Source organism: Pseudonocardia nantongensis (assembly GCF_046546495.1).
GTDB lineage: Bacteria > Actinomycetota > Actinomycetes > Mycobacteriales > Pseudonocardiaceae > Pseudonocardia > Pseudonocardia nantongensis.
In genome coordinates this window covers 1-174,615 of sequence record NZ_JBKGXT010000013.1, presented here as the reverse complement: position 1 = coordinate 174,615, position 174,615 = coordinate 1, and the positions used below count along the sequence as shown (strand labels likewise).

General features: G+C 73.4%; 168 protein-coding genes, 1 tRNA gene and 2 pseudogenes. 68 read left to right on the top strand and 103 right to left on the bottom strand.

Annotated elements, in window-relative coordinates; translation table 11 throughout:
- Window positions 1-146: 146 nt before the first annotated feature.
- Window positions 147-542, bottom strand: coding sequence for a DUF5313 family protein (locus tag ACLFMI_RS16070; protein ID WP_410948666.1), 396 nt, complete (start codon window positions 540-542; stop codon window positions 147-149).
- 47 nt (window positions 543-589) lie between these two features.
- Between ACLFMI_RS16070 and ACLFMI_RS16065 the strand changes: the two genes are divergently transcribed.
- A complete protein-coding gene (locus tag ACLFMI_RS16065; RefSeq protein ID WP_410948665.1) occupies window positions 590-1,042 on the top strand; it encodes a MarR family winged helix-turn-helix transcriptional regulator in 453 nt (150 codons plus the stop codon).
- Window positions 1,043-1,058: 16 nt separating this feature from the next.
- On the opposite strand, the gene ygiD is transcribed toward ACLFMI_RS16065, so the two are convergent.
- On the bottom strand, window positions 1,059-1,925 hold the full coding sequence (ygiD, locus tag ACLFMI_RS16060) for a 4,5-DOPA-extradiol-dioxygenase (protein WP_410948664.1): 867 nt from the start codon (window positions 1,923-1,925) through the stop codon (window positions 1,059-1,061).
- A gap of 145 nt (window positions 1,926-2,070) precedes the next feature.
- Here ygiD and ACLFMI_RS16055 point away from each other — a divergent pair, with 145 nt between their 5' ends.
- Together ACLFMI_RS16055 and ACLFMI_RS16050 are read left to right on the top strand one after the other, a co-directional pair.
- Complete coding sequence (locus ACLFMI_RS16055) at window positions 2,071-2,904, top strand: excalibur calcium-binding domain-containing protein (protein WP_410948663.1); 834 nt, start codon at window positions 2,071-2,073, stop codon at window positions 2,902-2,904.
- A 48-nt stretch (window positions 2,905-2,952) separates the two neighbouring features.
- Window positions 2,953-3,468 (top strand): isochorismatase family protein, encoded by a 516-nt coding sequence (locus tag ACLFMI_RS16050; protein ID WP_410948673.1) that lies wholly within the window; start codon window positions 2,953-2,955, stop codon window positions 3,466-3,468.
- A gap of 10 nt (window positions 3,469-3,478) precedes the next feature.
- Here ACLFMI_RS16050 and ACLFMI_RS16045 read toward each other — a convergent pair whose 3' ends face one another.
- Complete coding sequence (locus ACLFMI_RS16045) at window positions 3,479-6,973, bottom strand: indolepyruvate ferredoxin oxidoreductase family protein (protein WP_410948662.1); 3,495 nt, start codon at window positions 6,971-6,973, stop codon at window positions 3,479-3,481.
- Window positions 6,974-7,132: 159 nt separating this feature from the next.
- On the opposite strand from ACLFMI_RS16045, the gene ACLFMI_RS16040 reads away from it, so the two are divergent.
- Window positions 7,133-7,579, top strand: a complete 447-nt coding sequence (locus ACLFMI_RS16040) for an Lrp/AsnC family transcriptional regulator (RefSeq protein WP_410948661.1) — start codon at window positions 7,133-7,135, stop codon at window positions 7,577-7,579.
- An 8-nt stretch (window positions 7,580-7,587) separates the two neighbouring features.
- Here the strand turns inward: ACLFMI_RS16040 and ACLFMI_RS16035 are convergent, their stop codons facing one another.
- The 7 genes from ACLFMI_RS16035 to ACLFMI_RS16005 form a co-directional block, all read right to left on the bottom strand.
- The gene (locus ACLFMI_RS16035; protein WP_410948660.1) at window positions 7,588-8,055 is read right to left on the bottom strand and encodes an Rv2732c family membrane protein; all 468 of its coding nucleotides are present in this window, start codon (window positions 8,053-8,055) and stop codon (window positions 7,588-7,590) included.
- 58 nt (window positions 8,056-8,113) lie between these two features.
- Complete coding sequence (locus tag ACLFMI_RS16030; protein WP_410948659.1) at window positions 8,114-8,821, bottom strand: M24 family metallopeptidase; 708 nt, start codon at window positions 8,819-8,821, stop codon at window positions 8,114-8,116.
- A 19-nt stretch (window positions 8,822-8,840) separates the two neighbouring features.
- Complete coding sequence (locus ACLFMI_RS16025; protein ID WP_410948658.1) at window positions 8,841-9,290, bottom strand: zf-HC2 domain-containing protein; 450 nt, start codon at window positions 9,288-9,290, stop codon at window positions 8,841-8,843.
- Between the two features lie 69 nt (window positions 9,291-9,359).
- Window positions 9,360-10,508 carry a fatty acid desaturase family protein gene (locus tag ACLFMI_RS16020; protein WP_410948657.1) on the bottom strand — a complete coding sequence of 383 codons (1,149 nt, stop codon included), beginning with the start codon at window positions 10,506-10,508 and terminating at the stop codon, window positions 9,360-9,362.
- A 26-nt stretch (window positions 10,509-10,534) separates the two neighbouring features.
- On the bottom strand, window positions 10,535-11,659 hold the full coding sequence (locus ACLFMI_RS16015; protein ID WP_410948656.1) for a ferredoxin reductase: 1,125 nt from the start codon (window positions 11,657-11,659) through the stop codon (window positions 10,535-10,537).
- A gap of 175 nt (window positions 11,660-11,834) precedes the next feature.
- Window positions 11,835-13,280 carry an MDR family MFS transporter gene (locus tag ACLFMI_RS16010; protein WP_410948655.1) on the bottom strand — a complete coding sequence of 482 codons (1,446 nt, stop codon included), beginning with the start codon at window positions 13,278-13,280 and terminating at the stop codon, window positions 11,835-11,837.
- Entirely contained in the window at window positions 13,277-13,915 is a 639-nt protein-coding gene (locus tag ACLFMI_RS16005; protein ID WP_410948654.1) for a TetR/AcrR family transcriptional regulator, read from the bottom strand. The genes ACLFMI_RS16010 and ACLFMI_RS16005 overlap by 4 nt, the downstream gene beginning before the upstream one ends.
- Before the next feature lie 191 nt (window positions 13,916-14,106).
- Here ACLFMI_RS16005 and ACLFMI_RS16000 point away from each other — a divergent pair, with 191 nt between their 5' ends.
- The 3 genes from ACLFMI_RS16000 to ACLFMI_RS15990 are packed head-to-tail and all read left to right on the top strand — an operon-like array spanning window position 14,107 to window position 18,759.
- Window positions 14,107-15,327: a cytochrome P450 gene (locus ACLFMI_RS16000; protein WP_410948653.1), complete on the top strand. Its 1,221-nt coding sequence runs from the start codon at window positions 14,107-14,109 to the stop codon at window positions 15,325-15,327.
- Between the two features lie 43 nt (window positions 15,328-15,370).
- Complete coding sequence (locus tag ACLFMI_RS15995; RefSeq protein WP_410948652.1) at window positions 15,371-17,191, top strand: flavin-containing monooxygenase; 1,821 nt, start codon at window positions 15,371-15,373, stop codon at window positions 17,189-17,191.
- Window positions 17,188-18,759 (top strand): NHL repeat-containing protein, encoded by a 1,572-nt coding sequence (locus tag ACLFMI_RS15990; RefSeq protein ID WP_410948651.1) that lies wholly within the window; start codon window positions 17,188-17,190, stop codon window positions 18,757-18,759. The genes ACLFMI_RS15995 and ACLFMI_RS15990 overlap by 4 nt, the downstream gene beginning before the upstream one ends.
- 16 nt (window positions 18,760-18,775) lie before the next feature.
- Here the strand turns inward: ACLFMI_RS15990 and ACLFMI_RS15985 are convergent, their stop codons facing one another.
- The 8 genes from ACLFMI_RS15985 to ACLFMI_RS15950 form a co-directional block, all read right to left on the bottom strand.
- Window positions 18,776-19,459, bottom strand: coding sequence for a TetR family transcriptional regulator (locus ACLFMI_RS15985; RefSeq protein ID WP_410948650.1), 684 nt, complete (start codon window positions 19,457-19,459; stop codon window positions 18,776-18,778).
- Between the two features lie 66 nt (window positions 19,460-19,525).
- Complete coding sequence (locus tag ACLFMI_RS15980; RefSeq protein ID WP_410948649.1) at window positions 19,526-20,344, bottom strand: mycofactocin-coupled SDR family oxidoreductase; 819 nt, start codon at window positions 20,342-20,344, stop codon at window positions 19,526-19,528.
- Between the two features lie 51 nt (window positions 20,345-20,395).
- Complete coding sequence (locus tag ACLFMI_RS15975; RefSeq protein WP_410948648.1) at window positions 20,396-21,391, bottom strand: tripartite tricarboxylate transporter substrate binding protein; 996 nt, start codon at window positions 21,389-21,391, stop codon at window positions 20,396-20,398.
- Window positions 21,392-21,394: 3 nt separating this feature from the next.
- Entirely contained in the window at window positions 21,395-22,372 is a 978-nt protein-coding gene (locus ACLFMI_RS15970; protein ID WP_410948647.1) for a tripartite tricarboxylate transporter substrate binding protein, read from the bottom strand.
- 11 nt (window positions 22,373-22,383) lie between these two features.
- Window positions 22,384-22,830 (bottom strand): tripartite tricarboxylate transporter substrate-binding protein, encoded by a 447-nt coding sequence (locus ACLFMI_RS15965; RefSeq protein WP_410948672.1) that lies wholly within the window; start codon window positions 22,828-22,830, stop codon window positions 22,384-22,386.
- A complete protein-coding gene (locus ACLFMI_RS15960; RefSeq protein WP_410948646.1) occupies window positions 22,728-23,357 on the bottom strand; it encodes a tripartite tricarboxylate transporter substrate-binding protein in 630 nt (209 codons plus the stop codon). Before ACLFMI_RS15960 ends, ACLFMI_RS15965 begins: the two co-directional genes overlap by 103 nt.
- Window positions 23,354-24,946 (bottom strand): tripartite tricarboxylate transporter permease, encoded by a 1,593-nt coding sequence (locus ACLFMI_RS15955; RefSeq protein ID WP_410948645.1) that lies wholly within the window; start codon window positions 24,944-24,946, stop codon window positions 23,354-23,356. Before ACLFMI_RS15955 ends, ACLFMI_RS15960 begins: the two co-directional genes overlap by 4 nt.
- A gap of 1 nt (window position 24,947) precedes the next feature.
- Window positions 24,948-25,448 carry a tripartite tricarboxylate transporter TctB family protein gene (locus ACLFMI_RS15950; RefSeq protein ID WP_410948644.1) on the bottom strand — a complete coding sequence of 167 codons (501 nt, stop codon included), beginning with the start codon at window positions 25,446-25,448 and terminating at the stop codon, window positions 24,948-24,950.
- Between the two features lie 153 nt (window positions 25,449-25,601).
- Between ACLFMI_RS15950 and ACLFMI_RS15945 the strand changes: the two genes are divergently transcribed.
- A complete protein-coding gene (locus ACLFMI_RS15945; protein WP_410948643.1) occupies window positions 25,602-26,492 on the top strand; it encodes a LysR family transcriptional regulator in 891 nt (296 codons plus the stop codon).
- A 143-nt stretch (window positions 26,493-26,635) separates the two neighbouring features.
- On the opposite strand, the gene ACLFMI_RS15940 is transcribed toward ACLFMI_RS15945, so the two are convergent.
- The 4 genes from ACLFMI_RS15940 to ACLFMI_RS15925 all read right to left on the bottom strand — a co-directional run bounded on the left by ACLFMI_RS15940 (window position 26,636) and on the right by ACLFMI_RS15925 (window position 30,449).
- Window positions 26,636-26,938 carry a hypothetical protein gene (locus ACLFMI_RS15940; protein ID WP_410948642.1) on the bottom strand — a complete coding sequence of 101 codons (303 nt, stop codon included), beginning with the start codon at window positions 26,936-26,938 and terminating at the stop codon, window positions 26,636-26,638.
- A gap of 161 nt (window positions 26,939-27,099) precedes the next feature.
- Window positions 27,100-27,387 (bottom strand): hypothetical protein, encoded by a 288-nt coding sequence (locus tag ACLFMI_RS15935; RefSeq protein ID WP_410948641.1) that lies wholly within the window; start codon window positions 27,385-27,387, stop codon window positions 27,100-27,102.
- A gap of 423 nt (window positions 27,388-27,810) precedes the next feature.
- The gene (locus tag ACLFMI_RS15930) at window positions 27,811-29,448 is read right to left on the bottom strand and encodes a long-chain fatty acid--CoA ligase (protein WP_410948640.1); all 1,638 of its coding nucleotides are present in this window, start codon (window positions 29,446-29,448) and stop codon (window positions 27,811-27,813) included.
- Window positions 29,449-29,579: 131 nt separating this feature from the next.
- Window positions 29,580-30,449 carry a universal stress protein gene (locus ACLFMI_RS15925; RefSeq protein ID WP_410948639.1) on the bottom strand — a complete coding sequence of 290 codons (870 nt, stop codon included), beginning with the start codon at window positions 30,447-30,449 and terminating at the stop codon, window positions 29,580-29,582.
- Between the two features lie 145 nt (window positions 30,450-30,594).
- Here ACLFMI_RS15925 and ACLFMI_RS15920 point away from each other — a divergent pair, with 145 nt between their 5' ends.
- Both ACLFMI_RS15920 and ACLFMI_RS15915 read left to right on the top strand, forming a co-directional pair.
- A complete protein-coding gene (locus tag ACLFMI_RS15920; RefSeq protein ID WP_410948638.1) occupies window positions 30,595-31,881 on the top strand; it encodes a S8 family serine peptidase in 1,287 nt (428 codons plus the stop codon).
- Between the two features lies 1 nt (window position 31,882).
- The gene (locus ACLFMI_RS15915) at window positions 31,883-32,119 is read left to right on the top strand and encodes a hypothetical protein (RefSeq protein ID WP_410948637.1); all 237 of its coding nucleotides are present in this window, start codon (window positions 31,883-31,885) and stop codon (window positions 32,117-32,119) included.
- Window positions 32,120-32,201: 82 nt separating this feature from the next.
- On the opposite strand, the gene ACLFMI_RS15910 is transcribed toward ACLFMI_RS15915, so the two are convergent.
- On the bottom strand, window positions 32,202-32,399 hold the full coding sequence (locus tag ACLFMI_RS15910) for a ferredoxin (RefSeq protein ID WP_410948636.1): 198 nt from the start codon (window positions 32,397-32,399) through the stop codon (window positions 32,202-32,204).
- A 35-nt stretch (window positions 32,400-32,434) separates the two neighbouring features.
- Window positions 32,435-33,646 carry a cytochrome P450 gene (locus tag ACLFMI_RS15905; RefSeq protein ID WP_410948635.1) on the bottom strand — a complete coding sequence of 404 codons (1,212 nt, stop codon included), beginning with the start codon at window positions 33,644-33,646 and terminating at the stop codon, window positions 32,435-32,437.
- A gap of 305 nt (window positions 33,647-33,951) precedes the next feature.
- Between ACLFMI_RS15905 and ACLFMI_RS15900 the strand changes: the two genes are divergently transcribed.
- The gene (locus ACLFMI_RS15900) at window positions 33,952-34,152 is read left to right on the top strand and encodes a cold-shock protein (protein ID WP_410948634.1); all 201 of its coding nucleotides are present in this window, start codon (window positions 33,952-33,954) and stop codon (window positions 34,150-34,152) included.
- Between the two features lie 41 nt (window positions 34,153-34,193).
- Here ACLFMI_RS15900 and ACLFMI_RS15895 read toward each other — a convergent pair whose 3' ends face one another.
- Complete coding sequence (locus ACLFMI_RS15895; RefSeq protein WP_410948633.1) at window positions 34,194-35,504, bottom strand: MFS transporter; 1,311 nt, start codon at window positions 35,502-35,504, stop codon at window positions 34,194-34,196.
- Window positions 35,505-35,574: 70 nt separating this feature from the next.
- Between ACLFMI_RS15895 and ACLFMI_RS15890 the strand changes: the two genes are divergently transcribed.
- Together ACLFMI_RS15890 and ACLFMI_RS15885 are read left to right on the top strand one after the other, a co-directional pair.
- Window positions 35,575-36,567: a GlxA family transcriptional regulator gene (locus tag ACLFMI_RS15890; RefSeq protein ID WP_410948632.1), complete on the top strand. Its 993-nt coding sequence runs from the start codon at window positions 35,575-35,577 to the stop codon at window positions 36,565-36,567.
- 10 nt (window positions 36,568-36,577) lie between these two features.
- Window positions 36,578-37,477 carry an NADP-dependent oxidoreductase gene (locus ACLFMI_RS15885; protein WP_410948631.1) on the top strand — a complete coding sequence of 300 codons (900 nt, stop codon included), beginning with the start codon at window positions 36,578-36,580 and terminating at the stop codon, window positions 37,475-37,477.
- 27 nt (window positions 37,478-37,504) lie between these two features.
- Here ACLFMI_RS15885 and ACLFMI_RS15880 read toward each other — a convergent pair whose 3' ends face one another.
- From ACLFMI_RS15880 to ACLFMI_RS15860, 5 genes are all read right to left on the bottom strand, one after another.
- Window positions 37,505-39,136: a class I adenylate-forming enzyme family protein gene (locus tag ACLFMI_RS15880; protein WP_410948630.1), complete on the bottom strand. Its 1,632-nt coding sequence runs from the start codon at window positions 39,134-39,136 to the stop codon at window positions 37,505-37,507.
- Entirely contained in the window at window positions 39,133-40,299 is a 1,167-nt protein-coding gene (locus ACLFMI_RS15875; RefSeq protein ID WP_410948629.1) for an acyl-CoA dehydrogenase family protein, read from the bottom strand. The genes ACLFMI_RS15880 and ACLFMI_RS15875 overlap by 4 nt, the downstream gene beginning before the upstream one ends.
- 77 nt (window positions 40,300-40,376) lie before the next feature.
- The gene (locus tag ACLFMI_RS15870) at window positions 40,377-40,673 is read right to left on the bottom strand and encodes a YrhK family protein (protein WP_410948628.1); all 297 of its coding nucleotides are present in this window, start codon (window positions 40,671-40,673) and stop codon (window positions 40,377-40,379) included.
- A 72-nt stretch (window positions 40,674-40,745) separates the two neighbouring features.
- A complete protein-coding gene (locus tag ACLFMI_RS15865) occupies window positions 40,746-41,210 on the bottom strand; it encodes a hypothetical protein (protein ID WP_410948627.1) in 465 nt (154 codons plus the stop codon).
- 170 nt (window positions 41,211-41,380) lie between these two features.
- Window positions 41,381-41,944, bottom strand: coding sequence for an MFS transporter (locus tag ACLFMI_RS15860; protein WP_410948626.1), 564 nt, complete (start codon window positions 41,942-41,944; stop codon window positions 41,381-41,383).
- 110 nt (window positions 41,945-42,054) lie between these two features.
- Between ACLFMI_RS15860 and ACLFMI_RS15855 the strand changes: the two genes are divergently transcribed.
- Both ACLFMI_RS15855 and ACLFMI_RS15850 read left to right on the top strand, forming a co-directional pair.
- Window positions 42,055-42,384 (top strand): ArsR/SmtB family transcription factor, encoded by a 330-nt coding sequence (locus ACLFMI_RS15855; RefSeq protein WP_410948625.1) that lies wholly within the window; start codon window positions 42,055-42,057, stop codon window positions 42,382-42,384.
- Complete coding sequence (locus ACLFMI_RS15850) at window positions 42,385-43,362, top strand: SRPBCC family protein (RefSeq protein ID WP_410948624.1); 978 nt, start codon at window positions 42,385-42,387, stop codon at window positions 43,360-43,362.
- Here ACLFMI_RS15850 and ACLFMI_RS15845 read toward each other — a convergent pair.
- From ACLFMI_RS15845 to ACLFMI_RS15820, 6 genes are read right to left on the bottom strand one after another with little or no spacing between them, the layout of a single operon-like run.
- Complete coding sequence (locus ACLFMI_RS15845; RefSeq protein ID WP_410948623.1) at window positions 43,319-44,491, bottom strand: acyl-CoA dehydrogenase family protein; 1,173 nt, start codon at window positions 44,489-44,491, stop codon at window positions 43,319-43,321. The genes ACLFMI_RS15850 and ACLFMI_RS15845 overlap by 44 nt on opposite strands.
- Window positions 44,492-44,526: 35 nt before the next feature.
- A complete protein-coding gene (locus tag ACLFMI_RS15840) occupies window positions 44,527-45,315 on the bottom strand; it encodes an NAD(P)H-dependent oxidoreductase (protein WP_410948622.1) in 789 nt (262 codons plus the stop codon).
- On the bottom strand, window positions 45,312-46,529 hold the full coding sequence (locus ACLFMI_RS15835; RefSeq protein WP_410948671.1) for an acetyl-CoA C-acetyltransferase: 1,218 nt from the start codon (window positions 46,527-46,529) through the stop codon (window positions 45,312-45,314). Before ACLFMI_RS15835 ends, ACLFMI_RS15840 begins: the two co-directional genes overlap by 4 nt.
- Window positions 46,530-46,534: 5 nt before the next feature.
- Entirely contained in the window at window positions 46,535-48,184 is a 1,650-nt protein-coding gene (locus ACLFMI_RS15830) for an AMP-binding protein (RefSeq protein ID WP_410948621.1), read from the bottom strand.
- Window positions 48,181-49,002: an alpha/beta fold hydrolase gene (locus ACLFMI_RS15825; protein WP_410948620.1), complete on the bottom strand. Its 822-nt coding sequence runs from the start codon at window positions 49,000-49,002 to the stop codon at window positions 48,181-48,183. The genes ACLFMI_RS15830 and ACLFMI_RS15825 overlap by 4 nt, the downstream gene beginning before the upstream one ends.
- Entirely contained in the window at window positions 48,999-49,898 is a 900-nt protein-coding gene (locus tag ACLFMI_RS15820) for a hotdog family protein (protein ID WP_410948619.1), read from the bottom strand. Before ACLFMI_RS15820 ends, ACLFMI_RS15825 begins: the two co-directional genes overlap by 4 nt.
- A 163-nt stretch (window positions 49,899-50,061) precedes the next feature.
- Between ACLFMI_RS15820 and ACLFMI_RS15815 the strand changes: the two genes are divergently transcribed.
- From ACLFMI_RS15815 to ACLFMI_RS15780, 8 genes are all read left to right on the top strand, one after another.
- Window positions 50,062-50,679 carry a TetR family transcriptional regulator gene (locus ACLFMI_RS15815; RefSeq protein WP_410948618.1) on the top strand — a complete coding sequence of 206 codons (618 nt, stop codon included), beginning with the start codon at window positions 50,062-50,064 and terminating at the stop codon, window positions 50,677-50,679.
- Window positions 50,680-50,806: 127 nt separating this feature from the next.
- A complete protein-coding gene (locus ACLFMI_RS15810; protein WP_410948617.1) occupies window positions 50,807-52,156 on the top strand; it encodes an MFS transporter in 1,350 nt (449 codons plus the stop codon).
- A 70-nt stretch (window positions 52,157-52,226) separates the two neighbouring features.
- The gene (locus ACLFMI_RS15805) at window positions 52,227-53,324 is read left to right on the top strand and encodes a tellurite resistance/C4-dicarboxylate transporter family protein (protein ID WP_410948616.1); all 1,098 of its coding nucleotides are present in this window, start codon (window positions 52,227-52,229) and stop codon (window positions 53,322-53,324) included.
- 160 nt (window positions 53,325-53,484) lie between these two features.
- Window positions 53,485-54,213 carry a MerR family transcriptional regulator gene (locus ACLFMI_RS15800; protein ID WP_410948615.1) on the top strand — a complete coding sequence of 243 codons (729 nt, stop codon included), beginning with the start codon at window positions 53,485-53,487 and terminating at the stop codon, window positions 54,211-54,213.
- Window positions 54,214-54,242: 29 nt separating this feature from the next.
- Window positions 54,243-55,001: an FkbM family methyltransferase gene (locus ACLFMI_RS15795; RefSeq protein WP_410948614.1), complete on the top strand. Its 759-nt coding sequence runs from the start codon at window positions 54,243-54,245 to the stop codon at window positions 54,999-55,001.
- Between the two features lie 5 nt (window positions 55,002-55,006).
- On the top strand, window positions 55,007-57,343 hold the full coding sequence (locus tag ACLFMI_RS15790) for a CDP-alcohol phosphatidyltransferase family protein (protein ID WP_410948613.1): 2,337 nt from the start codon (window positions 55,007-55,009) through the stop codon (window positions 57,341-57,343).
- Between the two features lie 206 nt (window positions 57,344-57,549).
- Window positions 57,550-60,633, top strand: coding sequence for a DUF3427 domain-containing protein (locus ACLFMI_RS15785; RefSeq protein ID WP_410948612.1), 3,084 nt, complete (start codon window positions 57,550-57,552; stop codon window positions 60,631-60,633).
- Between the two features lie 104 nt (window positions 60,634-60,737).
- Window positions 60,738-60,947: a hypothetical protein gene (locus ACLFMI_RS15780; RefSeq protein ID WP_410948611.1), complete on the top strand. Its 210-nt coding sequence runs from the start codon at window positions 60,738-60,740 to the stop codon at window positions 60,945-60,947.
- Between the two features lie 60 nt (window positions 60,948-61,007).
- On the opposite strand, the gene ACLFMI_RS15775 is transcribed toward ACLFMI_RS15780, so the two are convergent.
- Entirely contained in the window at window positions 61,008-62,636 is a 1,629-nt protein-coding gene (locus tag ACLFMI_RS15775; protein WP_410948610.1) for an alpha-keto acid decarboxylase family protein, read from the bottom strand.
- Window positions 62,637-62,747: 111 nt separating this feature from the next.
- Between ACLFMI_RS15775 and ACLFMI_RS15770 the strand changes: the two genes are divergently transcribed.
- On the top strand, window positions 62,748-63,239 hold the full coding sequence (locus ACLFMI_RS15770; protein WP_410948609.1) for an Lrp/AsnC family transcriptional regulator: 492 nt from the start codon (window positions 62,748-62,750) through the stop codon (window positions 63,237-63,239).
- Between the two features lie 135 nt (window positions 63,240-63,374).
- Here ACLFMI_RS15770 and ACLFMI_RS15765 read toward each other — a convergent pair whose 3' ends face one another.
- Complete coding sequence (locus ACLFMI_RS15765) at window positions 63,375-64,703, bottom strand: MFS transporter (protein ID WP_410948608.1); 1,329 nt, start codon at window positions 64,701-64,703, stop codon at window positions 63,375-63,377.
- A 189-nt stretch (window positions 64,704-64,892) separates the two neighbouring features.
- Between ACLFMI_RS15765 and ACLFMI_RS15760 the strand changes: the two genes are divergently transcribed.
- Window positions 64,893-65,291, top strand: a complete 399-nt coding sequence (locus tag ACLFMI_RS15760) for a hypothetical protein (protein ID WP_410948607.1) — start codon at window positions 64,893-64,895, stop codon at window positions 65,289-65,291.
- A gap of 433 nt (window positions 65,292-65,724) precedes the next feature.
- A complete protein-coding gene (locus tag ACLFMI_RS15755; RefSeq protein ID WP_410948606.1) occupies window positions 65,725-66,444 on the top strand; it encodes a maleylpyruvate isomerase family mycothiol-dependent enzyme in 720 nt (239 codons plus the stop codon).
- 287 nt (window positions 66,445-66,731) lie between these two features.
- On the opposite strand, the gene ACLFMI_RS15750 is transcribed toward ACLFMI_RS15755, so the two are convergent.
- The gene (locus tag ACLFMI_RS15750) at window positions 66,732-67,442 is read right to left on the bottom strand and encodes a polyamine aminopropyltransferase (protein WP_410948605.1); all 711 of its coding nucleotides are present in this window, start codon (window positions 67,440-67,442) and stop codon (window positions 66,732-66,734) included.
- A 137-nt stretch (window positions 67,443-67,579) separates the two neighbouring features.
- Window positions 67,580-68,236: a hypothetical protein gene (locus ACLFMI_RS15745; RefSeq protein ID WP_410948604.1), complete on the bottom strand. Its 657-nt coding sequence runs from the start codon at window positions 68,234-68,236 to the stop codon at window positions 67,580-67,582.
- Between the two features lie 99 nt (window positions 68,237-68,335).
- On the opposite strand from ACLFMI_RS15745, the gene ACLFMI_RS15740 reads away from it, so the two are divergent.
- The gene (locus tag ACLFMI_RS15740) at window positions 68,336-68,944 is read left to right on the top strand and encodes a TetR/AcrR family transcriptional regulator (RefSeq protein ID WP_410948603.1); all 609 of its coding nucleotides are present in this window, start codon (window positions 68,336-68,338) and stop codon (window positions 68,942-68,944) included.
- Window positions 68,945-69,015: 71 nt separating this feature from the next.
- Here ACLFMI_RS15740 and ACLFMI_RS15735 read toward each other — a convergent pair whose 3' ends face one another.
- From ACLFMI_RS15735 to ACLFMI_RS15685, 11 genes are all read right to left on the bottom strand, one after another.
- Window positions 69,016-70,248: an amidohydrolase gene (locus tag ACLFMI_RS15735; RefSeq protein ID WP_410948602.1), complete on the bottom strand. Its 1,233-nt coding sequence runs from the start codon at window positions 70,246-70,248 to the stop codon at window positions 69,016-69,018.
- An 18-nt stretch (window positions 70,249-70,266) separates the two neighbouring features.
- Window positions 70,267-71,001 carry a hypothetical protein gene (locus ACLFMI_RS15730; RefSeq protein ID WP_410948601.1) on the bottom strand — a complete coding sequence of 245 codons (735 nt, stop codon included), beginning with the start codon at window positions 70,999-71,001 and terminating at the stop codon, window positions 70,267-70,269.
- A gap of 28 nt (window positions 71,002-71,029) precedes the next feature.
- Window positions 71,030-71,755 carry a DUF5058 family protein gene (locus ACLFMI_RS15725; RefSeq protein WP_410948600.1) on the bottom strand — a complete coding sequence of 242 codons (726 nt, stop codon included), beginning with the start codon at window positions 71,753-71,755 and terminating at the stop codon, window positions 71,030-71,032.
- Window positions 71,756-71,895: 140 nt separating this feature from the next.
- Window positions 71,896-72,507, bottom strand: coding sequence for a hypothetical protein (locus ACLFMI_RS15720; protein WP_410948599.1), 612 nt, complete (start codon window positions 72,505-72,507; stop codon window positions 71,896-71,898).
- 338 nt (window positions 72,508-72,845) lie between these two features.
- On the bottom strand, window positions 72,846-73,229 hold the full coding sequence (locus ACLFMI_RS15715; RefSeq protein WP_410948598.1) for an aldo/keto reductase: 384 nt from the start codon (window positions 73,227-73,229) through the stop codon (window positions 72,846-72,848).
- 144 nt (window positions 73,230-73,373) lie between these two features.
- Window positions 73,374-73,790, bottom strand: a complete 417-nt coding sequence (locus tag ACLFMI_RS15710) for an amidohydrolase family protein (protein WP_410948597.1) — start codon at window positions 73,788-73,790, stop codon at window positions 73,374-73,376.
- Window positions 73,759-75,321 carry an FAD-dependent monooxygenase gene (locus ACLFMI_RS15705; RefSeq protein ID WP_410948596.1) on the bottom strand — a complete coding sequence of 521 codons (1,563 nt, stop codon included), beginning with the start codon at window positions 75,319-75,321 and terminating at the stop codon, window positions 73,759-73,761. Before ACLFMI_RS15705 ends, ACLFMI_RS15710 begins: the two co-directional genes overlap by 32 nt.
- A complete protein-coding gene (locus tag ACLFMI_RS15700) occupies window positions 75,322-75,930 on the bottom strand; it encodes a VOC family protein (RefSeq protein WP_410948595.1) in 609 nt (202 codons plus the stop codon).
- Between the two features lie 29 nt (window positions 75,931-75,959).
- On the bottom strand, window positions 75,960-76,925 hold the full coding sequence (locus ACLFMI_RS15695; protein WP_410948594.1) for an alpha/beta fold hydrolase: 966 nt from the start codon (window positions 76,923-76,925) through the stop codon (window positions 75,960-75,962).
- Window positions 76,922-77,806 carry a fumarylacetoacetate hydrolase family protein gene (locus ACLFMI_RS15690; protein ID WP_410948593.1) on the bottom strand — a complete coding sequence of 295 codons (885 nt, stop codon included), beginning with the start codon at window positions 77,804-77,806 and terminating at the stop codon, window positions 76,922-76,924. The genes ACLFMI_RS15695 and ACLFMI_RS15690 overlap by 4 nt, the downstream gene beginning before the upstream one ends.
- 20 nt (window positions 77,807-77,826) lie before the next feature.
- Complete coding sequence (locus ACLFMI_RS15685; RefSeq protein WP_410948592.1) at window positions 77,827-79,044, bottom strand: acyl-CoA dehydrogenase family protein; 1,218 nt, start codon at window positions 79,042-79,044, stop codon at window positions 77,827-77,829.
- A 227-nt stretch (window positions 79,045-79,271) separates the two neighbouring features.
- Here ACLFMI_RS15685 and ACLFMI_RS15680 point away from each other — a divergent pair, with 227 nt between their 5' ends.
- The 3 genes from ACLFMI_RS15680 to ACLFMI_RS15670 all read left to right on the top strand — a co-directional run bounded on the left by ACLFMI_RS15680 (window position 79,272) and on the right by ACLFMI_RS15670 (window position 81,571).
- Window positions 79,272-79,946 (top strand): GntR family transcriptional regulator, encoded by a 675-nt coding sequence (locus tag ACLFMI_RS15680; protein WP_410948591.1) that lies wholly within the window; start codon window positions 79,272-79,274, stop codon window positions 79,944-79,946.
- A gap of 640 nt (window positions 79,947-80,586) precedes the next feature.
- The gene (locus tag ACLFMI_RS15675; RefSeq protein ID WP_410948590.1) at window positions 80,587-80,922 is read left to right on the top strand and encodes a hypothetical protein; all 336 of its coding nucleotides are present in this window, start codon (window positions 80,587-80,589) and stop codon (window positions 80,920-80,922) included.
- A gap of 1 nt (window position 80,923) precedes the next feature.
- Window positions 80,924-81,571: a nucleotidyl transferase AbiEii/AbiGii toxin family protein gene (locus ACLFMI_RS15670; protein ID WP_410948589.1), complete on the top strand. Its 648-nt coding sequence runs from the start codon at window positions 80,924-80,926 to the stop codon at window positions 81,569-81,571.
- Window positions 81,572-81,668: 97 nt separating this feature from the next.
- On the opposite strand, the gene ACLFMI_RS15665 is transcribed toward ACLFMI_RS15670, so the two are convergent.
- From ACLFMI_RS15665 to ACLFMI_RS15655, 3 genes are all read right to left on the bottom strand, one after another.
- Window positions 81,669-81,740 (bottom strand) — tRNA-Val (locus ACLFMI_RS15665).
- A 23-nt stretch (window positions 81,741-81,763) separates the two neighbouring features.
- Window positions 81,764-82,213 carry a peroxiredoxin gene (locus ACLFMI_RS15660; protein WP_410948588.1) on the bottom strand — a complete coding sequence of 150 codons (450 nt, stop codon included), beginning with the start codon at window positions 82,211-82,213 and terminating at the stop codon, window positions 81,764-81,766.
- An 11-nt stretch (window positions 82,214-82,224) separates the two neighbouring features.
- Window positions 82,225-82,656, bottom strand: coding sequence for a DUF3052 domain-containing protein (locus ACLFMI_RS15655; RefSeq protein WP_410948670.1), 432 nt, complete (start codon window positions 82,654-82,656; stop codon window positions 82,225-82,227).
- A 396-nt stretch (window positions 82,657-83,052) separates the two neighbouring features.
- Between ACLFMI_RS15655 and aceE the strand changes: the two genes are divergently transcribed.
- Complete coding sequence (gene aceE, locus ACLFMI_RS15650) at window positions 83,053-85,845, top strand: pyruvate dehydrogenase (acetyl-transferring), homodimeric type (RefSeq protein ID WP_410948587.1); 2,793 nt, start codon at window positions 83,053-83,055, stop codon at window positions 85,843-85,845.
- 252 nt (window positions 85,846-86,097) lie between these two features.
- Entirely contained in the window at window positions 86,098-86,304 is a 207-nt protein-coding gene (locus ACLFMI_RS15645; protein WP_410948586.1) for a cold-shock protein, read from the top strand.
- Window positions 86,305-86,334: 30 nt separating this feature from the next.
- On the opposite strand, the gene ACLFMI_RS15640 is transcribed toward ACLFMI_RS15645, so the two are convergent.
- A complete protein-coding gene (locus ACLFMI_RS15640; protein ID WP_410948585.1) occupies window positions 86,335-87,153 on the bottom strand; it encodes a pirin family protein in 819 nt (272 codons plus the stop codon).
- Between the two features lie 21 nt (window positions 87,154-87,174).
- Here ACLFMI_RS15640 and ACLFMI_RS15635 point away from each other — a divergent pair, with 21 nt between their 5' ends.
- The 5 genes from ACLFMI_RS15635 (at window position 87,175) to ACLFMI_RS15615 (ending at window position 92,200) form a co-directional block, all read left to right on the top strand.
- Window positions 87,175-88,509, top strand: coding sequence for a PucR family transcriptional regulator (locus ACLFMI_RS15635; protein ID WP_410948584.1), 1,335 nt, complete (start codon window positions 87,175-87,177; stop codon window positions 88,507-88,509).
- Between the two features lie 164 nt (window positions 88,510-88,673).
- On the top strand, window positions 88,674-89,609 hold the full coding sequence (locus ACLFMI_RS15630) for an ACP S-malonyltransferase (protein ID WP_410948583.1): 936 nt from the start codon (window positions 88,674-88,676) through the stop codon (window positions 89,607-89,609).
- A gap of 5 nt (window positions 89,610-89,614) precedes the next feature.
- A complete protein-coding gene (locus ACLFMI_RS15625; protein ID WP_410948669.1) occupies window positions 89,615-90,595 on the top strand; it encodes a beta-ketoacyl-ACP synthase III in 981 nt (326 codons plus the stop codon).
- A 53-nt stretch (window positions 90,596-90,648) separates the two neighbouring features.
- Window positions 90,649-90,891: an acyl carrier protein gene (locus tag ACLFMI_RS15620; protein WP_020623056.1), complete on the top strand. Its 243-nt coding sequence runs from the start codon at window positions 90,649-90,651 to the stop codon at window positions 90,889-90,891.
- Window positions 90,892-90,952: 61 nt separating this feature from the next.
- The gene (locus ACLFMI_RS15615) at window positions 90,953-92,200 is read left to right on the top strand and encodes a beta-ketoacyl-[acyl-carrier-protein] synthase family protein (RefSeq protein WP_410948582.1); all 1,248 of its coding nucleotides are present in this window, start codon (window positions 90,953-90,955) and stop codon (window positions 92,198-92,200) included.
- Between the two features lie 77 nt (window positions 92,201-92,277).
- On the opposite strand, the gene ACLFMI_RS15610 is transcribed toward ACLFMI_RS15615, so the two are convergent.
- The 4 genes from ACLFMI_RS15610 to ACLFMI_RS15595 form a co-directional block, all read right to left on the bottom strand.
- Window positions 92,278-92,823, bottom strand: coding sequence for a hypothetical protein (locus ACLFMI_RS15610; RefSeq protein ID WP_410948581.1), 546 nt, complete (start codon window positions 92,821-92,823; stop codon window positions 92,278-92,280).
- A 76-nt stretch (window positions 92,824-92,899) separates the two neighbouring features.
- Complete coding sequence (locus tag ACLFMI_RS15605) at window positions 92,900-93,388, bottom strand: DUF3145 domain-containing protein (RefSeq protein ID WP_410948580.1); 489 nt, start codon at window positions 93,386-93,388, stop codon at window positions 92,900-92,902.
- A gap of 235 nt (window positions 93,389-93,623) precedes the next feature.
- Window positions 93,624-94,697: an MBL fold metallo-hydrolase gene (locus ACLFMI_RS15600; protein ID WP_410948579.1), complete on the bottom strand. Its 1,074-nt coding sequence runs from the start codon at window positions 94,695-94,697 to the stop codon at window positions 93,624-93,626.
- Window positions 94,698-94,749: 52 nt separating this feature from the next.
- Complete coding sequence (locus ACLFMI_RS15595; protein WP_410948578.1) at window positions 94,750-95,412, bottom strand: transglutaminase-like domain-containing protein; 663 nt, start codon at window positions 95,410-95,412, stop codon at window positions 94,750-94,752.
- A 238-nt stretch (window positions 95,413-95,650) separates the two neighbouring features.
- Between ACLFMI_RS15595 and ACLFMI_RS15590 the strand changes: the two genes are divergently transcribed.
- The 3 genes from ACLFMI_RS15590 (at window position 95,651) to ACLFMI_RS15580 (ending at window position 96,970) form a co-directional block, all read left to right on the top strand.
- A complete protein-coding gene (locus tag ACLFMI_RS15590; protein WP_410948577.1) occupies window positions 95,651-95,863 on the top strand; it encodes a helix-turn-helix domain-containing protein in 213 nt (70 codons plus the stop codon).
- Window positions 95,864-95,919: 56 nt separating this feature from the next.
- A complete protein-coding gene (locus ACLFMI_RS15585) occupies window positions 95,920-96,648 on the top strand; it encodes a methyltransferase domain-containing protein (protein ID WP_410948576.1) in 729 nt (242 codons plus the stop codon).
- A 70-nt stretch (window positions 96,649-96,718) separates the two neighbouring features.
- The gene (locus tag ACLFMI_RS15580) at window positions 96,719-96,970 is read left to right on the top strand and encodes a hypothetical protein (RefSeq protein ID WP_410948575.1); all 252 of its coding nucleotides are present in this window, start codon (window positions 96,719-96,721) and stop codon (window positions 96,968-96,970) included.
- A 20-nt stretch (window positions 96,971-96,990) separates the two neighbouring features.
- Here ACLFMI_RS15580 and ACLFMI_RS15575 read toward each other — a convergent pair whose 3' ends face one another.
- The 5 genes from ACLFMI_RS15575 to ACLFMI_RS15555 all read right to left on the bottom strand — a co-directional run bounded on the left by ACLFMI_RS15575 (window position 96,991) and on the right by ACLFMI_RS15555 (window position 102,521).
- Complete coding sequence (locus ACLFMI_RS15575; RefSeq protein WP_410948574.1) at window positions 96,991-97,461, bottom strand: NUDIX domain-containing protein; 471 nt, start codon at window positions 97,459-97,461, stop codon at window positions 96,991-96,993.
- 183 nt (window positions 97,462-97,644) lie between these two features.
- Entirely contained in the window at window positions 97,645-98,316 is a 672-nt protein-coding gene (locus ACLFMI_RS15570; protein WP_410948573.1) for a hypothetical protein, read from the bottom strand.
- Window positions 98,317-98,403: 87 nt separating this feature from the next.
- Entirely contained in the window at window positions 98,404-101,277 is a 2,874-nt protein-coding gene (locus tag ACLFMI_RS15565; RefSeq protein WP_410948572.1) for a vitamin B12-dependent ribonucleotide reductase, read from the bottom strand.
- 144 nt (window positions 101,278-101,421) lie between these two features.
- The gene (gene nrdR, locus ACLFMI_RS15560) at window positions 101,422-101,910 is read right to left on the bottom strand and encodes a transcriptional regulator NrdR (RefSeq protein ID WP_410948571.1); all 489 of its coding nucleotides are present in this window, start codon (window positions 101,908-101,910) and stop codon (window positions 101,422-101,424) included.
- A gap of 209 nt (window positions 101,911-102,119) precedes the next feature.
- Window positions 102,120-102,521 carry a DUF7715 family protein gene (locus ACLFMI_RS15555; protein WP_410948570.1) on the bottom strand — a complete coding sequence of 134 codons (402 nt, stop codon included), beginning with the start codon at window positions 102,519-102,521 and terminating at the stop codon, window positions 102,120-102,122.
- 398 nt (window positions 102,522-102,919) lie between these two features.
- On the opposite strand from ACLFMI_RS15555, the gene ACLFMI_RS15550 reads away from it, so the two are divergent.
- Window positions 102,920-104,944, top strand: a complete 2,025-nt coding sequence (locus ACLFMI_RS15550) for an HNH endonuclease signature motif containing protein (protein WP_410948569.1) — start codon at window positions 102,920-102,922, stop codon at window positions 104,942-104,944.
- 266 nt (window positions 104,945-105,210) lie between these two features.
- Here the strand turns inward: ACLFMI_RS15550 and ACLFMI_RS15545 are convergent, their stop codons facing one another.
- Together ACLFMI_RS15545 and ACLFMI_RS15540 are read right to left on the bottom strand one after the other, a co-directional pair.
- Window positions 105,211-105,567 carry a hypothetical protein gene (locus ACLFMI_RS15545; RefSeq protein WP_410948568.1) on the bottom strand — a complete coding sequence of 119 codons (357 nt, stop codon included), beginning with the start codon at window positions 105,565-105,567 and terminating at the stop codon, window positions 105,211-105,213.
- A gap of 194 nt (window positions 105,568-105,761) precedes the next feature.
- Window positions 105,762-105,911 (bottom strand): hypothetical protein, encoded by a 150-nt coding sequence (locus tag ACLFMI_RS15540; protein WP_410948567.1) that lies wholly within the window; start codon window positions 105,909-105,911, stop codon window positions 105,762-105,764.
- Window positions 105,912-106,472: 561 nt separating this feature from the next.
- Here ACLFMI_RS15540 and lexA point away from each other — a divergent pair.
- Window positions 106,473-107,231, top strand: coding sequence for a transcriptional repressor LexA (gene lexA / locus ACLFMI_RS15535; RefSeq protein WP_410948566.1), 759 nt, complete (start codon window positions 106,473-106,475; stop codon window positions 107,229-107,231).
- A 57-nt stretch (window positions 107,232-107,288) separates the two neighbouring features.
- Here lexA and ACLFMI_RS15530 read toward each other — a convergent pair whose 3' ends face one another.
- The 5 genes from ACLFMI_RS15530 to ACLFMI_RS15510 all read right to left on the bottom strand — a co-directional run bounded on the left by ACLFMI_RS15530 (window position 107,289) and on the right by ACLFMI_RS15510 (window position 112,534).
- Window positions 107,289-108,332 carry a hypothetical protein gene (locus tag ACLFMI_RS15530; RefSeq protein ID WP_410948565.1) on the bottom strand — a complete coding sequence of 348 codons (1,044 nt, stop codon included), beginning with the start codon at window positions 108,330-108,332 and terminating at the stop codon, window positions 107,289-107,291.
- A gap of 89 nt (window positions 108,333-108,421) precedes the next feature.
- A complete protein-coding gene (gene hflX, locus ACLFMI_RS15525; RefSeq protein WP_410948564.1) occupies window positions 108,422-109,906 on the bottom strand; it encodes a GTPase HflX in 1,485 nt (494 codons plus the stop codon).
- A gap of 78 nt (window positions 109,907-109,984) precedes the next feature.
- The gene (gene dapF / locus ACLFMI_RS15520; RefSeq protein ID WP_410948563.1) at window positions 109,985-110,875 is read right to left on the bottom strand and encodes a diaminopimelate epimerase; all 891 of its coding nucleotides are present in this window, start codon (window positions 110,873-110,875) and stop codon (window positions 109,985-109,987) included.
- Window positions 110,872-111,810 (bottom strand): tRNA (adenosine(37)-N6)-dimethylallyltransferase MiaA, encoded by a 939-nt coding sequence (miaA, locus tag ACLFMI_RS15515; protein WP_410948562.1) that lies wholly within the window; start codon window positions 111,808-111,810, stop codon window positions 110,872-110,874. Before miaA ends, dapF begins: the two co-directional genes overlap by 4 nt.
- Before the next feature lie 13 nt (window positions 111,811-111,823).
- The gene (locus ACLFMI_RS15510) at window positions 111,824-112,534 is read right to left on the bottom strand and encodes a class III extradiol ring-cleavage dioxygenase family protein (RefSeq protein ID WP_410948561.1); all 711 of its coding nucleotides are present in this window, start codon (window positions 112,532-112,534) and stop codon (window positions 111,824-111,826) included.
- 272 nt (window positions 112,535-112,806) lie between these two features.
- Between ACLFMI_RS15510 and ACLFMI_RS15505 the strand changes: the two genes are divergently transcribed.
- Window positions 112,807-114,198: a DUF349 domain-containing protein gene (locus tag ACLFMI_RS15505; protein WP_410948560.1), complete on the top strand. Its 1,392-nt coding sequence runs from the start codon at window positions 112,807-112,809 to the stop codon at window positions 114,196-114,198.
- Between the two features lie 68 nt (window positions 114,199-114,266).
- Here ACLFMI_RS15505 and ACLFMI_RS15500 read toward each other — a convergent pair whose 3' ends face one another.
- Together ACLFMI_RS15500 and miaB are read right to left on the bottom strand one after the other, a co-directional pair.
- Complete coding sequence (locus ACLFMI_RS15500; protein ID WP_410948559.1) at window positions 114,267-114,713, bottom strand: Rv2732c family membrane protein; 447 nt, start codon at window positions 114,711-114,713, stop codon at window positions 114,267-114,269.
- A complete protein-coding gene (miaB, locus tag ACLFMI_RS15495; RefSeq protein ID WP_410948558.1) occupies window positions 114,710-116,215 on the bottom strand; it encodes a tRNA (N6-isopentenyl adenosine(37)-C2)-methylthiotransferase MiaB in 1,506 nt (501 codons plus the stop codon). The genes ACLFMI_RS15500 and miaB overlap by 4 nt, the downstream gene beginning before the upstream one ends.
- Window positions 116,216-116,297: 82 nt before the next feature.
- Here miaB and ACLFMI_RS15490 point away from each other — a divergent pair, with 82 nt between their 5' ends.
- Window positions 116,298-117,260 carry a TAXI family TRAP transporter solute-binding subunit gene (locus ACLFMI_RS15490; protein WP_410948557.1) on the top strand — a complete coding sequence of 321 codons (963 nt, stop codon included), beginning with the start codon at window positions 116,298-116,300 and terminating at the stop codon, window positions 117,258-117,260.
- Here the strand turns inward: ACLFMI_RS15490 and ACLFMI_RS15485 are convergent.
- Both ACLFMI_RS15485 and ACLFMI_RS15480 read right to left on the bottom strand, forming a co-directional pair.
- Entirely contained in the window at window positions 117,254-118,693 is a 1,440-nt protein-coding gene (locus ACLFMI_RS15485) for a sensor histidine kinase (RefSeq protein WP_410948556.1), read from the bottom strand. The genes ACLFMI_RS15490 and ACLFMI_RS15485 overlap by 7 nt on opposite strands.
- Window positions 118,694-118,696: 3 nt before the next feature.
- The gene (locus ACLFMI_RS15480; RefSeq protein WP_410948555.1) at window positions 118,697-119,380 is read right to left on the bottom strand and encodes a response regulator transcription factor; all 684 of its coding nucleotides are present in this window, start codon (window positions 119,378-119,380) and stop codon (window positions 118,697-118,699) included.
- 132 nt (window positions 119,381-119,512) lie between these two features.
- Between ACLFMI_RS15480 and gluA the strand changes: the two genes are divergently transcribed.
- From gluA to ACLFMI_RS15460, 4 genes are all read left to right on the top strand, one after another.
- On the top strand, window positions 119,513-120,241 hold the full coding sequence (gene gluA / locus ACLFMI_RS15475; protein WP_410948668.1) for a glutamate ABC transporter ATP-binding protein GluA: 729 nt from the start codon (window positions 119,513-119,515) through the stop codon (window positions 120,239-120,241).
- A 90-nt stretch (window positions 120,242-120,331) separates the two neighbouring features.
- The gene (locus ACLFMI_RS15470) at window positions 120,332-121,216 is read left to right on the top strand and encodes a glutamate ABC transporter substrate-binding protein (RefSeq protein WP_410948554.1); all 885 of its coding nucleotides are present in this window, start codon (window positions 120,332-120,334) and stop codon (window positions 121,214-121,216) included.
- 77 nt (window positions 121,217-121,293) lie between these two features.
- Window positions 121,294-121,941 carry an amino acid ABC transporter permease gene (locus ACLFMI_RS15465; protein WP_410948553.1) on the top strand — a complete coding sequence of 216 codons (648 nt, stop codon included), beginning with the start codon at window positions 121,294-121,296 and terminating at the stop codon, window positions 121,939-121,941.
- Window positions 121,938-122,810 carry an amino acid ABC transporter permease gene (locus tag ACLFMI_RS15460; RefSeq protein ID WP_410948552.1) on the top strand — a complete coding sequence of 291 codons (873 nt, stop codon included), beginning with the start codon at window positions 121,938-121,940 and terminating at the stop codon, window positions 122,808-122,810. Before ACLFMI_RS15465 ends, ACLFMI_RS15460 begins: the two co-directional genes overlap by 4 nt.
- Window positions 122,811-122,833: 23 nt before the next feature.
- On the opposite strand, the gene ACLFMI_RS15455 is transcribed toward ACLFMI_RS15460, so the two are convergent.
- The 4 genes from ACLFMI_RS15455 to ACLFMI_RS15440 are packed head-to-tail and all read right to left on the bottom strand — an operon-like array spanning window position 122,834 to window position 126,482.
- Window positions 122,834-123,298, bottom strand: a complete 465-nt coding sequence (locus tag ACLFMI_RS15455) for a hypothetical protein (protein ID WP_410948551.1) — start codon at window positions 123,296-123,298, stop codon at window positions 122,834-122,836.
- Window positions 123,299-123,316: 18 nt separating this feature from the next.
- A complete protein-coding gene (locus ACLFMI_RS15450) occupies window positions 123,317-125,329 on the bottom strand; it encodes a dipeptidyl-peptidase 5 (protein WP_410948550.1) in 2,013 nt (670 codons plus the stop codon).
- Window positions 125,330-125,343: 14 nt separating this feature from the next.
- Entirely contained in the window at window positions 125,344-125,682 is a 339-nt protein-coding gene (locus ACLFMI_RS15445; protein ID WP_410948549.1) for a hypothetical protein, read from the bottom strand.
- Window positions 125,683-125,705: 23 nt separating this feature from the next.
- Window positions 125,706-126,482, bottom strand: a complete 777-nt coding sequence (locus ACLFMI_RS15440) for an alpha/beta fold hydrolase (protein ID WP_410948548.1) — start codon at window positions 126,480-126,482, stop codon at window positions 125,706-125,708.
- Window positions 126,483-126,551: 69 nt separating this feature from the next.
- Between ACLFMI_RS15440 and ACLFMI_RS15435 the strand changes: the two genes are divergently transcribed.
- Window positions 126,552-126,791 carry a hypothetical protein gene (locus ACLFMI_RS15435; RefSeq protein ID WP_410948547.1) on the top strand — a complete coding sequence of 80 codons (240 nt, stop codon included), beginning with the start codon at window positions 126,552-126,554 and terminating at the stop codon, window positions 126,789-126,791.
- A gap of 7 nt (window positions 126,792-126,798) precedes the next feature.
- On the opposite strand, the gene ACLFMI_RS15430 is transcribed toward ACLFMI_RS15435, so the two are convergent.
- From ACLFMI_RS15430 to ACLFMI_RS15420, 3 genes are read right to left on the bottom strand one after another with little or no spacing between them, the layout of a single operon-like run.
- Entirely contained in the window at window positions 126,799-127,593 is a 795-nt protein-coding gene (locus ACLFMI_RS15430; protein ID WP_410948546.1) for a succinate dehydrogenase/fumarate reductase iron-sulfur subunit, read from the bottom strand.
- A 31-nt stretch (window positions 127,594-127,624) separates the two neighbouring features.
- The gene (locus ACLFMI_RS15425) at window positions 127,625-129,556 is read right to left on the bottom strand and encodes a fumarate reductase/succinate dehydrogenase flavoprotein subunit (RefSeq protein ID WP_410948545.1); all 1,932 of its coding nucleotides are present in this window, start codon (window positions 129,554-129,556) and stop codon (window positions 127,625-127,627) included.
- Between the two features lie 5 nt (window positions 129,557-129,561).
- The gene (locus tag ACLFMI_RS15420; protein ID WP_410948544.1) at window positions 129,562-130,374 is read right to left on the bottom strand and encodes a hypothetical protein; all 813 of its coding nucleotides are present in this window, start codon (window positions 130,372-130,374) and stop codon (window positions 129,562-129,564) included.
- Between the two features lie 333 nt (window positions 130,375-130,707).
- Between ACLFMI_RS15420 and gdhA the strand changes: the two genes are divergently transcribed.
- Window positions 130,708-132,045 (top strand): NADP-specific glutamate dehydrogenase, encoded by a 1,338-nt coding sequence (gdhA, locus tag ACLFMI_RS15415; protein ID WP_410948543.1) that lies wholly within the window; start codon window positions 130,708-130,710, stop codon window positions 132,043-132,045.
- Between the two features lie 105 nt (window positions 132,046-132,150).
- On the opposite strand, the gene ACLFMI_RS15410 is transcribed toward gdhA, so the two are convergent.
- The 3 genes from ACLFMI_RS15410 to ACLFMI_RS15400 are packed head-to-tail and all read right to left on the bottom strand — an operon-like array spanning window position 132,151 to window position 135,629.
- Window positions 132,151-132,903: a succinate dehydrogenase/fumarate reductase iron-sulfur subunit gene (locus tag ACLFMI_RS15410; protein WP_410948542.1), complete on the bottom strand. Its 753-nt coding sequence runs from the start codon at window positions 132,901-132,903 to the stop codon at window positions 132,151-132,153.
- Between the two features lie 11 nt (window positions 132,904-132,914).
- Window positions 132,915-134,915: a fumarate reductase/succinate dehydrogenase flavoprotein subunit gene (locus ACLFMI_RS15405; RefSeq protein WP_410948541.1), complete on the bottom strand. Its 2,001-nt coding sequence runs from the start codon at window positions 134,913-134,915 to the stop codon at window positions 132,915-132,917.
- 3 nt (window positions 134,916-134,918) lie between these two features.
- On the bottom strand, window positions 134,919-135,629 hold the full coding sequence (locus ACLFMI_RS15400; protein WP_410948540.1) for a succinate dehydrogenase cytochrome b subunit: 711 nt from the start codon (window positions 135,627-135,629) through the stop codon (window positions 134,919-134,921).
- Window positions 135,630-135,714: 85 nt separating this feature from the next.
- Here ACLFMI_RS15400 and ACLFMI_RS15395 point away from each other — a divergent pair, with 85 nt between their 5' ends.
- Complete coding sequence (locus tag ACLFMI_RS15395) at window positions 135,715-136,668, top strand: LysR family transcriptional regulator (protein WP_410948539.1); 954 nt, start codon at window positions 135,715-135,717, stop codon at window positions 136,666-136,668.
- A 54-nt stretch (window positions 136,669-136,722) separates the two neighbouring features.
- Here ACLFMI_RS15395 and ACLFMI_RS15390 read toward each other — a convergent pair whose 3' ends face one another.
- The 3 genes from ACLFMI_RS15390 to ACLFMI_RS15380 all read right to left on the bottom strand — a co-directional run bounded on the left by ACLFMI_RS15390 (window position 136,723) and on the right by ACLFMI_RS15380 (window position 139,391).
- A complete protein-coding gene (locus ACLFMI_RS15390; RefSeq protein WP_410948538.1) occupies window positions 136,723-137,850 on the bottom strand; it encodes a regulatory protein RecX in 1,128 nt (375 codons plus the stop codon).
- 2 nt (window positions 137,851-137,852) lie between these two features.
- A complete protein-coding gene (gene recA / locus ACLFMI_RS15385; protein ID WP_410948537.1) occupies window positions 137,853-138,905 on the bottom strand; it encodes a recombinase RecA in 1,053 nt (350 codons plus the stop codon).
- A gap of 291 nt (window positions 138,906-139,196) precedes the next feature.
- Window positions 139,197-139,391 carry a DUF3046 domain-containing protein gene (locus tag ACLFMI_RS15380; protein ID WP_410948536.1) on the bottom strand — a complete coding sequence of 65 codons (195 nt, stop codon included), beginning with the start codon at window positions 139,389-139,391 and terminating at the stop codon, window positions 139,197-139,199.
- Between the two features lie 88 nt (window positions 139,392-139,479).
- On the opposite strand from ACLFMI_RS15380, the gene ACLFMI_RS15375 reads away from it, so the two are divergent.
- The 6 genes and pseudogenes from ACLFMI_RS15375 (at window position 139,480) to ACLFMI_RS15355 (ending at window position 146,868) form a co-directional block, all read left to right on the top strand.
- Complete coding sequence (locus tag ACLFMI_RS15375) at window positions 139,480-139,641, top strand: hypothetical protein (RefSeq protein ID WP_410948535.1); 162 nt, start codon at window positions 139,480-139,482, stop codon at window positions 139,639-139,641.
- 90 nt (window positions 139,642-139,731) lie between these two features.
- Window positions 139,732-140,238: a hypothetical protein gene (locus ACLFMI_RS15370; RefSeq protein ID WP_410948534.1), complete on the top strand. Its 507-nt coding sequence runs from the start codon at window positions 139,732-139,734 to the stop codon at window positions 140,236-140,238.
- A 69-nt stretch (window positions 140,239-140,307) separates the two neighbouring features.
- Window positions 140,308-144,717, top strand: a pseudogene (locus ACLFMI_RS15365) (ATP-dependent helicase); the annotation flags it as partial.
- Between the two features lie 360 nt (window positions 144,718-145,077).
- Window positions 145,078-145,437 (top strand): annotated as a pseudogene (locus tag ACLFMI_RS26775) (hypothetical protein); the annotation flags it as partial.
- A gap of 141 nt (window positions 145,438-145,578) precedes the next feature.
- Complete coding sequence (locus ACLFMI_RS15360) at window positions 145,579-145,983, top strand: DoxX family protein (protein WP_410948532.1); 405 nt, start codon at window positions 145,579-145,581, stop codon at window positions 145,981-145,983.
- A 9-nt stretch (window positions 145,984-145,992) separates the two neighbouring features.
- Window positions 145,993-146,868 carry a DNA-formamidopyrimidine glycosylase family protein gene (locus ACLFMI_RS15355; RefSeq protein ID WP_410948531.1) on the top strand — a complete coding sequence of 292 codons (876 nt, stop codon included), beginning with the start codon at window positions 145,993-145,995 and terminating at the stop codon, window positions 146,866-146,868.
- Window positions 146,869-147,003: 135 nt separating this feature from the next.
- On the opposite strand, the gene ACLFMI_RS15350 is transcribed toward ACLFMI_RS15355, so the two are convergent.
- The 4 genes from ACLFMI_RS15350 to rimO form a co-directional block, all read right to left on the bottom strand.
- Complete coding sequence (locus ACLFMI_RS15350) at window positions 147,004-147,855, bottom strand: PspA/IM30 family protein (protein WP_410948530.1); 852 nt, start codon at window positions 147,853-147,855, stop codon at window positions 147,004-147,006.
- Between the two features lie 213 nt (window positions 147,856-148,068).
- Window positions 148,069-148,431, bottom strand: a complete 363-nt coding sequence (locus tag ACLFMI_RS15345; protein ID WP_410948529.1) for a helix-turn-helix domain-containing protein — start codon at window positions 148,429-148,431, stop codon at window positions 148,069-148,071.
- A gap of 198 nt (window positions 148,432-148,629) precedes the next feature.
- Window positions 148,630-149,238, bottom strand: a complete 609-nt coding sequence (gene pgsA, locus ACLFMI_RS15340; RefSeq protein WP_410948528.1) for a CDP-diacylglycerol--glycerol-3-phosphate 3-phosphatidyltransferase — start codon at window positions 149,236-149,238, stop codon at window positions 148,630-148,632.
- Window positions 149,235-150,776, bottom strand: coding sequence for a 30S ribosomal protein S12 methylthiotransferase RimO (rimO, locus tag ACLFMI_RS15335; protein WP_410948527.1), 1,542 nt, complete (start codon window positions 150,774-150,776; stop codon window positions 149,235-149,237). The genes pgsA and rimO overlap by 4 nt, the downstream gene beginning before the upstream one ends.
- A 60-nt stretch (window positions 150,777-150,836) precedes the next feature.
- On the opposite strand from rimO, the gene ACLFMI_RS15330 reads away from it, so the two are divergent.
- The 4 genes from ACLFMI_RS15330 to ACLFMI_RS15315 all read left to right on the top strand — a co-directional run bounded on the left by ACLFMI_RS15330 (window position 150,837) and on the right by ACLFMI_RS15315 (window position 153,674).
- Window positions 150,837-151,346 (top strand): amino-acid N-acetyltransferase, encoded by a 510-nt coding sequence (locus tag ACLFMI_RS15330; protein ID WP_410948526.1) that lies wholly within the window; start codon window positions 150,837-150,839, stop codon window positions 151,344-151,346.
- Window positions 151,347-151,350: 4 nt separating this feature from the next.
- A complete protein-coding gene (locus ACLFMI_RS15325; protein ID WP_410948525.1) occupies window positions 151,351-152,679 on the top strand; it encodes a helix-turn-helix domain-containing protein in 1,329 nt (442 codons plus the stop codon).
- 124 nt (window positions 152,680-152,803) lie between these two features.
- Window positions 152,804-153,121, top strand: a complete 318-nt coding sequence (locus ACLFMI_RS15320; RefSeq protein ID WP_410948524.1) for a PadR family transcriptional regulator — start codon at window positions 152,804-152,806, stop codon at window positions 153,119-153,121.
- 85 nt (window positions 153,122-153,206) lie between these two features.
- A complete protein-coding gene (locus tag ACLFMI_RS15315; protein ID WP_410948523.1) occupies window positions 153,207-153,674 on the top strand; it encodes a tRNA (cytidine(34)-2'-O)-methyltransferase in 468 nt (155 codons plus the stop codon).
- A gap of 16 nt (window positions 153,675-153,690) precedes the next feature.
- Here ACLFMI_RS15315 and ACLFMI_RS15310 read toward each other — a convergent pair whose 3' ends face one another.
- The 6 genes from ACLFMI_RS15310 to ACLFMI_RS15285 all read right to left on the bottom strand — a co-directional run bounded on the left by ACLFMI_RS15310 (window position 153,691) and on the right by ACLFMI_RS15285 (window position 162,862).
- A complete protein-coding gene (locus ACLFMI_RS15310; RefSeq protein ID WP_410948522.1) occupies window positions 153,691-154,566 on the bottom strand; it encodes a YceI family protein in 876 nt (291 codons plus the stop codon).
- A 201-nt stretch (window positions 154,567-154,767) separates the two neighbouring features.
- Window positions 154,768-157,329 (bottom strand): DNA translocase FtsK, encoded by a 2,562-nt coding sequence (locus ACLFMI_RS15305; RefSeq protein WP_410948521.1) that lies wholly within the window; start codon window positions 157,327-157,329, stop codon window positions 154,768-154,770.
- 98 nt (window positions 157,330-157,427) lie between these two features.
- Window positions 157,428-159,137 (bottom strand): ribonuclease J, encoded by a 1,710-nt coding sequence (locus ACLFMI_RS15300; RefSeq protein ID WP_410948667.1) that lies wholly within the window; start codon window positions 159,135-159,137, stop codon window positions 157,428-157,430.
- 104 nt (window positions 159,138-159,241) lie between these two features.
- Window positions 159,242-160,267, bottom strand: coding sequence for a 4-hydroxy-tetrahydrodipicolinate synthase (gene dapA, locus ACLFMI_RS15295; protein ID WP_410948520.1), 1,026 nt, complete (start codon window positions 160,265-160,267; stop codon window positions 159,242-159,244).
- A gap of 197 nt (window positions 160,268-160,464) precedes the next feature.
- Window positions 160,465-162,129, bottom strand: coding sequence for an acetolactate synthase large subunit (locus tag ACLFMI_RS15290; protein ID WP_410948519.1), 1,665 nt, complete (start codon window positions 162,127-162,129; stop codon window positions 160,465-160,467).
- A gap of 106 nt (window positions 162,130-162,235) precedes the next feature.
- Window positions 162,236-162,862, bottom strand: a complete 627-nt coding sequence (locus ACLFMI_RS15285; RefSeq protein WP_410948518.1) for a TIGR03085 family metal-binding protein — start codon at window positions 162,860-162,862, stop codon at window positions 162,236-162,238.
- A gap of 246 nt (window positions 162,863-163,108) precedes the next feature.
- Between ACLFMI_RS15285 and ACLFMI_RS15280 the strand changes: the two genes are divergently transcribed.
- Window positions 163,109-164,425 carry an MFS transporter gene (locus ACLFMI_RS15280; RefSeq protein ID WP_410948517.1) on the top strand — a complete coding sequence of 439 codons (1,317 nt, stop codon included), beginning with the start codon at window positions 163,109-163,111 and terminating at the stop codon, window positions 164,423-164,425.
- Window positions 164,426-164,590: 165 nt separating this feature from the next.
- Complete coding sequence (locus ACLFMI_RS15275) at window positions 164,591-165,334, top strand: Crp/Fnr family transcriptional regulator (RefSeq protein WP_410948516.1); 744 nt, start codon at window positions 164,591-164,593, stop codon at window positions 165,332-165,334.
- A gap of 25 nt (window positions 165,335-165,359) precedes the next feature.
- Here the strand turns inward: ACLFMI_RS15275 and thyX are convergent, their stop codons facing one another.
- Entirely contained in the window at window positions 165,360-166,139 is a 780-nt protein-coding gene (thyX, locus tag ACLFMI_RS15270) for an FAD-dependent thymidylate synthase (protein ID WP_410948515.1), read from the bottom strand.
- 100 nt (window positions 166,140-166,239) lie between these two features.
- On the opposite strand from thyX, the gene ACLFMI_RS15265 reads away from it, so the two are divergent.
- The 4 genes from ACLFMI_RS15265 (at window position 166,240) to ACLFMI_RS15250 (ending at window position 170,179) form a co-directional block, all read left to right on the top strand.
- Complete coding sequence (locus ACLFMI_RS15265; protein WP_410948514.1) at window positions 166,240-166,842, top strand: toxin-antitoxin system HicB family antitoxin; 603 nt, start codon at window positions 166,240-166,242, stop codon at window positions 166,840-166,842.
- Entirely contained in the window at window positions 166,839-167,993 is a 1,155-nt protein-coding gene (locus ACLFMI_RS15260) for a DUF4097 family beta strand repeat-containing protein (RefSeq protein ID WP_410948513.1), read from the top strand. Before ACLFMI_RS15265 ends, ACLFMI_RS15260 begins: the two co-directional genes overlap by 4 nt.
- Before the next feature lie 48 nt (window positions 167,994-168,041).
- On the top strand, window positions 168,042-168,515 hold the full coding sequence (locus ACLFMI_RS15255) for a nitroreductase/quinone reductase family protein (RefSeq protein WP_410948512.1): 474 nt from the start codon (window positions 168,042-168,044) through the stop codon (window positions 168,513-168,515).
- Between the two features lie 98 nt (window positions 168,516-168,613).
- Window positions 168,614-170,179, top strand: a complete 1,566-nt coding sequence (locus ACLFMI_RS15250) for an AbgT family transporter (RefSeq protein ID WP_410948511.1) — start codon at window positions 168,614-168,616, stop codon at window positions 170,177-170,179.
- Between the two features lie 8 nt (window positions 170,180-170,187).
- On the opposite strand, the gene ACLFMI_RS15245 is transcribed toward ACLFMI_RS15250, so the two are convergent.
- Window positions 170,188-171,429 carry a winged helix-turn-helix domain-containing protein gene (locus tag ACLFMI_RS15245; RefSeq protein ID WP_410948510.1) on the bottom strand — a complete coding sequence of 414 codons (1,242 nt, stop codon included), beginning with the start codon at window positions 171,427-171,429 and terminating at the stop codon, window positions 170,188-170,190.
- 121 nt (window positions 171,430-171,550) lie between these two features.
- The gene (locus ACLFMI_RS15240; protein WP_410948509.1) at window positions 171,551-172,456 is read right to left on the bottom strand and encodes an intradiol ring-cleavage dioxygenase; all 906 of its coding nucleotides are present in this window, start codon (window positions 172,454-172,456) and stop codon (window positions 171,551-171,553) included.
- Between the two features lie 117 nt (window positions 172,457-172,573).
- Between ACLFMI_RS15240 and ACLFMI_RS15235 the strand changes: the two genes are divergently transcribed.
- On the top strand, window positions 172,574-173,104 hold the full coding sequence (locus ACLFMI_RS15235; protein ID WP_410948508.1) for a GNAT family N-acetyltransferase: 531 nt from the start codon (window positions 172,574-172,576) through the stop codon (window positions 173,102-173,104).
- A 1-nt stretch (window position 173,105) separates the two neighbouring features.
- Here ACLFMI_RS15235 and dapB read toward each other — a convergent pair whose 3' ends face one another.
- Window positions 173,106-173,855: a 4-hydroxy-tetrahydrodipicolinate reductase gene (gene dapB, locus ACLFMI_RS15230; protein WP_410948507.1), complete on the bottom strand. Its 750-nt coding sequence runs from the start codon at window positions 173,853-173,855 to the stop codon at window positions 173,106-173,108.
- A gap of 109 nt (window positions 173,856-173,964) precedes the next feature.
- Window positions 173,965-174,444, bottom strand: coding sequence for a DUF456 domain-containing protein (locus ACLFMI_RS15225; RefSeq protein ID WP_410948506.1), 480 nt, complete (start codon window positions 174,442-174,444; stop codon window positions 173,965-173,967).
- Between the last annotated feature and the right edge of the window lie 171 nt (window positions 174,445-174,615).

The following is a 174,615-nucleotide window of genomic DNA, read 5'->3' as shown; positions in this document are numbered from 1 at the left end:
CCCTGTTCTGCCCACACGGGGCAGGCTGACCGGATCCGACCGGCCCGCCCACCCCGCTGGGCTTGATCAGTGTCCGCGATGTGGTGAGACATCAACTGTCTCGGATGTCCTGAGCACAGACACGCGGCTCTGACCGCGATAACCACTCACGGGCCGCGCCAGCGGCGTTCGTAGCGCTCCCTGGCCGCCGCCCGCTCGTCCACGTGTGCCTCGGCGCGAACGGCGGCGGCGTGCCCGACCGGGTACCCCGCCTTGGCGATCCGGTGCTCGGCCGACTCGTACATGTAGGACACCGAGTAGAAGTAGCCGAGGATCGCCCCGGCCAGCACGGACAGCCCGCGGACGTAGACCGGGCCGGGGATGAGCAGGAACAGCGCGACGCCGATCGGCAACAACTGCACCGTCGTCCGGACCAGGTGGCGCAGCTGCCAGGTGGGCGCGGTGACGTCGTGGCGCACCCAGGTCCGGTGCCGGGCCGGGAGCGCGGCGCCGTAGGCATACAGCAGCCAGCGCAGCAGGTTCGGCCGGATCGGCGTCTCCACAGTTGGCTCCCCAAGTGTTGGTGTACCAAGAGTGTACGATCGTGCACGTGGAGGACGCATCCCGGGGTGAGCAGGATCTACTGCGGCTGGACCGTCAGGTGTGCTTCGGGCTCGCCGTCGCGGCCCGGAACGTGATCGCGCTGTACCGGCCGCTGCTGGAACCGATGGGGCTCACCCATCCCCAGTACCTGGTGCTGCTGGCGTTGTGGGAGCGCTCCCCGCGCTCGGTGGGCGAGCTGGCCGAGGCGCTGGCGCTCGACCCGGGGACGCTGTCGCCGCTGCTCAAGCGGCTGGAGTCGGCCGGCCTGGTGGACCGGCGGCGGGTGCCCGGCAACGAGCGCAGCCTCGCGGTCACGCTCACCGCCGAGGGCCGGGCGCTGCGCGCCCGCGCCGAGCAGATCCCGCCGGCGATCGTCGAACGCCTCGGGATGGGGCTGGACGAGTTGGAGGACCTCCGCGCGGTGCTGGACCGGGTGATCGCGGCATCGAAGGGCGGCTGAGGCCGCCCCGGGCCCGTCAGATGCCCGACGACTCGGGCGGCGGTCCCTGCGGCACCGCGGCAGGCGCACCGGCAGCGGCGTCGTGGCCCGGCGGGCACTGCAGTCCCACGGTGTAGGCCGTCATCGACAACGAGCCGTACGCGTACCCGTCGACGAGCACCTCCGGGCGCTCGCCACGATCGGCCGAGGCGAGCCCCGCCAGGTAGAGGGCCGGGATGAAGTGGTCCGCGGTCGGGACGGCGAGCCGGTAGTCCCGGTGCGCGTCGAGCGTCGCGAACTCGGCCGGGCGCTCGAGCATCAGCTCCTTCGCGGACTCGTCGAACCGCTGCGCCCAGTCGAAGCCGAGGTCGGGCTGGGAGAAGTCGACCCCGCGCAGGTTGTGCACGACGTTGCCGCTGGCCACGACCAGCACCCCGGTCTCGCGCAGCCGGGCGAGCCGAGCGCCGAGGTCCAGGTGGTAGTCCAGCGGCTTCTCGGCGTTGATCGAGAGCTGGACGACCGGGATCGAGGCGTCCGGGAACGCGTGCACCAGCACCGACCAGGTGCCGTGGTCGATGCCCCAGCTGTCGGCGTCCGCCCCGATCCAGGTGGGCTTGGCGATCTCGGAGACCTCGTCGTACAGCTCGGGCAGGCCGGGTGCCGGGTACTGGACCTCGAACAGCTCCCGCGGGAACCCGAAGAAGTCGTGGATGGTGCGGGGTCGCGGCATCGCCGTCACCGCGGTCGCGTTGACGTACCAGTGCGCGGAGATCACCAGGATCGCCCGCGGCCGGGGGACCGCCTCGCCGAACGCCTTCCACGCGCTGGTGTACCGGTTGGTCGCGAGCGCGTTCATCGGGTTGCCGTGCCCGAGGAACGCCGCCGGCATCAGCTGCTCCGCCACGCGTCGAGGGTACGGCACCCCGGTGATCATCAGTTCTGGTGATCGCCGTGCCCGCACCGCTAACGGGCCCCTCCCGCCCCCGATGAACTCAGACGAGTCCTGCAACCCGCCGGACGTCGCAATCCAGGCTCCATCGGAGGAACCCGTGTCCAAGGCCGGTCTGTTCGGCACCGCCCTGTTCGCCGCCGCCCTGACCTGTGGCTGCGCCGGCCCCGCGGGGGGCCCGGAGGCGGACGCGGCGGTGAATGCCGCGGCGGTGTCGGCCGCGCCGGCCGTGGTGGCACCCGCCGGGGCGGCGGGGACGTCCGCCGGCAGCACCGGTGCACCGGCGGAGCGGGGGAACGCCCGGTACGGGATCGGTCCGGAGGTCGTCACGGTGACCTCAGTGACCGACGGCGACACCTTCCGGGTCGGCGACCGCCGGATCCGGGTGATCGGCATCGACTCCTGCGAGGCCGCGACGGTGGGTGGACAGCAGGCCACCGCGGCCGCCCGCCGGGTGCTGTCCGGCGCGACCGTCACGCTGACCCGCGAGCCCGGCGTCGACCTCGACCGCTACGGCCGCGAGGTCCGCTACGTCGGGACGTCGGCCGGTGACCTCGGCCGGCTGATGGTCCCGGGCGACCACACCGGCGTCTACCGGGGCGGGAACAACGCCGCGGCGTCCTACCTGGCCGGGCTGACCGCGCTCGACGCCGGCGCCCGCGGCTGCGGCGCCTCCACGACGTCCGAGCCGACCCCGGCGACCCGGCAGAAGGCGCCGCAGGCGGCCCCGCGGACCGAGGAACCCCGGACCACGGCACCCCGGACCACGGCACCGCGCCAGGCCGTGCAGGCGCCGCCGGCGTCGTCGGGTGGGGCGTACTACAAGAACTGCTCCGCGGCCCGCGCCGCCGGCGCGGCTCCGCTGTACCGCGGCCAGCCGGGGTACGCGGCCAAGCTCGACCGCGACGACGACGGCGTCGCCTGCGAGGGCTGATCGCGGCCCCGGGGGCAGGGCGGCGGGGTTACCGTCACCGGCGTGCTGATGACCGCCGCCCACGCCGCCCTGCTCCTGGTCGATCTGCAGCAGCGCCTGATGCCCGCCATCGCCGACGGGGAGAAGGTGATCGCCCGGTCCGTCCGGCTGGCCGAGGCGGCGACCCTGCTCGGGGTGCCGGTGCTGGCCACCGAGCAGGTTCCGGAGAAGCTCGGGCCGACCGTCGAGCGGCTCGCCGGCTACCCGCACCTGGTCTCGCCGAAGAGCCGCTTCGCCGCCGACGGGAGCGGGCTGGTGCCGCCCGGCCGCTCGGAGATCGTGGTGGCCGGGGCGGAGGCGCACGTGTGCGTGCTGCAGACCGTCCTGACCCTCGCCGCCGACGGGCACCGGGTGCTGGTCGTCGCCGACGCCGTCGGTTCCCGTGACCCGCAGGACCGGGCCGCCGCGCTGGAGCGGGCCCGCGCGGCCGGCGCCGCGATCGTGACCTCGGAGATGGTGCTGTTCGAGTGGCTGGGCGACGCCACCCACCCGCGGTTCCGCGAGGTGCAGAAGCTACTGAAGTAGGCCCGGCCGGTCAGCCGCGCAGGGCCTCGAGGCGGGTGGCCGCCTCGTCCCGGAACCGCTCGACGCCGGCGAGCTTCACGTCCTCGTAGCCGGTCACCAGCGCCGCGGTCCCGGCGACCGCGACGACGTCGTCCGCGGTCCCGGCGTCGAGGTGATCCAGCGCGGTCCGCACCAGGGCCTGGTACTCCCCCACCAGGTCCCGCTCCAGCCTGCGCACTCCGGCGTAGCCGAACACGTCCAGCGCCGTGCCGCGCAGCCGCCGCGCGGCCCGCAGCGCGCGGAACGCCGGACCGGCGACCCGGCCGTCGAGCTTGATCTTGCGGTGCATCCCGAGCGCGCGCAGCACGGGCGGGTGCAACAGCACCGACACCCGGGCGTCGGCGCCGTACTCGGCCTCCCGCTTCGCGACCTCGACCGGGTCCAGGTGCAGCCGGGCCACCTCGTACTCGTCCTTGTAGGCCATCAGCGCGTGCAGGCCCCGGGCGTAGGCGGCCCCGATCCGGGCCCCGGCGTCCTGCCCGGCGCGGACGGTGGCGATCGCCGCGACCCGGCGGACCTCCTCGGCGTAGCGCCGCGCGTAGCCCGCGTCCTGGTAGCCGGTGAGATCGGCGATCCGGGTCGCGAGCAGGTCCTCCAGCTCGGTGTCGCCGACGGCGACCGACCGGGCCAGCGACGCCGCCGCAGCGTCCACCGCGACCGGCGCCGGCTCCGGCGCGACGACGGCGCGCAGCACGGCGTCGTGGTCGATCGCCGCGGCGCGCCCCCAGCGGAACGCGGTCAGGGTCCGCTCCACCGCGGCCCCGTTCAGCCGGATCGCCTGCTCGAGCGCCTCGGCCGACACCGGCAGCACCCCGTGCTGGTAGGCGGCGCCGAGCAGCAGCACGTTGGCCGGGAGATGGTCGTCGAACAGCGCCTCGGCGATCCGCTGGGCGTCGACGTGCAGCGGGTCCCGGGTAGCGGCACCGATCCGCACCTGCGCGTCCTCGGTGGAGCCGGGCAGCACGACCCGGCCGGTGACCATCGCCGCGGTCGGGACCAGCGAGGTGTTGAGCACCGCGACGGTGTGCCCGGGGCGGGCCACGGCCAGGTTCGCCGGGCTCGCCGCGCCGACCAGGTCCATCCCGATCAGGACGTCCGCGGTGCCGGTCGAGGCGCGCAGGATGCCCGTGGCCGGCTGCTTGGAGATCCGGACGTCGGAGACGACCGGGCCGCCCTTCTGCGCGAGCCCGACCTGCTCCAGTCCCGCGGCGAACAGGCCGTCGAGGTGCGCGGCCATCTGCAGGATCGCCGACGCGGTGACCACTCCGGTGCCGCCGATGCCGGGCATCCGGATCAGGGTCGTGTCGCCGCCGGTGCGCGGCTCCGGCTCGGTCAGCGACACCGGGAGCGCCGGGATGTCGCGGCGCTCCCGGGTACCGGGCTCGACCATCAGGAACGACGGGCAGTCGCCCTTCAGGCACGAGAGGTCGGAGTTGCAGGACGGCTGGTGGATGGCGGTCTTGCGGCCGAACTCGGTCTCCACCGGCAGCACCGACAGGCAGGTCGACTTGTCGCCGCAGTCGCCGCAGCCCTCGCACACCCGCTCGTTGATCACGACCTTCTCGGCGGGGGTCGGGAGCTTCCCGCGCTTGCGCAGGCGGCGCTCCTCCGCGGCGCACCGGTCGTCGTGGATCAGCACCGTCACGCCGTCCACACCGGACAGCTCGGATTCGACGGCGGGCAGGTCGTCGCGGTGCCGGACGGACGCGATCGGGTCAAGGACGACGCCGCGGTAGTCGCGCACCGAGTCGGTGGTGACCACGATCCGCCGCACGCCCTCCAGCGCCAGCGAGCGGGTGATCTCCGGGACGCCCATCCGGCCCTCGGCGCGCTGCCCGCCGGTCATGGCGACGGCGTCGTTGTAGAGCAGCTTGTAGGTCATCGTGACCCCGGCCGCGACGGCGGCCCGGATCGCCAGCGAGCCGGAGTGGTGGAAGGTGCCGTCACCCAGGTTCTGGACCAGGGTGCGGTCGTCGGTGAAATGGGCGAGGCCGAACCACTGCGCGCCCTCGCCGCCCATCTGGGTCAGGCCGATCTGGCGGCCGCGCCGGTCGCCGTCGAGGGCGATCATCGCGTGGCAGCCGATCCCGACGCCGACCAGCGTGTCGTCGCCGGTCCGGGTGGAGGTGTTGTGCGGGCAGCCGGAGCAGAAGTACGGCGTCCGGCTGCCGAGCTCGTCGGCCTTCGTGATGCCCAGCGGGATCCGGGACGGCCGCGGCGGGGCCAGCACCTCCAGGTGCGCCACCGCGGGCTCGGGCAGCTCCGCGCCGCCGGCGGTGAGCCGGGCGGTGATCGCGCGGGCGACGTCCTCACCGGTCAGCTGGCCGCGGGCGGTGAGCAGGGGGCGGCCCCGGTCGTCGCGCCGGCCGGTGATCAGCGGCTGGTGCGCGCGACCGTAGAGCGCGTCCCGCAGGTGCCCCTCCAGGAACGGCACCTTGTCCTCGACGACGAGCACCTCGGCCAGGCCCTCGGTGAGCCCGGCGAGGGCGTCGCGGTCGATCGGGAACGGCATCGCGAGCCGGATCAGCCGCACGCCGAGGGCGTCCAGCTCGCCCTCACCGAGCCCGAGGTCGTCCAGCGCGCGCAGCACGGTCGCGTAACCGGTGCCGGACGCCAGGATCCCGAGCCGGGGGTGCCGGGAGTCGAAGGTGACCCGGTTGAGCCCGGTCTCGCGCGCGTACTGGCGGGCCAGGTCGAGCCGGCGGGTGAGCTGGTCGTGCTCGGCGTCGACCGCGGCCGGGCCGACCAGGGCGCCCGCCTGCGCACGGTCGGTCGTCGGTGGGTGCGGGATGCCGAGCAGCTCCGGGTCCAGCGCACCGAGGTCCACGGTGGACGACGCGTCGGCGACGTCGGCGATGATCTTCAGGCCGGTCCACAGCCCGGTGGCACGGGACAGCGCGACGGCGTGCAGTCCGAACTCGACGACCTCGGACACCGAGCCGGGTGCGAGCAGCGGCAGGCAGAGACTCTGCGCGATCGGCTCGCACGAGCTGGGCACGGTGGAGGACTTGCAGGACGGGTCGTCGCCGATCACCGCGACCGCGCCGCCGAGCCGCGCGGTGCCGGCCAGGTTGCCGTGCCGGATGGCGTCCGCGGCCCGATCCAGGCCGGGGTTCTTGCCGTACCAGTACCCGACGACGCCGTCGTGCCGGCGCCCGGGAACGGCGTCGAGCAGCTGGGTCCCGGCGACGGCGGTGGCGGCCAGCTCCTCGTTCAGGCCGGGCCGGAACACGACGCGGGCGTCGTCGAGACTGGTCCGTGCCCGGCCGAGCTCGGAGTCGAGACCGCCGAGCGGCGAGCCCTGGTAGCCGGACACGAACGACGCGGTGTCCAGGCCGCGGGCGGCGTCCAGGCGAGCCTGTTGCAGGGTGAGGCGCACCAGTGCCTGGATGCCGGTCATCGGCGCGCGGCCGCGGACGGCGAGGTACTTGTCGTCGAGGGAGACGGCAGTGGTCGAACCGGTCATCGCGGGCTCCTCGCGGGACGACGGCGTCGGGCGGTCGACACCAGGAGACCGTGACCCACCCCACCGACACAACGAACCTCGGACACTTTCCCTCAAAGACGCAACAGATCGTGCTCTAATGACGCTCTGGCATGAGTTCGTTGCGCGAGGAGGCCCTCATTGCCCGCCGCCGTGGACGTCGACGACATCGACCACGCCCTGCTGCGCCTGCTGGGCGTGGACGGTCGGCGGACCTTCGCCGACATGGCCGGAACCGTCGGGCTGTCCACCGCGGCGGTGAAGCGCCGGGTCGACCGGCTGCGCGAGGCCGGCGTGATCACCGGGTTCACCGTGCAGGTGGACCACGCGCGGCTCGGCTGGGGCGTCGAGGCGTTCAGCGAGGTCCGCTACGCGGGCTCGACGAACGTCACCGAGATCGTGGAGACCGCGTCCCGGCAGCCGGAGGTGCAGGCCGTCTACACCGTCGCCGGCGACCTCGACGCCCTGGTGCAGGTGCGGGTCCGCGACCTCGACCACCTGCAGGAGGTGGTCGACCGGCTGCGGCGCACCGGGACCGTGACCGGCACCCGCACGCTCATGGTGCTCGGGCGCTGGACCCGGAGCTGAGGACCCGCTCAGTCCGGTGTGTGCAGGGCGATCCGGCACCAGGTCACGGCGAGCACCAGGACCGCCAGGACGTCGATCACCAGACCGGGACCGACGTCGTCGACGGGCAGACCGGAGCGCCGCGACCAGATCGCCCACAGCCCGGCGATCGTGGCGATGCCGCACAGCGCGCCCGCCGCCCAGGCCAGCGGCCAGAACCGGACCACCAGCGCGAGCCCGGACACGACCACACCGAGGCCGGTGACCAGCGCGAACAACCACGGCAGCGGCCCGGCGACGACGTAGCCGGCCAGCACCCGCCAACCCGCCGCCCCGTCGGTCCAGGGCATCAGCAGGGCCGCGGCGGCGGCGGCCGTCGCACCGCCCGCGACGACCGCGGCCGGGCCCAGGTCGATCCACCGGTCCACCCGCCACGCGATCCGGGACAGCTCGGCACGCAGTTCGGACGAGGCCTCCGGCGTGCGCCGTTCGCTCATCCCCGCCTCCCCGGGCCGGCTGCTCGGTTCCGGACATGGTCGCGCACCCGGCGACCGGTCAGGGGCGCAGGGTCAACAGCTGCTCGAAGAACCCGCCGATCCGCCGCTCCCGGTCGACCAGGTGCACCTCGAGGATCCAATGGCAACGTCGCCCCGACGGGTCCAGCCGGCGCATCGGGTGATCGCTGCCCGGCGCGATGTAGCTCTCGACCCGCTCCCCGTCGACGAACTCGTGCGGGAACTCCCCGACCAGGTGCCCGCTGTGCGGGCCGCCGAGCTCCCAGCCCGCCGCCTCGGCCAGCCCGACGACGTGGGCGTACAGCTCGGCCCCGCTGATCTGCGGGTGCGCCTCGAAGTGCGCGCGACCGGCCTCCCAGATCCGCGGCAGGTCGTCGCACAGCCGCGCCTTGACCGGGTCGTCGCCGAGCACGAACGTCCGGCCGACGTCGGCCTCCCACTCGGCGAAGATCGGCCCCAGGTCGACGAAGACGACGTCGTCGGCACCGATCACCCGGTCCGGCGGGTTCGCGGCGTACGGCGCCAGGGTGTTCTCCCCGGACCGCACGACCCGCTTGTGCCAGTGCCGGTCGGTGCCGAACAGCTCGGCGCCGAGATCACGGATCCGGTCGCTGACCACGCGTTCGGTCTCGCCGGGGACGATCAGGCCGCGCCGGGCGGTCTCGTCGAACAGCGTGACCGCCTTGCGCTCGGCCGCGAGGAGTTCGCGGGCCCGGGAACCCTCGTCGGGCGGGGCGGTACTGGTCACGGACGGCACTCCTCTGCTCTCAGGCAACCTGCTGACCGCACCGGCAGGGCGCGCCCTGCTGGCAGCCACAGCCACACGTGGCCGCGCAGCCACAGCTGCCGGCCCCGGACACGCCGGCGGACGCGGACACGACGACGGGCACGGTCACCGGCGCGCCGTCACCCGGCCCGCAGCAGCCCCCGACGCTGACCAGGCCCGGACGCACCGGGTCCGGACGCACCGGGTCCGGGGGCTCGGCCTCGGCCGCCGGCTCGGCGAGGCCGAGGGTGGCGAGCACGGCACCGGCGAGGTCCGGGACCGGCTCGGCCGCGCGGACCCGGACCAGCCGGCCGATCCGCTCGGCGGACGCGGCGAACGCGTGGCACGGCAGGCACCGGGCGAGGTGGTACTCGACCCCCTCCCGCGGGGCGTCGGCGCGCTCGCCGTCGAGGTGCGCGGACACCGCCTCCCGGCACTGCTGACACTCCATGCCCCCACTGTCGCTCAGGAAGGCCCCGCGGTTCCATCCGGACCGGATCCTCTCCGCGGCGCGGGCATGTCAGGCCGCGGCCGCCCGGCGCCGCCGGCGCAGCAGGCCCCGCCGCTCCCGCTCGTGCTCGCGGGCCCGGATCGACCGGGCCGGCAGCGACAGCCGCCAGATCGAGCGGGTCGCCTGCCAGATCTGCCGCGGGAACGGCCCGGTGGTGTAGGGCAGGTCGTACTTCTCGCACAGCGCCCGCACCTTCACCGCGATCTCCGGGTACCGGTTCGAGGGCAGGTCCGGGAACAGGTGGTGCTCGATCTGGTAGCCGAGGCTGCCGGACATCACGTGCATCAGCCGGTTGCCGCCGAAGTTCGCCGAGCCGAGCAGCTGGCGCAGGTACCACTCCCCGCGGGTCTCGCCGTCGAGCTCGTCCTCGGTGAACACCTCGGCGCCGTCCGGGAAGTGCCCGCAGAAGATGATCGCGTACGACCAGACGTTCCGGATCACGTTGGCCACGGCGTTCGCGGTCAGCGTGGAGACGAACGCCGGGCCGGTCAGCGCCGGGAACAGCAGGTAGTCCTTGCGCATCTGCCTCGCGTGCTTGCGGCCGACCTCGGCGAGCTTGCGCCGGAACTCCGCCGGGTCCTCCACGTGCAGCTTGAGCAGGCCGTCGACGTCCAGGTCGTGCAGCGAGACGCCGTGCTCGAACAGCAGCATCAGCGCCACGTTCCAGACCGGCTGCCCCAGGTAGACCGGATGCCAGGGCTGGTCGGCCCGGACCCGGAGGATCTCGTAGCCGACGTCCTTGTCCCTGCCGATCACGTTCGTGTACGTGTGGTGCAGGTAGTTGTGCGAGTGCTGCCACTGGTCGGCCGGGCACACGTTGTCCCACTCCCACGTCGCCGAGTGGATCTCCGGATCGTTCATCCAGTCCCACTGGCCGTGCATGACGTTGTGCCCGATCTCCATGTTCTCCAGGATCTTGGCGACCGCGAGCATCGCGGTCCCTGCCGCCCAGATCGGCGGGATCCGGCTGCCGAACAGGGTCACCCGGGCGGCCACGTTCAGCCGGCGCTGCCAGGTGATCAGCGAGCGGATGTAGTCGGCGTCGACCTGCCCGCGGCGGTCCTCGACGTCAGCGCGGATCGCGTCCAGCTCGCGTCCGATCGCGTCGACGTCGGCCTCGGTGAGATGGGCGAACTCACGAACGTCGGAAATGGCCATCGGGTGCCTCCAGGGTCGGGTTCGGTTCAGATGTCGAGCTCGCAGTCGCCGGCCGCGGCGGTGATGCAGGTCTGAACCTGCTCGGCGGGGGTGTCCGGGTCGGCGCGGTGCTCGGTGCCGTCACGCAGGTCGCGCACGGCGCCCGAACGCAGGCCGACCATGCAGGTGTGGCAGATGCCCATCCGGCAGCCGTAGGGCAGCGACAGGCCGGCCTCCTCGCCGGCGTCCAGCAGGGTGGTGGCGCCGTCCGCGGCCACTTCGGCCCCGGACCGGGCGAAGGTGACGGTGCCGCCCTCGGCAGCACCGCCCCGCAGCGACGCCGAGAACCGCTCGACGCGCAGCCGGTCGGCGACCCCGGCCCGCTCCCACAGGTCCTCGACCTCGTCGAGCATCGCGGCCGGCCCGCACGCCCAGGTGGTGCGCTCCCGCCAGTCCGGGCAGTACCCGGCGAGGTCGTCCGGGGTCAGCCGCCCGCGCTCGCCGGTGAGGTGGCGGTGCACCGTCAGCGACGGGTGCCGGGCCGCCAACCGGTCCAGCTCGTCGCCGAAGATCACGTCACCGCTGCGCGGGGCGGAGTGCACGACGACGACGTCGGGGACCGTGTCGCGCCGGTCCAGCGTCCGCAGCATCGCCATGATCGGGGTGATCCCGCTGCCCGCGGTCAGGAACAGGACGACCGACGGCGGCGGGTCCGGGAGCACGAACTCGCCGCGCGGCAGGGCCAGCCGGACGAGCGTGCCGGGCTCGACGCCCTCGACCAGGTGCCGGGACAGGAACCCCTCCGGCATCGCCTTGACCGTCACCGAGATGTGCCGGCGGTCCCGCTTCGGCTCCGAGGTCAGCGAGTACGACCGCCAGTGGAACCGGCCGTCGATCTGGACCCCGATCCCGACGTACTGCCCGGGGCTGTACGCGAACGACCAGCCCAGCCCGGGCCGGATCACCAGCGTCACCGCGTCCGCGGTCTCCTGCTGCACCGACACGATCCGGCCGCGGAGCTCACGCGCCGACCACAGCGGGTTGAGCAACAGCAGGTAGTCGTCGGGCAGCAACGGCGTGGTGAACCGGGCAGCCGCCTTCCGCGCGCGGCGGACGGTGCGTGGCAGTGCCTCCGTGGTGTCGGCCTCCGTGGTGTCGCCGGAGTCGCTCATGGGATCGCCTCCCCGTCGTGGCCCCGTCCATCGGACCCGATCCGGGCCGAGCTGGCAACTTGGGGAGGCGATACCATCATGACGTGCGACGATGCCCGGCGCCGGCGTCGATCTCAGATGTAACCGTCACTCGCCCACCGGCGATGTCACGTGCACAGGCGGGGCGCGGCCCGCGCTACTCCGCCTCGGCGGCGGCACCGACCGCCGCCGGCCGTCCGGTCGCGGCCGGACGCCTGCGGACCAGCAACGACACCACCACGGCCAGCACCCCGACGCCGGCGGCGACCAGGAACGCGGCGTGCAGGCCGTCCGCGTCCGGGGCGGCGCCCGCGGAGCCCAGCGCGGCCACGGTGACGAACAGCGCGGTGCCCAGCGCCCCGGCGACCTGCTGCAGGGTGGACAGGATCGCGCTGCCGTGCGGGTACAGCTCATCGGTCAGCGAGCCGAGCGCCTCTGTCATCAGCGGCGTCATCATCAGGGACAGCCCGGCCATCAGCACGAGGTGGATCGCGATCACCGTGACCAGCGACGACGCCGGCCCGAGCGTGGTGAACAGGCCCAGCGCCGCGGCCATCAGCACCGCCCCCGGGATCACCAGCGGCCGGGCGCCGACCCGGTCGAACAGCGCGCCGACCGGGCGGCCGAGCAGGCCCATCATGAGCCCGCCGGGCAGCACCGCGAGCCCGCTGACCAGCGTGCCGGTGTCCAGCACGGTCTGCAGGTAGAGCGGCAGCAGCACGGCGGCGACGCCGATCAGGCACAGCAGCACCAGCGCCGTCAGCACCAGGGCGACGACGAACGTGCGGGACCGGAACGGGCGCAGGTCGAGCAGGGCCCGGTCGTCCCGGGCGAGCCGGAACTGACGGTCGACGAACACCGCGAGCGCGAGCACCCCGACCACGAGCGGCAGCCACGGCGGGACCGGCTGCTCGCCGCCGCCGGACTCGCCGATCGCGGACAGCCCGTAGACCAGGCCGCCGAACCCGACGGCCGACAGCAGCACGGACGGCACGTCCAGCGGGACCACCCGGCCGCCGCCGCCCAGGCGCAGCCACCGGGCACCGACGGCGAGCGCGGCCACGGCCAGCGGCAGCACCAGCCAGAACATCCACCGCCAGCCCAGGCCGGACAGGATCGCGCCGCCGATGGTCGGCCCGACGGCCGGCGCGACGGCGATGACCAGCGTGATCGTGCCCATCGTGCTGCCGCGCCGCTCCTCGGGCACCAGGCGCATGATCGTCGTCATCAGCAGCGGGATCATCATCGCGGTGCCCGCGGCCTGCACGATCCGGCCGGCCAGCAGCACCCCGAACCCGGGGGCGAGCCCGCCGATCAGGGTGCCGGTGGCGAACAGCCCGAGCGAGGTCAGGAACACCTGGCGCGGGGTGAAACGGTCCAGCAGGTAGCCGGTGGTCGGGATGACCACGGCCATGGTGAGCAGGAAGCCGCTGGTCAACCACTGCACGGTGGTCGTCGGGACGCCGAGGTCGACGCTCAGGTCGCGCAGCGCGATGCTCAGGATCGTCTCGTTGAGGATCATGACGAAGGCGGCGCCCACCAGGACCGCGATCAGCGGTCCGGTGCGCGGCGCCGGCACCGGGTCGGTGCGTGGGGAGGTCACTGCGGTTCTCCTGCCGGGGTACGGGCGGTTGCGGGGGTGCGGGCGTCGTCGTCGTCGAGGCCCCGGGTGGCGGTGTGGACGGCCTCGGTCAGCCGGGCCGCCGGGTCGGCCGGGGTACGGCCGTCGAGGAACGCGGCGGCGAGCTCCTCGGAGGTGATGCGGAGCGCGCCGGCCAGCGCCGCGGCCTGGACGTGCACGCGCAGGTCGTTCACGGGCAGGCCGGTGCGCTCGGCGACCAGGTCGGCCAGCGTGGCCTCGGCGCGCTCGTGCAGGACGAGCCAGACCGCGCGCAGCGCCGGCTCGGTCCGGGACAGCCCGATCACCGCGAGGGCGAGCTCACCGTCCGTGTCGGCCTCCGGATCCACCGCCGGCGGCGCGTCGAGCAGGTGCTCGTCGAGCGACCGGTCGGCCGGCCACGCACGGAGGACCTCCACGAAGGAGTCGAGGCTGCGGGCGAGCACCGGCTCGACGCAGCTCTCCTTCGTCCGGAAGTAGCGCCACAGGGTGCGGCCGGACAGCCCGACCGCCTCGGCGATCCGCTCGCCGCTGGTCCCGGCCACCCCGTGTGCGCGGAACAGCCGGACCGCCTCGCGGGACATCTCCAGGCGCAGCCGGGTCCGTCGCAGGTCGGTCATCGGGCGTCGACCACGGGCGGGTGCGACGGCGGTCATGCGCACCCCCTGTCACTCGTTGCTTTTCTGTCAGTCAGCGACACTAGTGATCCGCCGGAGCGGTCGCGACGAGATCCTCGTCTCAGGGTGCCTAATTGGCAGTGTGTGCCACAATTTCTTCGGCACGTGATCATCGATCGTCCCGAGGAGCCACCGTGACCGCCACCGAGACCGGACGTTGCCCCTACGCCCGCAGCTACCCGCTGGGCGAGGCGGCCGAGCTGGACTTCGACCCCGGCTACGCCGAGCTGCGCCGGGACGAGCCGCTCACCCGGGTCCGGATGCCGTACGGGCAGGAGGGCTGGCTGGTCACCCGCTACGACGACGTCCGCACCGTGATGTCGGATCCGCGGTTCAGCCGGGCCGCGGTCGTCGACGCCGACGTGCCCCGGGCACTCCCGGAGCGTCCCGGCCAGCCCGACTCGATCATCAACGTGGACCCGCCCGAGCACGGCCGCCTGCGCCGGCTGGTGATGGCCGCGTTCACCGCCCGGCGGGTGGAGCGGATGCGGCCGCACGTCCAGAAGATCGCCAGCGGGCTGATCGACGAGCTCGTCGCGCAGGTCGGGCCCGCCGACCTGGTGTCGGCGGTGTCGATGCCGTTCCCGGTGATCGTGATCTGCGAGCTGCTCGGGGTGCCCCTGGACGGCCGGGACACCTTCCGGGCCGCCGCCGACGCGGCGCTGTCGACCTCGGCGATCCCGGTCGAGCAGCGCCGGCAGGCCATGCTCGACCTGCACGGCTACATCGCCTCGCTGGTCGCCGAGCGCCGGGAGCGCGCGGACGGCCCGGGCGACGACGTCCTCGGCGGGCTCGTCTCGGCCCGCGACGAGGACGGCGACCGGCTCTCCGAGGGCGAGATGGTCTCGCTCGGGTCGGCGATCCTGCTGGCCGGGCACGAGACGACCATGAACATGACCGGCAACATGGTCTGGACGCTGCTCGCGGACCGGGCGCGGTGGGACGCCCTGGTCGCCGACCCCGCGGGCGTCCCCGCCGCGGTCGAGGAGATGCTGCGCTTCACCCCGCTCGGCCGCCAGGCCGGGCTGCCGCGGATCGCCACCGAGGACGTCGAGATGACCGGTGGCACCGTCCGTGCCGGTGAGGCCGTGCTGGTGTCGACCAACGCCGCGAACCGGGACCCGGAGGTGTTCGACGCCCCGGAGGAGCTCCGGCTCGACCGCACCCCGGGAGCGCACGTCGCGTTCGGCTACGGCCCGCACCACTGCCTCGGCGCCTCGCTGGCCCGGATGGAACTGCAGACGGTGCTGCGGACACTGGTGACCCGGCTGCCGTCGCTGGACCTGGACGGCGACGTCGAGTGGCGCGCGACGTCCGCGGTCCGCGGCCCCGCCCGGCTGCCGGTGACCTGGTGAACCGGCTCCCCCGACCCCGACCACCTATGGAGGACGAGTACCGGTGACGAGCGAGGTCACCACCCGGACCGACACCAGCACCGGCGACCCGACGGCGTCCGACATGGACGGGCTGCGGGAGCGTTACCGCTACGAGCGGGACCGCCGGATCCGTGCCGACGGCACCGCGCAGTACCGGGCCACCACCGGCGAGTTCGGCTACTACGCCGACGACCCCTGGTCGTCCGCGACCGAACGGGCCGCCCGGACCGACCACGTCGACGCACTCGTGGTCGGGGGCGGGTTCGGCGGCCTGACCGCCGCGGCCCGGCTGCGCGACGCCGGCCTGGAGCGGATCCGGATCGTCGACACCGCGGGCGACGTCGGCGGCACCTGGTACTGGAACCGCTACCCGGGCATCGCCTGCGACATCGAGTCGTCGATCTACCTGCCGATGCTCGAGGAGATCGGCACGATGCCCAGCCGCAAGTACCCGCCGGGCGAGGAGATCCGCGGGCACGCCCGCGCGATCGCCGAGCGCTTCGACCTCTACCGCGACGCCCTGTTCGGCACCGGGATCACGTCCCTGGCCTGGGACGACGACGCCGGGCACTGGCGGGTGCGCACGGACCGCGGCGACGACATGTCCGCCCGCTACGTGGTGGTCTCCTCGGGCCCGTTCAACCGTCCCAAGCTGCCCGGCATCCCGGGCATCGAGGACTTCACCGGCCACACGTTCCACACCAGCCGCTGGGACTTCGGCTGGACCGGCGGCGACGCGACCGGCGGGCTGGACCGGATCGGCGGGAAGCGGATCGCGGTGATCGGCACCGGGGCGACCGCGATCCAGTGCGTGCCGCACCTGGCCGAGGGCGCCGAGCACCTCTACGTCGTCCAGCGGACCCCGTCCGCGGTGGACACCCGCGACGACGCGCCCTACGACGAGCGGTGGTGGACCTCGCTGCAGCCGGGCTGGCAGCGGCGCCGCCGCGAGGACTTCCTGCACCGGATGAACATGCATCCCCCGCTGCTCGGCGACGACGACGGTGTCGCCGACAGGTGGACCGACACCGCGCCGATCCGCGGCGTGCGGCGCTACGCCCGGACCCGGGACACCGAGAGCCTGGCCGAGGCCCTGGAGATCGCCGACGCGGAGAAGATGGACGAGCTCCGGGCCCGGGTCGACGCGGTCGTCGAGGACCCGGCGACCGCCGCGGCACTGAAGCCCTGGTACCGGCAGATGTGCAAGCGGCCGACGTTCTCGGACCGCTACCTGCAGGCGTTCAACCGGGAGAACGTGACCCTGCTCGACACCGGAGGGCAGGGCGTCGAGCGGATCACCGCCGACGCCCTGGTGGTCGGCGGGACCGAGTACCCGGTGGACGCGATCGTGTTCGCCACCGGCTTCGAGCTCGGCGCCGACCCGGCCACCCGCGCCGGCGCGGACGTCCGCGGCCGGGACGGGCTGCCGCTGGCGCGGCGGTGGTCCGACGGGCTGCACACCCTGCACGGCTGGGTCAGCCGCGGCTTCCCGAACCTGTTCCACGTCGGCGCGCTGCAGAACTCGGCGTCGGTGAACTTCGCACACGTGCTGGAGGAGCAGGCCTCGCACATCGCCGCGGTCGTCGGCGAGGCCGGCCGGCGCGGGGCGTCGGTCGTCGAGCCGAGCGCGGAGTCCGAGGACGCCTGGGTCGCCACCATCCGCGAGCGCGCCGTCGACCAGCAGGGCTTCCTGGCCGAGTGCACCCCCGGCTACTACAACTTCGAGGGCCGCCCGCGGAAGCGCAACGAGCAGTTCGGCGGCGGGCCGGTCGAGTTCCACGAGGTACTGCGCAGCTGGCGGGACGGCGGCATGTCCGACGTGCTCGGCGAGGGGGCCCGGTGACGGCACGGCCGCTCGCCGGCGGCGCACCCGGTCCGGTGTGGACCGCACCGGGCCTGCAGGTGAAGCGGTGTGCCGGGCCGAACCCACTGTGGGCCTCGAACGGCGTCGCGTTCGGCCCGGACGGCCGGCTCTGGATCGCCCAGTTCCTCGGCGGCACCGTCGGCGCGCTCGACGTGACCACCGGCGGGATCGAGACCGTGCTCGGCCCGGACGGCCCGCTGACCGCTCCGGACGACATCGCCTTCGCCGACGACGGCACGCTGTTCGTGGTGGACCTGCCTGCCGGGCTGGTGTGGCGGCGCACCCCGGACGGCGCGCTGTCGGTCGCCGCGGACGGGATCGTCGCACCGGACGGGATCGCCTGGCACCGGGGCCGGCTGTTCGTCAACGAGCTGGCCCCGGACGGCCGGCTGCTGGAGATCGACCTGGCCGGTGGCCCGCACCGGGTGCTGGCCACCGGCCTGGCCCTGGGCAACGCGATGGAGGTCGGCCCGGACGGCCTGCTGTACTACCCGCACCTGATGGGCGGCGAGGTCTGGCGGGTCGCTCTCGACGGCGGCACCCCGGAACGCCTGCACACCGGGCTGGACCGGCCGGTCGCGGTGCGGTTCGACCCGGCCGGGCGGCTGCGGATCCTGTCCAACGGCGAGCGCGGCACGCTGTGGACCGGCTCCGCCGGCGGCGCGCTCACCGGGTTCGACACCGGGATCGGCGGCGCGGACAACGTCGCGTTCGGCGCCGACGGGACCGCCTGGATCTCCGGGGCGTTCCGCGGCGGGATCCACGCGCTGTCCCCCGGCGGCGCGCTGCGCGAGGTCGTGCCGCCCGGGCTGAACGGGCCGTTCGGCGTCGCGTGCGCGGCGGGCGGGGTGCTGGCGTCCGACTACTTCGGACTGGTCCGGGTCCCGGACGGCGGGGTACCCGAGTACCTGGGCGACGTCGTCGCCCAGGTGCGCGGCGGGGTCCGCGGGGTCGCCGTGCACGCCGGGAACACCGTGCTCGCCACCGACGCGGGCGGTCTGTGGCGCGGCGGGCCGGGCCGCTGGTCGCCGCTGGCCTCCGGGCTCGGCTCCCCCACCGGCGTCGCCGACGGCGGCGACGGCGTCCTGGTCGCCGACACCGCGGCCGGGCAGGTGCTGCACGTCGCCGACGACGGGACCACCACCGTGCGGGCCGATGGGCTGGACCGGCCGGTCGGCGTCGCCTGCGACCCGGACGGCACCGGCTACGCGACGACGACCGGCGGCGGCCGGGTGGTCCGGCTCGCCGACGGTGCGGTGCTCGCCGCCGGCCTGCAGCACCCGGAGGGGCTGGCCGTGCACGGCGGCGCGCTCTGGTGCGCCGAGGCCGGCACCGGCCGGTTGCTGCGGATCGACCCGGTCCGGCGCAGCACGACGGTCGCGGTGTCCGGGCTCGCGTTCGACGTCCGGCCGCCGCACGTCCCGGCGGACTGCCGCAGCGGCCTGGCACGGCGACCGGCCCCGTTCGCCGGGGTCGCCGCGGACGGCGGCGGGGTGGTCGTGGCGCTCAGCGGTGACGGTGGCCTGCTGGGCGTGACCGCGGCCTGACCGGGCGAGCCCCCGGTCAGCCGGGACCCGCCGGGCCCACCGGGTCGCCGGCGACGACGCCGCGGGTCGCTGCCCGCACGGTGGCCGACAGCCGCGCCCGCAGCTCCTCCGAGGGCTGGTCGCCGTCCGCCGTGGCGGCGGCGATGTCCTCGGTGGCGATCCGCAGCGCCGCGTTCAGCGCGGCGGCCTGCACCCGGACCTCGACGTCGTCCGGGTCGCGGCCGAGCCGCTCGGCCACGATCGCGGCGAGCACCGGCTCGGCCCGCTCCTGCACCACCAGCCAGATCGCGCGCAGGGCCGGCTCACCGGCCGACATCCGCACCACGTCGAACACCAGCTCGCCGTCACCGGGCTCGGCGTCGGCGTCGGCGCGGTAGTCGGCGACCAGGTGCTGCTCCAGCGACCGCTCCGCCGGCCAGCGGCGCAGGCAGGCGACGAAGGCGGCGATCGACAGGCTCAGCACCGGCTCGACGCAGCTCTCCTTGGTGCGGAACCAGCGCCAGAACGTCCGCGCGGACAGCCCGACCGCCTCGGCGATCTGGTCGCCGCTGGTCGCGGCGACCCCGTGCTCGCGGAACAACCGGATCCCGGCGCGCGAGATCTCCAACCGCTGCAGGGTCCGCCGCCGCTCGCTCATCGGCCGCCGGCCGCGGCGCGGCGCGGCGCCGGACGCCGCCGACTCGGCTGCTTCCGCCGACACCCGTCCACCTCCCCGCTCCGGCCGGACGGCCAGCGTAGTGCCCGCCGGGAACGCGTCGCGGACCGCTCAGAACTCCGTGACGCCGGCGTCCGGGGCGAGCTCGTGCGCGGTCACGTACCGGGACTCGTCGGAGGCCAGGAACAGCACGGAGTCCGAGACGTCCTCGGGCCGGGTGATCTCGACCGGGATCAGGTTGGTGAACATCGGGGCCAGCCGCTGGTCGCCGGCGATCGCCTTCCCGACCGCGGCCTGCATGTCCCCGGTGCCCATCGGCGTATCGACGCCGGTCGGGTGCAGGCTGTTGACCCGCACGTGGTGGCGCCCGAGCTCGACCGCGAACGCCTTGGCCATCCCGCGGACCGCCCACTTGCTGGTGGTGTAGGGGACCATGAACGGCTGCACCTTCAGCCCGGCGGCCGAGCTGACCAGCACGATCGAGCCGCCGCCCGCCGCGACCAGGTGCGGCGCACCGGCCATCACGGTGTTCCAGACGCCGGTCACGTTCACCGACAGCGTGTCCGCGAAGACCTCCGGGGACACCTCGTCCCAGGGGGCGGGCACGCAGATCCCGGCGTTCGCGACGACCACGTCGAGCCGTCCCAGCTGCTCGACGGCGTCGTCCACCGCGGCACGCAGCGCGTCGAGGTCGCGGACGTCGAGCCGGGCCGACACGATCCGGCGGCCCTCCTTCTCGACCAGCCGGACGGTCTCGGCCAGGTCCTCCGGGGTGGCCGAGTCGTAGCGCACGCTCGGCAGCGGCCCCGCGACGTCGACCGCGATCACGTCGGCGCCCTCGGCGGCCAGCCGGACGCAGTGCGCCCGGCCCATCCCCCGCGCGGCCCCGGTGACCAGGGCGACCTTTCCTGCGACGCGGCCCTGCGACATCCGGTGTCCCTTCCTCGAGGTCAATCGATAGAAGCCTACCGATTGAGCGGGTCAGTCAGCACCCAGCTGCCGGGCCACCGGGCCGTAGACCTCGACGATCCGGTCCAGCCGGGCGCGGAACTCGGCGGCCCCAACGAACTCGTCCGGGACGTAGGCCTCGTCGAGCTGGGCCCGCACCGCGGGGTCGGCCAGCCCGGCCCGCATCGCCTCCTCCAGCCGGCCGATGATCTCCGGCGGTGTCCCGGCCGGCGCGCCGAGCCCGAAGATCGAGGTGCTGTAGGTGAGCTCCGGGAAGCCCAGCTCGGCCAGCGTCGGCGTGTCCGGCAGGTACCGCACGCGCTGTGCCGGGCTGATCGCCAGCGGCCGGAAGTCACCGGCACCGATCTGCTCGCGGATGTCCTGCGAGGCGTTCACGAAGACCGCGTCGACGGTGCCCCCGAGCACCGCCTGGATCAGCTCCGCGTTGCCGTCGAACGGCACCACGGTCACCTCGACCCCGTACTCACCTGCCAGCCTGCGCAGCTCGATCGCCTGCGACGTGGTGGCACCGGGAGTACCGACGGTGAGCTCGCCCGGCCGGGCACGCGCGGCGTCGAGGAACGCACGGGCGTCCGGGAACGGCGAGCCGGCCCCCACGGCGAGCACCGACGGGATCTCGGTGATCACGCCGACCGTGTCGAAGTCGTCCAGGCCGTAGCCGACGTCCTGGATCAACGGAGTGACCACCGTGGATGGTGCCGCGACGAGCGTGAGGGTGTACCCGTCCGGCTCCTCGCCGACGAACTCGGTCATCGCGACAGACCCGGCGGCGCCCGGCTTGTTCTCCACCAGGACCGGTTGGCCGAGCCGCTGCTCGAGGAACCCGCCCATCGCCCGCGCGGCCAGGTCGGTCGGCCCGCCCGCGGTGTAGGGGACGATGATCCTGATCTCCTCCGACGGGTACTCCGCGGCGGTGCCGCCTCCGCCACCGGACGGCGAGGAGCAGGAGACGGCGAGCGTCAGCGCGGCGACGAGGGCCGCCGCCCGCGAGAACCAGCGTATGCCCATCGCTCAGCCCCCCAGGACCGGCTCGTAGACCGAGCGGGTGCGTTCGAACTCCGCGCGCAGCTCGTCGCCGCCGCGGAACTGCGGACCGATGTAGCGGTCCCCGACCTTCCCGACGACGCCCGGGTCGTCGTGCGCCCGGCGCAACGCGTCCTCCAGCCTCGCGCGCACCGGCTCCGCCAGCCCCGCCGGCCCGGCAAGGCCGAACGTCGACCCGGACAGGGTCAGCCCGGCGAACCCGGCCTCCACCAGCGTGGGGGTGTCCGGCAGCCAGTCGAGGCGCTGCGCGGTGGACACCGACAGCGGCCGGAACGCCCCCGACTCCAGGTTCTGCACGACGTCCTGCGAGGCGTTGATCAGGACGGCGTCGACGTTGCCGCCGAGCAGCGCGGTGGTCATCTCCGCGTTGCCGTCGAACGGGACGGCGGTGACCTCGACGCCATGCTCGTCCCGCAGCCGCTGCAGCTCGATGCCCTGCGGGGTGGTCGCCCCCGGCACGGCGACGGTGATCGTGCCGGGCCGGGCGCGGGCGGCGTCCATGAACGCGGTGACGTCCCGATAGGGGGACCCCCTGCCCACCGCGAGCAGCGAGGGCACCTCGGACATCACCCCGACCGGGGTGATGTCCGCAGCGGAGTACCCGACGTCGTTGGCCAGCGGGGTGAGCACCATCGTGCCGGCGGTGACCAGCGAGAGCGTGTACCCGTCCGGCTCGGCGGAGATCAGCTCCTGGCCGGCCTCCGCGCCGGACCCGCCCGGCCGGTTCTCCACCACCACCGGCTGCCCGAGGTCGCGTTCCAGGAACTCGCCGTAGGCGCGGGCCGTGAGGTCGGTGGGGCCGCCCGCGCCGTAGGGCACGAGCAGCCGGATCTCCTCGGTGGGGTAGGCGTCCGGCTCGCCGTCGCCTCCCGCTCCGCCGCCGCATGAGGCGAGCAGCGGCAACGCGGCGAGTGCGGCGACGGCCCGGACGAGGGTGCGACGCATGGTTCCTCCGATCACGGGCCGACGACCCCCCGGAACGTCTCCTCGGTGCGCACGAACAGGTCGGCCAGCGCGTCGCTGCCCAGGAACTGCTCCGGCACGTAGCGCTCGTCGAGGACCTTCACGACCTCCGGGTCGGCCGAGGCCGCGCGCATCGACTGTTCGACGCGGTCCACCACCGGCGGCGGGGTGCCGGCCGGGGCGAGCAGCCCGAACGTCGTCGTGCTCTGGGTGAGCTCGGGGAAGCCGAGCTCGGTGAACGTCGGCCCGTCCAGGTACGGCAGGCGTTGCCCGGTGCCCACCGCGACCACCCGCAGGTCACCGGACTCGATGGCGGGCAACATGTCCTGCGAGACGTTCACGAATCCGGCCACCGTGTTGCCGCCGAGCAGCGCGGTGAGCACCTCCTGGTTGCCGTCGAAGGGCAGCACGGTGAGGGGGACGCCGTAGAGTTCGGTGATCCGGCGGGTCTCCGCGGCGTGCGTGTTCGTCGCGCCGGGGGTGGCACGGTGACCTGCTGCGGGTTGGCCCGGGCGTCGGCGAACAGGGCCCCGAGGTCCCGGTACGGCGACCCGGCCGGGACCACCAGCGCCGAGGGCACCTGGGTGATCACCCCGACCGGAGCGAAGTCCTCGCGGGTGTAGCCGACGTCGTTGACCAGGTAGTTGAGCACCGCGGTGGGCAGCGCGGTCATCGACAGGGTGTGCCCGTCCGGATCGGACGAGATCAGCTCCTGATACGCGGTGGATCCGGAGGCGCCGGGGAGGTTCTCGACGAGCACCGGCCGGCCGAGATCGCTCTCCATGAACCGGCCCAGCGCGCGGGCGGCGATGTCGGTGGGCCCGCCCGCGACGTAGGGCACGATCAGCCGGATCTCCTCGGAGGGGTAGCTCTCGCCGCCCCCGGACTCCCCGGACGGGGCGCCGCAGGCGGCGAGCAGCAGGCACGCCGCGAGCGCGGCGGCGGCGGACAGGCGCAGTCGAGTCATCGTTCCCCCGTGGTCGGGCGGGTGGCCGGGTCGGTGGGCGCCGGTTCGGTGGGTGCGCCGGGGTCATCCGGGCCCTCGCCGGGTTTGTCCGGGTCGTGCCGGTGCAGCACCCGGGCCCGGCGACGGGCGGTGACGACGCTCAGCACCACGAGCAGCAGCATCAGGGCGAGCAGCGACCCGGAGATCGGGCGGGAGACGAAGATCCCCAGGCTGCCTCCGGAGATCAGCATCGACTGCCGGAAGGCCTCCTCCATGATCGGGCCGAGCACGAAGGCCAGCACCAACGGCCCGGGTTCGAAGCCGGTCTTCTTCATCAGCCAGCCGAGTACGCCGAAGGCCAGCACCACCCACATGTCGCTGACGTCGTTGTTGATCGAGAAGACGCCCGCCATCGTGACCAGCAGGGCGAACGCGGCGAGGATCCCGGCGCGCACCCGCAGGATCTGCACGAACACCCCGACCAGCGGGATGTTCAGGATCAGCAGCATCAGGTTGCCGATCGCCATCGAGGCGATCACGCCCCAGAAGATCTCCGGGTTCTGCTCGATCAGCCGCGGACCGGGGGTGACGCCCTGCACCAGCAACGCCCCGAAGATCAAAGCGAGTACCACGTTCGCCGGGATGCCGAGCGTGAGCAGCGGGATGAACGCCGATGGGGAGGAGGCGTTGTTCGCCGTCTCCGGCCCCGCGACACCCTCGATCGCGCCCCGCCCGAACCGGCTCGGGTCCTTGGCCCGGCGCTTCTCCAGCGCGTAGGAGGCCAGCGAGGACACCACTCCGCCGCCGCCGGGCAACACGCCGATCAGGAACCCGAGCACGCTGCCGCGGGCCATCGCGCCCGAGGACGCCCGCAGGTCGGCCCGGGTGGGCCAGATGTGGCGGACCTTCTGCACCGCGGCCTGCGCGGTCGGGGTGCGCTCCAGGTTGTGCAGGATCTCGCCGACACCGAACAGGCCCATCGCGACGGCCACGAAGTCCAGCCCGTCGAACAGCGACACCTCGCCGAACGTGAACCGGGTGGTGCCGGTGATCGGGTCCTGGCCGATCGTGGCGAGCAGCAACCCGAGCGCGGCCATGCTGAAGCTCTTCAGCGCCGAGCCGGTACCCAGGTAGGTGACGAGCAGGATGCCGAGCAGGGTCAGCGCGACGTACTCCGGCGGTCCGAAGGAGACGGCCAGCGCGGCCAGCGGCGGGGCCAGCAGGACGAGCCCGAGCACCGACACCATCCCGCCGCCGAACGAGCCGATCGCGGCGGTGCCGAGCGCCGGGCCGGCCCGCCCCTGACGGGCCATCTGGTAGCCGTCGAAGGTGGTGACGACCGAGGCCGCCTCCCCGGGCAGGCGCAACAGCACCGAGGTGATCGTGCCGCCGTACATCGAGCCGTAGTAGATGCCGGCCAGCAGGATCACCGCGGTCGCAGGCTCGATCCCGTACGTCAGCGGGAGCAGCAGCGCGATGGTGGCGGTCGGGCCGAGCCCCGGCAGCACTCCGATGACCGTGCCGACGAGCACGCCGAGGAAGACGTACAGGATGTTGATCGGATCGAGCGCGACTGCGAAGCCCTGCGCGATCCCGTCGAGGAGGCCCACGTCAGCCCCCGAACAGTTCGACGACGACGTCGTCCGGGAACGGCACGCCCAGGATCAGGTCGAACAGCACGTAGAAGCCGGCCGACCCCGCCAGTGCCAGCCCCAGCGACCACCACCAGGACTCCCGTCCGAAGATCCGCAACCAGAGCAGGAGGAACAGGAATGCGGGGAGCAGGAAGCCGACCGCATCGAACGCGACCACGAACACGCCGAGGCCGGCGACCCCGCCGACGATCCGCGCACTGCCGAGGGTCCAGGTCTCGTAATCGGCCGGGTCGTCGACCGCCACCAGGATCAGCGCCGATCCGGTGAGCAGCAGCGCGACGATGAACGGCCACATCCCCGGCCCGGGCGCGGTGAGCTCCCCGAGCGACAGCCCGACGGCGCCGACCAGCGCGGCCACCCCGACGCCCAGGACCACGAGCGGTCCCAGTCGGTGCAGTTGCGCGCGGACGCGGTGCGTCCCGGCGGCCCGCTTCGACGACATTGTCGAGCGATCCATCGTCACCCTTCCGGAGGCCGGCGAACGTGAGCGGTGACACTAGGTTGACCGACTGACGCCGTCCAATACACGATGACGCCTCGTTTGAGATCCAATATTCATCAATCACCGGTCGTGCAGGGCCGCCGGCGCCGGACCGGGAGGTGAGGAGCGGTGGAGCTGCGTCATCTCGACGCCTTCGTCGCCGTCGCCGAGGAGTTGCACTTCGGCCGGGCCGCGCACCGGCTGCACGTCACGCAGCCGGCACTCAGCCAGCAGGTCAAGCATCTCGAACGTGACCTCGGCGTGCGGCTGCTGGAGCGCACCACGCGGCAGGTGCGGCTCACCAACGCCGGCACCGTGTTCGTCGAGCACGCCCGCCGGGTGCTCGGCGAGGCGGACCGTGCCCGGGAGTCCGTGCTGCTCGCGGACGAGGGCGAGCGCGGCGAGATCCGGGTCGGGCTCACCGGCGTGATGACGTGGCGGCTGCTGCCCCGGATGTCGCGGGCCTACCGCCAGCGGTTCCCGCTGGTCCGGCTGGAGCTGCACCCCGCGGTGTTCAGCGGCGCCCACCTGGACGGGCTGGCCGAGGGGACGATCGACGTCGCGTTCCTCCGCACACCCGTCCCCCCGCCGCTGGCCAGCCGGATCCTGCTGGACGAGAACCTGGCCGCCGTGCTCCCCGAGGAGCACCCGCTGGCCGGCCGCCCGGAGGTGCAGCTGGCCGAGCTGGCCGGCGAACCCTTCGTCAGCTACCCGGCCCGTCAGGGTTCGTCGTTGCGGGACACGGCGATGCGGGCGTGCGCCTCGGTGGGATTCCGGCCGCAGGTGGTCCAGGAGGCACCGGACACGCACACGGTGGTGGCGCTCGTCGGGGCGGGCGTCGGGGTCGCGCTGCTGCCGGCATCGGCGGAGACCCTCCGGCTGGAGGGTGTGGTGTTCCGGCCGGTGGCCGGCGCGGACCTGCGGGTGCCGATCGCACTGGCCTGGCGCCGGGACGACCCCTCCCCCGTGCTCGCCGGTTTCCTCGACGTCGCCGAGGACATCCTGCCCTCGGCGGGGTGAGCCGGGCCCGGCCGCATGGTGGAGTCGACCGGACGCGTCACGGGGAAGGTCGCGCTGGTCACCGGCGCCGCGCGGGGAATGGGCCGGGCGCACTGCGCCCGGCTGGTGGTACCGAGACTATACGTTGCGCCCGGAGGACATGATCAGCCCCGGGACAGCCGGCGGGCGTTGCCCCGCACCCGGGTACGGACCGGCGCCAGCACCCGCGCGGTCGTCGCCGGGCCGGGCACCGACGTGGCGGCGACCACCGCTGCCTCGGTGAACGCCTGCACCTTCTCCTGCCACATGCGGGCGTACTCGCGCCGGTCGCGGGCGCTCGGCGGCCACCCGCCGGTCAGCATCCGGGCCGTCCGCAGGCTGATGACCAGCGGCGCCGTCACCGCGATCTCCACCGGAGCCGACCAGACCCGGACCAGGTCACGGATCGGGAGCGGGGTCGCTGGCATCCCCGCAGCGTAGGCGATCTGGCACCGGCCGGGTCAGGACGGCAGCGCGTACCCGCCGAACTTCTCCCGCAGCATCTTCCTGGAGAACCTGGCCGGACCGGGCGAGCAGATGACTGCCCGGCCGTGCCGGAGCAGGTGGCCCGTACCGAACCGAGTCCGGGTCAGCGCACTCGCCCGAGGATGACGGCGAGCTCGTCAGGAGCTGAGATCGTGGCGGTGTGCGAGGAAGGGATGCGTTCGACGTGGTCCGCCGTAGCGGCCACCTGTTCCTGGGCGGCCGCGGGAAGGGCCTGGTCGTTCTCGGTGACGATGTAGGTGGTCGAGTGTCTCCGATCGGGTGCGGAGCTGGGTGCCGTGGCAGCTGCGATTGACAGCGGCACGAATTGACGCAGATAGGCCTCGGCGGGTTCTTTGTCCACATCGGCACAGAGGACCTGCCGGAGCAGCACCGGCGCTCTCGACGTGCTCCTTGACGGCAGCCGCGTCGGCCGCCACGTCTCCGAGTGCAGTCGGATCGGGACCGCAGCTCGGTAGTTGCTCGACCACGGCGACGTTGTGGCCGGCCTTCTCCAGCCGCGTAGTGACTTCGCTCCAGTACCAGCCACCGACGAAAGCGCCATGCACGAGGACGAAGGTGGACATGTCGGAGACCTCCTGGTCCTGGGCGTCGAACGAGGACCGTCCTGGTTTCGGTCCCTCGGTCGCATCGGCTCTCTTGGGGAACTGCCCAGCGCTGGCCGTGGACGGACGCTCGATGACCCAGCGCCGAGAGAGGAAGTGCGCACGAAACCCGCTCCGGCGAACCCGACGACGACCCGACGGGTCGACAGCGGCCCCTCAGTCCGCAGCTACACGGCTGGTCGGAGCCGGTATCAGACGTCGGGCGTGGCGACCTGGTAGCCGCCGAACTTCTCCCGCAGCGTCTTCTTGGAGAACTTGCCGACGCTGGTCTTGGGCACCTCGTCGATGAACTCGACGGCCTCGGGCAGCCACCACTTCGCCACCCGGTCGGCCAGGAACCCGATCAGCTCGTCCGCGGTGAGCTGCTCGCCCGGCTCGACGACGACGCAGGCCAGCGGCCGCTCCACCCACTTCTCGTGCGCGATCGCGATCACCGCGGCCTCGGCGACCTTCGGGTGGGCCATGATCTCGTTCTCCAGGTCCACCGAGCTGATCCACTCGCCGCCGGACTTGATCAGATCCTTGGTGCGGTCGACGAGCTTGACGTAGCCGTGCCGGTCGACGACGGCGACGTCGCCGGTACGCAGCCAGCCGTCGTCGGTGAACTGCACGCCACCGCCCTCGCCGCGGTGGTACTCCGCGGCGATCCACGGCCCGGCGGCCTGCACCTCACCGGTGCTGACGCCGTCCCAGGGCTGCTCCTCGCCGGACTCCGGGTCGGCGATCCGCAGGTCGACCAGCGGAACGGCCGGGCCCTGCATCGCGCGGACGTCCGCCTGCTCGTCGGTGGAGAGGTCGTCGTGCACGGTGCGGAGCAGGCCGAGGCTGGCCACCGGCGAGGTCTCGGTCATCCCCCAGCCCTGCAGCAGCGGCAGGCCGATCGCGGACCGGAAGCCCTCGGACAGCACCTTCGGCACCGCCGAGCCGCCGCACAGCACGGTGCGCAGCGCGGAGAGGTCGTAGTCGGCGAGCCTGGGCAGCAGGCCCATCCAGATCGTCGGGACCCCCGCGGCGACGGTGACCCGGTGCTCGGCCATCAGGGACAGGATCGCGTCCGGACTCATCCCCGGGCCGGGCAGCACCATCGACGAGCCGGCCAGCAGGCGGCCGTAGGGCAGGCCCCAGGCGTTCGCGTGGAACATCGGCACGACCGGCAGCACGACGTCGCGCTCACCGAGGCCGACGCCGTCGGCGAACAGCGTGGCCAGCGAGTGCAGCAGCGTCGAGCGGTGCGAGTAGACGACGCCCTTCGGGTTGCCGGTGGTGCCCGAGGTGTAGCACATCGCCGCGGCGGCGTTCTCGTCGTCGACGACGAACCGGCCGGCGTGCGGGTCGGCCGCGGCGAGCAGCTCCTCGTAGTGCCGGATCCGCGGGTCGTCGGGGATCTCGGTCGGCGCCCCGTCGTCGATCACGACCACGTGCCGGACCGTCTCCAGGCGGTCCACGTGCGGCCAGAACAACCCGAGCAGCGACCGCTCGACGACCACCACCTCGTCCTCGGCGTGGTTGGCGACGTAGACCAGCTGGTCGGGGAACAGGCGCAGGTTCAGCGTGTGCAGCACCCGGCCGGTGCACGGCACCGCCAGGTAGAGCTCGAGGTGCCGGGCCGTGTTCCAGCAGAACGTGCCGACCCGACCGTCCGCGGAGACGCCGAGCTCGTCCAGAACGGTGGCCAGCCGCCGGACCCGCACCGCCCAGTCGGCGACCGTCGTCGTCTCGACGGTGCCGGCCGGCGTGGCCGTGATCAGCTGCTTGTGCCCGAAGAACTGCTCCGCGCGGTGGAACACGTGCGGCAGCGTGAGCGGGCGGTCCTGCATGAGTCCGAGCATCGTTGCTCCAGGGGCTCCAGGGGCTGGGACGGTCGGGGCGGACGGCGCGGCGCCGTGCCCAGTATGGGCGGATCCTAACCGCGCGGAGCCCGTCCCGGGAAAGCCCGCGACCGGCGACCGGGACCCTCGGGTCAGGACCGCACGACGAGTACCGGGCAGTGCGCGTGGTGCAGCACGGCCTGCCCGACCGAGCCGAGCAGCAGCCCGGCCACCCCGCCGCGCCCGCGCGAGCCGACGACGACCAGGCCGGCGTCCGCGGACCCGTCGATCAGCGCCCGGGCCGGGCGGTCCCGCACCACGACCCGCTGCACCTCGACCTCGGGGTACTCGCCCGGGTGGCCGGCCAGCCGCTCGGCGAGCAGGGCCCGCTCCTCGGTCTCCCACGCCTCCTGGTCGACGAGCGACGCGGCCGCCGGGGCCACGGTGACGTCGAGCCAGGCGTGCACCGCGCGCAGCGGCACCGCACGGCGTGCCGCCCACTCGAACGCCGGCCCGATCGCGGCCTCCCCCGCCGGGGAGCCGTCCACGCCGAGCAGCACGGGCAGGCCGGAGTCGGGCCGCCGGTCACCCCGTACCACCAGCACCGGAGATCCGCCCCGCGCGGCCAGCGTGACCGCGACCGAGCCGACGAGCATGCCGCTGAAGCCACCGAGACCGCGGCTGCCGACGACGGTCAGCGTGGCCGCGTCCGACTCGGCGACCAGGACCGGGGCCGGGTAGCCGGTGCGCAGCTCCCGGTCGACCGCGATCCCGGGGGCGGCCTCGGTCGCGACCCGGACGGCGTCGTCGAGGGCGGTCTGCAGGGCCGCGGTCACCTGCTCCCGGTACGCACTCTCCAGGCCCAGGGTGTGCCGCGTCCGGGGCAGCGGCGTGTACACCGCCACGACCCGCAACCCGACGCCCCGGCCGAGCGCCTCCGATGCGGCCCACCGGACGGCGTCAGATCCGGACTCCGATCCGTCCACTCCGACCACGACCGGTCCCCCGTGCCGCTCGGCCATCACCCACGCACCTCCCGCTGCCGGTCCACCGGCACGGACCCAGCCTGCCGCAGCGGTTCCCGGGCCGCCACGTTCCCGGGCTGCCGAACCCCCCTCGGCTGGGGCACCATCGCCCTCGACCGATCTCGACCATCGGAGGCGACACATGGCGGACATGCGCACAGGCGGGGGTGGACGGGTCGCGGGCACGCCGACCGGCCGTCACCTGCTGGTACTGGGCGAGGACCTGATGGGGGACGACGACACCGCGGCCCGCACCGCGGTGCAGGAGCTCACCGGGCTGTCCTCAGTGACCAGCACCCGCGACCCGGGCGCGAGCGCCGGGGTGCGCCCGACGCTGTTCTCCCGGCTCGGGGTGGCCGTCGCCGAGCTGAGCGCCGACCAGGTGCAGGCCGCCCGCGCGGACCGGCGGCTGATCTCGGTGGAGCCGGAGCGGGTGCAGCGCGCGCTGGGCACGCCGGGGCCGGGCGGCGCGCTGTCCGCGGACTACCTGCGCGGGTTCGCCGACGCCGCGACGTTCCTGCGCGACCGGGCGGCCGCGGCGGCGCCGGACACCGCCCCGGGCACGGCGCAGTTCGGTGACACCGACCAGCTCACCTGGGGCCTGCAGGCCACCGGCGTCGCCGACTCCCCCGAGACCGGCGCCGGGATCGCCGTCGCCGTCCTCGACACCGGCCTGGACCTGGGGCACCCGGACGTCGCGGGCCGGCAGATCGAGTCCCGCTCGTTCGTCGACGGCCAGGAGGTCCAGGACGTCGCGGGGCACGGCACGCACTGCATCGGCACCTCCTGCGGGCCGCTGGCGCCGGGCTCGGGGCGCCGCTACGGCATCGCGCACGAGGCCCGGATCCTGGTCGGCAAGGTGCTCGGCGACGACGGCTCGGGCACCGACGCCGGGATCCTGGAGGGGATCGAGTGGGCGATCACCTCCGGCGCCCAGGTGATCTCGATGTCGCTGGGCGCGGACCTGAACGAGGTCTCGGCGGCCTACGAGAACGCCGGGCGCCGGGCCCTGGACGCCGGTGCGCTGATCGTCGCCGCGGCCGGCAACAACGCCGAGCGCTCCACCGGGAACGTCGGGTTCGTCGGCGTCCCGGCGAACAGCCCGTCGATCATGGCGGTGGCCGCGGTGGATTCGGCGCTGGCGATCGCCGACTTCTCCGCGGCCAGCTCCGCGGTCGAGGGCGGCCAGGTGGACATCGCCGGGCCTGGAGTGGACGTCTACTCGGCCTGGCCGATGCCCCAGCGCACCAACACGATCTCCGGCACGTCGATGGCGACCCCGCACGTCTCCGGGATCGCCGCGCTCTGGGCGCAGCGGACCGGGGCGAAGGGCCGCGAGCTGTGGACGCAGCTGACCCAGGCCGCGCAGCGCCTCCCGCTGCCCTCCGGCGACGTCGGCGCCGGGCTGGTCAGGGCTCCCGGGGCCTGAGATGACCGGCGAACGGCTCCTGGTCACCGTGGCCGACGGGCACGGCGACCGGATCGACGACCTCGTCGCCTCGCTCGAGTCCGCCGGGCTGTCGGTGGAGAGGGTGCTGCGGGCGGTCGGGGTGATCGTCGGGACCTGCGAACCCGACCGGCGCAGCACCCTGGCCGGTCTCGACGGCGTCGGTGCGGTGGAGCCGGACCGCGAGCTCCGGCTGGGCCCGCCGGACGGTCCCCAGTAGGGCCATGCAGTAGGGCCATGCAGTAGGGCCACGCAGCAGGGCCGGTGCCCGGCCCGGCGACTCGGCCGGGCCGGGCACCGGGTCACTCCTCGTGGACGGTGATGGCGGCCGCCGGGCAGCCGGCGGCGGCGTTGCGCACGGCCGGCGCCTGCTCCGCCGGCGGCGTCGGGTCCAGCAGCTCGACGATCGCGTCCTCGTCGCGCTGGTCGAACACGTCCGGCGCGGTGAGCAGGCACTGCCCGGATCCGACGCAGGCGTCCTGGTCGACCTCGACCTTCATGGCTTCTCCTTCGCGTGGTGGGAGTGGCGGGGAGCTCACCAGCGGACGGGCAGGCTGCGCACGCCGCCGGTGATGTGGTCGGTGCGGATGTCGAGATCGTCCAACCCGACCGCGAGCTTCAGCTCGGGCAGCCGCCGGGCCATGGTGGCGAACACCGAACGCAGCTCGGTGCGGGCCAGGCTGGCGCCGATGCAGAAGTGCGGGCCGTGCCCGAACCCGACGTGCCCGCGCTCGCTGCGATCCGGGTCGAAGGTCTCGGAGTCGCTGTACACCTCGGCGTCCCGGTTCGCCGCGTTGATCGACAGGATCACCGCGTCGCCGCGGGCGATCGTCACGCCGCCCATCTCGACGTCGGTGTGCGCGTACCGCAGCAGGCCGAGGTCACCCGGCGCACCGAGCCGCATGACCTCCTCGATCACCGCGTCGATCCGGCCGTCCGGGTCGGCCGCCAGCGCCGCCCACTGCTCGGGGTGGGTCAGCAGGAACAGCGTGCCCAGCCCGATCCGGTTCACCGTCGTCTCGTGGCCCGCGAACAGCAGCCCCACGCAGAGCCGGATCATCTCCGGGTAGCCGAAGTCCTCGTCCTCGGCCTGGGCGCGGACCAGGTCGGTGATCACGTCCTCGCCCGGCTCGGCCCGCTTGGCCTCGGCGAGACCGGCCATGTAGCGGCCGAACTCCTCCCGGGCCTCGGCCGCGTCCTGCCCGGAGAAGGTGGCCATCCGGTCGGAGAGCGACCGGAAGTACTCGCCGTCGGCCTCAGGGACGCCGAGCAGCTTGCAGATCACCGCGACCGGCAGCGGGAAGGCCAGGTGCGCGTGCAGGTCGACGACGCCGTCGGTGGACGCGGCGTGCGCGGCGACCATGTCGTCGATGTAGCCGTCGACGAGCTCCTGGACGTGCCCGGAGAGCAGCCGCATCCGCTTGGCCGAGAAGGCCGGGGTCAGCAGCCGGCGCATCCGGCCGTGCTCGGCCGCCTCGGAGTCGTAGTCGCCGCTCGGACCGTCCTGGACGGCGGCCGTGCTGATCCGCGACGCCTGCTCGGGCTCCGGGTGGGAGCGACCGAACCGCTTGTCCCCCAGCAGATCGCGCACCTCGGTAAACCGGGTCGCCAACCAGGCGGGGTCGCCGGCCGGGGTGGTGACCGGGGCGATCGGCGCCTCCCGGCGCAGCACCTCGTAGAACGGCGCCAGTTCGAGCAGATTGGGCCGGGTGAACGGCAGCCGCGGGCGTTCGGCGGCGAGGGTCATCGGTCGTCCTCCTGTCGTGGTGGTGACCCCACCGTAAAACTTAATGGCAGATGCTGCCACGAATGCTGACCGATCCGGTGACCCCCGTCCCGAACGCGTCGAATGTCGGCTCCGACGGCGGACGGCGTTTGTCACACCACCGATCGCCGGGTACCGTCGAGAACTGGTCACCGTAGTTCTGACTTTCGTGCGTGACACACGCTCGCAGGATGATGATGCGGGCGGATTCGTTTCCTCAGGTTCACCTGGAGTCGGCTGCCGTCTGCGTACGGCCCGTCCATCGCTCTACCAGAGGAGACATTCCCATGACCCGTGGCACCGTGAAGTGGTTCAACGCCGAGAAGGGCTTCGGATTCATCGCGCCCGACGAGGGCGGCCCCGACGTGTTCGTCCACTACTCGGCGATCGAGGCCAGCGGCTTCCGCGAGCTGACCGAGAACCAGTCGGTCAGCTACGAGGTCACGCAGGGCCCCAAGGGCCTGCAGGCCTCGTCCGTGCAGGTCTGACCTCGCACGGCAGTACCTGAACTCCACGACGGCTCCCCTGCTCAGCGCAGGGGGGCCGTCGTGCTCTCCGGACGCGGGCGCGGTTCCCGGAGCCGGACGGCCAGGACGGCGGCCACGAGGCACAGCACCCCGGAGGCGTACCAGACGAGGTCGTAACCGCCGGACAGCTCGCGCCCGAGGCTGCCGAGGTAGGCGGCCATGGCCGCCCCGACGGCGTGCACGGCACTGAGCCAGCCGAACACGATCGGCCCGTTCGCGTGTCCGAAGTGGGCACGGCACAGGGCGATGGTCGGCGGGACGGTGGCCAGGTCGAGCAACCCGTACACCACGGCGAACGCCATGATCAGCGGTCCGATGTCCGGACCCAGCAGCGGCGGGAGCACCAGCAGGGTGCCGGCCCGCGCGCCGTAGTAGCCGACGAGCAGCACGGCCGGGTCGACCCGGTCGGTGAGCCACCCGGACCCGGCGGCACCGACGACGTTGAACACGCCCATCGCCGCCAGCAGCGACGCGGCGGCGACGGCAGGCATCCCGACCTCGCCGGCGGCCGGTACGAAGTGCGTCATCATGATGCCGTTGGTCGAGGCGCCGCAGACCCCGAAGGTGAGCGCGAGCAGCCAGAACCGCCGGTGACCCACGGCATCGCGCAGGACGCCGAGCGCGCGGCGCAGGCTGCCCCGCTCCCGCGGCGGCGCCGGCACGAACGCGGTCGCGCCGTACGGGCGGGCGCCGACCGTCGCGGGATGGTCGCGCAGGACCAGCCGGACCAGCGGCGCCAGCACGAGTGCGCCCGCGCCGATCGCGAGGACCCCTGCCCGCCAGCCGTGCTGATGCATGATCCACGCCAGCAGCGGCATGAGGACCATGCCGCCGAACATGCTCGAGGACGTCAGCACCCCGCTGACCAGGCCCCGGCGGGTGTGGAACCAGCGCTCGGCGACCACGGCGCCGAAGGTCAGCGCCAGCGACCCGCTGCCCAGCCCCACCAGCAGCCCCCAGCCCAGGATCAGCTGCCACGGGGCGGACATCAGCGCGGTCACCCCCGACCCGACGGCCATCAGCGTCAACGCGGACAGCACGACCCGTCGGATACCGAAGCGGTCCATCGCGGCGGCGGCGAAGGGCGCCGTCACCCCGTACAGCGCGATGTTGAGGGCAAAGGCCGTCCCGACGAGGCCGCGCGACCAGCCGAACTCGTCCAGGAGCGGCTCGGTGAGCGTGTTCGGCACGCCGGTGGACCATCCGGTCATCACGATGACGACCGCGGCGACGGCGGCGATCCACCACGCGCGATGGATCGGCGCGCGCCGGTCGTCGGCCCGGTGCTCCGGTGCAGCGATGTCGTTCGGCATGGCTCGATCGTCGGCCGGGAGGGCCCCGACGACGAGTGGCCCGATGGCCATCATGTGTCAGGATCGGGCCATGCCTCGCGCCCCTCGCCGTCACCGGGTCGTGGTCCTGGCCCGGGACGGGGTGCTGCCGATGGAGCTCGGCCTCGTGCACCAGCTGTTCCCACTCGCCCTGGACCCGGACGGGGACCCGCTCTACGACGTCGTGACCTGCGCGCTCCGGGCGGGCACGGTCCGCACCACGGGTGACTTCGCGGTCGTCGTGCCGCACGGCCCGGACGCCCTCGGGGCCGCCGACACGATCATCGTCCCGGCCTCCGACCAGGACTACGACCCGCCCGACGACGGCTCGCTGCCGGACGCCCTGCACGACGCGTTCGCGCAGGTCGCTGCGACGACCCGGATCGCCTCGATCTGCACCGGCGAGTTCGTGCTGGCCGGCCTGGACCTGCTGGCGGGCCGGCGGGCGACCACGCACTGGAACGCCGCGGCCCGCTTCCGCAGGCTCTTCCCGGCGGTGGAGCTCGACCCGAACGTCCTGTTCGTCGACGAGGGCCGTGTCCTCACCTCGGCCGGGGAAGCGGCCGGGATCGACCTGTGCCTGCACCTGATCCGCGCCGATCACGGTGCCGGGGTGGCCAACGAGGTCGCCGCCCGGGCGGTGGTCCCCGCCTACCGCGAAGGCGGCCAGGCCCAGTTCGTCCGGCGGCCGATCCCCGAGCCCACCGGATCGTCCACGGCTCGCGCGCGGTCCTGGGCCCTCGCGCAGCTGCACCGGCCGGTGAGCCTGGCCGCGATGGCCGCGCAGGAGTCGATGAGCGTGCGGACCTTCACCCGCCGGTTCCGCGACGAGGTCGGGCTCTCCCCCGGTCAGTGGATCACGTTGCAGCGTGTCGAGCGCGCCCGGCACCTGCTCGAACGGACCGAGCTCACCGTCGACCGGGTCGCCGACGAGTCGGGCTTCGGCTCGGCCGCCGCCCTGCGCCAGCACCTCCGCACCCGGCTCGCCACCTCACCCACCCGCTACCGCTCGACATTCCAGGACGAGTCACAGCTGCCCGCGTAGCGTCGTCCGCATGCGCGGCTACGGTTTCCTGCGGGTGGGCGGCCCGGAACAGCAGGCCTTCATCGAGGTCCCGGAGCCGGTGCCCGGGCCGGACGAGCTCCTGGTGCGGGTGCGCGCGGCGGGGGTGAACCCGGGCGACTGGCGGGTGCGCGCGGGCACCTACGGGACCGAGGGCCCCGCCGTGCTCGGACGCGAGGTGGCCGGCACCGTGCTGGCGCTCGGCGACGGGGTCACCGGATTCGCCCCGGGCGACGAGGTGTTCGGCGGCTGCCCCGGCATGCTCGGCGGCTGGGCACCGACGGCGCTGGTCACCGCCTCGTTCGCGGCGCACCGCCCGGACCGGGTGACCCCGGAACAGGCCGCGGTGCTGCCGGTCGCCGCAGGCACGGCGCACGACACCCTGACGAACCTGAACCTGGAGTCCGGCCGCACGCTGCTGGTGAACGGTGCCGGCGGCGGGGTCGGCCTGCCACTGGTACAGCTCGCCCGGCGGGGCGGGCTCGCCGTCGTCGGCACCGCGAGCCCCGCCAAGCACGACCTGCTCGCCCGGCTCGGCGCGACCCCGGTGGCCTACGGCGAGGGCGTCGCCGACCGGATCCGGGCGGCCGCGCCGGACGGCGTCGACGGCGCGCTCGACCTCGTCGGCGGGGACGCGCTGCGCGCCGTCGCCGGGCTGGTGCAGGCCGGGCGGCTGTACTCGGTGGCCGACAAGGCCCTGGTCAAGGAGCTCGGCGGGGACGAGGTGGCACGGGACCGGAGCACGGCGGTGCTGACCGAGCTCGCCCGCCTGGTCGCCACGGGCGACCTCGACCCACTGGTGCGTGCGGTCCACCCGCTCGACGAGGCGGGCGACGCGCTCGAGCTGGTCGAGGGCGGGCACATCACCGGGAAGATCGTGCTGGTCCCGTAGCCCGGGCGAGCGGGCGCCTGACCGGCCTCAGGTCCTGAGCGCGAGCTCGTCGAGCAGCTGGTCCCGGAGCCGGAACTTCTGGATCTTGGTCGCGGACATCGGCCAGTCCGTGGTGAACCGGACGTGGCGCGGCACCTTGTACCGCGCCAGCCCTGCCCGGCAGTGCGCCAGCACGGCCTCCTCGGTCAACTCCGCGCCGGAGCGGGCTTCCACGAACGCCGCGGGTACCTCGCCGTACTTCGGGTCCGGCACGCCGACCACCACGGCCAGCTGCACGTCCGGATGGGTACCCAGGTGCGCCTCGACCTCCAGGCAGCCGACGGTCTCGCCGCCGACCTTGAGCATCTCCTTGGTGCGGCCACGGAAGGTCAGGTTGCCCTCGGTGTCGAGCGAGGCCAGGTCCCCGGTGTGGAACCACCCGTCGTCGTCGAAGCTCGCGGCGGTCCGGTCCGGGGCGTTGCGGTAGCCCTGGAACAGGTTGAACCCGCGGATCCACAGCGGACCCGCCTCGCCCGCCGGCAGCACGTCGCCGGTCACCGGGTCCCGCACCTGCGCCTCGACGCCGGTGAAGGGCTTGCCGGAGGTCACCCGCGCCTCGAGCGGATCGTCCAGCCTGCCCATGATCGCGACGCCGCCGGTCTCGGTGGAGCCGTAGCAGCTGACGTGTGCGGTGTGCGGCAGCCGGTCCTGGAACGAGCGCAGCAGGTCCGGCGGGCCGACGGTGAGCATCGCGCGCACCCGGCGGAAGGTGTCCGGGCCGTAGTCGGGGTGATACAGCAGCGGCCCGGTCAGCGTGGGGTAGGCGGGGTAGAGCAGCGTGGCGCGCTCGCGCTCGATCTGCTCCAGCGCCGCGTCGACCTCGAAGTGGGTCATCGACAGCCAGGCCGCGCCCGCGTTGAGCACGCCGACCATCGGCGCCTGCGCGCTCACGTGGAACATCGGCAGCGGATTCCACATCCGGTCGGCCGCGGTGAGGGCGAAGGCCTCCTCCCCCACCGCCCGGCCCAGCCCGACGACCGAGCGGTGGGCCAGCGGGCAGCCCTTCGGCTCCGCGGTGGTCCCCGAGGTGTACATCATGATGTAGGGCATGTCCGGCGTGACGGCCTCGGCCGCGGCCAGTGCGGTGGACTCCGGGATGTCCGCGCCACCGGCCAGGAACCGGTCACCGGCACCGAACCCCGGCGCGGACCGGGCGCCCAGCACCACCGCCGCCCGCAGCTCCGGTGCCTCGGCGACGGGCGGGGTCACCCCCGGCGCCGCCGCGGCGAGCTCGGGGAAGGCGCGGTGCAACCGGGCCACGTAGTCCACGTGCTCGTCGACGGCGTCGGTGGTGAGCAGCACCTTCATCGCGGAGTCCGGGACCACGTGGGCGATCTCGCGGGGCGCCAGCCGGGCGTTGATCGGCACGAAGAGCGCGCCGGTCATCGACGTCCCGATCATCGCGTGCACGAAGGCGAGCCCGTTCGGCATCAGCGTGCCGACGGCGTCCCCGGGCCGCACGCCGAGCGCGATCAGGGCGCGGGCCACCGCCGTGGCCGAGTCGAGCAGCTCGCGGTAGGTCTGGCGGACCTCCGGGAACACGACCGCGTCGGAGTCCGGGTGCCCGCGGGCCGCGCGCAGCGCGAGGCCCGGGACCGTCAGGACACCGTCCGGCGTCACGCGAACGACCGCGGCAGGCCGAGCCCCTCGGCGATGCCGTTGCGCGCCATCTCGTTCGTGACCGGGCCGATCCGGAAGAGCCGGACGTCGCGCCAGTAGCGCTGCATGTCGGTCTCGGCCGAGTAGCCCATGCCGCCGAGGATCTGCAGCCCGAGGTCGGCAGCCTGACCGGCGAGCTCGGAGGCCACGACCTTGGCCATGTTCGCCTCCTGCCCGCACGAGCGGCCCAGCGACTGCATCCACGCCGCGCGGTGGACCATCAGCTCGGCCTGGTCCCGCCACATCGCGATGTTCGCGACGTGGTGTTGCAGGGCCTGGAACCGGCCGATCGGCCCGCCGAACGCCTCCCGCTCGGTCAGGTAGCGCAGCGCGTCCTCCAGGACGCCGTCCATGATCCCCACGCAGAACGACGAGAGCATGATCCGCTCGTTGTTCAGGGTGGGCAGCAGCATGTACCAGGCCCGGTCCTGATCACCGAGCAGGTTCTCGTCGGGCACGAAGACGTCGTCGAGGAAGACGTCGCACGAGCCGAGGGAGCGCATGCCGAGCTTGGGGATCTCGCGGATCGTCACGCCCTCGCTCGCGGTGGGCAGGATCAGCAGCGAGACGCCCTGGTGCCGCTTCTCGCCCGCATCGGCGGTGCGCACGAGCAGCAGGATGTAGTCCGCGACGTGCGAGGCCGAGCTCCAGGTCTTCTGCCCGTTCACCACCCAGCCGCCGTCGACCTTGCGGGCCCGGGTGCGCATGGCGCCGAGCAGGTCCGTGCCGCCGCCCGGCTCGGTGAACCCGATCGCCCACTTCTCCCGGCCGGCGGCGATCGCGGGCAGGTGCCGCGCCTTCTGCTCCTCGGTGCCGTAGAAGCCGACGGACTTGCCGCCCGCGAAGGACGTGATCCCCCAGACCCAGGTCAGCCCGGCCAGCGACCGGGAGAGCTCGCGGGCCAGGATCATCTGGGTCAGCACGTCGCCACCCTGACCGCCGTACTCCTCGGGGATCCCGATGCCGTGGAAGCCGGCGCTCGCGAACTTGTCGAACAGCGCGTGCGGGAAGTGGCGCTCGTCCTTCTCCAGCTCGTTCGCCCAGGACTTGGGCGCCTCGCGGTCCACCCAGTCCCGCACGGTCTTGCGGAAGAGCTCCTGCTGCTCGGTGAGTTCGAAGTCCACTGTCGTCGCCTCCGCCGGTCGCCGCGCCCCAGATTACGGGGCCGGACAACCGTTTGGTAGGAGTCCGGCGCCGCCGGTCAGAAGTCGTAGGCGCCGTCTCCGGCCCCGTGATCCGGGTGGATCCGCCGCAGGTGCACCCGCCGGGAGAACCGGATCGCCGGCCGGATCACCATCTGCACGCTGCCGGCCAGGAACAGGCAGGTTCCCCAGAACACCGTCGAGTCGGAGAAGAACAGGATGCTGCCGACGACGAACCACAACCCGATCAACAGGTCGTTGACGATGCTGACGACCTCGTAGCGCTGCCGGACGACCAGCTCGTCGTGTCCGATGTGGAAGACGACCGTGGATCCTCCTCCGGGTCGTGCCGACATGGGGTCCTCCTCGGTCGGGGGGCGGTACACCGCGAGGATGGCGCACTGGCACGCCACGCGGGAGGAGCACGGTCAGCGCGGGTCGTCGGTCTCCCGCGGTCGCGCGGCGTGCCCGGGACGGCCGCGCGTCCGGCGGCTCTCCTTGGCCTCGGCCTCCATCACGTGCCGACGACCTCCGACCACCTCGTCGCGGACCGCACGGTCGAGGTCGCGGAAGGTGCGGTAATAGCCGTCGTCGTACTCCTCGACGACCTGGAAGGTCCACCGGCCCGCCACGACGTTGAGCCCGATCAGCTCGTCGGTGACGCGGTCGGCGAGTTCCGGGTGCCCGGTTCGTCGCAGGCCGTCGACGACGTCGTCGAGCAGCTCGTCGGCGTAGCCGGTCAGCTGGTGGAAGGTGTACAGGTGGCCGCGGGCGCGTTCGATCATCTCCACGGCCTCGTTCATCCTGCCGACCGCGGCGACGGCGTCGTCGGAGACGCCGGCAGGGCGCAGGTGCAGCGGGGCCGGGGTGTCGGCGGGATCGTTGTCGGTCACGGCACGGATTGCCCCGGCCGGTCCGCGGCAAACCGGTTTACCCCACGGACGGGCGGGCGATCGCGGAATGCCCCCGACCGCGACGGTTGCGATCGTCGGGCCGTGTCCGCCACCCGCACCACGACGCCCAGGCTGAGCTCCCGGGCCCTCGACCGCGCCGCCCTCGCCCGTCAGGACCTGCTCGAACGCTCCGACGCCGCGGTCCGGGACCCCGTGGCGCACGTCGGCGGCCTGCAGGCCCAGGAATCCCACGGCGCGGTGCGCGAGAGCGTCGCCATCGAACCGACGTTGAGGGGCGCGGTGTAGAGCCCGAGCACCGGGCCCGCCCGTTGCGGCAGGTCACCACTGATGACGACCGGGATCGCGACGTTCCCGACGGTCACCGCGGCGCCGATCAGTAGCGTTCCGGCCACCGCCTCGGTGAGGCCTCCGACTGAGCGGAGCACGACACCCGCGGCGAGCACGACGAGCGCGACGAGGACGCCCCGGCCCAGCCCGAGCCTGGCCAGCAGCGCCGACGCCGCCGGCGTCGCAAGGCCGAAGCACAGCACCGGCAGGCTGGTCAGCAGGCCCGCGGTGGCCGCGTCGATCCCGAGGCCGGCCTGGATGTCGCCGGTCACCGCGGAGAGCGCCACGATCGGCCCGCGCAGGTTCAGCGCCAGCAGGACGATCGCGGTGACCAGCAGGGCGGGCGCGACGGCCCGGCGCGTAGTGGTGGGGAGCCTCGTGGACACCGGGGCCATGGTGACGCCCCGCCTCCGGCCGCGGCGGCCGGCGTGCGCAACGCCAAGATCTGGTGATTCCCCGTCTTGCCTTAATATTCTTACCTGACTATATTGCTACCGTGGCATCTACGTTCGAGGTCCTCGCCGAGCCCCGGCGCAGGGAGATCCTCGACCTCCTGCGCGGCGGGGAACGCCAGGTCGGAGACCTGGTCGACCGGCTGGGGCTGGCGCAACCGACGGTGTCCAAGCACCTGAAGGTGCTGCGCGAGGCGGGACTGGTGCAGGTGCGGCAGGACGCCCAACGCCGCTGGTACCGGCTGCACGCCGAACCGCTCGCCGAGGTCGCCGACTGGCTCGCGCCCTACCGGTGGTTCTGGGAGTCGCGGCTGGACGCCCTCGAACGACGCCTCGACGCCATGCCGGACGAGCCGATCGAGGGGAACCCCTGAATGGACGCGCAGCTGCACACCACAGGCGGCAGGCCCGTGCTCCGGTTCGAGCGATCGCTACCGCACCCGCCGGAGAAGGTCTGGCGTGCCGTCACCGACCCGGCCGAGATGGCGCACTGGTTCCCGGCCGCGGTCCGCACCGAGCTCCGGGTCGGTGCCGCGATGCGGTTCGACTTCGGCGAGGGCGACGACGGCAGCTACGCCGACGGCGAGATCCTCGAGCTCGACCCGCCGCGGGTGTACGCGTTCCGGTGGACCGACGAGCACTTCCGGCTGGAGCTCGTCCCGCAGGACCCGGGGTGTCTGCTGGTGTTCACCGTGACGATGAGCGGCACCGGCACCGTCGGGGACCTGCCCTCGGTCGCTCGCAACGCCCCGGGCTGGGACGCGTGCCTCGACGGGCTGACCGCCCGGCTGGACGAGCGGGCAGCACCAGAGCTCACGCCGGAGTGGTTCCTCGCGCGCGCCGAGCACTACATCGACAGGTTCGGCCTCGCCGAGGGCGCGCTCGACCGCACCGCGGACGGGTACCGCGTGCGGTTCGAACGGGACCTCGTCCAGCCCGTGACCGAGGTGTGGGACGTCCTGCACGGTGACGCCCCCGCCCCGGGAGCCCCACCGCCGCGGTGCACGCACGGGTACCTGGAGCCGGGCGCGGTCACCGCCACCGCACCGCCGCACACGCTCGAGTACACCTGGCTTCACGACGGCGCCCCGGCGGGCACCGTGCGCTTCGAAATGCGCGAGCAGGAGCCGATCGGCTGCCGGCTGGTGCTCACCCAGACCGTGCCCGCCCACCTCGGCGACCTGTGCGCGACCGCGCTCGCCGCCTGGCAGACCCACCTCGAGGTCCTCTTCGCCACGCTGCACGGTGCACAGATGTGCTGGCCGGAGGGCCGGACCGAGCACCTGGCCACCCGGTACGCGGACTCGCTCAGGAACGCGACTCCGGCCGCCCCAGCAGCGCGTCCGAGATGATCCGCATCTGGATCTCCGAGGTCCCCTCGAAGATCTTCGTCAGGCGCGCGTCCCGCCAGTACCGCTCGACCGGGAAGTCCGTGGTGTAGCCGGCCCCGCCGTGGACCTGCAGACCCTCGCTGGTCACCCGCTCGGCCATCTCGGAGGCGACCAGCTTGACCATCGACGCCTGGACCGGGCTCGGCCGACCGGTATCGACCGCGGCGCAGACCTGGTACATCAGCGCCCGGGACGCCTCGACCTGCGCGGCCATGTCCGCGATCTTGAACCGGATGCCCTGGTTCTCCCCGATCGGCCGGCCGAACTGCACCCGCTGACCGGCGTAGGTGATCGAGTCCTCCAGGGCGCCGCGGGCCAGCCCGATCGCGCGGGCTGCGGTGTGGATCCGGGCGGTGTCGAGGTCCCCCATGGCGACCCGGAACCCCTTGCCGAGCTCGCCGACGACCTCGGAGGCCCAGGCGTCGTCGAACGCGAGCTCCCAGGTCGTCCAGCCGTGATAGCCGATCTTGCGGACCGGGGTGCCGGTCACCCCGTCGGGCAGGGTGCCGCGCTGCTTGGGCATCAGGAAGCAGGTCACCCCGCGCGAGCGGTGCGCCGGGTCGGGCGGCGCGGTCCGGGCGAACACCTGCAGGTAGTCGGCGCCGTCGGCGAACGTGCACCACATCTTCTGGCCGGTGATCCGCCAGCCCTCGCCGTCCGCGGTGGCCCGGCAGCTCAGGTTCGCCACGTCGGACCCGGCCTCGGCCTCGGACAGTGCGAAGGCGCTGAGGAACTCGCCCCGGGCCATCGCCGGCAGGTAGCGCGCACGCTGCTCCGGGCCGAACCCGGCGGTGAACTGCTGGCCCCGGGCGATCAGGCTCGCCACGCTCATCCAGGCGCGGGCCAGCTCCTCGACGACGATGGCGTACTCGGACAGTCCCAGGCCCAGCCCGCCGTGCTCCTCGGGGATCAGGATCCCGAAGAAGCCGAGCTCGGCCATCTTCGCGCGGAGCTCCATCGGGATCTGGCCGTGGGCCGGATCGAGCTCGTTCGCCAGCGGCAGGACCTCGTTCATCGCGAACTCGCGCGCCATCTCCCGGATGGCGAGGCGGTCCTCGGTGAGGAAGATCCCGATCTGCTGTGTGTCCATGTGCGTGTCCTCCACCGGCGGCACGGGTTGCCGCGTCAGCTCACGTCGTCGGGGTCCTGCAGGTGCACGCCCAGCCCGGCCCGGCCGGGGGCGTGCCGATCGCGCAGGACGAGATCGTCGTCGTACGCGCCGCCGTTCTGGGTGCGGTAGGCCAGCGGCGTGCCGGTCGGGATCGACAGCACCCGCTCGCGCAGCTCCGCCGCGGCGGCCCGGAACTCCCCGCCGGACACCCGATTGGCCCCGGGGACGACGACCGGCGGGAGGACCTCCATCCCGACGTAGAAGAGCGTGCCGTGCAGCAGCGGGAACAGCAGCTCGGCGATGTCGCCGTTGAGGCCCCGCGGCCCGAGCGCGGGTGCCCGGCCGCCGGCGGTGGTCACGACCAGCGCGCGCCGGCCGGCGAGGTTGCCGTCGCCGTAGCGCAGCGTGCGCCCCGGGTGCTGCGGGTCCTCGATCCCGTAGGCGAAGTCCTTGAGGAACACCCGGTCGAACCAGCCTTTGAGGATCGCCGGCACCGAGTACCACCAGAGCGGGAACTGCACGACCAGCGCGTCGGCCGACTTCAGCTTCTCCTGCTCGGCGCGCACGTCCTCGCTGACCGTGCCCCGTTCCAGCGCGGCCGCCGACACCGGACCGACCCGGAAGCGCTCCTGCGGGTCGTGCCCGTAGTCGGCGGCGCCGACCACCGGGTCCCACTCCATCGCGTACAGGTCCGACTGCGCGACCGAGTGCCCCTCGTGCTCGAGCGCCCGGATCGCGTCGTCGCGCAGGGCACCGCCGAGCGAGCGCGGCTCGGGGTGCGCGAAGACCCACAGGACGTTCATCCGACCCGCTCCACGATCGCGGCGAGGCCCTGCCCGCCGCCCATGCACATCGTCTCGAGCCCGTAGCGGCTGCCGCGGCGGCGCATCTCGTGGGCGAGCGTGGCGAGGATCCGCCCGCCGGTGGCGCCCGCGGGGTGGCCGAGCGAGATGCCCGACCCGTTGACGTTGAGCCGCTCGTGATCGGCCGGGGTGAACCGCCACTCCCGCAGGCAGGCGATCACCTGCGCGGCGAACGCCTCGTTGACCTCGACGAGGTCGATGTCGGCGAGGCTCAGCCCGGCCTGCCCGAGAGCCTTCGCCACCGCGGGGACCGGGCCGATGCCCATGGTGCGCGGCGGCACGCCGGCCACGGCCGAGGACACGATCCGCAGGTACGGGGTCAGCCCCAGCTCGGCGGCACGCGCGGCCGTGGTGACCACGCAGGCCGCGGCGCCGTCGCTCTGCCCGCAGGCGTTGCCCGCGGTGACGGTCGCGTCCGGGTCCACCGCGCGGCGCACCGGCTTCAACCGGGCCAGGTCGGCCAGGGTGAGACCGGGTCGCGGGTGCTCGTCGAGGGTCACCACCGTCTCCGGGGTCCGGCGGGTGCCGGGCACCGTCACCGGGACGATCTCGTCGGTGAACCGGCCGTCCTTCGCCGCGGCGACGGCCTTCTCCTGGGAGGCGAGCGCGAACTCGTCCTGCTCCGCGCGGCTGATCCGGTACTCGGCGCGCAGGTTCTCCGCGGTCTCCAGCATGCCGCCCGGCACCGGGAAGTCGGTGCCGCCGGCCGTGGTGCGCCCGCGGGCGATCCGGTTGACCAGGCTCAGCTCGTCCGCGCGGATCCCGTCCTTGAGGCCGAGGGCGTAGTACTCGGCCTGGCTCATGGCCTCCACCCCGCCGGCGACGACGACGTCGGCCCAGCCCTGGCCCACGGTCAGCGCCGCCTGCAGGACGGCCTGCAACCCGGATCCGCACCGGCGGTCGAGCTGCATCCCGGCGACGCCGACACCGAGCCCGGCGTTCAGCGCCGCGACCCGGCCGATCGCGGGTGCCTCGCTGGTCGGGTAGCAGTAGCCGAGCACGACGTCGTCGACGTCGCCCTCGCCCAGGCCGGTCCGCTCGCGCAGGCCGCGCAGGGCCCGGGTGGCGAGGTCGGCGGCGGTGAGGCCGGCGAACACTCCCCCGTCGGCCCCGACCGGGGTCCGCACCGGGTCGCAGATCACCACATCGGACAGTCCGCTCACGACCCGGTCCCGATCATCTGTTCGGCCAGCTCGCGCAGCGCCCCCGCGCGGATCTTCGACCCGTTCGTGCCGACGGTGGTCGGCATATCGTCGATCACGTGCACGGACTCGGGCACCTTGAACCGGGCCAGGGTCGCCGCGCACCACGCGCGCAGCTCGGCCGGGTCGGGCTCGGCCCCGGGGACGGGTTCGACGAACCCGAACGCCCGGGTGTCGCCGTCCACCGTCACCCCGACGACCTTGCAGCGCGCCACCGCGGGGTGCTCGGCCAGCCGCACCTCGATCTCCGCGGGTTCGACGAGGAACCCGCGCAGGCGCAGCGACTCGCCCATCCGGCCCCGGTAGTCGAAGCTGCCGTCCGCGCGGACGGTGCCGAGGTCGCCGGAGCGGAACCAGCCGTCCGCGGTGAACGAGCGCTCCCGGATCGCCCCGTCGTCGTCGCCGAGATAGGCGTCGACCACGTTGTAGCCGCGGAACTGCAGCTCGCCGGGCTCGTCGCCGGCCGGCGGCGCGCCGGTGACCGGGTCGACCGCGCGGACCTCGATGCGGTCGGAGACCGGTCGTCCGCCGCCCCGCCTGCGCTCCGGGGCCGGGTCGTCCTTGCGCCAGAACGCGGCGAGGGCGAACGTCTCGCTGGAGCCGTAGATCCCCAGCGTGGGGACGCCCAGCTCGTCCTCGGTCCAGGCCGCCACCTGCAGCGATGTGCCGTAGAAGTCGCCGAGGAGCATCCGGCGCCACGCGCCGAGGTCGGCCGGGTGCTCGCGCCACTGCGCCATCAGCCGTCCGGCGATGTCGTCGGCGCCGGCGAGGTGGGTGACCCCGAACTCGGCCATGTGCGCCAGGACGACGTCGGTGTCGAAGGTCGGCTCCAGCAGCGCCGCACCTCCCGCGGCGAGGGCGGCGAAGGCGGGCACGAAGCCGAACACCCCGGACAGCGGCAGCACCACGAGGCTCACCGACGAGGCGTCCCAGCCCCCTGCGACGGCGACGTTGCGGGCGTGCTCGGCGACGGCGGAGCCGTGGTGGGCGGCGAGCTTCGGCATGCCGGTCGACCCGGACGTCGTGAACGCCACGGCCGGCCCGTCGGGTGCGCCGCGCAGCGCGGCGAGGTCGGGGTCCGCGGCCCCGCCGGGCTCCACGGCCGGGGTGGGGCCCCAGGCGCCCGCGCCGGCGTCGTACGCGGCGACCGCGTCCGGGCCGGCGGGGTCGCGGTCCGGTCCGGTGAGCACCCCGATCGACGGCGCGGGCACGCCGGCCTCGGCCACCGCGGCGTGCAGGGTCGTGCGCAGGTCGAGCCGCACGAACTCGTGCGCGATCAGCACGACGACCGGCCGCGCGCGGCCCAGGACGTGGGCCACCTCGGCGACGCCGTAGCGGGTGTTGATGCCGATGACGTGCGCGCCGAGCGCGGCGACCGCGAACTGGGCGACGACCGCGTCCGACCAGTTCGGCAGCCACACCCCGACGCAGTCGCCCTCGCCCACCCCGTGCTCGCGCAGGTCGTCGCGCAGGGCGACGGTGCGCCGCCACAGCTCGGCACGGGTGACCCGGCGGGGCACCGCGCCCCCGTCGATGCAGGCCACCGAGTCCGGCGCGGCGGCCACCGTGTCGACCAGGAGATCCGTCAGCGTCGGGTCGGCCGTCACGACGTCACCGCGGCCCGGTCTCCGGCCAGCTCCCGCAGCCAGGTGTCGAGGGTCCCGGCGAAGTCCTCGAGCTCTTCCATCGGGTAGTGCCCGATGCCCTCGAGCAGGGTGTAGCGGGAGCCCGGGATCCGGTCGGCGGTGCGCCGCACCTCGGCCGGGTCCAACCAGAGGTCGTCGGCGCCGACGATCAGGTGGGTGGGGCAGGCGACCCCGTCGAGCCGGTCCCGGACGTCGTGGGTGGTCCAGCCGATCAGGTCGCTGGTGGAGATCTCGGGGTCCTCCCGCCGATGCATCCGGGCGATGAGCTCGGCCCGCGCCGCCGGCACCCGGCGCCCCACCACGGCCAGCGTGCCGAAGTAGGTCCGGTCGGTCCGGCTGGGCGCGGCGGCGTCGACCAGCTCGCGCTCCAGCCCGCGCACCGACAGGCCCGGCGAGTCGGTCCCGCCGTGCGCGGCCATCGCGACCGCCCCGGCCAGCCGGTCGCCGCAGCGGACCGCGAGCTGCAGGGTGATCGCGCCGCCGATCGAGCAGCCGACGACGTAGGGGCGTTCCATCCCGAGCCGGTCGATCAGCTCCTCGCACCAGGCCGCGTAGACGCCGAGGTCCCGGACCGGGCCATCGGCGGCCGGTTCGGAGCGGCCGTGCCCGGGCAGGTCGGGCACTACGACCCGGTAGCCCTGCCCGGCGAGTTCGGACTGCACGTCCCGCCACTGGACGCCGTTCTGGCCGGCGGTGTGCAGGCACAGCACCGGCGGCCCGTCGCCGTCCTCCAGGACGAACGAGCGCGTGCCCCCCACCTCGACGTAGTCGGCCCTCATCGGTCGTCGTCCTTCCGCTCGGCACCGGCGAGCGTGCGCGCCTCGTCGACCAGGGCGACGAGGGCGGCGGTCAGCCGGAGGTACTCGTAGGCGTTGCCGTCCGTCTGGAACTCGTCGCGCATGGTCCGGACGGTGAGGTCGTTGACCGGGCCGGTGAGCAGCCGGACCCAGGTCAGCGTGGACGCGCCGAGCACGAAGGTCGGCCCGTGCGGCGTGCGCCGCCCGCTCTCCAGCACCCGCCCGCGGTACACCCGGAACTGCACGACGTCGTCGCCGATCCGCAGGCCGATCGCACCGTCCCAGGTGCCGGTGGCGCGCGCGAACGCCGCCGAGCTCTCCAGCCGGGCCGCGAGCGCCGCGGTCCAGGCCGGCGTGCCGAGTGCCCGGCCGACCCGGCGGTCCGTGTCGTCGATCCCCGCCCGCGCGGTGACCAGCGCGGACGTGCGCCCCTCCTGGACGACCACGCCGTCCTGGTTGCGCACGATCACGTGCCGGCCGACCACGCCGTTGCGCAGCGCCGAGGCGCGCCGGGCCGCCACGACGGTCATCTCGTAGGTGACCGTGTCGCCGACGTGGATCGGGGCGAGGTAGTCCCAGTGGGTGTCCAGGGCCGCCTCGACGTGCTCGGAGAGCCCGAGCTCGTGGTGCCATCCGAAGAAGCCGGCCATGCCGAGCGGGCCGTGCACGAGCGGGCGCCCGTCGGCGGTGTGGCCGTGCTCGGTGTGCAACGCGGCCCGGTCGCCGCTGAGCTCGGCGAAGGCCGCCACGACCTCGGCGGAGAAGCTGCGCGGGGGCCCGGTCACGACCTGGCCCACCTCGAAGTCCTCGAAGAAGGGCGCGGGCCCGGGCGGCGACGCCGCCACCGCGGGCGCGTCGGCGATGGTGCTGTCCGTCATGGATCGTCCTCTCCGTGGTGGGCGCGCAGCCGGGTGGACCCACCGTCGTCGCCGCGACCGGATACGTCACGAACGAACGTTCTTACTGAGGCACGCTAGACACTGTCCTTATCGGCAGTCAAGCGGTCCCGGGGTGCCCGAACGGTGCGCTACGCTCGTCGTCATGAACACCCGTTCTGCGACCCTCGTCGCCGAGACCGGTCGCCGGAACGAAGCGGCGATCCTCAATGCCGCCATCCACGCGTTCGGCACCAAGAGCTTCAACGGCGCGTCCATGCGCGACGTCGCGAAGGGCGCCGGGACCAGCCTGTCGAACCTGTACAACTACTTCCCGTCCAAGTCGAAGCTGCTGGCCGCGGCGATGCGCCACGCCAACGACGAGCTGCAGCGACGGGTCCGCGCCGGGGTCGAGCAGGCCGGTGACGACGCCCCCTCCCGGCTGCGCGAGGCCGTCCGGGCCCACGTGGGATTCGTCGTGGACCACCAGGTCGCGATGCTCGTCTCCACCAACGACGTGCGCTTCCTCGACGCCGAGGACCGGGCCGCACTGGTGGTCGACCGGGACGCGACCGAGGCGACCTTCGAGCGGATCATCGCCCAGGGCGCGGCCGAGGGGAGCTTCCACACCCCGTACCCCGACGACGCGGCCCGCGCCGTCCTCGGTGCCGCGGGCGCGATCGCGGGCTGGTACCGCCCGAACGGGCCGCTCAGCCGCGGGCAGCTGGCCGAGCAGTACGCACGGTTCGCGCTGGCCCTGGTGGAAGGCCCCCTCCCCCGCTGACGCCGCTCGGCCCTTGCCTCGACCAGGCCGCCTGGGTACGTTTGAGAACGATCGTTCGTCCCTGCTGCCGCGCGACCCCCGCCCGGCACGGCACGGCCGCACTGCAGCGGCCCGGAGGTGGACCCGCATGACCCGACACGCCCCGTCCGCGAAGATGGGCAGGCTCGCCACGGCGGCGGTGTTCGCCACCGCGCTCGAGTGGTTCGACTTCCTCGTCTACGCCACCGCGGCCGCGCTGGTGTTCAACGAGCTGTTCTTCCCGTCGGTCAGCCCGGTCGCCGGGACCCTGGCCTCGTTCGCGACGCTCGCCGTCGGGTTCGTGGCCCGCCCGCTCGGTGGCGTGATCGCGGGGCACGTGGGCGACCGGTTCGGACGCAAGCCCCCGCTGGTCGCGTCGATGCTGCTCATGGGCGTGTCGACGTTCGCGATCGGCATCCTTCCCGGATACGACTCGATCGGCGTGTGGGCGCCGATCCTGCTGGTCCTCGCCCGGCTCGTGCAGGGCCTCGGCGTCGGGGCCCAGTGGGGCGGGGCGGCGCTGCTGCTCACCGAGCACGCACCGATCGAGCGTCGCGGCTTCTACGGCAGCCTGGTCCAGACCGGGGCGATCGTCGGCGCGGTGGCCGGCAACCTGTTCTTCCTCGTCCTGTCCGCCACGCTCACCGATGCGCAGTTCGGCTCGTGGGGCTGGCGCATCCCGTTCCTGTCCGGCCTCTTCCTCGTCCTGATCGGCGCGTACGTGCAGATGAAGATCGAGGACACCCCGGTCTTCAAGCAGATGCAGCAGGAGTCGGCCGACTCGAAGCGGGAGGCCGGTCTCCGCAAGGCCCCGCTGGTCGAGGCGGTCCGCCGGAACGGCCGGGAGATCATTCAGGCCGCGGGGGCGTTCTTCGTCGTCAACGCCACGTTTTACATCCTGATCAGCGGCGTCCTGAACTACGCGACGGACACCGTCGGCATGTCCCGCACGTCGATCCTCTGGTGCGTCATGGTCGCCGGGCTCACCCAGGTCGTCAGCATGCCGTTCTTCGGCGCGCTCACCGACCGGATGGGCACCCGCAAGAAGCTCTACCTGACCGGCACCGTCCTGATGGGACTGTTCGCCTTCCCGCTGTTCTGGCTGATCGACACCGGGTCGGTCCCGCTGGTGTTCATCGGCCTGCTGATCGCGTTCACCATCCACGCCACGATGTACGGCCCGCAGGCCGCGCTCTACGCGGAGATGTTCCCGGCGGACGTCCGCTTCTCCGGCGCCTCGCTCGGGTACCAGTTCGCGTCGGTCTTCGCCGGCGGCCTCGCGCCGTTCATCATGACCGCGCTGCTGGCCGCGACCGGCGGCTCGTGGTCGGTCGCGACCTATATCGTCGCCTGCGCGGTCGTCACGTTCGTCTCCGTCGTGACGATCCGCGAGCGGTTCCGCCGCGACCTCTACGAGACGTCGTCGGACGTGCAGGCGCGGGAGGCCGCGACCTCCTGACGACGCCCGCGGGCGTCCCTCCGCGGCACACGGACACCGTGTGCCGCGGCGGGCTCGTACCCTACGGCGGGTGGAACGGGAACCGGCTCGGGCGCGGCGGATACCGGTCCGCGACGCGGTGGCCACCCTCAGCCCGGGATCGTTCGCCTTCGTGATGGCGACCGGCATCGTCTCGGTGGCCATGGCGCACAAGCACCTCGACCTGCTCTCCGCGGTGCTGCTGGCTCTCGCGCTCGCCGGGTACGCCGTGCTCGTCGTCGCCACCTGCTACCGGGTGCTTGCCTTCCCGCAGGCACTGCGGGCCGACCTGGTACACCCGGGCCGGGCGTTCGGGTTCTTCACGTTCGTGGCCGCCACGAACGTGCTCGGCACCCGGCTCGCGCTCGACGGCCGGTACCGGATGGCCCTCGGCCTGCTGGTCGTCGGGTGGTTCGGCTGGCTGGTCCTGGGCTACCTGGTACCGGCCACCACGGTGGGTCGGCGCACCGCATCGCCGGTGCTGCGTCAGGTGGACGGGACCTGCTTCATCTGGGTGGTCGCGACCCAGTCGGTCGCCGTGCTCGCCGCGACGTTGGAGGCGACGACCCCCTTCTGGCGGGACGCGTTCGCGCTGCTCGCGCTGTTCTCCTGGACGATCGGCTCGCTGCTCTACGCGGCGGCCGTGGCCCTGGTGGCGGCCCGGTTCCTGCTCCACCGGCCGGCACCGGAGGAGCTGACGCCGCCCTACTGGATCGCGATGGGGGCGACCGCGATCAGCACGATGGCGGCCGCGTCGATCATGACCATGGCGGAGGCACCGAGCGCGACCGCGGCCGGCGGGCTCGTCGCCGGTGCCGCCCTGGCGTTCTGGGCGTTCGGCAGCTGGCTGATCCCGGTGCTCGTCGCCGCCGGCTGGTGGCGGCACCGGGTGCACCGGGTGCCGCTGCGTTACGACACCACACTGTGGACGGTGGCCTTCCCGCTCGGCATGTACGGCGTGGCCGGCCACGCCCTGGGCGAGGCGGCCCACCTGCCGATCGTGACGGTGATCGGCGCCGCCGGGGGCTGGGTGGCACTCGCCGCGTGGACGGTCACGTTCGTCGCCATGCTGGCCGCTCCGCTGCGGACCCACCTGCACGGTCCTCGGAACGACGCCGCCGGTCACGGACGTCCCCGCGACGGTGGGTGAGCGTCCTCCGCGTCACTCAGCACAAGTAGAGGAAGGGCCGTGCCGCGGCGGCACACTCAACACCGACGAGACGTGGTCCGGGTCACCTGCCGACGCGGCGCTTGACCATGCCGTTGCGGCACGGTGTGGGGTGGTCACGCAGTCGAGGAGGGGGACCGTCGTGGCCTGGAGTACCCGCGAGATCGCCGAACTGGCCGGCACCAGCCTGCGGGCGGTGCGGCACTACCACGAGGTCGGCCTGCTCCCCGAGCCCGAGCGGCGCGCCAACGGCTACAAGCAGTACGGCGTCAGCCACCTCATCCGGCTGCTGCGGATCACCCGGCTGACCGACCTCGGCTTCTCGCTGTCCCAGATCGCCGCCATGGGCGACGACGACGATCACCCGGAGGAGGCCCTGCGCACCCTCGACGCCGAGCTCGCCGCCAAGATCGAACGGCTCCGGCAGGTCCGCGTCGACCTCGGCCTCCTCCTGCGGCACCGCACGCCGACCGACCTGCCCCCGGAGTTCACCCCCGCCGCCGGCTCGGAACTGTCCGATGCCGACCGCTCGCTGGTCGTCGTCATGACCAGGGTGCTGGGCCCGCAGAGCCTGCAGGCCTACGCGGATCTCTTGCGGGACATGCCCTCCGACCCGACCGACCACGAGTTCGACGCCCTGCCCGCCGACGCCGGCGAGTCCGCCCGCCACGACCTCGCCGAACGCATGACGCCACACATTCGTGCCCTCCAGGCCCGGCACCCGGGCCTGGGCGCCCCGAACACCGACTCCGCGCGCGGCAGCCGGTTCGTCGCCCGGACCACCGCGACCGCCATGCGGGAGCTCTACAACCCGGCCCAGCTCGACGTCCTGGCGCGGCTCCGGACACTGGTCGCCCGCGAGCCGTCCTAGTGCCTGGCACCGGCCACTACCGTGGTGCGGTGCTGACCCGCGCCCTCGGTATCGCCCGCTCGCTCGCGATCTACCATGCGATCCCCGGGCGGCAGCGCCGGATGCGCGCGTTCTACTCCGCGTTCCTGGGCCCCGGCGACCTGGCCTTCGACGTCGGGGCGCACGCCGGGAACCGGGTGCGGGCCTGGCGCGGGCTCGGCGCCCGGGTCGTCGCGGTCGAGCCCCAGCCGGACTTCGTCCGGCTGCTGCGCCTGTTCTTCGGCCGCGACGAGCAGGTGACGGTCGTGCCCGCCGCGCTCGGTGCGCGGCCCGGTACCGCCCGCCTCGGGATCTCCCGCGGCACGCCGACGGTGTCGTCGATGTCCGAGGACTGGCGGCGCACCGTCGCCGAGGACACCGGCTTCGCCCGGGTGCGCTGGGCCGGGTCGGTGCCGGTCCGGGTCAGCACCCTCGACGAGCTCGTCTCCACCCACGGCGTCCCGGCCTTCTGCAAGATCGACGTCGAGGGGTTCGAGGCCGAGGTCCTCGCGGGCCTGTCGCACCCGTTGCCGGCGCTGTCGTTCGAGTACCTGCCGGCCGCGCACGACGCCGCCCGCGCCGCGCTCGCCCGGGTGGAGGCGCTCGGCCGTCACGAGTACCGCTACTCCCCCGTCGAGACGATGCGCTGGGCTCCCGAGGCAGGTGACCGGTGGCTGGACGCCGGCGAGCTCGCCGCGCTGCTCGACCGGCGTCGTCCGGAGGGCCGTTCCGGCGACGTCTACGCCCGGCCGGTGCCCGGGCGTCCGTGATCGTCGTGGCCCCCTCCCTCCCCGGCAGCACCGCGCCGGTCCCCCGGCAGCTCGCGGCCGCCGCCGGGCTGCTCGCCGGCGTGCTCGCGCTGCTCGCGGCGCTCACCGGCATCGGGGTCGTGCGCGTGACATTCGGCGTGCTGCTCGCCGTGCCGGCGGCCGCGCTTCTGCTGCGGGCCGCCCGCCGCGCCGACGCGGCGACGCTCGGTCCCGCCGGGGCGGTGACGCTGACCCGCGCCGTGCTCGGGATCGGGGTCGCCACGCTGGTCGGCCGCGACGGCGCCGGGCAGGTCGCGCTGGTGGTGCTGGCGGCCGTCGCGCTCGCCCTCGACGGGCTGGACGGGCCGGTCGCCCGGCGCACCGGCACCGCCACACCGCTGGGCGCGCGCTTCGACATGGAGACCGACGCCGCGCTGCTGATGGTGCTGTCGGTGCACGTCGCGGTGACGACGGGCATGTGGTGGGTGCTCGGCATCGGCCTGCTGCGGTACGCGTTCGTCGCGGCGGCCCGGGTCCTGCCCTGGCTGTGCGGGGAGCTGCCGGTGCGCCGCTCGGCGAAGGTGGTCGCGGCGGTGCAGGGCATCGTCCTGGTCGTCGCGGCCGCCGGCCTGCTGGCCCCGGTCGTGCAACGCGCGATGATCGCGGCCGCCCTGCTGGCGCTGGTGTGGTCGTTCGGCGTCTCGGTCGCCTGGCTGTGGCGCGCCGCCGACGAGCACCCGGTCCGCCGGCGGCCTGCCGGGGCCGGCCTGCTCACCGCGGCCGGCGCCGTCCTGGTCGTCGGCATCCTCGTGCTGCCGGGCGACCCGGTGCACCTCGTGCCGGCGGCGTTCCTGCGATTGCCGATCGAGGCCGTCGTCGGCGCCACGGTGCTCGCGGTGCTGCCCGCGGGGCCGCGCCGGGTCGTCGCGATCGTCGCCGGGCTGGTGCTCGGCCTGCTCGGGCTGTTCAAGGTCCTCGACCTCGGGTTCCGGACGTTCCTGGCCCGGCCGTTCGACCCGGTGGCGGACCGGGTGCTGCTGGGCAGCGCGCAGGAGTTCCTGCAGGGTGCCGTCGGCGGGCCGGGGGCGGTCATCGTGGCGGTCCTCGCCGGGGTCGCGGCCCTCGGGCTGGTGGTGGCGAGCGCGGGGGCGGTGCTCCGGCTCGGCGGGGCGGCCGCCCGGCACCGCCGGGTCACCCTGCCGGCCGCCGCTCTGCTCGGTGCGGCCTGGGTGCTGACCTGGGCCGCCGTGGGCGGTCAGGTCGTGCCCGGGGTGCCGGTCGCGGCGGCCGACGGTGTCACGCAGCTGCGGGACCGGGTCGCCGGGATCCCGGCCTCGATCGCCGACCGGCGGGCCTTCGCCGCCGAGATCGGGAACGACGCCTACGCCGAGGTGCCCGGCGATCGGCTGCTCACCGCGCTGCGCGGCAAGGACGTCGTGTTCGCCGTCGTGGAGAGCTACGGCCGCTCGGCGCTCGAGGACCCGGCGATGGCGTCGCACCTCGACCCAGTCCTGGCCGGGGGTGAGCGCCGCCTGGGCGCGGCCGGGTTCTCCTCCCGCAGCGGGTACCTCACCTCGCCGACCAGCGGTGGCGGCAGCTGGCTGGCGCACGCGACGCTGTTCTCCGGGCTGTGGGTGGACGACCAGCGCCGCCACGACGACCTGCTCGCCTCGCAGCGGCGCACCCTGATCCGGGCGTTCCGGGACGCCGGGTGGGAGACGACCGCGGTGATGCCGGGGACGACCCGGCCGTGGCCGGAGGGCTCGTCGTTCTACGGCCACCAGCGGGTGCACGGGTCCGGCGCGCTCGGCTACCGCGGCCCGCCGTTCAGCTGGTCCCCGATGCCCGACCAGTACGTCCTGTCGGCGTTCTCCCGCCTCGAGCACGCCCGCACCGACCGCGGACCGCTGATGGCCGAGATCGCGCTGACCTCCAGCCACGCCCCGTGGTCCCCGGTGCCGCCGATGCTGCCGTGGGAGGAGATCGGGGACGGCTCGGTCTACGCCGCGCACGCCGGTGACCAGCGGTCCTTCGAGTCGATCTTCGCCGGGGACCCGGCCGCGATCCGCGCGGACTACCTGCGCGCGACCGGGTACGCACTGCAGAGCCTGCTCGGCTGGGTCGAACGCTTCGGCGACGACCGCCTCGTCGTCGTGCTGCTCGGTGACCACCAGCCCGCCTCCATGATCACCGGGCCGGACGCGGGCCGGGACGTGCCGATCTCGGTCATCACCCGCGACGCGGCCGTGCTCGACCGGGTCGCCGGGTGGGGCTGGGGCCCCGGCCTGCGGCCGAGCCGCACGGCGCCGGCCTGGCCCATGGACGAGTTCCGCGACCGGTTCCTCGCCACGTTCGGTCGCTGACCGCAGCCGTCGAGCTGGTCGCGGCCCCGGCGACCAGCGGGGTACCGGGCTGCTGTTCGGCCACGGCGCACCGGACTGGTGCACCGGTCGTGGGCTTCGATCACGCGACACGCCGGCCCCGCCGGCGGAGACTCCGTGGGCCCGGCGCCGGCAGGGCGTGGCACGGCATGCTGACCCGGCCCTTCCCGACGACGACAGGAGGGCACGTGTCCGAACCGCTGCGTGCTGGTGCGCACGAGAGCCTGCACACCACGAGGTTGGATGCCGCCCTCGGCCACGCCGGCGCGGACCTCCAGCCTCGCTGGGCTCCGGTCGAGGCCGCCGAACAGCCGCGGGTGCTGGCCCGGCACGTGGCCTCGGCGGTCGAGCAGGCGCTCGCCGACCGCACGCCGGAGCAACGCATCACCCTGGTCAACCAGCTCATCGAGATCGCCGAGCAGGCCCCCGCCGAGACGCTCCACGACCGGCTCGAGCACCTCATCGCGCTCACCCGCGAGATCGGGCCCGGCACGTGGGAGGTCCATGCGCCGATCACGCCGCTGTCGGACGCGGCCCTGTTCACCAACGCCGCCGGCGAACCGACGCTGCACACGGCGCTGCAGTCGGAGCTGTCCAGCGCCGACCGTGTCGACCTGCTCTGCGCGTTCATCCGCTGGCACGGCATCCGGTTGCTGGAGCAGGAGCTCGACGTGCTGCACGAACGCGGCGTCCCGTTCCGCGTGATCACGACGACGTACATGGGAGCGACCGAGCAACGTGCGGTCGACGAGCTCGTGCGCCGGCACGGCGCCGAGATGAAGGTCAGCTACGCGAGCGCCACGACCCGGCTGCACGCCAAGGCCTGGCTGTTCCGTCGCGACACCGGGTTCGACACCGCCTTCGTCGGGAGCTCGAACCTGTCCCGCTCCGCACTCGTCGACGGTCTGGAGTGGAACGTGCGGCTCTCCTCGGTCGCCACCCCGGAGCTGATCCGCAAGTTCACGTCCACGTTCGACACCTACTGGGCCGCACCCGACTTCGTCCCCTACGACCCGGCCGTCCCTGCCGACTCGAACCGTCTCGCCGAGGCGCTGCACCGGCACCGGCGGGACGGGCCGGCGCCCATGGCCGGAGTGGAGTTCCGGCCCTACCCGCACCAGGACCAGATCCTCGAGGCGCTCGCCGCCGAACGGACGCTGCACGACCGGCACCGCAACCTGGTCATCGCCGCGACGGGCACCGGCAAGACGGTCGTCGCCGCGTTCGACTACCGCCGTCTCCGCGCCGAGCACCCCCGGCTGCTGTTCATCGCGCACCGCAAGGAGATCCTCGAGCAGTCCCTCCGCACCTACCGCAACATCCTGGCCGAGGGGGCGTTCGGCGAGACCTACGTCGGCGGGGACCGGCCGCAACGCTGGAACCACGTCTTCGCGAGCGTCCAGTCGCTGACCGCCTACGGCGTCGAGAACATCCCGCCGGACCACTTCGACGTCGTCGTCATCGACGAGTTCCACCACGCCGAGGCCGCCACGTACCGACGACTGCTGGACCACCTCCGGCCGGCGGAACTGCTCGGCCTGACCGCCACCCCCGAACGGTCCGACGGCATCGACGTGCGCGAGCGGTACTTCGACGGCCGTGCTGCCGCCGAGCTCCGGCTGTGGGACGCGTTGTCCGCCGACCTGCTCGTGCCTTTCCACTACTTCGGCGTCGCCGACGACGTCGACCTGTCCGGTGTCGAGTGGAAGCGTGGCAGCTACGACGTCACGACCCTCGACAACCTCTACACCGGCAACGACGCCCGCGCCCACAAGATCATCCGTGAGACGCGGGCCAAGGTCTCCGACGTCACCGGCATGCGGGCACTCGGGTTCTGCGTGTCCGTGGCGCACGCCGAGTACATGGCGCGCGTGTTCACCGACGCCGGCATCCCGAGCGAGACCGTCACCGGGCAGACCTCGCGCGAGGACCGCGACGGTGCGCTCCGCAGGCTGCGCGCCGGCGAGGTGAACTGCCTGTTCGCCGTCGACGTGTTCAACGAGGGCCTCGACGTGCCGGAAGTCGACACCGTGCTCCTGCTGCGCCCGACCCAGAGCGCGACGGTCTTCCTGCAGCAGCTCGGTCGCGGGCTGCGCCGGGCACCGGGCAAGGCCGTGCTGACCGTGCTCGACTTCATCGGCCAGCACCGTCGCGAGTTCGGGTTCGACCTGCGCTTCCGGGCCCTGACCGGCAGCAGCCGCAACCGGGTCGAGCGGGACGTCGAGGACGGCTTCCCGTTCCTGCCCTCCGGCTCGGCGATGGTGCTCGACCCGGTCGCCCGGCAGATCGTGCTCGACAACGTCCGCCGCCGGGTGCACCTGTCCCGCACGGCGGTCGTCGCCGAGGTCCGCGCCCACGGCGAGTCGGCGCTGGGCCGCTACCTGCACGAGTCGGGCAGCGAGCTGCCCGACATCTACCGCGGCAAGGGGTCGTGGACGGCGGTGCGCCGCGAGGCCGGAATCCCGGTCGCCGCGCCCGGACCGGACGAGACGGCGCTGCTGCGCCGCCTCGCGACGCTCACCCACGTCGACGACCGGGAACGGGCCGAGGTGTACGCGCGCCTCGCCGACCGGTCCGGCCCCGCCTATGCCGAGCTCACCGACCGCGAACAGCGGCTCGCCCGCATGCTGTTCTTCCAGATCTGGCCGGGCCGCGGCGGGTTCGCCGACTACCAGGCCGGATTCGATCACCTCCGCCGGCACGAGGCCGTCTGCGCCGAGATCCGCGAGCTCGTGGCCTACGGCCTCGACCAGGCCCGGCACCTTCCGCGCTCGCTCGGCGAGGGTCTGCAGGACGTCCCGCTGTCCAGTCACGCCCGCTACCGGCGCGAGGAGGTGCTGGCCGCACTGAACTGGGCGTCGCTGTCCCGCAAGGCGAGCGGGCACGCGACCGGCGTCGTCTGGGCGGAGGACGCCGGCGTCGACGCGCTGTTCGTCAATCTGCACAAGACCGAGCGCGACTTCTCCCCCACCACGATGTACCGGGACTTCGCGCTCCAGCCCGACACGTTCCACTGGGAGTCGCAGAACGCGGCCTCACCGGAGACCGGGATGGGGTGGCGCTACCTGCACCACCGCGAACAGGGCACCCACGTGCTGCTGTTCGTGCGCGACGCCCCGGGCGACGACATCGGGGCCGGCGCGCCGTTCCTGTGCCTCGGGGCTTGCGAGTACGTGAGCCACCAGGGCAGCAAGCCGATCGCGGTCACCTGGAAGCTGCGCCGGGCGATGCCGGGCGAGACGTTCCGGGCGGCGAGCGTCGTCGCTTCATAGGCGCTGCCCGCACTACGCTTGTCGGACACCACAGGGTGAAGGACCTGTGGTGGCGCGACGAGGACGCTCACCACATCCGCCACCGAAGCGAGGCAGGATCGGGAATGAGCAACGCCACCTACTCCGATTCCCGCGGCGACGACGAGGTCGCTGCCGAGGTCCGGGCGGTCCGCCCCGAGTACGCGGACGAGGAGGCCGAAGCCGCGGAGCTGGAGGCGGCCGAGAACGCGGCCGCGCTCGAGGTCCCGCTGTCGCTACGCGTCACGCGCGACTCGACGCCGCGCTCGGCCGACGATCCCCCACCCCACCACTGATGATCGTCGGATGGGGGCGATAGGTGCCGCGGATGGCACCTATCGCCCCCCGAACGGTGATCAGCGCCCGCGGTGCTTGTCGGCCAGGCCGCGCAGTCCGGCCGGGAGGTCGAGCGGGTCGGTCCGGACGTGCAGCAGGGCGAGCCGGTCCGGCGCCGCGGCGGCCTCGGCGAGGGCGGCGTCGAGCTCGGCGGGGGTGGCCGGGGCGGTGGTGATCAGGTCGATCCCGGGGGCGAAGGCGCGCACGAGTGCGCACCAGTCCCACGGGGCGACGTCGTTGTACACGGCCCGGGGGCTCTGCAGGGCGCGCTCGATCGTGTAGCCGGAGTTGTCGACGACCACTACGACGGGCGGCTGCGGGAGCCGGGCCAGGGTGCTCAGCTCCTGCACCGTCATCTGCGCCGCACCGTCGCCGATCACCAGGACCGGGCGGCGGCCGGGGTCGGCGACGGCGCAGCCCAGGCTGGCCGGCAGCGCGTAGCCGATCGAGGACCAGACCGGCTGCGCGACGACGTCGGTGCCGGTCGGCAGCATGGTCCCGGCGGCTCCCCAGAACGCCGTGCCGATGTCGGTGACCAGCCGGTGCCCGCGCGGGAACCAGTGCCCCAGGTGCGCCCAGAGCGTCTCCTGGTCGAGCGCGTCACCGGGCTCCGGATCAGCCGCGACGGCGTCGGGCAGCTCGCGGCGCAGCCGGGCGCCGTCGACCAGTCCGGTCAGCGCCTCCAGGGCGGTCGCGAACGGCACCCCCTCGATCGTCCGCCCGGCCACGGTCGCGGTGCGCACCCCGAGGTGGATCGTGCGTGCAGGGTCGTCGCGGTGCGAGAACATGCCGGTCACGGCGTCGGCCATCAACGTGCCGGCCTCGATCACCACGTCCGCCGTGTCGACGGCGAGGATGGCCGGCTTCGCCCCGATCGCACCACAGTAGACACCGACGAAGCGCGGGTCCGCGGGGTCGATCGCGCCCCGGCCCGAGGTCAGGGCGACCACCGGCGACGCGGCGGCGTCGACGAGCCGGGCGAGGGCGCCGACCGCATCGGCACGCTCGACGAGGTGCCCGGCGACCAGTGCGGCGCTGTCCGCACCGGCGAGCAGGTCGGCGGCGTACCGGCGGAACTCCGCGACGGCGCCCGGGTCGGCCACGGCCGCCGGCAGCGGCGCCACCGGCGCGGGGATCGCCGCGGTGGCGACATCGACCGGGATCGCCAGGTACACCGGACGCAGCTCGCGCAGCGCGGTGGCCAGCACCTCGTCGATCCGGCTCCCGGTGTCATCCGGGGTGAGCACGGCACCGGCCGCGGTGACCTCGGCGTAGGCGCGGGCGAACCGGCCGAAGTCGCCGTCGCCCAGCGTGTGGTGCACGAGCGCGCCCTGCTCGGCGAGTGCGGTGGGCGGGGCGCCGGTGATCTGGACCAGCGGCACGTTCTCGGCATAGGCGCCGGCCACGGCGTCGATCGCGCTGAGCTCGCCGACCCCGAACGTCGTCACGACGGCAGCCATGCCGCGGGTGCGGGCGTAACCGTCGGCCGCGTAACCCGCGTTCAGCTCGTTCGGCGACCCGACCCACTGCTGCCGCCCCTCGGCGAGCACGTGGTCGAGCAGGGTCAGGCTGAAATCGCCGGGCACGCCGAACAGGTGCTCGACGCCCAGCTCGGCCAGTCGCCGGGCGAGGTACTGCGCAACGGTCACGGTCTCCATGCACCCAGCACACGAGGACACCACTTCCTGCGCAATACTCGGAACGAACATTGCGCAGACTGCGTCATCCTGCCCCCATTCGACGACCGAGGAGTGGTCATCGTGCGTCCCCTCGACCGCACCGACGCGCGCATCCTGCTGGCGCTCGACGACGAACCGGCCGCCACCGTCGTCGCCCTGGCCGAGCGGCTGGGGCTGGCCCGCAACACGGTGCAGGCGCGGCTGCGCCGGCTGGAGGCCGACGGCGCGCTCGCCCCGCCGAGCGTCCGCACCCGGCCCGCACACGCCGGGCTCCCGGTGCTGGCGTTCGTCACGCTCGCGATCGGCCAGGGCGAAACCGAGGCGGCGTTCGCCGAGATCGGCGCGGTGCCCGAGGTCTGCGAGATGCACGCGATCACCGGCGACGGGGACCTGCACGTCCGGGTCGTCGCCGCCGACAACGCCGACCTGCACCGGATCACCGGGCGCCTGCTCGGCTGCACCGGCGTGCTCCGGTCCAGCACGGTGATCTCGATGGTCGAGGTCGTGCCGCTGCGGACGGCGCCGGTGCTGTCGGCACTGGCCTCCGAACACGGTCAGAGGCGTGCGCGGTAGTCCTCGAGCAGCGAGGTCAGCCGCGCCGGCGCCGCCACCGACATGGGCAACGTGTCGCACGTCGTGCCGACCATCCATCCGATGCTCGGCCTGGACTGCCTCCCGGCCGTCGACCTCGCCCGCCTCGCGGCACGCTCACGGACCCGTCGCCATGACCCGTGCCGCCCCGACCTCGGCCGCTCCGGCGGCCGCTGGTGCCACCGGTTCGTCCGTGGTCACGCCGTCGAGGTTTCGGAACGCCGGCGTGAGCAGTGCGACGACCGCGGTCACCCCGGCGAGGGCGGCCAGCATCGCCCCGGCGACCGGCAACCCGGCCGCCGCGGCGATCGCCGCGACCGGCGCGCTGGTCACCGCGGCCGCGGCGAGCAGGACCGTGTTCTGCGCGCCGAGCACCCGCCCCCGCAGCACGTCCGGCGTGGCCTCGATCGTCAGCACCCCCAGCACCGCCGACACCGGAGCGTTGGTGAACCCCACCAGCGCCGCCGCGGCGAGCACCAGCCACGGCGAGGTCAGGCTCCCGACCAGGGCGAACCCGATCCCGAAGCCGCTCATCCCGACCACGAACCAGGTCCGGCGCCGGACCCGCCCGACCAGCGCGGCGTAGAGCGCGGAGCCGGCGATGCTGCCGGCGGCCAGCGCGCTCAGCGTCAGACCGGTGAGCCCCGGCAGCCGCTCGGCGGTGAAGTAGGCGGGCATCAGGGTCGTCTGCAGCGCCGCGACGACGGCGACGAGCACCGCCGAGACCAGCGTCGCGCCGAGGACGAGCCGGTTGCGGCCGAGGAACCGCCAGGACAGCGCCAGGTCGGTCACCGCCCGGCGGACCGCGCCACCGGCGGCCTGCCGGACCCGCGGGGCGACGGCCCCGGCACGCGGGTCGAGCACGAGCGTCGTGAGCGCGGCGAGCAGGCTCGTCGTCGCCGTCACCAGCAGCACCACCGGCGTCGGACCGAGCAGCCCGACGAGCAGCCCGCCCAGCCCGGGCCCGGCCAGCAGCAGCACGTTCCCGACGTTCTCCCGGGCCGCGATCAGGCGGTCGAGCCGGCCGGGCGCGGCGCCACCGAGCCGGGCGAGGGTGGGCAGCAGGGTCTCCTGGGCCGTCATGCCCGGCACCCGGATCACCGCCCCGGTGACGCCGAGGATCAGGAACCAGGCCATGTCCAGCGCCCACACGGCGTCGACAACGGGTAGGGCGGCGACCGACAGCGCCGCGAGGCCGTCCGAGACGGCCGAGACCGTGCGCCGGTCGATCCGGTCGACCAGCAGCCCGGAGACCAGGCCGGTCACGGCCGACGCCGTCGTCGTCACCGACGCCAGCAACCCGGCGGCCAGGACGTCGCCGGTGCGCTCGAGCACCAGCAGCGGCAGGACGGCCGTCACGATGCCCTTGCCCAGCAGCGAGAGCCCGTACGAGGCGAACCAGACCGCGGGGCTGCGGCGCACGGCGTGGCGCTCGGTCGTGGTCATCTCGTCCTCCCAGGTGGCGTGCGGTGGGAGGACAGGAAAGGCCGTGCCGTGGCGGCACACTCAATTGGTGAGTGAGCCAGGCCACTCGCCACGCCATCTCGACCGTCCGATGGGTGGAGCACCGCGTACGGACGGTCCATTACCCGCGAGGTCGTTGAGCCCGCACCCGGCGGCCTGCAGCCTCGCGGCATGCGAACCCACGAGACCGCAGCGGAGCGCGATCCGGCCCTGGAAGGGCTGGCCATGGGCCGGATCGTGCTCGGCGCGGCGAGCCTGGCCGCACCGTCCGCACTGGCGCGGTCGCTCGGTGTCGAACCCGGCCCGGAACTGACCTACCTGACGCGGATCTTCGCCGGTCGCGCGATCGCCCTCGGCGCCGGCTACCTCACCGAACCCACCGCACAGCGGAGTCGCTGGCAGCGGCTCACGCTGTTCGTGGACGTGGCCGACACCCTCGCCGCGCTGGGGCACCTGCGTCGCCGGGACCTGCCGCGCACGGCCGTGCTCGCGCTCGGCGGGCTCACCGGGAGCCACGCCCTCATCGGTGCGCTGCGGCTGCCGGAGCTGCGGCGGGGGGTACGCGAGTGACCGCCGCCCGATCGCCCTGGCGACGAGATCCGGAAGCGGTGAGAACTCCCCGATCCTCGCGGTCGTCCGTACTGCGTTCACGCTCGCCGCCCACATCTCGTTCCCCCCGGCGATCGTCGCACCCCGATCTTCGACGAGCTGTTGGACGCCGTGCTCGACGGCGCTGCCGACCGGCGAGTTCCCGGCGACACAGATCGGCGCCCTTCCCGGGGGTGGCTGCGAAGACCGGACCGTCGCGCTCGCGGCGATGGTCGGTGCCGCGAGCGTCCGCACCGGGGAGGGATCGCCGAGAGGCTGCGTGCGACGTCTCCCCGGGGCGGCCCGCCTGACAGCGTCCGGTGAGCGTGTGGTGCGGCCGCCTTTCCAGCTTCTGCAGGTCTGCGTCCGGTGAACGTCGCTGGCGCGGCCCGCTCCGGCAGAGCAAGCTGGGGGGATGGACACCGCGACCAAAACTCCCCAGAGCCTGGCCGGTGACATCGGTCTGATGCGGCGCGAGTCGGGCATGGCGATGGCCACCCTCACCAGCCTCACCGACGACGAGCTCGGCAAGCCGACCAGGTGCGAGGGATGGACCCGGGCACACGTGCTCGCCCACCTCGCCCAGGATGCGGATGCCATGGCGAACCTGGCCACCTGGGCCGTCACCGGTCAGGAGACACCGGCGTACGAGTCGCGGGAGCAACGCGACGCCGGCATCGAGGCAGCCACCACGCTGTCCGCCGTCGAACTGGTCGCCGGCCTCGAACAGGCCAACGCGCGGCTGCTGGACGCGATCCTGAAGCTCAGGGACGGCGTGCAGGTGGAGACGCTGCCGACCCTGTTCTCCGGCGACATCAACGCGTTCGCGCTGCCGGCGCTGCGCACCACGGAGGTGATCGTCCACCACAACGACCTCGACACCACCTGGGAGTGGCACGAGGCAGACCCGGACGCGATCCTGAACGCGATCGGGGTCTGCGTGCACCGGCTGCAGAGCCATCCCGACGGCCCCGGCCTGCGGATCGTCGCCCGCGAGGGTGAGGAGTGGACCGTCGGCGACGGCTCGCAGCGGATCGAGGGCTTCTACGAGGCACTGCTGCCGTTCCTGGCGCGTGAGCAGGTGGAGGAAGGTCTGCGGTACGAGGGTGCGTTGCCGACGTTGCCCCCGTGGTAGCGCGCTGCGGGTCGGACGCGCCCGGCGTCGTGATCTCGGGGTAACGCTCGGACAGCACGTTCAGGTGCGCGGCCACGCGCACTGCGCGGCCCTGGCGCGTGGCCTCGCCCGCGTCCGGCGGCAGATCGTCGAAGTCTGATCGGACTCCATCCGCGGGTCCTTCGATGCCCACCGGAGATCCGCGGTTCCGCTGACGATCCTGGCCGCGCCGGTCGTGGTGTGGGCGTTCCGCCGCGCCGGGGTCCGGGTCACGGGCGGCCCGGGGCGCTCGCGACCGGCCCCGTCGTTCACGACGCGACGTACACCGTGCTGGCCGAGGAACCTCCGGTGAGCGGATTCGCGAACGACACCGTGTGCGCCGTCGACCGGGCGAAGACCTGGGCCAACACCTCGCTGAAGCCGGCGTCGGGCGGACCGTCCGACCACATCGCGAAGACCCCGCCCGGGCGCAGGTGACGGACGAGGCCACGCAGACCGTCGGGGGTGTAGAACCGCGCGTGGCTCGGATGCAGGACGTGCCGCGGCGTGTGGTCGACATCCAGCAGGACGGCGTCGAACAGCCGTCCGGGTGAGGTCGGGACGAAACCGGCCCCGGTCTCGCACATCGCGAAGAAGTCGCCCGAGTGCAGGCTCGTCCGCGGGTCCGAGGCCAGACCGACGGTGTCCGGAATCAGGTCGCGCCGATGCCACTCGATGACCGCATCCAGCGCCTCGACCACCACCAGCGAGCGGACAGCCGGATCTTCCAGAACCGCCTGCGCGGTGTAGCCCAGACCCAGGCCCCCGACGACGACATCGAGCTCGTCGCCCGACAGCTCGGCCAGACCGAGATGCGCCAGCGCGGTCTCGGCCACGGTGAACAGGCTCGACATCAGGAACTCGTCGCCGAGCTTCACCTCGAACACGTCGATCCCGACCGTCGGCTCCCGGCGCCGGCGCAGACTGATCTCCCCCATCGGGGTCTCGCTCCAGTCGAGCTCCTCGAACCGTGCGCTCACAGAACCGTCACCTCCGTCGACGAGCGGCTCACGAATGTAGCCCGGGCCGGATCGAGGAACGTCGGTCGGTCGGTCGGAGCGCGGCGGTCGGCGGCACGGGCGCCGTCCACGGTTCCGATCGGATGCCCTCCGCGCGGTCAGTTCCCTCCCGCGTCGAGCAGCCAGTGGTAGCGCAGCCGCAGTGCACGTTCCGTGCTCGCCAGTGCGGCTCCGAGACCGAGCGCGACGTTGAGCCAGAGCGGCAGGTGGATCGGTGACACGAAGACACCGAGGTTCCCGGCGATGGGAGGTATCCGCGAGACCGGTTCGAGGATCTGCAGGAGGTTGAGGCTCACGCCGACGATCAGCATGACGATCGAGACGACGCCGATCGACCGGCTCACCGACGGGTGCTCGCGTTCGAGGCGGGCCCGGCGCCCCTCGGCCGACTTCGGATCCGGGATGAGCTGGCGTTCCGTCCCGTCGGCGGCGGCGTAGTGACAGCGCTTGACACCGACGCCGGTCGTCGCCACCTCGATCGCACCACCCTCGACCGGGAAGACGGCGGGAACCTTGGACACGGCGTGATGCCGACCGTCGCGGTAGAGCTGTGCCCGAACCACGCCGTCCTCCCGGTCGCCCTGGTGGCGCACATCGACGCTGTACACCGCCTGGCTACCGTCGTCCCCGGTCAGCTGAAGGTGCAGCAACGCACGCCCCAGGAACATCTGCCACCAGCGGAAACGCTTCAGTGGGCGCCCGTCACCGGGCTTCACCCGCTGGAACGCCCGGCGCCGCTTCCACTCCGTCAACATGTCGCCCCCACTCCCGATCAACCGACTAACACGCTGTGCTAGTCCCTGCGCGACGCTAACACGGTGTACTAGTACGATGCGAGGGGAGGGGAGGTGCGCATGGAGGAGCAGCAGAGGCAGAAGCTCAGCAGCCGGGACAAGGTCCTTCTGGCCGCCATGGAGATGTTCGGCGAGGACCCGGCGTCCAGGCTGAGCGTGCGGGCGGTCGCGTCGCGTGCCGGACTGAGCACGGGTTCGCTCCGCTACCACTTCCCGACCCAGCGGGCGCTGCAGGACGAGGTGCTCACCCGCGTCTACGACCTCGTGGCCCCCGACGACCGGATCCACGACACGTCGACGCCGGCACGGGACCGGCTGGTCGACTGCCTCCGCCAGGTGCTCTCCCGTGCCGGAGTCGGGGAACAGGCACGGCAGGGAACGCGCAGGGTCGTCGAGGACTTCGTCGTCCCCGAGCCGACCAAGGAGCTCCGCGCGGCCTACCTCGCCATCGAACGGGAGATGCGTCGCCGGGCCGAGTACTGGCTGGCGGTTCTCGCGGATGAAGGAGCGCTCCCCGACGGGGACAACACCCGGCGCGCGAAGTTCCTGCTCACCGTCCTCAACGGACTCGGTTTCGAGCGGGCGCTACCCGCCGACGACTCGATCCTGCAGTCGGAGACCGACACGCTCTACACGGCCGTCGACTGCGTCCTCGGAACGGGCCCGTGACCGCCGGGTGACCGGCACCGTCCGCTGAGCATCCACGATCAGTCCCAGGTCCGAGCCGTCGGGGCGTGAGATCAGCGGCGATCTCCAGCAACCTTGGAGAGGATCGCCGTGTAGGCCGCGCGTACACCCGTGGTCAGCGTGGGCTCGATGACCGGGGCGAAGAACGCCGAGTGGTTCGACGGCACCGGTGCGTCGCCGTCGACGACCTCGTCGGGCATGCCGCCGAAGAACCAGTAGACCCCGGGCGCGCCGATCGCGTCCGGCAGTGTCCCGAAGTCCTCGCTCCCCATGCGTGCCGGGCGTTCCAGCACGTTGTCCGCACCCAGCACGGCAGAGAGGGCTGCCTGGAGTTCGCCGGTCTCCTGCGGCTCGTTGACCAGCAGCGGGAACGTGTAGAGCTCCTCGATCCGTGGTTCCGGCCCCCCGGAGGCCTCGGCCTCGGCGCGGATGACCCTGGCCAGCGAGGCCAGCACCGTCTCCCGCACGTCGGGATCCAGGTTGCGCACGTTCACGGTGAACTCGGCCGTCGCCGGAATGATGTTCTCCTTCAGCCCCGCGTGGAAGCTGGCAACGGTCACGACGGCCGACTGCTGCGCGGGCACCTCGCGGCTGACGACGCTCTGGATCCGCACGACCATGTGCGCGGCGAGCAGCACCGGGTCGACGGTGTCCTCCGGCCGCGAACCGTGCCCGCCCCGACCGACGACCGTGACCTTCCAGCTGTCCGCCATCGCCATCGCGGGGCCGCTGGTGATCTCGACCTGACCGGCGCGTCCGGGCCACACGTGCTGGCCGTAGACCACCTCCGGCTTCGGCGCCCTGTCCCACAGCCCGTCGGCGACCATGGCCGCCGCTCCTTCGCTCGTCTCCTCGCCGGGCTGAAAGATGAACACCAGGGTGCCCGACCAGTCCTCGCGGTTCTCGGTGAGCAGCGTCGCCGCCCCTACCGCAGCCGTGACGTGCGTGTCGTGTCCGCAGGCGTGCATCACGGGGACCTCGGTACCGTCGGGCAGGGTGGCGCGGACGGTGGAGGCGTAGTCCAGCCCGGTGTCCTCGGCCACCGGCAGGGCGTCGGTGTCGGCGCGGAAGCCGACGACCGGCCCGTCGCCGTTGCGCAGGATCGCCACCACGCCGGTGCCGCCGCAGCCGAACGTCTCCCACCCCAGGCCCTGCATCCGGTCGGTGATCAGCGCCGCGGTGGCGTGCTCGGCCATCGACAGTTCGGGGGCCTGGTGCAGACGCTTGTAGAGGGCATGCAGGTCCTGCTGGAGCTCTCCGGTGAGCGCTGCGGGTTCGGTGGTCATGGGAGACGCCGTGTCCCTTCAGGTGTCGTCGGCGGTCTGGTCGGTGGGCTGCTCGGCACGGCGGCTGCGCAGGAACCAGGCCAGGATCACCGTAGCCAGCACCACGACGGCGGTCGCGAAGTAGCCGAACGTCTCACCCAGGTTCGGGACCAGCAGCAGCTGTACGACGATTCCCACGGCCAGTGCGATGACGGTGATCCGAGGCTGTTTGACGTAAGCCGCGAGCTGCACGACGACGGCGCCGATGATGGCCGGGAAGATGTACAACCGCGCCACCGCGATCACCGAGTCGGGCATGACGCTGACGAGCCACGTTCCCAGGACGCCGACCAGGATCGCCAGCGAGACGACATGGACGACCGCCGCGCCGCAGATCGCCATCACCGCGGCGAGTTCGGCGCGCCTGGTGCCCGGCTTGGCCTCGATGGCGTCCTGGGCGACGATCACCGCGGGGAGCAGCTTGTTGGCAATGTTGCCGATCATGAATGTCTGGTACATCGCCGCAGGACCGAGTACCGGGTAGTACGTGACGGGCTCGATCACCCAGATGACCCCGAAGACCGCGGCGACGGCCAGGAAGCCCGTCCACAGTTCGGGCTGGGTGATCGGCAGGCCACCGAAGGCGACGAGCGACAACGGCGCACCCACCGACAGGAGCAATACCAGCAGCATGGTGATCCGTCCCCACCGAGAGGTGGTGCGGTCGTACTGCGAATATGCGGCTTCCTGAGCCGTCGGGACGTCTGCCGACATGAGAGAGACCCTCCTGTGCTGGTCCGGCTCAACCGACCGGTACGGCGGCGGGGTCGTAGGCGAGGTAGGCGACCGCGAGAGCGACGATGATCGAGATGCCCAGGCCCCATTCCCGAAGCCACTGAGCGTTGAGACCTCGGGCCAGTAGCAGGCAGACCGCCATCACGATCGCCGAGACCGCCACGACCAGCACGTGCGTGCCGCTCTCGGGTAGTTCCGCGACACCGAGCGAAGCGAAGGCACCGAGCAGTGCCGCCGACGGCACGATCGTCATCAGCACGGGGTTCACCGACCGGAGCTTGACGTCGCCGCGTTTCAGCATCGGAGTGAGGATCAGCGTGGCCACGAGCCACCCCGCCCCGGACAGGGCCATGGCGAAGAAGGCGACCGCGAACACCTCGGGCGTCCAAGACGGCCCCCCGAGTTCGGCGCCCATGGTCCCCGCCGCCAGGTTCGCCGAGGAGGTCTCGGTCGCCGCGGAGCCCACCAGCCCGATACGGAGCAGCGTCGCGGGGGTGCCGAAGAGCGCCAGCAACGCGATCGCCACGATCGCGACCGCCAGCGACGGACCGAGCGCGGCGATGGCCCCGGAGCGGAACGACTGCTTGAGATCCCGGTGCGAGAAGCCCAACTCCGGTCCCGCCTTGCGCGCGGCGCTCATGTAGATCATGGACTGCACGACGATCACCACGAAGACCGACAGCGCACACACCCACAGGACGAGCCATCCGGTGTACTCGGAGAGCGAACCCATCACCTACTCCAAACTGGAGTGGACACCGTGCAACGCGCCGCAAACGTTCTACATTGCGCAGTCTCGGCCACGCCGACGTGCAGCATGACGGAGGTTACACCGGGCTGCGGTGCGTTTCACAGCAGCGAGAGGGCGCCACCTCACTGGTCGGGGCGGCTGCGCACCTGCCCTTGCAGGAACTCGATGCCCGCGCGGAGGGCCGCGGCGCCGTCCGAGGTGGACTCGCCCAGCGCCCGGACGTCCTGGTCGGTGCCCGCTGTCATGCTCGCGCGCACGTGTTCCCTGATCTCCGCCGCGACCTCGCAGAGCTGGTCGGTCCACCGCTCGACCTCGGGCAGCGCCGACGCCGCGCGAGCGGTGTCGGGCTCACGTTGCAAGGCGAGCAGGTGGCCGTCCAGCGACGTGGCGAGCCTGCCGAGCTCGTGATGCTGCTCCGCGAGCGTGGCGGACACGAGGGCGTGTCCCGTGGCGGCGATCATCCGGTCCGTCTCGGTGACGGCGTCAGTGAGACGACGGCGCAGCTCGACGGCACGGCGCGCGGGCCCCTCGGGCAGCGTCCGGGTCTGCAGCTCGCTGCGAGCACGGTTGATGACATGCTGGTTGTTCCCGGCGAACCGGCGCAGGCCGCGCCACAACCGACGGACGGCGAACGCGACGACGACCGCCAGCACGAGCAACAGCCCGCCCGCGACCGCGAGGAACAGCGGATCCGTCAGGAGGGACACGAGCAGGTCGACCTGACCCGGTGTCATGGCAGACAACGGACCCAGGGCCCCCGCCGACGCAGCCACACCCATCACTCCTCTCCGGTCCGCCCCGCACCGCCAGGTTACGGACCCGGCGGCGGGCGTGACGGGGCCAGTCCCGCTGCCCGGTGGGTTCGAGTCGAGCGCGGGATGCCCGGCGAAACCGGACGCCGGCGGCGGGACCTCGGTGGCGGGGCGGTGTCGCGCTCGTGCGCGGGCTGCGCTGCTCGTCCGCGGAGTTCACAAGCCGGTCCTGGCCGCCCTCGGTGCGGGCGTCCTGGCGCGGCCTGGGCTCGACGATCTCGATGAGACGTGTCACGCGTCGGCGGGACGACCTCGGCGTCTCACCCCGCGTCGAGGCCGGCGAGTGACGCAGCTCCGAGCCGGAGCGACGCCACGTCGATGTTGATCTCCAGATGCTCGACGCTCGCCGTGCCCGCGATGAGGAGCACGTTCGGGCCCCTGTGCAGCAGCCAGGCCAGACCGACCTGCGACGGCGTCGCCCCGGCCTCGTCCGCGGCGGCGCGCACGGCCGGTTCGTCGACGACGCGTCGGGCACCCGGCAGCGCTCCACCGAGGGCACCGTCGACGGTTCCACGCTGCTCAGCCCGATCCCGCCGAGCACTCCCTCGTCGCGCAGCGCGCTGAGGACCGCGAGCTGGTGCCCCGCGCAAGAGATCGTTGACCAGCCCGTCGCCGTAGAACTGGGCGGTGTCGATGTGGTTCACCCCGAGCTCGACAGCGCGACGCAGCAGGATGATCGCCGCGGCGCGATCGTCGTGGAGGCGGTCAGCTGGCTCGCGCCGTAGCCGATCCGGGCACCTCGTGCCCGGCGAGCGTGAGCGTGCCACCGGGGCGGGAACGGTCGTCGGTCATGCCGGCGATCCTGCCCCCGCGACCGGCTCCCCGCCGATCCACACGCGACGGACCGCGCGGGTCGCGGTGAGATCGACGGTCGGGTCCCCGTCGACGAGCAGCAGGTCCGCCCGCAGCCCGGGCGCGATCCGGCCCCGGTCGTCGAGCCCGAACCACCGCGCAGGCAGCGCGGTCGTCGCTCGCAGCGCCTCGAGCGGCGTGTAACCCGCCGCGACCAGCAGCTCCAGCTCGCGGTGCAGGGTGCGGCGACCCGCAAGCTGCAGCGGGTCCAGTTCCAGAAGAACATGGCCGTGCTGGGCGGTCTGCTGTTCGCCGTCGGCGACGCGCGGGGATCCGCGACCCCGACCGCGCGCCGCAGTTCCGCCGACCGGACGGCGAGGTTCATCGGTCGGACTCGATCGGAGCGCGGGCACCGGTGACCCGGTCGACCAGGGAGGTCGGGTCGCTCGGCAGGGCGGGCCCCGACCAGGCGATGTGCTGGTCGGGCCGCACGAGCAGGGCCGCCGCCCGACCATGCCCGACCACGCCGTCGTCGGGCAGCGTCGCGACGGTCAGGGGGACACCGCGTCGCCGGCAGGCCTCCCGGAGCGCGGCGGTCCCGTCTCCGGTCCGGGCGAGCAACGTGTAGCCGGGGCCGAGGACGTCGTAGAGTGAGCGGCCGTCGGGCAGCCAGGCGTGTGGCAGCCGCTCCCCCGCCCCGTCGGCGACCACCGGGGAGCCCCGGTGGTCGACGTCGAGGACGAGGTCCAGTGCGTGGAACTCGGCACTCTTCGTCTCCTGGATCCGCCGGTGCGCGGCGCGGCGAGCGGTCTCACCCGCCGAGGTGTCGGCGTCCAGGTCGTCGGCGACGAGGTCGCCGGCGAGGGTGCGCATGTTCTCGCTCGCGGCCTTGATGACGCGGTCCTGCACCGGACGCCGTTCGGACTCGTAGCTGTCGAGCAGCCCCTGGCCTCCCCAGTCCTGCAGCACCGCCGCGATCTTCCAGCCGAGGTCGACGGCGTCACCGATGCCGGTGTTGAGCCCGTGCCCGCCGAACGGCGGGTTCAGGTGCGCCGCGTCCCCGGCGAGGAACACCCGCCCGACACGCGCGGTGTCGACCAGCTGCATCCGTGCGGTCCACGGGTCGGTCGAGAGCACCGTGGCGTCCACCGGCATCCCGGCCACCGCCTCGATCAGGGCGGGGCCGTCGCGCTCGCCGGCCTCGCGGTCGACGTCGAAGGCGATGATCCACCAGGTGCCGGCCCGGTCGAGCGGGCCGAGCAGGGCCGGTGCGTCGGGGTTCACGGTCCAGTACTGGACCGCGGGCCCGTGCCGGACACGTTCGGCGAGCCCGGGTGCGGAGAACACCATGCCGAAGTTCGGGCGCAGCGCGTGCTCGCCGACGTAGCGGGCGCCGACGGCGTCGCGCACCGTGCTGCGTGGCCCGTCGCATCCGAGCACGTAGTCGGCGGCGATCGTCTCGGTCGTGCCGTCCGGCCCGGCCACCGTCACCGTCACCCCGTCCGGCTCCTGGACCAGGCCGGCCACGCGGTGTCCGAGCACCAGGGTCGCCGAGTCGATCTCGTCGACGACCTCGCGCAGCAGCTCTTCGAGCAGGTACTGCGGGGCCTGCTGCCCGACGTCGGGGAACCGGTCGCCCTGCGGGACGAGGCCCAGGACGCCGGTGAAGCGCGACAGTTCCGGCCCGGCCAGCGACGTGCAGAACACGACGTCGGTGGAGAACTCCGGCGACAGCGGTGCGCGGGCGCGCAGCCGGGCGGCGATCCCCCACCGCCGCAGGTGCTCCATGGTGCGCACGTTGATCGTCTTGCAGCGGGGCCGGGCGTGCGACACCGTCGCGCGGGGCTCGACGACGACGCAGTCGATCCCGCGCCGGCCGAGCTCGACGGCGGCCGCCAGCCCGACCGGGCCGCCGCCGGCGACGACGACCTGGGTGCGGCGCACTCAGTAGACCTCGGGCAGCAGGACGTCGGCCGGCGGGTTCTCCGGCCGGTACTTGCCGGCCCGGGCCCCCTCGTGGATCTCGTCCGGGGAGACGCCCTGGTGATGGGCCTCGACGAGCTTGTCCGGGTCGAACCACTCGCCGATCGGGTTCTCGGCGAACTCGCGCGCGGCCCACATCCACTCCTTGGAGGCCGCCCAGTCGCCGAAGGTGTCGAACTGGATCTCGACGCCGTTGCCTTCCGGGTCGGCGTAGTACATCGACATGGTGATGCCGTGGTCGAGGCACATGAACGGGGTGATCCCGTGGTCACGCAGCCGGACGTAGTTGTCGAGCCACTGGCCGAAGTTGGCGTACTCGAACGCGGTGTGGTGCAGGCCCGCGGTCGTGGACTTGTTCACCGGCTTCGTGACGGCGGGGTGGGCGATCAGCGCGATCCGGTGGTTGGCCTCGTCGTTGGTCAGCCAGGCCGCGGACTCGCTGTAGTGCACCGGGGTCAGCCCGGCGACGAGCCCGTACCAGCGGACCATCTCGTCCAGCTTGAGGGTCAGGAACGTCGCGTGGTGCAGCCGCGGCGGGATGATCGGTGCGTCGCGCCGGTCGGTGGTCATGGGTCCTCCTGGTCGTGGCGGATCTGGGGTCAGTCGAGTGTCGCGAGCCAGTCCAGGACCGTCTCGACGTACTGCTTCGGCGCGTGCTCGTGCATCGAGTGCGGCATCTCGGGGAAGGAGCGGTGGTCGATCCGCCCGCCGGCCGCGGTGACGATCTCCAGGGCGCGCCGGACCTGATCGTCCGAGCAGGCTCCGATCAGCCGTCCGGTCTGCTCGTCCACGGTCCGGAAGTGCTGGGTGAGCAGCACCGGGACGCGGACCCGGGCGAGCATCGCCGCGTGGTCGCAGGACGCCGTCGCGGTGCCCGAGGTGAAGGCCCGGCCCCACTCGGGGTCGTACTCCCGCAGGTTCTGCGGCGGCCCGGCGGCGGGGCCGTCCTCGTCCGGCGGCATCATCGACGCCAGGGCGCGCTGCATCTCCGGCGGGATCTCCTCGGGGAAGGCACGCATCAGGCCGGCCCAGTCACCGATCGCCCACTGATCGCCCAGCCACTTGTTCCAGGCGGCGAAGATCGGGCCGACGGCCTGGCCGATGCCCTGCCCGATGGCCGGCGTGAGCTGGCTGGAGAACAGCGGCGGGTCCTCCCACACCGCCGCCCGGATCTGTCCCGGCTTCGCGAACGCCGAGAGCCAGGCGGACAGGACCCCGCCGGAGGACAACCCGCCCACGATCGTCTCCCGGCCGATCACCAGGTCGATGAAGCGGACCAGGTCGTTGCCGAAGTTGTCGACGGTGTAGCGGCCCGGGGTCCACGTGGAGCGGCCCTGCCCGCGCAGGTCCACGGCGTGGACGTGGAAGTGCTCGGCGAGGCACCCCATGGCCGCCTCGTAGCCCCACCACGACTCGGACTGGCCCGGGATCAGCAGCAACGCCGGCAGCGACGCGTCGCCGGCCGTCGCGTAGTTCATCCGGATCTCGCCCAGGTCCACGGTCCGCTCGTCGAAGGCGTGCGGCACGAACGTCGCGCTGCGGTCCTCGGCCTCCAGGTAGGTCACGACGAGACTCCTTCCGGGGCCACGAACCGGTGCTGCATCTGGCCGATGCCCGCGCACCACGTCACGAGCTCGTCGCCGCCGGTGAGAAAGCGGGGTGGGGACATCCCCGCACCGATCCCCGACGGGGTCCCGGTGAACACGACGTCGCCGGGCAGCAGCGTGACGATCGCCGAGAGCCGCGCGACGAGCTCGGGAACCGAGAAGATCATCGTCCCGGTCCGGCCCTTCTGGACGCTCTCGCCGTTGACCAGGCAGCCCAGCTCCAGGTCGTCGGGATCCAGCCCGGCGGTGCGCAGCTCGTCGACGGTGACCAGGCTCGGCCCGACCGGCGCGAAGCCCGGGAACGACTTGCCCATCCCGAACTGTGCGGGCGGCGCGGCGAACTGCGTGACCCGGTCGGAGATGTCCTGACCGACCGTGAGGCCGGCGACGTGATCCCACCCCTGCACCTCGGGGATGCCGTGCCCGCCCCCGGAGATCACGGCGACGAGCTCGACCTCCCAGTCCACGTTCCCCGGCGAGAGACGGATGTCGCCCCGCGGGCCGGTGAAGCTGGAGGCGTACTTGGTGAACACGACCGGCTCGCTCGGCAGCTCGAAGCCGGACTCGGCCGCGTGGTCGCGGTAGTTCAGGCCCACCGCGAACACCTGTGGCGGCCGCGGTGTGACCGCGCCGAGGTCGTCGGCGACGATCGGGGCGGTGTCGGTGAACGACGCTCCCGCGGCCCAGTCGCGGAACTCGTCCCAGCGGGTATAGACGGCCTGCGGGTCAGCGGCGAAGCGGCCTCGGCTCGCGCGCTCGACGTCGATCCCGCGCGGGGTCTCGGGGTCCCCGGCGGGGTCGAGCAGGACCAGGCGGCCGGCATGGTTGGCGATGCGCATACATCGTCCTTTCAGTTCAGTCAGACGAGGGCGGTGACGCCGTCGGTCAGCCCGAGCAGGGCCCGGCCGTAGACCTCGGAGGAGATCGCGGGACTGATCACGGCGTGGCGGGAGGCGACCTCGGAGTCGCGCCAGATCCGCTGCAGCGGACTGGTCTCGGCGAACGACGCGGCCCCGTGCGCCGAGACGAGCACGCGGATCGCCTCGCGGGCGTTCTCGATGGCGGCACCGGTGTCCATCCGGACCCGGGCCCGCGCCGCGTAGTCGGGGTAGACGCCGTCGACGGCCGCCTGGTCGATGTCGGCGGCTGCGCGGTAGGCGAACAGGTGTGCCGCGTCGACGAGCGAGGCGGCCTTGGCCACCGCGAGCTGCACGGTCGGAGCCTCGGTCTGGACGTCGTAGAAGGTGTAGGAGATCGAGCGCTTCGGCGCCTTCTCGATCACCAGGTCCAGCGCGGCCTGCGCCAGACCCAACTGCGGGCCGGCCAGCACCAGCGCGGCCACCGGCACGAACGCCGACCGGTAGAGGACCTCGTCGGCGTGCTCGGTGCCGTAGCGCCCGCCGATCGCCGCCGGGACGGAGATCAGCCGGTGCTCGGGCACCAGGATGTCCCGCGCGACCAGGGTGTTCGAGCCGGTCCCGCGCATGCCCGTGACGTACCAGGTGTCCTCGATCGACAGGTCACTCATCGGCACCAGCGCCAGGCCCTGGTCGACGACCTCGCCGCGCTCGTCGGGCACCGGGAACCCGACCACGGCCCACTGCGCGTGCAGGCAACCCGACGCCCAGCCCCACGAACCGGTCACCCGGTAGCCGCCCTCGACCCGGGTCGCCTCCGCGGACGGCGCCAGCACGCCCGCGATCCGGTTGCCGGGTGCGCCCTCCCAGACGTCGCGCTGCGCCCGGTCGGGGAACAGGCCGCCGAAGAAGGCGCAGACGTTCGTCAGCGTCGCCACCCACGAGGTCGAGCCGCAGCCACGGGCCAGCTCGCGGGACACCTCCAGCTCGGTGCGCAGGTCGGTCTCGAGCCCGCCGAGCCGCCCCGGCTTCATGATCGAGAACAGGCCGGCCTCGTCGATCAGCGCGATGTTCTCCTCGACGACCCGCCGGTCGGACTCGGTGCGGGCCGCGTTGCGGGCCAGCACGGGAACGATCTCGCGGGCCCGACCGATCAGCTCCGCACGTAGCGCGCGGGCCTCGTCGGACGTGCCGGGGCGGTCGAGCGAACACTCGGACATCGAGGGTGAGGACATCGAGCAGCTCCGGGTTCGTCGTCACTTCGGCGTGATCTGCGCCACGCCTGGACGCTACGACGCTAAGTTATAAGATGTCAACATGCGCTACGGTGCCCCGAGCAACCAGCGCGAAGGGGGTGGCTGTGACGGTGGAAGACGCAGCTCAGCAGGGGTCGACCGGAGAGTCGAGCCGGAACGTACGGTCCGTAGCGTCGCGCAAGGCCTCGGCGGTGGACCTCGTCCTGCACGAGATCCGCCGCTCGATCCTGAGCGGAGAGCTGCCCCCCGGGCAGCCCTTCACGGTTCCCGCACTGACCGAGCAGCTCGGGGTGAGCCACGTTCCGGTACGCGAAGCCTTGCGCCAGCTCGAGGCGCAGGGCCTGGTCACGCTGAGCCCCTCGCGCAGCGCGATCGTCACACCGCTCGACCCTGACGACCTGCGCGCCATCTACCGCCTGCGCATCAGCGTGGAGCCCGAGCTGGCCGCGCTGTCGGCCCCCGGGCGCACCGACGCCGAGATCGCCGAGCTCGACGAGATGGTCCGCGCCACCTTCGACAACGTGCTCGGCGAAGCGTTCTGGGATCCGCACCGCCGGTTCCACACCGCGATGATCGAGCCCGCCGCCAGCGACTGGGACCGGCGGATGCTCACCCCGCTCTGGGACGCCTCGGAGCGCTACACCCGGCTCGTGTTCGACCCCGTCGAGGCGCCGGAGTCGTTCGCCGCCCACCGCACCCACGCACACGACGAGCTCGTCGACGCAGCCCGATCCCGCGACCCGGACCAGGTCCGCGCCGCCGTTCGCGCGCACCTCGAGAACAACGTCGCCACGATGCTGCGCGAGATGAGCACCATCGACACCACACGGCGACAGCTCTGGAGCGGCCGCGACGCCACCGCGTGACAGTTCAACGGCGAGTCGGCACCCGCCGACGCGGGCGCTGACGGGCACCTGCACCGACGCCACGGACACCCTCGTGCGCCGAGGCTCGGACATGGACGCCGTCGTCGACGACCAGCTGTCGACGCCGGAGACCCGGAGAGAGCGGAGGGGCTCTTCTCCTGGGGACCGCCGCCCCCGCCCGAACCGCATCGCCGGTTGCCGGTCAGCCGGTGGAAGATCAGCGTCCGTCTGCCGGGCCGATCCGTGCTCGTCGAGCGGACGCGAAACCCCGCCGCCGACCGGGCTCATCAGTCGCCTCGCTGCCGCAGGTTCCGGGTCCTGTCCGTCTCGAGAGACCGGAATGACACCGTTCACGAGACCACTGGGGTCACGTGCGCTAGATCAACCGATCATGGCTTCAGCAGAACCGTTGGTCGGAGGGTGGGCGCGGCAGGGTTCGAACCTGCGACCGCTCGGGTATAAAGATCGCGGGCAACACCGTACGACGCCTCTACCTGCGACGATGGTCGCACCGTCGGTCGCTGGAGGCTCCCGGAATCACGTTGTTTGCCGTCGTTTCGCACCACGAACGGCTCCACGCCACGCGCGCCCGACTCGTCCATGAATCCGCCGTCGATACGGATGGGGCACGATGGCACCCATGAGTAGCGCAGCAGCACGGCGGCCTGGCTGGGTCCGGCCCGTCGCCGTGCCCGACTCGCTCGACGAGCTCACCGGCGCCCTGACCGGTGTGGTCGGCCTGCCCACCCGCATCTTCTGGTCCGGCCCCGCACCGGAGGCGGTCCGATGGAACCTCTCCGAGCGCCACCGACGACGCGACCTCTACGAGATCGTCCTGACCCACGGCGACCTCGACGATGTCCGACAGCTCGTCAACCGCCGGGCACTTCTCGACCAGTGGACCGATCTCTACCTGCCACCCTGGGTCCGCGCCGCCTGGCGACCACTGATCGACGACGCACGCACCCCGGCCTGACATGGCGCTGGTCCCACTCCAGGAACTGATCGCCGAGACGGCGCTCGCGCTCCCGGAGGCCCGAACCCTGGCGCTCGCCGGCGGCGGAGCGATGATCGCCCACGGTTACACCGACCGCGCCACACGCGACATCGACCTGTTCACCGAGATCGACGACGACGAAGCCGTTCAGGTCGTCCGCGCCCTGCGCGACGCCCTTCAGGATCGGGGCATCGTCTTCCGCGACGCCGACGAGCCACGCGCCCACCGGTTCGTCGCGATCGACCCGTACAGTCGAGCGGAATGCCTCGTCGAGGTGTTCGCCGACGGCGGTCGGCTCCGACCACTGGTCACGCTGGGGATCGGAGCCGTTCTCCATCCCGAGGACCTCGCGGCCGACAAGGTCCTCGCCCTCTGGGCCCGCGCCCGACCCAGGGACTACCACGACGTAGCAGCTCTCATCGATCGCTTCGGTCGCGATCGGCTGCTCGAACTCGCCGCCGAGAAGGACGCCGGCTTCACCCCGCAGACCTTCGTCGACGCGCTCACCGCCATCCGGCGACTGAGCGATGCCGACTGGACGGAGGACGGCATCGAACCGGGCTCGGCCGCGGCTCTCAAGCCGATCTTCGAGCAGTGGAACAGCGATCTGCGGAACGCGTCTTCGTGACGACGAGGCCAGCAAGACCAGGGCGCCTGCACACCCAGCTGACGTCATGAGCGAGGAACGCGGCTCGTGCTCCCAGCGAAACAACTGGTCATGAGGGTGGGCGCGGCAGGGTTTGAACCTGCGACCGCTCGGGTGTAAACCGAGTGCTCTCCCGCTGAGCTACGCGCCCCTGATGCCTGGACCGAGAGGTTTCTACACGGCAGCCAACGCCCGCCGCCACCCGTCCTGGTCACGCGGCTCCCCCGGCTCGTTCATCTCGGCGAACGAGATGATCCCGTCGGGCTGCACGAGGAACGTCCCCCGCAGCGCCATGCCCTTGGAGCTGTTGAACACCCCGTAGGACGAGGCCACGGCCCCGTGCGGCCAGAAGTCCGACAGCAACGGGAACGTGAAGTCCGAAGCGGACGCCCAGGCGTCCAACGAGAATGTCGGGTCGCAGGACACTGCCAGGATCTGCGTCGTCGGGTTCTGGAACGAGGAGAGCGAGGCCTGCACGGCAGCCAGCTCTCCACCGCAGATCCCGGAGAACGCGAACGGGTAGAAGACGACGAGCGCCGCCCTGCCCGACTCGAGAACCGAGGTCAGCGAGACCTGCTGCCGGTTCTGGTCGGGCAGGGCGAAGCCGGGCGCGACGGCGCCCACCTGGAGACCGGTCAGCGCTTACCCTTCCCCTGCTTCGGCGGGACCAGCTTGGAGCCGACCCAGTCATCGCCGAGGGTGGCGTTCGACGTCTGCGAGAGCCCGGCGGTGGGGGCCGCCTCGGCGATCTCGGATGGTTGGAGGTGGCCGTCTCGACCGGTCTTGGGCGTCAGCACCCAGACGATCCCGTCGTCGGCCAGCGGGGTCCGTGCGTCGACCAGGGTGTCGACGAGGTCCCCGTCCCCCTCTCGGAACCACAGTAGGACGACGTCGATGACCTCCTGGGCGTCCTCGTCCAGGATCTCCTCGCCGATCGTGCCCTCGACGGCGGATCTGACCTGCTCGTCGACATCGGTGTCGTATCCCAGTTCCTGAACGATCATGCCCGGCTCGATGCCGAGCTTCCCCGCGATGTCGGACGCACCGGCATCAGCCGCGGTCACCACTCGTTCCCCTTTCACGCTGCTCACGCAGTCCATCGTCTTCGGTTCCGGGCTCGGGCGCCACCCCACGCGCGGAATCGGATGCGGCATCCGAACACGCGGGCCCGCCGTGGTGCAACCGGCCACGCCCTGCCGTGCACGTCAGGAGGCCCTCCGTTCTGTTACGTACGAGTAGTACCTATCCTCGCCGGAACGCCCCGGAACCGCTTCCACCCCGCGGTACGCGAGTTTCGGGCCCGCGCCGGAACGGGCACGATGGAGAGTCCACGCCCGCCCGAGCCGGCCGGCAGCACCACGACCCCGCCGCGCCCCGCCGAACCGGGACCCGTCGGGTCCGGTGCGGACGTGGAACAGGGCCGGGCGTACCCCGGCCACCGACGGACCAGGCAGGGAGAACCCTTGACCGCGCAGAGCAGCAGGGCCGGCGACGAGCCGCGCCGCGTCAACATCATCCGGGATGGGCTGGCGGCTCATCTGCCGGATATCGACCCGGAGGAGACCTCCGAGTGGTTGGAGTCCTTCGACGCGGTCCTGGACAACGCCGGTCAGCAGCGGGCCCGGTATCTGATGCTGACCATGCTGCAGCGGGCCCGCGAGAAGCACGTCGGTGTGCCGTCGCTGACCGCGACCGACTACGTCAACACGATCCCGACCGATCGTGAGCCGTGGTTCCCGGGTGACGAGGAGGTCGAGCGCACCTACCGGCGCTGGCTGCGCTGGAACGCGGCGATGACGGTGCACCGCGCGCAGCGGCCGGGTATCGGGGTCGGCGGGCACATCTCGTCATATGCCTCGTCGGCGACGCTCTACGAGGTCGGGTTCAACCACTTCTTCCGGGGCAAGGACCACCCCGGCGGCGGCGACCAGATCTACATCCAGGGCCACGCCTCCCCCGGCATCTACGCCCGCGCCTTCCTCGAGGGACGGCTGTCCGAGGACCGGCTCGACGGCTTCCGCCAGGAGCTCTCGCACGCCGGCCCCGGCGGCGGGTTGCCGTCGTATCCGCACCCGCGGCTGATGCCGGACTTCTGGGAGTTCCCCACCGTCTCGATGGGCATCGGCCCGATGAACGCGATCATGCAGGCCCGGTTCAACCGCTACCTGGGCGATCGCGGCATCAAGAACACCGACGACCAGCACGTGTGGGCCTTCCTCGGCGACGGCGAGATGGACGAGCCCGAATCGCGGGGCATGGTGCACGTCGCGGCGAACGAGAACCTGGACAACCTGACCTTCGTCATCAACTGCAACCTGCAGCGCCTGGACGGCCCGGTCCGCGGCAACGGCAAGATCGTCCAGGAGCTGGAGGCGTTCTTCCGGGGCGCGGGCTGGAACGTCATCAAGGTCGTCTGGGGCCGGGAGTGGGACGCGCTGCTGCACGCCGACCGGGACGGCGCGCTGATCAACCTGATGAACACCACCCCGGACGGGGACTACCAGACCTACAAGGCCAACGACGGCGCCTATGTCCGGGACCACTTCTTCGGCCGTGACCCGCGCACCAAGGCCCTGGTCGACCCGATGACCGACGCCGAGATCTGGAAGCTCAAGCGCGGTGGCCACGACTACCGCAAGGTGCACGCCGCCTACGCCGCGGCGACCGCGCACCACGGCCAGCCCACCGTCATCCTGGCCAAGACGATCAAGGGCTACGGGCTGGGCACGCACTTCGCGGGCCGCAACGCCACCCACCAGATGAAGAAGCTCTCGCTCGATGACCTCAAGCAGTTCCGCGACGAGCAGCGCATCCCGATCTCCGACAAGGATCTCGAGGCCGACCCGTACCGCCCGCCCTACTACCACCCCGGCGAGGGCGACGAGACGATCCAGTACCTGCGCGAACGCCGCCGCCAGCTCGGCGGGCCGCTGCCCTCGCGGCGCAGCACGTCGCGACCGCTGCCCCTGCCCGGGGACAAGGTCTACGACCTGCTCAAGAAGGGCTCGGGCAAGCAGGAGGTCGCCACCACGATGGCGTTCGTCCGGCTGCTCCGCGAGCTGATCAAGGACCCCGAGATCGGCGGCCGGTTCGTGCCGATCATCCCGGACGAGGCCCGCACCTTCGGGATGGACTCGATGTTCCCGACCCAGAAGATCTACAACCCGCAGGGGCAGAACTACACCTCGGTCGACGCCGAGCTGATGCTGGCCTACAAGGAATCCGAGTCCGGCCAGCTGCTGCACGAGGGCATCAACGAGGCCGGGTCGGTCGGCTCGTTCACCGCGGCCGGCACCTCCTACGCCACGCACGGCGAGCCGATGATCCCGGTCTATGTCTTCTACTCGATGTTCGGCTTCCAGCGCACCGGCGACTCGATCTGGGCCGCCGCGGACCAGATGAGCCGCGGGTTCCTCATCGGCGCCACCGCCGGGCGCACCACCCTGACCGGGGAAGGCCTGCAGCACAACGACGGACACTCGCTGCTGCTGGCCACTACCAACCCTGCGGTCGTCGCCTACGACCCGGCCTTCTCCTTCGAGGTCGCCCACATCGTCCAGGACGGGCTGCGCCGGATGGTCGGCGACGACCCCGACAACGTCATCTACTACCTGACCGTCTACAACGAGCCCTACACCCAGCCGGCCGAGCCGGAGAACGTGGACGCCGACGGCATCCTGCGCGGCCTGTACCGCTACGCGGAGGCCCCGCAGGCGGTGGGGCGGGAGAGCGTCGGCGCCGTCCGGCTGCTCGCCTCGGGTGTCGCGATGCCGTGGGCGCTGACCGCCCAGAAGATGCTCGCCGACGAGTGGGACGTCGCCGCCGAGGTGTGGTCGGTGACCTCGTGGGGCGAGCTGCGCCGCGACGGCGTCGACGCCGAGCACACCAACCTGCTGCACCCCGGCGCCGAGCAGGTCGTCCCGTACGTGACCGAGAAACTCGGCGCCGGCGAGCACGCCGACGCCCCGGTCGTCGCGGTCTCGGACTGGATGCGCGCGGTGCCGGACCAGATCCGCCAGTGGTCCCCGGCCCCGTTCGTGTCCCTGGGCACCGACGGCTTCGGCCTGTCCGACACCCGCCCGGCCGTCCGCCGGCACTTCGCCGTCGACGCCGAGTCCATCGTGGTCGGCGCGCTGTCCGCACTGGCCCGCCAAGGCCGGATCAAACCGGAGACCGCCGCCGAGGCCGCCACCGCCTACAAGATCGACGACCCGCAGGCCGCCGGCCCGCAGACCAGCGACTCCGGCGTCGCCTGAGCCGGATCCGGCACCCGCGGCACCCGACGGCCCGTCGTCCCCACCAGTGGGACGGCGGGTCGTCGTCGTGTCCGGCCCGCTCGTGACCCGACCGGATTTCGCCTCTCGTCGGGCGACGCAGATCACGATAGGCTCCGCGCGACGGCGGGTGAGTGATCACGAATCGTCGTCCTGACCAGCACGTGGACCGTGTACGTGCTGGCCGTCGGGCCGGGGCGAGGTGCCCCGGTCCGGAGAACGAGGGAGCACCGAATGACAGAGGGCACCGTCAAGTGGTTCAACAGCGAGAAGGGCTACGGCTTCCTCGCTCCCGACGGTGGTGGCGCGGACGTGTTCGTGCACTACTCGGCGATCCAGGTCCAGGGCTACAAGACCCTCGACGAGGGACAGCGGGTGTCGTTCGACATCGAGCAGGGCCAGAAGGGACCGCAGGCCAGCGGCGTCACTCCACTCGGCTGAACCGGAGCCACACGCCCCGGGCGGAACCGGTCAGAGTCCCGCGCCCAAGCCGGAGTGCATCTCCCACACCAGGATCTCGGCGCCGTCGCGGCCCGCGGTGAGCCGCCGGCCGCCGTCGTCGACGATCCGGGCCGCATCGCCGGCGCCGAGTTCCGGCACGTCCGGACCCGGCCGCTCGGGCACCTCCGGGGTCGCGCTGCCACGGGCCACGAACGCGTGCACGAACGGTGCCGCCGGCAGCCCGGTCACCGCGCCGGGCCCGAGCCGCACCACCGTGAGCGCCGCCATGCTCTGGCGCAGCGGCAGCACCGTGCTGTCCGCGTGGCGGGCCAGACCGGAGGCCAGCACCACCGGCTCGCCGGCCGCGAGCGGCCCGGCGACGTCCCGGACCGCGTGTCCCGGATCGCCGCCCGGGTCGTCAGGCACCACCCACATCTGCACGAACCGCACACCGTCGCCGGACGGCGTGGCGTGCTCGGAGTGCCGCACCCCGCGTCCGGCACCCAGCCACTGAACGCCGCCGGCCGGCACCCGGCGCAGCTCGCCGCTACCGGAGTCGCGGTGTTCCAGCTCGCCGTCGAGCACCCAGGTGACGATCTCGGTGTCCCGGTGCGGGTGCTCGTCGTAGCCCCGTCCCGGGACGACCACGTCCTCGTTGTGCAGCAGGAGCAGCCCGAAGTGGGTGTTCGCCGGGTCGTAGTGCGCGCCGGCCGAGAAGCTGTGCCGGGAGTCCAGCCAGCGGGTCGCGGTGCGGAACCGGTCCCCGGTCCGGTGCACCGTGAGCCCGGTCGGGACACCGGGCCGCGACGAGCCCGTGGAGGGGGTCGGCGAGCCTGTGGAGGGGGTCATGGTCGTGTCATGCTGCCGCACGTGCCTCACCCGCCGGTCGCGGCCGCGACGTTGCGCCGCCTCGAGCTCGCCTCGGGCGGGCTGGCGGCCGCGTGCCTGGCCGAGATGGAGCGGCGCCGGCCGTGGTTCGCCGCGCTGCCCGCCGACCAGCGCGCGGGGGTGGCGCTGGTGACCCAGACCGGTGTCGCGAACTTCGTGTCCTGGCTGCGCGAGCCGGACCGCACCACCCCGCTGACCGCCGAGGCGTTCCGGATCGCGCCGCGCGACCTGGCCCGCCGGATCAGCCTGCGACAGACCGTGGAGCTGGTCCGCATCGCCGCCGACGTGTTCGAGGAGCACCTGCCCCCGCTGGCGGCCGATGCCGACGAGCGGCACGAGCTGACCACGGCGGTGCTGCGGTTCGGCCGGGAGATCGCGTTCGCCGCGGCCACCGTCTACGCCGGCGCCGCCGAGTCCCGCGGGGCGTGGGACGCCCGGCTGGAGGCGCTCGTGGTCGACGCGGTGCTGCGCGGTGACGCCGACGCCGCCCTGATCTCCCGGGCCGCCGCGCTCGGCTGGGACCCGGCCGCGCCGGTGCGCTGCCTGGTCGGCGAGGTGCCCGGCACCGGTCCGGAGTCCCCCCGGCTGATCGTGGAGCTGCGCCGGCTCGCGGCCCGGCTCGGCCACGAGATCCTGGTCGGGGTACAGGGACGACGGCTGGTCGTGCTGCTGCACGCCACCGGCCGCGCCGCCCGGCCGACGCAAGCGGACGGGGCCGACGCGACCGGCCGCGCGGCCGACCACCCGGCCGGCGACGACCGGGTGCTCGTCGAGGTCGCCGGCCGCTTCGGGCCCGGCCCGGTGGTGGCCGGCCCGCCGAGCGCGGACCTGGCCGGCGCCGGCGCCGCGGCCGCCGAGGCGCTCGCCGGTCTCGCCGCGGCCCCCGGGTACCCGGACGCGCCGCGCCCGGTCCCGGCCGGGGACCTGCTGCCGGAACGCGCGTTGTGCGGCGACCCGTTGGCCCGCCGGCGGCTGGCCGAGGAGGTGCTCGCCCCGCTGCACGACACCGGTGGCGAGCTGCTGCGCACCCTGGCGGCGTACCTGGAGGGCGGCGGCAACCTCGAGGGCTGCGCGCGGGCCCTCTACGTGCACCCGAACACCGTCCGGTACCGGCTGCGCCGGATCGCCGAGCTCACCGGGCACTACCCCACCGACGCCCGGCAGGCGTTCGTGCTGCGGGCGGCGCTGGTCGCTGACCGGGTCGGCCGGGCCCGCGACTCCGTCCCGGTCGCCGGGCCGCTGACCCCGCTGGACGGTGTCCCGGCCGATCCGGGCGGGTCCGGCGGCGGCATCGCCCGGCTGGTCGAGACCGGGTGAGATTCGGGTGGATAATGTCGCGAACCCTACAAAGCCTGCCCCCTACGGACCGGTAATGAGGGCTCGGTCACATCGTCGGTTTGGAGGGAACCTCCAACCGAACCGTGCCGAAGTTCGTCGTTCCCGATATCCCGTCATCGACCCGAGAGGTGTGTGATGTCCCGGTGATCGCCCTGCTCGCCCCCGGCCAGGGGGCCCAGACCCCCGGAATGCTCACTCCGTGGCTCGCGGACCCGGCCACGGAGAAGACCGTCGCCGGGTGGTCCGACGCCGTCGGGCTGGACCTGGTCCGGCTGGGCACCACCGCGGAGGCGGAGGAGATCACCGATACCGCGGTCACCCAGCCGCTGATCGTCGCGCTCGGGCTGCTCGCGGCCCGCCGCCTGCACGAGCGGCTGGACGAGGCGGGTGGGGCACCGGAGGAGCTGGCCGTCGCCGGGCACTCGATCGGCGAGCTCACCGCCTGCGCGATCGCCGGCGTCCTGACCGACGACGCCGCCGTCGCCCTGGCCGGGGTGCGTGGCCGGGAGATGGCGGCGGCCTGCGCGGTCACCCCGACGTCGATGGCGGCCGTGCTCGGCGGCGAGCCGGAGGTCGTGCTCGCCCGGCTGGCCGAGCTGGGCCTGGACCCGGCCAACCGCAACGGCGCCGGCCAGATCGTCGCCGCGGGGGCGAAGGAGGCGATCGCCGAGCTCGTCGCGTCCCCGCCGGAGGGCGCCCGGGTCAAAGAGCTGCCGGTCGCCGGCGCCTTCCACACCGCCCACATGGAGCCGGCCCGGGAGGCGATGGCCGCGCACGCGTCGTCGGTCACGGTCGCCGACCCGACACGCACGCTGCTCTCCAACGCCGACGGCCACGTCGTCGGCTCCGGCGCCGAGGCGCTCGACCGGCTGGTCGCCCAGGTGACCCGCCCGGTGCGCTGGGACTCCTGCATGGAGACACTGGGCGGCCGCGGCGTCGGCGCCACCCTGGAGCTGCCCCCGGGCGCGACCCTCACCGGCCTGGTGAAGCGGGCGCTCAAGGGCACCCCCACACTGGCGCTGAAGACCCCCGACCAGCTCGACGCCGCCGCCGAGCTGATCGCCGAACACGGGAAGTGACCACCATGCGCCTCGCCACCCCGGTCGCCGGGGCCCGCCTCCTCGGCATCGGCAGCTTCCAGCCCGACGACGTCGTCACCAACGCCGATCTCGAGCGGCGGGTGGAGACCGACGACGCCTGGATCCGGTCCCGGGTGGGTATCGCCGAGCGCCGGATCGCCGACGCCGAGACCTCGCTGCCGGACATGGCGGTCGCCGCCGGCCGGGCCGCGCTGGCCGACGCGGAGTTCGATTCCGCCGAGCTGGACGCGGTCGTCGTCGCCACCTGCACGATGCCCAACCCGATCCCGAACGCGGCCGCCCAGGTGGCCACCGCGCTCGGCGCGAACGGGATCGGTGCCTTCGACGTCAACGCCGCCTGCGCCGGCTTCTGCTACGGCCTCGGCGTCGCCGCGGACATGGTCCGGGCCGGCTCCGCCCGGCACGTGCTGGTGATCGGCGCCGAGAAGCTGTCCGACTGGATCGACTGGGACGACCGCTCGACCTGCATCATCTTCGCCGACGCCGCGGGAGCGGCGCTGGTCGGACCGGCCGAGTCGGACGAGGCCGTCGGCGTCGGACCGGTCGCGTGGGGCAGCGCCGGCGACCACGCGAGCACCATCCGGATCCTCGAAGAAAGCACGAACAAGCTGCACCAGGAGGGCCAGACGGTGTTCCGCTGGGCGACCAGCGCGGTCGCCCCGGTGGCCCTCGAGGCGATCGACCGCGCCGGACTGGCCCCGGCCGACATCGACGTGCTGATCCCGCACCAGGCGAACCTGCGCATCGTCGAGGCGATCGCCAAGAAGCTGCGCGTCAAGGGCGCGCGGGACGACATGGTCGTCGCCGACGACATCGTGCACTCCGGCAACACCTCGTCCGCGTCGGTCCCGATGGCGCTGGACCACATGCGCACCGCCGGCCGGGTACGGTCCGGCGATGTGCTGCTGCTCGTAGGCTTCGGCGCAGGGCTGTCCTACGCCGGACAGGTCGTCGTCTGCCCGTGACGCGACCTGGCACCCTCTGATCCCTACCCCCACCCCACAAGGAGAGAACCGACGTGGCTGACAACGCTGAGATCCTGACCGGGCTCGCCGAGATCGTCGAGGAGGTCGCCGGCATCGACACCGCCGAGGTGACCCCGGAGAAGTCCTTCGTGGACGACCTGGACATCGACTCGCTGTCCATGGTGGAGATCGCCGTGCAGGCCGAGGACAAGTTCGGCGCCAAGATCCCGGACGACCAGCTGGCCGAGCTGAAGACCGTCGGCGACGCCGTCGACTTCATCGCCAAGCACCAGTGAGCCACGCCGGCGCCGGGTTCCGGCGGAGCGCTGATCCGCACGGCGCCGGGGAGGAGGAGTCATGAGCGACGGAGTGGTCGTCACCGGGTACGGGGCCACCACCCCGCTCGGCGGCGACGCCGCCTCCACGTGGGAGGCACTGCTGGCCGGGAAGTCCGGCGTCGGCACCACACAGGCGGAGTGGGCCGACAAGTTCGACCTGCCGGTGCACATCTCGGCCCAGCTCGCGGTGGACCCCACCGAGGTCCTGTCGCGGGTGCAGGCCCGCCGGATGGACCGCTGCGAGCAGGTCGCCGTCGTCGCGGCCCGTGAGGCCTGGACGCACGCCGGCCTGGGCGCGGTCCCCGGCGAGGACGGCGCGGCCGTCGAGGGCGAGCGGCTGGCCGTCGTGCTGGGAGCCGGGATCGGCGGCGCGCCGACCCTGCTCGCCCAGGACGACCTGCTCGAGGAGCACGGCCTGCGCAAGGTCTCCCCGCTGACGGTGCCGATGCTCATGCCGAACGGGCCGGCCGCGATGGTCAGCCTGGAGTACAAGGCCAGGGGCGGCGTGCACTCCCCCGCGTCGGCGTGCGCGACCGGCGCCGAGGCGCTGGCCTGGGCCTACCGGCTGCTGCAGGCCGGTGAGGTGGACGTCGTCCTCGCCGGAGGCGCCGAGTCCTGCATCGTGCCGATCACCGTGGCCGGCTTCGTCCAGGCCCGCACCCTGTCCCAGCGCAACGACGAGCCGGAGCGGGCCTCGCGGCCGTTCGACACCGGCCGGGACGGGTTCGTGCTGGGCGAGGGCTCCGGGGTGATGGTGCTCGAGCGGGAGGAGTTCGCGAAGGCCCGCGGGGCCACGATCCACGGCCGGCTGGCCGGGTTCGGCCTGACCTCGGACGCGTACCACATCACCGGACCGGACCCGGAGGGTGAGGGACAGGTCCGGGCGATGGACAAGGCGGTGCGCAACGCCGGGCTGTCGGCCTCGGACGTCACCCACGTCAACTGCCACGCCACCTCCACGGTGGTCGGCGACGTCGGCGAGACGGTGGCCGTGCGCAAGGCGCTCGGCGACCACCCGGTGCTGACCGCGCCGAAGTCGGCGCTCGGGCACCTGGTCGGCGGCGCCGGGGCGGTCGAGGGCATCATCACGCTGCTCTCGGTCCGGGACGACATCATCCCGGCCACGGTCAACCTGGAGAAGCTCGACCCCAAGATCGAGCTCGACGTCGTCGCCGACGCGCCCCGGAAGACGGCCGTGGACGCGGCGTTGAACAACTCGTTCGGTTTCGGCGGGCACAACGCCTCGCTGCTGTTCACCAAGACCTGAGGTCCACGTTCCGGCGGCGGTCCCCCGTGGGGGCCGCCGCCGTCGCGTACCGGCGCCCGTTCAGCAGGCCGAGCCGTTCAGCAGGGGGCGCCGAGCACGCTGCCGGAGTCGCCCGCCAGCAGCCGTGGCGGGGAACCCGCCATCGGGTAGGCCGCCTGCCAGCAGATCCGCCCGACCTGCAGGCCCGGTGGGCCGTCCGCGGGGTCCTGCACGCTCACGAACCGCACCAGCGCCAGCACCCCGCCGCCCGGGGTGGAGTCGATCCGGTCCACCCGGATGGTGCCGTCGGTGGTCGTGCCGACGCCCTCGAGCCACTGCTCGCGGGGCTGGTGGTCGGCCCGTTCCGGGCTGACGATGCGGGTCCAGGTCGCATGGTCCCGGGTGTTGATCGCGTTGAAGTAGAGCTGCACCTGGTCGCGGACCAGGGCCGCGGCCGGATGGGCGGCCGCGCCCGCGCTCAGCTCGGCCCGCGGGTCACCGGCACCGGCCCGCGGCACGTCGGGTGGATGGGCCACCGGGGCGATGCCCGCGGGCGCCCGCTCCCCCGCCTTCCAGGCCACCCCGGCGACGACGCCGAACGCGACGACGAGTGCCGCGGCGACCGCCGCGGCACGACGGCTCACCGTTCCCCCCAGCGCACGCCGCCCAACCTACCCGTGAGTGGTTATCGCGGTCAGGACCGCGACAACCACTCACCGGTCAGCCGACCTGGTGCAGCCAGGTCACCGGCGCGCCGTCACCGGCGAAGCGGAAGGACTCCAACTCGTCGTCCCATGCGGTGCCGAGCAGCTGGTCGAGCCGCCGCGACAGCCCGCTGCCACCGGTCTCGGCCATCACCGTGCGCAGCTGATCCTCGCCCAGCACGACGTCGCCGTTCGCGCTGGTCCGCCCGGTCCACATGCCGAGACCGGGGACGTGCATGAACCGCTCCCCGTCCATCCCGGCACTGGGCTCCTCGGTCACCTCGAACCGGAGCATCGACCAGGCCCGCAGCGCACCCGCCAGCGCGCCACCGCTGCCGGCCGGCCCGGTCCACGAGCACTCGGCCCGCATCTGGCCGGACGCCACCGGTTGCGGTGACCACTCCAAGGACACCCGCGTCCCGAGGACGCCCGAAATCGCCCACTCGACGTGCGGACAGACCGCAGTCGGCGACGAGTGGACGAAAACCACCCCGCGTGTGCTCACTGCTACCTCCGCGCTCCGTCGACGAGGATCGTCTTCCCCTACGTCCTCGGCGTCACGGCGGCGTAGACCTGAGTCCCGCGTGGCTGTGGTGATGCGTGTGGGTGTCGGTTCCGGGTGCGGACCTCCGGTATCGGGGAGCAGGTGACGGCCACTCTGCCGCATCCGGGCGCGGGCGGCCACCCCGACACGACCAACGGGTGAACCTCCGTCGGCGTGTCGCGGCGCGTCGGGCGGGTCAGGCCGTGTAGGTGGCGAGAGCGATCTCGGAGTCGACCTGCGCCTCGTCGGTCCGGACGATCTCGCCCCGCTCGGCGAGCACGTCCAGGTGCGCGCCGGTCTCCAGCACGGCGAGCATCCGGTTGAACAGGTCCATGTCGTCGAACCGGTGCTCGCGCCGGGTCCAGCGCAGCATCCGGGCCGTCTCCAGCGCGCTCCCCGCCCCGGCGACGACCGCGTCCCGGGCCTGGGCGAGCCGCACGTCGTGGTGCGCGAGCAGCTCGTCGGTCCGGGCGTGCGTGCGGCCGCCGACCGGGCCGTGCGCGGGCAGCAGGTCCGCGTCCGGGCGGTTGCGGACCAGCCGCAGCGAGTCCAGGAACTGGGCCAGCGGGCTCCTCACCGGGGCGGGCTGCAGCCCGATGGACGGGGTGATCCGGGGCAGCACGTGGTCGCCGGCGAACAGCAGCCCGTGCGCCTCGTCGGCGAACACCAGGTGCCCCCGGGTGTGCCCGGGGGTCTCGATCGCCAGCAGGTCCCGGGCGCTCTGCCCCGGCTCCCCGATCCCGATCACCGCGCGGTCGGCGATCCACTCGTCGGGGGTCTCCCACTCGCGCGGGTCGGGCGGCGTCCACGGGCTCCGGCCGAGCTCGTCGATGATCTCGCGTGCACCGCAACGCAGCAGCCGGCTGCGTTCCGGCTCGCGCTCCGAGCGCTCCGGGGAGGTGATCACGTCGAGGTTGGGCTGCTCCCCGGCCCCGAGCAGGACCCGGGAGCCGTGCTCGCGGCGCAGCATCGAGGCCAGCGTGTAGTGGTCGCGGTGGGCGTGGGTGACGAGGAACCGGCGGACGTCGCCGAAACCGGACCCGAGCGCGCCCAGCCCCGCACCCAGCAGGTCGCGGGCCTCGTCGATCGCCCACCCGGAGTCGACCAGGGTCCAGCCGTCGGCGTCGGCGAGTGCGTAGACGTTGACCGCGCGCAGGCCGTCCTGCGGCAGCGGCAACGGGATCCGGTAGACCCCCGGCGCGCAGCGGTAGACCCCCGGCGCGGTCCAGTCGAGGGCGGGGTCGTCGTCGATCACGGTCGGGGCGGTCACCCCCGCACCCTAGATCGTTCGCACCGCTATCGGATCGACCGGGGCCGCCGGTTCAGCGGGTGAAGGCATCCCGCCCGGACGGTTCCCCGCCCTGGAACATGCCCTCGGGGTAGTGCTCGCGGAAGGTGCCGACGACGTCGTCCAGCGGCAGGTCGTGGAACGTGCCCCGGTCGTGCTCGTAGGACATGTAGCGCTCGCCGGCGCCGTCGTAGGCGTGCATCAGGGCGTCCGTGCGCCCGTCGAACGCGATCGGGTCGACACCGAACCGCGCGCACAGCTCGGCGTTGAACGCCGGGGTGGCCTTCACCCACTGCCCGTCCAGCCACAGCGCGGTGTAGCCGTGCCAGACGAACAGGTCCGCGCCACCCATCCGGGCACGCAGCCGGGGGGTGTTGAGGTGGTTGCGGACGTCGGCGAACCCGAGCCGGGCCGGGATCCCGGCGGCCCGGGCGGCGGCGGTGAGCAGCACCGCCTTGGGGACGCACCAGTTGTTCGGCTGCTCGGCGACCCGGCTCGCCCGGAAGGCTGCGGGGTCGGTGACGACGCAGAACGGGTCGTACCAGATCTCGTCGCGCACGGCGTCGAACAGCGCGACCGCCCGTGCGACCGGGTCGGCGCGACCCGCGGTGACCCGCTCGGTGAAGGCGCGGACCGGCGCGGAGCCGGAGTCGGTGAACCAGCCGGGCGCCAGGTCCTCGTCGGTCGGGCCGGACATCGTCGCCTCCTGTCCCGCGGGGACGGCCCCGCCTGCCGTCGACCCTACGCGGGCGCCGAATCTCACCATCCGTGTCCGAATGCTCACCCTCTGATGATCACATGCACTCACTCCACCCGAGGGAGGGACACGTTCACCCCCGGAGAGGGCGGGGATCCGCGCTACCGTCCGTGCCCGGAAGACGATCGATCACGTCGGCGTCCGCGGGAGCGGTCCGGCAGAGGAGGGGCGCAGGACGATGGGGGATCGAATCCCGGAGCAACGACCCGAGCAGGACGCGCCGTTCCTCACCGTGGCGGAGGTGGCCGAGCGGATGCGGGTGTCGCGGATGACGGTGTACCGCCTGGTACACAGCGGGGAGCTGCCGGCCGTGCGGTTCGGGCGCTCGTTCCGGGTGCCGCCGGAGTCGGTGGAGACCCTGATCGAGTCGGCCCGTTTCACGGGCGGCTGAGCCGTGGATCCAGGCTGAGCGGCCCGGACGATGCTGCCCGTCGATCGGCCGAGCGCGTGCCGGGTCGCCGCGACCTACGCGACGCCGGAGGCCGCCCGGGAGCGGGCGGCGACCCACCGGCTGCTGGCCGCTCGTCCCGGCGAGCGGGTACTCGTCGTCGGGACCGGGCCCGGGCAGCTGCTCGACGAGCTGGCCGGGACGGTCGGTGCCCCGGCGCGTGCGGGATCGACCCGGTCCCGCACATGCTGGAGCTGGCACGGGACCGCTGCGGGGACCGGGTGGACCTGCAGCGGCGGGCGCTGGCGGGGCCCGGGTCGTTGCCGGGCGGGCCGTTCGACGCCGTCGCGTGCCTGCAGGTGCTCGAGTTCGCCACCGACGTGCGGGCGGCGCTGACCGAGCTGCACCGGGTGCTGCGCCCGGGCGGGCGGCTGCTGGTGCTCGACACCGACTGGACCTCGCTGCGCTGGCCCGGGCCAGGTGTGGGCCGGCACCGCCGGATCCGGGACGCCTGGTGCACCTGCATCCCGTCGCCGCGCCTGCCGTGCGAGCTGGTCCCACTGCTGCGGGCCGCCGGGTTCGCCTCCCCGCGCGCGGAGCGGGTGCCGATGCGGGGTCCGGCCGCGGCCGGGTACGGCGCGGTGCTGCGCGAGATGGTGGCCGTTGCGGTGCCGGGCCGGTGCGGGCTGAGCCGGGCCGAGGTCGACACCTGGGCCACCGCCGTCGCGGCGTGCGGTGACGAGCCGTTCTCGGTGGACCGCTGGTTCGTCGGCGCGAGCCGACCGTGAGCATGGCCGGGTAGGCGGGGCGGAGTAGGCGGGGTTGGCGGGTGGCCCCGGTGCGGCGAGAATCGCCCCGATGAGCGCGCCGCCGTCGACGACCGGTCAGCAGATGATTCCCGTGCGGGTCCGGATCGGACAGCAACTGGCCCAGGTCCGCTGGTTCCGGGTCGTGCCCCGTGCCGGGGAGTGGGTCAACTTCGCCCCGCAGGGCTGGCCGCGCGACGACTACGAGGTCGAGTGGGTCCTGCACTACTCGCTCGACCCGGACGAGGACCCCGCCGACAACCCGGACGTCACTGTGGAGATCTGCCTGATCGAGCCCGTCTGAGACCGCGGTGTGGCCCGGCGTCAGCCGAACCCGTGTGTGCGGACGGCGTCGGTGCGGCCCGCGCGCAGCGCGTCGAGCACCGCGCGCTCGTGCGGGACGGTCGCCGCCGGCAGCGCGTCGAGCGCGAACCAGTCCAGACCGGCGCTGCGGTCCGGCTCGGCCGGGTAGGGGTCACCGGTCCAGCGCCGGCAGGTGAAGAAGAAGTCCACCCGCTCGTCGATCGGGTTGCCGTTGCCCCGGGTGCGGTGCACGGCGGTGAGCGGGACGAGGTCCGCGGCGGCGACCACGATCCCGAGTTCCTCCACGGCCTCGCGAGCCGCCGCAGCGACGGCGCTCTCCCCGGCCTCGACGTGCCCGGCCGCCGCAGCCGCCCAGTGACCGTCCATGAAGCCGGTGTTCGCCCGCAGCTGCAGCAGCACCTCGGTGCCGCCGGTCCCCTCGCGCAGCAGCAGGACGTAGGACGCCGGGATGACCCGGAAGCGATCGGTCACCCGGACGACCCTAGGTCGTCGCCGCCGAGCCACCGCCCCTGAGTCACCACCGCCGCCGACTCACCGCCGCCGAGCCACCGCCGCTAGTCCGGGCCCTACCGGCCGTCGGCGGTCCGGGCTGCCGCCGGCCGCCCCGCTCCTCCCTCCTTAGAATCCGCTGCCTTCTCGGAATCCGCTGCCTTCTCAGAAGAGGATGCCCAGCCACTCCGTCGCGCAGTCGTGGCAGAGGCCCTCCGCGGTGTCGGCCCGGTGCACCTGCCGGAGGCAGACCGGGCAGTGCAGCAGCCGGCGCCGTGCCCGACGGAGCAACCCGTCCCGGGCCTCCCGGACCGCCAGCGCGGGCGCGCCGTCCGGATCGGCGCACCCGGCCAGGTCGGGGACCTCCCGGACGTCGACCGGTTCGAGGGTCGGCCGGCCCCCGGCCTGGCCCGGTTCGGGACGGGCGAGCTGCGGCGGCCCGGACGCCGGGACCGCGAGCATGAGCTGCACCGGCTGCCCGACGACAAACCACTCGAGGGTGAGGGAGGCGCCGGTGTCGGAGCCGCCGGGGGCGGCCCCCGGCGGGAGCAGCCCGACCGACCGCAGGTCGCCGTCGGTGTACCCGCCGGCCCGCAGCTCGTCCGGGCTCAGCCCGAAGTGCCGCAGCCGGTCCGGCGGCAGGTCGAGGTCGCGCAGCTCGGACGGCGACGGCACGCCGACGTACATCCGCCCGGGGGCGGACCGCTCGGGCGGCTCCCGATCTGCGGCGGGGTCGTCGTCACCACCGGCCCGCGTCCACGGCGCGCCCAGCACGAGGGCGAGCACCCCCGGATCGATCCGCAACCGCCGGGCGATCTCCCCGGTCCGGTCCTGCACCCCGTGCTCACCGCTCCCCACGACACGCCGGACGCCCGCCGGGCGGCACCGGACCCACCGGTGCCGCCCCGGGACGTGCCGGGTCGGTCAGCTGCACCCGCTGGTCGAGCCGCAGCCCTCGCACAGGTAGCAGGAGCCGGCCGGGCGCATCTTGGTCCCGCAGGTCATGCACAGCGGTGCGTCGGCCGCCTTGCCCAGCCGCAGCTCGAGCAGCTCGGTGGAGCTACCGACCTCGGCCGGAGCCGGCTCGGTGACCGGATCCTCCTTCTTCTCCTTCTCCTCGGTCGGCACCGACGACCGGAACTCGTCCATGTCCAGGTTCTCCGAGCCGGAGCCGTAGTCGCTCGCGACCTGGGCCGACCGCTCGTCGGAGGAGAAGATGCCCAGCTCGGCGCGCTTCTCGTAGGGCAGGTGGTCCAGCGCCAGGCGGCGGAACAGGTAGTCCAGCACCGACGTGGCGATCCGGACGTCCGGGTCGTCGGTCATGCCGGCCGGTTCGAACCGCAGGTTGGAGAACTTCGAGACGTAGAACTCCAGCGGGATGCCGTACTGCAGGCCCACCGAGATCGACATCGAGAAGGCGTCCATCACACCGGCCAGGGTCGAGCCCTGCTTGCCGAGCTTGACGAAGATCTCGCCGAGGCCGTTCTCCGGGTAGCTGCCGGCGGTCAGGTAGCCCTCGGCGCCACCGACGGTGAACGAGACGGTCTCGCTCGGCCGCTTCTTCGGCAGTCGCTTGCGGGTCGGGCGCTGCTCGACGACGACCTTGGGCTCCGGCTCGCTCTTCTCGCCGGACCCGCCCTTGCCGACCGACAGCGGCTGGCCGACCTTGCAGTTGTCCCGGTAGATCGCCAGCGCCTTGAGGCCGAGCCGCCAGCCCTCGAGGTAGATCCGCTCGACGTCGGCGACGGTGGCCCGCTCGGGCATGTTCACCGTCTTGGAGATCGCGCCGGACAGGAACGGCTGGGCGGCGGCCATCATCCGGACGTGCCCCATCGGGGCGATGGACCGCTCCCCCATCGCGCAGTCGAAGACCTCGTGGTGCTCCGGCTTCATTCCCGGGGCGTCGATCACGTGACCGTGCTCGGCAACGTACTCGACGATCGCCTCGGCCTGCTCGGCCTGGTAGCCGAGGTTGTCCAGCGCACGGCGCACGGTCTGGTTGACGATCTGCATGGAGCCGCCGCCGACCAGCTTCTTGAACTTGACCAGCGCCAGGTCCGGCTCGATGCCGGTCGTGTCGCAGTCCATCATCAGGCCGATCGTGCCGGTCGGAGCCAGCACGGAGGCCTGCGCGTTGCGCCAGCCGTTGGCCTCACCGGTCTCCTGGCACTGCTTCCACACCTCGGTGGCGAGCGCCTGGACCGGGCTCGACCCCGGGAAGCTGCGGATCTGGTCGTTCGCCGCGGCGTGCTTGCGGATCACCCGCTGGTGCGCCTCGGCGTTGCGGGCGTAACCCTCGTAGGTGCCGACGATGCCGGCCAGCTCGGCCGAGCGCTTGTACGCCGCACCGGTCATCAGCGAGGTGATCGCCCCGGCGAGGGCGCGGCCGCCCTCCGAGTCGTAGGCGTGCCCGGTCGCCATCAGCAGCGCACCCAGGTTCGCGTAGCCGATGCCCAGCTGGCGGAACTTCCGGGTGGTCTCGGCGATCGGGTCGGTCGGGAAGTCCGCGAAGCAGATCGAGATGTCCATCGCGGTGATGATCAGCTCGACGGCCCGGGCGAAGGTCTCGGCGTCGAACCGGTCGTCGGCGTCGAGGAACTTCATGAGGTTCAGCGACGCGAGGTTGCAGCTGGAGTTGTCCAGGTGCATGTACTCCGAGCACGGGTTCGACGCGGTGATCCGGCCCGACTCCGGGCAGGTGTGCCAGTCGTTGATCGTGCTGTCGTACTGGATGCCCGGGTCGGCGCAGTTCCAGGCCGCCTCGGCGATGCCGTTGAACAGCGTGCGGGCGTCGGTCCGGTCGATGACCTCGCCGGTCATCCGGGCCCGCAGGCCGAAGTCGGTGCCCTCCTCGACGGCGCGCATGAACTCGTCCGAGACCCGGATCGAGTTGTTCGCGTTCTGGTACTGCACCGAGGTGATGTCGTGGCCGCCGAGGTCCATGTCGAACCCGGCATCGCGCAGCACCCGGACCTTGGCCTCTTCCTTGGCCTTGGTCTCGACGAACTCCTCGATATCCGGGTGGTCGACGTCGAGCACGACCATCTTCGCCGCCCGGCGGGTCGCCCCACCGGACTTGATGGTGCCCGCGGACGCGTCGGCGCCGCGCATGAACGAGACCGGGCCCGAGGCGGTGCCACCGGAGGACAGCAGCTCGCGCGACGACCGGATACGGGAGAGGTTCAGGCCGGCACCCGAGCCGCCCTTGAAGATCAGGCCCTCCTCCCGGTACCAGTTCAGGATCGACTCCATGGTGTCGTCCACGGAGAGGATGAAACAGGCGCTGACCTGCTGCGGGCTGGGCGTGCCGACGTTGAACCAGACCGGCGAGTTGAAGCTGAATACCTGGTGCAGCAGCATCCAGGTCAGCTCGTGGTCGAAGATCTCGGCGTCGCCCTCGGAGGCGAAGTAGCCGTTCTCGACGCCGGCGCGGCGGTAGGTGCCGACGACCCGCTCGATGAGCTGCTTGAGGCTGGACTCGCGGGTGTCACTGCCGGCCGCGCCGCGGAAGTACTTGCTGGTGACGATGTTGGTCGCGTTCACCGACCAGTGGCTCGGGAACTCGACGCCGCGCTGCTCGAAGTTGATCGTGCCGTCCCGCCAGTTCGTCATGACGACGTCCCGACGCTCCCAGTCCACCTGCTCGTAGGGGTGGACGCCCTCGGTCGTGAAGACGCGCTGCACGGTCAGGCCGCTGCGCCGCTTCGCCCCCGACTTGCCCCGCCCGCGCGCACTCCGGCCGGCGGCCTCGCCGCTGTCGCTCGTGCCTGTGGTCGGGCCCCCGACGGTCTCGGTCATGAACTGTCCCTCTTCCGCATCCGAATCAGACACTCCTCGTGCCACCCGCGCGCTGGGGTGCGCGGGTGGGCACCCGACCGGCGCCGGGGACGGCCCCGTCGGCGCCGGGTCTGTCGCACCCGGCCCCGATGCGGGCCGTCCCGGTCAACCGGCCGGGCCGCCGGCCTCGTCGTCGGCTGCTTCCCCGGCAGCCGCCGAACGCAGGTCGGCGATCTCCTTCTCGAAGTCCTCGATCGAGGAGAACGAGCGGTAGACGCTCGCGAACCGCAGGTACGCGACCTCGTCCAGCTCGCGGAGCGGACCCAGGATCGCCAGGCCCACCTCGTGGCTGGGGATCTCGGCCGATCCGTTCGAGCGCACCGCCTCCTCGACCCGGTGGGCGAGCTGCTGCAGGTTGTCCTCGTCGACCGGACGGCCCTGACACGCCCGCCGCACCCCACCGACCACCTTGTGCCGGCTGAAGGGTTCGGTCACCCCGCTGCGCTTGACGACGGCGAGCACGGCCTCCTCGACCGTGGTGAACCGTCGACCGCATGAGGTGCAGGACCGTCGACGGCGGGTGCAGGTCCCGTCGTCTGCGGTCCTCGAGTCGATCACCCTGGAATCCGGGTGCCGGCAGAACGGGCAGCGCACGACCGACCCACCTCTTCCCCGCGTGACGACTTATACCCAACTTCTGGGAGAACAACGCCACTGTAACCCCCATATGTTGGGGTGCGCCATCCCGGTGCGGGCGTGTCGCGAGTGCTTCGCCCGATCGAGCGGAAGCCTCGCACAAGCCACCACGGGCGCCGCGGAGCCCCGGGCTGCGGCATGCCCGTGGACGGCTGCCCCGGAGCCGGCTACCCGTAGCCGGCCGGTTCCGGCAGCTCACGCACGACGAGTTCGTCCAGCCGGCGCTCGACCACGGCGCCCACCGGCCAGTCGGCGACCAGGTCCATCAGATCATCGCCCTCCTGTACCGAACAGCACGCGCACGGGTCGCACCCCTGCGCCTGCAGGCTGGACCGGATGGCCTCGAGGTACTCCTCGCGGCTCAGCGGCAGCTCGGCCACCAGCGCGGTCGACGTCGCGCGATACGAGCTCAAACCGACGAAGCCGCGGCCGCAACCGCAGCCACCGTCCGGGTCGTCACGGTCCTTCGGGCACACCTCCCCGATCCGGACGGGTTCACCCTCGACACACCAGCAGTAGTCGTTGGGACGGCCGCCCCGGGTTCGACGGGTGGCTACCAGCACCTTCATCGTCACCACCTCCATGTGTGACGTAACGAGGAGGCAGGAGTATCAGCCAGGCCCGACAGTTCTGGCCGACCCCTGAGCCGCGGACGCCGCTCACGCCCCCGTCGCCGGCGTGCTCGCATACCGACCTCGTTGCCGGGGCCCCCGTATCCGATCTCGACATCGGCATCGAGCCGTACACCCGATTCTTCGAGCACCCGGTTCTTCGGCTGCGATCCGGACGCGCGCGCCGGCGACCAAGACACCGGACCATCCGGAGACCGACCACGCACGACACGAACGCTGATCTCGCCGATCGATCGTCACTGCGTGCTGTCGGAGGCGGGGCCATCGGAGTGAACTCGGACCGCACCGGGTTCCGGCGACCCGAAACTGTCGGTGGTCGTACGTATGTTCGAAACGTGGCCGAGGTGGCGGAACTTGTGGACCGGGTGGTGGCGTTGCCACCCGGCCCGGAACTGTCCACCGTGCTGGCCGCACTGCCGTGGGAGAAGATCCCGAACGCGCGCCTGGTGGAGGTGCTGCAGGCGCGGTACCGGCAACTGTCACACGAGCAGGCCGAGTGCTACGCCGGGATGGTCGAGATCGGCCACGCCGTCGCCGTCGAGGACCTGCCCGGCGACCGGGTTACGGCCGTGCTGCGGACCGAGGACCAGTTCGACTGGGCCTCCCACGAGATCGCCGCCGGACTCACCCTCACCCCGACCACATCGGATCGCGAACTCGCCTTCGGCGTCGCCCTGTGCGAGCGCCTGCCCCTGGTGTTCACCGCCCTGCAGCAGGGCCGCATCGACGTGGGCAAGGCCCGCGTCTTCGTCGAGTACCTCGACCCCGCGAGCGGGGACGTGACCGAGACCCAGGCCCGACGGCTCTGCGAACGGTTCGTCCCGCTCGCCCCGGGACTGACCACGAAACAACTCGCGGACCGGCTCTACCGGGCATTGCTGGCCATCGACCCACAGCTGCGGCGACGCCGCTACGAACGCGCCGTCCAAGAACGCCGCGTCGCGCTCTACCTGGATCCACGGACCGGCACCGCCACCCTGGTCGGCGACGGACTACCCGCCGACGAGGCAGCCGCCGCGGCCGCACGCATCGACCGCCTGGCCGCCACAGCGAAACGCGCCGGACATCCCGGCCGACTCGGCCAGATCAGCAGCGACCTGTACCTCGAGATGCTCAACGGCGAGTTCCACGGCCTCACCGAGAACGAGATCATCCACCGGCTCCTGGACACGCGGCGCGCCGAGGACGACCCTGCTGCCGACACCGACACCGACACCGACACCGGCTCCGGCTCCGGCTCCGGCGACACCGCCGACCCCGCCGAGCCCGCCGACCGCCCGGACAACGCCCCCGCGACAGGGGACGGCGTAGCCGCCCCGACGGTCGCAGAGACCGACGGGAAAGCCGAGACCCGAGGCGACGAGACCGGCGACGACGGGGCCGGAACCGGCGCCGATGGCGCGGAGGACGCGGACGGCGACACCGGCACCGGACCCAACCACCCGGACGAGCCGACGGCCGATACCGGCGGTCACCGATGGACCGGCGAACGAGCGGCCACCCGCGAGGGCATCGAAATCCGCGCCGGACTGGGCACCCTCGCCGGACTCGACGAACGACCCGGCGACATCCCCGGCCTCGGCCCGATAGGCGCACACGTCACCCGCACCGCGACCACCCGGCAACGACGCGGAGCACGCTGGCTGTTCGCCATCGGTGACCCCCACGGCCACCTACTACTGGCCGGACCACTGCGCCGCCGCCCCCACACCGACACCGGCACACCACCTGCGGTGCGGGGCGGAGTGGTCGAACTGCACCTGAGCCTCGAGGAACTGCAGCGCTACGCCGCCGACCCCACCCTGACCGACTGGCACCCACTACTCGCCGAGATCGCCCACGCCTGGAACGACCGCGACCAACGGCACAAACGCCTGGCCGCCCACCCGTCCGCACGGTTCGCACGCGGCCCCCTCGCCGACCACATCCACATCCGCGACCGCACCTGCACCGGCCCAGGCTGCACCCGCACAGCCCGCCGCTCCGACCTCGACCACACCCGCGACCACAGCCGCGGCGGCCCGACCGTGCAGGCCAACCTCGGACCGGCATGCACCCGCCACCACCCGGACAAGGACCGCGGCTGGACACTCACCCAACCCGAGCCGGGCCTCTTCCGCTGGACCAGCCCACTCGGACGCACCTACTGGACCCGAGGAGAACCGGTACGCCCCGATCTCCCCGACCCCGACCCCCGTCCCGAACCTGCCGAGCACCCGAGCGAGGAGACCGCCGCCGACGTGGACCAGCGGCTGCGCCGCCACGACTCGCCGATGCTGAAACGACCGGTCACGGACCCACCCCGGTCGCCCGCGCCGAAACCACCGCCGAAGCCGGATGGCGATCCGCCACCGTTCTAGATCCCTGGCCAGGACGTTGATGACTCTCGACGCGGCGTGTCGAACGGGGAAGGCGCTTCGCACCGGCTGGAGGGGACTGACGCCGTCCACCCGCCACGAAACTCGATCGCTCCCGTGATCATCGAGGACGCCCGCGAACGCGGAGCGCGCAACGTGGATCCGTCCGCCACAGTCGCGCCGGCCACCCGATGGATCGTCCGAGCGCCCTACGATGCCGGCCGGGCCCGAGAACTACTGGCACACGGACGTGGCGGCCCGCTCCGAACTCAACGGACGAACGTCGCCTCGACCGCGGACCCCCCAGGTCCGGTCGGCGCGGCCGCGGGCGCGCCGTTCCAACCGGCCGCCACATTGCCGAGCAGGCCGAGCAGCACGACGACGGTCGCCGACGCCAGCACCACCGCCATCGGGGCCAGCAGCCGGTCGATGCGGCTGCCGGCACGCGCCACGCTCCGGCGGACACGGGGCGGTGCCACGCAGCGCCGGTCCAGCGGCCGCACGGTGCGCGGCGCCGGCACCGCCGACCGGGGGCGCCGCGGACCGGTACACGGCGCCGCCCATGGCCGGCGCGCCGCCGGACGCGCCACCCGCCGGACCTGCTCCCGCACCTCGAGCTCTGGCATGACTCCTCCTGCCTCCGGGACGCCCGCCCCGGCTCACCGGGACGCACGCGCCGATCGCACTCGACGCCCGGCCACAGCCGGCCGCATATCCTGCGCACCCTCCGGCGACCCTTCCCCGGGGCCGTCGAACGGGCGTGCGAGCTGTGTAGCACCGGCCACCGACAGAATCGGATCGCGACCGGAACCCGTGATCGTCAGCGCGGCGCCGAGTGCTGCACCGAGACCGGAGCGGACACCGACGTGGGCGCGCTCGCCGGCGCCTGTACGGCCGCCGACAGCTCGGCGAGCACGCCGAGCCCGACCACGGCCGCGGCGGAGGCGAGCAGCACCCCGGCAGCCCGCACCGTGCCGCCCAGGGGCGCCGGACCACCCCGTCCCGGGGACGCCGATTCGGTCCGGGCACGGTCCGGCAACGTCTGCGGACACATCGCACGCCCCCGCGACCGGACAGGAGGCGGCACCGCACCACGCGGTCTCCCCGGCGCCGCCGCCTCCGCCGGCGCCGCAGTCCTTGCGGGCACCGCTGCCCCCACCGGGACCGCAGCCTCCACGGGCGCCCCAGGCCCCACCGGGACCGCAGCCTCCACCGGCACCGCAGCCTCCACCGGCACCGCAGACCTCACCGGCACCACAGACCTCACCGGCACGGCAGTCCTCGCCGATGCCCTGAGTGCCGTTGTCGTCATCGTCGTCACCACGATCGCCACCTCTCCCCCGCGTGCTGACCGTCGGTGCCGGTCAGCCACACGTGATCGCACTGTTGTTCGATCGAACGCTCGTGCGATGTTGTACCACCGGACGCCGACGGAAGCCACGACACACCGGCGTGTCGTTCGAACGCATGTTTGGCGAATTGCCCGGTGGCGGCTACTGTTCGAGCCGGTACACCAGAGGAGGCGAAAGCAATGGGAGCCGACGAGTCAGCAGACGCGTCCGCGAGCGGCGAGTCCAGGGGTGCAGCGCCCGCCAGCCCGGGCTCCGCGCAGGTGCGGGAGTTCCCCGAACCCGGCGACACCCGCGGGCTGACCCCCCGGCAGCGCAAGGTCCTGTCCGTGATCCGGGACTGGGTCGACCGGTACGGCTACCCGCCGAGCGTGCGCGAGATCGGCGACGCGGTCGGACTGACCTCCACGTCGTCAGTGCACCACCAGCTGCGGACCCTGGAACGCAAGGGCTTCCTGCGGCGGGACCCGAACCGCACCCGGGCGGTGGACGTGCGCAGCCCGGAGACCGCGGCGGCCGGCGACGGCACCGATGCAGACACCGAGGCGGTCCGCTCGGAACGCCCCGCGCCGGCGTTCGTCCCGCTCATCGGCGACATTGCCGCGGGCGGGCCGATCCTGGCCGAGGAAGCGGTGCAGGACGTGTTCCCGCTGCCCCGGGAGATCGTCGGCGAGGGGACGCTGTTCCTGCTCAACGTCAAGGGCGACTCGATGGTCGACGCCGCGATCACCGACGGCGACTGGGTCGTCGTGCGCCAGCAGCCGGTCGCCGAGCAGGGCGAGGTGGTCGCCGCGATGATCGACGGCGAGGCCACGGTCAAGACGCTGCGCCGCAAGGACGGGCACATCTGGCTGATGCCGGCGAACGAGGCCTACCAGCCCATCCCGGGTGACGACGCGTCGATCCTCGGTCGTGTGGTGGCGGTCCTGCGCCGCCTCTGAGACCGGGCGGGCGTCCGTCGGCGCCCCAGCGCCGACGGTGCCGTCGCGGCGGACCGATCAGCCCCGGCGCCGACGGCGACCGTGCAGCACCATCGCCCCGGCACCGGCCAGCAGCAGCACCACGACGACCGCGCTCCCGGCCGCGGCGGGCAGCCAGTCCGGCACGGTGCCCACCCGCGGCGCAACCATCGGCTGGCCGACGACCGGGGCCGCCGGAGCGGTCGCCGCGGCCGCGGCCCCCGGCACCACCCGGATCGCCGCCGGAGTGAGACCGCGTGTCTCGCTGCCGGAGTGCAGGGTTCCCTGCCCGTCCAGCGCCACCGCCTCCCCCTGCGGCTCGTCCGGCAGCGGCACCGGCAGCGGGGACCCGCGCAGCGCCGTCACCAGCGCATCCGCATCGGCGGGCGCACCGGCCGGCAGCCGGAAGAGCCAGGCATCGGTGTAGGTCCGCAGTGCGGCGACCCGGTCCGGGCTGCCGGCCGGACCGACCGCAGCACCGGTGACGGTGCGGGACCCGGACGGGCCGAGCGGCCCCCCACTGGTGCCCGACCAGGGCAGCACCACGTCCGCGACCCGCGTCATCGGGACCGGGCCGGGCGCGCCGTCCAGCGGGGTGGCGGGACGGTACACCCCGGCCGCCCCGGTGGTCTTGTCGACGATCAGCGGGACGCCGTCGTCGGAGACCAGGATCGCCTCGGCGTCACGCGGGCCGTCCGGGTAGGTGAGTTCGTGCACCCGTGCCGGGCCCGACGGCGGCACCACCACCAGCCGCACCGTGTCCCGTTGCGCAGGGTTGTCGCCGATGTCGGCCAGCCACAGCGTGCCGTCCGGGGTGGTCCCGAGATCCTCGACGTCGGTGACCCCGGCCTGCGCCTCCCGCACCCCGGTGACCGCACAGGTCCCGGGGTCGAGCGTGTACACCCGCGCGGGCCCGTCGCCGTCGACGACCGCGTGGTACCCGGATGCGGGCGCGCCGGCCGGGCCGGCCGCGACCAGCCCGGACAGCTCCGCGACCCGCGGGTCCTCGACCGTGCAGGCCGGCCGGGGCGCGGCCCCGGGCGCCGCCGACCCAGCCGAGGCCGCGGGCACCCCGAGGGACACGAGCGCTGCCGCGGCGGCGAGGACGGTCCCGGTTCTCGCCGCGCGGGCCGGCCGGACCCCGCGCCGACTTCCCGGGTGGCTCCGGCGGCTCAGCGCCCGGGGCCGACGGCGGGAGCCGGCAGGTCGCCGTCGACGGTGCCGGCGGCCGGCCCGGTGCTCGCCGGCCCCCCGGCGACCGCGAAGGGCTGCACCGCGGTGCCCAGCTCCGGGCCGACCCGGGCCCGCAGCCGGGTGCCGTCGCCGGTGTGCTCCTCGGCGAGCACCTCGCCCTCGTCGTGCACCCGTGCGACGAGCCCGCCCTGGGTGTAGGGCAGCAGCAGCTCGACCTCGTACTCCGGACGCGGCAGCAACCCGGCGATCCGCTCGCGGAGCTTCGCGATGCCGTCACCGCGGTGCGCCGAGACGAACACCGCCTCCGGGTGGGCATGCCGCTGCCGGGCCAGCGCGAGGTCCCCGGCCGTGTCCGTCTTGTTGATCACGAGAAGTTCGGTGGGCATGGCCCCGCCCTGCTCCTCGCCGACCTCCACCAGCACCTCGCGGACCGCGGCGATCTGGTCGTCGGGCAGCGGGTCGGAGCCGTCCACGACGTGCACCAGCAGGTCGGCCCGGCCCGCCTCCTCCAACGTCGAGCGGAAGGCCTCGACCAGCTGGTGCGGCAGGTGCCGGACGAACCCGACGGTGTCTGTGAGGGTGTAGGCCCGACCGTCCGCGGTCTCGGCCTTGCGAGTGGTCGGGTCCAGGGTGGCGAACAGCGCGTCCTCGACCAGCACCCCCGCGTCGGTGAGCTGGTTGAGCAGGCTGGACTTGCCGGCGTTGGTGTAGCCGACGATCGCGACCGAGGGGATCTCGTTGCGCGTGCGGTTACCGCGCTGGGTCTGCCGGACCTGGCGCATGGCGCCGATCTCGCGGCGGAGCTTCGACATCCGGGCGCGGATCCGCCGGCGGTCCAACTCGATCTTGGTCTCACCGGGGCCGCGGCCGCCGATACCGACGCCGCCCGCGGCGCGGCCACCGACCTGCCGGGACAGCGCCTCACCCCAGCCGCGCAGCCGGGGCAGCAGGTAGGACAGCTGGGCGAGCTCGACCTGCGCCTTGCCGTCCCGGGAACGGGCGTGCTGGGCGAAGATGTCCAGGATCAACGCGGTCCGGTCGATGACCTTGACCTTGAGTCGCTCCTCGAGCTGGCGCAGCTGGCCGGGCGAGAGCTCGCCGTCGCAGATCACGGTGTCGGCGCCGGTGGCCCGCACCGTCTCGCCGAGCTCGTCGACCTTGCCGGAGCCGATGAACGTCGCCGGATCCGGCGTCGAGCGGCGCTGCACCATGCCGTCCATCACCTGCGAGCCGGCGGTCTCGGCGAGGCGGCCCAGCTCGGCCAACGACACCTCGGCCTGCTCGGAGGTCCCGGTGGTCCACACGCCGACGAGCACGACCTGCTCGAGCCGGAGCCGGCGGTACTCGACCTCGGTGACGTCGGTGAGCTCGGTGGACAGGCCGGTGACCCGGCGGAGCGACGAGCGCTCCTCGAGCTCGAGATCCCCGGCGGACGGCGGGACGGGCGTGTGGGCTTCAGTCATCGTGACGTCGAGTGTCCCACGACCGGCGGGTCGCTGTCCGGTCCGTTTCGCCCGGCCGGCGCGACGGGATCCACCGGCTCAGCCCTGCGCGTCCCACCAGGCGCGGTCCAGCTCACCGGTCGCGAGCAGCACCGCGGGACCGTGCAGCACCGTGGTCCCGGTGGCGTCCGCGGTGCCGGCCGCCACGGTGACCCGCAGCCGGCCGCCCGGCGTCGTGACGTGCACGTCCCCGGTGTCGTGCCCGGCGGCCCGCAGCGCGGCGACGACCGCGGCGACGGTCCCGGTGCCGCAGGCCCGGGTCTCCCCCACCCCGCGCTCGTGCACCCGCATCCGGACGTGACCGCCGTCGGCGGGCCCGTCGAGCGGCGTCACGAACTCGACGTTGACGCCGTGTGGGAACACCTGCGGGTCGTGACCGGGGGCGCGGGTGAGGTCGAGCGCGTCCGGGTCGGCGGCCGTCACGCAGGCCAGGTGCGGGTTCCCGACGTCGAGGGCGACGCCGTCGAAGCGGGCGTCGCCGGTGGTCGCGACCGCGGCCGGGCCGACCCGCACCGGGCCCATGTCGACCGACACGACCGGCTCCGCGCCGCCGGGCTCCTCGCCGATCGCGGCGGTGCGGACCCCCGCCCGGGTGCCGATCGGGCCGCCGCCGGGCAGCCAGCCGCGCTCGTGCAGGTAGCGGGCGAAGACCCGCACCCCGTTGCCGCACATCTCGGCGACCGAGCCGTCGCCGTTGCGGTAGTCCATGAACCACTCGACGCCGGGCACCGGCTCCGGGACCGAGTCGTCCCCGGTGAGCTTCTCCCAGCGCACGACGCGCAGCACCCCGTCGGCGCCGAGGCCGCGGTGCCGGTCGCAGAGCGCCGCGACCCGGGCCGGCGTCAGGTCGAGCGCGGCGTCCGGGTCCGGCAGCACGACGAAGTCGTTCTGCGTGCCGTGACCCTTGGTGAACTCCACGCCCCCACTCACGACACCAGCCTACGAGCCTCGCGCAGCACGCCGAGCGCTCGGTCGGGCAGCGCCGGATCGGCCCCGTCGAGCCAGTGGATGCGACCGTCCCGTCGGAACCAGGACCGCTGACGGCGGACGAACCGCCGGGTCGCGCGCACGGTGTCCTCGCGGATCGCACCGAGGTCCGGGGCGTCGGGGTCGCGCTCGAGCGCGTCGAGGACCTGCCGGTAGCCCAGCGCCCGGGACGCCGTCCGGCCCTCGGCGAGCCCGGCCGGCAGCAGGCCCCGGGTCTCGGCGACCAGGCCGTCGTCGAGCATCCGGTCGACCCGCAGCGCGACGCGCTCGTCGAGCTCGGCGGGGTCCCGGTCGACCCCGAGCAGGACGGCGTCGTAGCGGGGGGTACCGGTGGTCGGCAGCCGCGCCCGGAACGGCCGTCCGGTGATCGCGATGACCTCCAGCGCGCGGACGATCCGCCGCCCGTTCGACGGCAGCACCTCGGCCGCCGCGGCCGGGTCCCGCTCGGCGAGCCGCCGGTGCAGCGCGGCCGGGCCGACCCGGTCCAGCTCGGTCTCCAGCTCCGCGCGCAGCCCGGGGTCGGTCCCGGGGAACTCCAGCTCGTCGAGCACGGCCTGCACGTACAGCCCGGAACCACCGGTCAGCACCGGGGTCCGGCCGGCCGCGCGCAGCCGCTCGACGACCGCGCGGGCGTCCCGCTGGAACGCGGCCACCGACGCGGTCTCGTGCACGTCGAGCACGTCGAGCAGGTGGTGCGGCACCCCGCGGCGCTCGCCGGGCGGTAGCTTCGCGGTGCCGACGTCGAGGCCGCGGTAGAGCTGCATCGCGTCGGCGTTGACGACCTCGCCGCCGAGCGCGAGCGCGATCTCCAGCGCCAGGTCGGACTTGCCGGTGGCGGTCGGGCCGAGGACCGCGACCAGGCCCGGGGCGCCCGTCACACCTGTCCCACAGTCACGCCGGCTCCCACAACGCCACGTGGTAGGCGACGCCGTAGGGCGTCGAGCTGTGCCGGTGCGCCGCGGCCCAGCCGTGCCCGGCCGCGCGGGCCGCCCCGGCCAGCACCTGCCAGGGTGCCCGGCCGGCCGCCCACAGCGACGCCGCGGGCTCGGGCTCCAGCCGGGCCAGCGGTTCCGGGTCACCCGCATCCAGCGCGGCGGCGACGACGGCGTCGAACGCTTCGGCCCGGTCGTCGAACCCGCCGGGGGCCTTCGGCGTATGCATGGCCGCACCGTCGCCGACGACGAGCAGGCCGGTCTCGCCGGCCCCGAGCTCGGCGCCGAGGGCCAGGCAGTCGTCCGGGTCGGCGTCCGGGGCGACGAGCTCGCCGCGCACCGACCCGACACCGGTGCCGCCGGCCGCCCACGCCGCGATCAACAGCGGCAGCGGCAGCGCGGTGCCCTCGCCGGGCGTGCCCTCCGGGCCGGGCAGCGCGACCGGTACGTCCCGGCCGTACCCGGCGAACGAACCGGTCGTCCCGGGCGCGACGGTGCGCCGGCCGCCCGGGTCGGCGCCGACCGCGACCCAGCTCGACGCGGCCGCGGCCAGCTTGACGACGACGATGCGGCAAGCCTCGCGCAGCGCCTCGGTCTCCACCGCAGCGTTCCCGGCCAGTTCGGGAACGAGCAGCGGCGGCTGGGGCAGGACGGCGATCGTGGCGGGCACGGCCTCCGAGCGTAGCCAGCCGCGCGCGGCCGGGCCGGAACCCGTCCACCCGTCGCTCCACGGTGCGCCGGGTGGCGGCTGCTGCTCGTCGCGCGCGGGCCGCCGCCGATCCCCCGGACGGTGGCTCGGGCGGTTCCCCCGAGGGTGGTCGACCTGCTTGAATCGCGGATCCGACGGTCGTCACACGGCCGGTCGGTGCGCGCACGGCCCCGTCGCCGACCCCGGCCGGGGCGCCCACCGGTGTTCCGGTGGGCCGAACGAGGAGGACACCGGTGCCCGAGACCAACGCCGTCCCGCCGGGAGCACGACCCGCCCCGCCCAAGCCGGGCCCGCCACCCGGGGCCCGCCCGGGGCCGCCGCCCGCCGGACGCCCCGGCCCGCCCGGGGCCGGCACCCCCGCGTCGCCCGCACCGGCCCCGCCGGCCGCGCAGCCCTCCCCGGTTCCGGCCGCCACGGACGACCCGGGCCGCTGGGGCCGCGCCGACGACGACGGCACCATCCACCTGATCACCCCGGACGGCGAGCGGACCGTCGGGTCGTACCAGGCCGGGCCCCCGCAGGAGGGCCTCGAGCACTACGCGAAGCGGTTCGACGCCCTGGTCACCGAGGCCGAGGTACTGGCCGCCCGGATCGCAGGCGGCGGCGACGCCAAGGCGTCGCTGACCGCGGCGCAGACCCTGCGCGACGGCCTGGCCGAGGCCGCCGTCCTCGGGGACGTCGCCGCGTTGCGAACCCGGCTCGACGAGCTGGTCGAACGCGCTGAGCAGGGCGTGACCGCGGCCCGCGCGGAGCGGGACCGGGCGCGCACCGACGCCGCCGCCCGCAAGGAGGAGCTGGCCGTCGAGGCCGAGAAGCTGGCCGAGGAGTCCACCCAGTGGAAGCAGGCCGGCGACCGGTTCAAGGCGATCCTCGACGAGTGGCGCCGGATCAAGGGCGTCGACCGCAAGATCGACGAGGCGCTGTGGAAGCGCTACTCGAAGGCGCGCGAGGCGTTCAACCGGCGGCGCGGCTCGCACTTCGCCGACCTGGACCGCCAGCGCGTCGTGGCCCGGACGCGCAAGGAGGAGCTGGCGGCCGAGGCCGAGGCGCTCGCCGAGTCCGACGAGTGGTCGTCCACCGCGGCCCGCTACCGGGACATGATGGCGGACTGGAAGGCGGCCGGCCGGGCCCACCGTGAGGCCGACGACGCGTTGTGGACCCGCTTCCGCGGCGCCCAGGACCGGTTCTTCGCCCGGCGCAACGAGCACTTCGCCGCCCGGGACGCCGAGTTCGCCGCGAACGCCGACGCCAAGAAGGCGCTGCTGGCCGAGGCCGAGCGGATCGACCTCTCGGATCCGGACGCCGCGCGGGCCGCGCTGCGCGAGGTGCAGGAGCGCTGGGAGGACATCGGGAAGGTCCCCCGAGACGAGATCCGCTCGCTGGAGGGGCGGCTGCGCGGCATCGAGGAGAAGGTCGCCGACGCCGCGGACGCCCAGTGGCGGCGGACCGACCCCGAGGCCCAGGCCCGGGTCGAGCAGTTCCGGGTCCGCGTCGAGCAGTTGCAGGCACAGGCGGAGAAGGCCGAGGCGGCCGGGGACCGCCGGCGGGCCGAGCAGTCCCGGGCGCAGGCCGCGCAGTGGCAGGAGTGGCTGGAGGCGGCCGAGCAGGCACTCGACGGGCGGTAGCTGCACTGCTACCCACGGCACTGTTACCCGCGGCACTGCTACCCGCGGCGGATCTACCCGCGGCACTGTTACCCGCGGCGCAGCGCCATCCCGGCCCAGTTGAACGTCAGCACGATCGCGGCGAGCGCGCCGAGCACCATCCCGAACCCGGGCCCGGCGGGGCCGCCGGTCTGCTGCGACCAGATCGCCCAGAGCCCGTTGACCGAGGCGATCCCGCTGCCGATCGCGGCCAGCCAGGTCAGCACCCACAGCCGGGTCAGCAGCGCGGACGCCGAGGCGACGACCACGAACGCGGTCAGCGTCCAGGAGAACAGCGTCGGCAGCGGCCCGACCGCGGCGGCACCGGTCAGCACCTGCCAGCCCGGCGCGCCCGCCACCCACGGCAGCAGGATGGCACCGACGGCGACCATCACCAGCACCGCGAACAGCATCGCCCGGGGACCGGGATCGATCCGGCGCCGCATCGGGCGGTCCGCGGTCGGCTCGACCGGTGACCGGGACGTTCCGTCGCTCATCGGGCGTCCCCGGAGGTGGTGGCCGGCACACCGCAGCCGGACGCCGCGGGCTCGGGCGGCGGGGTGCCGAAACCGGGCAGGCCCAGCGTGGTGGGCGCCCCGGTCGGCCGGGAGCCGGCCTCGGCGGCGTCCCCGGCGCGGGTGCGGCGGTGCGTGTGCACCCCGCCGTCGGCGATCAGGTGGTGCGGGGCGCCCCGGTCGACCGTGACCGTGACCAGGTCGCCCGGCCGGATCCCGGTGGTGTCTCCCGGTGCGAAGTGCACCAGCCGGCCGTCCCGGGCCCGGCCGGTGAGCCGCCGGGTGGCGCCGTCCTTGCGGCCCTCGCCGGTGGAGACCAGCAGCTCGACCTCACGGCCCTCCTGCGCCCGGTTCTCCTCGAAGGAGATCTCCTCCTGCAGCGCGACCAGGCGCTCGTAGCGCTCCTGGACGACCTGCTTGGGCAGCTGGTCCGGCAGGTCCGCGGCGGGCGTGCCGGGCCGCGTCGAGTACTGGAAGGTGAACGCCTGCGAGAACCGGGACTCGCGCACCACGTCCAGCGTGTCCTGGAAGTCCTGCTCGGTCTCGCCCGGGAAGCCGACGATGATGTCGGTGGAGATCGCCGCGTGCGGGATCGACGCCCGCACGTCGGACAGGATCCGCAGGAACCGCTCCGAGCGGTAGGAGCGGCGCATCCGGCGCAGCACGTCGTCCGAGCCGGACTGCAGCGGCATGTGCAGCTGCGGGCAGACGTTCGGCGTCTCGGCCATCGCGGCGATCACGTCCGAGGTGAAGTCGCGCGGGTGCGGCGAGGTGAACCGGACCCGCTCCAGTCCCTCGACGCCGCCACAGGCCCGCAGCAGCTTCGAGAAGGCGGACCGATCCCCTGCGCCCTCGGAGAAGTCCTGGCCGTAGGCGTTGACGTTCTGGCCGAGCAGGGTCACCTCGAGCACGCCGTCCGCGGCGAGGGCCTGTACTTCGGAGAGCACGTCGCCCGGGCGCCGGTCGCGCTCCTTGCCGCGCAGCGACGGGACGATGCAGAACGTGCAGGTGTTGTTGCACCCCACCGAGATCGACACCCAGCCCGCGTAGGCGGACTCGCGACGGGCCGGCAGCGTCGAGGGGAACACCTCGAGCGACTCGGCGATCTCGACCTCGGCGGCCTCGTTGTGCCGGGCCCGCTCCAGCAGCGTCGGCAGGGCGTGCACGTTGTGCGTGCCGAACACGACGTCGACCCACGGGGCCTTGCGCGTGATCGTGTCCCGGTCCTTCTGCGCCAGGCACCCGCCGACGGCGATCTGCATGTCCGGGTTCGCCTGCTTGCGCGGGCGCAGGTGACCGAGGTTGCCGTAGAGCTTGTTGTCCGCGTTCTCCCGCACCGCGCACGTGTTGAACACGACGACGTCGGCGGCGTCCGGGTCCTCGGCCCGGGCGTACCCGGCGTCCTCCAGCAGACCGGCCATCCGCTCCGAGTCGTGCACGTTCATCTGGCACCCGTAGGTGCGCACGGTGTAGCTGCGGCTCACGACTCCGAGAGTAGGCGTCACCGGCGAGCTCCGTCCGACCCGGTGGGTGCGGGCGCCGTGCCGTCGCGGGGAGAATGCCCGGATGACGACCGGGACCCGGCTGCGGCGGCGGGCGCTGCTGCGCGCCGGCCTGGCGCTCGGTGCGGTCGCCGCACTCCCGTCCTGCGCGCCGTCGGCGCCGGTGGACCGGCTGGTGCTGGCCGGCGGGGTGCAGCCGGGCGTCTACATCAACGTGGCCCGCGCGCTGGCCGGGATCTGGCAGGAGCGGCTCGCACCGGCCGCACCGCCGCGGGTCCTGACGACCGCGGGCAGCGCGCAGAACATGGAGCTGCTCGTCACCGGCGGCGCGAACGTGGCGATCAGCCAGGTGGACGTGGCCACCGACGTCGCCGCCGGGATCAACGGTCCCGCGGAGCCGCTCGCGCTGGCCCGTCTCTACGACGACGTCACGCACGTCGTCGTCCGGCGGGACTCGGCGCTGCGCCGGCTGACCGACCTGCGCGGCGCCCGGGTGTCGGTCGGCCCGAGCGGCAGCGGTTACCAGCCGATCGCGCTGCGGCTGCTCGACGCCGCCGGGGTCGGTGTCGCGGGGCTCGGCGCGCGCGCCGGGATGGGGCTGCCGGAGGCCGTCCGGGCGCTGCGCGAGGACCGGATCGATGCCTTCTTCTGGTCCGGTGGCGTCCCGACCGACGGCATCCGCGAGCTGGCCGACGCGCTGCCGATCCGGCTGCTGGACCTCGGCGACGTGCTGGACCGGATGCGCGAACGCTTCCCGGTCTACTCGGTGGGCACCGTCCCGGCGACCACCTACGGCCTGCCGGGCCCGGTCTCCTGCCTGTCCGTGCGCAACGTCCTGCTGATCACCGCCGCCATGCCGGACGAGGAGGCCCGGTCGCTGATCGACGCGGCGTTCGCCGCACAGCCGCGGCTGGCCGAGGCGAGCCCGGCCGCGGTCACGATCGACTCGCGGTCCGCGATCGGCACCCAGCCGATCCCGCTGCACCCCGGCGCCGAGGAGTTCTACCGGTCGACGAAGGGCTACTGAGCACCGCTGCGAAGCACGGGGTCGGTCCAGACGGGGTCGACCCAGACCGTGACGCGCAGCCCACCGCCGGGCGCGGGGTCCAGCGCGAGCGTCCCGCGGGTCGCGGCGGCGATCCGCGCGGCGATCGCCAGCCCGAGCCCGCTGCCCTCGACGTTGGTCTGGCCCGGTGCACGCCAGAACCGGTCGGTCGCCCGCGCCCGGTCCTCGGCGTCCATCCCCGGACCGCCGTCGACCACGCTGACCCCGACCCGCCCGTACGCCCGCATGGTCGCGACCCGGACCCGCCCGCCGGTCGGGGTGTACTTCAGCGCGTTGTCCAGCACGGCGTCCAGCACGGTCTCCAGGTCGGCCGGGGTGATCCGGCCGACCAGCCCGTGCGGGCCGCTGCGCCGCAGCTCGACGCCGATGTGCTCGGCCAGCGGCCGCCAGTTCTCCAGCCGGTCGTCGACGACGGCGTCGAGGTCGGTGGTCGGGTCGGAATCCGGCTCGGCGCCGCGTTCGGCCCGGGCCAGCGCCAGCAAGCCGTCCAGCACCCGGGACAGCCGCTCCGACTCCTCCAGGGCCGCGAGGTGGTCGTCGGCCGCCCCCTCGGCCACCCGTCCATCCAGATTGGATAGTCGGAGCCGGAGCGCGGTCAGCGGGTTGCGCAGCTGGTGGCTGGCGTCGGCGACGAACGCCCGCTGCGCGCCGAGTGCCTCCCGCACGGTCTCGGTCATCCGGTCGAACGACTCGGACAGCCGGCGCAGCTCGGGCGGCCCGGACCGCCGGGCCGGCGGCTCCGCGGGCCCGCCGGCCAGTACCGAGGCCCCGACCCGGTCCATCGCCTCGTCCAGCCGGCGCACCGGGCGCAGGATCCACGCCGTGAGCGGCAGCGCGACCAGCGTCCCGGCCAGCAACGCGAGCACCGCCGCCCCGGCGATCAGCGACCAGGTGCGGATCTCCGCGGCACGCAGCCCGTCGGTCGGCGAGACGGTCATCGCGGCGCCGACGACCTCGCCGTCGACCAGGACCGGCTCGGCGAGCACCAGGTCGCGGTCGTCCCAGGGCATCAGCAGCGGGTAGGTCGCCGAGCGTCGCCCCGCCAGCGCGAAGGCGAGCCGGTCGGCGGCCGCGTCGTCCAGCGCCGGCAACCGGTCCGGCGGCCGTGACGCGACCAGCAGCGCGCCGGACCGGTCGAAGACCAGGACCGCGACCCCGTACACGTCGTCGTAGCGGGCGATCTCGGCGCGCAGCGCGGTGCCGGTGGCCTCGCCCGCCCCGGCCTCGATCAGCGGGCGCTGCGAGCCGGAGGCGAACGAGATCGTGTCGGTGAGCCGGTCGGTGAAGACCTCCTCCTGGCTGCGCCGGGCGTCGGTGAACGCCAGCGGGACCCCGAGTCCGACGGCCAGCAGTCCGACCAGCACCAGGATGACCAGCAGCAGCCGGCTGCGCACCGCTCAGTCCTCGGCGGCGGCGAACCGGTACCCGACACCGCGCACGGTCCGCACCAGCTCGGGCCTGCCGAGCTTGGTCCGCAGCGTCGCGACGTGCACGTCCAGGGTCCGGTTGGCCCCGGCCCAGCCGCGGCCCCAGACCTCGGCGACGATCTGGGTGCGGGTGCAGACCGCGCCGTCCGCCCGGGCCAGCATGGCCAGCACCTGGAACTCCTTGCGGGTGAGCGCGACCGGCTCGCCGGCGACGGTCACCTCGTGCCGCTCCGGGTCGACGTGCACGTCCCCGACCGTCACCGCGGCGGCACCGGCCGGCGCCGCGGTGCCGTCCGAACCGACCTTGCGCCGGCGTTGCACCGCGTGCACCCGGGCCACCAGCTCGCCGATGTCGTAGGGCTTGACCAGGTAGTCGTCCGCACCGGAATGCAGGCCCAGGATCCGGTCCCCCACCTCCCCGCGGGCGGTCACCACCAGCACCGGCACCTCGCTCACCGCGCGGATGTCCCGGCACACGTCGACACCGTCCACATCGGGCAGGCCGAGGTCGAGCAGCACCACGTCGACGCCGTCCAGGGCCAAGGCGGCGCCCCGGCCGTGGTCCAGCCGGGTCGTGCTCATCCCGTGCCGGTGCAGCGCCGGCCGGAGGGCGGCGGCCACCCGGTCGTCGTCCTCGATCAGCAGGATGTGCATCTCGGCGTCCCCTCGTTACGTGGCCGAGACCCTAAAGGTTCCTCAAGGTGATGGACTGCACTCCTCCGTCACGTCCAGGCTCGCGCAATGTCCGGAGGCAGCATGACCAGCAGATCCTCGTCCAGCACGCCGATGATCCGGATGTCCGGCGTGCAGAAGCACTTCGGGGACCTGCACGTGCTGCGCGACATCGATCTCGAGGTCTCCCGCGGCGAGGTCGTCGTGGTCCTCGGCCCGTCCGGGTCGGGCAAGTCGACACTCTGCCGGGCGATCAACCGGTTGGAGCCGGTCGACGAGGGCACGATCGAGCTCGACGGGACGCCGCTGCCCGCGGAGGGGCGGGCGCTGGCCGGCCTGCGCGCCGACGTCGGCATGGTCTTTCAGGCGTTCAACCTGTTCGCGCACAAGACCATCCTGGAGAACGTCACGCTCGCCCCGATCAAGGTGCGCGGCATGTCGAAGGCCGAGGCAGAGAAGACCGCGATGGGCCTCCTGGAGCGGGTCGGTATCGCGAACCAGAAGGACAAGTATCCCGCGCAGCTCTCCGGCGGCCAGCAGCAGCGGGCCGCGATCGCCCGCGCGCTGGCGATGACGCCGAAGGTGATGCTGTTCGACGAGCCCACCTCCGCGCTGGACCCGGAGATGGTCAACGAGGTGCTGGACACGATGACCTCGCTGGCGAAGGAGGGCATGACGATGCTGGTCGTGACCCACGAGATGGGCTTCGCCCGCAAGGCGGCGCACCGGGTGGTGTTCATGAGCGAAGGCGAGATCGTCGAGGACTCCACTCCGGACGGCTTCTTCACGAACCCGCGCAGCGACCGTGCGAAGGACTTCCTCGGCAAGATCCTCAGCCACTGAGCGAGGCTCGCCGGGCGGATCGGCGGCACTGATCCCCGGCCGCCGAGTTCCTGCCCCGACAACCCCACCCCACCACGGCGGAGGCCGCAGATGAAGAGAACCCGAATCCTGGTGGCGGCCGCGCTGGCCGCCACACTGGCCCTGGCCGGCTGCGGTCAGGAAGGTGCGCCCGGCGCCGAGGGCTCCGGTTACGAGCCGGCCGTCGCGCAGAACGTGACCGTCGAGGGCTCGCCGACGTTCCAGAAGATGCAGGAGCGCGGGCGCGTGATCGTCGGCGTCAAGGACGACCAGCCCGGCCTCGGCTTCCGGGACGCCACCACCGGCCAGTTCAGCGGTTTCGACGTCGATATCGCGAAGATGATCGCCGGCGGCCTCGGCTTCTCCCCGGACCAGATCGACTACCAGGTCGTCCCGTCCGCCGCCCGCGAGGACGCCATCGAGCGCGGCGAGGTCGACTACTACGTCGGCACCTACACGATCAACGACAAGCGCAAGCAGCGCGTCGGGTTCGCGGGCCCGTACTACACCGCCGGTCAGGGCCTGCTGGTCCGTGCCGACGACACCGAGATCACCGGCCCGCAGACCCTGCAGGGCAAGACGGTGTGCTCGGCGACCGGTTCCACCCCGATCCAGCGGGTGCGCGACCAGAACCTGACCAGCAACATCGTCGAGTTCCAGACCTACACCCAGTGTGTGGACCAACTGATCAACGGCCAGGTCGACGCCGTCACCACCGACGACGCGATCCTGCTCGGCTACGCCTCGCAGAACCCGGAGCAGCTGAAGGTCGTCGGCGAGACGTTCTCCGAGGAGCCCTACGGCGTCGGTGTCCCGAAGGCCGACACCGCGTTCCGCAACAAGGTCAACGACCTGCTGCAGGCCGCGATCGACGACGGCACCTGGCAGACGATCTACGACGGCACCCTGGGCAAGGCCGGCACCCCGGCCCAGCCGCCGCAGATCGAGCGGTACTGACCACCCGCGACCGGTCACCGGTGCGTGGGCACCGGTGACCGGTCGCGTCGGAGATCCGCCGGAAGGAGAGCACCGCGGTGGACGTCCTCCTGGACAACCTCGACGTGTACGGGCGCGGGCTCGTGGGCACGATCGGCCTGTTCGTCGTCGCGGCGATCGGCTCGCTGATCCTCGGAACGGTGATGGCCGGCCTGCGGGTCAGCCCGGTCCCGGCCCTGCGCAGCTTCGGCGCGCTGTACGTGACGGTGCTGCGGAACACGCCGCTGACACTGGTGCTGTTCTTCTTCGCGTTCGCCTACCCGCGCCTCGAGCTGGTGGAGTTCTCGTTCTTCACGCTCGCCTGCATCGGGCTGACGCTCTACACCGCGGCGTTCGTCTGCGAGGTCGTCCGGTCCGGCATCAACACGGTCCCGGTCGGCCAGGCCGAGGCCGCCCGGGCGCTGGGCTTCGGCTTCACCCAGACGCTCGGTCAGATCGTGCTGCCGCAGGCGGTGCGCGCGGTCGTACCTCCGATGACGAACATCCAGATCGCGCTGCTGAAGAACACCACCATCGCGTCGGGCTTCGCGGTGTTCCAGCTCGGCAACGTCTACAGCGTGCTCTCCGAGCGCGGTTACAACGTGCTGGTCGGGCTGCTGTGGGTCGCGCTGTTCTTCGTGGTCCTGGTGGTGCCGCTGACGATCCTGCAGCGCCGGCTCGACGCGAAGTGGGGAGTCGCCCGATGAGCTCGGTCCTCTACGACGTCCCCGGCCCCGCCGCGGTCCGGCGCAACCGGACCCTCGGCGTCGCCGGCACCGTCGTCGTCCTCGCGATCCTCGGGTTCGTGATCTGGCGGCTCTACGAGGCCGGCCAGTTCTCGCCCCGGCTCTGGGAGTGGATCACCTACATCCGGATCCAGTACCTGCTGCTGGGCGCGCTGTGGGCCACCGTCAGCGCCTTCCTGGTGGCGGCGGTGCTGTCGCTGCTGTTCGGGGCGGTGTTCGCTGCCGGCCGGCTCTCGGACCACTCCTGGCTCAGCGGGTCGGCGACGACGGTCGTGGAGTTCTTCCGCGCGATCCCGCTGCTGGTCCTGATCTTCATCCTGTACTACGGCCTGTCCCAGGGCATCGGCATCGAGATCGACGCGTTCTGGGCGGTCGTGCTCGGCCTCATGCTCTACAACGGCTCGGTGCTCGCCGAGGTGTTCCGGGCCGGGGTCAACGCGGTGCCCCGCGGGCAGCGGGAGGCCGCGTACGCGCTGGGGATGCGCAAGACCCAGGTGATGACGAGCGTGCTGCTGCCGCAGGCGTTCCGTTCCATGCTGCCGACGATCCTGTCGCAGCTCGTGGTGGTCCTGAAGGACACCGCGCTCGGCTTCATCATCCTGTACCCGGAGCTGCTCTACCAGGCGCGCTTCCTCGGCAGCCAGAACCAGCTCGGGTCGCCGATCCTGCCGGTGGCGATGGTCATCGCGGTGATCTACATCGGGCTGTGCCTGATCCTCACCGGGATCTCCTGGCTGGTGGAGAAGCGGCTCTCCCGGGGGCCGCGCCAGACGAGGACCACCGACCCGGACCTGGTCGCCCCGCAGATCGGCCAGGGTGGCGGCATCTGATCCCGCTGCTACGGGTGGCGCTGCTACAGATGACGCGGGAACGCGTCCGGGTCGGTGAGGAAGGCCCGGGTGAGCCCGACGGGCCCGGCCCCGTCGTAGGAGGTCCGGCGGATCGTGCCGTCGTCGTCGATCTCCAGGATCGTCGCACCGGGCAGCGCGAGCAGGCTCGGCGAGTGGATGGCGACGACGAACTGGCAGCCCTGCGCGGTGAGGTCGGCCATCCGGCCCAGCACCGCCATCGCGCCGGTCACCGACAGCGCGGCCTCCGACTCGTCGAGCAGGTAGAGCCCGCGCGGGCCGAACCGGTGGTCGAGCAGCGCGAGGAACGACTCGCCGTGGCTGCGCTCGTGCGGGAGACCGCCGAAGGACGCGGTGGGGCCAGCCCGCCGGACGCCCGTGACCGCTGCACCACCGGCAGGTCGAACGGGTAGCCGCGTTCGGGCGCGTCCGGTTCCAGGGCGACCCGGGCAACGACGAGCCCGGCGCAACGCGGCGGCATCGCCGCGTCAGAGGTTCTCGATCTCCACCGGCGCGATGCCCTCCGCCGGCGGCAGGTCGAAGCCGAAGACCCGGGCGTAGAAGGCCAGCTCGGCGTCCAGCGCCCGGCGGATGTTCTCGGCCTTGCGGAAACCGTGCTGCTCGCCGGAGAACAGCAGGTAGGCCACCGGCACCCCGCGCCGCCGCAACGCGTCGACGATCATCTCCGACTGGTTCGGCGGCACGATCGCGTCCTCGTCGCCCTGCAGCACGATCAGCGGGGTGGAGAACTTCTGCACGTGGGTCAGCGGGGACCGCTCGGCGTAGACGTCCGCGGCCTCCGGGTAGGGCCCGACCAGCCCGTCCAGGTAGCGCGACTCGAACTTGTGGGTGTCGGCCGCCAGCGCCGCCAGGTCCGCGACGCCGAAGTGGTCGGCTCCGGCCGAGAACGGGGTGTCGTCGCGGGCCAGCGCCGCCAGGGTGGTGAACCCGCCCGCGGAGCCGCCGCGGATCGCCAGCCGGTCCGGGTCGGCGCGCCCGGTCTCGGCCAGCGTGCGGGCCGCCGCCAGGCAGTCCGCGACGTCGACGACGCCCCAGGCCCCCTTGAGCTGCTCGCGGTACTCGCGGCCGTACCCGGTGGACCCGCCGTAGTCGACGTCGACGACGCCGATCCCACGGCTCGTCCAGTACTGCACGCCCACCGACAGCACCGGCGCGGCGGCGCCGGTCGGCCCGCCGTGGATCACCACCAGCAGTGGCGGCAGCTCGCCCTCCGGAGCGGTGCCGGTCCCTGCAGGCGGGTAGTAGAGCGCGTAGCCGGTGCGCGGGCCGCCCTCGACGTCCTGGGAGAGGAACTGGATCGGCTCCGGCACCGAGATCGACTCCGGGTCCAGGCCGAGGTCCCGCGGGGCGCGCAGCACCTGCACCCCGGCCGCGCCCGGCTCCCCCGCGGTGGCCGGGGCGGGCACCACGCGGTGCACCCCCGGTTCGGCGGTCGGGCTGCCGGCGACGCAGACGACCGCGTGCGGGCCGTCGGCGCGCACCGACCCGACCACCGAGAACGGGGTGTCCAGCTCGGTGACCGTCCCGTCCACCTCGCGGACGGCGAGCGCGTCGAAGCCCTGCGACGACCGCGCGAACACGACCCGGCCGTCGTCGAGCAGGGTGTAGCGGGACCCGCCCAGCGCCCAGCCCGGGACACCGATCTCGGCGTCGATCCGGATCAGTGCCTCGATGTCGTGGCCGGGCGTCCAGCGGTAGAGGTTCCACCACCCGCTGCGGTCCGAGACGAAGGTCAGCGAGCCGTCGGGCTGCCACTGCGGCTCGGTGACCGACTCCCCCGGCCCGCCCGCGATGACCGTGTCGAGCCCGGACTCCAGGTCGCGGACGGTGAGCACGACGTCGTCCCACGGCATCGACGGGTGGTCCCAGGACAGCCAGGCCAGCGTCCCGCCGTCGGCCGAGATGCGCGGCGCGGCCACGAAGTCCGGGCCGCTGACCAGCACCTCCGGTGCGGACGGGGTGCGGGCGTCCAGCCGGACGAGTTCGTTCACGACGTCGGCGGCCGGGGCGTGCTCGGCCGGGTGGTGCTCACGCACGGCGACCAGCCAGCTGCCGTCCGGGGCGACGTGGCCGTCGGCGTAGCGGTCCCCGCGCGGCACCGCCGGTTCCGGGGTCAGCGCCACCGGGGCTGCGGCACCGGCCGAGCGGTCCAGGCGGTACAGCCGCTGGTCGGACCACTCGACGTACCAGAGCACGCCCGGGCTGCCGTCGTGCAGCCACCACGCGCCGCCGCCGTACTCGTGCACGGCGGTGCGCGCGTTCGCGCCGTCGGGCAGCAGGTCGGTGCGGGTGCCGTCGTCGCTGCGGCGGACCAGCTGGATGCGGCCCCCCTCGGCGGCCCGTCCCTCGGCCCAGATCACCCCGGTGTCCACGGCGCCGGGCGCGCCGTCCGGGCGGACCTCACCGAGCCGCACCGCGGCCGTCACCACCAGTTCGGACGTGACCGGTGTCGGCCACGACCCGTACCCCGAGATCGTCACGGGGCCCACGCTAGTCACCCGGTCCTGCCGCGAGCCCCGGTGGCCTCGCGCAGCAGCCGGATCGTCGTCGGCAACGCGCCCGGGCGCAGCACCGGGGCGATGCCCAGCGCTCCCCGCAGCCCGGTCCACCAGCGCACCCGGCCGTCGGTGCGCAGCACGCCGACCGCGGGTGTGTGGCAGGTGGCGACGTCCGCGGGCAGGTTCGGGTAGATCTCGGCCAGCCGGGGCTCGCGGCAGGACCGGGCCCGAACCCGCACGGTCACGCAGCCGGGCAGCTCCTGCGCGATCCGCGAGCACCGCGCGCAGGTCGCGTCGTGCACCACCACCAGCTCCCGGATCCGCGTGCGCGCCACACCGGGCATCATCGCGGTCGGCGTCAGCCGGTCGGCCGTGCCCCGGTCGGCCGTGCCCCGGTCGGCAGCGCGCCGGTCGGCCGTGCCCCGGCCAGCAGTGCCCCGGCCAGCCGCGCGGGGTGCGACAGCATCGGGTGGTGCGCCCCGGGTACCGCCTCGGGCACCACGCCGCGCAGCCGCCGCGCGAGCATGGTCCGCACGAACGCGGAGGGGAAGAGCTTGTCGTCGCGGCACAGCAGGTACCGGGTGCGGACGTCCGGCCACCGGTCCCGTGGCCACGGCTGCTCGAACGCGGTGGCGGACTGCTCGCGCTCGTGCCGCAACGCCTCGGCGACGGTCTCCTCGGCGACGTCGTGGTAGAAGAGCGCGACGACGTCGTCGGGGCCCCGGCCGTCCTTCGCGTCCTGTGCGGCGAGGGCGGCCTGCGAATGCCCGGTCGCCGCCCACCAGGCCGAGCCGGACTCCGCGGGCGCCGGGACCATCGCGGACACGAGCACCAGCTCGCGTACCGGCAGGCGGTCGCACACCAGCGGCGCGGTGAAGCCGCCGAACGAGTGCGCGACGACGACGAGGTCGTCCGGGTCGCCGCCACCGTCCGGGTCGCCGCCACCGTCCAGATCACCACAGCACGTCACCGCCTCGACGACGGCGTCGGCGTAGTCCTCGAGCGTGGCGCCGTCGTCGTCGCACGGGAGGTCGGCGGCGACGGCGCGGTGCCCGCGGCCGGTCAGCTCCCGGATCAGCGGGCCCCAGTACCAGGTGTCGGTCCCGGCTCCGGGGACCAGCGCGAACGTCGTCATGTTCTCTCCGACCGCTCCGGATGCCGGTTCTCATCGGTACCGTCGGTGGCCCCGTCCCGAGGAGGACCAGTGAGCGATTCCGCACAGGTGCCGGAGCCGGTCGAGCCGGTCACCGACTACACCGACGACGGCGTGCCCACCTTCGACTTCGTCCGGGACCGGATCGAGGGCCGGGCGGCCACGGCGGCGGCCGCCGAGGAGCTCGCCGGTGGCGACGCCCGGGCGCAGGAGGCGTCCGACGCGTTCGCCGACCGGGAGCGGAAGGGGGCGGACCGGCTCGCCGAGATCCGCCGCTCGATGGAGCGCTAGCCGATCATCAGGCGCCGTCCCGCTTGAAGATCTTGTTGCCGAGCCAGACGAGCGGGTCGTACTTCGTGTCGACGACCCGCTCCTTCATCGGGATCAGCGCGTTGTCGGTGATCTTGATGTGCTCCGGGCAGACCTCGGTGCAGCACTTGGTGATGTTGCAGAAGCCCAGGCCGTGCTCGTCCTGGGCCTCGTCGGCGCGGTTGCCGTGCGCGTCGAGCGGGTGCATGTCCAGCTCGGCGACCCGCATCAGATAGCGCGGGCCTGCGAACTCGGGCTTGTTCTCCTCGTGGTCGCGGACCACGTGGCAGGTGTCCTGGCACAGGTAGCACTCGATGCACTTGCGGAACTCCTGGCTCCGCTCGACGTCGACCTGCTGCATCCGGTACTCGCCCGGCTCCAGCCCCTCCGGCGGGGTGAAGCTCGGGATCTCCCGGGCCTTGATGTAGTTGAACGACACGTCGGTCACCAGGTCCCGGATCACCGGGAACGTCCGCAGCGGCGTGACCGTGACGACCTCGTCCTCGTCGAACGTGTTCATCCGGGTCATGCACAGCAGCCGGGGCCGGCCGTTGATCTCCGCGGAACACGAGCCGCACTTGCCGGCCTTGCAGTTCCAGCGCACGGCCAGGTCGTTCGCCTCGGTGGCCTGCAGCCGGTGGATGATGTCGAGGACGACCTCGCCCTCGTGCACCTCGACGGCGAAGTCGACCAGCTCGCCCTTGGTGTCGTCGCCGCGCCAGACGCGGAAGTGCTGCAGGTGCGACTGCTTCTTCGCAGTCGAGTTCGATTCGGTGCTGGTCATGCCTGGCCCTCCCCGGCGCGGTGTCGGATGCTCATTCCGCGTGCTCCATTCGGTGCCCGCCCAGCTCCTCGCCGGTGTAGTACTTCTTGAGCTCGTCCATCTCGAACAGGTCGAACAGGTCCGACCGCATCGCGGTCTGCTCCTTGCGTGTCAGCTCCACGTTGTCCTCGCCCAGCGCGGAGCAGACCAGCAGCAGGTGCCGCCAGTCGGAGTCCATGACCGGGAAGTCGTCGCGGGTGTGGCCGCCGCGCGACTCCTTCCGCTCCAGCGCCGCCTTCCCGACGCAGAGCGAGACCAGCAGCATGTTCCGCAGGTCCAGCGCCAGGTGCCAGCCCGGGTTGAACACCCGGTGCCCCTCGACGGTGACGGTGCGGGTGCGGGTGGCGATGTCCTCCAGTCTCTTGAGGGCCATCTCCATCTCGTCTTCCTTGCGGATGATGCCGACCAGCTCGTGCATGGTCTTCTGCAGCTCCTGCTGCACCACGAACGGGTTCTCGCCGCCGTCGGTGGCCGTGGAGAACGGCAGTAGCGCGCGTTCCATGGCCTGGTCCACGTCCTGCTCGACGACGGCCGGTCGCCCGGTGTCGGCGTGCCGCGCGGCGGCCAGGCCGGCCCGGCGACCGAACACCAGCAGGTCGGACAGCGAGTTCCCGCCGAGCCGGTTGGAACCATGCATGCCACCCGCGACCTCACCGGCCGCGAACAGCCCCGGCACGTTCGACATCGCGGTGTCCGGGTCGACCTCGACCCCGCCCATCACGTAGTGGCAGGTCGGGCCGACCTCCATCGGCTCGGCGGTGATGTCGACGTCGGCCAGCTCCTTGAACTGGTGGTGCATCGACGGCAGCCGCTTGAGGATCTCGTCGGGCTTGAGCCGGGAGGCGATGTCCAGGAACACGCCGCCGTGCGGGCTGCCCCGGCCGGCCTTGACCTCGGAGTTGATCGCGCGGGCCACCTCGTCTCGGGGCAGCAGCTCCGGCGGGCGCCGGTTGTTGTCCGCGTCGGAGTACCAGCGGTCGCCCTCCTCCTCGGTGGTCGCGTACTGCTCCTTGAACACGTCCGGCACGTAGTCGAACATGAACCGCTTGCCGTCGGAGTTGCGCAGCACACCGCCGTCACCGCGGACCGACTCGGTGACCAGGATCCCCGTCACCGACGGCGGCCAGACCATCCCGGTCGGGTGGAACTGCAGGAACTCCATGTTGATCAGCGAGGCGCCGGCGCGCAGGGCCAGCGCGTGGCCGTCGCCGGTGTACTCCCAGGAGTTCGAGGTGACCGAGTAGCTCTTCCCGACGCCGCCGGTGGCCAGCACGATCGCCGGCGCGTCGAACCGGACGAACCGGCCGTCGTCGCGGAAGTAGCCGAAGCAACCGGCGATCCTCCCGGGCTCGTCCGGGACACCCGGACCCGGGCCGGCCTTGAACAGCTCGGTGATCGTGCACTCGTGGAAGACCCGGATCCGGGACTCGTAGTCTCCGGTCGCGGCGAAGTCCTCCTGCTGCAGCGAGACGACCTTCTGCTGCAGGGTGCGGATCAGCTCCAGGCCGGTGCGGTCGCCGACGTGCGCCAGCCGCGGGTAGGTGTGCCCGCCGAAGTTCCGCTGGCTGATCTTCCCCTCGGCGGTGCGGTCGAACAGCGCGCCGTAGGTCTCGAGCTCCCAGACCCGGTCCGGTGCCTCCTTCGCGTGCAGCTCGGCCATCCGCCAGTTGTTCAGGAACTTCCCGCCACGCATCGTGTCGCGGTAGTGCACCTGCCAGCTGTCGTTCGGGTTGGCGTTGCCCATGGACGCCGCGCAGCCGCCCTCGGCCATCACCGTGTGCGCCTTGCCGAACAGCGACTTGGAGATGATCGCGGTCTTCTTGCCCTGCAGCCGCGCCTCGATCGCCGCGCGCAGGCCGGCCCCGCCCGCGCCGATCACGACGACGTCGTAGGAGTGCTGCTCGATCGGCTCGTTCGTATCCATGTCGATCACCCCACGATCCGCAGGTCGGAGATCCAGCCGGCCGAGACGGCCATGACGTAGAAGTCGGTGACGGCCAGGCTCGCCAGTGTCGCCCATGCGTACTGGCTGTGCCGGGTGTTCAGCTTCGACACGAAGGTCCACATCTTGTAGCGGACCGGGTGCCGGGAGAAGTGGTTGAGCCGCCCGCCGACGGCGCTGCGGCACGAGTGGCACGACGCCGTGTAGCCCCAGAGCAGCACCACGTTCGCGACCAGGATGATGTTGCCCAGTCCGAGCCCGAACCCGCCGTCCGGCTTGGCGAAGGCCAGCACCGCGTCGTAGGTGTTGATCAGCGTGATGATCGCGGCGAGGTAGAAGAAGTAGCGGTGCGCGTTCTGCAGCAGCAGCGGGAACCGGGTCTCGCCGGTGTAGCGCTGGTGCGGCTCGGCGACCGCGCAGGCCGGCGGCGACAGCCAGAACGACCGGTAGTAGGCCTTGCGGTAGTAGTAGCAGGTCAGCCGGAACAGCAGCAGGAACGGCAGCGAGATCGCCGCGTAGGGCAGCCACCAGACGTCCGGCAGGAACCGGCCGAAGTGCGCCGCCTCGGTCAGGCAGCCATTGGAGACGCACGGCGAGTAGAACGGCGTCAGGTAGCCGTAGTCGGGCACGAAGTACCACTGCTGCATGAAGGCACGCACGGTCGCGTAGGCGACCCAGGCCACGAACGCGACGAAGGTCGCCAGCGGTGGGAGCCACCACCTGTCGGTGCGCAGCGTGCGTGCGGCGATCGTGGCCCGGCCTGCGCCGGTCCTGCCGCCGGTGTCAGTGGTGGATGACACGCGCGGGAGCTCCTGTCGTCTCACCGGCACCGCGGCGGCCCGGTGCGGGCCCGGACACGGCGCCGTGTCCTGTCTGGCACCACGCGACGAGCGTGGTTCGCCAGAGAGTACGGCTCGGATCACATGTGACCTAAGACGACCTCGATTCGTGCACCGGATCGAGATGTGACTCACAGCCGGTGGGCCTTCACACGTTGTGACCCGGTACATGGCGCCATACGGCGGTACCGGTGGTCTCATGGTGCGATGGGTCGATCCGCCGGCACGCGGACCGGCCAGGGACCAGCCGGCGACCGACGCCGACCCCGACCCGGCGAGGAGCGCACAGCACCGATGCACCAGACACTGGAGGCCATCCACCAACGGGTCCTGGACCGCAACCCGGGCGAGACGGAGTTCCACCAGGCCGTCCACGAGGTGCTGGAGAGCATCGGCCCCGCGGTCGACAAGCACCCGGAGTACGCCCAGGCCCGGATCGTCGAGCGGATCTGCGAGCCCGAGCGCCAGATCATCTTCCGGGTGCCGTGGGAGGACGACAACGGCGACATCCACATCAACCGGGGCTTCCGGGTGGAGTTCAACAGCGCCCTCGGGCCCTTCAAGGGCGGCCTGCGGTTCCACCCGTCGGTGATGCTCGGCACCGTGAAGTTCCTCGGCTTCGAGCAGGTCTTCAAGAACGCGCTGACCGGGCTCCCGATCGGCGGTGGCAAGGGCGGCTCGGACTTCGACCCGCGGGGCCGTTCGGACCGCGAGGTGATGCGGTTCTGCCAGAGCTTCATGACCGAGCTCTACCGGCACATCGGCGAGTACACCGACGTCCCGGCCGGTGACATGGGTGTCGGGTCCCGCGAGCTGGGCTTCCTGTTCGGCCAGTACAAGCGGATCACCAACCGGTACGAGTCCGGGGTGCTCACCGGGAAGGGCCTGGTCTACGGCGGTGCGCAGGTCCGCCGCGAGGCCACCGGCTACGGCTGCACGTACTTCGTGGAGCGGGTGCTGCGCACTCGCGGCGACGGGTTCGAGGGCAAGGACGTCGTGGTGTCCGGCTCGGGCAACGTCGCGCTGTACACGGTCGAGAAGGTGCACCAGCTCGGCGGCCGGGTGGTCGCGGTGTCCGACTCCAGCGGCGTCGTGCACGACCCGGAGGGCGTCGACCTGGAACTGCTGAAGGAGATCAAGGAGGTCCGCCGGGAGCGCCTCGACGTCTACGCCGAGAAGATCGGGCACGCCGAGTACGCCGCCGACCGGTCGATCTGGGACATCCCCTGCCAGGTCGCGCTGCCCTCGGCGACGCAGAACGAGCTGGACGCCGACGGCGCCGCCGCGCTGGCCCGCAACGGGTGCCTGGTCGTCGGCGAGGGCGCGAACATGCCGACCACCCCGGAGGCCGCCCGCGTCCTGCACGAGGGTGGAGTGATCTTCGCGCCGGGCAAGGCCGCCAACGCGGGCGGGGTCGCCGCGTCCGCGCTGGAGATGCAGCAGAACGCCTCACGCGACAGCTGGAGCTTCGAGCACTCCGAGAACCGGCTGCGCGAGATCATGATCGACCTGCACGACCGGTGCCACGCCACGGCCGAGGAGTACGGCCGTCCCGGGGACTACGTCGCCGGGGCGAACATCGCCGGCTACTCCCGGGTCGCCGAGGCGATGCTGGCCCTCGGCCTGGTCTGATCCACCCCGGCACCACTCGCATCCGTCGAGGCACGACGGACGGCCCGGCCCGCGCGCTGCGGACCGGGCCGTTCGTATGTCGGGGCGTTCGCGTACCGGGCCGGCTCAGTCCCTCTTGCGCCCGCCCACGGTCGCCGCGAGGTAGTCCCGGTTGAGCTGGGAGATCACGTCGAGCGGGATCTCCTTCGGGCAGGCGGTGGCGCAGGCACCGGTGTTGGTGCAACCACCGAACCCGGCGTCCTCGTGCGTCTCGACCATGTTGACGACGCGCTCGTAGCGCTCAGGCTGGCCCTGCGGCATCTCGCCCAGGTGGGTCAGCTTGGCGCCGAGGAACAGCGACGCCGAACCGTTCGGGCAGGCCGCCACGCAGGCGCCGCAGCCGATGCAGTTCGCCGCGGCGAACGAGCGGTCGGCGGCCGCCTTCGGCACCGGGGTGGAGTGCGCCTCCGGGGCCGAGCCGGTGTTCGCCGAGACGTAGCCGCCCGCCTGGATGATCTTGTCGAACGCGCCGCGGTCGACGACCAGGTCCTTGATCACCGGGAACGCGCCCGACCGGAACGGCTCGACCACGATCGTGTCGCCGTCGTTGTAGTGCCGCATGTGCAGCTGGCAGGCGGTGGTCGCCCGCTGCGGGCCGTGCGGCTGGCCGTCGATGACCATGCTGCAGGTACCGCAGATGCCCTCACGGCAGTCGTGGTCGAACGCCACCGGCTCCTCGCCGGAGAGGATCAAGCGCTCGTTGAGCACGTCGAGCATCTCGAGGAACGACATGTCCTCGTCGGCCTCGACGTCGTAGGTGTGCAGGCGGCCCTTGTCGACCGTGTCGCGCTGCCGCCAGACCTTCAGAGTCAGTTTCACGTCCGCTCGCCTTACTTGTAGCTGCGCTGGGTCGGGTGCACGTACTCGAAGACGAGCTCCTCCTTGTGCAGGACCGGGGCCTGCCCGCGGCCGGTGAACTCCCAGGCCGAGTTGAAGGAGAAGTTCTCGTCGTCGCGCAGGGCCTCGCCGTCCTCGGTCTGGCTCTCCCCGCGGAAGTGCCCGCCGCAGGACTCGCGGCGGACCAGGGCGTCCAGGCACAGGAGCTCGCCGAGCTCGAGGAAGTCGGCCACCCGGCCGGCCTTCTCCAGGCTCTGGTTGAGCTCCGCCCCGGTGCCGGGCACCTTGACGTCGCTCCAGAACTCGCGGCGCAGCTCCGGGATCCGGTCCAGCGCCTTGCGCAGGCCCTCCTCCGTCCGCTCCATGCCGCAGTACTCCCACATGATCTGGCCCAGCTCACGGTGGAACGAGTCCACCGTGCGGCTGCCGTTGATCGAGAGCAGCTGGTCGATCCGGTCGGTGACCTGCTTGCGGGCCTCGAGGACCTCCGGCGCGTCGTCTGCGACGTCGTCGAGGTTGTGCTTGGCGATGTAGTCGCCGATGGTCACCGGCAGCACGAAGTAGCCGTCCGCCAGGCCCTGCATCAGGGCCGAGGCACCGAGCCGGTTCGCGCCGTGGTCGGAGAAGTTCGCCTCGCCGCCCACGTACAGGCCGGGGATGGTGGACTGCAGGTCGTAGTCGACCCAGAGCCCGCCCATCGTGTAGTGCACGGCGGGGTAGATCCGCATCGGGACCTCGTAGGGGTTCTCCCCCGTGATCCGCTCGTACATCTCGAAGAGGTTGCCGTACTTGGCCTCGACGGCCTTGCGGCCGAGCCGCTGGATGGCGTCGTCGAAGTCCAGGTAGACGCCCAGGCCGCCCGGCCCGACGCCGCGCTGCTCGTCGCAGACCTCCTTGGCGGCCCGGGACGCGATGTCACGGGGCACCAGGTTGCCGAACGCCGGGTACTTGCGCTCCAGGAAGTAGTCGCGCTCGGAGTGCGGGATCTGGTTCGGTCCGCGCTCGTCACCGAGCTCCTTCGGCACCCAGACCCGGCCGTCGTTGCGCAGCGACTCCGACATCAGGGTCAGCTTCGACTGGTGGTCACCCGAGACCGGGATGCAGGTCGGGTGGATCTGGGTGAAGCACGGGTTCGCGAACAGCGCGCCCTTGCGGTGTGCCCGCCAGGAGGCGGTGACGTTGCAGCCCTTGGCGTTCGTCGAGAGGTAGAAGACGTTGCCGTAGCCACCGGAGGCGAGCACGACCGCGTCCGCGGTGTGCGTCTCGATCTCACCGGTGATCATGTCGCGGGCGACGATGCCGCGCGCCCGGCCCTCGACGACGATCAGCTCCAGCATCTCGTGCCGGGTGAACATCTCGACCGTGCCGGCCTGCACCTGGCGTTCCAGGGCCTGGTACGCGCCGAGCAGCAGCTGCTGGCCGGTCTGGCCACGGGCGTAGAAGGTGCGCGAGACTTGCACGCCGCCGAACGAGCGGTTGTCGAGCAGGCCGCCGTACTCGCGTGCGAACGGGACGCCCTGCGCGACGCACTGGTCGATGATGTTGCGGCTGACCTCGGCCAGCCGGTGCACGTTCGACTCGCGGGCGCGGAAGTCGCCGCCCTTCACGGTGTCGTAGAACAGCCGGTACACGCTGTCGCCGTCGTTGCGGTAGTTCTTCGCGGCGTTGATGCCGCCCTGCGCGGCGACCGAGTGTGCCCGACGCGGGCTGTCCTGGTAGCAGAACGTCTTGACCTGGTAGCCGGCCTCGCCGAGCGTGGCGGACGCGGCGCCCCCGGCCAGGCCGGAACCGACGACGATGATCTTCTTCGAGCGCTTGTTGGCCGGGTTGACCAGCTTCACGCCGAACCGGCGGCGCTCCCAGCGGGACTCGATCGGGCCGGACGGGACGGCCTTGTCGACGACCGGCTCGCCGGTCGAATAGTCAGCGTAGAGGCTCGTTCCGCCGTCGCTGCTCCCGTTGTAGCTCGCGTGGTGGGAATTGGCGTCAGTCATGGGTCAGACCACTCCGAACGTGACGGCGAGGGGCACCGAGATGAACCCGAGCGTCAGGACGACGGCGAACACCGTCGACACCAGCTTGATGGTGCGCTCCCGGCGGTTGCTGTTCCACCCGAGCGTCTGGATGCCGGAGAAGATGCCGTGCTGGACGTGGAAGCCCAGCGAGACGACGGCGAGCACGTAGAACAGGGTCACGTACCAGCGCTCGGGGGCGAACCCGGCGGCGATGTTGTCGTAGACCTGAAGGTGCACCCCGTTGGGGTTGGCGACACCGAAGGTCAGGTCGAGCAGGTGGTATATCACGAACAGTGCGATGATCACGCCGCCCCAGCGCATGGTGCGGGCCGCGTAGCTGCCCTTCACCTTGTACGAGCCACCCGCGTACTTGATCGGGCGCGCCCGCTTCGCGCGCAGGGCCAGCACGGTCGCCGCCCAGATGTGGGCGATCACCGACACCAGCAGCACCACCCGGACGATCCACAGCATGCCCGTGTGCGGGAGGGCAGGCTCCAGGATCGTCCGGAGCCAGGCCGCGTAATGATCGATCGACTCCGGCCCGAAGAAGATCTTCAGGTTGCCGATCATGTGCAGGACGACGTAGAGCAGCAGGAAGACACCGCTCACCGCCATCACGAACTTCAGGAACGCGCTCGGTGTGCGCGGACGCCGGGGCTTGGCAGCTTCGCCCGCCCGCGTCTTCTCGGACATCGTGACCACGGGACAAGTGGACATACCAACGTCAGCCGCGGTCCAATGCATCGGACAGCCGGATCCATAGCCGTATGCTATGAGCGTGACACTTCAGCAGCTCATGTACTTCGTCGCCGTGGTGAACGTGCGCAGCTTCACTCGGGCGGCCGACCAGGTGGGTGTCGCCCAGCCCACACTCAGCCGGGCGCTGCGGTCGTTGGAGGACGAGCTCGGCGCACCGTTGCTGAACCGGGGCTCGGTGGTCACGCTGACCCCGGCCGGCGACGCCGTACTGCCGCTGGCCCGGCGGATGCTCGCCGACTCCGACATGGTCCGCGCCACGGTGGCCGAGATGGTCGGGCTGCGCAGCGGGCGGGTCCGGGTCGGCGCGACGCCGTCGCTGTGCATCGGTGTGCTGTCCGACGTGCTGCGGGTCTTCCACTCCCGGCACCCGGAGATCGCGGTGGAGCTGGCCGAGGACGGGTCGCAGCCGCTGGTGACGGCGCTGGTGCGCAACGAGCTGGACGTGGCCCTGGTCATCGTGCCGCCGGACGGGGTCGACCCGGCGCTGCACACGGCACCGCTGCTGCGCGAGCGGTTGTCGGTCGCCTCGCCGCGGGCCCGCCGGCCGCTGAGCCCGCGCGGATCGATGACGGTAGCCGAGCTGGCCAAACACGACCTGGTGATGGTCCGCAAGGGTTACGACCTGCGGGAGGTGACGCTGCGGGCGTACGCGGTGGCCGGGGTGACACCGCGGATAGCGGTGGAGGGCGGGCAGATGGACGCCGTGCTGCGGATGGTCGAGGCCGGCACCGGGGTGGCGGTCGTGCCGGATCTGGTGTTCACCGGCCGGCCCCGGTTGCGCCGGACCGTGCTCAACCCGGCGCTGCACCGGACGGTGGCCCTGGCCCGGCGCGCCGACATCGCTCCGACCCCGGCCGTCACCGCGTTCGCGGACACGTTGCTCGAGCACATGTCCGACGGGACGCTGCGGGACGCGACCACCGATGTGCAGGTACTGCACCGGCACCGGTCCGGGCGGGAGCTGCTCGGCTGATGCGGCGGCCGCCCGGCCGCTCGGTTGCTCGGTCGCCCGGCCGCTTCGTGCCGGTCAGTGCTCGCCCGGCGGCTCCTCGCCGAGCTCCTCGGCGTCGGCACCCGCCGCGGCGATCTCGTCGCGAACCACGCCGTAGGCGACGTTCGGGCCGTACCCCTTGCGGGCCAGCATCCCGACGAGCTTGCGCGCGGTGGACTGTCGCTCCTCCCGGCTCCCGATGGGGAGGCCGCGCAGCCGGCGGGCGATGAGCTCGCGGGCCCGGTCGCGCTCGGCGTCGTCGTCGATCCCGGTGAGTGCCTCGGCGGCGGTCTCCGAGTCGACGCCCTTGCGCCGCAGCTCGACCGCGATGGCCCGCCGGCCCAGTCCGCGGTACTGGTGACGGGACCGGACCCACAGCTCGGCGAACGCCGCGTCGTCGACCAGGCCGACCTCGTCGAACCGCTCCAGCACGCCGTCCGCGACGTCCTCCGGGATCTCCTTGCGGACCATCGCGTCCCGCAGTTCCTGCACGGTGCGGGCCCGGTCGGTGAGCAGGCGCAGGCAGATCTCCTTCGCCCGCGCCTGCTGCTCGGCCGGGGTCGCCGGCCGCTCCTCCGTCGGCGCACCGGTGCCACCCGCGCGACCGGTCCGGCCGCCGCGGGCACCGTCCCGGCGGCCACGCCGCCCCTCCCGGCGGCCGCGACGATCACCGGCCTCGGTGCCTGTGTCTGTGCCTGGACCGGTGTCGGTGTCGGTGTCTGCCCCGATGCCCTGGCCGGCCTCCGGACCGGGCCCCGGGTGGCCGCCGACAGCGGGGCCGGCACCGCCGGTACGGGGCGCCGCCGCGTCGTTCCCGTCTGACCTGCCTGCCCCGGCTGACCCGCGGGACCCGCGCCGACGGTCACGGGATCGCCCGGGCCCGCTCCCGGCGAGCGCGTCGAACGAGGCGACCCGGGAGGCCGCGGGAGCGCCCCCGTCGGGGTTCCCGGCCTCCGCCACCCCCCCGGTGCCACCGGTCGCGATCCCGTCGAACGCGGCCACCCGGCCCGATCCGACCGGGCGGGCACCGTCCGGGCGCGCCTCCTGCTCCTCGGCGGCCGGGCCGAGGTCGTCGAACGAGGCGACCCGGAGGGTGGGCGGGTCCTCGTCCTCCAGGGCCGACAGGTCCGCGATCCGGTACCGGCCCTCCGACTCCCCGGACACGCTCAGAAGTCGACCGGGGCGGGCAGCGCCTCGACCGGCTCCGACTCCTCGGCGTCGACCACGGCACCGATCCCGAGCTTCTCCTTGATCCGCTTCTCGACCTCGGCCGCGACGTCCGGGTTCTCCTTGAGGAACTTGCGGGCGTTCTCCTTGCCCTGCCCCATCTGGTCGCCCTCGTAGGTGTACCAGGCACCGGACTTGCGGATGATCCCCTGCTCCACGCCCACGTCGATCAGCGATCCCTCCCGGCTGATACCGACGCCGTAGAGCACGTCGAACTCGGCCTGCTTGAACGGCGGAGCGACCTTGTTCTTCACGACCTTGACCCGGGTCCGGCTGCCGACCATGTCGGTGCCGTCCTTCAGGGTCTCGATCCGGCGGATGTCCATCCGGACCGAGGCGTAGAACTTCAGCGCCTTACCACCGGTCGTGGTCTCCGGGGACCCGAACATCACGCCGATCTTCTCGCGCAACTGGTTGATGAAGATCATCGTGGTGCCCGAGGAGCTCAGCGCACCGGTGATCTTCCGCAGCGCCTGGCTCATCAGCCGGGCCTGCAGGCCGACGTGGCTGTCGCCCATCTCGCCCTCGATCTCGGCGCGCGGCACGAGCGCGGCCACCGAGTCGATGACGATGACGTCCAGCGCGCCGGAGCGGATCAGCATGTCCGCGATCTCCAGCGCCTGCTCGCCGGTGTCCGGCTGGGAGACCAGCAGGTCGTCGGTGTTCACCCCGAGCGTCTTGGCGTACTCCGGGTCGAGCGCGTGCTCGGCGTCCACGAACGCGGCCACCCCGCCGGCGGCCTGCGCGTTCGCCACCGCGTGCAGCGCGACGGTGGTCTTACCGCTGGACTCCGGGCCGTAGATCTCCACGACCCGGCCGCGGGGAATGCCGCCGACCCCGAGCGCCACGTCGAGCGCGATGGAGCCGGTGGAGATGGCGCTGATCGGGACGCGGGTCTGGTCGCCCAGCCGCATCACCGATCCCTTGCCGTGGTTCTTCTCGATCTGCGCGAGGGCGAGTTCGAGCGCCTTCTCGCGGTCCGGAGTGGTCATCTCTTGGCTCCTCGCTGATCTGCGATCGGGTCCTGCTGCGGGTGTTGCTGTCTTCCGGGGAGGCACACCGCAACGGTATGGGGAACCCCCGACAGTGACGACGGTCGGTTCACCGCCTGTGGACAACTCACCGGGTGCACGGACAGCACGTCCCGACCGGGACGGTAGACGAACAGCCGTTCGATCCGAACGGCGACACGCCGACCGGCCGTCACCCGGAGCCGAGCGGTCGCCGGGCGTCGCGACACGGCTCCGACGGGTACGGCGGCCCCGCGTCCGCGGCACGCACCGTCAGCGGCGCGCGGGCGGAACCTCGTAGACCTCGCAGACCGCACGCCAGATCCGGCGCAGCTCGACCCCCGACTCGATCGCCTGCTCGACCGTCTGCCCGTCGAGCTGGGCGAAGACATGGTCCCGGGACAGCGACGCGGCCCGGACGGAGCCGAACTCGTCCTCCATCAGCGTCCGGAAGTAACTCAGTCGCACGCGGCCGAGGGTAGTCCGCTCCCCGGTCGGGGCGAGCGCACCCGCAGCTACGGGCGAAAGGAGCAGTGCACCAGGTACCCTGGGCGATATGTCCGAACTGCAGGTGCCGGCGCCCGTCGACGTGGCCGGCGAGGTCCTCGCGACGACCGGTATCGGGTCGCCGCTGGCCTGGCAGCTCGTCTCGCTGCTGGCCCTGCTGTCCGCCCTCGTGGTCCTGGTGCGCTGGTGGATCCAGCAACGCAAGCGCTGAGCCACCGGTCCCGGCCACCGGTCCGCGGCACCCGCGCGGGCGGTTAGGGTCGCGCCGCAACGGACGGTCGAGCAGGAGGGCGGTGCGGCCATGGCCGCGACGAACGAGCGGGACGCCGAGCTGGAGGAGGCGTACCGGCTGGTGTCGGACACCCTCGCCGGAGCGGTGCGCGAGACCCTCGAGACGCCCGGCCCGGATCCCGCCCGGTTCGCGGTCCGCAGGCTCACCGCCGTCGACCGGGACCTGCCGCCGGACGCCACCCCGCCCGGCTGGTCGCTGGCGTTCCTGGTGCTCGCCGACTGGTTCGACGCGGCCCGCACCGCGCTGTCCGACCGGGACGACGGCGCCGAATGCGCACTCGGCTGGATCGAGGCCGAGCTGGGCCGCCGCTACGCCGCCCGCGCCCGCTACACGATCACGCCGCTGACCGACCCGGAGAGCGCCCGCGAGACCTCGCACTACGTCGACGCCCTCGGGGACGACTTCCTCGCGAGCATGACCTGGACGGTGGCGGCGCTGGTCGCCGAGTTCCCCGGCTCCGAGCCCACGGAGGTCTGGCCGCGGGTCCGCGCCGACGCGGCCCGCTCCGCCGGCTGACCGCCCGCTCGGAGCGGTCGGCGGAGGCGTCGACGCGAAACTGTCGGTCCCCGCCCGCATCATGGAGGCGTGAGCACACTCGAGGGCTTCTCCCCCGCCACCCGCCTGTGGTTCGAGGGGGCCTTCGCCGCGCCCACCGCAGCCCAGGAGGGTGCCTGGTCGGCCGCCCAGGCCGGCCGGAACGCACTCGTGGTGGCCCCGACCGGGTCCGGCAAGACGCTCGCGGCCTTCCTCTGGGCGTTGGACCGGCTGGCCGCCGAGGCCCCGCCGGACGAGCCGAAACACCGCTGCCGGGTCCTCTACGTCTCCCCGCTGAAGGCGCTCGCGGTGGATGTCGGCCGCAACCTGCGGTCGCCCTTGACCGGTATCCGGCAGTCCGCGCACCGGCTCGGCGCACCGGTCCCGGACATCACGGTCGGGATGCGCACCGGCGACACCCCGGCCGACGAGCGCCGCCGGTTCGCGCGGACCCCGCCGGACGTGCTGGTGACCACGCCGGAGTCGCTGTTCCTGCTGCTCACCTCGGCCGCCCGGGAGTCCCTGCGCGGGGTCCGGACGATCATCGTCGACGAGGTCCACGCGGTCGCCGGTACCAAGCGCGGTGCCCACCTCGCGGTGTCCCTGGAGCGGCTGGAGGAGATCACCGAGTCGGCGCCGCAGAGGATCGGGCTGTCCGCCACGGTCCGCCCGGTGGACGAGGTGTCGACGTTCCTGTCCGGTGCCCGCCCGGTGCAGGTGGTGCAGCCCACCACCCCGAAGACGATCGAGGTCGAGGTGCAGGTCCCGGTCCCGGATCTCGCCGCTCTCGACGAGCGGCCCGCGCCGGGCAGCGCCGACGAGGAGGTCGTCGGCTCCGCCGCGGGGACCGCACAGAAGCCCTCGATCTGGCCGGCGGTCGAGGAACGGCTGCTCGACCTGGTCCGGGAACACCGCTCGACGATCGTGTTCAGCAACTCGCGCCGGCTCGCCGAGCGGCTCACGTCCCGGCTCAACGAGCTGGCCGCCGAGAGGAGCGACAGCGGAACGGGCATCGATGCGGAGCAGGCGGCGGCCGCGGAGGACGCCACCGAACTGGACGGGGCGGGCGACCCCGACGGCCGCCCGGACACCGCGTTCCCGGCCGAGGCGATCGGGCAGTCCGGGGTCGGCGGCGGGGCCGCGGCGACGGTGGCCAAGGCGCACCACGGATCGATGTCGCGGAGCCAGCGGACGCTGGTCGAGGAGGAGCTCAAATCCGGGGTGCTGCCCTGCGTCGTGGCCACCTCGAGCCTGGAGCTGGGCATCGACATGGGCGCGGTCGACCTGGTCGTACAGGTCGAGGCGCCGCCGTCGGTGGCGTCCGGGTTGCAACGGGTCGGCCGGGCCGGGCACCAGGTCGGCGCGGTCTCCGAAGGCGTCGTGTTCCCCAAGTACCGCGGTGACCTGGTGTCCTGCGCGGTCGTCGCGGAGCGGATGTCGAGCGGCCGGATCGAGTCGATGCGCTACCCGCGCAACCCGCTCGACGTGCTGGCCCAGCAGGTCGTCGCGATGGTGGCGATGGAGCCGTGGCCGCTCTCCGACCTCGCGGCGACGGTCCGCCGGGCCGCCCCGTTCGCCGCCCTGCCGGACTCGGCGCTGCACTCGGTGCTGGACATGCTGTCCGGGCGCTACCCGTCCGAGGAGTTCGGTGAGCTGCGCGCGCGGATCACCTGGGACCGGGTCACCGATGAGCTGCGCGGGCGGCCCGGGACGCAGCGGCTCGCCGTCACCTCCGGCGGGACGATCCCGGACCGGGGCCTGTTCACCGTCATGACCCCGGGCGGCGCGGACGGTGCCGGGTCGCGGGTCGGCGAGCTGGACGAGGAGATGGTCTACGAGTCCCGGGTGGGCGACACCTTCCTGCTCGGGACGTCGTCGTGGCGGGTCGAGGACATCACGCACGACCGCGTGATCGTGACCCCGGCGCCGGGGGTCCCCTCCCGGATGCCGTTCTGGAAGGGCGAGTCGATCGGCCGCCCGCTGGAGCTGGGCCGGGCGGTCGGCGCCTTCGTCCGGGAGATGTCCGGGCTCGCCGAGGAGGCCGCCCGCGAGCGCGCAGCTGCCGCCGGGCTCGACGAGTGGGCCTGCGACAACCTGCTGTCCTACCTGCGCGAACAGCGCGAGTCGACCCGGCACGTGCCCAGCGACCGCACGATCCTGGTCGAGCGCTTCCGCGACGAACTGGGCGACTGGCGCCTCGTCGTGCACTCACCGTTCGGGGCGCAGGTCAACGGCCCGTGGGCACTGGCGATCGCGGCCCGGATGCGCGAACGGCGCGGCGTCGAGGTGAGCGCGTCCGGCGCCGACGACGGGATCGTGCTGCGGCTGCCGGACGCGGTCGACGACTCCGGTGCCGAGGTCGTCCCGAGCGCCGAGGACGTGCTGCTGGACCCGGGTGAGATCGAGCAGATCGTGGTCGCCGAGCTGGGCAACTCCGCGCTCTACGCCTCCCGGTTCCGGGAGTGCGCGGCGCGCGCGCTGCTGCTCCCCCGCCGCGACCCGCGGCGGCGCAGCCCGCTGTGGCAGCAGCGGCAGCGCTCGGCGCAGCTGCTCTCGGTGGCCGGGAAGTACGACTCGTTCCCGATCACCCTGGAGGCGATGCGGGAGTGCGTGCAGGATGTCTACGACCTGCCCGGGCTGCGCGAGCTGATGGGCGACGTCGGGTCCCGGAAGGTCAAGGTCGCCGAGGTCGAGACCGCGCAGCCGTCGCCGTTCGCGCGCAGCCTGCTGTTCGGCTACGTCGGGATGTTCCTGTACGAGGCCGACGCGCCGCTGGCCGAGCGCCGGGCCGCCGCGCTGTCGCTGGACTCGACGCTGCTGTCCGAGCTGCTGGGCTCGGAGGCGATCCGGGAGCTGCTCGATCCCGAGGTGCTCGCCGAGGTCGAGGCGGCGCTGCAACGCACCGCCCCGGACCGGCACGCCCGCGACGCCGAGGGTGCCGCCGACCTGCTGCGTTTCGTCGGTGACCTGTCCGAGGCCGACGGCCGCGCCCGGGGCGTCGACCCGGCGTGGCTGGCCGAGCTGGAGACCGCACGCCGCGCGTTGCGGGTGCGTATCGCCGGCGAGGAGCGGTTCATCGCGATCGAGGACGCAGGCCGGATCCGGGACGCCCTCGGCACGGCCCTGCCGGTGGGGGTGCCGGAGGCGTTCACCGAGCCGGTGACCGATCCGCTCGGGGACCTCGTGCTGCGCTACGCCCGCACCCACGGGCCCTTCACCCCGGCGGAGTGCGCGCGCCGGTTCGGTCTCGGCGTCGCCGTCGTGGCCGGCGTGCTGGACCGGCTCACCGCGACCGGCCGGCTGGTCCGCGGCGAGCTGCGCCCGCAGGTGGCGGTGCCGGCCGGATCCGCCAACGAGACCGAGTACTGCGACGCCGAGGTGCTGCGCCGGCTGCGGCGGGCGTCGCTGGCCCGGCTCCGCCAGGAGGTGGAACCGGTCGAGCAGCGCGCCCTGGGCCGGTTCCTGCCCGCCTGGCAGGGCGTGCAGGTGCAGGCGGGCGGTGACCGGCGCGGGCGGGTCCGCCGGGCCCCGGGCGCCGAGGACGTGCTCGGCGTGATCGAGCAGCTGGCCGGGGCACCGCTGCCGGCCAGCGCGGTGGAGTCGCTGATCCTGCCCGCGCGGCTGCCCGGCTACACCCCCGCCCTGCTCGACGAGCTGACCGCGGCCGGCGAGGTCACCTGGGCCGGGTGCGGTGCGCTGACCGGTCAGGACGGCTGGCTGGCGCTCGCTCCGGCCGATGTCGCCGACCTGCTGCTGCCGGTCCCGGACCTGGACACCGCGGGGACCCCGCTGCACGCCGCGGTGCTCGCGGCGCTGGGCCTGCCCGATCCGGGGTCGCTGACCGACCCGGAGTCCGCCGACCCGGACGTGTTCTCCGGCGGCGGTGCGCTGTTCTTCCGGGAGCTGGCGACCCGGGCCGGGACCCTGCTCAAGGAACGGGACGAGCCCGTCCCGTCCGACGAGGACGTCGTCGGGGCCGTCTGGGACCTGGTGTGGGCGGGCGCGCTGACCAACGACACGCTCGGCCCGTTGCGCGCCCGGCTCGGCGGGAGCGGGAGCCGCCGCGGCGGCGCGGGGCGGCAGGCCGGGGCGCACCGCACCGGCCGGCGGGCCCCGCGCGGGCGCTACGCCCAGCTGCGGGCCGGGCGACCGTCGATGCCGAGCCGGACCGGACCGCCGTCGGTGGGCGGGCGCTGGTCGGTGGCGGTGCCGCGCGAGCCGGACCCGACCCGGCGGGCGCACGCCATGGCCGAGGCGTTCCTGGAGCGGCACGGCGTCCTGACCAGGGGGGCGCTGGGCACCGAGCGCGTGTCCGGCGGGTTCGCGGCCGTCTACAAGGTCCTGCGGGCGATGGAGGAGTCCGGCCGGTGCCGGCGCGGCTACATCGTGGAGGGCCTGGGCGCGGCCCAGTTCGCGGTGCCCGGCGCGATCGACCGGGTCCGGGCGATGGCCGGACCGGACGGCCCGGTCGGTGGCCGGGGCGGATCGGCCGGGCGCGTCGGAGCCGCCGGGAATGTCGGGGATCTCGGGGACGCCCCCGCGGAACCCGACCGGCGCGACCCTGTGCCGGGCGGTACCGAGCCGGGGAGCCCCGCAGCGGGGAACGCGGCAGCGGGCCGTGCGGACGGCGTCGACGGGGGCCTCGACGCCGGCGGACCGAACCCGACCGGCGCGGACCCGACCGGCCGCGCCGACGGCATCCCGGACGACCTGCGCCGGCCGGGGATGTTCCCCGGCTCGGGCGCCGGCCGGCACGACGAGTTCGGCCGCGGGTCGGGCCCGCCGCGCGCCCCGCAGGACGCCTGGCGGGGTCTGTCCCGGGTCGTCCTGGCCGCGGCCGACCCGGCGCAGCCCTACGGCGCCGCGCTGCCGTGGCCGGAGTCGCTCGGGGACACCAAGCACCGCCCGGGCCGCAAGGCGGGCGCGCTGGTCGTGCTGGTGGAGGGCACCCCCGCGCTCTACGTCGAACGTGGCGGGAAGTCGCTGCTGTCGTTCACCGGCGACCGCGACGAGTTGCGCGCCGGGGCCGAGGCGCTCGCCGGGGCGGTGCACGAGGGCTGGCTGGGCTCGCTCGCCGTCGAGCGGGCCGACGGGCAGGATTCGCTCGCCTCCGAGCTGTCCGAGGTGCTGACCGAGGCCGGGTTCCGGGTCACCCCGAAGGGGCTGCGGCTACGAGCCTGAGCCAGGGTCCGGCCGGGCTGCAGGATCCGGCCACGGTGACGCGATCACCGCGTCCTACGAGATCGACCGGCTGTCCGAGCCGTCCGGCTGATCCGCGGACGCGCGGGGCGGCGCACCGGACCGGGTGGCACGATCCACGGCATGATCTGCCGCGCCACCGACCGCACCGCCGGCCGCACCGCCTACGTCCTGGCCGGGCTGCTCGGCTCCGCCGCCGTCCTGCACGCCGTGCGGCCCGAGCCGTTCGACTCGATCGTGCCGCGGAACCTGCCCGGCAGCCCGCGGTTCTGGACCTACGCCTCCGGGGCCGCCGAGGGCGCGGTCGCGGCGGCGGTCGCGCACCCGCGGACCCGGCGCACCGGGGGCCGGGCCGCGGCGGCCCTGTTCACCGCAGTGTTCCCGGCCAACGTGGCGATGGCCCGGCGCTGGTCGCGTAAGCCGGCGTCGTACCGGGCCGTCGCGTGGGGCCGGCTCCCGCTGCAGATCCCGCTGGTCTGGTGGGCCCTGCGCGTCTCCGGCGATGTCCGGCGGGCCGGGGCCCGGTAGCGTCGGGTCGTGCCCGAGGGCGACACCGTCCACCTGACCGGCAAGCGGCTGCACGCCGCGCTGGCCGGGCACGAGCTGCTGCGCAGCGAGCTGCGCCATCCGCGGCTGGTGGAGCACGACCTGGCCGGGCTGACCGTCGCGGGCGTCGCGCCGGTGGGCAAGCACCTGTTCACCCGCTTCGACGACGGCCGCAGCCTGCACAGCCACCTCCGGATGGACGGTTCCTGGCACCTCTACCGGCCGGGCATGCGCTGGCGGCGGGTCGCTCACGAGGCCCGCGCGGTGCTGGAGACCGCGGACCGGGTCGCGGTCGGGTTCGCGCTGCACGACCTGGAACTGCTGCCCACCGCCGACGAGCACGCCCTGGTCGGGCACCTGGGGCCGGACCTGCTCGACGAGTCCTGGAGCGACGCACACGCCGACGAGGCGTTGCGCCGGATGACCGCCCGCGGCGAGCACGAGCTGGGGCTGGTGCTGCTGGAGCAGCGGGTGATGGCCGGGCTGGGCAACCTGTACCGCAACGACATCTGCTTCCTGCTCGGCCTGACGCCGTGGGTGCCGATCCGCGACGTCCCCGACCTGCCGGGGGTGATCGCGCTGTCCCGGAAGCTGCTGTCGTCGAACAAGGACCGGCCGGAGCAGACGACGACCGGCTCGCTCGCCGCGGGCGAGGCGCACTGGGTGTTCGAGCGTCCCGGCCGACCGTGCCGGCGCTGCGGGACCCGGATCCGCACCGCCGACCAGGGCGAACCGCCCTACACCCGGGTCACCTACTGGTGCCCGTGCTGCCAGCGGGGCCCGGCACCGCGCCCCGCCCGGCGCAGCTCCGGCGCCCGCCGCGGCGCCCCGGGCCGGCCTCCGCCCGGGACCACCCGCACCCACTGACCCTGGCGCCCCGCGATCCCGGCCGACGTCGCACCCCGTCACCCCTCGTCGCACCCGCTGCAACGGGTGCGACACCGTCCGCGGGGGTGCGACGCCTGGTTGCAGGGTGCGACGCCCGGTGCGGGGTGCTGCGGCTCAGGCGGTGCCGGGCTGCTGCTGTCCCTGCGGGTTCTGCTGCTGCGCCGGCGCCGGGTTCGACGGCAGCTGCTGGGTGCTCTGCTCGCCCTGGCCGACCTGCGGGGCCTGCTGGCCACCGGCGATCGGGGTACCCGACATCGACGCCCGGATCTGGTCGAGGCGGGACGCCCCGGCCATGTCGGTGGTCGACTGCTGGACCTCCAGCATCCGGCCCTGCACCGAGTTCTCCGCGAGCTCGGCCGAACCGAGCGCGTTCGCGTACCGCTTCTCGATCTTGTCGCGCACCTCGTCCAGGGACGGGGCGTTGCGCGGCGCGGACAGCTCGCTCATCTGCTGCAGCGAGCTCGCGGCCTGCTCCTGCATCTTGGCCTGCTCGAGCTGGCTGAGCAGCTTCGTCCGCTCGGAGATCTTCTGCTGCAGCACCATCGAGTTGCGCTCGACGGCCTGCTTGGCCTGCTCCGCCGCGCCGATCGACTGGTCGTGCAGGGTCTTGAGGTCCTCGACCCCCTGCTCGGCGGTCACCAGCTGGGTGGCGAACGTCTGCGCGGACTGCTCGTACTGCTGGGCCTTCTGCTCGTCACCCTGCGAGCGGGCCTGGTCGGCCAGCACGAGCGCCTGACGCGCCGACGACTGCAGCTTCTCGATCTCGCCGAGCTGCCGGTTCAGCTTCATCTCCAGCTGCCGCTGGTTGCCGATCACGGCCGCGGCCTGCTGCGACAGCTGCTGGTGCTGGCGCTGGGCATCCTCGATGGCCTGCTGGATCTGCACCTTGGGATCGGCGTGCTCGTCGACCTTCGACGAGAACAGCGCCATCAGGTAGCTCCAGGCCTTGGTGAATCCGTTGGCCATCTCTTCCGCCTACCTCCGCCTGCGCTCACTCACGACCGTGCCCGCACGTCGGTACGGGCGCGCCGGACCCGGCCGGCTCCGCGCGTCCCCCCGCGGTCACCGCACACCGCTCCGGCCCTGACCCTGTCCATCCTGGCACCGCTGCCAGTACGCGCGCACCCTACCGTGCGCGAACCGTGTCCGGATCTCCGACGTGACGATCGGCGGGGAGCGCTACGCCGCCGACGCGACCGGCCCGCCGGACGACGCCGGCACCGCCGCCGGGATCCCGGGACGGCCGGCCAGGCGCAGCTCGGTGTGCCGCTGCCCGATCGGCACCAGGACCTCGTCCCGGGACGGGCCGCGCAGCTCAGCGGCCATGTCGGCGGCGACCGCCGCGAGCAGGTCCGACACGGAGATCCCGAGGGCCTCGCAGATCGCGGCGAGCAGCTCGCTGGAGGGCTCCTTGCGGCCGCGCTCGACCTCGGAGAGGTACCCGAGGCTGACCCGCGCGACCCGCGAGATGTCGCGCAGCGTACGCCGGCGCGCCGTGCGCGCCTGCCGCAGCCCGCTGCCGATCGCTTCCCGCAGCAGCATGTGCCCTCCTCGACTCGTCCCGGACCGAACGCGGAGCCGGCCGAGGCCGGCACCCGTCTCCGGCCCCGTCACGGTACCGACTCGGACCGACGATCGGCGCGGCCGACGTACCGCGTCCCTGTCCGCCCACGGCGAACACCCGGTCCAACGCCGGGAGCCCGGCCGGGCTTCCCGCCGGAACCAGGAGCTCCCGTCCGGTCAGCCCCGCAGTGCCTTCCGGACGTAGTCGGCGCCGGTCAGCACGGTGAGCATCAGCGCGATCACCATGACCGACCACTGGAGGACGAGCGCCGCGGTGACCAGGCCCGGGAGCAGCAACGGCAGCGGCAGCACGAACAGACCGATCGCGACGGTCTGGGCGACCGTCTTGGCCTTGCCGCCGCGACTCGCCGGGATCACCCCGCGCCGGATGACGACGAACCGCAACACCGTGACGCCGAGCTCCCGACCGATGATCACCGCGGTCACCCACCACGGCACCAGCCCGAGCACCGAGAGCCCGATCAGCGCGGTCCCGGTGAGCGCCTTGTCCGCGATCGGGTCGGCGAGCGCGCCGAACCAGGTCTCCAGACCGCGGCGGCGGGCGAGCTGGCCGTCCAGCCGGTCGGTGAACGCGGCGAGCGCGAACACCACGAACGCGACCAGCCGCCACGTCACGTCCCGCCCGTCCTCGGCGAGCAGCGCGAGCGCGAACACCGGGACCAGCAGCAGCCGCAGGACGGTCAGGGCGTTCGCGATGTTCAGCAGCGGGGCGCCCCCGCCCCCGACCGGCACGGCCGACCCGGCGGGCCGCCCGGTCGAACTCATCCGGTCGACACCCCGGCCAGCGCCTCCGGCGCCCCGGCGTCCGGCCCGGGAAGCAGCTCGAGCGTCTCGACCAGCAGGTCCACGCCCTCGCTGTCGACCACACGGGCCCGCACCAGGTCGCCGGGACGCAGCGACGCCGGGTCCGGCCCGTCGTCGTGGGCACCGACGAGGTAACACTCCCCGTCGGCGTCCGGGCCCTGGTGGGCGGCGCGACCGGCGCAGTCGTCGTCCTCGGCGTCCGCGCGCTCGACCAGCACGACGACCTCGGAGCCGACCCGCTCCTCGGCCCGCTGGGTCATCAGCTCGTCGACCAGCTCCGAGATCCGCGCGACCCGGGCCTGCACCTCGGCCGGGTCGAGCTTGCCGTCGTATCCCTCGGCCTCGGTGCCGTCCTCGTCGGAGTAGCCGAACACGCCGACCGCGTCCATCCGGGCACCGGTCAGGAACGCCTCCAGCTCGGCCAGGTCCTCCTCCGTCTCGCCGGGGAAACCGACGATCACGTTGGAGCGGATCCCGGCGTCCGGAGCGAGCTCCCGGATCCGCGCGCACAGGTCCAGGAAGTCGGTGCGCGAGCCGAACCGGCGCATCCGGCGCAGCACGGTCGCGCTGGCGTGCTGGAACGACAGGTCGAAGTACGGCGCGATCCCGGGCGTCGTCGCGATCGCGGTGATCAGGTCCGGCCGCATCTCGGCGGGCTGCAGGTAGGACACCCGCACCCGCTCGATGCCCGGGGTCGCACCGAGCCGGGGCAGCAGGTCCACCAGCGCGCGGGTGCCGCCGGGCAGATCCTTGCCGTACGACGTCGAGTTCTCGCTCACCAGCACCAGCTCGCGCACGCCGTCGGAGCCCAGCCAGGCGGCCTCGCCGAGGACGTCGGCGGGCTCGCGGGACACGAAGCTGCCCCGGAACGACGGGATCGCGCAGAACGCGCACCGCCGGTCGCAGCCCGAGGCCAGCTTCAGCGACGCGACCGGCCCGCCGGCGAGCCGCTTGCGCGACACGCCCGCCGCGCCCATGCGCGATCCGCGTGCGCTACTCGCGATGTCGGGCACCCAGTCGTGGCCGGGCACCGAGACGTCGGTGGTGGCGGCGGGCCGCTCGACCGGCGAGATCGGCAGCAGCCGCCGCCGGTCGGCCGGGACGTGCGGGGCCGGCGCGTGCCCGCCCAGGACGTCGCCGAGTCGCTCGGCCAGCTCCGGGTAGGCGTCGAAGCCGAGCACCGCGTCCGCCTCGGGCAGGTCGGCGGCCAGCTCGGCGCCGTAGCGCTCGGCCAGGCAACCCACCGCGACGACCTTCGCGCCGGCCGGGCGGGCCACGTCCGCGGCGGCGAGCACGGTGTCGATCGAGTCCTTCTTGGCCTGCTCGACGAACCCGCAGGTGTTGACGACAACGACGTCCGGGGTGCCGGACTCGGCGTCCACCAGCTCCCAGCCGGACCCGGCCAGCCGGCCGGCGAGCTCCTCGGAGTCGACCTCGTTGCGCGCGCAGCCCAGGGTCAGCAGTGCGGCGCGCCGCGGCGCGTTCTCGGGGGAAGCCACGCCTTCCAGGGTAGACGGCACGCTCCGGCCGTCCCGGCGCGGCGTCTAGGCTGCGGGGTCGTGGCCGATCCCGCCCCCGCCGTGCACGTGCGCCGCGCCCGCACCCCGGACGTCCGGGTGATCCGCGAGCTGGTCGACGAGTACGCCGGTCAGGTGCTGCTGGCCAAGGAGACCGTGACCCTCTACGAGGCGGTGCCGGAGTTCCTGGTCGCCGAGCTCGACGGCCGGGTCGTCGGCTGCGGGGCGCTGCACGTGCTCTGGGAGGACCTCGGCGAGATCCGGACGGTGGCGGTGTCGCCGTCGGTGCTGGGCCGGGGGGCCGGGCACCGGCTCGTCGACGCGCTGATCGCGGGCGCCCGCGAGCTGGGCCTGTCCCGGTTGTTCGTGCTCACCTTCGAGAAGCAGTTCTTCGCCCGGCACGGGTTCGCCGAGATCGACGGCACCCCGGTCTCGGCCGACGTGTTCGCGGCGATGCTGCGCTCCTACGACACCGGTGTCGCCGAGTTCCTCGATCTCGCGCACGTCAAGCCGAACACCCTGGGCAACGTCCGGATGCTGCTGAGACTCTGACGACATGTCCGGGAGCGGCGGTACGGACACGACGGACGGGGTGGGCGCCCGGCGCTGGCGCACCTCCACGGCCCTGCGCCCGCTGGTCTCCGAGATCTGGGCCTGGCGGAGCCCGGCCGGTCCCCCGGGCACGCACCAGGGCGTCGCGGGGGCGCACCTCACGGTGATCCTCTGCGTGGAGGGCGACGTGGAGCTGCTGCGCAAGCCCGACCCGGATCGCGGGCCCGGCCGGTTCGCGGCCTCGGCGGCGGGCCTGCACGCCGTGCCCGCAGTGATCGCCACCGGCGAGCCGCAGGCCGGGCTGCAACTGGCGCTGACCTGGCGCGGGTCCCGCGAGCTGCTCGGGCTGCCCGCCGCCGAGCTGGCCGGTGACGTCGTCGACCTGGCCGGGCTGCTGCCCGGGATCGGGACGCTGCTCGACCGGCTGCACGCGACGCCGTCCTGGGCGTCCCGGTGCGCGCTGCTCGACGCCGAGCTGGTCCGGATCGCCGCGGCCCGGGAGCGGGTGGGCGGGCCGCCGTCCGAGGTGCGACGGGCCTGGGACCTGCTGGTGCGGACCGGCGGCGCGGTCCGGGTCGCCGACCTGGCCGCCGACGTCGGCTGGTCGGCGCGGTACCTCGGCGAGCGGCTGCGCCGCGAGACCGGGCTCGGCACCAAGACCGCCGCCCGGGTGATCCGGTTCGAGCGGGCCTGCGGGCTGCTCCGCTCCCCCGCCCACCGCACCCTCGCCGAGGTGGCCGCGACCTGCGGCTACACCGACCAGCAGCATCTGGCCCGGGACTTCCGGGACCCTGGCCGGGACGACCGCGGGCGCCTGGCTCGCCGAGCGTCCCTGACGCCGGGCGGCCGGCCCGGCGGCCGTTCAGCTCGTGGCCGCCCGCACCGCCGCGACCACCGCCCACACCAGTGCGGCGACGATCAGCACCACCAGCGCCAGGACCACCAGCACCGGCGCCAGCGCCAGCACCACCCCGATCAGCACCTTGGCCGCCGTGCCGAGCGCGGCGAACCCGCCCTTGAGCGCGCCCCAGAGCACGTTGCCGCCACCGGCCAGCGCACGCCCGGCACCCACGGCCGCCCCGACGCCGGCACCGCCCTCGGCGGCCATCCGTTCCAGTCCGTCGGCCAGGTCGTCGACCTTCTCCAGCGCGGTATCGGCGAGCCGCGCCACGACCGCGGCGAGCAGCCGCTCCCCGGCCACTCGCAGCTCCCGGAGCAGGTCCGGCGGCTCGGTGGGCGCGGCATCCGGCGTCGCGGGGACGCCGCGCGGACGGGCCCGGCCGGGCGCGGCCGCGGGCGCCGCCGTCACGGGCGCACCGCCGTACGGACCTGAATGTGCATGCCGAGCCTCCCGGTGTGTGCGGTGCCACTCCCGAACCGATGGTAGGTGGGACGGCCGCCGACGGCAGGAATCCGCCGCACCCGCCGAACCCGCAACCCGGGTACCGTCGCGTCGCATGCGCGTCCGTGACCGTGCCACTCTCGACCTGCTGATCCTCGCGGCCGTGCACGACGAGCCGGGGGACGGCGCGGCCGTCGCCGGCCTGGTCCGGGAGCGGTCCGGTGGGGTCGTCGAGCTGGGCCCCGGCACCGTCCACCGGGCCCTGCACCGGCTGGAACGCAACCGGCTGGTGCACCGGCCACCGGGCACGACCGGGTACCGGCTGCGTCCGTCCGGGACCCGGGTGCTGCGCCGCCGGCGGCGGGACTTCGAGCAGTGGGTGGACGTGGTCAAGGCCGTCCTGCCCGCCGGTGGGGACGACCGCGGCCGCTGAGCCTCGCACCGGTTCCGATTCCTCCACGACCGGGCGGAGACCCGTGCCGCCGCGGACCGGCGCCCCGGGTGGTATCGCTGTCACCGTGTTCCGTCTCGCCCTGCACACCCCGGAGATCCCGCCGAACACCGGCAACGTCATCCGGCTCGCCGCGAACACCGGCGCCGAGCTGCACCTGATCCGGCCGCTGGGCTTCTCGCTGGACGAGCGCGCGGTGCGCCGGGCCGGCCTCGACTACCACGAGCTGGCCGACGTCGTCGTGCACGAGTCGGACGCCGAGTTCGCGGCCTGGGTGGGCCGGTGCCACGCCCGGGTGTTCGCGTTCACCGCGGGCGCGGGCACCCGCTACACCGACGTCGCCTACGCACCCGGGGACGTGCTGCTGTTCGGCCGCGAGTCCACCGGGCTGCCGGACGCGGTGTTCCGGGCGGCCTGGGTGACCGAGCGGGTGAACGTGCCGATGCAGCCGTCGAACCGGTCGCTGAACCTGGCCAACACCGTCGCCGTCGCCGTCTACGAGGCGTGGCGCCAGCACGGGTTCAGCCGGACCTGACCGACCCGCCGGCCTGCTACCCCTGCCGGACGGCCTGCACGTCGAGCTGGATCGTGATCGTCGAGCCGACGACCGGGAGCCCCTTGGCGATCGTCTGCTGCCAGTTCAGCGTGAAGTGCTCGCGGTGCAACTCGGTGGTCGCGATCGCGCCGACCCGGTCGCCGTTCCACTCCGCCGAGCCCAGGAACGTGGTGTCCAGCGAGACGTCACTGGTCAGCCCGTGCAGCGTGAGGTCGCCGTCCACGGTCCACCGGTTCCCGCCGTGTCCGACGAACCGGACGCTGGAGAAGCGCAGCTCGGGGTAGCGCTCGACGTCGAGGAAGTCCGGCGAGCGCAGGTGGGTGTCCCGAGCCTCGGTGTTGGTGTCCACGCTGGCCGACTCGATGACGACGTCCACCGAGGACTCCTCGAACGGCTCGGCGATCCGGATCCGGCCGGAGAACCGGTTGAACCGGCCGTACACCTTGGACAGACCGATGTGCCGGGCCACGAACCGTACCGACGAGTGGTCCGGGTCGATCACGAACACCCCGGGCCGGGGCGGGCGCAGCGCCGGGTCCTCGCCGAGCACCAGCGAGCCCATGTCGGCGTGCGAACCCCAGGCCACCTCGACGACGTCGGTGAGCTGCTGGTAGCCACCCGCCTCCACCCGCACCCGGTACTTGCCAGGCATCAGCGATGCCGCGAACCGGCCGAACGGGTCGGTCTCGAGATGTGCCATCCGGCGGTCGCCGCTGTCGATCACCGAGATCTCGGTGCCCGGCAGCGGCCCGCCACCGACGTCACGGACCTGGCCGGAGAGCACCCCACCGGTCAGGGGGATCGGGACCAGCGCGTGCCGGTCGGTGGTGCCCCGGCCCGGGCGACGACGGTCCTTCTTCCTCCAGAACACCCGGAGAGCTCCCCCCTCGGCCACCCGCGGTGACCGGCTCGGCTGAACGGGCCGCCGAGCAGCGGCCGTTCCGACCACTGTGGCACGGGCGTGCCGGATCGTTAACCCGCTCGCGCGAAAGAGTGCTCACGCACGGCACACGTCACAACGCGGCCGGGCCCCACCGGGTCCCACGGTCGGCACCGGACGGTCGCAGGGCGGTCACTCGTCGTCGGGGTCCCCGCCGACCTCGCCGCCGTCGGCGGTGCCACCACCGCGGATCAGGTACAGCGCGTTCTCCAGCTCGTCCGGCTTCACCAGCACGTCGCGGGCCTTGGACCCCTCGGACGGTCCGACGATGTTGCGGGTCTCCAGCAGATCCATCAGCCGGCCGGCCTTGGCGAACCCGACACGCAGCTTGCGCTGCAGCATCGAGGTCGAGCCGAACTGCGAGGTCACGATCAGCTCGGCCGCCTGCAGCAGCACGTCGAGGTCGTCGCCGATGTCGGCGTCGATCTCCTTCTTCTCGCCCGCCTTGGCCGCAGTGACGCCCTCGGTGTAGCTGGGCTCGGCCTGATCCTTGGTGAACGAGACGACCCGGGTGATCTCGTCGTCGTCGACGAAGGCGCCCTGCATGCGGACCGGCTTGCCCGCGCCCATCGGCAGGTAGAGGGCGTCGCCCATACCGATCAGCTTCTCGGCGCCGGGCTGGTCCAGGATGACCCGCGAGTCGGTCAGCGACGACGTGGCGAACGCCAGCCGGGACGGCACGTTGGTCTTGATCAGACCGGTGACCACGTCCACCGAGGGCCGCTGGGTGGCCAGGATCAGGTGGATGCCCGCCGCCCTGGCCTTCTGGGTGATCCGGACGATCGCGTCCTCGACATCGCGCGGGGCGGTCATCATGAGGTCGGCGAGCTCGTCGACGATGCACATGATGTAGGGGTAGGGCCGGTACTCGCGCTCCGAGCCGGGCGGCGCGGTGATCTCGCCGTCGCGCACCTTGCGGTTGAAGTCGTCGATGTGCCGCACCCGGCTGGCCTGCATGTCCTGGTAGCGCTGCTCCATCTCCTCGACCAACCACGCCAGTGCCGCCGCGGCCTTCTTCGGCTGGGTGATGATGGGCGTGATCAGGTGCGGGATGCCCTCGTAGGGGGTCAGCTCGACCATCTTCGGGTCGATCAGGATCATCCGGACCTCGTCCGGGGTGGCCCGGGTCAGCAGCGAGACCAGCATCGAGTTGACGAAGCTGGACTTGCCGGAGCCGGTGGAGCCGGCGACCAGCAGGTGCGGCATCTTCGACAGGTTCGCGACCAGGTAGTGGCCCTCGATGTCCTTGCCCAGGCCGATGCCCATCGGGTGCTGCTCGGTGCGCGCGCTGCCCGAGCGCAGCACGTCGCCGAGCCGGACCATCTCCCGGTCGGTGTTCGGGACCTCGATGCCGACCGCGGACTTGCCGGGGATCGGGGCCAGCATCCGGACGTTGTCGTTGGCGACCGCGTAGGCGATGTTGCGCTGCAGCTGGGTGATCTTCTCGACCTTCACCGCCGGGCCGAGTTCCATCTCGTAGCGGGTGACCGTCGGGCCACGGGTGAAGCCGGTGACCTGGGCGTCGATGTTGAACTGGTCCATGACGCCGTTGATCGCCTCGATCATCGCGTCGTTCGCCGAGCTCCGGGTCTTCGGGGCGGGCCCGACCTCGAGCGTGTCCCCGGGCGGCAGCGTGTACTCGGTCTCGCCGACCGGCTCCCGGATCGCCATCGAGAGCTGCTCGCCGTCGGACGGCCGGGTGTCCTCGGCCTGCGGGGTCTCGACGACCGGCTTGCGGGCCTTCTTCCCGGGCGCCGCCGGGGGGTCCTCGGGCGACCCGGCCGGCACGTCCGCCGGATCGACCGGGGCGGGTGCGTGCTCGCCGTCCTTGAACGCGTCCGCTTCGGCGACGCCCTGGCGACGCCGGGAGGAACGGCGGCGGGCCGACCTGGCGCCCTCGGCCTCCGGGCCTGCCTCCCCCGCCTCCTTGGCGGCGACGGCGTCCGCGACCGTGCGCGGCCCGTCCTCGTCCTCGGGCGGCAGCTGCCCGGTGAGCCGGCGGAACCGGTCCGGCAGCTCGCGCACCGGGATCCCGGTGACCAGGAGCAGCGCGAACAGCGTCAGCAGGACCAGCACCGGGACCGCGGTCCAGACCGTCAGGCCGGCCGCGAGCGGGGTCCCCGCGACGTAGCCGATCGCGCCGCCGGCGCCGCGCCAGGCGTCCGGCTCGGACGGCGCCCCGGACGCCAGGTGCACCAGGCCGAGCACGCCGAGCGCGAGCAGCAGGGTCCCGGTGACGATCCGCGGCCGGGCCTCCGGGTGCGCCGGTGTCGTCACCAGGACGACGCCGACGCCGAGCAGGATCACCGGCAGCAGGACGCCGGACATGCCCATCACGGCCTGGACGACGAAGGTGAACCAGTAGCCGCCGGATCCCCCGGCCTGCCACCACAACCCGGCCGCGGCGATCACCGCGAGCACCAGCACGGTGAATCCGAGACCGTCCCGGCGGTGCGCCGGATCGATGTCGCGGGTCCGGCCCACCGCCCGCCCGGAGGCCTTGCCGACCCGGACGACGCCGCGACCGAACGCGTCGATCGAGCGGTCGATCAGGTCCGGTCCCTGGCGCTTGGCCGGTGTCCGGCGGGTGGCCGGGCGCCTGCGCGAGGACGACGCGCGCGAGCCGGACCGCCCCGAGCCGCGGCTCGCGGCCGCCCTCGTAGTGGTCCTGCTCGTACTCGTGCGTCCTGCCATGTCACCCACGGTAGCCCGGGGCGATGATCGTTTTTTGGAGGCACTCCGTGCCCGTGAGTGGTTATCGTGGTCATAGCCGCGATAACCACTCACGGGCGCTATACCGCAATCACGGTGGGAACGATCATCGGCTTGCGCCGGTAGGTCTCCGACACCCAGCGCCCGACCACCCGGCGCACGCCCTGGGCGATCCGGTGCGGGTCGCCGACCCCCTCGCTCTCCAGCCGGGACAGCTCGTCCTCGACCAGCGGCTGGGCGGCGTCGAGCGCCTTCGGATCGTCCGAGAACCCGCGGCCGGACAGCGTCGGGCGGGACAGCGCACGGCCGGTCTTGTGGTCGATCGCGACCGTGATCGCGATGAAGCCGCCCTCGCCGAGGGTCAGCCGGTCCCCCAGGGTGTGCTCGCCGACGTCGCCGACGGCCAGGCCGTCGACGTAGACCTGGCCGACCTCGACCCGCCCGGTGATCCCGGCCCTGCCGTCCACCAGGTCGACGACCACGCCGTTCTCGGCGATCACGACCGACTCCTCCGGAACCCCCGTCCTCACCGCCAGCGCGGCGTTCGCGCGCAGGTGGCGCCACTCGCCGTGCACCGGCATGACGTTCGAGGGCCGGACCGCGTTGTAGAGGAACAGCAGCTCACCGGCCGGGGCGTGCCCGGACACGTGCACCTTGGCGTTGCCCTGGTGCACCACGGTGGCCCCCAGCCGGGTCAGACCGTTGATCACGCCGAAGACCGCGGTCTCGTTGCCCGGGATCAGCGAGCTGGCCAGGATGATCGTGTCGTCCGGCCGGATGGAGATGCTGCGGTGGTCGCCGCGGGCCATCCGGGACAGGGCCGCGAGCGGCTCGCCCTGCGACCCGGTGGAGACGAGGACCAGCTGGTCGTCGGGCAGCTTCATCGCCTCGTCGAGCTCGACGAGCAGCCCGTCCGGGATGTTGAGCAGCGAGTGGTCGTCGGCCAGGCCCATGTTGCGCAGCATCGACCGGCCGGTCAGGCAGACCTTGCGGCCGTTCGCGTGTGCGGCGTCGAGCACCTGCTGCACGCGGTGCACGTGGCTGGCGAAGCAGGCGAGGATGATCCGCGACGGGGCCCGCCGGACCAGGTCCGCGATCACCGGGCCGATCTCGGCCTCTGGCGTGACGAAGCCGGGGACCTCGGCGTTGGTGGAGTCGACCAGGAACATGTCGACGCCCTCCTCACCGAGCCGGGAGAACCCGGCCAGGTCGGTGAGCCGGCCGTCGAGGGGCAGCTGGTCGAGCTTGATGTCGCCGGTGTGCAGCACCAGACCGGCGGGCGTGCGGATGGCGACCGCGATCGCGTCCGGGATGGAGTGGTTCACCGCGAAGTACTCGCAGTCCCAGCGCCCGTGCGTCTGCCGGTCGCCGGCCTGCACCTCCTGCAGGTGCGGGGTCAGGCGGTGCTCCTTGCACTTGGCCGCGACCAGGGCGAGCGTGAACCGCGACCCGATGACCGGGAGGTCCGGGCGCATCCGCAGCAGCCACGGGACGGCACCGATGTGGTCCTCGTGGCCGTGCGTGAGGACCAGGGCGTCGATGTCGTCGAGCCGGTTCTCGATGGCCCGGAAGTCCGGCAGGATCAGGTCCACGCCGGGCGAGTCGTCGGAGGGGAACAGCACCCCGCAGTCGACGACCAGCAGCCGCCCCTCGTACTCGAAGACCGTCATGTTGCGGCCGACCTCGCCGATGCCGCCGAGCGCGAAGGTGCGCAGACCGCCCTTCGCGAGGGCGGGCGGCGGGGCGGCCGGCAGCTCCGGCCGGACGATCTCCTCGGGCGGGGCGCTCAGGCCACGCCCCGCGGGGCGGTTGCGACGGTCGTTGCGCTGGGGACTCACAGGGGTTCGTGCCTCACAGGGTCAGGTTCGTACGGGAACGGGGCGCCGGGACTTGCTCAACGGTGGTACGCGACCTCGGCGCCGATGTCGGTGGCGGTGCGCCCGCCGAGGGCACCGTGGCCCGGCTGGATGTGCCGGCTGCCGGGCCGGGCCTGTGGATCGAGCGCCACCCCGGCGACGGCGAGGTCCCCGGCGATCGCGGCGATCTGCTCCTCGGTGGCGGGCGGCAGCGGCAGCCGGGTGGTGCCGACGTCGATGCCGCGCAGCCGCAGCGCGGTCTTGGCGAACACCGCGCCGCCGACCCGGCCCATCGCGCGGATCACCGGCAGCATCGCGTAGTGCAGGGCCCGGGCCCGGTCGTGCTCACCGGCGTCGTAGGCGTCCAGCAGCGCGCGCAGCCGGTCGGCGACCACGTGCCCGATCACCGAGACGAAGCCGACCGCACCGACCGAGAGCCACGGCAGGTTCACCGGGTCGTCACCGGAGTAGTACGCCAGCGTGGTGGTGGCCAGCACCTCGGTACCGACCCGCAGGTCGTTGCGGGCGTCCTTGACCGCGACGATCCGCGGGTGCTGGGCCAGCCGCTGGAAGGTCTCCACGTCGATCCCGATCACGCTGCGCGGCGGGATGTCGTAGAGCAGCACCGGCAGCTCGGTCGCGTCGGCCACCGCCGTGAAGTGCGCGATCAGCCCCTCCTGGGGCGGACGCGAGTAGTACGGCGTCACCACGAGCAGGCCGTGCGCGCCGGCGCGCTCGGCACCGCGGGCGAGCTCGATCGAGTGCGCGGTGTCGTAGGTGCCGGCCCCGCTGACGATCGTGGCCCGGTCCCCCACCGCCGAGACGACCGCGCGGATCAGCGCGGCCTTCTCGGTGTCCGAGGTGGTGGGGCCCTCCCCGGTGGTGCCGTTGACGACGAGCCCGTCGTTGCCCAGGTCCACCAGGTGGGTCGCCAGCTCCTCGGCCTTGGCCAGGTCGAGCTCCCCGTCGGCGTCGAACGGCGTGACCATCGCGGTCAGCACCTCACCGAACGGGCGACGCGGCGGGTGCAGCGCCGACGCGGGGGTCTGGGGGCCGGAGTCCATGGGTGCTGACGGTACCGCTCCGGACGGTCCGGTCCAGCGCCCGGCGCTGATATCCCGCCGGGCGCGGCGCGGTGCGGCCCGACGTCGGCCGGCCGATCCCGGAGCATCGACCGGCATGTCCCGGATCGACCGGCAGGTCCCGGGTCCCCGTCCGGCGGCGTGTCCGGCCGCGGCCCGGGACGCCCGGTGGGGACCGGTCAGAACGGACCGGTCAGCTCCCCGAGCCGCTCGGTCAGCCGCAGGTTCTCCCGGTAGTCCACCGGGCAGGCGATCACCGACACCCCGCCCGAGTCCAGGGCCGTGCGCAGCGTCGGCAGCAGCTCGTCGGCCGCGGTGACCCGGAACCCGGCGGCGCCGAAGCTCTCCGCGTAGGCGACCAGGTCGGGGTTGCCGAACCGGACGTTGCTGTGCCGACCCTGCTCGAGGTCCATCTTCCACTCGATCAGCCCGTAGGCGTCGTCCACCCAGACCAGCACGGTCAGCGGGATCTCCTCCCGCACCGCGGTCTCGATCTCCTGTGAGTGCATCAGGAACGCCCCGTCGCCGACCGCGGCGAGCACGTTCCGATCCGGGTGCACCAGCGCGGCGGCCAGCGCTCCGGGCAGCGCGAACCCCATGGTGGACAGGCCGTTGGAGATCAGGCAGGTGTTCGGGGCGTAGGTCGGGTAGAGCCGCGCCATCCACATCTTCACCGCACCGGTGTCCGCGAGCACGACGTCCTCGCGGCCCAGCGCCGCCCGGGTGTCGGCCACGACCCGCTGCGGGGTCAGCGGGAACCGGTCGTGGGCCGCGCCGCAGGCCAGCTCGTCGGCGAGCATCTCCCGGATCTCCGACGAGGCGGCCGCGCTGCCGCGGTACGGGCCGGGCACGGCCGCGCCGAGCGCGGTCAGCGATCGCGACAGGTCACCCTCGATGCCGGTCGCGAGCGAGTAGTGATCGTCCACCTCGGCCGGGGACCGGTGCACGTGGACGATCTCCTTGTCCCGGTTCGGGTTGATCTTGACCGGGTCGAACTCCTGCAGCTCGTAGCCGATCGCGACGATCACGTCGGCGGCGTCGAAGCCGAAGTTGGCATAGTCGTGGCGCATGAACCCGACGGCGCCGAGCGCCAGCCGGTGGTCGTCCGGGAACACCCCCTTGCCGTGGAACGTGGTCGCCACCGGCACGTCCCACTGCTCGGCCAGCGCCAGCAGCGCGGCGGCCGCGTCGTCGCGCGTCGCGCCGTGCCCGGCCAGCAGGATCGGTGATCGAGCCCGCCCGAGGACCTCGGCCGCCCTGGCCACCTGGGCGGGCGACGGCTCCTCGGCGCGGACCCGGTCGGGTGGCAGCGGGGCCGCGGTCGGTGGGGCCGGGGAACCCTCGACGTCCTCGGGCACGGCCAGGTAGGTGGCGCCGGGCCGCTCGGTCTGCGCGGTCTTGAACGCACGCCGCACCGTCTCCGGTACCGCCTCCGGCGTGAACACCAGCTCGGACCACTTGGTGATCGGCCGGAACAGGCTCACCAGGTCGACCGCCTGGTGCGACTCCTTGAAGATCCGGTCCAGCCCGACCTGGGCGGACAGCGCGACCACCGGTGTGGAGTTGGTGGTCGCGTCGGCCACGCCGAGCTGCAGGTTGATCGCGCCCGGACCGAGCGTGGCCGAGCAGACACCGGCCCGGCCGGTGAGCCGCCCGTAGATCTCGGCCATGAACGACGCCGCCTGCTCGTGCCGGGCCAGCAGGTAGCGGATCGGGGCGGCATCCAGCGCGTCGACCAGCCCGATGTTCTCCTCGCCCGGGACGCCGAAGACGTACTCGACGCCCTCGGCCTCCAGGCACCGGACGATCAGGTGGGCGGTCGTGTCCTGGGCCGCGGAGCTCACGGGCCGACCCTACGACGGCCGTGGCCGTCCCGCTCCGGACAGCGCCCGTACCGGGGAGGACGGCCGGGTCGCTCTCCTCGGCCGCACCCGTGCCGGTGCGCGGCGGTCACAGACCGCCGGGGACGGCCCGGTAGGCCTCGACGTCGGCCGGCAGGCCGGTGACCTCCACCCGGGCCGTGTCCCGGCCGAAGGCGTGCAGCACCAGCTCGGCCGGGTCGCCGGTCACGGTGACCAGCCCCTGGCCGGTCGCGACGACCTGCTGGGCGCCCTCCGGGCGCTGCAGCACCACGCCGACCGGGCTGCGCCGGAACAGCAGCTTCGCCATCGACGACAGCATGGTCCACAACTGGTCGTCGCGTCCCGGGTCGGCCGGGCGCGGCTCCCAGCCCGGCTCACCCCGGCGCAGGTCCTCGTGGTGGACGAAGAACTCGCCGCCGTTGGCGATCTCGTCCACCTTGCCCAGCCTGAACGGCGACCAGCCGGGTGGGCCCTTCCGCAGGTCGGCGATCATGTTCGGCCAGGCCTCGCCGGCGTAGGTGGCCATCGCCTTGTCGGTCACCGCCGACAGGGCCGGCACCACGATCCCCGCCGCGTTCCACGGCTGGCGCTCCCGGACGAGCAGGTGGGTGAGCAGGTCACGGGCGTTCCAGCCCTCGCAGAGCGTCGGCCGGTCCGGGCCGGAACGCTCGAACTCGTCGCAGATGGCGGCACGTTCGTCGGTCGCGAGGCTCACCGGTCCGACCGTAGTACCGCCCGGTCCCGGCTGCCGTGCGGCGCACCGGGAACCGCCCGGCACGGCGAACGGTGCGACGAGCGGCGGACAAACGGTCGACAGAAAGTTGATGCCGCGACGCAGTTCTGTAGCCAGTGATACAGACCCCGTCCGCCCGGCTCCGCATACTCCTGCCGTCCCGATCGACGCGCCGCATCCGGGCGCCTCGACGGCCACCCACACCGTGATCTCGAAGGGGAGAACCAGGTGACGGATACCGCTGCCGGGCAGCCACCGAAGTCGATGCGCCGGATCGCGCTCGCGAGCATGACCGGGACGGTCATCGAGTTCTACGACTTCTTCATCTACGGCACCGCCGCCGCGCTGGTGTTCAACAAGGTCTTCTTCCCCGAGCTGGGGGCCGCCGCGGGCACCGCGCTGGCCCTGGCCACCTTCGGCGTCGCGTTCGTCGCCCGCCCGTTCGGCTCGATCCTGTTCGGCCACTTCGGGGACCGGCTGGGCCGCAAGGGAACCCTGGTCACGACGCTGCTGCTGATGGGCTTCTCGACGCTGGCGATCGGCCTGCTGCCCACCACCGGGACGATCGGCGTCCTGGCCCCGATCGCGCTGGTCGTGCTGCGGGTCGTGCAGGGTCTGGCGGTCGGCGGCGAGTGGGCCGGCGCCACCCTGCTCACCGCGGAGAACGCACCGACCAGGGCCCGCGGCAAGTACGCGCTGTTCCCGCAGCTCGGCCCGTCGGTCGCGTTCGCGCTGGCCTCGGCCACGTTCCTGATCACGGCGCTGACCATGAGCAACGAGGCGTTCGTCGCCTGGGGCTGGCGGATCCCGTTCATCGGCTCGGTCCTGCTGGTCGCCGTCGGGCTCTACGTCCGGCTCGCACTGGAGGAGACCGCCACCTTCAAGCAGAGCAGGTCGGCGACCGGCGCGACCCGGCTCCCGGTCGCCGAAGTGTTCACCTCCCGCCCGGCCGCGGTGTTCCTCGGCGCCGGCTCGACGACCGCGGTGTTCGCCTTCTTCTACATCGGCGTCACCTACCTGACCAGCTACGGCACCCAGAACCTCGGGCTGACGCGGCCGACCGTGCTGGCGATGGGCATCGTCGGCGGCATCGTGTTCGCGCTGACCACGATCGGCGGCGCGATCCTGTCCGACCGGATCGGGCGCCGGAAGGTGGTCGTCTACGGCAACGTCGCCTCGGTCGCGGCCGGCATCGTCGCGTTCCCGATCATCGACATCGGCACCGCGTGGTCGTTCGGCCTCGGCCTGTGCGTGGTGCTCGGCGTCGTCGGCATCGCGTACGGCCCGATCGGCGCGCAGCTGCCGGAGCTGTTCCCGACCCGGTTCCGCTACACCGGCGCCGGGATCGCCTACAACCTGGCCGGCGTGTTCGGCGGCGGCATCGTGCCGCTGATCTCCACGGCCCTGGTGCCGCTCTTCGGCAGCCTCGCGATCGGCGCCCTGCTCGCCGCGGTCTCCGCGCTCAGCCTGGCCTGCACGCTGGCCCTGCCGCAGACCGACGCCGACTCGCTCGCCGCCCAGGACGCCCAGCTCGCCACCGTCTGACCCGGTCCGCGGACACCGCCCGGCCCGGTCGCCGGCGGCGCCCGCACCACCCGGACGGGCCGGGACCGCAGGGCGATCAGCCTTCCGGTCCCGGCCCCGTCCGGGCTACCGTGCGCGGCAACCGGGCGCCGTCGGGGTCACCCGGCGGCGGACCGGGAGGCCACGGTGTCCGAGGCGTCGGTGGGCCGGGCGCGCGGCGGGGCCCGCGTCGCGGAGGCCGCGCCGCCCGACGACGCGCCCGTCTCGCCGTTCCTGACCGAGCCTCCGGGTGAGCTCACCGAGCGGCTCGCCGCGCTCGGCACCGCCCGGCACTACGCCCGCGGCGAGTTCGTCTACCGGCAGGGCGAGACCTCCACCCGCTTCCACCTGGTCCGTACCGGCCGGGTCCGGATCTACCTGCACCGACCGGACGGCTCGGAGCGCGCGCTGGCCTACGCCGAGCCCGGTGCCACCCTCGGTGAAGCGGCCTGCGTGGACGGCCGGCCGCGACACCTGGCCTCGGTCGTCACCCAGCCCTCGGAGATCGTCGCCGTCACCCGCGACGCCCTGCTCGACGCCGCCCGGGACGCCCCGGAGCTGCTGCTGGAGCTGACCCGCCGGATCGCCTACAAGCAGCGGGTGATGCAGCTGCACGTGCTGATCGAGGGGCTGCCCGCCCGCGAGCGAGTGGTCCTGCTGCTCGGGCACCTGGTCGAGGCCTACGGCGAGGTCGCACTGGACACCACCACCCGGCTGTCCATCCGCCCGGCCGTGGACGAGCTGGGCCTGCTGGTCGGGCTCACCCGGGTCACGATGAGCCGGGAGCTGTCCCGGCTGGTGGCCGAGGGACTGGTAGGCAAGGACGGCCGGACGATCGTCGTGCGGGACGTCCCGGACCTGCGCCGCCGGGTGCACGCCGTCCTGGCCTGAGTGTGGTCCTGGCCCGAATGGACGGTCAGCCCTCGGTGACCAGGGGACTGGAGGCGATCTCGGTGCCGTCGTCGAGGGCCTGGATCTCGAAGTCGGCGAACGCGTTCGGCACCTCGTCCTGCAGCCGCCGCAGGCACGCGACGGCGAGCCCGCGGATCTCGACGTCGGCGTGCTCGGAGGCGCGCATCGCGATGAAGTGCCGCCACGCCCGGTAGTTCCCGGTAACGACGATCCGGGTCTCGGTCGCGTTCGGCAGCACCGAGCGCGCGGCCTGGCGGGCCTGCTTGCGGCGCAGCGTCGCGCTGCTGCCCCCACCCGCCCCGTCGCCGGCGAACCGCTCCTCCAGCCCGGCCAGCAGCCGCTGGTAGGCGGTGACGGCGTCGGCCGTCGCCTGCTCGAACAGCGCGTGCAGCTCCGGATCGGCGGCGATCACGTCCGGCTCGACCATCGCGGCGTCGTCTTCCGGGACGTAGCGCTGGGACAGCTGCGAGTAGGAGAAGTGCCGGTGCCGGATCAGCTCGTGCGTCAGCGAGCGGGAGAGGCCGGTCAGGTAGAAGGTCGCCGAGCCGTGTTCGAGCACCGACAGGTGCCCGACCTCGAGGATGTGCCGGATGTAGCCGGCGTTGGTCGCGGTCCGCGGGTTCGGCTTGTCCCAGGACTGGTAACAGGCCCGCCCGGCGAACTCGGCGAGCGCCTGGCCACCGCCGGCGTCGGTGCTCCACCCGATGTCGGCCGGTGGGAGGAACTCCGTCCGGGCGACGAGTTGCACGGTCATCGGCACGGTCTTCGGCGCGGCCTCCGGCATGGGCGTGAGAGTAGGCGACCGCACCGTCCGGCCCGGCGTGACACCGCGTGCCGCCACATCGTGGTTGCGACGACGCCACCGATGACGCCATAGTGATGTCATGGATCTCACCCCGTACGTCGCGCAGCTGCGCGACGACCTCGCCGCCGCCGCGGCCGCGGGCGACGAGCAGACCCGCCGCACCGCGGCCCTGCTCGGCTCGGCGATCGAGCCCGCCGCCCGGTTGGCGATCATGAACGCCCTCTCCGACCTGGCGTCCGAGGCGACCGCCGCGCTCGGCGACCGTTCGGTCGAGGTCCGGCTGCACGGCCGCGACGTCCGGGTCTCGGTCGACGGCGGGGCCACCGGCACCGCATCGCAGGCCGGCCCCGCCGCCCCCGCCGAGCCCGCGGGCGAGGCGCCGGGCACCGGCGGGTCGCCGGGCGGCAGCGGGTCCCCGGGTGGCTTCCCGGGCTCGGGCGGCTCCCCGGGCGGCGGCGGGTTCCCCGGCGCCGGCTCGCCCTTCGGTGCCGACGCGGGTGACATCAGCCGGGTCACGCTGCGGATCGTCGAGCAGATCAAGGCGCAGGCCGAACGGGCCGCCCAGTCGCAGGGTGTCTCGCTGAACACCTGGGTCTCGCAGGCCGTGCAGGGCGCGCTGCACGCCGCCGAGGGCCGGGACCCGCGCAGCGGGCGCAACCTGAAGGGCTGGGTACAGGGATGACCGACGAGCCGAACACGCAGGGCCGGGACCTCCCGCAGCCCGCTGAGCAGGACTTCCAGGGGCCGGACGACACCGCGGCCACGGACCCCGGGCCGGGCACCGGGGCAGGGACCGGGCCGGGCTCCGGTCCGGGCGCCGCCCCGGACTCCGGGTCCGGCTCCGGTTCGGGCGGGACGGGCACCGGCACCGGGCCGGAAGCCGGCACCCGGCGAGAGCGCTTCGACTGCACCGGTCCGGCCGAGCTGGAGATCGCCACCGGCGGCGGCCGGGTCCGGGTGGACCTGGTCGAGGGCGCGGACGAGGTACGGGTCGCGGTGGCCGCGGACCGGCCGCCTGGAACGCCGTGGTCCGGCGGGCTCGGCGGCCTGCTGGACTGGATCGGCAGCTCGATGACCGGCGGCCCGGCCGCCGGGGCGGGCTGGTCCGGCCGCGGGTTCGAGCCGATCGCCGGGGCGCCGTGGGAGGCCACCGGCGACCCGAGCGCGGACGCCGTCGACGCCGTGCAGATCAGCTGGTCCGCCGACGGTCGCCGGCTGGTGCTCCGCGGCCCGGAGGACCCGACGCTCGGCGCGGTCCCGCTGGCCGTCACGGTCAGCGCGCCGGCGGGCTCCCGCCCCGCCGTCCGCACCGGCGCGGCCGGGGTGGAGCTGACCGGCCGGGCCGACCGGGCCTCGGTGCGCACCGGCTCGGGGACCGCGCGGGTGGCCGAGGTGACCGGCGACGCCGAGGTCACCACCGGCAGTGGCGGCATCGACCTCGGCTCGTGTGGGGGCCGGGCGAACCTGCGCACCGGTGGCGGGGTGGTCGAGGTCGGGTCGCTGGGCGGGCCGTCACGGGTCCGGACCGGGAGCGGCGACATCAAGCTCGGTGAGCTGACCGGCGACCTGGAGATCCGCAGCGGGTCCGGTGACGTCGTGCTCGCCGACGCCGTGTCCGGTGAGGTCGTGCTCGGCACCGGCTCCGGCAACGTCCGGGTGGGCGTGCACTCCGGCGTCGCCGCGGCGCTGGACCTCTCGACCGGCTCCGGCCGGGCCCGCAGCGAGCTCGACGTGCACGGCGGCGACCCCGCGACCGCACCCGGGCTGCGGCTGCGCGGGCGCACCGGCAGCGGAGACGTCCTGGTCACCCGGGCCGCGGCGGCCGCGGCCTGACCGCTGCTCACCCGGCCGAGTCATCTCCACCACCGAGACACTCGACGGGTGAGCCACCGGCGTAAGGTCGGGCCCGTGGAGCGCAGCGAGATCGTCCGAGCGAACGCGTCGATGGCCACCCGGGTGCTGGGCATGCCTGCGGCGCCGGTCCCCGACGGTGGCTACGCGCTGCGCGTGCTGCGCACCCGCGGCCGGCACAGCGGCGCGGACCGCGACACCCCGATCGGCGTGGTCGGCCACGACGGGGCCCACTACCTGGTCTCCCCCGAGGACACCCGGGACTGGGTGCGCAACCTGGACGCCGATCCGCGGTGCACCCTGCTCGCCGCCGACGCCGCGAGCGCCGGCACCGCGGTCCGGCCGGACCCGGACGCGGCCGCCGCCGCGGTGCGCACCTACCTGCGGGCGCTCGACATGCCGTGGGCGCGGCAGGCGTTCCCGGTCGGCCCGGACTCCGCGACCGCCGAGGTGAGGGCCCACATGCCGCCGATCTCGGTGTTCCGGATCGACCCCGCCCGGTAACCGGGCCTCGACTTCGGACCGTCCCTCCCTCGTGGCGCCCCCGGACGGGTCCGGGTTAGCCTCCCGCTCGTCGTGACCGGCCCGTCGGGGGGAGCCACGTGAACGCACCGGACCGGACCGTGCAGGAGCGGCCGACCCGGCTCGCCCGCGTGCTTCGTGTGATCGAGCGGGCCGGCAACCGGCTGCCGGACCCGGTGATCCTCTTCGTGGTGCTGTCGCTGGCCCTGGCCGCGCTGAGCGCCGTGCTCGCCGCGGCCGGACTGTCCGCGCAGGTCCCCGGCCAGGACGAGGTCACCCCGATCCGCAGCCTGCTGACCGGCGAGGGCCTGCGGTTCGCCCTCACCGAGGCGGTGCCCAACTTCGTCGAGTTCCCGCCGCTCGGGACGATCATCGCGGTGCTGCTGGGCATCGCCGTCGCCGACCGCAGCGGGCTGCTGCCGACCCTGCTGCGGGTCTCGGTGCTGCGCGCGCCGCGCCGGCTGGTGACCCCGGCGCTGATGCTCGCCGGTGTCTGCGGGTCGGTCGCCTCGGACGCCGCCTTCATCGTGCTGATCCCGCTGGGCGCCATGGTGTTCCGGACGCTGGGCCGCAACCCGGCGGTGGGTGCGGTCGCCGCGTTCGTCTCGGTGGGCGCCGGGTACGACGCGAGCATCTTCGTCACCGCCACCGACGTGCTGCTGAGCGGGATCACGAACTCGGCGGCCGCGATCGTCGACCCGTCGATCCAGCTCACCGCGCTGTCCAACTACTGGTTCAGCGTGGTGAGCGCGGTGGTGATCGCGATGGCGGCCGCGGTCGTCGTGGACCGGGTGGTGGAGCCGACGGCCGAGCGCACCGAGGAACCGGACGCCGACGGCTCGGCCGGAGCCGACGCGGCCGGGCCGGAGGCGGAAAGCGCCGAAGCGGCCGCCGCGCGGGTCTCGCCGGAGCAGGTCCGCGGCCTGCGCGACGCGGGCCTGACCCTGCTCGGCGCGCTCGTGCTGTACGCCGCGGTGTGGCTGCCGCCGGGGTCGCCGCTGCGCGATCCGGACGACGGCACCCTGGTTCCCTCGCCGTTCCTGGACGGCATCGCGGCGGTGCTGCTGCTGACCTTCCTCGCCGTCGGCATCGCGTACGGCCTGCGAGTCGGCACCATCCGCCGTCCGGCCGACGTGCCGCGGCTGATGCGCGAGGGCCTGGGCGAGATCGTCCCGATCCTGGTGCTGTTCTTCGTGATCGCCCAGTTCCTGGCCTGGTTCACCTGGAGCGGCATCGGGCAGTGGATCGCGGTCTCCGGCGCCGACCTGTTGCGGACCCTCGGTGCACCGGCGCCGCTGCTGCTCTTGCTGACCGTGCTGCTGGTGTTCGTGCTCGGACTGGTGATCACGTCCGGGTCGGCGCAGTGGTCGCTGCTGGCCCCGGTGCTGGTGCCGATGCTGCTGCTGGTCGGGATCGAGGCCGACCAGACGATGGCCGCGTTCCGGATCGGTGACTCGGTGGCGAACTCGCTCACCCCGATGAGCCCGTACTTCGCGGTCGCGCTCGGGTTCCTGCAGCGCTACAAGCGGGACGCCGGTATCGGCACCCTGATCTCGATGACGCTGCCGATCTGCGTGACGATGTTCGTGGTGTGGACGGCGCTGTTCCTGGCCTGGGTCTCGATCGGCCTCCCGCTGGGGGTGTGACGGCCCGCTCAGCCGGCCGCGCTGCGCAGCGGGCCGGCCAGGTTCCCCCGCTCCCCCACCGCGATGCCGTCCAGGCCCAGCCACCGCGCCATCGTCGCCAGCTCGCCCGCGAGCTCGGCGGCGATCCGGGACTCCGGGAACGGTGCGCCGGGCTCGGCGAACGCGCCGGGCACCCGCAGCACCCCGGCCGTCCGGTCGGCCTTGAGGTCCACCCGGCCGGCGAGCTCGCCGTCGAGCAGGAACGGGAAGACGTAGTAGCCGTACTCGCGCTTCGGGCCGGGGACGTAGATCTCGATCCGGTAGCGGAACCCGAAGATCCGCTCGGTGCGCTCGCGCTCCCAGACCAGCGGGTCGAACGGGCACAGCAGTGCCCGGCCGGGCACCGACCGGGGCACGCTCGCGGCCGGGTCCCGGTAGGCCGGTTTCGCCCAGCCGCGCACCGCCACCTGTTCCAGCTCGCCGGCGTCCACCAGCTCGGTGATCGCGGTCCGGGTCCGCTCCGGCCCGAGCCGGTAGTAGTCCCGCAGGTCGGTCTCGGTGCCGACGCCGAGCGCCGACGCGGACCGGGCCACCAGGACACGGGCCGCCGCCTCCGGGTCGGGAGCCGGCGCGGCGCGCACCTTCTCCGGGATCACCCGCTCGGGCAGGTCGTAGCGCCGCTCGAAGTGCCGCCGGGTACCGACGGCGAGCTCGCCGGTCGCGAACAGGTACTCGCAGACCTGCTTGACCTCGGAGCGCTCCCACCAGGTCGCGCCCGGCGGGCGCGGCCGGACCTCGCCGGCCCGGCCCTCGGGTGCGAGCGCCTTCTCGATCGCACCGGCCCCGATCGGCCCCCGCCCGGCGACGACGTCGCGGATGTCGCCGGCCAGCGACGGGTGCTTCTCCAGCAGCGGGCCGTAGAACCGCCACCAGCGACGCGGCAGCACCCGGTGCCCGAGCAGCGGCCAGTCCTCGACCGGCACCAGGCTGGCCTCGTGCGCCCAGGTCTCGAACAGCAGCCGCGGCCGGCGCGCGGTCGGGTGCCACGCGGCGTCGTCCAGCAGCGAGGTCGGGTAGCTCCCGAGCCGACTGAACAGCGGCATGTAGTGCGCCCGCACGGCGACGTTCACCGAGTCCAGCTGCAGCAGCTTGACCCGGCCCAGCACCCGCTGCAGGTGCCGCCGGGTCACCGCCCCGGACGGCCGGGGGTCGGTGAAGCCCTGGGCCGCGAGGAAGGCACGCCGGGCCACGTCCGCCGATATCGTCCGCACGGGTCGGATGCTGCCACGGGCCACCGACAACAACCGCCGACGCCCCGTGGGGCCCGCCGGCGGGGGCGTACCACGCCGGCGGGTGGTGTCCGCGCGGACCCGGGGCCACCGCGCGGCGCCGTCAGCTGCCCGGGGGCGGACCGTCCGGCGGGGTGCCGCCGGGACCGCCGCCGGCGGGGGCGTTGCCACCGGCCGGCTCGGTCGTGGTGTCCACCGGCACCGTGAGCGCGACCGCGTAGCCGGCCGTGGTGTCGCCGGTGACCGTGCCGAGCTGGCTCGCGCCGCCGTCGTCACCGAAGACGTTGTCGCCGTCCAGGGTGACCCCGGCGAGGGTGTCGACCGAGGACTCGTAGCCGGCGGTGGCGTAAACCGCATCGCAGGCGTCCTTCGGCAGCGCCACCTGGGAGGTGGCGATCGCGTTGCCGGAGTCGGTGATGGAGGCCTGGTCGGGATAGGCCTCGAAGTGGATGTGCGGCCACCGGCCCGAGTAGCAGGCCGGGAAGATGCTGGTGAAGCGGACCTTCCCGACGGCGTCGGCGATCTGGACCCCACGCAGGTAGTTCTCGTTCTCCAGGCCCTCGGCGTAGAGCGAGTAGTTGCCGTCCCGGTCGCAGTGCCAGACGTAGACCGCGGTCCCGGCGAACGGGGCCCCGCCGTTCGCGAGGTCGGTGATGGTCAGTTCCAGGGTCATCGGGACGCCCTGCGCGACCGCGCTGCCGGTGCCGAAGCTGGACCGGATGTCGCTGCGGACCACGCCGCCGTCGGACAGCGCGTTCGGGCCGTTCGAACCGTCGCCGGGATACGGCCCGGCGGTCTCGTCCGGGATCTCGCCCGGCGAGGTCGCGCTCGCGGAGGTGCCGCAGGCGGCCAGGCCGGCGGTGACCGCCCCGAGGCCGAGCACGGTCAGCATCCGGCGTCGGTTGAACAGGGTGCCCAGGTCGAAGCCGAGACCCTGGTCGACGAGCTCGTCATCGGGGCGGGGCAGCGGGCGGCCCTGGTAGCGGGGGTCCGATCGTCGTTCGATCACGGAGTCCACTCTCGTCGCGCTTCCTGAGCGGCGGCCCGGTGCCGGCTGTGCGTCCGCTGTGAGCCGGTGTGCGGGGTGGGTGGGACGTCTCCCCGGCCGCAGGGTAGGCATGGTCCCATGGCCACCGCGACCGTCCGCCCCGCCACCGATGACGACGTCGACGCGATCGTGGGCATCCAGGCCCGGACCTGGCGCGCCGCCTACGCCGGCCTGGTCCCGGACGAGGCCCTGGACGGCCTGGAGTCCGAGGCCGCCCGCACGGCCTGGACCGACGCGGTGCACGCCGGCGAGGGCTACCACCTGCTGGTCGCCCGAGAGGGTGACGAGATCGTCGGGTTCTGCGCGGCGGCTCGCTACGCCGGCGCCGACGACCTGTCGATCGCCGAGGTCTCGGCGCTGCTGGTGGAGCCGCGGTGGGGCCGGCGCGGACACGGCGGGCGGCTGCTCGCCACGGCCGCCGCCGCACTGCGCGAGGCCGGCTCGGAGACCGGGCGGGCGTGGGTGCCGGAGTCCGATGCCGCGTCCCGGGCCTTCTACGCGCGGGCCGGCTGGGAGCCCGACGGCGCCGTCCGCACCCTGGACACCGGCAGCGGCACGCTGCGCGAGGTTCGGGTCACCGGGACCCTGGACCTGCGCCTGGTGGAGTGAGTCAGGTCAGCCCCAGCAGCGGCTCGAGCCCGATCGTCAGGCCCGGCCGGTCCCGGACCGCGCGCACCGCGAGCAGCACGCCCGGCATGAACGACGACCGGTTCATCGAGTCGTGCCGCATCGTGAACACCTCGCCGTCGGTGCCGAGGATGACCTCCTGGTGCGCGACCAGGCCGGGCATCCGCACCGCGTGCACGTGGACGCCGTCGACGACCGCGCCGCGGGCCCCGTCCGGATCGGTGGTGGTGGCGTCCGGCACCGCGCCCAGCCCGGCCTCGGCGCGGGCGGCCGCGACCACCGACGCGGTGCGCGCCGCGGTCCCGGACGGCGCGTCGACCTTGCCGGCGTGGTGCAGCTCGACGATCTCGGCCGAGTCGAAGAACCGCGCGGCCTGCCCGGCGAAGTGCATCATCAGCACCGCGCCGACACCGAAGTTCGGGGCCACCAGCACCGAGCCGGAGCCGTGCCGGTCCAGGATCGCGCGCACCTCGTCGAACTTCGCGGCGTCGAACCCGCTGGTCCCGACGACCGGGGCGACGCCACGGGTGACGCACGCCCGCACGTTGTCCAGGGCCGCACCGGGGTGGGTGAAGTCGACCGCGACGTCCGCGCCCTCCAGGGCGGACAGGTCGTCGCCGTCGTCCAGCGCCGCCACCAGCTCGGTGTCCTCGGCGCCCTCGACGGCCCGGCACACCTCCGAGCCCATCCGGCCCTTCGCGCCCAGCACCGCCACCCGGATCGTCCCGCTCACCCGCACACCTCTTTCCCGACGTCGTGATCGCGGGCGAGTCTAGGCGGCCCGGTCCGACGGCGGCGGCGCGCTCCCGCGGCTCCGGCCGCGCCGGCGGCCTGGCGGCCCGCTACCCCACCACCAGTCCGCCGATCCAGACCGCGGTCGCCACGAGCCCGGCCGCGAGCTCGATCAGGATGCTCCACCCGACCGCGGTGAGCGCCTCGCGCGCCGAGCGCCAGGCCGTCGCCGCGTCCGGGAGCCGGACCAGCTCGGCCAGCCACACCCCCAGCACGAATCCGAGGAACAGGCCCACCACCGGGATCACGAAGAACCCGATGACGCCGAGCACCGCGCCGGCCAGCAGGGTCCGGGTGGGCACCCCGGACGCCTTGAGCCGCCGGCCCGGGAGCAGGTACTTCGCGACCTGCCCGGCCACGGTGACCAGCACCGCGATCCCGAGCACCCACCAGCCGACCGCGTCCGTGCGCGGCACCGCCCAGACCGCCACCCCGCCGACGATCAGCAACGGACCGGGCAGCACCGGGAGCACGATCCCGGCCAGCCCGACCGCGATCATCGCGCCGGCCAGCACCGCGAGCCACACCATGGCACCAGAGTGCCAGGAGCGCCTGTGAGTGGTTATCGCGGTCAGGACCGCGTGTCCTGTCTCAGCACATCTGCGACAGATCTGTCTCAACACATCGAGGACAGGTTGTTGGTGGTTGTGGTCCGCTGGTAGCGGACGCTGCGGTCGAGGGTAAGGCTGGCGGTGACTGCG

Bases quoted from the DNA above. Each gene is read 5' to 3' on its own strand.
- ACLFMI_RS16015 (WP_410948656.1), bottom strand. From the start codon at position 11,659: ATGAGCGACTCCGGCGACACCACGGAGGCCGACACCACGGAGGCACTG.
- ACLFMI_RS15820 (WP_410948619.1), bottom strand. From the start codon at position 49,898: ATGACGGACAGCACCATCGCCGACGCGCCCGCGGTGGCGGCGTCGCCG.
- ACLFMI_RS16020 (WP_410948657.1), bottom strand. From the start codon at position 10,508: ATGGCCATTTCCGACGTTCGTGAGTTCGCCCATCTCACCGAGGCCGAC.
- ACLFMI_RS15825 (WP_410948620.1), bottom strand. From the start codon at position 49,002: ATGAGGGCCGACTACGTCGAGGTGGGGGGCACGCGCTCGTTCGTCCTG.
- dapA (WP_410948520.1), bottom strand. From the start codon at position 160,267: ATGGACTCCGGCCCCCAGACCCCCGCGTCGGCGCTGCACCCGCCGCGT.
- ACLFMI_RS15885 (WP_410948631.1), top strand. From the start codon at position 36,578: ATGCGCGGCTACGGTTTCCTGCGGGTGGGCGGCCCGGAACAGCAGGCC.
- ACLFMI_RS15440 (WP_410948548.1), bottom strand. From the start codon at position 126,482: ATGACGACGTTCGCGCTGGTCCCCGGAGCCGGGACCGACACCTGGTAC.
- ACLFMI_RS15625 (WP_410948669.1), top strand. From the start codon at position 89,615: ATGCGCCTCGCCACCCCGGTCGCCGGGGCCCGCCTCCTCGGCATCGGC.
- ACLFMI_RS15640 (WP_410948585.1), bottom strand. From the start codon at position 87,153: ATGACCCCCTCCACAGGCTCGCCGACCCCCTCCACGGGCTCGTCGCGG.
- ACLFMI_RS15980 (WP_410948649.1), bottom strand. From the start codon at position 20,344: ATGTCGCAGGGCCGCGTCGCAGGAAAGGTCGCCCTGGTCACCGGGGCC.
- pgsA (WP_410948528.1), bottom strand. From the start codon at position 149,238: ATGAGTTCGACCGGGCGGCCCGCCGGGTCGGCCGTGCCGGTCGGGGGC.
- ACLFMI_RS15675 (WP_410948590.1), top strand. From the start codon at position 80,587: ATGAGTAGCGCAGCAGCACGGCGGCCTGGCTGGGTCCGGCCCGTCGCC.
- ACLFMI_RS15845 (WP_410948623.1), bottom strand. From the start codon at position 44,491: ATGGACACACAGCAGATCGGGATCTTCCTCACCGAGGACCGCCTCGCC.
- ACLFMI_RS15400 (WP_410948540.1), bottom strand. From the start codon at position 135,629: ATGTCCGAGAAGACGCGGGCGGGCGAAGCTGCCAAGCCCCGGCGTCCG.
- ACLFMI_RS15905 (WP_410948635.1), bottom strand. From the start codon at position 33,646: ATGACCCTCGCCGCCGAACGCCCGCGGCTGCCGTTCACCCGGCCCAAT.
- ACLFMI_RS15920 (WP_410948638.1), top strand. From the start codon at position 30,595: ATGGCGGACATGCGCACAGGCGGGGGTGGACGGGTCGCGGGCACGCCG.
- ACLFMI_RS15350 (WP_410948530.1), bottom strand. From the start codon at position 147,855: ATGGCCAACGGATTCACCAAGGCCTGGAGCTACCTGATGGCGCTGTTC.
- ACLFMI_RS15500 (WP_410948559.1), bottom strand. From the start codon at position 114,713: ATGAGCGACGGAACGTCCCGGTCACCGGTCGAGCCGACCGCGGACCGC.
- ACLFMI_RS15670 (WP_410948589.1), top strand. From the start codon at position 80,924: ATGGCGCTGGTCCCACTCCAGGAACTGATCGCCGAGACGGCGCTCGCG.
- ACLFMI_RS15345 (WP_410948529.1), bottom strand. From the start codon at position 148,431: ATGCTGCTGCGGGAAGCGATCGGCAGCGGGCTGCGGCAGGCGCGCACG.
- ACLFMI_RS15360 (WP_410948532.1), top strand. From the start codon at position 145,579: ATGATCTGCCGCGCCACCGACCGCACCGCCGGCCGCACCGCCTACGTC.
- thyX (WP_410948515.1), bottom strand. From the start codon at position 166,139: ATGCCGGAGGCCGCGCCGAAGACCGTGCCGATGACCGTGCAACTCGTC.
- ACLFMI_RS16005 (WP_410948654.1), bottom strand. From the start codon at position 13,915: ATGACCGACCTGCGACGGACCCGGCTGCGCCTGGAGATGTCCCGCGAG.
- ACLFMI_RS15755 (WP_410948606.1), top strand. From the start codon at position 65,725: ATGGACACCGCGACCAAAACTCCCCAGAGCCTGGCCGGTGACATCGGT.
- ACLFMI_RS15815 (WP_410948618.1), top strand. From the start codon at position 50,062: ATGAACACCCGTTCTGCGACCCTCGTCGCCGAGACCGGTCGCCGGAAC.
- ACLFMI_RS15470 (WP_410948554.1), top strand. From the start codon at position 120,332: ATGAAGAGAACCCGAATCCTGGTGGCGGCCGCGCTGGCCGCCACACTG.
- ACLFMI_RS15760 (WP_410948607.1), top strand. From the start codon at position 64,893: ATGCGAACCCACGAGACCGCAGCGGAGCGCGATCCGGCCCTGGAAGGG.
- ACLFMI_RS15740 (WP_410948603.1), top strand. From the start codon at position 68,336: ATGGAGGAGCAGCAGAGGCAGAAGCTCAGCAGCCGGGACAAGGTCCTT.
- ACLFMI_RS15370 (WP_410948534.1), top strand. From the start codon at position 139,732: ATGGCCGCGACGAACGAGCGGGACGCCGAGCTGGAGGAGGCGTACCGG.
- ACLFMI_RS15615 (WP_410948582.1), top strand. From the start codon at position 90,953: ATGAGCGACGGAGTGGTCGTCACCGGGTACGGGGCCACCACCCCGCTC.
- ACLFMI_RS15260 (WP_410948513.1), top strand. From the start codon at position 166,839: ATGACCGACGAGCCGAACACGCAGGGCCGGGACCTCCCGCAGCCCGCT.
- ACLFMI_RS15720 (WP_410948599.1), bottom strand. From the start codon at position 72,507: ATGACACCGGGTCAGGTCGACCTGCTCGTGTCCCTCCTGACGGATCCG.
- ACLFMI_RS15590 (WP_410948577.1), top strand. From the start codon at position 95,651: ATGGGGGATCGAATCCCGGAGCAACGACCCGAGCAGGACGCGCCGTTC.
- recA (WP_410948537.1), bottom strand. From the start codon at position 138,905: ATGACCACTCCGGACCGCGAGAAGGCGCTCGAACTCGCCCTCGCGCAG.
- hflX (WP_410948564.1), bottom strand. From the start codon at position 109,906: ATGACTGAAGCCCACACGCCCGTCCCGCCGTCCGCCGGGGATCTCGAG.
- gdhA (WP_410948543.1), top strand. From the start codon at position 130,708: ATGCACCAGACACTGGAGGCCATCCACCAACGGGTCCTGGACCGCAAC.
- ACLFMI_RS15325 (WP_410948525.1), top strand. From the start codon at position 151,351: ATGTCCGGGAGCGGCGGTACGGACACGACGGACGGGGTGGGCGCCCGG.
- ACLFMI_RS15700 (WP_410948595.1), bottom strand. From the start codon at position 75,930: ATGACCACCGACCGGCGCGACGCACCGATCATCCCGCCGCGGCTGCAC.
- ACLFMI_RS15915 (WP_410948637.1), top strand. From the start codon at position 31,883: ATGACCGGCGAACGGCTCCTGGTCACCGTGGCCGACGGGCACGGCGAC.
- ACLFMI_RS15235 (WP_410948508.1), top strand. From the start codon at position 172,574: ATGGCCACCGCGACCGTCCGCCCCGCCACCGATGACGACGTCGACGCG.
- ACLFMI_RS15810 (WP_410948617.1), top strand. From the start codon at position 50,807: ATGACCCGACACGCCCCGTCCGCGAAGATGGGCAGGCTCGCCACGGCG.
- ACLFMI_RS15895 (WP_410948633.1), bottom strand. From the start codon at position 35,504: ATGCCGAACGACATCGCTGCACCGGAGCACCGGGCCGACGACCGGCGC.
- ACLFMI_RS15685 (WP_410948592.1), bottom strand. From the start codon at position 79,044: ATGTCCGAGTGTTCGCTCGACCGCCCCGGCACGTCCGACGAGGCCCGC.
- ACLFMI_RS15910 (WP_410948636.1), bottom strand. From the start codon at position 32,399: ATGAAGGTCGAGGTCGACCAGGACGCCTGCGTCGGATCCGGGCAGTGC.
- ACLFMI_RS15595 (WP_410948578.1), bottom strand. From the start codon at position 95,412: ATGTCCGGCCCGACCGACGAGGACCTGGCGCCCGGCTGGTTCACCGAC.
- ACLFMI_RS15975 (WP_410948648.1), bottom strand. From the start codon at position 21,391: ATGGGCATACGCTGGTTCTCGCGGGCGGCGGCCCTCGTCGCCGCGCTG.
- ACLFMI_RS16025 (WP_410948658.1), bottom strand. From the start codon at position 9,290: ATGGAGTGTCAGCAGTGCCGGGAGGCGGTGTCCGCGCACCTCGACGGC.
- ACLFMI_RS15225 (WP_410948506.1), bottom strand. From the start codon at position 174,444: ATGGTGTGGCTCGCGGTGCTGGCCGGCGCGATGATCGCGGTCGGGCTG.
- ACLFMI_RS16045 (WP_410948662.1), bottom strand. From the start codon at position 6,973: ATGACCGGTTCGACCACTGCCGTCTCCCTCGACGACAAGTACCTCGCC.
- lexA (WP_410948566.1), top strand. From the start codon at position 106,473: ATGGGAGCCGACGAGTCAGCAGACGCGTCCGCGAGCGGCGAGTCCAGG.
- ACLFMI_RS15735 (WP_410948602.1), bottom strand. From the start codon at position 70,248: ATGACCACCGAACCCGCAGCGCTCACCGGAGAGCTCCAGCAGGACCTG.
- ACLFMI_RS15890 (WP_410948632.1), top strand. From the start codon at position 35,575: ATGCCTCGCGCCCCTCGCCGTCACCGGGTCGTGGTCCTGGCCCGGGAC.
- ACLFMI_RS16035 (WP_410948660.1), bottom strand. From the start codon at position 8,055: ATGAGCGAACGGCGCACGCCGGAGGCCTCGTCCGAACTGCGTGCCGAG.
- ACLFMI_RS15930 (WP_410948640.1), bottom strand. From the start codon at position 29,448: ATGCTCGGACTCATGCAGGACCGCCCGCTCACGCTGCCGCACGTGTTC.
- ACLFMI_RS15925 (WP_410948639.1), bottom strand. From the start codon at position 30,449: ATGGCCGAGCGGCACGGGGGACCGGTCGTGGTCGGAGTGGACGGATCG.
- ACLFMI_RS15950 (WP_410948644.1), bottom strand. From the start codon at position 25,448: ATGGATCGCTCGACAATGTCGTCGAAGCGGGCCGCCGGGACGCACCGC.
- gluA (WP_410948668.1), top strand. From the start codon at position 119,513: ATGATCCGGATGTCCGGCGTGCAGAAGCACTTCGGGGACCTGCACGTG.
- ACLFMI_RS15645 (WP_410948586.1), top strand. From the start codon at position 86,098: ATGACAGAGGGCACCGTCAAGTGGTTCAACAGCGAGAAGGGCTACGGC.
- ACLFMI_RS16050 (WP_410948673.1), top strand. From the start codon at position 2,953: ATGACCGCCGCCCACGCCGCCCTGCTCCTGGTCGATCTGCAGCAGCGC.
- ACLFMI_RS15745 (WP_410948604.1), bottom strand. From the start codon at position 68,236: ATGTTGACGGAGTGGAAGCGGCGCCGGGCGTTCCAGCGGGTGAAGCCC.
- ACLFMI_RS15545 (WP_410948568.1), bottom strand. From the start codon at position 105,567: ATGCCAGAGCTCGAGGTGCGGGAGCAGGTCCGGCGGGTGGCGCGTCCG.
- ACLFMI_RS15460 (WP_410948552.1), top strand. From the start codon at position 121,938: ATGAGCTCGGTCCTCTACGACGTCCCCGGCCCCGCCGCGGTCCGGCGC.
- ACLFMI_RS15405 (WP_410948541.1), bottom strand. From the start codon at position 134,915: ATGACTGACGCCAATTCCCACCACGCGAGCTACAACGGGAGCAGCGAC.
- ACLFMI_RS15900 (WP_410948634.1), top strand. From the start codon at position 33,952: ATGACCCGTGGCACCGTGAAGTGGTTCAACGCCGAGAAGGGCTTCGGA.
- ACLFMI_RS15970 (WP_410948647.1), bottom strand. From the start codon at position 22,372: ATGCGTCGCACCCTCGTCCGGGCCGTCGCCGCACTCGCCGCGTTGCCG.
- ACLFMI_RS15320 (WP_410948524.1), top strand. From the start codon at position 152,804: ATGCGCGTCCGTGACCGTGCCACTCTCGACCTGCTGATCCTCGCGGCC.
- ACLFMI_RS15725 (WP_410948600.1), bottom strand. From the start codon at position 71,755: ATGGGTTCGCTCTCCGAGTACACCGGATGGCTCGTCCTGTGGGTGTGT.
- ACLFMI_RS15265 (WP_410948514.1), top strand. From the start codon at position 166,240: ATGGATCTCACCCCGTACGTCGCGCAGCTGCGCGACGACCTCGCCGCC.
- ACLFMI_RS15940 (WP_410948642.1), bottom strand. From the start codon at position 26,938: ATGCCAGCGACCCCGCTCCCGATCCGTGACCTGGTCCGGGTCTGGTCG.
- ACLFMI_RS15580 (WP_410948575.1), top strand. From the start codon at position 96,719: ATGAGCGCGCCGCCGTCGACGACCGGTCAGCAGATGATTCCCGTGCGG.
- ACLFMI_RS15490 (WP_410948557.1), top strand. From the start codon at position 116,298: ATGACGACCGGGACCCGGCTGCGGCGGCGGGCGCTGCTGCGCGCCGGC.
- ACLFMI_RS15730 (WP_410948601.1), bottom strand. From the start codon at position 71,001: ATGTCGGCAGACGTCCCGACGGCTCAGGAAGCCGCATATTCGCAGTAC.
- ACLFMI_RS15690 (WP_410948593.1), bottom strand. From the start codon at position 77,806: ATGCGCATCGCCAACCATGCCGGCCGCCTGGTCCTGCTCGACCCCGCC.
- ACLFMI_RS15850 (WP_410948624.1), top strand. From the start codon at position 42,385: ATGGACGCGCAGCTGCACACCACAGGCGGCAGGCCCGTGCTCCGGTTC.
- ACLFMI_RS15305 (WP_410948521.1), bottom strand. From the start codon at position 157,329: ATGGCAGGACGCACGAGTACGAGCAGGACCACTACGAGGGCGGCCGCG.
- ACLFMI_RS15565 (WP_410948572.1), bottom strand. From the start codon at position 101,277: ATGACCGAGACCGTCGGGGGCCCGACCACAGGCACGAGCGACAGCGGC.
- ACLFMI_RS15430 (WP_410948546.1), bottom strand. From the start codon at position 127,593: ATGACCAGCACCGAATCGAACTCGACTGCGAAGAAGCAGTCGCACCTG.
- ACLFMI_RS15425 (WP_410948545.1), bottom strand. From the start codon at position 129,556: ATGGATACGAACGAGCCGATCGAGCAGCACTCCTACGACGTCGTCGTG.
- ACLFMI_RS15555 (WP_410948570.1), bottom strand. From the start codon at position 102,521: ATGAAGGTGCTGGTAGCCACCCGTCGAACCCGGGGCGGCCGTCCCAAC.
- ACLFMI_RS15780 (WP_410948611.1), top strand. From the start codon at position 60,738: ATGAGCAACGCCACCTACTCCGATTCCCGCGGCGACGACGAGGTCGCT.
- ACLFMI_RS15765 (WP_410948608.1), bottom strand. From the start codon at position 64,703: ATGACCACGACCGAGCGCCACGCCGTGCGCCGCAGCCCCGCGGTCTGG.
- ACLFMI_RS15480 (WP_410948555.1), bottom strand. From the start codon at position 119,380: ATGCACATCCTGCTGATCGAGGACGACGACCGGGTGGCCGCCGCCCTC.
- ACLFMI_RS15870 (WP_410948628.1), bottom strand. From the start codon at position 40,673: ATGTCGGCACGACCCGGAGGAGGATCCACGGTCGTCTTCCACATCGGA.
- ACLFMI_RS15960 (WP_410948646.1), bottom strand. From the start codon at position 23,357: ATGACTCGACTGCGCCTGTCCGCCGCCGCCGCGCTCGCGGCGTGCCTG.
- ACLFMI_RS15840 (WP_410948622.1), bottom strand. From the start codon at position 45,315: ATGAACGTCCTGTGGGTCTTCGCGCACCCCGAGCCGCGCTCGCTCGGC.
- ACLFMI_RS15375 (WP_410948535.1), top strand. From the start codon at position 139,480: ATGTCCGAACTGCAGGTGCCGGCGCCCGTCGACGTGGCCGGCGAGGTC.